A 226670-nucleotide genomic window follows, 5' to 3' on the forward strand; every position below is an offset into this window, starting at 1 on the left:
TCGACTATGCGGTGATGGAGCGCGCCGAGCGCGTCGCCGTCGTGCCGGTCGCGATGGGCTGGAGCGACGTCGGCAGCTGGGATGCGCTGCACACGATCAGCGCGCGTGACGCGCAGGGCAATGCGCATCGCGGCGAGGTGCTGGCGATCGACACGCACGATTGCCTGATCCGGTCGGACGGGGTGCGGATCGCCGCGGTCGGCGTCAGCGACCTGATCGTGGTGGCGAGCGGCAACGACGTGCTGATCCTGCCGCGCGGCCGCAGCCAGGAGGTCAAGAAGCTGATCGAGGCGATGAAGGACCGCTGACTCAGCGGATCGACAGCGTCCACGCCAGCAGCCCGGCGAGCCCCGCCGCGCCGATCAGCAGCTGGCGGGGACGCAGCCGCGCGAAATAGGCGGGCGCATTGCCCGCCAGCGCGGCACGACGATCGACGAAGGCGGCGAGGACATAGCCGAGCGTCAGCGGGATCAGGGCGAGCCACGGCACGACGATCACCAGCCCGAGGCCGGCGAGCGTGAAATAGCCGATGCTCGCCGCGATCTCGACCGGCTTCGAGGCGTGGCGATTGCCGAAGCCGAAACCGCGGCGGACGCCGGCGATGAAGGCGAGCACCAGCGCCGCCCAGATGATACCGAGCCGCACCGCCCAGACCGGCCACGGCATCGGCAACAGCCACGCCCCCGCGCCGGCCGCGACCAGCGGCAGCATCGGGCCATAGCCGAGCAACAGGCCGTCGGCGGGGACGTCGGGGCGATCAGCATCATCGTTCATGACGCCGCCAACGAGCCACGCCGCGGCGGGTTGCGTCAGGGCAGCACCAGCCGCACCCCGTCGATCCGCCGTGCCCGCAGCGCCATCGCCGCGGGCAGGGTGCGATCGTCGGTGACGACGTAGAGCCGGCCCGGCACGCGCGTGCCGCGGCGAAAGGCGTCGGCCTCGGCGTGCAGGCGGGTGACCGCGGCGCGATCGGCGCGCGCGGCATAGACGTTGGTGACCGGGCGGTGCAGCTTGGCCGCCTGCCATGCGATCTCCTGGAACAGGCCGAGGTCGCGGGTCACATCGCCGGGCATGAAGGCGATGCTGCGCGCCGAGGCGATCGTCCCGATCCAGCGCGGATCGCGCAGCCGCGACGCCGGCGCGCGCGCCGCAGCATCACTCTGCGCGCGGATCGCATAGGCCATGGCGTCGAGATCGACGATCTGGATGGTCAGCACCGCCACCAGCAGCAACGCGGCCCGCTCGGCCGAAAGGCGGTAGACGGCGAGCAAAGCGACGAGGATGAGGACATAGCCGACCGGCCAGAACAGCCGCCCCGACGCACGCACGGGATCGAGCAGCAGCCGGACCGTCTCGGGCAGCGGCAATCGTACCACCGCGATGATGGCGAGCATGATCAACGCCGGCGCGAGGCCGCGCAGCCGATCGAGCGTCACCCGCTGACGCGCATCGGCGGGCAATCGTAGCGCGGCGAGGATCGCGGCGGCGACGAGCAGCAGACCGCCCGCGCCGAGATAATGGAAGCCTTCGAACCCGCGCCCCGGGCTGGTCTCATGCGCCGGCAGCAGATTGGTGAAGGACGGGATCGCCGGGTTCCACAGAGCGTCGAGCGGCATCGAGTAGAAACCGAAATTGCCTGCCGGCAGCTGACCGCCGACGCCCAGCCAGTGCGCCAGCAGCGCGACGAGCACCAGCACCGCCGTGCCCTGCCCCAGCACCGCGATCCGCTCCGGGCGCGGTCCTTGCGTAAAGCGCACCAGCAGCGCCGACGCCCAGATCGCACCGACCATGACCAGCAGATAGCTGTGGATCAGCGCGGCGAGCACGATCAGCGGACCCCACCAGCGCAGGGTACGGCTGCGCACGGGATCGAGGAACAGCCAGAGCGCGGCGAGGATCAGCCAATGCGCCATCAGATTGGCGTGGACGAAGCGGTTGAACAATGTCGGCGGGAAGGCGAGCAGCGCCACGCCGATACACAGCGCCACCGGCCCCGGCGCATGACGGCGGAGCAGCGCCCAGGCGAACAGCGTCTGCACGATCAGGCAGAGCAGGATGAACGGACCGATCAGCTGCGCATCGCCGGGAAGCAGCGGCGATGCCAGCTTGGCGGCGAGCGTAACGAGCGGGTTGCTGTCGGTGAACAGCACCGGCACCCCCTGCGGCGCATTGAGCAGATATGTGCGCAGCGACAGGCCGGCGGCGGGATCGTAGCGATAGGCGTGCAGTCCCAGCGCATTCTCGCCCGCGTCGCTGCCGTTGAGCAGCCAGCCAACGTTGCCGATATCGAGGGTCTCGACATGGAAGAAGGCGAGAAACGCCAGCATCGGAAGCAGCAGCAGCAAGACGGGGGTGACGGAGCGGCGCATGGCCGCAGTCTGCCCGCACGACGGGATATTTTTGGTTAATGACGCCACGATGCAAAAAGGGACCGGCGGTCGCCCGTACGGTCCCTTCGCGTAGGTCGTGGCTGGTGCGGACGGGTTCGGCCGGGCCGACCCGCCGGACGCTCCGATGCCGGTGTCGGGGCAGGCAGCGCCCGCCCCGATGCCGGATCAGAAGTCCATGCCGCCCATGCCACCCATGCCGCCACCGCCGGGCATGGCCGGAGCCTTGTCCTCGGGCAGTTCCGACACGGTCGCTTCCGTGGTGATCAGCAGACCGGCCACCGAGGCGGCGTTCTGCAGCGCGGTGCGGACGACCTTGGTCGGGTCGATCACGCCGGCCTGGACCAGGTTCTCGTAGGTGTCGGTCGACGCATTGAAGCCGAACGACGTGTCGGTCTGGTCGAGCAGCTTGCCCGAGACGACGGCGCCGTCGTGGCCGGCGTTCTGCGCGATCTGACGCACCAGTGCGGTCAGCGACTTGCGGACGATGTCGATACCGCGGGTCTGGTCCTCGTTGACGCCGTTGACGCCTTCGAGCGCCTTGGTAGCGTAGAGCAGCGCGGTGCCGCCACCGGGGACGATGCCTTCTTCGACGGCCGCGCGGGTCGCGTGCAGCGCATCGTCGACGCGGTCCTTGCGCTCCTTGACCTCGACCTCGGTCGAACCACCGACCTTGATCACGGCCACGCCGCCGGCGAGCTTGGCGAGACGCTCCTGGAGCTTCTCACGGTCGTAGTCGCTGGTGGTGTTCTCGATCTGCGCACGGATCGCCTCGGTGCGGCCCTTGATCGCATCGGCTTCACCCGCACCGTCGATGATGGTGGTGTTGTCCTTGTCGATCGTAACGCGCTTGGCGGTGCCGAGCATGCCGACGGTGACGTTCTCGAGCTTGATGCCGAGGTCTTCCGAGATCATCTCGCCCTTGGTCAGGATCGCGATGTCCTCGAGCATCGCCTTGCGGCGATCGCCGAAGCCCGGAGCCTTGACCGCTGCGACCTTGAGGCCGCCGCGCAGCTTGTTGACGACGAGCGTGGCGAGCGCCTCGCCCTCGATGTCCTCGGCGATGATCAGCAGCGGACGACCCGACTGCACGACCGCTTCGAGGATCGGCAGCATCGCCTGCAGGTTGCTGAGCTTCTTCTCGTGGATCAGGATGTACGGATCGTTGAGTTCGACCGTCATCTTCTCAGGGTTGGTGATGAAGTACGGCGACAGATAGCCGCGGTCGAACTGCATGCCCTCGACGACGTCGAGCTCGAAATCGAGACCCTTCGCTTCCTCGACGGTGATCACGCCTTCCTTGCCGACCTTCTCCATCGCTTCCGCGATCTTCTCGCCGACTTCACGGTCGCCGTTGGCCGAGATGATGCCGACCTGCGCGACTTCCGACGAACCCGAGACGGGCTTCGAGCGCGCCTTGATGTCCTCGACGACCTTCAGGACGGCGATGTCGATGCCGCGCTTGAGATCCATCGGGTTCATGCCGGCGGCCACCGACTTCATGCCCTCGCGGACGATCGCCTGCGCCAGGACGGTCGCGGTGGTCGTGCCGTCACCGGCGATGTCGTTGGTCTTCGAGGCCACTTCGCGCACCATCTGCGCGCCCATGTTCTCGAACTTGTCCTTGAGCTCGATTTCCTTGGCGACGGTGACGCCGTCCTTGGTGATGCGCGGTGCGCCGAAGCTCTTGTCGATCACGACGTTGCGGCCCTTCGGCCCAAGCGTCACCTTCACCGCATCGGCGAGGATGTCGACGCCGCGGAGGATGCGCTCACGCGCGTCGCGGCCGAATTTTACGTCCTTGGCTGCCATGGTGGCTACCCTTTCAAATGACGAATGTGGAAACTAGCGACGGTAAGCGGACGTCTCAGCCAACGATGCCGAGGATGTCGCTTTCCTTCATGATGAGCAGGTCTTCGCCGTTGACCTTGACCTCGGTGCCCGACCACTTGCCGAACAGGATCTTGTCGCCGGCCTTGACGTCGAGCGGGGTGATCGTGCCGTTCTCGGCGCGCGCGCCGGTGCCGGCAGCAACGACCTCACCCTCTTGCGGCTTTTCCTTGGCGGTGTCGGGGATGATGATCCCGCCAGCCGTCTTCTCTTCCGCCTCAACGCGGCGAACGAGGACGCGGTCGTGCAACGGACGAAAGTTCATTGCGAAGTCCCTCTTCAGGTCAGTGTTACAGATTTCTGGCACTCCCGGATGAGGAGTGCCAACGCCGCGGATATGTGCCGCGACCACGGGATCGTCAAGACCGTCGATGCCGCAAAATGACAGCGATCGGCGGCAGACGGTGCGCGCGACGGGGCGGAGAGTGACCTATCCTGCCGTTCCCCACCCCGCTGCCGTTCACGCTGAGCCTTGTCGAAGCTCCTTCATTCCCGAACGTTACGCCCGCGGGAAGGCCCGTTTCGAGACGCTCAGCCCGCGATCACCACGTCGCGATAGCGCGGATTGAGCAGATGGAAGGCGAACAACGCGACGAGATAGGCGAGCCCACAGGCGACAAAGAACGGGCCGTAGCTGCCGACCGTATCGAGCAGCAATCCCAGCGTCTTGGAGGCAATGAAGCCCCCCGCCGCACCGGCGAAACCGCCGAGGCCGATCAGCGTCCCCTGCGCATAGCGGGGAAACTGGTCGCCGGGCAACGCGAACAAATTGGTCGAGAAGCCCTGATGCGCCGCACAGGCAAGCCCGATCATTCCGACCGCGATCCAGATGCTGCTCGCCTGCGCGGCGAACATCACCGGCAGCGCGAACAGCGCGCAGACGAACATCGCGCGCTTGCGGGCACGTCCCGTCGCGACGCCGCGCTTGAGCAGGCGCGACGAATACCAGCCGCCGGCGATCGCACCGAGATCGGCGAGGATATAGATGGCGACCAGCGGCGGCCCGAAATTCTTGAGGTCGTAGCCATACCGGCTGTGGAAGAAGTCGGGCAGCCAGAACAGGAAGGTCCACCAGACCGGATCGATCAGGAAACGCCCGGTCATATAGGCCCAGGCCTCGCGATGGCGCAGCACCGCGAGGAAGCCCGCGCGACCGACGTCATCGGCCGGCTCCGCCTCGATCCAGGCGCGCTCCTCGGCGGTGACGCGGGGATGCGCATGCGGCGGATGGTACAGCCGCCACCAGGCGGCGAGCCAGACGAGGTTGAACAGGCCGGTGATGATGAATGCCCAGCGCCAGTCGAGCACCATCCGCACGACGATGAAGCTGATCAGCAGCGGCGTCACCACCGCGCCGACATTGGCGCCGGCGTTGAAGATGCCGATGGCGAAGGCGCGCTCCTTGCGCGGAAACCATTGCGAGGCGGCGGCGAGCGCGGACGGATAGGTGCCCGCCTCCCCGAAGGCGAGCGGGATGCGCGCGATCGCGAAGCCGGTGGTCGAGGTGACCAAAGTCTGCGCGAAATGGCCGATCGTCCAGCTGCCCATGGCGAGCAGATAGCCGTTGCGCGCGCCGATCCGGTCGATCAGCCAGCCGAACAGCAGGAAGCCGAAGCCATAGGCGACCTGGAAGTAGCCAGTGATGTCGCCATAGCCGGCGTTGCTCCAGTCGTAGAGCGAGGTCAGCTGCGGCTTGAGCACACCGAGCACCAGCCGGTCGATATAGCTCAGCACCACCGCGGCGAAGAGCAGGCCGCAGATCAGCCAGCGGATCCGCCCGCGCGGCGGCGGCACCGCGTGGACGGCGGTTTCGGGGGCGGTGGCCGCCGCGTCGCCGATCGCGCTCATCTCACCAGCTCCACAGCGTGCCGTCCTCGAGCCGGTTCACCGGCAGATAGGCGCGTTTGTAGGCATGGGCGGCGGCACGGTCCTCGTCGATCGAGACGCCGAGGCCGGGCGCGTCGCCGGGGTGCATCGTCCCGTCGGTGAAGCGATAGGCATGCGGGAAGACCGCGTCGGTTTCTTCATTGTGCGGCATATGCTCCTGGATGCCGAAGTTCGGCACCGACAGGCCAAAATGCAGCGCCGCCGCCATCGCCACCGGCGACAAATCGGTCGCGCCATGGCAGCCGGTCCGCACCTGATAGAGGTCGGCGAGCGCGGCGATGCGGCGCAAATGGGTGATGCCGCCGGCATGGACGACGGTGGCGCGGATATAGTCGATCAGCTGGTTCTCGATCAGATGCTTGGCGTCCCAGATCGAGTTGAACACCTCGCCGACCGCGAGCGGCGTCACGGTGTGCTGGCGGATCAGGCGGAAGGCGTCCTGGTTTTCGGCCGGGGTCGCATCCTCGATCCAGAACGGGCGATAGGGTTCGAGATCCTTACCGAGCCGTCCCGCCTCGATCGGGGTTAGGCGATGGTGGACGTCGTGGAGCAGGTGCACGTCCCAGCCAAGCGCCTCGCGCGCGGCGGCGAAGAGTTCGGGGACGACGCGCAGATATTTCTCGGTCGACCAGACGCTCTCGCTCGGCAGGTCGCCGTCGGCGGGCTCGTAGCGCTGGCCCGGCTTGGCGACGCCATAGGTCGCGGCGAGGCCGGGGACGCCGCATTGCAGGCGGATCGCGCGATAGCCTTCGTCGCGATGGCGGATCGCGGTCTCGATCGTGTCGGAGATCGTCGTGCCATTGGCATGGCAATAGACGAGGCAGGAATCACGCGCCGCGCCGCCGAGCAACTGATAGACCGGCAGGCCGGCGATCTTGCCCTTGATGTCCCACAAGGCCATGTCGACCGCGGCGATCGCGGTCATCGTCACCGGGCCGCGCCGCCAATAGGCGCCCTTGTAGAGATATTGCCAGATATCCTCGATGCGATGCGCGTCGCGGCCGATCAGACAGGGTACGACATGCTCCTCGAGATAGCTGGCGACGGCGAGTTCGCGGCCGTTGAGCGTCGCGTCGCCGAGGCCGGTGGTGCCGTCGTCACAGACGATCTGGAGTGTGACGAAATTGCGTCCCGGCGACGTGACGATGACGCGGGCGGCGGTGATGATCGGCATCGGGCGTCCTTCAGGCGATATCGAGGGCGACGGACTGGACGTCGCGGCTGTTGCTTCCAGTCATGATAGAGAAGCGGCCGGGTTCGACCACTTCGCGCATGTCGCGATTCCACAGTCGGAACGCCTCCGGGCCGAGGTCCATGCGCACGGTGCGGGTCTCGCCCGGCTTGAGCGTCACCCGCGCGAAGCCGCGCAGCGATTTGACCGGGCGGGCGACCGACGACACCTCATCCCGCACGTAGAGCTGGACGACCTCGTCGCCGGTCCGCTCGCCGATATTGGCGACATCGACCTCGACGGTGACGCTGCCGCCGGTGCCGATCCGCGCCGCCGACAGCCGCGGCGGCGACAGACGGAATCGGGTGTAGCTGAGACCGAAGCCGAACGGGAACAGCGGCGCGTCGTCGTCGAACAGATAGCCGCGCCGGGCCGAGGGCTGGTGATCGTAATAAAAGGGCACCTGCCCGACGTCGCGGACCACCGTCACCGGCAGCTTGGCGCCGGGATTGACGTCGCCCCACAAAGCGTCGGCCATCGCATGCCCGCCCTGCTGGCCCATGTACCAGCATTCCAGCATCGCATTGGCGCCGGCGACGACGGCCGGCCAGCTCGGCGGGCGGCCGTTGATCGCCACCACCACTACCGGCTTGCCGGTCGCCTTCATCGCCTCGAACAGCGCATTCTGTTCGCCTAGCAGATCGAGCGAGGTGCGGTCGCCGAGATGCGTCTTGGCATAGCCTTCGCGGCTGGTCTGTTCGGTGTCGCCGATCGCGAGCAGGATGACGTCGGCGGTGGCGGCGAGCGTCGCCGCCTCGGCGATCAGCGCGCGGTTGCGCGCCGGATCGGCGAGCAGCACCTCGTTCGCCGAGCGATCCTCGCTCTGGGTGATGAATACGCCCTGCGCGTGGACGACCTCCGCCTTGCCCTTCATCTTGGCGCGGATGCCGTCGAGGAGCGAGACGGGATCGGTCGGCAGCGACGAATAGCCGCCGAGCCGCGCCACCGCGGCATTGGGGCCGATCACCGCGACGCGGCGATGGCGATCGGGCGACAGCGGCAAGGTGCCGTCGTTCTTGAGCAGCGTGATCGATCGCGCCGCCGCCTCGCGGGCCAGCGCCAGCGCCTCGGCATTGGCGGTCAGGCGCGCGGCGGCGCGCGGATCGATGCGCGGCGCCTCGAACAGGCCGGCGCGCATCTTGAGCGTCAGCATCCGCGTGCAGGCGGCATCGACATGCGCGAGCGGCACGCGGCCGGCGCGCACCTGATCGGCGAGCGTCCGATAGGCCACGCCGTCCGGCAGATCGCTGTCCACCCCGGCGGCGAGCGCGATCCGCGCCGCATCGCCGGTGTCGGCCGCGATGTGATGGAAATAGTCGAGCTCGGGGATCGCCGCATAGTCGCTGACGATCGCCCCGTCGAAGCCCCATTCGCCGCGCAGCACGTCGCCGAGCAGCCATTGGTTGGCATGGCTCGGCACGCCGTCGATCTCGTTATAGGACGGCATCACCGCGCCGATGCCGGTCCGCTCGACCACCGCGCGGAACGGCGGGAAGTAACTCTCGCGCAGCTCGCGCTCGCCGATCTGCGCGGGGGCGACATTGTTGCCTGCCTGCGGCTGGCCGTGGCCGGTCATATGCTTCAGCGTCGCGAACACCTTGCCGGGCGCCAGCTCCTTGCCCTCGCCCTGCAGGCCGTGGACCGCGGCGACACCCATCTCGCCGCACAGATAGGGATCTTCGCCGAACGTCTCCTCGATCCGGCCCCAGCGCGGATCGCGGGCGATGTCGACCACCGGCGACAGCGCCAGCACGGTGCCGTGCGCGCGCACCTCGCGGCCGATCACCGACTGGACGCGCGTCATCAATGCGGGATCGAAGCTGCCGGCGAGCGCGATCGCCTGCGGAAAGCTCGTCGCCTCGGGTGCCATATAGCCGTGCAGCGATTCCTCGTGGAACAGCACGGGGATGCCGAGCCGCGTCCGGGTCCGCGCCCACTCCTGCGCGGCGTTGACGAAGGCGATCGTATCGGCGGGCTTGCGCCAGCGGCCGGTGACGTCGGTGCCGGTGTTGGTGGCGGTCGCCGCGCCGCCGCGATCCGACGGCCGGGCGATCTGGCCGATGCCGTCGGGATAAGCGGTGCTGGCGCGCGCCGGATCGAACGCGCGCGCGTCATCCATTACGTCACGCTTGGTGGTCGACAGCGTGATCAGCTGCGCGACCTTCTCGTCCAGCGTCATCCGCCCGAGCAGATCGCGGACGCGCAGGTCGACCGGCGCGCGCACATCCTTGTACAGCGGCTGCGCAGGCCGCGCCGCCGCGGGCAGGAAGGCGAGCATCGAGGCCCCGGCGCTCCAGCGCAGCAGGTCACGACGGGACGATAGGACACGCGCGGTCAAGACAGTCTCTCCAGAATTGGCAGACCAGTACGATGCGGCTTGCCTGTTATGTTGATAGCGATAACAAGACCGGCGAAGCGCGGACTTGTCAATCGGTCGCGACGGGAGAGAGCCATGAAACACTATCGCGCGCTGATTGTAACATTAGGTGTCAGCTGGCTGGCGATCGCTGGTCCGGCCTGTGCCGATGACGGCTATGACCTGTGGCTGCGTACGCCCAAGGCCGTCGCCGGACCGGCGGCGGTGACGGCGATCGGCGACAGTGCGACGATCCGGCTGGCCGCCGACGCGCTGCGCCGCGCGCTGCCCGCGGGGACGCCGGCGGTGACCGTCGCCACGGCGGGCGATCCGCAGGTCGCGGCGCTGCGCCTGCCCTTCGCCGGGCTCGGCGACGAAGGCTATCTGGTGCGGCGGGTCAGCCTCGGCGGGCGGCAGGTGCTGCTCGTCGCGGGCAACAGCGATCGCGGCGCGCTCTACGGCGCCTTCGCGCTGTTGCGCGCGGTGGGTGACGGCGCGGACGCCGCGGCGGTGACGTTGCGCTCGGCACCCAAGGTCAAGCTGCGCGTGCTCGACCATTGGGACAATCTGGATGGCACGGTCGAGCGCGGCTTTGCCGGCCAGTCGCTGTGGGATTGGTGGTCGCTCCCCGACTTCGACGATCCACGCTACACTGATTATGCGCGCGCCAATGCCTCGATCGGCATCAACGGCACCGTGCTCAACAACGTCAACGCCAAGGCGGACAGCCTGACTGCGCCCTATATCGCCAAGGCGGCGAAGCTCGCCGCGGTGTTCCGGCCGTGGGGGATCAAGGTCTATCTGTCGGCGCGCTTCTCGGCGCCGATCGAGCTCGGCGGGCTGAAGACCGCCGATCCGCGCGACCCTACGGTCGCCGCCTGGTGGAAGGCGAAGGCGGACGAGATCTACCGCGCCATTCCCGATTTCGGCGGCTTCCTGGTCAAGGCGAACAGCGAGGGCCAGCCCGGCCCGCGCGATTACGGCGCGAGCCATGCGGACGGCGCCAACATGCTCGCCGCCGCGGTGCGCCCGCATGGCGGCATCGTCATGTGGCGGGCGTTCGTCTATGCCGAAACCGACCCCGAGGATCGCGCGAAGCAGGCGTATAGCGAGTTCAAGCCGCTCGACGGCAAGTTCGCCGACAACGTGCTGGTGCAGGTCAAGAACGGCGCGATCGACTTCCAGCCGCGCGAGCCCTTCCACCCTTTGTTCGGCGCGATGCCCAAGACGCCGCTGATGATCGAATTCCAGATCACCAAGGAATATCTCGGCTTCGCCACCCACCTCGCCTATCTCGGCCCGCTGTTCGCCGAGACGCTGCACGCCCGCACCGGACGCAAGCCCGGCGAGACGGTGGCCGACGTGGTCGACGGATCGGCGGAGGGGCACCGGCTGACCGGCATGGCGGGGGTCGCCAACATCGGCCGCGACCGCGACTGGTCGGGGTCGACCTTCAACCAGGCCAATTGGTATGCCTTCGGCAGGCTGGCGTGGGACCCCGATCTCGATCCTGCGGCGATCGCCCGCGAATGGGCGGGGCTGACCTTCGGCAACGATCCGCAGGTGATCGCCACCACGACCGCGATGATGGCGGGATCGCGGGAGGCGGTGGTCGACTATACCGGCGCGTTCGGGCTCGCGCATCTGATGGCGACGGGGCATCATTACGGGCCGGGGCCGTGGGTCGCCGATCTCGCCCGACCCGAATGGAATCCGACCTATTACCATCGCGCCGACCGCGGTGGCATCGGCTTCGAGCGCGGCGCGAGCGGAAGCGATGCGATCGCCCAATATGCCCCGTCGGTCGCGCGACAACTGGCCAAGCCGGAGACGACGCCGGAGCGCGAATTGCTCTGGTTCCACCATGTCGCCTGGGACCGGCGGATGGCGGACGGGCGGACCTTGTGGGAGGATCTGGTCGCGCATTACGACGCCGGTGTCGCCTATGTCGCGACGATGCAGAGCCAGTGGCAGAGCCTGCGCGGCAAGATCGACGCCGAACGCTGGCAGAAGACCGCGACCTATCTGTCGATCCAGCATCGCGAGGCACGCTGGTGGCGCGACGCCAGCCTCGCCTATTGGATGTCGGTCAACCAGCGCGCGCTGCCTGCCGGCGTCGCGCCGCCCGAACACGACCTCGCCTGGTACAAGGCGCAGAGCTTTCCCTATGCGCCGGGGCACACCTCCTGAACGCCGCCGAAGCGGGGTGCCCGGCGGCACCCCGCCGCCCGTGACACGCCTGTCGTCCCGACAAATCGGTCAGGCCAGCTGGCACTGCATCCGGAAAGACACACCCCGAAACACAATGACATGAATTCATTTGGCCTAACCGGATTGGCATTGACTTGCTGACCAATTCGACGAAGATAGCGCTATCAAGACCGCTGAGACGGGCATGACGAGGACGGGGATGATGATGGCATCGCTGACATTGCTGACGGCCCCCTGCCCCCGAGCGGCTCACGCCCGGCGACCTATCGCCGCGGGCTGAGCCCGCCGCTCCTGCCCTGCCGGCGGTGCGTGCCGCCGGCGACGATCATGACGCGCATCGCCGCAACGAACGGCAGCGCTCCACCAGAGAGGATATTCCAGCCGTGACCACCCGCACCCTTCGCCTGCGTCGCATCGCCCTGTTGTGCGCTACCACGCTCGGCACGCTGAGCGCCCAGATGGCCGCGGCGCAGGCGGTCCCGCCGCCCTCCGAACAGACCCCCGCCGACGGTCAGGACAACGGCCCCGCGGTCGCACCGGCGCCGCAGACCGACGAGACGCAGGGCACGCCGGGTGAGGACATCGTCGTCACCGGCTATCGCTCCAGCCTTGCCAAGGCGACCGACTCGAAGCGCGCCTCGACCGGCTTCACCGATTCGATCTTCGCCGAGGATATCGGCAAGTTCCCCGACACCAACATCGCCGAATCGTTCAACCGCATCCCCGGCGTGACGATCACCCGCGACGTCACCGGTGAAGGCACCAACGTCGCGATCCGCGGCCTCGGATCGAACTTCACCAACGTGACGCTGAACGGCGCGACGATCGCCGTCGCCTCGTCGGGCGCGACCGATGCGCAGGGCACCGACCGTTCGGTCGACCTCAGCTTCTTCCCGACCGATCTGTTCACCAAGCTGACCGTCAACAAGAGCTATACCGCCGACCTGCTCGAAGGCGGCGCGGCGGGCAATATCGACCTGCGCTCGGCGCGGCCGTTCGACCGCAACAGCTCGTTCCTCGCGTATAATATCCAGGGCACCAAGCAGACGCCGGAAGACCGGATCGGCGCGCGCGGCTCGCTGATCGGCAGCTGGCGCAACGATACGTTCGGCATCCTCGCCGGCGTATCGGCACAGCGGCTGTTCACCGAGACGCGCGGGTTCGAGACGATCGGCTACACCAACCCGGCGCTGACCGCGGCACAGTGCGGCGCGACCTCGGGCTGCAACACCACCGGCGGCGGCAACTGGACGATCCCGGCGACGGTGCCGGTCGGCGCCGGCGCAGGTCTGGTCGCCGGCACGACGATCGACCGCGCCTTCCTGCTCGCCAACAATCCCGGCGCGACGATCCAGCAGATCGACAACGGTCTGATCCCGCGCCTCGGCCGCACCGCCAACATCCGCGGCCCGCGCGATCGCCTCAACGCGATCCTCAGCGCCGAATGGCAGCCGACCGACACGCTGCATTTCTATATCGATGGTCTGTACGGCTATAAGAAGAACGACCTGATCCGCGAGGACATGGCGTGGATCGGCCGCAACGGCGCGACCATCCCGACCAACCTGACCTTCGACAAGAGCGATTGCAGCGCCGGCTGCACCGTCACCGGCGGCACCTTCGCCAATGCGCAGTTCTTCGACGAATTCCGCCCCTATATCGAAACCACCAAGCTGTTCAGCGTCAATCCGGGCGGTGAATGGGAGATCAACGACAAGCTCAAGCTGACGCTGCAAGGCAATTACGCGCGTTCGACCTTCCACCGCGAGAACCCGACCGTCGGCATGACGACGCCGCTCGGCGTCGGCAACACCGTCACCTATTCGAACACCGGCGGCATCCCGACGATCACCAGCTCGCTCGACCTCAACGATCCCAACAACTTCGGCTGGTACACCGGCAGCCGCGTCAGCGTGAACGACGAGCGCCGGCTCAACGTCAACAAGGGCTTCCGTGGCGACCTCGTCTGGGGCGACAAGTCGCTCAACCTCAAGGTGGGCGGCTCGTTCGACGACATTTCGCGCCGGATCAGCAGCTTCGATGCGTCGCAGCAGTGGCAGAACGCGGTCTGCGGCAACAATCCTAGCGTCTACGTGCCCTCGCCGAACACCCAGCCGCCCTGCGAAGGCCTGTATGCGCCGGGTGCGGCACCGGCCGGCTATCCGACCTATCCGGGCCTCGGCACCGGCTACAGCAGCGGCCTCACCGGTCCGGTCACCTATGGCGGCTCGCTCGTGCCGAACAGCGCCGCGCCGACCTATCTGAAGCCCGGCCCCGCCGGTTTCGTGACGGTCGACTTCCCGGCCTTTGCCGCAGCGACCAACTACAACTTCTACCACGACAATGCGCCCGAGAGCGGCTCGTCGACGACGGGTGCGAGCGGCGGCACGATCCGCGAGGTCAACAAGGGTCTGTTCGCCACGATCAACGGCGCGCAGGAGCTCGGCGGCAACATGCTGCGCTTCAACGTCGGCTTGCGCTACGTCAACACGATCCAGACGATCTCGGGCCGCGTCTCGGTTCCCGATCCGCGCAACACCACCGCGACCGGCGGCACGCTGCCCGACGGCAGCCGCTATCCGAACATCGTCAACATCGCCGAGACCCGCAACGTCTATTCGGAGTGGCTGCCCGCAGCGACCTTCGCCTATGACGTCAGCGAACATGCGGTGGTCCGCGTCGCCGGATCGCGCACGATGACCCGCCCCGATCCCTCGGCGCAGCTGCCGGGCGTCAACTTCAGCGCACCGTCGGCCGACCAGGCGTCGATCGGCAACCCGGCCCTCGCCCCCTATCTGTCGACCAACCTCGACCTCGGCTTCGAATATTACACCGGCCGTGAGGGCGTGATCAGCTTCAACGCCTTCCGCAAGTCGATCGAAGGGTTCACCACCACCGCGATCAACACGGTGCCGTTCTCGAACCTCGCGCAATATGGCATCACCTACGATACGCTGAACCCGACGCAGCAGATCGCGCTCAACTCGCGTGGCGGCCCGACCGCGGCGCAGGTGCAGGTGACCTCGCAGGTCAACGTGCCCAACAAGCTGACGATCAACGGCCTCGAATTCCAGTGGGTGCAGCCGCTCGACTTCCTGACCCGCCACATCGGCATCACCGGCTTCGGCTTCAACGCCAATGCGACGGTGGTCGATCAGCGCAGCGACGGCCCGGCGACGGCGTTCGGCGTGGCACCGTTCACGTACAACATCACCGGCTATTACGAGAAGAATGGCGTGATGCTGCGCGTCTCGACCACCTCGCGCGAAGGATCGCAGAGCAGTGGCCTGGCGCAGAACGGCATTCCGGCGGCGGCGCTGTACGGCACCGACTATACGACCTACGACTTCTCGTCGTCGTTCGACCTCGACAAGATCTTCGGGTTCGCCGGCGCGCCGCAGCTTACCATCAACGTCGCCAACTTCACCAATGCGACGCTGCGGTCGTACTTCCAGTTCGAGAATGCGACCTTCACCCAGTACAAGCCCGGCCGTCAGTTCCTCGTCGGCCTGCGCGGCACCTTCTAGGTCGCGACAGAGAGACACCGGCATGGCGATCACCAGACGCGATTGGATCGGCGGGGTGATCGCCGCCGGGCTGCTCGACGGCCCGCTCGCCGCGGCGGTGCGGTTCGACCGGCGCACGGCGGGGTTTGACATCACCCTGGCGGGCGGCGGCGTCACGCCCGTCTTCGTCGATGCGGCAGACTGGCCCGGCGTGCGGCGCGCCGCCGCCGATCTCGCCGCCGATATCGGCCGGGTGACAGGCACCGCGGCGCCACTGCTGACCGATCCTGCAAGGTTGGCGCCGCGGATCATCCTCGTCGGCGCGCTCGGCCGGTCGCCATTGATCGACCGGCTCGCCGCCGCCGGGACGATCGACGTCGCCGACGTGCGCGGGCGCTGGGAGGCGTTCGCCGTCCAGACCGTCGCCCATCCCTTTCCCGGCGTCGCCGAGGCGTTGGTCATCGTCGGCAGCGACAAGCGCGGTGCGATCTACGGTGCCTATGATCTGTCGCGGATCATCGGCGTCTCACCCTGGTATTGGTGGGCGGACGTGCCGGTGACGCGCCGTGCGCATGTCAGTGTCGCCCGCGGCCGCTATGTCGAGGGGTCACCCGCGGTCAAATATCGCGGCATCTTCCTCAATGACGAGGCGCCGTGCCTGTCGGGCTGGACGACGGAAAAGTTCGGCGGGATGAACGCCGACTTCTACGGCCGGTTGTTCGAACTGCTGTTGCGGCTACGCGCCAATTACCTGTGGCCGGCGATGTGGAACAACGCCTTTGCCGTCGACGATCCGCGCAACGCGCCGCTCGCCGACGACTATGGCATCGTCATGGGCACCTCGCATCACGAACCGATGATGCGCGCGCACAAGGAATGGACCGACCACCGCGCCAACTATGGCAACGGCGAGTGGAATTACGCGACCAACCGCGACGGCGTCCGCCGCTTCTTCGACGAAGGCATCGTCCGCAACGGCGCCAAGGAATCGATCGTCACGATCGGCATGCGCGGCGACGGCGACGTCGCGCTGGAGAGCACCGGCAACCTCCAGTCCGACATCCATCTGCTCGAAACGGTGATCGCCGACCAGCGCGCCATCATCGCGCAGCGCACCGGCAAGCCCGCCGACCAGACGCCGCAGGTGTGGGTACTGTTCACCGAGGTCTACAAATATTACGACGCCGGGCTCAAGCTGCCCGACGACGTCACGCTGATGTTCGCCGACGACAATGTCGGCAATCTGCGCCGCCTGCCCCTTCCCGCCGAGCGCGGCCGGCGTGGCGGCTTCGGCATCTATTTCCACATGGACATGCACGGCGGTCCGTTCGCCTATCAATGGATCAACTCCAATCCGCTGCCCAAGATCTGGGAGCAGATGAACCTCGCCAACCGCTATGGCGCGAACGAGATCTGGATCGCCAATGTCGGCGACCTGAAGCCGCTCGAACTGCCGATCGACTTCTTCCTGGCGATGGCGTGGAAGCCGGCGACGGTCGACAAGGACAGGATCGCGCAATGGACGCGCGACTGGGCGGAACGGCAGTTCGGCCCCGATCATGCCGCCGAGATCGCCGACCTCGTCACCCGCTACGCCAAATATAACGCGCTGCGGAAACCCGAGCAGCTCCGCCCCGACACCTTCAGCCTCGACCAGTATCGCGAGGCCGAGCGCGTGGCCGACGCCTGGACCACGCTGCTCCGCCGCGCCGACCGGCTCGAGCCGTTGCTCCGCCCCGATCAGCGCGACGCTTATTACCAGCTGGTGCTCTATCCGGTGCGCGCCTGCGCCAATCTCACGCTGATGTACATCGCCGCGGCGCGCAACGCCCGCAACGCGCGGCAGGCGCGCGCCAGCACGCGCGCCGAGGCGGAGGAGGTCCGGCGGCGCTTCCTCTACGATCATCAGCTGCGCGACACCTACAATCACGTCCTGGCCGGCGGCAAATGGAACCACCTGATGGACCAGACGCACATCGGCTATTTTGACTGGTATCCGCCCGAGAACGACATCATGCCGCCGGTCGCCGATCTCGACCTCACCGGGGTCGCGGGGTTCGGCGTCGCGGTCGACGGTGACGATCGGTCGTGGCCCGGCTTCTACCTGCCGCCGGTGCTGCCGACGCTCGACAGCCTGACGCGGCGGCCGACCTATCTCGAAGTCTATCCGCGCGGGGCAGCGCCGATCGCGCCGGTCGTGCGCGCGGACCAGCCGTGGGTGACGCTGCGCGAGGGACCGGCGTTCGGCGTCTCGCCGCGCGAACGGCGCTATTGGATCGACATAGACTGGGCACACGCGCCGGTCGGCCGGTCTGAGGCGGCGGTGACGGTCAGCGACGCGGGCGTCACGATCACCGCCAAGCTGACCGCGATCCGCGCCACCGCGCAGCAGGAGCGCGACGCGCGCGGCGCTTACGGCGGGCTTGCCGGCACCTTCGCGGTGCCGGTGACCGCCTTCGCGAGGCGGACGGTCGTCGACGGCGTGCGCTGGGAGGCGATCCCCGATTACGGCCGCGTGGCGGCGGCGATGTCGGTCTTCCCGGTCGATGCGGCTCCGGTCAGCGACCCGGCCCGCGCGCCGCGCCTGGAATATGACGTCTACCTCGCCGCGGCCGGGGCGTATCACGTCGATCTCGTCACCGGCGCGACGCTGGAGACGATCCCCGGTCGCACGCTCGGCGTAGCGGTGGCGCTCGACGACGGGCCGTTCGCCGTCAAATCGGTGTTCGGCGGGCCGGAGGGCGTGGCGCAGGATTTCCTCGGCGACCAACACCCGGTGACGACCGCGAACAACGCGCGGACGATGCGCTTCACCGTCACCGCGCACCGCGCGGGACGCCACCGGCTGGTCGTCGCGATGATCGACCCGACGATGGTGATCCAGACGATCGCGGTGTCGCAAGGGCCGACCAAGCCCAGCTATTTCGGACCGCCCTCGCCCGATCATATCTAGCCGCCAGCGGCGGGAGCAATGCGGCGCCTGGTCGGTGGCGCGCCGTAATCGACGGCAACGTGGTTGACGCTTTCTAATCCTCTATAATGAATCCGTGATCGACGAGGTGCGCCGCATCTCGCCGACCGTCGAACCGCAAATGGCGCCATCCACCGGTGCCATGACGATGCCTGCTCCGGCAGCGGAGGGGGCATTCCCGTATTGCACAAGGCTGACTTATGCGCGTCACCATCCGGGCGAAGCTCGTCTGCGTCTTTTCCGTCCTCATCCTGCTGTTGCTGGCGATCGTCGGCATCGGCATCTCGCGGTTCGAGATCATGGATCGGGCGATCAGCGACGTCATCGCCGGGCCGACGACACGCGCCATTCGCGCCTTGAGCTTTGACGAAGCCCTGCATGACGTGATGCTGAACGCGCGCGACATGACGCGATCCACCGACGATCTCGGCAGCCAGCACCGGTATGAGACGATGAAGCAACAGCGCGCCGTGGCGCAGCGCCTGCTCGATACCGCGCTCGCGCAGGCAACGCCGCTCAACCGGTCGCGATGGACCGGAATCGCCGATCGCTGGGCGCGTTATGTCGTCGTCAATGACGCGGTCGCCCATCTGGTGCTGGCGCATCGCAATGCCGAGGCGGCGGCACTGGCGGCCGACAAGGGCAGCCGGCTCGGCGGCGAGATGATCGCGATCTCCAAGGAGCTGGTCCGGATCAACCAGAAGCGGCTCACCAATGCGAGCGGCAGGATGCATCGGCTGCGCAGCAGCTCGCGCCTGACGTTGCTCGTCGCGGCGGTGCTCGCTCTGCTCGTCGCGATCGGCGGCGCCTTGTGGGTGTCCTCCTATATCATCACCGGGTTGCGCCGGGTGCGCGGGCTGATCGACGCCGTGGCGATCGGCGACCTCGACCGTCAGGTGGATCTGGGCGGCAATGACGAGATCCGCGATCTGGCCGACGGCGTCGCGAACATGACGACCGCGCTGCGCCAGTCCGCCGACCTCGCCGACCGGATCGCCAGCGGCGATCTCACCGTCGAGCATCGGCTGCTGTCGGAGCGGGACCGGCTCGGCAAGGCGCTGGTGACGATGATCGCGACGCTGCGGGAGGTGGTCGGCCGGACGCATCGCGCCGCGGATCAGGTCGCGGCGGGAAGCCAGACGCTGTCCGCCTCGTCCGATCAGCTCAGCCAGGGCGCGACCGAACAGGCCGCCGCCGCCGAACAGGCCTCCGCATCGATGGAGCAGATCGCCGCCAATATCCGCCAGAATGCCGACAATGCCGGCCAGACCGAAGACATCGCCCGCCATTCGGCGCGCAACGCCGAGACGACCGGCGCCGCGGTCCAGCGAGCGGTCGCGGCGACCCATGCGATCGCGCAGAAGATCCGCATCGTCCAGGAACTGGCGCGGCAGACCGATCTGCTCGCGCTCAACGCCGCGGTCGAGGCGGCGCGCGCCGGCGATCACGGCAGGGGCTTTGCGGTGGTCGCCGCCGAGGTCCGCAAGCTCGCCGAGCGCAGCCAGCAGGCGGCCGGCGAGATCGACGGCATGGCGACCGACACCGTCGCCGCCGCGTCGCAGGCGGAAGAGATGCTGACGCGCCTCGTCCCCGACATCCGCCGCACCGCCGAGCTGATCGCAACGATCAGCGCCGCCTGCCGCGAACAGGATGTCGGCGCGACGCAGGTCAGCCAGGCGATCCAGCAGCTCGACACGGTGACGCAGCAGAATGCCGCCGGCTCGGGGGATATCGCGGCAACCGCCGAAACGCTCGCCACGCAGGCGGAGCAGTTGCAGCAGGCCATCGGCTATTTCCGCCTGCCCTCCGACTCCGCCGTGCGCAGGAGCGACGTGCCGGCGATCGTCCGTCGCCCCCCAACGCCCCGGGCGGGCGCGTTGCAGGCGGTCCCGGCATGGTGATCGCATGCGACGGGGCCGGTGCGGGCGTTCGGGCCGTACCGCTCATCCTGATCCTCGGCCACGCATAGCGAAACCTCTGCGAAAGTCTTGGCGTTGCCCGACACCCGTCGTCATCCCCGAACGTGTGCCGGCTTCATCGTGTCGCTCGATCGACAGCTTAGGCTCCCACCGAATCGTGGATGCCGTACCATCTCCGGCATAACGGAGGGAGTTTGCAGACGTCCCGCATCCTCGAGCATTCCGTAGCCTGTTAGGACAGGGTCGACACCCCGCGTCCCGCACAAGACGGAGTGTTTCGCCAGCAGCGGCCATTCGGTCCCATCGACGGGTTGTCTGACCGCGCGCAGGCCCGATACTGAGGCCTCCCCTCCCCAGAAGGACCCGTGTTGGAAGCCGTATCGATCGTCCTGTTCCTGTTGCTCGCCGTGGTGATGAGCGGCGCCTTGTCGCGGATGCTGCCGGTGGCGGTGCCGACGCCTTTGGTGCAGATCCTGCTCGGTGCGGTGATCGGCCTGTCGACCTCCTACCGGGTCGCGCTCGATCCCGAGCTGTTCCTGCTGCTGTTCCTGCCGCCGTTGCTGTTCCTCGACGGCTGGCGCATCCCCAAGGACGAATTGCTCAAGGACCTGTCGACCGTCGTCGAGCTGGCGCTCGGCCTGGTGCTGCTGACGGTGCTCGGCATGGGCGTGTTCATCCACTGGATGATCCCGGCGATGCCGCTCGCGGTCGCCTTCGCGCTCGCCGCGGTGGTGTCGCCGACCGATCCGATCGCGGTGTCGGCGATCGCCGCGCGCGTGCCGATCCCCAAGCGGATGATGCACATCCTGGAGGGTGAATCGCTGCTCAACGATGCCTCCGGCCTGGTCTGCCTGCGTTTCGCGATCGCCGCGGCGCTGACCGGCACCTTCTCGCCGACCGCGGCGGCGACGAGCTTCCTGTGGGTTGCGGGCGGCGGGCTGGCGATCGGCGTCGGCGTCACCCTGGTGGTGACGCGGATCAAGGCGTGGGTGTCGCGACGCTTCGGCGAGGAGCCGGGGTCGCAAATCCTCGTCAGCCTGCTGATCCCCTTCGGCTGCTATCTGCTCGCGGAGCATCTGGAAGCCTCGGGCATCCTCGCCGCGGTGGCGGCGGGCATCACCATGACCTTCGCGGAGATTTCGCGGCAGGCACTGGCGACGACGCGGATGCGCCGTCATTCGGTGTGGGACACGATCCAGTTTGCGCTCAACGGCATCATCTTCGTGCTGCTCGGCGAGCAATTGCCCGGCATCCTGGCCGGCGCGCGCGCGACCGTGCTGCTGACCGGGCATCACGATGCGGGCTGGCTCGGCCTCTACGTGCTGGCGATCGTCGCCGGGCTGGCGCTGCTGCGGTTCGGCTGGGTGTGGGTATCGCTGCGGCTGACGCTGCTGCGCCGGCAGCGGACGAGCGAGGCGACGCTGCACAGCCCGAGCTGGCGGCTGGTCGCGGCAATGTCGCTTGCCGGCGTACGCGGCGCGATCACGCTGGCGGGCGTGCTGACCATCCCGCTGACGCTGACCGACGGCAGTCCCTTTCCGGCCCGCGATCTCGCCATCTTCCTCGCCGCGGGGGTCATCATCGTCTCGTTGGTGCTGGCCAGCATCGCCCTGCCGATCCTGCTCAACGGCCTGACCATGCCGGCCGAACCCTCGCGCCAGGCGGAGGAGGATGCGGCCCGCGTCGCTGCGGCGGAGGCGGCGATCATGGCGATCGAACGCGCGCAGCACGCGCTCGCCGAACGCGACGGCCATGCCGATGTCTATGCCGCGGCGGGAACGCGGGTCATGGACGTGTATCGCGAGCGGATCGAGAGCCGCAGCAAGGGCGCGCGCGTCGCAGCGGCGGCGCGACGGCAGGACCAGCTCGAACGCGACTTCCGCCTCGCCGGGATCAAGGCGGAGCGCGCCACGGTGGTCGCCCAGGTGCGCGAACGCGCGATCGGCAGCGCGACCGCGCAGAAGCTGATGCGCGAGCTCGACCTGCTGGAGGCCCGATACCAGACTTGACGCGCGGCGGGTGCGGATCGTCGGCGACCTGACGTGTCGGGGCTCGCGCTAGCGGCTCGGGGTGTCCGCCCGCCCGATGCCGCCGCCATTCTGCTTGGCCTGATAGAGCGCGGCATCGGCGCGCGCGACGAGTTCGTCGAGGTCGCTCGCGCCGCCATCGGCGGTGACGAAGCCGAGGCTGACGCCGATCTCGATTTGATGCGCGTTGATCTGATAGGGCGCCATGATCCGGCGGACGAGCGTGCGGGCGAACTGGTCCGCCTCGCTGGCGGTCCGCACGTCGGACTGGAGGATGACGAATTCGTCGCCGCCGACGCGCGCCGCCGTGTCGTGCGGATGCAGCACCGACCGGACGCGGTCGCCGACCGCGGCGAGCAGCGCGTCGCCGGTCGGGTGGCCGTAATGATCGTTGACCGGCTTGAACGCATCGAGGTCGATGCAATGGATCGCGATGTCGCGGGCGGCGCGCGGGCGGCTGACGAACGCCTCGCGCAGCCCGAGCCGGTTGGGAAGAAGGGTCAGCGGGTCGACGCGCGCCAGCGCCGCCATCGCCTGACGGGTGATGATCTGCTGCCGGGTCGCCCGGTAGAGGTGGCGGATGCTCTGCATCGCGGCGAGCATGAAGCAAAGCAGCGCGACGGCGAGCAGCCGGTACGCGCTATTGTCATGCTGCGCCGCGGCGGCGGCGATCGGCAAGGCGCTGCCCACGAGGCAGGCGGCGGCGAGCCACGGCCGGATCGAGGTATGCGCGACCAGACCCGAGCAATAGCCGAACAGCAATCCCATCGCGAGCATCTGCAACAGCACCGCATCGAACGTGAAGGCGCGGGCGCCGAGCAGGCCGAGGGCGAGCGCGGTGCCGAGGCTGAGGACGGCGAAGGCCTGCGCCCAGCCGGAATGCGCCTCTGCCGCCTCTCCGGCCCAGACGTGGTGCGCCGCGATCAGCGCCAGCTTGGCGAGCAGGCAGGCGACGGCGACACTAAGCGCCGCCGTGGCGAGGCGATCGGAAAGCTCCCAGGCGATCCGTCCGCCGAGCGCGGCGAGGATCGCGCCCATCGCCGCATTGGGCAAGGCGGTGGCAAACAGAGCGTGACGCAGCTCGTTCCGCACCGATTCGGCAGCAGCACCGCGGGGGGAAGGCATGGTCATGATCGTGCCGTACCGCCATCCACCAAAAAAGATATTAAACTCGATACGGCTCTTTTTTGCTTCGCAAACAAATCCTCTCAACAAAGATATGTCGAATACGGACATTAAAGATCGCATGCGATGCGATTAGCCGCGGTTAGCGCCGATTTGTTCGCTACTTCTATACCATCTTGGGCGCATGGTCGCTGCATGACCGGCCTAATCTTCCGCTTGCGACGGCTGCGCCATTCGGATCAGGCGATCGCCGCCGCTGTGCGCGAAACCCTGGTCGAATCGCTCTATGCCTCGCCACAGTCGCTGGTGATCGGTGCGCTAACCAGCAGCGCGATCGTCGGCATCGTCGCGGCGGTGAGCCGTGCGCCGGTGCTGATCGCCTGCGCCGTCGCGGTGACGATGCTCGCTGCGATCCGCATCGCCGATGCGGTGCGGCTGTATCGCCGCACCGCGACGCTGTCGCTGCCGAGCGGCGTGTGGGCGCGGCGGCAGGAGCTGATCTACCGCCTCGGCGCGCTCGGCTATTCGGCGCTGCTCGGCGGCTTTGCGATGCTGACCCTCGTCCAGAGCGACAATGGCGTGCTCCACCTGCTCGCGGTGACGATGTCGATCGGCTATGCCGCCGGCATCGCCGGGCGCAACGCCGGGCGGCCGTGGATCGCGCTCGCGCAATTATGCTTCGCGTCGTTGCCGATCGCGATCGGGCTGATCGCCTCGTTCGATCCGCTCAAGATCGCGCTGGCGGTGGTGATCCTGTTGTTCATCGTCGCGATGATGGACATCACGCTCCAGACCTATGGCGTCATCCTCAAGGCGACGGTGGCGTCGCGCGAGAAAGCGGCGCTCGCCGAACATCATGCCGCGATGGCACGGCGCGACGACCTGACCGGCGTCGCCAATCGCACCGCCTTTCGCGAACAGTTCGAGACTCGGTTGCAGCGGCTGGCCCAGGGCGACCGGCGCCTGGCGATCCTCTGGATGGACCTCGACCGGTTCAAGGAGATCAACGATTCGTTCGGCCATCTCGCCGGCAATGCGCTGCTCGCCGGGGTCGCGCGGCGGCTGGACACGGCCTTTGCGGAAGAAGGTATCGTCGCGCGGCTCGGCGGCGACGAATTCGCGGTGGTCTGTGCGGTCGCGCAGGATGACGAGGCGCTCGCGCTCGGGCGGCAGATCCTCGACCTGGTGTCGCGTCCGGTCGAGCACGGCGGGCGGATGCTCCATGTCGCCGCCTCGCTCGGCATCGCCATCGCCCCCGCCGACGGCAGCGACGCGGATACGTTGCTCAAGAACGCCGATCTCGCGCTGTATCGCGCCAAGGATGGAGGGCGGGGACAGATGTGCCTCTACGAACCGTTGATGGACGAGAAGATCGAACGCAGCCGCACGCTCGCCGCCGAGATGCAGGACGCGCTCGAACGCGGGGAATTCCACCTCGTCTTCCAGCCGATCTACGACCTGTCGGGGCAGCGCATCCTGTCCTGCGAGGCGCTGCTGCGCTGGACGAGCCGCAATTACGGGCCGATCTCGCCCGCGGAGTTCATCCCCATCGCCGAGGACAACGGCCTGATCGTCGCGATCGGCAGCTGGGTGATCCGCGAAGCGTGCCGGCTGGCGAGCCGCTGGCCGGCCGAGGTCAAGATCGCGGTCAACCTGTCGCCGATCCAGTTGCGCGCGCACAATCTGCCGAGCGTCATCGTCGGCGCGCTCGCCGCAAGCGGGTTCGCCGCCGACCGGCTCGAACTCGAAGTCACCGAATCGGTGCTGCTCGAAGATGTCGAGGCCTCGCTTGCCGCGCTCGACGCGATCAACCGGCTGCACGTCCGCACCACGCTCGACGATTTCGGCACCGGCTATTCGTCGCTGAGCTATCTCACCCGCTTCCCGTTCCAGACGCTCAAGATCGACCGGTCGTTCATCGCCGACCTCGAACAGAATCCGGCGTCGGTGGCGATCGTCCAGACGGTGATCGACCTCGCCGCCAAGCTCGGCATGCGCACCGTCGCCGAGGGGGTGGAGACGCAGGCGCAGCTCGATCAGCTGCGGCGGACGCGGTGCGATGCGGTGCAGGGCTTCCTCCTCGCACGTCCGATCCCCGCCGAGCAGGTCACGGCGCTGTTCGCCGAGGCGGCGGGGGGTCGCGACGAAGGGGTCAGGGCGCAGGCGCGGCCCTGACCCGCGCCCGCGCCTAGACCGCGGCCTTGTCGCGCAGCCGGGACTGCGCCCCGACGAGCCGGCGCATCAGCTTGAGGTCGGTGTCGGTGAGCCGCAACGCCGCGTCCGCCCACAGATCGACCACCGCCTCCAGCTCGGCGAGGTCGAGCGGGTTGACCGAACGCGATGCCTCGTAGATCGCGCAATGGCCGCTGTGCCGCCGCCGGTTCTGGCGGATATAGGTCTCGACCTCCGCCCTGCCCTGTCCCGGCGCGGCGAGGCCGTGGACGATGCCGAGGTCGTACAATTCCTCGGCGCTGTACGACCGGCCGCTGAGGATCATCTGCTCGGCCCGCGCCGAGCCGAGCCGCCGCGACAGGAAGCAATGCGCGCCCATGCCGGGAAACAGCCCGAAGTTGGTTTCGGGCAGGCCGAAATAGGTGCCGCGTTCGGCGATGACGACGTTGAACGACAGCAACGCTTCGAACCCGCCGCCGAGCGCGTCGCCCTCGACCAGGCCGATGGTGATGATCGGCCGGTCGAGGCTGCGCATGTTGCGGTGGAGGATATGGACGCAGGCCCGGCCGTAGCGGACGAGCGCGTCGCGATCGCCGCGGCGGATATGACCGGCGAACAGGTCGAGGTCGCCGCCGAGCGAGAAGACGCCGGGAAAGCGCGAGCCGAGCACCAGGTACCGGATCGGCATCGTCCCCGCGTCATGCGCGGTGACGATATCGTCCTGCCAATGCGCGAAGGCGGCGAGGAGGTCGGGGTTGAAGCTCGGCCGCGTGCGCTGGTCCATATAGGTCCAGAGCGTCCCGGTCGCCGGATCGAAGGCGGTGGCGAGGTCGGTCAGCTCGAACGGTGCCCGCCGCGCCGATCCCTGCGGGACGATCTGGGCGGACGTGGCGCAATCGGCTGCCTTGACGCCCTGGGTTATCGCGACGGGGGGGGATTCGAGGGGCATGACGACGTCCTTCTGCACGTACAGCCTGGCGCTGCGGTGGCATTCTACGTCTGTTTTGCGTCGGTTCAGTGGTTAATTGAACATCAATCCTGTCACATTCGGGGACGCGCGAATCACATCCGGAACCGCACCGTCCCGCCGATCGTGCGCGGATCGCTCGGCGAACCGAGGATCAGTCCGGAATTGCCGGCCTGCACGGTCAGATTCTGGATATAATCCGCATCGAGCAGGTTGCGCGCCCAGACGATCAGCTCGGTACCGTCGGCGAAGCGATAGCCGATATTGGCGTTGGTGAGATTGTACGCGTCGATCGTCGTGTAGCGCGACAGGCTGGGATCGCCGTTATAGCCGCTGCGCGAGGCGGTATCGACATGCAGCACGACCGCACCGCGGCCGAGCGGATGCGTATAATCCAGCCCGGCGGTGATCGCGAAGCGCGGCAGCGAGGCAAGCCGGCGCCCGGTCAGACTGCACCGCGTCGTCGCGGCGGTCTGCACCTCGAGCGGGCATGGTCCGGCAGGATAATCGGTGTAGCGCCCGTCGGCATAAGCGACATTGGCCCGCGCGCTGAGGCCCGGCAGCAGCAGCGCCGTAACATCGGCCTCGACGCCCTTCACTGTCACCTCGGGTATGTTGGAGAGGTAGCCGCGCAGCTGCACCGTCTGGGTCAGCGAATTCTCGACTACCGTCGCCTGGAAGTCGTGCACCTTGGTGTAGAAGGCATCGAGGTTGAGGATCAGCCGCCGGTCGAACAGATCGTTCTTAAGTCCGACCTCATAGGTTTCGTTACGCTCGGGCCGCACCACGGCGGTGGCGAGCACCGGCTGGTTGCTGTTGTCGAGCGGCAGGCCCGACATGTTGATCCCGCCCGATTTGAAACCGCGCGCATAGCTCGCATAGGCCAGCGTCGCGTCGCTGACCTGCCAGGCGAGATTGCCGCGCCCCGACAGGCTGCCGTCGCTGTCATGCGCCCGATAGCTTTGCGGCCGCAGCACGCCGAGCCGCGCGCTGACCAATGCCGCATTGGTGACGACGGGCCCGCCGGACACGGTGGTGGCATAGGAGCCGTCCTTGTCCTCCTGCGTGTAGCGCAGGCCGAGCGTCGCGGTCAGCCGCGGGACGATGCGGTAATTGACCTCGCCGAACGCCGCATAGCTGCGGCTGCGAAAATCAGTGCGGCCGTCCTGACCATAGCCGTCGAGCAGATTGGCCGGGACGGCGGTGTTGTTCGCGCCCGTCGTGGTGCCGATCAGATAGCGCGCCGCGGCGGGACCATAGATGCTGATCGGCCGGCCGGTGATCCGCTGACGAAAAGCGTAAAGGCCGACGACGTAGGACAAGGGCCCGGCGCCATTCGAGGCGAGGCGCACCTCCTGGCTATATTGATCCTGCCGCGACGGGATATGCTGCGACAGCTGCACCGGCAGGCCGGTATAGTCGCGGTCGTTCTCCGCATCCCAGTTCCAGAAGCGCCAGGCGCTGACCGAGGTGAGCGTCGCGAAGCCGAGGTTCCAGTCGGTGATCGCGCTCACCCCGCCCTCGTTGGTGTCGGTGCCGAGCGGACCGTCGATATCGGTGACGCGGTCATAGGGGTTGGTGCTCGCCGGCGCATAGCCGAACTGCGCGGCAAGTCCGGCGGCGCCGCCGAACTGCCGGTTGGCCGCACGCAGCGAGGTGCCGGTGCGCAGATAGACCTGACCGCAGCAATAGGCCTGGAAGTTGGTGAAATCCGCGATGACGCGCATCTGGATCGCGTCATCGGGCTTGAACAGCAACTGGCCGCGGACCGCCTGCGTCCCGAGCGTGTTGGTATCGCGCCCGGTGCGGATATTGGCGATCACGCCGTCGCGGCGGGTCGAGACCACGGACAGGCGATAGGCGACGCTGTCGCTGATCGGCCCGGAGACCCAGCCCTTGGCCTGGACGAGGTCGTGACTGCCATAGGACAGTTCGGCGAAGCCTTCGCGGGTGAAGCTCGGCGCGCGCGTCGTGATGTTGATCGCGCCGGCGGTGGTGTTCTTGCCGAACAGCGTGCCTTGCGGGCCGCGCAACTCCTCGACCTGCGCAATGTCGGCGAAGTCGAAGGCGGCGGTGGCGGGACGCGCATGATAGACCTGGTCGACGTAGAAGCCGACGCCGGATTCGAGCCCGTCATTGGCCTGACTCACCGCCACCACGCTCGAACCGAGGCCGCGGATGGTGAAGGCGGTGTTGCGCGGATTGGCCGAGCTGTAATTGAGGCTGGGGATCAGCGTCGTCAGCCCCTGCGTATTGACCGTATAGCTCCGGTCGAGCAGCGCACCGCCGACCACAGACAGCGCCGCGGGGACGCGCTGCTCCTCCTCCGCACGACGCCGGGCGGTGACGATGACCGGGGCGATGCCGTCGTCGGCCGTCTCGACCCGCGTCGGATCGCCAGCGGTGGTGGTCTGCGCGGCGAGCGGCGTGGCCAGCGCCGGTACACCGATCGTCGCCAGCAAGCCGGCCAACCTTCTCGACATCGTCACGCACCCCTTTGGCGCGGACACTCCGCGCTCTCTATATCGGGCCGTATATCGACGATGTATTCGTGCGTATATAGAGGTTTATTCGGGCGGCGGCAGCGGCTCGGTGCGCAACAGATCGCGTAGCTGATGATAAGCGGAATGATCGGCGAGCGTCGCCGCCTGCGCCTCGAGCGCGCGATAGGCCGCGATCACCGCCGCGCCGGTTTCGGTGATGCGCGCACCACGCTCCTGCCCGCCGCCGCGCAGCGTCTCGACCACAGGCGGATCGAAGCAGCGGTTCATTTCGTCGACCAGCATCCAGGCGCGCCGATAGCTCATCCCCATCGCGCGCGCCGCCGCGGAGATCGAGCCATGCGTCCCGATCGCGGCGAGCAGCTCCGCCTTGCCCGGGCCGAGCGCGAGGGCATCGCCACAGGCCAGCTGCAGCTTTACCCAGAGCGGGCCGAGCTTCATCTCACTTGCCGATCATCACGTCGCTCGCCTTGACGATGACGGTGACCGTATCGCCGATCGCAAGACCGAGGTCGGCGATCGCCTCTTCGGTGATATTGGCGGTGACGATCGTGCCGTTGCCGATGTCGACCTTGATCGCGCCGTTGACCGCCCCCGGCGTGATCGCCGTGACGGTACCGGCGATCTGATTGCGTGCGCTGATTTTCATGGCGGATCCTGCAAGGGTGGTGCGGGCCACGCTACAGCGTTCGATCGAAGGCGGAAACCCGGGACTGGCGGTCGCCCCCGCCGCCCCGTCGGTCAGACCTGTTCGACGCGGAACCGGAAGACGTGCCGCTCGCCGTTGGCCTCGACCGCGAGCGCGACGAATTCGCCGATACGCTTTGAAAACATGCCGATGCACGGTCCCTCGTCGCACGATGGGAGGGAGACATATCGTTAGCCGGTGATGTTTGATGGTGCCGCTTACAGGACTCGAACCTGTGACCCCCGCATTACGAAGGCTAGTCAGGCAGACCTAAAACTCCAGCGTTTCCATCGTTTCTGCGACAAAAATGCTGAGACCTGGCTGCTGACCCAGCGGCTTCCCAGTTTCGCTTGAAGCGCCTCTGCGACGGTTTCCTTGTGGAAGTGCCTTGGCCCCTGAATCACGGAATTTTCGACCTGCGGTATACCTGCGAGGCATCAACGAAACTCGGGCAGCGCAGCCGTACGAAGGATACGCTTGATTGTATAACGAGAGCCGGTGCGAGTAGAACGAAAAGCAAATTTGTTTCGCGCTGCACCCTTTCCAGCGTGTGCCGCAGGCGCGGTTCACTATACCCTGGTTATTGCCTCGAATAACCAATGGCCGTCCCCGAAAATTGGGCCCAGAAGAGAGGCGTCTCCGCCTTAACGGAGTTGGCCGGCCGCGCCAGATGCCGGTCAGCGTCGAATCGTGGCTAGCTAGTGCAGCACGGCCAAGACTTATGGCGGCGGGCGCCAGGAGGAGCAACGGTCGAAGTGTAAGATCTCATAATCGCCGGGTCGATGATATTGCACCCTTTCTTCGGAGAACGTCCAAAATCGGTATTTCTCGGTCGGTTAGGGCAAATGTTCCATATTGACGACTAACTGATGAAGTCCTTACCGCATGCCCTGAGGGGAGAGCATGCAATGGAAGCGATATTTTTATGCTGGTTGCTCAGTGGGGTGATCGCTGGTGCAGTTGGTGGCCGCCGTGGGCTCAGTACTGCCGCGATGTTTTTCTGCGGTCTTTTTCTGGGTCCGCTAGGTATCGTTATAGCGGCTGTACTACAGCCGAGCGGTGGGGCACGCGACCAAGCCCTCTTAAGATCCGGAGGGGTTCGCTGCCCTGAATGTCGCGAAGCAATCCGAGGCGATGCCCGCAAATGTGCCCACTGCCAAACCATCCTTGAGACCTTGCAGATGGAGCAGGCCAAAGCGGAAGTGCGTGACCAAATGAAAACCAACATTGTAGCCGAGCGCCGCCAAGCAGCGATGATAGCAAAAGCCGTTATCCTAGTAGTTATAATCATCTTTTCATGGTCAATTATTGCAATGATTATTAAGCGCTAGTTCGACCAAAACTCAGGTGGCCTTATATTGCTTGTTATTTGTTAACTATACATAGCTGGATTACCTCAATTATTTCAATAGTTTTGGTTATATAAGAGGTTATTATACTGAATGATAATCATTTTCCTAATATTGATAGTATTGGTTTTACTATTTGGCGCCGCAAGCGTGAAGGGCTGGATCTCTCAAGGTATCGCAATGATCGCATGCCTTATTACAATTCTTTTGATAATTGTCTTTGGCGTCAGATTATATTCAAAGTGGCAGGATAGGGTGAACCATGAGTACCTCGTAGCTCAGGCGAAGCCACTCATCTTGCAAGACGTTGCAGACAAAGTGAAGAAGCCTTTGAGCAGTCTTGTAATGGTCGAGTGGTACGACCAAAATTTTAACTTGTTTGCATGTGGTGAGGTGGCCGGGACGTCAGGATTCGGTGGATCTGGCGGACGTCAGCGCTTCTACTCTGACGGCAGTGTCACAAACTCCGAAATTGAAACAAAATCGAACAAAACGTCATTTCAAGATAGTATCATGATTTATTGCCAATATCGCGAGTAGCCAAATCAGCCTAAGTTCTGACGCAGTAACCCTTATACAACACAATATACCAGTCCCACAGGTATTAGTCCGGGAATGAAGAGCAATTATTATGCCGTTTAGCTGCCGCTGCCGCGGGTACGCCGGTGTGTTGCAGCATTGAGCGAGTATCATTATTTGTCCGCGACGAAGGGATTCCTCACCGATTAAATTACTTCTGATTCTGGCAGAAACCCCTCTCTTGACTAATAGTAGATATTTCGCTTTTGAGCAGCGCCTAAACCTAGCCGGGCGACCGACTACGACTATTCGCGCGTGTCACGGGACAATCGATCGAGCCAAGCCTGTGCCTGCTTCGGCTCCCCCACCGCATGGGACGTAACGGACCCCCGCGATTGTAGAAACCCGCAATGCAGATCGAACCTAGGTAACCCTAACTGACCTCTAATCTTGTCGACTGCCTCAACTGTGTCAGTGAGGCTGTCGATGACCGGGGCTATGGCAGCCCGGGTTCGATGATCGCCCTGATGATCGAACAGCCCCCCACTTCCCAGATGCAGTCACGCGCAAGGCCGCAACGAGCTGCTCACGATATTCGGCCTCGAGTTCCATTCGGCGGGCATCCAGTTGTTCAAGGCGATCAGCTCTGGCCATCGGCCACCCTTTACAGGAGCACGTCGACGTCCGCCACTGGACGTAAATGGTATTGCAACGGCCTAGGTGGGACGAAGTGGACTATAAAGGCCAAGGTTGCTCGCCTTGAGAGCCGCCGCGCCGTTCGCGCAAAGCCATCCCCAAAGGATGCTGCGCAGGATCCTTGTGAAAGGTCGATACCTGCGAAGCGGAGAGACGCGCAGCCGCTGGTTTGGGGTGAGGCACCGCGGCCGGCCGACACGGCGCCGCAGCCTTTGCGAGAATCGTTTGTCGCCGGCCTCCGGCCGCCGCCCTCCCCGCCCTCTGCCCCCCCCTTCCGAGGAAGAACAAAGGACGCAAAGATCACCTCAACAAGACGTCGACCCAGTCGTCGCCTCGCCGCCAGCGAGGTCGTTCAGGTTGGTTGCCGGGCTGGTGGTGTAGGAAGGAGCCGACGTGCCTGTGCTGAACGCAACCCCGGCCCCGAAATTAAAATAGCCAATCCACCGACGATACCGGCCTCGACCACGGTGGGGTAAGGCGAGGCATGGCTTGCGTTCGCCACAATTTATGTCGACAAAACTTCAAGACACAGGAGCAGTGGCGCAGATAATTCCGCGAGGAATCATGGCCGCAGAACGGCAAGCTCGCGAGAGCTAACCAGATTAGACCGTCGATCCATCTTCCCGCTAGAGAGTGAAAGCTATGCAAACACCAATCGACGAGTGTGAGGTCCGGGATGGCCGGGGTGGTTGGGAAACCGTCGGTATCAACGAAGCGCTCCTACGTCGTGGCGAAGACATGCGATGTCCAGTTTGTCACGGTCGGGTCCAACCTCATCGAGAGTACAGCGATGGTGCACGCGCCCATTTCGAGCATAGAACAGCTCATCCAGGATGCCCGACAAAATCGAAAACGTATGATGGCAGAACGTCAATTCATCCGACGAATTTGACCTAACAAAAGTTGCGGCGGCGAGCGCGACTTCGCGCAGGGCTGATGCTTAGCATGTCGAACAACGCGCCGGTGCCGAAGCCTGGTGAAACCCTTTTTTCGACGGGCTACGCGGCATAGATGCCTTCGACAATCATGCTCGCCGTGGGCGCCCATATGCGATTACAGAAACCTTCCTCTCGCGCGTCGACCGACGCTTTAGCAACCAAGAGAGAGCACGGTGAGGAATGTCGGCAACAAAGCGGACGCGGCGTTGTCTGCTTGCCGGCGGCGGCGCGGTCCCGGTCGAACGCCAGCTTCTGATATACAGCTCTCACCGAGGCTTAGCATTGAGGCTTCCCTCCCTGCTGCTGATGACAAGCAAGGCCTGCACATCCTCCCCTATTTAAATGCGAAGCTATGCTGACGGCGGGTGAAGTAATCACTCTTTTTCCAACAGCACCTTAGAAAAGTCAGACGCTGCCAGAATCCAGGATCCGGCATCAATATCAATGATAAATTGCTGATCCGCCAAAGATAGGCTTCGCTCAGGGGCTTGCATTTTTAAACCCAACCAAAATCGGTCCCAACGCTTGACTCCCCATAAAGTAGTATACTTCCGGGATCGTACGGCAACTACGTCAGTATAGGCGATCACGTCAAACTTAGTGCCGCGACCATTATGCCAGAACATTATCGCGCTTGCCGGAATCGGAGGAAACTCATCGTGTTCTGCGCTGAGGATCAAAGATCGTTTCTTGGGCTCAAACGCGCCTGATTCATCTTCGGAGTCGTACTGTTTCTGCGCCTTAGCGTGATCTTCCGGACTTATTTTCTCGTGCTCTGCCAAAAAAAGCACAGAGGCAAATTTATCGGGATAACTTTTTACTTGCTGAAGCATTGACGGATCTTCTGGACCTAACGAGCTAATGCGTTTTCCAGGATCTGATGTCACCCGCGGCGCACGGGCAAGCTCACGCTTGTCGATGACAGGTGACCGCCACAGTTCCTCAAATAGCTTCTTTGCGTCGTGCCACCCTTTCGTCTCAGCCTTGAAAAAAACACCCGCCTCCATATTCGCAGGGGATCGGCCCTGCAAACCAATCCCGTTTAGCGATGCATTTGCGGAAGCGATAACCGCTCCTACGGTGCTAATATATATCTTAGCGTGGAGCCCGTCATAGACTTTTAAATTTTCATTGTTTGGTGCGCCGTATGCCTTCAACGTTGAGCGAGAATTACACCCCATCGATATGTCACAGACAATCCGCACGATCTGCTTCTTCCAACGCGGAAACATGTCATCCCGCACTGCCGCGCTCCAGAAAGCGACTGCACAATCAACGCTCTCCTCAGCGCAGATCGCACGTATCCTGTCCGCCAAGTTTTGCCCGTGTAGAAGCTCGATGTCGTCCAATTTATCTCTCCCTTTATTCCATTATAACAGAAATAGGCGCTATGCCTCTTGCCGAAAAAGGTTCTAGGAGCGAAGCCCGTTATGATCTCATTTCACCGCAAGTGTTTGACGCCCCGTCATCGTCGCACAAAGCATAGAAACACTTTAGCCTAAGCGTTCAAGTACACTACGGACCAGCTGCGTCGGATCCGCGGCTGGGTTACGCCAGTCAGCGCGACCGGGATGAGTAACAGTAACGACAGCGCGGCCATCTGGTGCCAAGTGCGCCTCACTCGTCCACCGACGCGCATTCTGCTCTGAAAACTGATCGAAGAGTTGGTGAGCACCTAAAGCATCTCTAACCCACTGCCCCGCTGTTCCGCCGAGACATAGAATGAGGCGGACGTCGAGATCACGTATTACCGCTTCGTGGATTGGCCAGCACTGCGACAGAAGCTTTGCCTTTTCCGCCGCGAGCGCGCCCTCATTTGCCGATCGCACGAATACCACATTGCTCGCGGGCACGTCGCGAAGGTCGATGCCAAGCTCATCAAACATATGGCGGATGCGCGGCTGCATGCCGTGGGTACCGGGTGGCCTTCCCTGCCAAGACTCGTCGAGATATGCCGACCACGGCTTGGATAGCGCCGTCCATTCGGCCAAGTCACGCTCCACTGTCTCGTCCGACTGTGAAATCGGCGAGCCCCCGGGGTTCAGGCCTAGGATGTAAACGGGGCGCTGGCCCGTGAATGCGCTAGGCCCCGAGTAAAAAAGCGACCCAGACCGAAGAGCTATGGCTGGTGGGAGTGCTTCGATTGCAGATGCTATCGACGCTGGTGCAGGACTGTGCATCGTGGTGACCTTTTGCTGAGACTTCGGGCGAGTGGGCAAAACAGCGGCCTTCGACTTGACGCTGTGGCCGTCTCTCACGGTTAATCGGCCGCGTCGGGAAGACCTCATCAAAGCCGCCGTGATCCACACCAGGACCACGCCAACACCGAGAACGAGCAGCGCTGGCCAAGTCTGATAGACGATCCAGTAGAGGACAAAGGCACCGATCAGCCTGAACGTCACCGCCGGTCGCATCGGTTTATGTCTCGACGTTCGCTAGAGGTGCCTCTCCATAAACCTCGCTCGACGCGACGGCGCCCAACTTTGCCGCAACCAGCCTAAATTTCTCCAGTGCTGTCTCCAAGCTGTCGACGATCTCCGCGGCGATTTCGGCAGGCGGGGGCAGCGTGTCCGGATCGGTGGCGCTGGCGTCCTTCAGCCAAAACAGGTCGAGGTTCAGCTTATCGCGCTTGACCAGTTCGTCATAGCCGTAGCGGTGGAAGCGTTCGGTTTCTTGCCGATCGCGGCGACCGTATTTCGAACCGTAGCAGGTGACGAAATCGTCGAGGTCGGCCCGCTTCAGCGGGCGTTCGCGCAGGGTGAAGCGCTGGTTGGTGCGCAGGTCGTACACCCACAGATCCTTGGTCGCGACGCCGGTGCCGGGAGTGGCGCGATCGAAGAACAGAACGTTAGCCTTTACCCCCTGGCTGTAGAAGATGCCGGTCGGCAGGCGCAGCAGCGTGTGGAAGTCGAACTCTTTCAGCAGTCGCTTGCGCAGCGTCTCCCCCGCGCCGCCCTCGAACAGCACGTTGTCCGGCATGACGACGGCGGCGCTGCCGCCGACCTTCAGGATCGACATGATATGCTGGAGGAAGTTGAGTTGCTTGTTGCCCGTGGTGACGGTGAAGTCGTCGCGGACGTAATCCTGCCGCTCGCTGTCGATGCCGCCGTCCTCACGAACGATACGGAACGACTGGCGCTTGCCGAAGGGCGGGTTGGTCAGGATGACGTCGAACGCCTTGTCGCCGCGGTCGAGCAGCGCATCCTTCTGCGTGACCGGGGACGTCGCGCCGCCGATGCCGTGCAGGTACAGGTTCATCGCGCACAGCCGCACGACCTCGGCTACGATGTCGGTGCCCGACAGCTTGTCGGCGCGCAGCGCTGCGGCGACGCGGCGATCCTTGGCGGCGGGCTTGGCCTTCATGTGATCATAGGCCGCGAGCAGGAAGCCGCCGGTGCCAACCGCGGGATCATGGACCGTGTCCTCGGGCTCGGGATCGACGAGCTGGGTGATCACCTCGATCAGTGGGCGCGGCGTGAAATACTGGCCTGCACCGGACTTCACTTCGCCCGCGTTGCGCTCGAGCAGCCCCTCGTAGATCGTGCCCTTTACGTCGACGTTCAGGCCCATCCACGTCTCGGCGCCGATCAGCGTCACCAGCCGCTGGAGCTTGGCGGGATCGCCGATCTTGTTCTCGGCCTTGAGGAACAGCGTGCCGACGATGTCAGTGCGCTTCGACAGCGTTTCGAGGATGCGGCGATAGGTCACCTCCAAGCTCTCGCCCGCCTTGCCGGCGAGCGAATCCCAATTGGCATCGCCGGGCAGCGCAGACGCCTCGCCCAGAGCCTCGGCGCGCTCCTTGTCCATCTTGAGGAACAGCAGGAAGCTGATCTGGCCGAGATAGTCGCCATAGGAGACGCCGTCGTCGCGCAGGACGTGTGCGTAGTTCCAGACCTTCGCGACCAGGGCTTGTTCGTTCATGCGAGCTCTCCACGGAAGGCGGCGGCGAGGATGGATTGGCGGAGGATATCGGCGGAACTTTGCTGCTCCCGAACGTCAGCTCCGCACTCGGCGGCGGCTGTCAGCGCCTGCTCCACAAGGCGCAATATTTCCTGCTGTTCCTCCGCGGGTGGCAATAGCACCGGTATCTGGCGAATAGTCCCCATTGAAAGTGATGGCTGGGCGACGGCCTTCATCGCCGCAGTCGCGAGCGCCTTCCCGACCGACGATCTGAGGAATAGCTCAACGAAGCGGGGCGAAACGGTGTCAGTTTCCACCCGCATCATGCCGATATTCGGTCCTAGGAAAAAATCTTTACCCTCCGGCACCGTCGCGACGTTTCCCGTTCCTGCGCCTACAAAAACCATTAGCAGCTCGCCACCGTGCAAGCGCGAGCGCGTCAGTTCAGCCACGGAGGATGAACGAACACGCGAATAGTTCGTCGTCTTGAAACCGTGCGGGCCGGCGTTTTCTGCTTTGATTACACGGAGGTCGCCCTCGTCGTCATATCGAACGAACTTCGTGTATTCGAAGCCGGCCAGCTTGGTGACGAAAGAGAAGGTTCCTAGCTGCATCCAAGTCTAGCCGTCTGGCGCAGGCCACAGAAGTCTTTGCTGAGCAGACGTGATCTCTTCTGGCGCTTTGTCGCGCCGCTTGCCGAGACGTTTCGACGCGATATGCGCCCGCTCCTCGAGAATGCGATTCACAAGCTCGACGCCGGTTTCAATGGGCGGGTTAGCAGCACGCCAGTCGGCGGTCAGTTCGCCGGTGACGGCGGCCTTGAGCAGGGCCTTGCGCCACATCGCCAGATCGTCTTGCGCCCGCGCAAGCGCCGCTTCGCCATCGTCGATCTCGGCGAACAGTTCGTCGATGCGGGCGACGATCCAGCGCTGAACGTTGATCGGAGGAACGGGAACCGGATAGTCGCCCATGGTTCCGAAATCGATACGGGGACGATCGCCCGAAACGGCGTGCGATGCGAACTCGACGAAAGCGTCGCTGTGAAGCAGAAAGGCGAGATAGCGAGCTTCAAGTTCAATGGAAGGCCTGATAACAATTAGCTCTCCGGAACACGCCCCAGCGAAGGTCGCACACCAGACTTTATTCAGATACGGGCGAAGGCGGCCATACAGGACGTCGCCGGGTTGAAAGGCCGATGCCGCGCTGCGCATTTCCCTAAACGCTTGCCCCGCGCCGACTTTCATCGAGTGCGGCGCGATAGCATCCATGCCGACGAAGGGAGGTTCGAATTTGGATCAGGGCTGTGCCTATCGGCGATACGGCTCGCCACATCGCCCAACCGCTCCCACCGCCATCCCTCCGGCAACGCCCAAAGCCCTTCAACCGGCCCCGTAGCCGTCACCCGTTTTGCCATTTTCCGCGCCCCCAATTACGCCACTAGCGCGTCCTGAAGCTCGTCGAGTAACGCGTCGAGCCGGGGACCGAAAGCCCGGCGTGCGCCGAGGATGCCGCCACGCGCGCCGAACTGGTCCTGAATATCGGCGGTCGTCACCTCGATGTTCGCGGCCAGATATTCACGGATCGCCTCCAGCCAGCCGAGCTGGGCCTGCGTATAGCTGCGGCCGGCGCGCTGCTCACGGCCCAGCCACAGGTTGAACCGACCTGCCATATCGGACGACAGCGGCGCCAGCGAGTCGGCACGCCCGGTCGCGAATCGGATCAGCGCGACGATGTCGGTCAACGTCTTGGCGGGGTTCGCGCGCACCTTCTCGGCGTTCAGCCGGCGATAGGCGCTCCACAGCGCCAGCGGTTCCAGCAACCATGGCGGGCGCATCATCGCGTCGCGCAGTTCCTCCAGGCTGGCATAGGTCAGTCGCTTCGACGCGGCGGGCAGGCCGTAGAGGATACGCAGCGCGGTCAGTTCGTCGCGATGCTCGTCGAGGAAGCGGCCGAAGTCTGTCGTCATCGTCGTCGCCTGCCCCTCGTCCCACGCGGAGGAGACGACGACATCGCGGCTGATGTCGTCGATGACGACCTCTGACGCCTTCTTCAACTCGATCAGCAAGCGGCGCAGCGCCGGTTCGTTGTACGCGTCGAGCGCGGCCTCGCGCCGGTCGGCGGCGACGGCCTCGATCTCGGTGGCGGTGGCGGTGGCGCCGTGGCGCTGGCGAGCATCGGCCTCGATCTTGTCGGCGTCGATCGCGTCGACCAGTTCGCCGGCGAGTGCGGACAGCGGCCGGCCCGCGACCGCCTCGATCTTGGCCTTCGCCGCATCGTCCAGCTTGCGGTCGAGCCGGGCGAGCCGGCCGGCGAGCGTGGATACCGCATCCTCGTCGCTACGGCCGCTGGCGATCTGCTCCAGCAGCTTCTCGAAAGCTACGCCGTGCTCGCGCTCCAGTGGGATCGCCTGCGTCTTCAGGCTGTCGGTGACGCCGACCGCATCGACCAGCACGAAACGATCCTTCACGCCCGCGCCCGGCGTGATCGTGGCGAGCGTCGCCGCGTCGATCGTCCGAACGCCGCGCCCGCGCATCTGCTCGAAATAGACCGCCGATCGCACGTCGCGCAAGAAGATCAACGCCTCGATCGCCTTCACGTCGGTGCCGGTGGCGATCATATCGACGGTGACGGCGATGCGCGGGTTATAAGCGTTGCGGAATTCGGCGATCACCGTCTCGGCATATTTCGCGCCGACTTTGTAGGTGATCTTCTTCGCGAAGTCGTTTCCCTGGTCGAACACCTCGCGGGCGATCTGGACGATTTCCTCGGCATGGTTGTCGTCCTTGGCGAAGATCAGCGTCTTCGGCACCTCGCTGCGGGCGGGGAACAGCTCGGTGAACAGCGTGTCGCGGTACGTCTCCAGCACGGTGCGGATTTGGTTGCGAGCGATGACGCTGCGATCGAGGTCCTGCGGCGAATAGGTGAGGTCGTCGTCGAGCAGACGATAGGTCTGCGCGCGGGTGTGACGATCGCGGACGGGGACGGTGTAGCCCTTCTCGACCCGGCCACCATGCTCGCCGATCTGGGTGCGGATGCGGAAGATCTCGAACGGCACGTTGACGCCGTCCGCCACCGACTTTTCGTACGGATAGTCGGCGACGAGATTTTCGTCGAAGAAGGCCGCCGTCTGCACCGTCGGTGTCGCGGTCAAGCCAATGATCTGTGCATCAAAGTAATCGAGCAACTGCCGCCAGCTGCCGTAGATCGAGCGATGGCATTCGTCGACGACGACAATGTCGAACGTCTCCGGCGGCATCGTCGCGCTGTAGCTGACGGTCTTCGGGGGCGGCCCCCACCCGCGCTCGAAATCGCTTACCTCTTCGTCTTCTTCGGACAGTTCAGTGCCGGTCAGCTGAGCAAAGACGCGCTGGATGGTCGAGATGACGACCTTCGCGGGCGGATCGAGGCCGGCCGCACCCAGACGCTGGACATTGTACAGCTCGGTGAACAACCGGCCGGTGCCAGGCGGCCGATAGGTCTGGAACTCCTTGAGCGTTTGCCGCCCCAGGTTGTTGCGATCGACCAGAAACAGGATGCGCTTCGCGTCGGCATGGGCGAGAAGGCGATAGGCGAGAGTCGCCGCAGTGAAGGTCTTGCCCGCCCCCGTCGCCATCCGCACGAACGCCCGCGGCCGGTCCCTGCCGAGCGACTCCTCCAGCCCCTCGATCGCCTCAACCTGGCAGTCACGCAGGCCATCGGTGATGAGCGGCGGCATATCGGCAAGCCGGGCGCGCAATGACGATCCCGTCTTCAACCAGTGGTGTAACGTTTCTGGACGATGGAATGCGAAGACCCGACGTGACCGATGAAGCGGATCCAAACGATCGGAAAATAGCGTCTCCGTTCCTGAGGCTTCGTAGTCGAAGCGCATCGGATCGCTCCATCGTGCGAGGACCTGTTGCGGTTGTGGCTGGTAGCCCCGCGCCTGCTCGGCGACGCCCGACAACGTCATTCCAGCAGCTTTCGCTTCGATGACCCCACAAGCCCTGCCCGACACGATCAGCAAGTAGTCGCATGGACCAGTCGCCAATGGAAACTCGCGCACCGCTACGCCCAACGATGCCGTGCGGTTCATGTCCGCGCGATCCTGCACCAACCATCCGGCGGCTTCCAATTGGGCGTCAATCATGCGCCGAGCAGCGGCTTCGGGGGCGGCGTTCACAATTTCATTATGAAACGCGATGTAACCTGGACGCAACATCTGATTTCACGTCTGTTAGTCATCTTGCCCACGCGAACGCAATCCCGCTACGTATTTCCGATCTGATAATGAGGCGACAGGAAGCTGATGGCTATTTTTACCACAAGCAGCATACCGATTGTGTCGCTTATCGAAGACATCGATCTTGGCAGGATCGGATTACCTGAGCTACAGCGGCCGTTCGTTTGGCCAAACGTCAATGTTCGAGATCTCTTTGACAGCCTGTATCGGGGTTATCCTGTCGGCTTTCTCTTGCTCTGGAAGACCGGCGCTAACGACACGCTGAAAAGCATAGGGACATCGGCAAAGCAGTCCGTGCCCGAGTTGGCGATTGTCGACGGACAGCAGCGGCTCACATCCCTTTACGCCGTGATAAAGGGGTCGGAGGTGCTGCGTGCCAATTTCAAACGCGAGCGCATTCAGATTGCCTTCAATCCCTTGACCCGTCGCTTTGAAGTAGCGGACGCCGCCATCCGAAAAGACCGATCTTTCATCCCGGATATATCGCGGTTGTGGGCTGCCGACTTCAGAGCAGGCTCCTTCAAGAGGACGTTTCTCGGAGAGCTTCGCGAAGCCAGGGAGATAAGCGATGACGAGGAAGAGGCAATTGACGACGCAATCGATAGTTTGAAGGCATTACCGAATTACATTTTCACGGCGTTGACTCTTTCCTCAACAATCGACGAACAGACTATCGCGGACGTTTTCGTCCGCATTAACGGCAAGGGTAAGTCGCTCAACCAAGCCGACTTCATCCTAACGTTGATGTCCGTTTTCTGGGACGAGGGACGCGCGGCCTTGGAGGCGTTTTCTCGCCAGGCCACTTTGCCGGCAGATGGCCAATCCTCGTCATTCAACCACTTTATCAAGCCCTCGCCCGACCAGATGCTTCGCGCAACCGTCGGCTTAGCGCTGAAGCGTGCTCGCCTTGAGGCCGTTTACGCTGTGCTACGAGGGCGAGACCCAGTTACCGGGCTTGATGTCGCGTCGAAGCGCGATGCTCAATTCGAGCTGATGAAGGAGGCACAGGCGGTCGTGCTTAACACGGCCAATTGGCACCACTTTCTAAGTGCCCTAACCCTCGCCGGCTACCGTGGCCAGAAAATGATCAGTTCGGCCTCGACCGTCATCTATACCTACGTGCTCTACCTAATCGGCATTCGCGATTTTGCAGTTGATCGCTCGGTAATGCGACAGGTAGCCGCAGAATTTTTCTCGATGGCGTCCATGACGGGACGCTACACAAATTCACCCGAGACCCGTGTAGAAGCGGATCTCGCGCAGCTACGTGACCTGCCCCATGCCGACGCGTACATCGCGAAGCTGAGATCGCTTTGCGACACCGTTTTGACAAACGATTATTGGGAGATCACTCTTCCGAATCAGCTTGCAACATCGGCGTCGATTAGTCCTACTTTGTTTGCTTATCAGGCGGCTTTGGTGAAGCTCGACGCTCCTGTGCTATTCAGCCCAATGAGCATCGCTTCGCTGGTTGATCCCGCCATCAAGGGGAGCAAGGCTGCGCTGGAGCAGCATCACCTGTTTCCGCGCGGCTACCTCGAGGACACGGGCGTGAACGACCTGAAGGTTATCAACCAGATCGCCAACTTTGCCGCTGTGGAATGGCCGTCTAATATCAAGATCGGCAAGCAAGCGCCGTCCGCTTATGTGCCAGCCCTAGACGCTGCAATGAGCGGCGTGGAACGAGAGCGCTCGTATCGTCTTCATGCGTTACCGCCTCTATGGTGGGAACTTGGCTACGAGACGTTCCTAATCGAGCGCCGCCAGCGCATGGCCAGGGTAGTGCGTGACGCATGGCGAACCTTGCGCGGGGATCAGCCATCGCTGCCTGCCGCGCCGCTTTCAGTCGCAGAGCTTATCGCCGAAGGCGAAAATGGCGCAATCGAATTTAAATCAACGCTTCGCACCAACATGCACACTGGGCAGCAGGATGAAAAAATGCAGCTCAGTGTACTGAAAACAATCGCCGGCTTCCTCAATAATCAAGGTGGATCACTGCTGATCGGCGTCTCTGATGACGGAACACCGATTGGCCTCGCGGCAGACGCTTTCGCCAATAATGATAAAATGGGGCTACACCTCGTCAACCTTATTCGCGACCGAATCGGCGACGTGTTTCTGCCGTACGTTCATCAGCATTTCACTGAGCAGGGAGGAACGACTGTTTTAGCCATCAAATGCGAAGCCGGTCCTAAGCCAGCATTCGTGAAAGATGGAGCGTCTCATCGCTTCTTCGTTCGAGGCGGCAACGCCACTGCGGAACTATCGGGCGGATCAGTCACCGATTATGTGAAGCAACGATTCAAGTAGAAGGTAAGCGTAGGCGTTGCGATGGGTCGATCGCAGCTAAGCGACGAGACACGTCGGCATTTGGGTCGGCTGCGATCCCTTGGGCGGCCGACACGGCGCTCAAGCTTTCTAAATTGCACTCGTGGCCGGCGTCCGGCTCCTGCCCCGGCTACGCACCCGGTGCGCGACCACAGCTCTTCATTCGAGGAGGAGAGAGGACCGCAATGGTCAAATCAGGAAGGCTTAGACGCGCCGTTGCTTAGCTAGCGGTGCCGTTCGGCGCTTGGGGCCGTCCCAATGTGCGCGATAAGGCTGACATGCTGCAAGTTGGGTCTGAGCTAAGTCCAACGTGATGAATGCCGGTTCTCTGATCACACACCCATCGGAGGGCCGCATCCCGTCGAGTCGTGCGCGGCGGCGGCAGCCGGTGATTAGCGCCAGAGCAAGCTGCCGCGTAGATACTATAACAAAGGCAGGAGCGCCTCGGCCGCCTCGAAGGGTATATGGATCCCTCGAAATCGGTTTTGGCGCTCCTGCCTTAGCGGAACGGGCGTTTACAGCCATGCTGGCTCCCCGCTCCAACCGGATCGATCAGGTGAGCAAGCTGTAAGCGCCATTGCTGCCGCGTCGCCACCAATGCCTTTCAGGGTTGTCGCCGGCTAGCCGGTGCAGAATGATGGCGACATGGCTCGGATCGAGGCCGAGTTGTCCGCCCAATTCCCTTATCGCCGGGCCGGTGTTGATCCCCTCTGTTATGGCGGCAATGATGAATACAGTAGCGCGATCGTGCTTGCTCGGCCCCGCTTCGCTGATCAGCCTCCGCAAACCTGCGTGCGGGTCTGCGGTTGGCAGCCGAATGATGATCGCTGCGGCGGAGATGGGACTGTGAGTTTTCATGACGTGCTTTCCTTGTGATCGCCGCCGAGCGGCAAAAAAATATTGAATGGAAGGTGGCCCCGCACGCCCACCGACCGAAGTCAGCGCACGTGCGGGGTGAAGTTGATCAGGAGATGCGGGACTGTTGTTTGGCGGCACCCGCCTCAACGGCGGCGAGCGGCGTATCATTCGCAAGGTGTGAATAGCGGGCGGAACTTGCCACATTGGCGTGCCCAAGAACCTTTCCAACAGCGAAGAGATCAACGCCGGAGTTGACCATAAAGGACGCTGCAGAATGACGGAGATCGTGAACCCGCAATTCCGGCAAATCTGCTGCGTCGCGACAAGCTTGCCATCCATGCTTGATCGTAGTCAGATGCTTGCTTGCGTCCCTTGGGTTAGGGAACAGGAACGTCGCACCGGATGCCTTCGGCAAGTCCGCGATGAGGTCTAGAGCCGCCGACGCGAGAGGAACATAGCGCGAGCGACCTGTTTTCGAGGTCGGCACGAACAACGTGCGCCGCTCGAGGTCGACGTGTTCCCAACGAGTCGACAGTAGCTCGGACACCCGCATGCCGGTGAGCAAGAGCATTCCAACCACCGGCGCCAGCAGCGGATTGCGTGACCGCTTAGCGGCCGCCAGCCGGCGGTCGGCCTCGCCCGCACTGAGGTACCGCTCCCGCGCATTGTTCAGCGGTTTCATCTGGATCCCGCGAACTGGGTTGCGATCGCATCCCGCGACGCCCCAGCGAGCGCCAAGTTCGAACGACCGCCCCATGATCGCCTTGATCTTGACGACCGTCGCGGGAGCCAGGCCCTCGGCTCGCTTGTCCGCCAACCATTGAGCGACCACGCGACTGTCGATCTCGGTCAAGCGTGTCCTGCCCCAGCGAGGCAAGATATGACGTCGAACGTACATTTCCGTGGTGCCATATGAGCGCTGATGAAGCCGGGCGTCGGCGAGGTGCATAGCCGCCAGTTCAGCATAAACCGGCACGGTCTTCGCTTCTGCTTTCTTCGCCGCGGGATCACCGCCCATTACGACTTCAGAACGAAGGCGCTGGGCGGCCTTTCTCGCTGCGGCGAAAGTAATATCCTCCGCTCGACCAATCTTATGCTGTCGTTGCCGACCGCCGGCATCTTCGAAGCGAAGATAGTAGGTCCGCCCACCGGTTGATCGAACTTCCAGTACAAAACCGGTCGTCGCCGTATCGTAATAGTCCGTCTTCGCCCTACCCTGCGCGCATTGCGCGGTGACGACAAAGGAAGCGGTGAGAGTGGCTTTAGGCATTCAATTATCCTTTCTAAAGATCGATGACTCGGAAGCGAAGAGAAGCGCCGCCAGCCGGATGGGGTGAGGTTCAGGGGCGCGCCGGGCGGCGCTGTGCGGTTCGCGAGAATGGCTCCTCGGCGGCGACGGGCACGCCGGCGCAGGCCGGGATGAGACCGGTCCAGGATTTCAGGTCGCCACCGCCCCCGCCCCGGCGACGACCTGCGAAACTGAAAACCTGAGCCCGCCCGACGGGTTTAGGTCGTCAGCAACCGGTAGACCTTGGCGCCACGGTCCCGCACTGAGTACGACCAGCGGTGCCGGCTGAGATCATCGCCTTGATAGCGCTCTATGACCTTAATTGCGGCTCTGGCACTGACCCTCGCTCGCTTAGCCACGGCCTGCGCGAGCTGCATCTTCTGCACCGCACTCTCCGCGATGCAGGCGACGATCGCATCGATGATCGGCTCGTCGGTTCGCTCCTCCGCCTCACCGACAAGACGCTCGACGTTCACGGGATCCACACGCCTCACCGACGCGACCAGCTCATCGTAGGACGCTGTATTGCCGTTGGCGTAGGCGAACGCCTCGTCGACGTTCCCGCCGCGACGCTTAATCGACAGGAATTGCACGAATTTCTCGCCGGAGCCCGGCCGCGCCTCCAAAGGCGTGAGGATGCAAGCCGCGTCCGCGTCCTCCAGCAAATCCGTGGTGCCGGCGTGCACCAGCTTACCATTTGCGCTCGGATTCTTTCGAGTGTGGCCCAGACCGATGAACGTGGCGCCCTTCGCGACGCACTCTCGGACAATCTGACCGAATTCGGCGCTGTCCTTCTTGTCCATGGTGTCGACCACCTTCTTGAGCGTGTCGACCACGATCACGACACCGCGGCAGGTGTCGGTCGCGATCATCTCCCGCATCAGAGAGACGAACTTGCCGGCGGTGAAACCCTGCAAGCCGGGCACAATCATGTGCGCGCCGACCTCTTCAAAAATGCGCACCTTATTCGCGACGCCGGAACTGCTGTCGTCACCATTCATGTAGTAGACGTTGCCGCCGAGGACGCGGCCCGCAGCTATCGCCTCAACCAGCAGCCATATCGTCAGCAGCGTCTTACCCGAGCCGGGTGGTGCGAAGATGATCGTCGCCTGCCCCGCCAGCACCACACCTCCCAGCAGCGGTTTTGTCTCCAGCGCCGCAGCCTCCAATTCAGCCAGATGCCCACGCAACGTGAACTGCTCTAGCGGGTTTCCGGTGACCAATGCCTCATGTGCATCCGGATACGCCTCCGGTCTGGCACTGGAGAGCTCGAGAACGGCCAGATCGGTGAGGGTGCGCGCCTTATACTGATCGGGGCGAAAGTCATTGCCCCCGGGTAAGGCGATCTCACTGCCCCCCCCAGTGCACGATTACTCCATCTGGAACGGCCTGACGCAGATCAGACAGAGAGTATTTGCCGGTAGCGAAAAACTGCAGATCCGCTTCTCCAGACGTGGCAATTAGGAGAGATTGCGCACGCTCGCGCTTTAGAAAATGCCACAGATCTCCGTAGATTTTCTCATCACGAGTCTCCAAAGCAACGACGCCATGCGGGATGACGCCGCGCCCCTCACTAGATCCGGGGAGGAAGCCAAACCTCCCCCAAAACATATGGGCTTCGCTATTGACGTTGCCAGAAATCTTGTTTGTAACCGAAAGACCGGCAACAGAGCGATGCTTATCAAAATTGTTCGCGATTTGTATCATGTTGGCTCCTGGATGAATGCCAGCGCCCATGAAGAAGCAAATTAAAGCGACAAACTTTCGTCGCAACTCAGCGAGATCGCTCAGTAGTGCGGTGAATAGCGTTGGTAAAAATCCCATTCAACCTTCGACAACCGGCAACGATGCCCATCAGGCGATCCTGACGAGGATACGTCAATGCGATGCTCGGAGCTTTAACTGCTCACCAAACCTCGGCTTGAAGCCACGCCTGGTACGTCCGGGGACGCCGATCATGTGCACTAGCCACTGATGTGACTGCTCGCCGGTTTGGAAGGCGGCCGACGCGCGAGCAGCGCCGGCCTTGCCGTGTTCGCCCGAGGGGATTCGGTCGGGCGGGTGTTGTGAAAAAGAAGTAATGAGGGAATAAGTTCCGCCGCGATAATCGGCTTTAGACGAGCGGCGGGGTGCGCCAGGATTGCAGGTTCACAGAAATCGCCGCCGCCGGACCCGTGTCACACTCGGTCGGGGCCGGAAGCGCTCGCGTACAGACGGCAAAAGCGCAGCAACGGCGGATCGGCTTCAGCGTGATCGCGTATCAGCAGCACGTAGGCAAAGGTCGAGCCGAACGTCATGATCATTTCGAAATAGCCGCTGTGATCTTGCAACCAGTCGTAGCCCGGTTTGAAGTCGGCGGAGCCGAAGCGGATGCCGTCAATCGGATCGACCAGCGGGGAGAACCCCACCTGCCGAACGATGTCTGCCTCTGAGTCGAACATGGGATCGACCACTAGATATTCGGTCCAATCAATAAGCTCTTCTTCGAGGGAGCCGAGGCGCTGGGCGAGAAGGCGGTGAAGCTGGGGATCGAGGTCAAGCTTCAGAGCGCGCACCATTGTGGCGCGGTCGTAGAGATGCAGCATGATTTTATCCGGACATAAAAAAAGCGCCCGAGGCGGGATGCCTGGACGCGGTTCGCTGGAGTTGTTGTTCAATCAGCCGTAACGGCGGAGCAGCGCCAGCAGGGCGGGATCAGAGTCGATACGGTCGGGGACAAGCAAAACGACGCCGAAGCCATCGTCCGAGAGGATCAGGACGGCCTCCAGCCAACAGCCGTGTCGTTCAACGTATTCGAAGCTGGGTTCGAACTCCTCTTGGCCCAGCCGAGCGCCGGTCACGAGGTTGGTCGCGAGCGGCACCCCCGCCTCGGCTTCGACCTCCCGCAAGGCATCGCCCGCCTGGACGACGATGATGTGGACGAGTTCGCCCAGATCGTACCCGTCATATTCAAGCAGCTGGTCGCGCCGGTTAGTCAGCAGACAGCGGAGCTCCGGATCGAGAAGGCAATTGAGCGTGGCCGCCATTTCGGCGTCGCTGCGGATGGAAAGCATGGGTCTTCTCCAACGAAAAAAGGCCCCCGGATTGCTCCGAGGGCCATGGTGGGTTGATAATGCCGGCGGGCGCCGGTGGTGGTTTCAGTTCATCGGTAGTCGAACGTGATGGGTGGCGCCTTGCCCTGGCGCTCGAGTATGGTTTTCAAGAATCCGCGCAGGGCACGCTCGCTGACGGGCAATACGTCGGGGCGGCGTAAGACAGCCTTCGCCAGTCTTTCCGCCTCAGGTTGAATTCGCTGCTGCAACTCCAGTAGCGCGGTCTTCTCGTCGATCAGCACGCCGCTCTCCAGGACGTCGTAAGACAGCAGCTTCACTGACGGTCGCGCGATCAGTCGCGGCTTATGCAGCGTGATTACGAGGCCATCCTCGCCGCCCGCCACCCGAAACTTGCCGGGGGCCAGCACGTAGCCGATCGGATATTCGACGTGGTATTTCACTCGTATGCGCGCCGTGGAGGCTGGGAATGGCGTGAACCGGATTGACGTCTTGAGGTCCTGATCCCGGACGATGTCGCGGGAGAGGGTCAGGGTAAGGAAGCTGGCTCTCTGCGCCACCGCCTCCTTGATCACGCTCTGGTAGTCGATCAGCCGGCGGCGGACGAGGAGGCCGTCGTTTGTGCTTTCCCCCGTCTGCCGCATTGTGATTGGATCGGCCGGTGAGCTCTTACGCGTCAGATAGAAGCCGCTCGCCGCCAGGGCGATGACGGACACGGTGATGAGCAGCTTGCTCGTCACGCCGCGCACGTCAGCGTTTCAATTTAGCTTCGGCGAACGCCCGGCAAGCCGTTCGTGCCTTGATGATGTTGCGCCCAGTCGAAACCCGGACCGATTGTTCGTTGATCTGCTCGATCTCGCGGCCCCTCCGCTTCGCTTCGTCGTAGGCGCGCGCGGTGGCGAGTTGGCGGCAGGCGGTCATGAGCGCCGAGGTTTCCGGCACGAACTGGTAGCGGCTGTAGCGCACCTCCACCGAGAAGCCGGCGGCTGTGTCCTTGATCATGAAGTGGGCGTTCTTGTCGGCGACCTCTGTCAAGGGTCGAGACACGTCGGCGGGGTGGGTGCAGGCGGCCAGCGCCAGCGCCGCGCTCAGAGCGAGCGTCTTCGTGTTAACAAGCATGGTGTTTCTCCCGGTGATGTGACGTGGACGCGCAGCATCGCGCCGACGCTGGTGTGCCGACGTGTCACGGTGTGGATGCTGTCGATGATGCCGCCCCCTAGCGGGGCGACGTGCGGCTCAGACCTTGCGCCACCCCTATGTTCCTCTCGGGGCGACGGCCGAAGCCGGATGTTGAGAACCTGATCGATGAGCAGGCGCATGCGCCTTTATCGATCGAAACCGACTGGACATGCGCGCATGCCACCCGGCCCCTGAATCAGCGACCGAGTTCATCGATTGGGGTTCTCACGCCCCGCCCCCCGGCTTTCACGGGAGGCGCAACGATCATGGAAGGCTGGCGGGCGGATCGCAATAGCCCTTTGCGCGGCGGCGATCGGGTGCCTGTCAGCCTTCCATATAAGATGGCCGGTTTTGCGTGCACCGTTTCGGACTTGGTCGCTATACAGGCGATCTCCGTTCCGCCGAAGATCATCTCACCCATCGAACACTTTGCTTCCCCCCAACCGCGGGAGCGGCTATATTGCTTGCGGCAGCGGACCCCGTCGGGGTCCCGTTACCGTAGATTGTTGTTGCGATCTCCAGTTGAGATCGGTGCCCGGATCGTCGTTATGGCGGGCGGCACTGCCCTCGGCACCATGGCGAAAGCTGGCCACCCGAATGGGATGGATCGGCTCCTAAATACCGCCGACCATGATGATTAGGGGGGTCGGCGGCAGCTAGTGAACGGACTTGAGTTATGCACCTCGATCGTCGCTCTGAGGGCGGTTTGGAAAGCTGAGCGAGCTCGATTGACAAAATCGTGTTTCGGTCCTGATCGCGTCACTGGCACAGCATTCGAACGGTCGCTCGATCGGCAACTACGGGAACTCCGATACAGGGTCTCCTCAGGATTCAAGCCGCACGGCCTGTTGGCTCTCGCAAAGCCGAAAGAGAATGGTAGCGGAAATCGCATCATCTGCGTCCCCACTGTTGCGGACAGACTTCTCCAGTTCACTATTCTCAACCAACTGCGCCCGAGGCTGCGCGCCATGGGAGTAGATAATCCAGTAGCCTTCGGGCTGGCACCAGGTCCCGAAAGAAGCGTCTTGGGGGCCCGCAAGTTCGCGTGTAGCGCGCGAAATGAACGGCCTTGGGTTTACAAGGCCGATGTCCACAAATTCTTCGACAACGTAGAAAGGTCAACGTTGCAGGACGCAGTTTCGCGCACCGTGCGGCAGCGGTCTCTTGTTCCACTCCTACACTCGTTCCTTGCAACCGAAATCGAGGACGGTGCAGAGAAAGGCTGGCGGTCGATCGTCTGGGAGGCTGGTATTCGCGGCGGCCTTGGGGTCAGGCAAGGAATGCCCCTGTCCCCCTTTTATGCGGGGGTTTACCTTAGGGACCTCGACCGCAGACTAATAAAGCGCCGGGTCCCGGTTGCACGCTACGTCGATGACATCGTCGCATTCTTTGCGTCCGAGGCAGAAGCGCGCACCTTTCACCGTTTTCTGAAGTCCGCCCTAGATGACCTCGGGTTGGCGATCGGCGAACCAGGCGCCGTAGGCTCCAAAACGATCATCTACATGCCTGATGAGCCCGCCGCATTCTTGGGAATGGAACTGAGCAGATTGGGGACTGGGTCGTATCAACTCCGAGTCCCGCCCTCGAACATAGTCAAAATTGCTGAGCGGATCGCGAGTTGCGGTAACGCCCCTGCACTTCTTGAGAGGAAGGTCGGCCTGACGACGATGGGTAACTACTTCAACTCAGTGACTAGTGGCTACTTAAACGCCTATTCTGCCGCGCAGAATCGGGACGATCTCCGTACAGCAATCCAAAACGCGGCGGCAACAGCACAGGCCAACATTCTACGCGACCTACTGGGCGCCGATCACCTACAACGGCTATCTCAGACAGACTTGAAGTTCCTGGGAGTGGATCAGGAGATCCTCCTCGGCGGCAGTCCAAAGATTTCGACTCGGAGAGCACCTGAAAACACCCGGCGCAATTCATAGTATAAAGAGCACAACCACCCTCCTCGACATCAACCGATCCCGAACCCGGCCCCGCCGCCTTCCTGGCGTCCTTCCGCTCGCGCCCGGTGAGCATGTTCTCAGCTCGTCTAGCGAGTCGGGCACGTCCGGCATCTGCGCTCTGAGGAACACGCGCGAGCCCTCCCCCTGCGGCACCGTTAGGGTGAGCTTGTCGATGTCGAACAGCGCCTTGCCTGAGCGCAGCATCTCAGTCTGTACGAAGCGGATGGGCGGTCTTCTGACTGGGTGAACCGCCTGTTGCTCGCGTGTGCGTCGGACCGAAGCCTATCTCTTTCCCAGCGATCAAACCGATATTGGTAGAGCTGATACCGCCGCGACTCGACGTCGAGGACGATTTCGAAAACCATGCTGACCTACCGGTCGTCAAAGTCGCTGCCGGTCGGGTTAAGCTTGATGAGCGGGCGAAAATCGCTGCTCGTCAGCACGTATGCTTTCGGCAGCGCCTCTCCAATCCTAAATATGTCGAGAAAAGCGCGGTGGCGGGGCACGCAGTGCGCAACCAGGCGAAAGAAAGGAATGCACACATGACCGGTAACCCGATCGCGCGTTGGGGTTTCATCTTTAGGTCGGTACGAAATTATATGTCCGACTGGGTCGACCACTGGAATAGTAACGACGTGCTTCTTTGGAAGAATGAGCCAGGACATGTCTCAACCGAGTTCACTTATGCGTCGCCGCATTTCGATCGTGCAAGAAACCAGTACGAACTCACCGACTATGCGATTTCGCTGAAGGCGGTTCTGGATGGAGCGATGATGCTCGGCGTCGGTCCGCGCGTCGGCGGTTATGACCCATTTGCCCTCGGCATGATCATCGACCTCCAAAATCAGCACAGACGGGAAGGGCCGAATGTTGGCAATGTCTTGGTCGAGGCGTTTGACCCGTCCCTTTCCAGCTTCCCGGCTGGTACCAAGATTATCAAGCGTGACCGTTATGACCCCGAGGACATGATCTTGCAGGCTCGGCAGGATCCGGTCGCGCGGGGCGTACTGAAGCACCTCGGCTTCAACGGCCCAGATTATCGTACGCTCTACTCGCTCCTCGACTGGATGGAGTCCGAAGGCTGGACCGAGGAACAAGTCGCCGCTGTGACCGAGCAGGATGCCGCCCTCGTCAACATCTTCACCGGCACCGCCAACAATGTCACGATTCTCGGACCGTTGGGGCGCCACGGCGCGACGAGATCGCATAGCGGCAAAACGCCCAAATCGATCATGACCCTCAGCGACGCCCAGGCCTTGATCCTGCCAGCGGCGAAGGCTTTTCTGCGAAGTCGGGCCGAGACATTCGACGCGACGGGCAGCTGGCCGGTCTATATCAAGCCAAAAAAGACGAAGGGCAGCGCCAAAAAGCCTTCAGCAGTTTGAAAGTGGGTAACGCGACAGACCCTTAGTATCCGCTTAAACGATCCATTTGATACATGCGGTGCCGACGCTTCCAACATCCACGAACCTGGTGCCGCGGAGAAGGTTACAGTCGGCCGCTAGTCAATCCCACCTGCTGCCGCATCTGCAGCACGGTCGTTTCCGCAGCCACAGTCGCATGTATTTACCCCCGCTCACCATCTACGTTGGAGGTTCGCGCTGTTTCGATGCGAAGGCCGGGATATAGTGACCACCGGCCGGACTGCCCATCCAAAGCCGCCCCAGCCCGGCCCCACGCTGGCGACCAAGCGAAGGCCTGTTCGCCTTAGCCGCCGCCGCTGCTATTGTGGAAGTGCCATAAAGTAGATGGTGCCGCTTACAGGACTCGAACCTGTGACCCCCGCATTACGAATGCGATGCTCTACCAGCTGAGCTAAAGCGGCACGGGGTGAAGCGACGCGAAGCGCCGTTCGAGGGTGCGCCTAACAGGTCGGATCGCGGCTGACAAGCATCGTCGCAAAGCGAAATTGCTGATCGGCGGCTTTACGACCCGTTTACCACGGAGCGTGCACAAGCGTCGCGACGGGGGCTGGCCCGGCGAAGGAAGGTATGCTCATGGGTATCGCGCGCGGCTATGAGGACGAGCGGGTCGATGGCGACGGCACGATCGATTCGGCCGTCGGCCAGGGTGGCGATGAGGGCGGCGTTGATGAAGGCGGCGTCGGCGATGCGCTGTTCGATCTCGGCGGCGACGAGCGGCGGATGCACGTGCGCGCCTACAATCACTGGGTGTCGCTGCTGAAAGGCCGCCCCTATCCCGGCATCGCCGATCTCCACCCCGAAAGCATCGACGATTTCGGGCCGCACAGCGTGCTGATCGACTTCACCGGCGGCAGCGACGATGCGACCATCGCCTTCCTCGGGCAGGCGCTGCGCGAGGAATGCGGGCTCGACACCGCCATCGTCCGCGTCGCCGACGTGCCCGGGCGCTCGCTGCTGTCGCGGCTGACCGATCACTATCTGCAGATCATCGCGAATCGCGCGCCGATCGGGTTCGAGGCGGAGTTCGTCGGCACGCGCGGCCGGACGACCCTGTATCGCGGCATCCTCATGCCCTTTTCGTCCGACGGCGACGTGATCGACTTCATCTACGGCGTGATCAACTGGAAGGAGATGGTCGACGACGCGACGCAGGCGACGCTCGACGCGGAGCTCGATGCCGCGGTGCGCGCCGCGCCGCGCCCGCCGATCGCGACGCCGGCCTGGGCGGATGGCCCGAGCGGCGGTTTCGACAGCCCGCGCGACGCCGGGGGACGCGGCCACCGCGCCCGCGCCGCGTGGCGGACGCTGCCGGCGCTCGCCTCGGTCGCACTGCCCGCGAGCGATGCCGAATTCGTCGTGCTGCTCGCACGGACGCGCGCCGACGGGACGCTCGATGTGATTCGCCGCTTCGATGATGCGGCGACGGTCGAGGCGATCGCGGACGCGACCGCCGACTGATCGCCCTGCCCGCATGAATATTGCTTGACCGCGTAATTTTTGCACTGCGGCAAGCCTTGAGGTCCGCGACCCGCGGGAGCATAGGCGATTCATGGCCGACCATAATCAGACCATGGCCGAGGCGCTTGCCGCCCGGCTGACCAAGGGCGCGCTACCGGGAGAGCTGACGGGCTTCGGCGATGCCGAACGCGCCGCCGCCGCCGCGTTCGTCGCGCAGACCGCCGCGCAGCGCCTGCCGGGCACACCGGCGATCGCGCTCGAACCGCTGCCGTCGGACGACGTCCGCCGCCGGATGCGACTCGCGATCGTCAACGACGACATGCCCTTCCTGGTCGATTCGATCGCAGCGTCGATCGGCGAGCAGGACCTCGACATCGATCGCGTCATCCACCCGGTGGTGCGGGTGACGCGCGACGCCGATGGCGTGATGACCGATATCGGCGGTGCCGGCGCACCCGAATCGATGATCTATATCGAGCTGGAACGCGCCGACGCGCGCGACCGGCGCGGGCTGGTCGAGGAGCTGACCGCGGTGCTCGCCGACGTGCGGGCGGCGGTGACCGACTGGCCGCTGCTCCAGCGCGCGATGGCGCGCGACGAGGCGGCGTTGCCGCAGGGCGAAGGCGCGGCGCTGCTGCAATGGTTCCTCGACGGCCAGTTCACGCTGCTCGGCCATCAACTGTGGCGGCGCGACGGCAGCGCCGGTGACGCGCTCGGCATCGCCCGCCATCCGCACCAGACGCCGATGCTCGCCGAGGCGAGCCGCGCGCTGGCGATCGAATGGTTCGAGGCAGGCAATGACGCGCCGCTGCTGCTCAAGTCGAGCCTGATCTCGACGGTGCATCGCGCCGTGCCGCTCGATCTGGTGATCGTGCCGATCGGCAGCGACGGCACGGTCGAAGGCCTGTCGATCCATGCCGGACTGTGGACCAGCGCCGCGCTCAGCGTGCGGCCGCGCGACGTGCCGGTGCTGCGCGCCCGACTCGCCGCGCTCGAGGCGAAATTCGGCTTCGATCCCAAGGGGCATACCGGCAAGGCGCTGACCCATGCGCTGACCGCGCTGCCGCACGACCTCGTCGTCGCTTTCCCGGCGCCGGCGCTGGAAGAGGTGGTGCTGACCGCGATGAGCCTCGCCGACCGGCCGCGGCCGGCGCTGGTGCTGGTGCGATCGGCGCTGGGGCGGCACATGTTCGCCTTCGCCTGGCTGCCGCGCGACGACCTGACCACCGCGCGTCGCGTGCAGATCGCGCAGATGCTGAGCGAGGCGTCGAACGGCGTCGTGCTCAATTGGTCGATCAGCCTCGACGACGGCGTCGTCGCCCTGCTGCGCTATACGATCGACCTGCGCGGCGACGGCCGCATGCCGGAGACCGAGCCGCTCGCCGAGCGCCTGCGCCGGATGGTGCGCGGCTGGGTGTCGGACGTCGAGGCGGCGCTGGCCGAGCAATTGCCCGCGGCGCGTGCGGCGCGGCTGGCGCTGCGCTGGGCCAATGCCTTCCCCGCCAATTACCGCAACGTCAGCACCGCGAGCGAGGCCGCCGCCGACATCCTGCGCATCGCGACGCTCGACGATCCCGCGGCGCGCTCGGTGCGCATCTTCCCGGCGGTGCCCGGTGAGGACCGGCGGCTCAAGATCTACAAGCTCGGCGGCGCGCTCGCGCTGTCCGACGCGGTGCCGGTGCTGGAGAATTTCGGCTTCCGCGTGATCGGCGAACTGCCGACGCGGCTGCGCGAGGACGCCAATACCTTCGTCCACGAATTCGTCGTCGAGATCGACGCGACCGCCGAGGCGCAGGACGCCGCGGTGCTGGAGGGCGCGATCGCCGCGGCGCTGGAAGGCGCGGCGGAAAACGACGCGTTCAACCGGCTGATCGTCGATGTCGGGCTGGCGCCGCAATCGGTGGTGCTGCTGCGCGCCTGGTTCCGCTATCTGCGGCAGGCGGGGCTGCCCTATGGCCTGACCACGGTGGTCGATGCGTTGCGGCGGGCGCCCAAGCTGACCAAGGCGCTGATCGCCCGCTTCGCCGCGGCGCATGACCCGGCCGTTGCCGGCGACGTCGCCGCGGCGGACGAGGTGATCGAGCGCGGACTCGATGCGGTGTCGGCGATCGACGACGATCGCATCCTGCGCGCCTATCGCAACCTGATCGCCGCCTGCCTGCGTACCAATGCCTTCGCTCCCGCCGCGGCAGAAGCGCTGGCGTTCAAGCTCGACAGCCACCTCATCCCCGGCCTGCCCGCGCCGGTGCCGTGGCGCGAGGTCTGGATCTATTCGCCGCGCGTCGAGGGCATCCATCTGCGCGCCGGCCCGGTCGCGCGCGGCGGCCTGCGCTGGTCCGACCGGCGCGACGATTTCCGCACCGAGATTCTCGGGCTGATGAAGGCGCAGCGCGTCAAGAACGCCGTCATCGTGCCGACCGGCGCCAAGGGCGGTTTCTATCCCAAGCAGCTCCCCTCCCCCGCGCTCGACCGCGACGCGTGGCTGGCCGAGGGGACGGAGAGCTATCGGATCTTCATCCGCTCTTTGCTGTCGATCACCGACAATATCGTCGAAGGCCGCGTCGTCCATCCGGCCGGCGTCCGCGTGCTCGACGGCGAGGACCCCTATTTCGTCGTCGCCGCCGACAAGGGCACCGCGACGTTCAGCGACGTCGCCAATGCGCTGGCGCTGGAGCGCGACTTCTGGCTCGGCGACGCCTTCGCGAGCGGCGGCAGCGTCGGCTACGATCATAAGGCGATGGGCATCACCGCCAAGGGTGCCTGGGTTTCGGTCCAGCGGCATTTCGCCGAACGTGGCGTCGACGTGCAGAGCCAGCCGATCACCGTCGTCGGCTGCGGCGACATGTCGGGCGACGTGTTCGGCAACGGCATGCTGCTGTCCAAGGCGTTGAAGATCGTCGCGGCGTTCGACCATCGCCATATCTTCCTCGATCCCGATCCCGATCCGGCGGCGAGCTGGGAGGAGCGTGCGCGCATGTTCGCGCTGCCGCGGTCGAGCTGGGCGGATTATGACGCGGCGCTGATCAGCGAAGGCGGCGGCGTCTGGGCGCGCAGCGAAAAGGTGATCAAGCTGTCGCCGCAGGTCCAGGCGGCGCTCGGCGTCACCGCGACGCAGCTGGATCCGGCCGCGCTCATTTCTGCGATCCTCAAGGCCCCTGCCGACCTGCTCTGGTTCGGCGGCATCGGCACCTATGTGAAGGCGGCGGCGGAGAATAACGTCGCGGTCGGCGATCCGGCCAACGACCGGTTGCGCGTCAATGCCGAGGAATTGCGCGTCACCGCGATCGGCGAGGGCGCCAATCTGGGCGTGACGCAGGCGGCACGCATCGCCTTCTCGACCCGCGGCGGGCGGATCAACACCGACTTCATCGACAATTCGGCCGGCGTCGATTGTTCGGACAATGAGGTCAACATCAAGATCGCGCTCAACCGCGAGATGAACGAAGGCCGGCTCGGCTTCGAGGAGCGCAACACGCTGCTCGCCAGCATGACCGACGATGTCGCGCACCTCGTACTCGAGGACAATCGCCTGCAGACGCTGGCGCTGTCGATCGCCGAGGCGGACGGTGCGGCGGCGATCCCGAGCTACGTCCGCGTCATCGAGATCTTCGAAGCCAGCGGCCGGCTCGACCGCGCCGTCGAAGGGCTCGCCGCCAACGAGGATCTGCTGCGCCGTGGCCAGGAGGGCCAGGGCCTGACGCGTCCGGAGCTCGCGGTGCTGCTCGCCACCGCCAAGCTGGCGTTGCAGGACGGGATCGAACATGCGTCGCTGGCGATGGCGCCCGAACTCGCGCCCTATCTGCACGGCGCCTTCCCGCCGGCGATGCAGCGCGACTTCGCGCAGGCGATCGACGCGCACCGGCTGCGCGGGCAGATCGTCGCGACCAAGCTCGCCAACCGCATCGTCAACCGGCTCGGCATCCTGTCGCCGTTCGAACTCGCCGAAGAAGAGGGCGCGGCGATTGCCGACATTGCGGCGATGTTCGTCGTCGCCGAACGCATCTTCGGGCTCGACGCCTTGTGGGCGGAGATCGAACGCGCCGCGATCAGCGAGGGCGCGCGCATCGCGCTGTTCAACGAGGTGGCGGTGGCGACGCGTTCGCATATCGCCGATCTGCTGCGCGCGTCGGCGCCGGGAACCTTGCCGGGGGCGGTGCTCGACCGGCTCGGCAGCGGCGTCGCGCAGCTCGAACGGCAGACCGCCTCGCTGCTGCTCGAGGAAGCCAGTGCGCAGAGCGCGCGCATCGCCGCCCAGCTGGAAGCGGCAGGTGCCCCGACCGATCTCGCGCAGCGGGTGGTGCGCCTGTTCGACCTCGACGGCGCGGTCGGTCTGGCGGCATTGGGCGAACAGCTCGGTTTCGACGAGATCGAACTGACGCGGGCGTTCACGCATCTCGGTCAGGCGCTCGGGCTCGACTGGGCGCAGGCGACCGCGGCGCGGATCGTGTCGAGCGATCCGTGGGAGCGGCTGCTGCTCGCCGGCCTCGCCCGCGATTTCCAGCAGCAACGGCTGGAGTTCCTCGCCCGCAACGGCGGCGGCGATCCGCGCGGCGCGGTCACCGCCTGGCTCACCGCCAATGCGGCGCGTGTCGGCCAGTTCAAGGCGGTGATCGATCGCGCCCGCCATGCGGCACAGCCCAATGCGGCGATGCTCGCGCAGATCGCGGGTCAGGCGCGGGTGCTGCTCGGGCGCTGACGCTGATCCAAAGGGGGCTTCCGCGACCGGTTTCGATCGCGGAAGTCCCCTTCGTCACCGCGGCGCGGTGCGACCGCCGCGAGCCGAGGCGGCCTTGCTGCGCCATTCGCGGGCGCGCCACCACATGATGATCCCGGTCACCGCCAGCACCGCCGGTGCGATGCCGCCGAGGAAGATCACGATCTGCCAGACGATCCCCATCCCGCCGCCGTCGTGGAGGCGACGCATCGTCCGCGCCAGCCCGCCCGGCCGCCGCGCCGGCGCCGCGACCGCGACGCCATTGTCGTCGGCGATCTTGACCACCTGTCCGTTCGCGTAGGTCACCGTCCAGTCGGCGCTGGCGCTGGTCGGCCAGGCGATGCTGCGCAATGCGCCGCGCCGGACGCTGGCCGCCCGCGCCACGACGAGGTCGAGCGGCTGGCCCGGTTCGGCGAGCGGCACCGCGCGCTGGCCGCCGCGATCCGGCCCGCCGCGACCGCCGCCGAACACGCCGGGGAAGCTGATCCACACGCCGGTCAACGACAGGACGAACAGCGGCAGGGCGATCCAGAAGCCGATCATATGGTGGAGATTGCTGTCGGTATTGCGATGCCGCCGCCAGCGCAGGCCGCGCGACCATGATCCGACCGTCGGCCACCACAGCCACAGGCCGGTCATGCTCGACAGCAGCATCGCGACGCCGATCCAGCCGACGATGGTGCGGCCGAGGCCGGGTATCTGCAAGCTGCCGTGGAGGATGTGGAGAAAGCGCACCAACCCCGCCTGGCTGCCCGCGACGTCGAGTACGCGCGCGGTCGGCGGATCGAGGTAGATCATCGTCCGCGGCGGCGGGCCGCGGCGGCCGGGATCGGCGCTCGCCGGCGCGGCGGCGACCGTGATCGGGCCATGCCCCTCCGGCAGGCTGAGCTGCGCGATCCGCTCGCCCGGCCTGAGCGCCGCGCGCGCTGCGTCGGCATAGACGTCGGGGGTGCGCTGCGTCGTCCCGCTGATCTGGTAGCGCGCCGGATTGACGATCCGGTCGAGCGTGTCGTGCCAGACCAGGGCCGCGCCGGAGAGCGACAGCGGGATGATCAGGATCGCGAGGATCAGCCCGATCCATTTGTGGATCTGGAACCACGTCCTGCGCCAGGCCAGTTTCGTCATCGCTTGCTCCACCAGGGGTCGGGCGCGGCGTGGCATGGCGCCCCGCGCACGGTCAACCGGCTCAGACCTGCGCCCAGCGGCGCAGGAGATTGTGATAGACGCCGGTCAGTTGCACCACCGCCGGGTCCCCTGCCCCGAGCGACGCCGCCGCCGCCTGCACGCCCGCGTCGAGATCGAACAACAGCCGCCGCGCGCCATCGTCGCGCACCATCGATTCGATCCAGAAGAAGGACGCGACGCGGCAGCCGCGCGTCACCGGCGTGACATGATGCAGGCTGGAGGCGGGATAGACGACGCAATGCCCGGCGGGCAGCTTGACGCGCTGCGGACCGAAGCGATCCTCGATCACCAGCTCGCCGCCGTCGTAATCGGCGGGGTCGCTGAGGAAGAGGGTCGCGGACAGATCGGCGCGGATGCGGAAATCGCTGCCGCGCCGGATGCGGATCGCGGCATCGACATGCGTCGCGAAGGTCGCGCCCTCGGCATAGCGGTTGAACAGCGGCGGAAAGACCTTGAGCGGCAGCGCCGCGGCGACGAACAGCGGCGCGGCGGCAAGCGCATCGAGGATCAGCGCGCCGCTTTCGCGCGCCGCCGGACTGTCTTCGGGCAATTGCTCGTTGCGCTTGGCGAGCGCCGACTGATGGCCCGAGGTCGCATTGCCGTCGATCCACTCGGCCGCGTCGATCCGCGCGCGCAGACGGGCGACCGCGGCGGCGTCGAGCAGATCGGGGATGGCGATCAGCATGGCCATGCCCGTGCCACCGCCGCGGGGCCACGGCTGCGCAGCGCCGGATAGGGGCAGTCCGCCAGCCAGCCGCGCATCTGCGCGACGAAGCGCGCATGGCCCGTCGCCGTCGCGCGTTCGATCCAGAGAAGGGCCTCATCCATCCGGCCTGCTTGTGCCAGCATCCGTGCGTGGTTGAAACAGCCTCGGAAATCACCGCCGGCGGCGGCGCGACGGTAGCAGTCCGCGGCCTTGGCCATGTCCTGCGGATGGACCCAGCCGTCCTCGGCGAAGCTGCCGACGAAGTTGATCGCCTTGGCATTGCCCAGGGCCGCCGCGCGTTCGAGCCAGCCGAGCGCCGCCGGCCGATCCGCGTCGACACCCTCGCCGAGCGCGAGCAGGGTTGCGTAATTGTACATCGCCCAGTCGAGCCCGCGTTCGGCGGCGACACGATAGCAGGCCGCGGCGCGCGCCTTGTCGACCGCCGTGCCCCAGCCGAGATCGTAGCAGCGCCCGACCATGTTGAGCGCCATCAGATGCTGCTGCGCCGCCGCGCGGGTGAACCAGGCGAGCGCCGCGCCCTCGTCCCTATCGACGCCATTGCCGTCGAGCAGCAGCTGGCCGAGCATCGCCTGTGCCTCGGCCAGCCCCGCCACCGCCGCGCGGCGGATCAAGGCGGCATCCGCTGCGGTGATCGCGGTCACAGCCGCACGCCGCGAAGCATCAGAACCGCAGCCCGAGCGTGCCGAACACCGTCCGCCCCGCCGCGACCTGCGCGAAATGCGTGGTGTAGAGCTGCGTGTAATAGACCTTGTCGGTCAGGTTCTGCGCGTTGACGCTGATGTCGACCCGATCGGTCAGCTTGACGCTGGCGCGGGCGTCGAACCGCCAATAGGCCGGCGCCTCGCGCACGACGAGCTTGGTCGCGACCAGCCGCGTCGCGCTGCGGTCGTCGGAATAGCCGGCGATCTGCCTGCCCATATAGATGGCGGTGCCGCCGAGCTCAAGCCGGTGCCACAGGCTGACGTTGCTGGTCGCGGTGAAGCTGTTGCGCGTCGTCTGCGGCATCTGCCGGCCGGTGTTGACCGAAGGGACGGCGACGGTGCCGAATACCGTCGACCCGCCGTCGATCACCTTCGGGTCGAGATGCGTATAGCCGCCGAACACCGTCCAGCCCGGAAGGATCGTGCCGGTCGCGCCGAGTTCGATGCCGCGGATGCGCGATTCGCCGATGAATTCGACGGTGTTGTTGGGACCGGTAACGCGGGCATTGTCGATCTGCGTCTGGAAGGCGGCGGCGGTGAGCAGCAGCTTCTCGCCGAGCAGCGTCGCCTTGGCGCCGACCTCATAGGATTTGGTCTTCTGCGGCTTGAGCAGGTCGAGGATCGCCGCGGTCTGCGCCGTGGTCGGCAGCGCATTGTCCTCGCGCCCCTCGCCGAGCAGGCTGTTGGGCGGCGTCGCCGCGGTGGCGTAGCTGGCGTAGAGGCTGGTGTCGGGCGTCGGCTTGAAGACCAGGCCCGCCTGCCAATTGAACAGTCTGTCGGTCCGCCGGAACCGCACCCCCGCGGTGCCGGGCAGCCGCGTCGTCGAGGCGAACCGATCGTAGCGCGCGCCGAGGTTGAGGATCAGCTGCGGCACGAGCGTGATCGAATCGAACGCATAGAGCGCCCGCGTATTGGCGTCGTTCTGCGTCTCGCCGGCAAGGCCGATGCGCGCGACCGGCAGAACGTTGGTCGCGGTGTCGCTGGCATAAGCGACCCAGGGGTCGTTGGGATCGGGCGAGAACAGCGTCGTGCAATAGCTCCGCGCGAGCGTGGCGGTGTTGCAGCGCGGCGTGATCGTGCTGCCCGAGGCGAGGATCGCCGTCCCGGCCGCGTTGAACAGACCCGGCGTCACATAGGTGCCGCGTCGCGCCTGCTCCCAGCTCAGCTCCGCGCCCGCAGCGACGCTATGCACGATGCTGCCGGTGTGGAACTGGCCGTAGAGGTCGGTCTGATTGACGATGCTCTGGGTATAGCCGTAGCGCGTGTTGGTGCGGCGCCAGACGTAGCCGCCGCTGGTGCGATCGCCGCGCAGCCCGGCCGCGCCGGTCGTCGGATCGGACGCCGCGGTGCCATAGACGTTGCCCTGGCTGTCGTCGGGCATCGACATGATGTAATTCTGCTCGCTGCGGGTAAAGCGCGCGGTGTTGCGCAGCGTGATCCCGCCGAAGTCGTGTTCGGCACGCAGCGTCGCCTGATGCGTGGAGCTGTCGCGGAAGTCGCGGCCGGTCAGCCCGTAGAAGACCGACCGGTCGACATAGCCCGTGGTGCCGCCCGCGGTGGTGATCGTGCCAAGCGCCGGGCGCGAGGCGATCGTCCCCGTCCCAGGCGCATTGCCGATCGTGTAGAGATAGGGGATGCCCGCATCGGGCAGCTCGTGGCTTTCCAGATAATAATAGCTCACCGTCAGCCGCGTTGGCGTGCCGAGCCCGAGCGACAGCGACGGCGCGACACCCCAGCGGCGCGCATAGAGCGCATCGCGACCGGCGATATCCTGATCATGCCACAGCCCTTCGATCCGGAACGCCGCCATCGCGCCGAGCCGCAGATTGACGTCGGCGGTGACGCGCTTGAAGTCGGCATTGCCATAGCTGCCGGAGATGCTGCCGAAGTCGTCGAGTTGCGGCAGCTTGGAGATGATGTTGATCGTGCCGCCCGCCGAACCGCGACCGCCGAGCGTCGAATCGGAGCCGCGGACGATCTGGATCGTCTCGGTGGCGAAGACTTCGCGGCTTTGCGCGCCGAGGTCGCGGACGCCGTCGACATAGATGCTGCCCTGCGTATCGAAGCCGCGGATGAACGGCCGGTCGCCGAGCGGATTGCCGCCCTCCGCCGCGCCGAAGGTGATGCCCGGCACGGTGCGCAGGGCATCCTGCAGGCTGACCGATCCGGTCTGCTGGATCACCTCCTTGGGAATGAGCACAATCGAGCGCGGCGTATCGAGCACCGGCGCGACCGCCTTCGGATCGTCGCTGCGCCGGAGGCGCTCGCCGGTGACGAGGATGTCGTCGTCGCGGCGCTGGTCGGGATCGCCGGCGACCGGCGTCCTGGGCAGATCGTCCGCATAGGCGGGCAAGGTATGGAACGCTCCGACACATGACAGAGCCAGAAACGAGACCGACGATTTCGACATGAAGCCCCCTTATTTCGGGAGCTCGCTATTGAGAGTCGTTCGCACTGTCAACGTTAATGCGTGGCATTCTCAACATTGGCGCTGCCGGCGAAGGCGAACAGCCAGGTCCGCAACGCGCTGGCCAGATTGGGCGGATCGTTGGCGGCGATGCGCAGCACGTCGATCTCGGCGACCAGCGCCGACAGCGGCAGCGCGCGCGCCTGCGCCGCCGTCTCGAGCGCCGTCCAGAAGACGGGCTCGAGACTGATCGAGGTCGGGTGGCCGGCGATCGTCATCGATCGTTTGACGGGCCCGTCGAACCCGGACGGCGGCGGCTGGATCGGCGGCATAGCGCCTTGTCGCGCGACCGCCCGCCACCGGCAAGCCCCCGCCTCAGGCGGGCTGGCCGACCGCGGCGCACAGCTGTTCGAGCAGCCGCCGCGATTCGCGCACCTCGGTCTCCAGCGTGGTCAGGCGACCGTCGAGATGATGGTCGTTGCCGGACAATTCGCGGTGCGAGGCGATCTGGATCGACTGGACCTGGCCACGGACATGCTCCGCGTTCTTCAGCAGATTGACGACGAGCCCGAGCTGGGTCGGATCGCGATCGAACAGCGCGCGCAACAGGCCGTTGCGATAGAGGATGTCATAAGTGTGATAGATCGGCTGCCATTCGGTGATGGTGTTGGCGTAATCGCCGGCATCCGCCGTGATGCGCAGGTGATAATTGGCCAGCGCGTCGGGCAGCAGCGCGATGTCGGCGATCTGCAGGCCGCGCATGATCAGATCCCAGTCGTCGTAGATCGGCAGATGCGGATTGAGGAAGCCGATATGATTGACGACGTTGCGCCGCCACAGCAGCGCGATCGGCGGAATGCGCGGCGTCCGGATGACTTCGAGGAAGTCGAGCACGGTGCCGTCATAGCCGTCGACCAACGCCTCGCGCAGTTCGACATGGCTGCCGTCGAACACCTCGCCGATCTTGTTCCATTTGGTCAGCACGCCGCCGAAACGGCGGTTCTCCGGCGCGAGCAGATGGCCGGTGCAGCGGGCCAGATAGGTCTCGTCCCAGCTGTCGTCGTCGTCATGCGCCGCAACGAAGGCGGCGGTACCGAGCGTCATGCCACGATTGGCCGCGGCGGCCATGCCGAGGCTGTCCGGATGATGCACGACGGTGACGCGGCCGGCGAGCTCGTCGGCGAAAGTGGCGACGAGCTGGTCGACCGGCGCGGGATCGCCGCCGTCGTTGATCAGGTACAGGTTCCACTGGCGATGCTGTTGATTGACGACGCTGCTCAGCGCGCGGCCGAGCAGCGCCGGACGGTTCTTGGTGCGCATGACGATGTCGACGCTGTCATCGCTGCGATCGTCGCGCAGCTTCGCCATGCTGTTGGGGAAGATATGGGTCATGGACGTGGCCGGATCCTTCGAACGGGTCTCCGTATCATAGGAACGAGAGTGCCGTTGCACGTCGCGCCCTGCACAATTGGCCGCCGGGCGGCGTCGATGGCATGCCAGGCATCAGGAGAGTGCCTCGGACGGCAAGCTTCGCTCGATCGCCCGTCACGGATCACCCAGAGGCGTGACGCGCCAGCACCGCCGCGACGCGGAACAGGGAGATCCTCCCCCGCCACTCCTTCCGCATGATAGCGGCACCCGCCGCCACTCCTGTATTGCCACGCTAATACGGACCGTTGCGTGCCGCCTCCGGCTGTTCTAGCGCTGGTCGGCAACACAAGGAGCATCGGGTGAAGCTGGTTCGGGGCGCATGGAAGCTGCTGGTGGCGATCAAGGACGGATTGGTCCTGATCGCGATGCTGTTGTTCTTCGGCCTGCTGTTCGCGGCGCTCAACGCGCGGCCGGGATCGAAGGCGATCGTCCCGGGCGCGCTGGTGCTCGACCTCAAGGGGACGATCGTCGAACAGCCGGAGGAGCAGACGCCGTTCGCCGCCTTCTCGGGCCGGGCGATGCCGCGCGAATATCGCGCGCGCGACGTGCTGCGCGCGATCGACACGGCGCGCACCGATGACCGCGTCAAGGCGCTGGTGCTCGACCTCGACAGCTTCGCCGGCGGCTATCCCGCGACGCTCAACGAGGTGGCCGAGGCGATCCGCCGCTTCCGCGACACCAAGAAGCCGGTGCTCGCTTATGCCACCGCTTATACCGACGCGGGCTATCGCCTCGCCGCCAATGCCAGCGAAATCTGGGTCAATCCGCTCGGCGGCACGATCTTCACCGGGCCGGGCGGCAACCAGCTCTACTATAAGGGGCTGATCGACAAGCTCGGCGTCACCACGCACGTCTATCGCGTCGGCAAGTTCAAGAGCTTCGTCGAACCCTATACCCGCGCCGACCAGAGCCCGGAGGCACGCGAGGCGAGCCAGCAGCTGCTCGGCGCCTTGTTCGGCCAGTGGCGCGAGGCGATCGCCAAGGCGCGGCCCAAGGCGCAGGTCGCGCAATTCCTCGCCAGCCCCGACCGGATGATCGTCGCCGCCAACGGCGATATCGCCAAGGCCAATCTGTCCGCCGGCATCGTCGACATGCTCGGCGACCGCATCGCCTTCGGCCGCCGCGTCGCCACTTTGGTCGGCAGCGATACGAACAAGCCCGTCGGCACTTTCAACACGATCAAATATGATGCCTGGGTCGGCGCCAATCCGCTCGCCAGGACCGGTGACAATATCGGCGTGGTGACGATCGCCGGCGACATCGTCGACGGCGAAGGCGGCCCCGGCAGCGCGCACGGCGACACGATCGCCAAGCTGATCCTCGACGGGCTCGCCAAGAAGAACCTCAAGGCGCTGGTCGTGCGCGTCGATTCGCCGGGCGGATCGGTGCTCGCCTCCGAGCGTATCCGCCTCGCCATCCTGGAGGCGAAGAAGAAGGGGCTGCCGGTCGTCGTGTCGATGGGCGGGCTCGCCGCATCGGGCGGCTATTGGGTGTCGACGCCGGGCGACGTGATCTTCGCCGAGCCGGGGACGATCACCGGCTCGATCGGCATCTTCGGCATCATCCCGACCTTCGAGAAGACGCTCGCCAAGATCGGCATCACCGCCGACGGGGTGAAATCGACGCCGCTGTCGGGCCAGCCCGACGTCTATGCCGGCACCACGCCGCAGCTCGACACCATCCTGCAGGCGGGGATCGAGAACGGCTATCGCCAATTCCTCGCACGCGTCGCCCAATCGCGCGGCATGACGCCGCAGCGCGTCGACGCGATCGCGCAGGGCCGGGTGTGGGACGGCGGCACGGCGCGCCAGCTCCACCTCGTCGACCGGTTCGGCACCCTGCAGGACGCGGTCGGCGAGGCGGCGAAACGTGCCAAGCTCGATCCGGCCAAGGTCCATGCCGAATATCTCGAGAAGGAGCCGAGCGTCGCGGCACAGCTCGCCGCGAGCTTCGCCGATCGCGACGACGACGACGCGACCGAGCAGGCCGGCGGCGACGTCTTCGCGCGGATCGCGGCGGAGCGGCGCGGGCTGCTCGCCCAGGCGATCGGCGACGTGCGCCGGCTGGCGAGCGCCGGATCGGTCCAGGCGCGCTGCCTCGAATGCGGCGGGCTCGGGCCGAGCGACAGCGGCGCGGCGGATGCGCGGCTGCTCGACCTGATCCTCGCCCGCGTCGGGCTGTAGATGATCGCGCTGCGACCGGCGACGGGCGACGATGCCGCGGCGATCGCGGCGATCTATGCCCCGCACGTCCTCGCCGGCACCGTGTCGTTCGAGGTCGAGGCGCCCGATCCGCACACGATGCAGGCGCGGATGGCGCGCGCCGACGGGCTCTATCCGTGGATCGTCGCGACCACCGGCGCGGATCAGGGCGGCGTGCTCGGCTATGCCTATGCCACGCGCTTCTCGGAACGCGATGCCTATCGCTGGGCGGTCGAAACGACCATCTACGTCGCCGATGTCGCGCAGCGGCAGGGCGTCGGCCGGCTGCTCTACCAGGGGCTGATCCACACGCTGCGCGCGCAGGGCTTCACCCAGGCGATCGCGCGCATCGCCCTGCCCAACAATGCCTCGATCACCTTGCACGAGCAGGTCGGCTTCCGCCGCGCCGGCGTGTTCCGCGCGATCGGGCACAAGCACGGCCAGTGGATCGATGTCGGCTATTGGCAATGCATGCTCGCCGAGCCCGCCTCGCCCCCGCTCGAACCGCGCCGTTTCACCGACATCGGCGTCCGCCGCAGCTGAGGTACCGTGCTCAAGCGGCGGTGTCGCGGCCGGGATAGGCGGGCAGCGCAAGCCGGAAGCGGATCGCCACCGCGCGGAGCGTGAAGCCCGCCGCCGCCGCGATCACCGCCGCGGGCGCCGGCGCCACCCCGATCAGCCCGAGAGCGACGTACAGCGATGCGGCAAGGGCAGCGGCGGTGACGTAGAGTTCGGGCCGCATCAGGATCGACGGCTCGCCGGCCAGCACGTCGCGGATGATGCCGCCGACGCAGGCGGTCATCACCCCCATCAGCGCCGCGGGCACCGGCGGCACGCCATAGCCGACCGCCTTGGCCGCGCCATAGACCGCATAAGCGGCCAGCCCGACCGCATCGAACCAGGCGAGCGCGCCGTCCCGCCACCAGTGTTCCGGCGTCACCCACACCACCGCTGCCATCAGCAGGCAGACGGTCGCGGCGCGCGGATCGTGCACCCAGAACACCGGCGCGTCGATCAGCAGGTCGCGCACGGTGCCGCCGCCGACCCCGGTGATCAGCGCGAAAAAGGCGAGCGTCACCGCGGTCTGCCCGCGCTTGGCGGCGGCGAGCGCGCCGGAGACGGCGAACACCGCCAGCCCCGCGACGTCGAACCATGGCGCGAAGGCGGGCAGCAAAAGGTCAGGATTGGGCAAGGGCAGCATGGTGTCCGCCTAATACAGGACGGTCGCCGCCGAAAGCACCGCGCTCAGAAGCGGCGACCGATGACGAGCTGGACGACCGGATTGACCGGGTCACCGCCGTCGCGCTCACCGCGCAGCCGCCGCGTCGAATCGGTGGCGGTATTATAGGCGCGGCCGAGCATCGCCCCGGCCTCGACGCCGACGTGCAGATGGTCGCTGACCTCGTCGCTATAGCCCATCGTCAGCGCCGGCGTACGGCGCAGCGCGACTCGGCCGCCGGGGATATTGCTCTGCCGCGGCGCGCCGACCGGCCCGCGATTGCCCTGCTCGGCCAGTCGCGTGTCATAGATGCGCGTCCCCGCCGACATATGGAAACCGCTCGTATCCGAAGGATAGAGGTCAATCATCGATCCGCCGACGCGCTCGCGCATCTTCTCGCGCGGGCCGGCGGCGGTGGCAACGGTGGTGACGCGCAGCCGCAACCGGCTGCTGAGCCGCGTATCGCGTTCCACGCCGCTGCCGAGCGCAAGCGGGTGCAGCGGCGCGGTCTGCGCGGATGTCTGCTGCCCGATGCCCTGCGCCGCCGCGGGGAGCATCGCCCCCAGCGCCACTGCCGCGATCACCCCCATGATCCGCACCTTCGCTCCCCCTACCGCCGCTCGGGCGGTCTGTCCTCCACGGCATGCTATCAGTTATTCACACCAGGTACAGGTTCAATTCGGTCCCTTGCCGGGAGCGGCAACGCGCTGCCGCGGCGGCGTCTGGTCAAATCCGATCCCGGACGGTAAGGCGCGCGCTTTCCCCACCATCAGAATAGAGCGCATCATGGGTTTCCGCTGCGGCATCGTCGGCCTGCCCAACGTCGGCAAGTCCACCCTCTTCAATGCTTTGACCGAGACGGCGGCGGCGCAGGCGGCCAATTATCCGTTCTGCACGATCGAACCCAACGTCGGCAACGTCGCGGTGCCCGATCCGCGCCTCGACCAGCTGGCCGCGATCGCCGGATCGGCCAAGATCATCGAGACGCAGCTCGCCTTCGTCGACATCGCCGGGCTGGTGCGCGGCGCGTCCAAGGGCGAAGGGCTCGGCAACCAGTTCCTCGGCAACATCCGCGAAGTCGATGCGATCGTCCACGTGCTGCGCTGCTTCACCGACGGCGACGTCACCCACGTCGAGGGCAAGGTCGACCCGATCGCCGATGCCGAGACGGTCGAGACCGAGCTGATGCTCTCCGACCTCGAAAGCCTCGAAAAGCGCGTCCCCAACCTCGTCAAGAAGGGGCAGCAGGGCGACAAGGAGGCCAAGATCGGCGCGGCGGTGCTCGGCCAAGCGCTCGAGCTGCTGCGCGACGGCAAGCCGGCGCGGCTCACCCAGCCCAAGGACGCCGAGGAAGCGCGCGTCTTCGCCCAGGCGCAGCTGATCACCGCCAAGCCGGTGCTCTATGTCTGCAACGTCGACGAGGCCGATGCCGCCAACGGCAATGCCCTGTCCGCCAAGGTGTTCGACAAGGCCAAGGCGGAAGGGGCAGAGGCGGTCGTGGTCTCCGCAGCGATCGAGGCGGAGATCGCGACGATGCCGGTCGAGGATCGCGCCGAATTCCTTGCCGAGCTGGGTCTGCAGGAGACCGGCCTCGCCCGCGTCATCACCGCCGGTTACAAGCTGCTCGACCTACTCACCTTCTTTACCGTCGGCCCGAAGGAAGCGCGGGCGTGGACGGTGCATGCCGGCGCCAAGGCGCCGCAGGCGGCGGGGGAGATCCATACCGATTTCGAACGCGGCTTCATCCGCGCCGAGACGATCGCCTTCGCCGATTACATCGCCTGCAAGGGCGAAGCCGGTGCGCGCGATACCGGCAAGCTGCGCCAGGAAGGCAAGGACTATGTCGTCCACGACGGCGACGTGATGCTGTTCCGCTTCAACGTCTGATGCTTGCGCGGGGTGCGCGCCGACTTGTGGCAGCACCCCTGCCCCGCGTAGAGGAGCGGCGCCCTCCACGTTCGGGATGATCCGCCTGTGAGACTGATTCCCACCGCGCTTGCCTTCGCCCTGTCGGCGCTCGCCGGCTGCGCCCTTCCCTATACGCCGCCGGCGCTGTCGCCGGTGACGCGGCCGGAACCGGCCGGCGCGACGGCCAGCCTGCCGCCGGCGCCGCTGCCGCGGATGCAGACCGCGCCGGTCACCATCCTCGTCTCGATCGACGGCTTCCGCCCCGACTATCTAACCCGCGGCGTCACGCCCAATCTGTCGGCGCTGGCGGCGAACGGGGTGAGCGCGGCGATGCAGCCCTCCTTCCCCTCGGTCACCTTCCCCAATCACTGGACGTTGGTGACGGGCGAGGTGCCCGATCATCACGGCATCGTCGGCAACCGGATGGAGGACCCCACCCGCCCCGGCGAGACCTTCACGATGGCGAGCGACGATCCCTTCTGGTGGAACGCCGCCGAGCCGATCTGGGTGACCGCCGAAAAGGCCGGCATCCGCACCGCGACGATGTTCTGGCCCGGCGCCAACGTCGGCTGGGGCGGGACGCTGCTGCCCAACAGCCACGGCACCGTCGCCAACGCGACGCGGCCCGAGGATTGGCAGCAGTTCAACCAGGCGGTGAGCGGCGCGCAGCGCGTCGATGCGGTGATCGACTGGATGCGCCGACCCGCGACGATGCGCCCGCGCTTCGTCACGCTCTATTTCGATACGGTCGACAGCGCCGGCCATGCCAATGGCCCGCAGGCGGCGGCGACGACGCAGGCGGTCGCCGCGGTCGACGTCCAGATCGGCCGGCTGGTCGAGGGGCTGCGCGCCTTGCAACAGCCCGCCAATCTGGTGATCGTCGCCGATCACGGCATGGCGGCGACGGACAGCAGCCGGACGATCGCGCTCGATACGATCGCCGACTCCGCTGATTACCGCCTGCTGTCGGAAAGCGGCCCCTATGCGACGATCTACCCCGTCGCCGGGCATGAGGCGGCGCTCGAGGCGCGTCTGCTCACACCGCGGCCGCATATGCAATGCTGGCGCAAGGCTGAGGTGCCGGCGCGCTTCCGCTACGGCACCAACCCGCGCATCCCGCCCTATATCTGCCTGGCCGAGCCCGGCTGGCTGATCGTCAAGTCCGCCCCGACCGCCCCCTTCCATGGCGGCGCGCACGGCTATGACAATCGCGCCCCCGACATGGCGGCGCTGTTCATCGCCAACGGTCCCGCTTTTGTCGGCGGCAAGCGGTTGGCGAGTTTCGACAATACCGACGTCAATCCGCTGCTGCGCGATCTGCTCGGACTTCCGGCAGGCAGCGGCCTCGATGGCGACGACGCGCCCTTCCGCGCCGTGCTGCGGCGCTGACCGGATGCGCTATTTTGAGGACATCGCAGTCGGCGAGACCGCGCGCTTCGGCGATTATCCGGTCGAGCGCGACGAGGTGATCGCCTTTGCCGAGCGCTTCGATCCGCAGCCCTTCCATTTGTCCGACGAGGCGGCGGCACAGACGCATTTCGGCCGGCTAGCGGCGAGCGGCTGGCACACCTGCGCGATGACGATGGCGATGCTGGTCGGCCATCTCAAGGCGGACGAGCAGGCAGGGCTCGGTTCGCCGGGGATCGATGCCTTACGCTGGCTGGTGCCGGTCTATCCCGGCGACCGGTTGCGCTGCGAGACCGAAGTGATCGAGGCGCGACGCTCGACGAGCCGGCCCGAGATGGGGATCGTCAAGAGCCGCATGACGGTGTTCAATCAGGACGATGTCGCGGTGATGACCTTCGTGTCCAACGGACTGATCGCGACCCGTCACCCATAGGCTTATGGTGGCGCTGCGCCGGCAACGCCACCGCGCCGCAGCGCGGCTCAGCGCCGTCCGCGCCCGCCGCCGTGGAACCCGCCGCCACGCGGCCCGCCCATGCGCGCGCCGCCTCCGCCGCGATAGCCGCCCCAGGTGCGTGGCTGCCCGGTTCCGGCGGGCGCGACCGCCTGCGGCACAGCCCCCGGCGTAGCGGAGAAATTCTGGCGACCACGCCAGCCGCCACGATCGCCGCGCACCCCGTCCCCGCGCACCCCGGGACCACGGTCGCCGCGGACACCCGGGCCGCGATCGCCACGGAGGCCAGGACCGCGATCGCCGCCGAACCCATTCGGACGACTGCGGTCGAAGCCGTTCCAGTCGTTGCGGAAATTGCGATCGCCTCGCCAGCCGTTGCGGCGCTGCTCCCAATAGCGGCGCTGGCTGTCGTTCCAGCGATACGGCCGGCGATACTGATCGTAGACGTAGATGCCGGTGCCGGGATAATAATAATCGCCGTACCAGCCGAAATAGCTCGGATAGCCGCCATAGCCGTAGCCATAGCCCGGCGCATAACCGTAGCCGCCATAACCGCCGTCATAGTAACCGCCGCCGCCATAGCCGACCGCGACGCCGCTATAACCGTAACCATCGGTACAGGCGGAGGTGGCGAGCCCGGCGCCGAACAACAGGCCCACCAGGGCAAGACGCTTGAGCAACATGATGCTCTCCCAAAAGACGGGCGCGAGCTTCAGGCCGATACGCGCCAACTCGTCGCTCAACGAGGGCGTGTTATCGCAGGTTCCGGCTGAACCGTTAATGACCGGCGAAGCTAAGTAGCGAATCTACCTGTATCTTTTCGGCACGCAGGGCATCGGCGCCGCCCAGCTCGGGCAGGTCGATGACGAACTGCGCCTGACGCAGTTCGGCGCCCGCCTTGCGCAGCAGCCGCACCGCGGCGCGCGCGGTGCCGCCGGTGGCGATCAGATCGTCGACGAGCAGCACGCGCTGTCCGGGCACCAGCGCATCCTCATGCATGACGATCCGGTCCTCGCCATATTCGAGCGCATAATCCTCGGCGATCGTCGCGCCGGGCAGCTTGCCGTCCTTGCGGATCAGCAGCACGCCGGCGTTCAGCGGTGCCGCCAGCGCCGCGGCGAAGATGAAGCCGCGCGCCTCGATCCCGGCGATCAGGTCGACCGGCCCGAGCGTCGCCGCCGCCATCCGCGCGATCGTCTGCGCGAAGCCGCCGGCATCGAGCAGCAGCGTGGTGATGTCGCGGAACTGGATGCCGGGCTTGGGAAAGTCCGGGATGGTGCGGATCAGCGCCTTGAGATCGTCGTTCATCGCCGAGCGATTGCCGCTCCCACCCGGCGGGGTCAATGCGCTTGTCGACGGGACCGGTCGCCCCCTGCCGCACCGGTCCCGCCCGATCAATGTTTCACGTCGCGCCAGACGTTCTGATACGCGCCCCAGGCGAGGAAGCAGAAGATCAGCAGGAAGATGCCGGCGGCGAGCCCGGCGGCGTGACGCGCGTTGAGGTTCGGCTCGGCGGTCCAGGTCAGGAAGGCGGCAACGTCGCGCGCCATCTGGTCCTTGGTCGCCTTGGTACCGTCCGAATAGGTCACCTGCCCGTCCGAGGTCAGCGGCGGCGGCATGGCGATGTTGAGGTTGGCGAAATAGGGATTGTAATGGAGGCCCTGCGGCGTCTTGGCGCCGGGGAATTCCTTGAGAAGCGCCGCCGGCTGCGGGCGATAGCCGGTGATCAGTGCGTGGATGTAATTGGGGCCGTCCTCGCGCGCCTTGGTCATCAGCGACAGGTCGGGCGGCAGCGCGTTGTTGTTGGCGGCGCGGGCGGCGACCTCATTGGCGAAGGGCGACGGGAAATGATCAGACGGCACGTTCTTGCGCGTCGCCGCCTCGCCCGTCTCCGGATTGATCGACGGCTGTTCGATCACCCACTGGTTGGCGATCGCCTTCACCTCGGGATCGGTATAGCCGATCTTGGTCAGGTCGCGGAAGGCGACGTACTTCAGGCTGTGGCAGGCCGAGCAGACCTCCTTGTAGACCTGAAAACCGCGCTGCAGCTGGCGATTGTCGAACTTCCCGAAAAAGCCGTTCGACGGCAGGTGGATATTCTCCGGATGGAGGTGGAAGACGTGTTCGGCGGACTCCGCGGCCGGATCCTGGATCGCGGTCTTGGCGGTGCCGAACAGCGCGATCGCCAGCACGAAGACGAAGGCGGCACCGATCAGCGAGGCAATGATGCGAGGCATGATGTTCTGTTGTCCCCCAGGTCGGTTCAGGCGTGCGCCGCGGTTGCGACCGCTGACTTCGCCGGGCTGGTGCCGCCATGTTTCGCAAGCACGGCTTCGGTGATCGAATTGGGCAGCGGGCGCGGCCGTTCCGAACGGGCGACCCACGGCAGGATGATCAGGAAGTGCGCGAAATAATAGGCCGAGGCGAGCTGGCCGAGGATGACGTTGCGCGCATTCGCCTCCGCCCCGCCGACATAGCCGAGCACGAGCACGTCGAACAGCAGGATGCCGAGGAACATGCGGTATTTCGGCCGGAAGTTGGCCGAGCGCACCGGCGAGCTGTCGAGCCACGGCAGGAAGAACAGCAGCAGGATCGAACCGAACATCGCCAGCACGCCCCACAGCTTCGCCGGCAGGATGAAGTCGGCGGTGAAGCTCTTGAGGATCGCGTAGAACGGCAGGAAATACCATTCGGGGACGATATGCGCCGGCGTCGAGAGCGGGTTCGCCTCGATGTAATTGTCCGGGTGGCCGAGCAGGTTCGGGCTGAAGAAGATCAGCGCCGCGAACACCAGCAGGAACACGCCGAGGCCAACCGCATCCTTGGCGGTGTAATAGGGGTGGAAGGGCACGGTATCCTGCTCGCCCTTGACCTCGACCCCGGTCGGGTTGTTCGAGCCCGGGATGTGCAGCGCCCAGATGTGCAGGATGATGACGCCCGCGGTGACGAACGGCAGCAGGTAATGGAGCGAGAAGAAGCGGTTGAGCGCGGCGTTATCCGGCGCGAAGCCGCCGAGCAGCCAGATGCGGATGGTATCGCCGACGAGCGGTATCGCCGAGAAGAAGCCGGTGATGACCTGCGCCCCCCAGAAGCTCATCTGACCCCAGGGCAGCACATAGCCCATGAAGGCGGTCGCCATCATCAGCAGGAAGATGACGACGCCGAGCAGCCACACCATCTCGCGCGGCGCCTTGTACGAGCCGTAATAGAGGCCGCGACCGATATGGATGTAGACGACGAGCAGGAACATCGACGCGCCGTTGGCGTGCGCATAGCGCAGGAACCAGCCGGCGTTGACGTCGCGCATGATGCTTTCGACCGAACCGAAGGCGACCCCGGCATTGGCGGCATAATGCATCGCCAACACGACGCCGGTGATGATCTGGATCGCCAGCGCGGCGCCGGCGAGCACGCCGAAATTCCAGAAGTAATTGAGGTTGCGCGGCACCGGATAGCCCGCGCCGACGGCATTGTAGACGAGGCGCGGCAGCGGCAGCTTCTCGTCCAGCCAGCGCATCAGCGGCTGCTTCGGTTCGTAATGTTTGGCCCAGGGAAAGCTCATGATCCGGATCTCCCTCAGCCGACCGTGACGGCGGTGTCGGAATTGAACGTATAGTCGGGGACGAAGAGGTTCTTCGGCGCCGGTCCCTGGCGGATGCGCGCCGCGGTGTCATAGGCAGAGCCGTGACACGGGCAGAAATAGCCGCCGAACGGCCCCTTGTTCTCGCCCTCGCCCGCACCGAGCGGCACGCAGCCGAGATGAGTGCACACGCCGAGCGTGATCAGCCAGTTTTCCTTGCCGGGCTTGGTCCGTTCGGCGAGCGTCTGCGGATCGCGCAGGCTGGCGACGTCGACCTTGTTCGCCTCGGCGATCTCGGCGGGGGTGAGATTGCGGACGAACAGCGGCTGTTTGCGGAATTGCGACTTGATCGCCTGTCCCGGCGCGATCTTCGACAGATCGACCTCGGTGGTCGACTGGGCGAGTACGTCGGCCGAGGGGTTCATCTGGTTGATCAGTGGCAGCACGATCGCCAGCGCACCGACTCCGGCGAAGGACACGGCGGCGATATTGATGAAATCGCGACGGCGGGGATCGTGGACTTCCTCGTGGAACGGTTCCGGTGATTCACCGGGTGGTACCATGCTGTCAGTCGCCATTCGTCTCTGCCCTCGTCTCTCTCGTTATTGCGGAGGAACCGGTCATGCCGCGCCACCGAACCCCGCCGTCCCCACGGCGAGCCACAGGACTGATAGACGGCGGGCCGGCGCTTTGCCAACAGCATTTTGACCTCGGTAGGCGCGCCGCTAAGGAAGCTGGCCATGACCCCGCCGCTCCGCATCGCCCTCTATCAGCCCGACATCGCCGGCAACGTCGGCGCGGTGATGCGCACCTGCGCCTGTTTCGGCATCGGCCTCGATTTGATCGAACCGATGGGCTTCCAATGGGATGACAAGCGCGTCGCGCGCGCGGCGATGGACTATATCGATCACGTCGCGATCACCCGCCATGCCGACTGGAGCGCGTTCCTCGCCGCCTTGCGCGGGCGGCTGGTGCTGTCGACGACGCGGGGCGCGACTGCCCTGCCCGCCTTTGCCTTCGCGCCAGGCGACGTGCTGCTGTTCGGGCGCGAGAGCGCCGGCGTCCCCGACGAGGTGCACGCCCGCGCCGACGCGCGCGTCGTCATCCCGATGGCGCCGCCGCTGCGCTCGCTCAACCTATCGGTCTCCGCCGGGATCGTCGCGGCGGAGGCGTTGCGGCAATTGGGCGGGTTCCCCCAAAATGTGTAGAGCGCGATAAAACGCGAAGACGCCAAGAGGATGCGGGCATTGCGGGCCCGTACGGCAGACGCGGCCCGCTCTTGCCCTGCGGGATCCGAAGGGCTGCGCCGGCCTGGACGATGTTCGCGTGTGCGCGCCTTCGCGTGAGCATCATCCGCCGACCGCCCGCACCGCCGCGAGCACATGGGCGAGCAACGCGGCTTCGTCATGGCGGATGTTATGGCCGCCGGGCATGCCGATGACATGCGCGCCGGGCACGCGCAGCAGCGGGCAGAGGCTGTCGTCTTCCTCGACGCCATAGATGCAGGTGAGCGGCGCCCAGGTCAGCGTGTCGGCAGTGGTGACGGCGCGGCTGTCGGGATGGTCGCCATAGGACCAGCCCGTCGGGTCGGCGCGGAAATAGACCGAATCGCCGGGCAGGACGAGGATGATCGCCGCGACCTTCGCGCGCAGGTCGGCGGGAAGGTGCGCCAGCCCGGTCTGGACGATATCGGCGCCATAGGACTGTCCCATCACCACGACGCGCGACGCGCCGGTGCGCGCGAGCGCGGTGCGGATCGTTCCGGCGACGATGCGGTCGACATCGGCGGCGCTGCGGTGCCGGCGGAACAGCACCGGCGTCGCGATGCCGACCACCGGGATATGCGCCGCGGTCAGCCCGTGCGAGGTCGAGGCGCCGAGCAGGAAGCGCAGCCCCATGTCGCCCGAGACGTTGACCACCGCCACCCGCCCCGCCGCGGGCGGTCGTGCGGCATAGACATGGACCGGGTCGACGTCGAAATAGCCCGCCGCCCAGACGAACGCGCAGACGAAGGCGGAACTGACCGCGGTGACGCGCAGCCCGCGCAGCAGCGATCGGCGGGTGACGCGACTCATCACCGCCGCTTGCCAGCCCGGCGCGCGGATGACCAGCGCTCGACTTCCGACGAGGCTCTTGCCACAAGCCCGCCATGCTGACCCTCGACGCCGAACAGACCGCCGCCCGCACCTGGTTCGAATCACTGCGCACGCGCATCTGCACCGAATTCGAGGCGATCGAGCGCGAGGCCGGGTCCGACGCGCGATTCGAATACCTCCCCTGGGACCGCACCGACCCCTCGGGTGCGCCGGGCGGCGGCGGGGTGCGCGGGCTTATGAAGGGCAAGGTGTTCGAGAAGGTCGGCGTCAACGTCTCCACCGTCGGCGGGCTGCTCGACGGCGAGTTCGGCAAGTCGATCCACGGTGCCGGCGACGATCCGCGCTTCTTCGCCACCGGGATCAGCCTCGTCGCGCATATGGCCAATCCGCGCGTGCCCGCCGTGCATATGAACACCCGCTTCCTCGTCACAACCAAACGCTGGTTCGGCGGCGGCGCCGATCTCAACCCGCCGCTGCCGGTCGTCGAGGACACCGCCGATTTCCACGCGACGCTCAAGGCGGCCTGCGATGCCTTCGACCCGGCGTATCACCCCCGCTTCAAGGCGTGGGCGGACGATTATTTCTACATCCCGCATCGCAAGGTGCATCGCGGCGTCGGCGGCATCTTCTACGATCATCTCGAAGGCGACTTCGCGCCGAACTTCGCCTTCACCCGCGCGGTCGGCGAGGCGTTCCTCGACACCTATCCGCGCATCGTCCGGCGGCGGATGAACGATCCGTTCGACGCCGCCGATCTGGCGACGCAGCGGGCGTGGCGCGGGCGCTATGCGGAATTCAACCTCGTCTACGATCGCGGCACGTTGTTCGGGCTCAAGACCGGCGGCAATATCGATGCGATCCTGATGAGCCTGCCGCCGGTCGCGACATGGGATTGATCGCGGTCGCCCCCGACCAGCTGGCGACGATCGTCACCACGCTGGAGATGACGCGGCGGCCGCCGTTGCGCCCGCTGCCCGCCTCTCCGCTGCGGCTGGTGCGCTGGGCCGAGCCGCAGCCAGACCGCTATCGCACGCTGTTCCGCCGTGTCGGGGGCCCGTGGCTATGGTATTCGCGGCTGGCGATGGACGATGCGACGCTTACCGCGATCATCCATGATCCGCAGGTGCAGGTCCATGCGGTCGTCGACCGCGCCGGGATCGAGATCGGCCTGCTCGAGCTCGACTTCCGCCACGCCGGCGCCTGTGAGCTCTCCTATTTCGGGCTGGTGCCCGAGCTTGCCGGCCAGGGCCATGGCCGCTGGCTGATGGCGGAGGCGATCGCGCGCGCCTGGCTGCCCGGCGTGACACGCCTGTGGGTGCATACCTGCACGCTCGATCACCCGTCGGCGCTCAATTTCTATCGCGCGCAGGGGTTCACCGCGGTCAAGCGGACGATCGAGACCTTCGCCGATCCGCGGGCGATCGGCCTGCTGCCGGTCGAGGCCGGCGCGCACGTACCGTATCTGGCCTAGTCGCCGCGCCTAGGACGGAGTTTGGGCGCGGACGATGCGCCGATAGGCCGCCACCGCGAGCAGACCGCCGGCGAGCTGGGTGCAGGTCGCCACTCCCGCGGCACAGGCTTCGGCGAGCGCGACGCCGAGGGGATTACCGCCGCCGTCGCCGCGCAGATAGTGCGACAGCAGCATGAACGGCTGACCGGCGAGGATTGCGACGAGATAGACGGTGACCACCGCGCCGAGCAGCCCCAGCTGGCCGCGGCGGGTACGCCGCCACGACCCGCCGACCGCCTGCATCGCGCCGAGCTGCGGCTCGGCGAACAGCATCGGCCCGGCGAGCATGAAGCGGCTCATCAGCCACAGGCCGGGCAGCAGCAGCACGTACATCCCAGCCCCCGCCGGAATCGACACCACCACCATTGCGAGAATGAAGCGCGGGAACCGCCGCGCCGCGCGTTGCAGCGCCGTGGCGAGAGTCGGCCGCTCCGCATCGAGCAGCAGGCAGAAGATCACCGCCAGCCCGAGATAGGTGATGGCATAGGCGCCGACCGAGCCGAGCCCGTAATCGCCGACCCAGCCGTCGAGCGCGGTCATCCACGCCTGCGCACGCGCCTGCGTGTCGACGATCGTCTCGTCCGGGGTGGGCAGCGGAGCGGTGAGCAGCAGCAGCGCATAGGTCGGCACGAAGAAGAACAGGCCGGCGATGCGCAGCAACAGATCGGCGTCGCGCCGGAAGATCGCCCAGGCATCGCTCAGCAGGGCGGCAAGGGTCAGTCTCATACGTCGGTCCAGGTCCGTGCGGCCTTGTCGCGCAACAGCTGTTCACGGGCGACCAGCGCGACGTAAAGCTGCGCCGAAAAGACGATCGCCATCAAGGTCAGGGCGGTGGACACCCCCTGCGCGATGCTCGCCGACAGGAAGCCGACCGTCGCCGCCGAATCGGCGCCGAGCGCCAGCCGCAGGACAAGCCCGCTGACCGACTGCGCCGCCATCGTCGCGACGAGCAGCACGATCAGGAACAGCAGCACCGCGCCGATCAGTCGCCACGTATGCCGCCGCGTCAGCCGCCAGCTGCGCGCGATCGCGCCCAACCCGAGCCGTTCGTGCAGGACGACCGCATAGAGCGGCAGGAACCGCACCGCGACGAACAGCACCACGATCAGCATGACCACGGTGTACAGCCCGCCCGCCCCCGCCGCGCCCGGCGACGACACCACCGGCGTCGCCCGATCCCCCAGATGGGTCACGTCGATCCCGGCATAGGAGAACAGGAGGGCCGCCGGCAGGAACAGCAACGAGAAAGCGAGCGCCAGTACGAGCGCGACGAGCAGCGCCGGGCCGAACCGCACGCGCGCCAGCCGCCCCGCGGCGGGCCGGTCGAGGGCGGGATCGGAGGCGGCGGCGGTGATGACCAATTGTCCCCACAACGCCGCGACGGTCACCAGGATCTGTATCACCACGGCGATCACGACCTTGGCGGTGCTTGGCGCGGCATAGGCCGTGTAGGCGGCGGCGATCACCTGCGGCACGAACAGCGTCAGCGCCGCGACGCCGGCGAGCATGCCGCCGCGCCCGTCGAGCACCGCGACGCTGCGGTCCCACACATTGCCCATCTTGACCATCGGCACCCCCTTATGACGGCGTTTGCGACCGGTTACCGCAGCCGCGCCGACTTGGCCACTCGCCAACGCGTGGAACTTGCCAGCGCCGGGCGACCGGTTCACAGCGCCGGCGATGGACGATCTCGACGGCATCGAATGGCGCGTGGCGCCGGGGCTCACGCCCTATGACGAAGCCCTCGCCGCGATGCAGGCCCGCAGCGAGGCGGTGCAGGCGGGCGAGGCGCGCGAGCTGATCTGGCTGCTCGAACATCCGCCGATCTACACCGCCGGCACCAGCGCGGTCGCCAGCGATCTGATCGACCCACGCTTCCCGGTGGTGGCGACCGGGCGCGGCGGCAAATATACCTATCACGGTCCCGGCCAGCGGATCGTCTATCTGGTGCTCGACCTCAACCGGCGCGGGCGCGACGTGCGCTGTTTCGTCCATGCGGTCGAGGGCTGGGTGATCGCGGCATTGGGACAGCTCGGCGTCGCCGCGTTCCGCGCAGAGGGACGCGTCGGCATCTGGACGCGGGACGGCGGCAGCGAGGCGAAGATCGGCGCGATCGGCGTGCGCGTCCGCCGGTGGATCACGATGCATGGCCTGGCGGTCAACGTATCGCCCGATCTCAGCCACTTCGGCGGGATCGTCCCGTGCGGCCTGCCCGAATATCCGGTGACCAGCCTCGCCGCGCTCGGCCGCGATGCGGGGCTGGAAACCTTCGACGCAGCCCTTGCGTTGAGCGCTCCGGCATTCCTCAAGTCCCTCTCTTGTCCGACAGAAACGAGCGGGAAAGAAAACGAGGCTTGAGGGCCGGGCATTATGCGATTAATGTCCACTGCGATTTGGGTATTAAAGGGCCAGCAAGCCGTCCAAATCCTATTCTAGGGAGCTTCCAATGCGTGCACTCATCTCCAAGGTCCTGACCGGCTCGCTGATCGCCGGCGCCGCTCTCGCGGTTTCGGCGTGTGGCCCGAAGACCGAGACGACCACCGACAACACGATGGTCACCGACATGAACACCACCGACGACATGGGCACCATGAGCGACAACATGACCGCCGTTGACGGTGCGTCGAACGGTGGCATGATGGCCAACGACACGATGATGTCGAACGACACCATGATGTCGAACGACACCATGACCACGAACGCGATGTAATCTCCCCTTCGGGATATTACGTACGTGAAACGGCCGTCCGGGCAACCGGGCGGCTTTTTCTTTGGCTTCGGCGCCGGAGCGCAGTTCATCGGATTTTATGCTGTCCGCCTTCGATCGGGGATTGGGTCTTCGCCCAAAAGGGTCTAGAATCGCGACACATTACCCCCTCGGTGAGGATGACGAGAGATGACTGTGTTGCGTATCGCGCTGGCGCTTGGCGGCGCCGCGGTCGGTTTGGTGGCGGCTGCGCCCGCCTCGGCCCAATTCTTCTTGCGCTCACACGATTTCCGCGGCGAAACCGTCAAGGGTCATGAGGACGGGCTCGGCCAGGTGCTGCCCGGCGCGACCGAGGCCGAACTGCGCGCCGCCATGGCTTGGAACGTCCGCGCCGGGCTCAACGTCGCCGCCCTGCAATGCCAGTTCGAGCCGACGCTGCTCACCGTGCCCAACTACAATGCGGTGCTCAAGGACCACGAGGCCGAGCTCAAGACCTCGTTCGACACGCTCACCAAATATTTCACGCGGATCAACAAGACGCCCAAGGCCGGCCAGGCCGCGCTCGACCAGTTCGGCACGCGCACCTATTCGGGCTATGCCACGGTCGCCGCGCAATACGGCTTCTGCCAGACGGCGAGCGCGATCGGCCGCGACGCGACCTTCGTGCCGCGCGGCAGCTTCGGCGACTTCGCGATGGATCACGTCCGCGAGCTGCGCAACAGCCTGACCCCCTATGGCGAGCAGCAGTTCACGCGCTACCTGGGCCGCGATTATGCCTCGCAGCCGCGGCTGGATGCGATCTGCTGGAACAAGAAGGGCGAGTGGGTCACCAAGAAGTGCGGCGCGTTCAACTGGCCGCCCGCCGCGCCGGCGACCGCGACCGCCGCTGCCGATGTGTCGGCGACGCAGACGGCGCAGCGGTGATCGACGGGCGCCGCGGGGGTTTCTTCGCGGCGCCGGTTGACTGTCGTGCACCGCCCCGGCGCAGGCTTCGGGGCAGTCACCGAACCTAGACCGGGATCGAGCGCAGCCGGCGATCGAATATTACGTGTGACAGCGGTTTAGCCGGGCCACTGGATTGCCGCCCGTGCGACACCCCTGCGAACGTCCCGCCCTCGCCCATCACGCGCCATCACCCCAAACTGGGTCCGGGGCCCACCGTGCCACGAAATGATCGGCTGAAACTCCTGCGGAACCGTCGATGCCGGAACGGGCCCGGCATGGAGGGTGTTTTGCAGAGGCCTCGCCCCTAAGTGGGCACCAGCCCCGCTCGGCCTAGCGCAGCCCCAGAAGCTTGTGCGTCTGGAGCGACAGCCGCCACTGCGGCCGCGCCATCACCACGGCGATCGCCGCTTCGATATTCGCCGCCCCGCGCGCATCGTCCATCGGCTGCAACAGGCGGTGGGTGAAGTCCCAGGCCTCGACCGCGTCGATGTCGCTGCCGGACTGCGGCCAGACCAGCTTGAGCTCGTCGCCCGAGCGCTGCACGACGTGACTGCCCGCCTTGGGGCTGACGCAGACCCAGTCGATCCCGGGATGCACGGCCAGCGTGCCGTTGGTCTCAATCGCGATGCGGAAGCCCGCGGCATGGAGCGCCTCGACCAGCGCATCGTCGACCTGCAACATCGGCTCGCCGCCGGTCAGCACGACGAAACGGTCGCCCTGCCCCGCGCCCCAAAAGCCGATCACCGCCGCGACGAGCGCATCGGCATCGGCGAACTTGCCGCCGCCGAGCCCGTCGACGCCGACGAAATCGGTATCGCAGAAGCGGCAGACCGCGCTCGCCCGGTCCTGCTCGCGTCCGCTCCACAGGTTGCAGCCGGCAAAGCGCACGAACACCGCACGCCGCCCGGCGTTGACGCCCTCGCCCTGCAGGGTGAGGAACATTTCCTTGACCGCATAGGACATCGGATCAGGGCCGGACGGCGTAGACCGTCGGGTCGGCGATACCGGCCTCCTCGAAGCCCTTGGCGCGCAGCCGGCAGCTGTCGCAATCGCCGCAATGCACGCCGCCCGGTGCGGGATCGTAGCACGACCAGCTCAACCCCATGTCGACGCCCAGTCGGGTGCCCTCGCGGACGATATCCGCCTTGGTCATATGCTGGAGCGGCGCGTGGATCTTGAACGGCTCGCCCTCGACCCCCGCCTTGGTGGCGATCTCCGCCAGGCCTTCGAAGGCGGCGATGAATTCGGGGCGGCAATCGGGATAGCCGGAATAATCGAGCGCGTTGACGCCGATGAACAGGTCGCGCGATCCCGCCGCCTCGGCCCAGCCGAGCGCGAGGCTGAGGAAGATCGTGTTGCGCGCCGGCACGTAGGTGACGGGGATGCCCTCGCCGACGCCGTCCTTCGGCACGGCGATATCGTCGGTCAGCGCCGAGCCGCCGAAGGCCGACAGATCGAGCGGCAGCACGATATGCCGTTCCGCGCCAAGCGTCGCGGCGACACGGCGCGCGGCGGCGAGTTCGACCCGGTGACGCTGGTTATAATCAACCGACAGCGCGAGCAGGCGATAGCCCGCCTCGCGCGCGCTGGCGGCGGAGATCATCGAATCGAGCCCGCCCGAGACGAGCACGACGGCCAGAGGGGCCTCGTTGGACATGGTCATGATCTCCGCGGCGCTAGGCCAAAGCGGAGCAAAAGAAAAGGGCCGCGGATCAGGCGGCCCTTTTGAAGGAGAGGGACGCGACCAGCATCCCCAAGGAGAAAAGCGTACCGGTAGAAACTGGTACACCCGGTCATTAGACCGCCCGCCCTAAAAAGAGATTAACGCCGCGGCGTCAGGCGACCGGGTCCGCCTCGGCGGGCACCGGGAATTTGACCGCGCAGAAGGCGCAATCGACGTGGATCAGGCCATTCTCGTCGGCCATCTCGCGCCGCTCCTCGGGCGAGAATTTGGCGATGACGCTGGCGATATAGTCCCCGTTGCAGCGGCAGCCGCGCGACAGCGGGGTCGCGGCGAGAACGCGCACGTCGGGTTCCTCGTTGAACAATCGCCAGATCAGCGTCTCGAGCGACAGCGACGGATCGGCAAGTTCGTCGGCGCCCATCGTCTGCCCGAGCGCCTCGACATGCTCCCATTCGGGATGATCGAGCCGCGTGTGCAACCGCTCGCGGCCGACCTCGCCCTCGGGCAGATGCTGGAGGAACAGACCGCCGGCGACCGTGCGCCCTTCCCCGTCGCGACCGATGCCGACGCGGACGAGGCTGGGGATCTGCTCCGACTGGACGAAATAGCTTTGCGCCGCCTCGGCCAGCGTCTCGCCGTCGAGCGGGACGATGCCCTGATAGCGTTCGCCGGTGGCGGCGAGATCGAAGGTGATCGCCAGATAGCCCTGACCGAACAGGGCGAACAAGGTCGGCTGTTCCGGCGCGGCCGCGAGCCGATCGGCGTCGTAATCGATATAGCCGCGCACCTCGCCGCCGCGATAGTCGCAGACCATCAACTGCACGACGCCTTGTTCGGTGCGCGTCTGCATCGTCAGCTGCGCGGTCGGGTCCTTGAGCGTCGAGCCGATCAGCGCGACCAAGGTCAGCGCCTCGGCGAGCAAGGCCTCGATCGCCGGCGGATAGGTGTGCGCGGCAAGCACCGCGTCGAGCGCCGGCCCGAGCCGCACGATCCGTCCGCGCGCCGAGCGGGAGGGAATCGCGAAACCGAGCGCGCGATCGATATCATGGGGTTGTTGCATAAGCGGAAAATGGGGGGTCGATGCGGATCGGTCAACCGCGGGCACCGGCCTGCCCCGCCCCCGCCGCGTCAGCCGATCTGGCCGAACACCCAGCGCAGCACCGCCTTCTGGGCATGGAGGCGATTGCCCGCTTCCTGCCAGATCAGCGACTGCGGACCGTCGATCACCGCGTCGACCACCTCCTCGCCGCGATGCGCGGGGAGGCAGTGGAGGAAGCGCGCATCGGGCCTGGCGCGCGCCATCAGCGCTTCGTCGACCTGATAGGGCATCATCGCCGCGAGCTTGGTTTCGGCATGCGCCTGGCCCATCGAAATCCAGGTGTCGGTGACGATCACGTCCGCGCCCTCCACCGCCTCCTGCGGCGAGGCGACGACGCGCGCGCGGCCCTGTCCCAAGGCGACATCCGCCTCGCTCGGCATGAAGCCCTGCGGACAGGCGGCGACGACGTCGAACTGCATCAGCCCCGCCGCCTCGATCAGCGAGGCGAGCACGTTGTTGCCGTCGCCGAGCCACGCCATCTTGAGCCCGGGCAGCGCCTTGCCGTCTTCGAGGATGGTCTGGAGATCGGCCATGATCTGGCACGGATGCGATTGATCGGTGAGGCCGTTGATCACCGGCACGGTCGCATGCCGCGCCATGTCCTCGATCTTGGCATGATCGTCGGTGCGGATCATGATCGCGTCGACATAGCCCGACAAGACGCGTGCCGTATCGGCAATGCTCTCGCCGCGACCGAGCTGCATCGATCCCGCATCCATGACGATCGAGCTGCCGCCGAGCTGGCGGATCGCCATGTCGAAGCTGACGCGGGTCCGGGTCGAATTCTTCTCGAAGATCATCGCCAGCACATGGCCGGCGAGCGGCGCGTCGGCATCGGCCCGCCCCTTGGGGAAGCCGGCGCGTGCCGCCTTGCGGTCGATCGCCTCGGCGAGCATCGCGGCGACGCCGTCGGCCCCGGCGGCGGTGAGGTTGAGGAAATGGCGCATATCGGTCCTTCCGTCCCTCTCCGGCGGCGGAGAGGGGATCGTCTCAATCGTCGCTGGCGGGGACGAACACCCGCGCGGCGGCGCTCAACTTGTCGATACACTCGCTGACGTGCGCATCCTCGATCACCAGCGGCGGCAGCATGCGGACGACATTCTCGCCAGCCGCGACCAGCAACAGCCCGTGATTGTCGCGGGCATGCGCGACGAACTCGCGCGGCTCGACCCCGGCCTTGAGCTTGAGGCCGAGCATCAGCCCCTTGCCGCGCACGCTGTCGAAGATCTGGTCGTGATTGGGGATCATCTGCTCGAGCGCGCCGCGCAGCCGCTCGCCCATCGTCTCGACCCGGGCGAGGAAACCGTCGGCGAGCATGACGTCGAGCACCGCCTGCCCCGCCGCCATCGCGAGCGGATTTCCGCCATAAGTCGAGCCGTGCGTACCGATCACCATGCCGCTCGCCGCCTTTTCGGTGGCGAGGCACGCGCCGAGCGGGAAGCCGCCGCCGATGCCCTTGGCGACCGACATGATGTCCGGCTCGATGCCGTAATGCTCATAGGCCCACATCTTGCCGGTGCGCCCGTAGCCGCATTGCACCTCGTCGAGGATCAGCAGCAGACCATGCTCGTCGCACGCCTTGCGCAGCCCGGTGATGAACTCGGGCGTGCCGACCGAGACACCGCCCTCGCCCTGGATCGTCTCGACCATGAAGCCGGCGGTGGTGTCGTCGATCAGCGCCAGCGCGGCGTCGAGATCGTTGAACGGCGCATAAGCGAAGCCGGGCAGCAGCGGTTCGAAGCCGTCGCGCATCTTCGGCTGGTTGGTCGCCGAGATCGCGCCCATCGTCCGGCCGTGGAAGGCGTTGTTGAAGGTGATGATCGTCGTACGCTGCGGATTGCCTGCGGCATAATGATAGCGGCGCGCGGTCTTGATCGCGCATTCCACCGCCTCGGTGCCCGAATTGGTGAAGAACACCGTGTCGGCGAAGCTGTTCGCGACGATCCGCTCGGCGAGCGCCTCGCCCTGCGGCGAGCCGTAGAGATTGCTGACGTGCATCAGTGTCGCCGCCTGTTCGGCGATCGCCTTGACTAGATGCGGATGGCCGTGGCCGAGCGCATTGACCGCGATGCCTGCCGCCATGTCGAGATAGCGGCTGCCGTCCTCGCTGATCAGATAGCAGCCTTCGCCGCGGACCGGACGCACCCCGCACCGTGGGTAGACGGGCATCAGCGGGGTCATGGTCACGGGACGTCTCCTGTCTCTCGAAACGAGAAAGGGCGGCCCTTGCACGGACCGCCCGATTTCGTCTTACCGGTGGCGACCGGGCCGGGTCAACACCCGCCCGACGCGCGGGTCGTCAATGACCGCGGCTGAGTTCGTCGACCTCGCCCATGATCGTATCGAGCGCGGTCTTGTTGACGTCGGTCTCATGCTCGCGACGCGACGGCAGCGAGCCTTCGCTGAGGATCGCCTCCAGCGCGACGCGACCGCGCGCGACTCGGCTCTTGATCGTGCCGACCGCGACCTGACAGATTTCCGCCGCTTCCTCATAGGCGAAGCCGCCGGCGCCGACGAGGATCAGCGCCTCGCGCTGCGGCTGCGGCAGATGGAGCAGCGCGCGCTGCATATCGCCCAGTTCGACATGGCGGTCCTGGCTCGCGGGCGCGGCGAGGATGCGGTCGGCGACGAGATCGTCCCACTCGCCCTTGAAGCGCGCACGCCGCATCTGCGACAGGTAGAGATTGCGCAGGATGATGAAGGTCCAGGCACGCATGTTGGTGCCGGCCTGGAACCGCTGCCGCGCCGCCCAGGCCTTGAGCAATGTTTCCTGCACCAGATCGTCGGCGAGATCACGGCTGCCCGACAGCGAACGGCCGAACGCGCGCAGGTGCGGAATCACCTGGGCGAGCTGTTTCTTGAACTCCGGATCAGACAGCGCGACATGTTCCACCGGCGCCACGGGTGCGTCGTCGTCTTCGTAATCATCGGTACGCGTAGCGGGCTGGGTCATGCAATTCCGTTCAAAGCCGGGGACATCATCGCCGCCTCGAGGGGCAAGATAAGGGTCCGCGCCGGCAAATGCCAGTGAGACGGGGTGAGCCGTTTTACCGCAAGATAAGAAAGGCGAAGATCACGATGATCAGGACGAGCGAGATCGCCAGGACGTAGCGGGTAACCCCCGGTGTCGACCCCGCCCGCGCTTCGGTTTTGGAGACATGGATGGGTTCATCGGGATCAGCCATGAACGTCAAACACATGACATCCGTTTTGGGTCCGAAACTTTCTGCGGCGACGGCCTGCCGGCGCTCCCGCCAATTCTGGACGCCTGCGAAAAGCTCGACGTCACCCCAGACGAGCCGTCACTCCGGATCTGGTCCGAGGTCCACCGCGTCGCACAACCAAAGGCTTATGCTCCTGCGGAACCGTGGATGCCGGAACGGGCTCGGCATGACGGAGGGCGTTGCGTAGAGGTATCGCCGAGGCGGAAGCCAGGCCCTCCGCCCACCGCCTGCCGTCGTTCGGCTTGACCACCGTATTTCCGCCTGCGCGCGAATACGGGTCCTGAGGGCGGCACCCTTTGCAGAGATCTCGTCTGCGAAGAAGCACACGTGGACGGAGCAAAGCCCCGACCACGCGCACCTCCAATTGTCAGACGGCCGCCTGCGGCACCGTCGCTTCGTCGAAGAACAGCGCCTGGCTGATCGCCGCCTTCACCGTCGAACGCTGGAACGGCTTGGTGATCAGGAAGGTCGGCTCGGGCCGTTCGCCGGTGAGCAGACGCTCCGGGAACGCGGTGATGAAGATCACCGGCACTTCGAATTCGGCGAGGATGTCCTTGACCGCGTCGATCCCCGAACTGTCGTCGGCGAGCTGGATGTCGGCGAGCACCAGACCCGGGCGATCCTCCATCGCCAGCGCCACCGCCTCGTCGCGGGTGACGGCGACGCCGGTGACTTCGTGACCGAGATCGCGGACGATCGTCTCGATGTCCATCGCGATGATCGGCTCATCCTCGATGATCAGCACGCGCGCGCGGGTCTGCTTCTCGATCTCGGCGAGCGCTTCCGACACGAGCGATTCGACTTCGCTGGTATCGACTTCGATCAGATAGGCGGCATCCTCGGGCGTGAAGCCTTCCATCGCGGTGAGCAGCAGCGCCTGACGCGACAGCGGCGTCATCCGCGCGAGGCGCGCGCGGGCGACCGCTTCGGTGCCCTCGGCATCGCTCTGCGAGGTCTGCTCTTCACCATCGGAATTGGCCGAGGCCCAGATGCCCTGGAACATGCGGTACAGGCCGAGCCGCGGATCGACGTCGCGGGGAAACTGGTCCGGCGCCGCGACGATCGCTTCGAGCGTGGCGCGGACATATTTGTCGCCCTGCTGCTGGCTGCCGGTCAGGGCCCGGCCATAGCGCCGCAGGAAGGGAAGGTGCGGTGCGAGTTGCTGTCCAAGCGACATGGGTGGTGATCACTCCCTGAAGATTTGCCCGAGGGGGCTGAGAATCGAGCGGACGCCTGATCTGTGCGGGCGGCGACCGCTTTGCAACGCTGTTTGTCGAAGAGCCCGGCGGCTACGGTGGCCGCCTGGAAAATTCGCGCTATGATGGAACCAACGAAGGCGAATTTGGTTTCATCGCCGTTCGAATGGGTCCGTCGCAGCCGCGAGGGCCGTGTTCATCCGTAATGCGTCGATTGCCCGGCTTCAGCGGGCCACCAGGGGGACAGGTTGGAATTGCCCAGCGACAAGGACAAGAAAACGTCGTCCAAAAAGTCTCCTGCGAAGGTCCAGAGCAAGGATCGTGATATGGGCGCGGCGCTTCGCTCCGCCTATCAGCGGACGATTGACGAAAGCGTTCCGGACGAGATGCTCGACCTGCTGAACAAGCTCGCCTAACAGCGGGCATGGCCACCTCGCACGCCGCCGCCTCCACCACACGACGCGCGGCGATGGCCCCGGTGTCGGCGCTGTCGCGCTTCCCGACCGGCGCCAAGCTGTTCGTCATGCTCAGCGTCGCGCTGCTGCTGCTCGCGCTCATCGCAATCGGCGCCACCTTGCAGACCGGGCGGACCGCGGACGCGGAGGCGCGCGCACGACTGCGCATCGCCGCAAATGAAAGCGCTCGCAGCATCGCGATCGAGCTGATCGGCGACATGACCGCGTTGCGCGTCGCGGTGAATGCCTTGGAAGCCGATGCGGGGGATGCGCCGAGCTGCGCCCGTGCGCAGGGCGTGTTCGCGCAACAGGCGACGACCGGCACGCGCTTTTCGATCATTGACCGGCGCGGCCGGCTGTTGTGCGGCGAGGCTTTCCATTCCGACGTGCCGATCGACACCAGCACTGCGGTCGGCGCGGCGATCGTCCCCGATCAGGGCCTGATCCTGTCGGTCGCCGGGCCGCGTCGCGGGCCGAGCGCGCGCGTCTTCTTCCCGCGTGCCTTCCTCACGCGCCTCGCCACCCCGACCAGCCGGGCGGTGCCGCTCGCCAGCGCGCTGGTTCACGACGACACGACGCTCGAACTCGCCGCCATTCCGGACCTCGGCCCGCTCGACCGGCTCGATACGGTCGAGACCGATCTCGGCCTCGGCGGACTGACGTTGCGGACCAGCACCCGCAGCGCGCCGATCACCTCGTCCTTCCTCGTCGCGCTGATGCTGCCGCTGTTGATGTGGGCGGCAGCCGCGGGCCTGTCGTGGTTCATCGTCGACCGGCTGCTGATCCGTCCGCTGCGGCTGCTGCGCGCGAGCGTCGCCGCCTATACGCCCGGCGAGGTGATCGATCCCGGCAAGCTCGGGCCGCTCCCCGCGCAGGAGATCCGCGAGCTCGGCGACACCTTCCGCGCGATCAGCCGCACCGTCGCGCTGCACGAGGCGGGGCTCGCCGAAGCGGTGGTGCGGCAGACCAAGCTGACGCGTGAGGTGCATCATCGCGTCAAGAACAACCTGCAGGTCATCTCCAGCCTGATCAACTTCCACGCGCGCGGCGCGCCCAGCGCGGATGCGACCGCGGCCTATGCCTCGATCCAGCGCCGCGTCGATGCGCTGGCGGTGGTGCACCGCAATCATTTCGCCGAGATGGAAGACAATCGCGGGCTCAACCTGCGCGCGGTGATCGGCGAACTCGCCTCCAACATCCGCGCCACCGCGCCGGAGGGCGCGTCGAGCCTGTCGATCGCGCTCGACGTCGACCCCTATCTGGTCAACCAGGACGTCGCGGTCGCGGTCGCCTTCCTCGTCACCGAGACGATCGAACTGGCGATGAATTGTGACCGGGCGGCGCAGATCCGCGTTGCCGTCAAGCCGGGCGACGATACGCAAAAGGCCAAGCTCCGGGTGGTCAGCCGCGCCTTCGTCGCCAGCGAGGCGCTCGAAACGCTGCTCTCGACCCGCTACGGCCGCGTGATCGAAGGGCTGTCGCGGCAGCTGCGCGCGCCGCTGCATCACGATCCGATGACCGGGGCCTATGAGATCGCGATCGCCGTCCTGGGACGCGACTGAGAGCGGACGAAAATAATCGTCCGGCCGCGCGATTTATTGCGGAACCAAGCCTGCGGGTCAGGGTTGAGCAGTACGGATCGCGACTTTATGCCCCCCCGCTTTCGCGATCCACGACATAGGCCCGAAAGCGCTCACCCTCCCCCCCCCGGTGATCGCTTTCGGGCCTTATCCTTTTCTACCCAGTGCCGCTGTTTGTTGCCGCCATCGGTTCCGCGTCCGGAACGAATTGCGCGTCCGATCATTCGAGCTAGCGGTATTCATGCCCAGGAGGTTTTATGCGTAAGGTTCTCGGAATGGTGGTGGTCGCGGGTGCGCTGATGGTCAGCGCCTGCAACACGGTCGAAGGCGTCGGCAAGGACGTCAAGTCGGCCGGCAGCACCGTCGCGAAGACTGCCGACGACGCCAAGTAAGCAAAACCCGTTTGGGTGAACGAGCCCCCGTCGGTCATCCGGCGGGGGCTTTTTCGTGGCTGCGATCGGCGGCGCGCGACGCGCCCGCCGTCAGACCTCGACGATGTCGGTGCCCGCCTCGCGCGCGCGTTTGCGCTCGGTGAACCAGATGCCGATGATCGCGATCTCGTAGAGCAGGATCAGCGGCACGGCGAGCAGCACCTGGCTCATCAGATCCGGCGGGGTGAGCACCGCGGCGACCGCGGTCGCGCCGACGATCGCGTAGCGGCGCGCGCCAATCAGCTGCTTGCGGGTGACGATGCCGGCGCGTTCGAGCAGCATCAGCAGTACCGGCAGCAGGAAGGCGATGCCGAAGGCGAAGAGGAACTGCATGACGATCGACAGGTAATTGCCGATCGCCGGCAGCGCCTGCTGATGCACGCCGCCGACATCGCCCTGGAAGCCGAGCAGGAAATGCAACGCCATCGGGATCGCCATATAATAAGCGAGCGCCGCGCCGCAGATGAACAGCACCGGGGTCGCCAGCAGGAACGGCAGCAGCGCCCGCCGCTCCTTGCGGTAGAGACCCGGCGCGACGAACTGCCAGAGCTGGTTGGCGATCACCGGGAAGGAGATCATCACCGCGGCGAAAAAAGCGACCTTGAGCTTGACGAGGAACGCCTCGAACAGCTGCGTGTAGATCACCGTCTTCTGCCCGGCGTGGAGCAGCGGCTGGACGAGGAAGCCGAAGATGTCCTCGGCGAACCAATAGCTCACCCCGAAGGCGACGACGATCGCGGCGATGCAATAGAGCAGCCGCCGGCGCAGTTCGATGAGATGGTCGAGCAGCGGCGCGCGGCTGGCGTCGATCTCGTCTTCGACGATCGAATCGCTCATGACGGCGTCACGTCGGTCGGCGGCGTCGAGAGATGCGGCGCCGGCCGCGGCTCGGCGGCAGGCACGACGACAGGCTTTTCGACCATCACCGGCGCATCATGCTCCTGATGGTCGGGCGCGGCGTGATCCGGCAGCGGCGTCGCCGGCTCCGCGGCGGCCGCGGATTCCGCGTCGGAGGTGGCGGGATGCTCGGCCATGATCCGCGCATTCTCCGCCGCCCAGCGCTTCTCCATCTCTTCCAGCTCGGCCTCGCGCACCATATTGTCGAAACCCTGGCGAAAGCTGCGCGACACACCGCGCGCCTTGCCGACCCAATAGCCGACGACGCGCATCGCCTTGGGCAGGTCCTTGGGGCCGATCACCACCAGCGCCACGATGGCGACCAGCAGGAACTCGCTCGAGTCGATGTTGAACATCGGATGCGGTCAGGGGATCGCGGGATTTAGCGGTCGTCGCGGACGCGCTCGCCGTCACGATCGAACGCCGGCTCGGCGGCCTTCTGCGCCTCGATCCGCGGCGCCGGCTTGGCAGGACCGTCGCCGTCTTCCTCAGCCATGCCCTTCTTGAAGTTCTTCACGCCCTTGGCGACATCGCCCATCAGGTTGGAGAAGCGGCCACCGCCGAGCAGCAGGATCGCGACGACGGCGAGGACGAGCAGATGGATCGGGCTGAAGCTGCCCATGGCGTATCTCCTAGAATGTCCCCTTATCTAATCGCTATCCGCCGCCTTTGCCACCTCCAATGCTTCCTCGAGCGCGAGGTCGACGGGATCGAGCAAGCCGGCGGCGCGCAGATCGTCGATCCCGGGCAGATCGCGGCGGCTGGAGAGGCCGAAATGGGTGAGGAAGTCGGGCGTCGTCGCATAGAGCAGCGGCCGGCCGGGCAGTTCGCGCCGCCCCGCCGGGCGTACCCAGCCGGTCTCCATCAGCACGTCGAGCGTCCCCTTGGCGGTGGCGACGCCGCGGATCGCCTCTATCTCGGCGCGGGTGACGGGCTCGTGATAGGCGATGATCGCTAGCACCTCGATGCCGGCCCGGCTCAGCCGTCGCACCTCGTCGCGGTCGCGGCGGAGGAGATGGGCGAGGTCCGCCGCCGTCTCGAAATGCCAGCGCTCGCCCCGCCGCACCAAGGCGATGCCGCGCCCGGCATAATCGCGTTCGAGCTGTGCCAACGCGGCACGGACGTCGACGCCGCCGACATAGGCGCGGATCGAATCGACCGACAGCGGCTCGGCCGCGGCGAACAGCAGCGCCTCGACCGCGCGCACCGCATCCTCGGGCGGGGTCATCGCACCGCGCGGAGCAGGAGCGGCGCGAACGGCGCCTGCTGGCGCAATTCGACCCGTCCCTGTTTGGCGAGTTCGAGCGCGGCGAGGAAGGACGAGGCGAGCGCCGACTTGCGCAGCCGCCCCGATCCATCGGGCAAAAAGCTCTCCAGCGTCGCCCAGTCGAGCGTCATGCCGACCAGCTGCGCGACCCGCGCCAACGCCGCTTCCAGGGTCATCACCTCGCGATCGGCGACGACGTGCATCACCGGCCGGGTCCGCGCGCTCACCCGGCCATAAGCGGCGATGAGGTCATAGATCTCCGCCCGCCATTGCGCATGGCGGATCGTGCGCAGCCCCTCCGGCGCGGCCCGCGGAAAGACGTCGCGGCCGAGCCGATCGCGCGCCATCAGCCGCGCCCCCGCCTCGCGCATCGCCGCCAGCCGTTCGAGACGCAATTGCAGGCGCAGCGCGAGTTCCTCGGGGTCGGGCTCCTCGTCGTCGGCGACGCGCGGCAGCAACAGCGCCGACTTGAGGTAGGCGAGCCACGCCGCCATCACCAGATAATCGGCGGCGACCTCGAGTTGCAGCGTCTGCCGCTGCCGGATGAAGGCGAGATATTGCTCGACCAGCGCGAGGATCGACAGCTTGCGCAGATCGACCTTTTGCGCGCGGGCGAGCGACAGCAGCAGGTCGAGCGGCCCTTCCCATCCCTCCAGATCGAGCGTGAGTTGCTCGGGCTCCGCCATCGCCGCCGGATCAGACCAGGGCGAGGAAGGCGTCGCGGCGCGCGATCAGCTCGGCGAAATCACCCTGGCCCGGCGTCACGCTCGCCATCGCGCGGTCGAGGCGGCGACGCGCGGCGTCGGTGATCTCGGGCAGACGGTCGGCGATCGCGACCATCTCGTCCATCCGCGCCCAGCAGTCGAGCACGAGGTCGCAGCCCGCGGCGATCGACGCCGCCGCCTTGTCGCCGGCGCTGCCCGACAGCGCCTTCATGTCGATATCGTCGGTCATCAGCAGCCCGTCGAAGCCGATCGCGCCGCGGATCACCTGCTCGATCACCACCGGCGACAGCGTCGCCGGCCGCTCGCGGTCCCACGCCTCGAACACGATGTGCGAGGTCATTCCCATCGGCGCGTCGGCGAGGGTGCGGAACGGTTCGAGGTCGATCTCCAACTCGTCGGCGCTGGCGGTGACGGTGGGCAGCAGATGATGGCTGTCGACCCGCGCGCGACCATGACCGGGCATATGTTTGACGACGCCGACGATTCCGGCCGCGGCCAGCCCCTCCAGCATCGCGCGGCCGAGCGCGGCGACCGGCATCGGGGCGCTGCCATAGGCGCGGCAGGCGATCGCATCGGTCGTGTCGGGCTGCGCGACGTCGAGCAACGGCGCGCAATCGACGGTGATGCCGACCTCGGCCAGCATCAGCCCGAGCGCCTCGCCATTGGTGCGCATCGCCTGGATCGCCGACATCGGCGCGACCTCATAGAGCGCGGCGAAGGCGGGTCCGGCGGGGAAGGCGGGCCAGTGCGGCGGGCCCATCCGCGCGACCCGTCCGCCCTCCTGATCGATCAGGATGGGCAGATCGTCCCGCCCGGCGAGCGCCCGCAGCGAATCGGTCAGCGCGCGCAACTGGGCGCGATCCTCGATGTTGCGCTTGAACAGGATATAGCCGGCGGGCGCCGCCGCGGCGAAGAAGGCGCGCTCGTCGGGGGTGAGAACCGGACCGGCGAGACCGAAGATGACGGGCTTCATCGTCGCTGGTTAGCGCGCGCAGGCGGAAGAAGCGAGTGGGGGTTCGGGGGAGCGGCGCGACGCCCCTGCCCCACTCGACCGTAAATCGCGACGGCAGCGAGCCGGCCGGCGGGATCGGAGGAGGGCCGTCCCTACCACCACACCACCCCGGCGGAGGCCGGAATCTAATTGGGTGAACGCCGAGGAAGCCCGGCGACGGTCATCCAGCTGGGCCCCGGCCTCCGCCGGGGCGGTAACGAAATCGAGAAGACTAGCGCCATCGCCAAGCTGGCGAGGAGACATCATCCTCCCGCATGATTGCCACGCCGCCCCGTCAACTCGCGACGAAGCAGCTTTCCCCGGCGACGCGCAGACGGCCGCAGATGTCGGCCGCCTGATTGGCGCTGCCGGCGTTGACGCGCAGGCGATAAAGCGTGCGGCCACCGGTGGCGACCGACTGGACCGACTTGCCGAGCGGCGCGAGGTAGCTGAACCGCTTAGAGAAGCCGTCCCACGCACTGTTCGCGAGCGCTTCGCTGGGATAGGCGCCGAGCTGGACGAGCGAGCCGCCGCCGCCGCTGGCGACCGGCCGCGCCTGGACGCTGACCGGCGGCGCGGCGACGAGCTTGCCGCTCGACGCCGGCACCTGCGCGACGGCGTTGCTGCCGCCCGGCCCCGCCGGCTTGGCGCTCGGGGTGACGCGGTGGCCGTCGATCGGCTTCTCGGGCACCGCCGACAGGTCGATCGAGCCATTGCCCGCCTTGCCGGCGCTGGTCGCGATCGCGGCATCGCCCTCGCCCTTGACCTTGAGGCCGCCCGGCTCCTCCGGACGGACCTTATAGTCCCCCGGCTGCGCGGCGATCAGCTGACCGTCGGCGGAGGCGCGCATCTGCACCTTGTAGATGCCGAAGATGATCGCGGCGAGCGCCGCCAGGCCGACGACGACGAGCGCGATCGTCTTGCCGATGGGGGCGCGACGCTCCTCATCCGGCTCGACCGTTTCGAGCCACGGCAGCCGATCCTCGTCGCGTAACTCCAACCCGTCCCCCATCACTTCATCTCCGAAACCGCGACAACACCCATGATGCTGAGACCGTTACGAATAATCTGTGCAATCGCCGTCGCCAAGGCGAGACGCGCAGCGGTGACGGTGGCGTCGTCGGCGACCAGGAAGCGGCGCTCGGGCCGGTCGTTGCCGACATTCCAGGCAGCGTGGAAGGCAGCAGCTAAGTCATACAGATAGAAGGCAATTCTATGCGGTTCGCGCGCTGCCGCGGCGGTTTCGACGATGCGTGGGAATTGCGCGGCGAGCTTCACCAGCGCCAGCTCTTCCGTATCAAGCCGGGACAAGTCGGCCGCCTCTGCAACGATCCCCGCCTCTTCGGCGCGGCGGTGCAGCGAGGCGACGCGGGCATGGGCATATTGGACGTAGAAGACCGGATTGTCCTTCGACGCCTCGACCACCTTGGCGAAGTCGAAGTCCATCTGCGCGTCCGACCGGCGGGTCAGCATGGTGAAGCGGACGACATCCTTGCCGACCTCGCGCACCACGTCGGCGAGCGTGACGAAATTGCCGGCGCGCTTCGACATCTTGACCGGCTCGCCACCGCGCAGCAGCCGCACCATCTGGACGAGCTTGACGTCGAAGCGCGTCTTGCCGCCGGTCAGCGCCGCGACCGCCGCGACGATCCGCTTGACGGTGCCGGCATGGTCCGCGCCCCAGATGTCGATCAGCTGGTCGGCGCCCTGCGCCTTCTGGAAATGATAGGCGAGATCGGCACCGAAATAGGTCCACTGGCCATTCGACTTCTTGATCGGCCGGTCCTGATCGTCGCCGAAGGCGGTCGAGCGGAACAGCGGCAGCTCGACCGGCTCCCAATCCTCGGGCGTCTCGCCCTTGGGCGCTTCGAGCACGCCGTCGTAGACGAGGCCGCGCGCGCGCAGCTCCGCCTCCGCCGCCTCGGGCTTGCCCGCCGCCTGCAAGTCCGCCTCGGACGCGAACAGATCGTGGTGGATGCCGAGCAGCGCGAGATCGTCCTTGATCATCACCAGCATCGCCGCGACCGCGCGGGTGCGGAACAGCGCGAGCCATTCGCTCTCCGGCGCGTCGACGTAGCGATCGCCATATTCGGCGGCCAGCGCCTGACCGACGGGGACGAGATAGTCGCCGGGATACAGGCCTTCGGGAATGGTGATCGTCGCGCCGAGCGCTTCGCGGTAGCGCAGGTGCACCGAGCGCGCGAGCACGTCGACCTGCCCGCCGGCGTCATTGACGTAATATTCGCGGATCACCGTATGTCCGGCGAATTCGAGCAGGGCGGCGAGCGCATCGCCGACCACCGCGCCGCGGCAATGGCCCATGTGCATCGGCCCGGTCGGATTGGCCGAGACATATTCGATGTTGACCGTCACCCCCTGCCCCTGCGTCGAGCGGCCGTAATCGTCGCCCGCCGCCCGGATGGTCGCGAGCTCGTCGCGCCAGGCGGCGTCGGTGAGCCGCAGGTTGATGAAGCCGGGGCCGGCGACGCTCGCCTCGGCGACCTCGGGCAGCTTGCCGAGTTCGCCGGCGAGCGCCTCGCCGAGCGCGCGCGGGTTGAGCCCGGCGGGCTTGGCGAGCACCATCGCCGCATTGGTCGCGAGATCGCCATGCGACGCATCGCGCGGCGGCTCGACCGTGACGTTGCGGCGATCGATCCCCTCCGGCAGCGTGCCGGCGGCGGTCAGCGTGTCGAGGGCCGCGGCGACATGCGCGGCAAAGCGGGTGTAAAGCGTCATCAGCGTCCGTTCGGTGGAAGGGGATCGCTCTAGCTTAGTCGCGGGGATGGTTCAAATGCGGGCGTTATCGCGTGCGTCGGCGCGGCTCTTCGCCCGGCACCGGGCTGACCCATGACAGCGGTCCTAGAAGCCTTCCGGCAGTGCGATGTCGCCGATCAGCGCGCGATAGCGGGAAATCGCATAGCGGTCGGTCATGCCGGCGATGAAGTCGGCGATGTGGCGGCTTCGGTCGGGTTCGGCATTAGGCACCTCCTCCGCCCATTCGGGGCTCATCGCGCTCGGGTCGTCGCGATAAACGGCGAACAGGCCGGCGACGATGCCATGCGCCGCCTCCGCCGCGGCGAGCTGGCGCGGATGATGGTAGAGATTGGCGTACATGAAGCGTTTGAGGTCCCGCTCCTCCTCGCGCATCGTCGCGGAAAAGCCGCAGAGTGCGACGCCCGCCTGACGGACGTCGTCGGCGCTGGTCACGCCCGAGGCGGCGATACGGGCGCGCGTCTCCTCGATCAGGTCGTTGACCATCGTGCCGATCTGGCTGCGGATCAATTCGCTCGCCAGCCGCTTGGGCGCGACGTCGGGGAAGCGTGCGCACGCCGCCCGCCAGCCGCGCGCCACCACCGGTACCTCGAGCAGCTGGTCGAGCGTCAGCAGCCCGGCACGCAGACCGTCGTCGATATCGTGATTGTCATAGGCGATGTCGTCCGCCAGCGCCGCGACCTGCGCCTCGAGACTGGCGTGGCTGGTGAGATCGAGCGGGAAGTCGGCGTCCGCGGCGCGCAGCGCCCAGCCGGGATGCCGCACCGGCCCGTTATGCTTGGCCAGTCCTTCGAGCGTCTCCCACGTCAGATTGAGCCCGTCCCAGCGCGGATAGGGCCGTTCGATCCGCGTCAAGGTGCGCAGCGTATGGCCGTTGTGATCGAAGCCCCCGGCCTCGGCGAGCGCCGCGCGCAACGCATCCTCGCCGGCATGGCCGAACGGCGGATGGCCGATATCGTGCGCCAGACACAGCGCCTCGGTCAGATCCTCGTTGAGCCCGAGCACGCGCGCGATGGTGCGGCCGATCTGCGCGACCTCGAGACTGTGGGTCAGGCGGACGCGGAAGTGATCGCCGTCCGGTGCCATGAACACCTGCGTCTTGTGGCGCAGCCGGCGGAAGCTGATCGAATGGATGATGCGGTCGCGGTCGCGCTGGAAATCGTCGCGTGGGCCGCGCACCGGCTGCGGCGCGATCCCGTTCTGTTCCTCGTGAAGGCGACCTCTGCTGCGCGCCGGGTTGGAAGCCCAGGGCGCGCGCACGCTCACTTGCCCGATGATCCGCCGCTGCCGAGCCGGCTCACCACCTGCCCGGCGTCGCTGGTGAAGGTGAAGGTCGACACGCCTTCCTTCTTGAGCTGGTTGACGAAGCTGCGCGCCTCCGCATCGGTCTTGAACGGGCCGACGAGGACGCGATTGGTCGCGCGCAGCGGCGTCGTCCAGGCGCTGCGGCTGCCGAACACCGCCGGCGCCTTGGCCTTGACCGCGCTATAGGCCTTGGCGAGATCATTCTCGTTCGCGCCGCCGGCGACCTGGACCCAGATCCGTGCCGGATTGGCGCGGGCGAGCCGCTTCTCCTCGGCAGCGGCCTTGCGCTCCTCCGCCGCGGCCTTGGCGTCGGCGGCCTTCTTCTCGTCGGCGAGTTTCTTGGCGGCGAGCGCCTTCTTGTCCGCCGCGGCCTTGCGGTCGGCGACGCGCTTGTCGGCCACGGCCTGTGCCGCGAGCGCGCGCTCGGCGGCGGCATCGCGATCCTCCTTGGCCTTGGCTTCGGCGAGGACGCGCGCGGCGGTGTCGGCGGGCGGCACCGTCGCTGGCGCGGCGCGAGCCGGCTCGACCACGCCCAGTTCCGACGCCGGGATCGACAGGCCGGCGACGATCCGCGCGAGCACGCTGTCCGCCTCGGCGCGCGAGGGCGGCGCGGTGAAGTTCGGCGCGGCTGCCGGGGTCGTTGCCGGTGTCGAGGCGGTTTGCGTCGTCGCCGTCGCAGGCGCGCTGACGAAGCCGGGTGCGGGTGTCGGCTTGATTGACGCAACCGGTGCTGGCGACGGCGTGACGGTCGCGGCCGGCGTGCTCGTGAAGCCCGGCGCGGGGGCGTTCGTCACCGCGGTGGCGGTGGCCGGCGTCGCGGCTCCTGCGGCGGCCGGCGTATAACTGGTGGCGGGCGCGCGCGTCGGCGACGGCACCGCGGCGGGCAGCGTCGTGCGCGGCTGCACCGCCGCGAGTTGCACCGGTGCGGTGGTCGTCGCGGGGGTCGGCGTCGGCGTCGGGGTAGCGCTGCGCACCGGAACGGCCGGCGCGTTGCCGGCATAGGTCACCGGCGCGCGCGTCGTCGTCGGCAGCGGCTGGATGCGAGTCAGCGCGGCGGCCGCCTGCTGGTAGCTCGGCGGCGGCGCGACCGCAGCAGCCGCCACAGGCGCCGGCGTGGGTGTGGGCGCGGGTGTTGCACTGCGCGCCGCCCGGCTGTTGGCGGCAAGCGCCACCCGCTCGTCACGACCATTGCTGCGGCGGCGCTTGCCGGTCTGCACCGCAGGCGCGGGCTGCGCCGCGGCCACCGCGACCGGTAGGACTTCGGGCGCGAGATAGGGCAGCGCCGGCGCGAGCCGCGCATCGGCGATCCGCTCGGGCGTGCTGTGCACCTCGCCGAAATGGACCGCAAAGGCGCGGTCGGCGGCGGGCAGCGTCGGCAGCCGCTGGAAGAAGGGCAGCAGACCCTGCGCCATGCCCGCCGGCAGCATCGTCGTCGCGATCTTCTCGGCGCCGGCCTGATCGCCGCCCATCGCGAGGATGAAGGCGCGGATGCGCCAGGCGCTGCGATCGGTCTTGCGAAGCAGCGGATCGAGCTGTTCGAGCGCGGCGTCGCGCTTGCCCGAAATGCCGAGCGACAGGGCGTAGCGCTTGACGATCTCGTCGTCCGGGCGCGTCTTGAGCGCGAGGCGATAGTCGCGTTGCGCGCGCTCCTGCTGGCCGATCAGATCGTAGGCGAGGCCGCGATCGCCCGCGAAGCCGCGCGGATCGGCCCCCGCCGCCTCGGCCTGCGCGAAATAGCGCAACGCCTCGCCGGGCCGTTCGGAGCGGACCAGGATCGCGCCCTCGCCAACCTTGATCCGCGGATCGCTCGCCGCGATCTTCTCGGCGCGCGCATAGAGCGAGGCCGCGCCGCTGAGATCGCCGAGCGACAGCGACAGATCGGCCGCGGCGATCAGTGCGTTGAGGTCGCGTGGATTGGCGGCCAGCGCGCGCATCTGCTCGGCGAGCCGGTCGGCATCGGTGGTGCCGGGCAACGCCTGCACCACTTCCTGGGCGGACAGAACGGCAGGCGCTGTCGCCAGCACGCAGGCGGGGGACGCGAGAAGGGCGAGGATCGAAGGGCGCATGGGGTCTGGGCGACTAGAGCCGAGCGGTGCTGAACCGGCAATGTCCGGGCCGCGCCGCCGCGGCGAACGGTGGCTGCGCGGCGACGAACCCTCGCCTGTGGGCGCTGCGGGGGGATGGGACCAGCCCGACGCCGCCCCGCCCGATTCCGAACGGATCGGCGGCGCGGAGTCGAGGAACAGCGTTACTGGTTGTTCTGGCGATGCAGGAAGCGCGGGATGTCGATCGGGTCCTTGGCCTCTTCGCCGCTGTCGTCGCGCGCCGGTCCGCGCGCGGCATTGGACATCCGCTCGAACAGCGTGCCGCCGAGCTTGACGCGCGGCTGCGGCGTGACGTCGGGCGTTGCCGCCTCGCTGCCGGGGGCGATATAGCGGCGTGCCGGCTCGGGCGCGGCGGCGCGCGCATAGGGCTCGCTGTACGGCTTGGGCTGCGGCGCCGGGGGCACGATCGTCTCGGCGCCGAGCACCAGCTCGTCGTCGCTCGCCGCCGGCTCCGGCTTGACCGCGTCGGTCTGCTGGAGGTCGAGCGGCGCGGGCGCCGGTGCGGGCGCAGCGACGGGCGCGGGCGCCGCCGGGGCTTCGGGCGCGCTCGTGCCGGTCGGGCGGAACGAGGTGCTGTCGTCGGTCTTGCGGCCCATGCCGAAGCTGAACGACTTGGTCGCCTCCGGCGCCGGCGCGGCGGCCCCAGGCTTGACCTCCGAATCGATGCCGGTGGCGACCACCGACACGCGGATGCGGCCTTCCAGCTCGGGATTGAACGCCGAGCCCCAGATGATGTTGGCATCGGGATCGACCAGATCGCGGATGTGATTCGCGGCTTCGTCGACTTCGAGCAGGCGCATGTCGTCGCCGCCGGTGATCGAGATGATGACGCCCTTGGCGCCCTGCATCGACACGCCGTCGAGCAGCGGGTTGGCGATCGCCTTCTGCGCCGCCTCGAGCGCGCGATTGTCGCCGCTTGCCTCGCCGGTGCCCATCATCGCCTTGCCCATCTCCTGCATCACCGAGCGGACGTCGGCGAAGTCGAGGTTGATGAGGCCGGGCATGACCATCAGGTCGGTGATGCCGCGCACGCCCTGCTGCAGCACCTCGTCCGCCATCTCGAACGCTTCCTTGAAGGTCGTGTTCGCATTGGCGATCAGGAAGAGGTTCTGGTTGGGGATGACGATCAGCGTATCGACGTACTTCTGCAGCTCCTCGATGCCGCCGTCGGCACTCTTGGCGCGGCGGTTGCCTTCGAAGCTGAACGGCTTGGTCACGACACCGACGGTAAGGATGCCCATGTCGCGCGCCGCCTTGGCGATCACCGGCGCCGCCCCCGTACCGGTGCCGCCGCCCATGCCGGCGGCGATGAAGCACATGTGCGCGCCCTCGAGCCGCTTGGCGAGGTCGTCGATCGTCTCTTCCGCCGCGGCGCGGCCGATCTCGGGCCGCGAACCGGCGCCGAGGCCCTGGGTGATCTTCGCGCCGAGCTGGATGCGGTGCGGCGCGATCGACGACTTGAGCGCCTGCGCATCGGTATTGGCGACGAGGAAGTCGACGCCCTGCACGTCCGCCCGCATCATGTTGGCGATGGCGTTGCCGCCGGCGCCACCGACGCCGATCACGGCAATACGGGGGGTCAGTTCGTCGACCTCGGGAGTGATGAATTCGATGCTCATGGCCTAACTTTCTCCGCCCCATCCGGGAAAACGCGCCGGGACACTGATTTAACCTTTTGCCTCAACGACTCATGCGGTGCCACTGAAAACGCGCCTAAGCCGTCATCGGCGTTCAATAATTTGCCCGCGCCGCCTGGATGAGCTTGCGCATCATGCCCATGCCACGCTGGCGATGAACCGTAGTTTGCTGGGGCGCGACCCCGCGCAGATCGATCGGATCCGCCGCCGCGTAGAAGGCGAGCCCGGCCAGCGTCGCGAAGGCCGGGCCGCCATGCGCCTCGGGCAAGGCGGTCAGCCCGCGCGGGCGGCCGATCCGCACCGAGCGGCCGAGCGCCTGCTGCGCATAATCGGCGATGCCCTTCAACTCGGCGCCGCCACCGGTCAGCACCACCTGCCGCCCGACCGGCCCTTCGAACTTCAACTGGGCGAGCGATTTGCGAATCTCGTCCATCTGATGCTCGAGCCGCTGGCGGACGATGCCGATCAGCTGCGCCTTGGTGATCTGCATGCCGCCGTGCACGTCGTCCTCGGCGGCGATCGGCATTACCGGGATCATCTCGTGATTGTCGCGCGGGCTCGCATTGGCGGAGCCGTGGAAGCACTTCATCCGCTCGGCCTGCGCGCGGCGGGTGCCGAAGGCGGAGGCGATGTCGTCGGTGATGTCCTGCCCACCCATCGGGATCGAGCAAAGGCCGACGAGCATGCCGCCCGCGAACAGCGAGACGTTGGTGATCCCCGCCCCCAGCTCGACCAGGGCGACGCCGAGTTCGCGCTCCTCGTCGGACAGGCAGGCGAGCCCGGTCGCGACCGGCGAGGCGATGATCGACTTGACCTCGAGATGCGCCGAGCGGACGCACAGATCGAGGTTGCGCACCGGCGATCCGTCCGCCGCGACGACGTGGATGTGGACGCCGAGCCGGTCGGCATGGAGGCCGAGCGGCTTCTTGACGCCGGTCAGCCCGTCGAGCGTGTAGAGCGCCGGCTGCGCGTGCAGCACCATCCGCCCCTGCGGGTCGATCGAATTGCGTCCGGCCGTGAGCAACGCGTCGATGTCCTGCTGTTCGACGCGATGGCCGCCCAGTTCGAACTCGACCTCGGCGACGTCGCTGACCAGCCCGCCGGCGGAGAAGCCGACCCAGACGTTCTCGATGTTGATGCCGGCGATCCGCTCCGCCTGCTCGACCGCCTCGCGCACCGCCGCCTCGGTCGCGCCCATGTCGGCGATATAGCCGCGCTTGACGCCGCGGCTCTCGCGCTGGCCGGTGCCGAGCACGATCAGCTCGCCGCCGTCGCCCTTCTGCGCGATCATCGCCGAGACCTTGGACGACCCGATGTCGAGCGCCGTGATCAAACCTTCCGGTGCAACCTTCGCCATTACCCCTCAGCCCCCGCTCGCGTGTTGGTCGTGTCGGTCGATGGTGTCGCCACCTCGCTCGGGTCCGGCACGTTATGCGCCATGCTCGCCCCCGGCTTGCGTGCGACCAATTTGCTCGGGTCGCGCATGTCGAACCGGATCCAGCCGCGCCCGAGCAGCGGCCGTGCGCCGTCCAGCTCGGCGAATTTGAGCAGTGCCGCGGGCGCGCCATCCTCGGGCAGCGCGAGCGTCTCGCCGCTGTCGAAGGTCAGGTCCCAGCGGCGGTTGCCGATCCAGGTCGCCGCCTTGACGCGCGGCTTGAGCGCGGGCGCGGCGGCAAGCAGCGCCTGATAGCCCGCCTCCTGCCGGTCCGCGCCGGGGCCGATCACCAGCGGCAGGTCGGGTATGGCGTCGGGCCGCACCGGTTCGAGCAGCACGCCGTCCTTGTCGATCAGCGTCAACTGGCCATTGTCCTGCCACACCGCCGCCGGGCTGCGCTCGACGATGTCGACCAGCAGCGTATCGGGCAGCCGGCGCGAGACGTGCGCGTCGGCGATCCAGCCGTAGCGCAGCAGCTTCTGGCGCACCGCCTCCAGATCGACGAGCGGCATCGCGCGGCTCTGCTGATCGAGCGCGACCGCATAGACGCTCATCCGGTCCATCCGCTTGAGGCCGGTCACCTCGATCTGCTCGACGCGGAAGCCCGCCTGCCCCGCCCCTTCGGCGATGGCGGAGCCGATCATGCCGGGGATGCCGATCCACGTCACCGCGGCGAGCGCGAGCGCGATGCCGCCGCCGGTGATCGTCCAGGTCGCCGCCTTGCGGATCGTCTCCTCGCTGACCGGCACGGCGGCGACGGCGCGCTCGAACAGCGACGCCTTGCGCACCGGCTGCTTGCGCCGGCCGGTCGGCCGCTTGGGCGGCGGCCCGCGTTTGATCGTCCGGCTCATCCCGCACGGACCTTGAGCGCGCCGTCGCGCAGCGCCTCGTCGACGATCGCCTGGACGAGCTCGGCATAGCTCATGCCGATATGCCGCGCCTGTTCGGGGACGAGGCTGAGCGGCGTCATCCCCGGCTGGGTATTGACCTCGAGCAGGAACAGGCCGTCGACGCCGCGTTCGTCGTCCCAGCGGAAATCAGAACGCGACGCGCCCTTGCAGCCGAGCAGGCGATGCGCTTCGAGCGCGAGGCTCTTGCAGGCGTCGGCGATCACATCGGGAATGTCGGCGGGGCAGACGTGTTCGGTCAGGCCGTCGGTATATTTGGCGTCGAAATCGTACCAGCCGGTCTTGGGCTTCAACTCGGTGACGCCGAGTGCCCGCTCGCCAAGCACCGCCGTGGTCAGCTCGCGGCCGCGGACATAGGGTTCGGCGAGCAATTCGCTGAATTCCTGCCACGGACCGGCGACGTCGCGCCCGATCGGATTGCCGTAATTGCCGTCGTCGGTGACGATCGCGACGCCGACCGAGGAGCCTTCGTTGACGGGTTTGAGCACATAGGGCCGCTGCAACGGATCACGCTCGAAGATCTCGGCGGATCGGACGATGCGGCCGCCGGGCATCGGCACGCCGGCGGGGACGAGCACCTGCTTGGTCAGCACCTTGTCGATCGCGATCACCGACGTGGCGAGGCCCGAATGGGTATAGGGGATGCCCATCAGGTCGAGCATGCCCTGCACGCTGCCGTCCTCGCCCGGCGAACCGTGCAGCGCGTTGAAGACGAGATCGGGCTTCGCCTCGGCGAGGCGCAGCGCGACATCGGCCTGCATGTCGATCCGGGTGACGCGATGGCCGAGCGATTCGAGCGCGTCGGCACAGCCGTTGCCCGATTGCAGCGACACCGGCCGTTCGGCGGACCAGCCGCCCATCAAGACCGCGATGTGCATCACTTCGCCACCCCGACCCGCTGAATTTCCCATTCCAGCGTCACCCCCGAATGCGCCTTCACCTTGTCCCGTACCTCTTCGCCCAAGGCCTCGATTGCCGCCGCGCTGGCGGTGCCGAGGTTGAGCAGGAAATTGCAATGTTTCTCCGACACCTGCGCATCGCCGCGGGTGAGCCCGCGACAGCCGGCGGCGTCGATCAGCGCCCAGGCCTTGTGGCCGGGCGGGTTCTTGAAGGTCGATCCGCCGGTCTTCGAGCGCAGCGGCTGCGACGCCTCGCGCTCGGCAGCGATCCGGTCCATCTCCGCGGCGATCGCGGCGGGTTCGGCGGCGTGGCCGCGGAAGGTCGCGGCGACCACCACCACGCCGGGCGGCAGTTCGCTGTGCCGATAGGTATAGCCGAGCTGGCCAAGCGACAGCGTCCGGCGTTCGCCCGAGCGCAGCACCACCTCCGCCTCGACCAGCACGTCCTTGACCTCGCGGCCATAGGCGCCGCCGTTCATCCGCACGAAGCCGCCGACCGTGCCGGGGATCGAGCGCAGGAATTCGATCCCGCCGATCCCGGCATCGCGCGCCGTCGACGAGACGAGGATACCGCTGGCGCCGCCGCCGCAGCGCAACGTCGTCGCGTCGATCCGCTGCACCTGCGCGAACGCCTTGCCGAGCCGCACCACCACGCCCGGCACGCCACCGTCGCGGACGATCAGGTTCGAACCCAGCCCGAGCGGCATCACCGGCACCGCCGGGTCGCAGTCGCGCAGGAAGGCGGCGAGATCGTCGGCATCCTGCGGCTCAAACAGCCATTGCGCCGCGCCGCCCGCCTTGAACCAGACGAGCGGCGCCAGCGGCGCGCGCTCGGTCAGGCGCCCGCGCACGGCCGGCAGGTCGATCACCACGGGCCGACGCCCCATAGTCGCGTCCACGCCTGGAAGGCGGCGAGATTGGCCTCGGCGGCCTTGCGCGTCGCCTCCTGCGCCTGGACGAGCGCCTCGCCCGCGCCGACCGCCTGGCCGCTCGCCTCGAGCGTCTTGCGCTGCGCGTCGAGCATCTGCTTCTGCAGGGTGATCCCCGCGTCGAACCAGTCCTTCATCGCCGCTCTCCGATCGCCTTGGCCAGCCCCGCCGCCCATTTGGTGATGTCCCCCGCGCCGAGGCAGACGATCATATCGTCCGCCTGCACGGTCGCGGCGAGCTCCTCCGCCAGCGCGGCGGCATCGGCGACCGTCGCCGCAGAGCGGTGGCCGCGGCGCTTGAGGCCGTCGACCAGCGCCTGCGCGTCGACTCCCGCGACCGGCGCCTCGCCTGCGGCATAGACCGGCGTGACGAGGACGCGGTCGGCATCGTTGAACGCGGTCTGGAAGTCTTCCATCAGATTGCCGAGCCGCGAGAAGCGATGCGGCTGGACGACCGCGATCACCCGCCCCTTCGCGCCCTCGCGCGCCGCGGCGAGCACCGCGCGGATCTCGACCGGATGATGGCCGTAATCGTCGATGATCGTAACGAAGCCGCCGTCGACCGCGACCTCGCCGACCTTGGTGAAGCGGCGCTTGACCCCGCCGAAGGCGGAAAAGCCCTGCTGGATCGTCGCATCGGGGATGCCGAGCTCGAGCGCGACGCCGATCGCGGCCAGCGCGTTCTGGACGTTGTGGCGACCGGGCATCGGCAGTTCGATCCCCTCGATCGTGCGCACGCTGCCGTCGCGCTCGCGCACCACGCAGGCGAAGCGGTTGCCGCCCGGCACCGGCGTCACGTCGACGCCGCGGATATCCGCCTGCGCCGAGAAGCCATAGGTGACGACGCGGCGGTCGCGCACCCGCGGCAGCACGTTCTGCACCTCGGGGTGATCGAGGCAGAGCAGGGCCGCGCCGTAGAAGGGCACGTTCTCGACGAATTCGACGAAGGCGTCCTTGACCGCGTCGAAGCTGCCATAATGATCGAGATGTTCGGGATCGATATTGGTGACCACCGCGATCGTGCCGTCGAGGCGCAGGAAGCTGCCGTCGCTCTCGTCCGCCTCGACCACCATCCAGTCCGACGCGCCGAGCCGGGCGTTCGAGCCATAGCTGTTGATGATGCCGCCGTTGATGACGGTCGGATCGACTCCGCCCGCGTCGAGCAGCGCTGCGACCATCGAGGTGGTCGTCGTCTTGCCGTGCGTCCCCGCCACCGCGACGGTCGATTTGAGGCGCATCAGCTCGGCGAGCATCTCGGCGCGGCGGACGACGGGGATGCGCTTCTCCAGCGCCGCCTCGACCTCCGGATTGGAGCGGGTGATCGCGGTCGAGACCACCACCACCGCCGCGTCGGCGACGTTGCCGGCGGCATGGCCGATCGACACGGCGATGCCCTTGTCGCGCAGGCCCTGCACGACATAGCTTTCGGCGACGTCGGAGCCCTGCACGGTATAGCCGAGGTTCTTCATCACCTCGGCGATGCCCGACATGCCGATCCCGCCGATCCCGACGAAGTGGATCGGACCGATGTCGGTGGCGACGCCGCGGATCATGCGAATGCCTCCTGCCGCGGGGCGGCCTTGCCGACCGGCAGGCGCGCGCGCGGCGAATCGAGGCTCTCGACCAGATCGGCGAGGTCGCGCACCGCATGCGGGCGACCGACACTCTTCGCCCGCGATGCGGCATTTTCGAGCGCGAGCGGGTCTAGCCCGAGCTTCTGCATCTGCTTGGCGAGTTCCACCGCGGTGAACTCCGGCTGCGGGATCGTGCGCGCGCCACCGGCGCGGGTGATCTCACGCGCATTGGCTGTCTGGTGATCGTCGGTCGCGCCGGGCAGCGGCACCAGGATCGCCGGCCGACCCGCCGCGGTCAGTTCGGCGATCGTCGACGCCCCGGCGCGGGCGATGACGAGATGCGCCCAAGCGAGCTGTTCGGGCATGTCGGGCAGATAGGTGGCGAGCTCGGCCGGGATCTGATGCTCGGCATATTGCGCGCGCACCGCGTCGATATCCTCGATCCGCGCCTGATGCGTCACCTGCAGGCGGCGGCGGAAGGTGATCGGCAGCATCGCCAGACCGTCGGGCACCACCTGGCTGAGGATGCTCGCCCCCTGGCTGCCGCCGGTGACGAGGACGCGGAAGATGCCGTCCTCCTCCAGCAGCGGATAGGGCCGGTCGCGCAGCGCGAGCACCGCGTCGCGCACCGGATTGCCGACGAGATGGACCTTGCCCTCGTGCTTGGCGGCGAGCCGCTCGGTCGTCGCATATGAGGTGGCGATCGCATCCACCTTGCCGGCGACGAGGCGATTGACGCGGCCGAGCACCGCATTCTGTTCGTGTACCGCGGTCGGGATCTTGTCGGCGAAGGCGGCGAGCAGCGCCGGCATCGCCGGATAGCCGCCGAAGCCGATCACCGCCGCGGGCTTGAACGTCCGGTACAATTCACGCGCCATCGCCCGGCCGCGCAGCATCTCGCGCACCGCCGACGGCCAGCCCTGCGGCCGCTTCGCCTGGAAGCGCCCGGCCGGCAGCACGTGCATCTGGATGCCGTCGAACAGGCCGGGGAAGCGCACGCCGCGCTGGTCGCTGATCAAGGCGACGCGATGGCCGCGACGCGTCAGTTCCTCGGCCAGCGCCGCGGCGGGGACCATATGCCCCCCCGTGCCACCTGCGGCGAGGACGTAATGCTTGCTCAATTGGATCCCCATCTCACCACATACGGGCTGCGCGTCAGGAACGGATTGCGCCGCGTGAATGCGAGCAGCAGCCCCATGCCGATCGACAGCGCGATCATCGACGATCCGCCATAGCTGATGAACGGCAGCGTCATGCCCTTGGACGGCGCCAGCCCGGTATTCACCGCCATCGACACCAACGCCTGCGCGCCGAATTGCACCGCCAGCCCCGAGGCGGCAAGCAGTTTGAACTCGTCCTGCTCGTCGAGCAGCTTGACGAACACGCGCACGACGATGGCGAGGAAGACGATGGCGATGATCGCGCAGGCGATCAGCCCGAATTCCTCGCCGATCACCGAATAGATATAATCGGTATGTGCTTCGGGCAGGCCGAACTTGACCGTGCCGCCGCCGGGTCCGGTGCCGGTCCAGCCGCCGCTGGTGATCGTCGCATGCGCGGCGTTGGTCTGAAAATGGTCGCTCGCCCCCTCGCCCTCGACGCTCGGGAACAGGAAGGCGTCGATGCGATTGCGCGCGGTGCCGTAGAACATGTAGGCCGCCCCCAGCCCGATCGGGACCAGCGCGATGATCCCGCCGAGCACGCGCATCGACGTGCCGGCGATCATCAGCAGCGCCATCCATACGGTGCAGAAGATCACGGTCTGGCCGAAATCGGGCTGCATCATCAGCAGCACCGCGATCAGCCCGGTCAGCGCGCCGGTGATCGCCACGGTCGGCAATTCCGGGTCCTTGGCCTTCAGCGACAGCAGCCAGGCGACGGTGACGATGAACAGCGGCTTGAGGAATTCGGACGGCTGGAACTGTGCGAAGCCGTAACCGACCCAGCGCCGCGCGCCGTTGATGCTGTTGCCGACGAAGGGTGTCAGCGCGAGGCAGGCGATCAGCACGATCGCCCCGCTGATCGCCAGCCGCCGCGCGAGCGGCACCGGCAGCATCGACACGCCGAACAGCACCGGCAGCGACACGCCGACCCAGATCAGCTGCCGCCAGAAATAATAGAGCGGGGTGAACTGGTGATGCTCGCCCGAATAGCGCACCGCGGTGGCGGGGCTCGCCGCGGCGACCGCGACCAGCCCGATCGCGATCAGGAACAGGGTGAGCAGCAGCAGCATCCGGTCGATGTCCCAGAACCAGGTGCCGAGCGGCGACCGATCGCCGCGGCCGCCGCGCCGCTTGACCTTGGCGATCAGGCTGTCGCGTGGAGCCTCGGTCGTGCCGGCACTGGTCATGCGAGAGCCTCCACCGCAGCACGGAACGCGGCGCCGCGCTCCTCGTAATCGCGGAACTGGTCGAAACTAGCACAGGCCGGCGACAAGAGCACGATATCTCCCGCCCGCGCCGCCGCCGCCGCCTGCGCGACCGCGGTGGCGAGATCGCCGCTCTGCGTCACCGCCGGAACCCGTCCGTCGAGCAGCGACGCGAACAGCGCCGCCGCCTCGCCGATCGTATAAGCGGCGGCGATCCGGTCGAAATAGGGAGCGCAGGCGTCGAGGTCGTCGCCCTTGCGCTTGCCGCCGACGATCCAGTGAACGCGATCGAACGCGCCGAGCGCCGGGGCGGCGCTTTCCGGATTGGTCGCCTTGCTGTCGTCGACGAAGCGGACGCCGTCGCGGATCGCCACCGTCTCCATCCGGTGCGGCAGGCCGGTGAAACTGGCGAGGCCGGCGTCGATCGCCGCCTCCGCCACGCCGAGCGCCTTGACCGCGGCGATCGCGGCGAGCGCGTTCTGCGCATTGTGCGGGCCTTGCAGCGCCGGCCAGCGCGACTGGTCCATGCACACGCCCGGCGCGATCTTGGTGAGATGCTCGCCGCGCGCCGACAGGCTTCGGGCGATGCCGGCGGAGGCGGCGTCGCTGATGCCGATGATCGCGTCATGCTGCGGCGACTGCATCGCGAACAGCCGCGCCTTGGAGGCGGCATAAGCGTCGAAGCCGTCATAGCGGTCGAGATGGTCGGGGGTGATGTTGAGCAGCACCGCCACCTCGCAATCGAGCCGCTCGGTCAGGTCGAGCTGATAGCTCGACAGTTCGAGCACGTAGACGCCGCCCTCGGCGAGCGGCTGTTGCGCGAGGACCGGCAGGCCGATGTTGCCGCCCATCAGCGTCGGCACGCCCGCGCCGGCAAGGATATGGTGGACGAGCGCGGTGGTGGTCGACTTGCCGTTGGTGCCGGTGATGCCGACGACGCGGTGCGGCGGCAGGTCGCCGCGCGCTTGCGCGAACAGCTCGATATCGCCGATCACCGGCACCCCCGCCGCGCGGGCCCGGGCGACGAGCGGATGCGTGTTGAGCGGCACGCCGGGCGAGACGACCAGCCCCGCCGCCCCGGTCAGGTCGAGCAGGGCGATGTCGTGGACGATGACGCCGTCGATCTCGCCGGCGCGCGCGCGTGCGGCCGGATCGCTGTCCCAGCCGACGACGAAGGCACCGCTCGCCGCCAGCGCGCGCGCGGTGGCGAGGCCCGAGCGGGCGAGACCGAGCACCGCATAGCGGCGGCCGGCGAAGGCGGGGCTGGTGATCACCGCAGCTTCAACGTCGACAGGCCGGCGAGCGCCAGCACGAGGCTGATGATCCAGAAGCGGATCACCACCGTCGGCTCGCTCCAGCCGAGTTGCTCGAAATGATGGTGGATCGGCGCCATGCGGAAGACGCGCTTGCCGGTGCGCTTGTAGAAAAACACCTGGATGATCACCGACAGCGCCTCGACGACGAACAGGCCGCCGACGATGCCGAGCACGATCTCGTGATGCGCGACCACCGCGATCGTGCCGAGCGCGCCGCCGAGCGCGAGGCTGCCGGTATCGCCCATGAACACCGCCGCGGGCGGCGCATTGAACCACAGGAAGGCGAGCCCCGCGCCGATCACCGCGCCGCAGAAGATCGCCAGCTCGCCTGCCCCCGGCACGTGCGGGATGCCGAGATAGGTGGCGAACTTCACGTTGCCTGCGAGGTAGACGATCAGCATGAAGGCGACGCTGGCGATGATCACCGGCATCGTCGCCAGGCCGTCGAGCCCGTCGGTAAGGTTCACCGCATTGCCGAAGGCGACGATGGTGAAGGCCGCGAACAGCGGGAAGGCATAGCCGAGATCGAGGTACAGCCGGTCGGTGAACGGCAGATAGAGGTGCGGCCCGTTCTGCCCCATGATGATCCACGAGGCGATGCCGGCGATGGCGAATTCGAGCAGCAGCCGGGTACGACCGGAGACGCCGGCGGTGCTGGCTTTACGCACCTTGTCGTAATCGTCCATGAAGCCGATCGCGCCGAACCCCAGGGTCACGAACAGGCACGACCAGACATAGGGGTTGCTGAGGTCCATCCAGATCAGGATGGCGAGGCTCATCGCGGTGAGGATCATCAGCCCGCCCATCGTCGGCGTGCCGCGCTTGGCGAGATGCGTCTGCGGCCCGTCGGCGCGGATCGGCTGGCCCTTGCCCTGGCGGACGCGCAGCCAGCCGATGAAGCGCGGGCCGATGATCAGGCCGAGGAAGAGCGCCGTGGCGACCGCCGCGCCGGTCCGGAAGGACTGGTAGCGGATCAGGTTCAGCAAACCGGTGAACCCCAGATGCTCGGCGATCCAATACAGCATTACGTTCCGATCCCCCGCGATCGTTCATCGCCCGCGGCGGCAAGACCCGCGATCACCCGCGACAAGCCGACCCCGTTCGATCCTTTGACGAGCACCGCATCCCCGGCGCGGGCCAGGGCGTGCAACCGGCCAAGCGCGGCAGCGGCGTCGGCCACATGGACGACTTGTGTCCGTCCCTCAAGGGCCTTGGCCAGCGGCGCCATCGCTTCACCGACCAGGACGGCCGCTTCGACCTGCGCGGCGAGCACCGGTTCGGCGAGCGCGGCATGATAACCGCCGGACGCATCGCCGAGCTCGCGCATCTCGCCGAGCACCGCGATATGCCGGCCCGGCTCCTCGGCGAGGACCGCCAGCGTCGCCCGCATCGAGGCGGGATTGGCATTGTAGCTCTCGTCGATGACGAGCAGGTCGCCGCCGTCATGCGGTGCGAGGAAGCGCGCACCGCGCCCGGCGAGCCCGCCCAGTTCGGCGAGCGCGAGACCGGCGCGGGCGAGATCGGCCCCCGCCGCATCGACCGCGGCCAGCACCGCAAGCGCGTTCGACACCCAGTGCATCCCCGGCTGCGACAAGGTGAACGACAGCTCCCGCTCGCCGAGCCGCGCGGTGACGAACGAGCCGCCGGTCGGCAGCCGCATCGCCTCGATCGCGCGGACGTCGGCGCCCTTGGTAAGACCGAAGGTGACGGTGCGCGCCGCATAGGGTGCGGCGGCGGCGATCAGCCGGTCGCGATGCGGGCTGTCATAGGGCACGATCGCGGTGCCGCCGGGTTCGAGGCCGCGGAAGATCTCGCCCTTGGCGTCGGCGATCGCGCTTTCGTCGGGGAAGAATTCGGTGTGCGCGGGCGCGATCGCGGTGACGATCGCGATATGCGGCCGGACCAGCCGGGTCAGCGTATCGAGCTCACCCGCATGGTTCATCCCCATCTCGAACACGCCGACGCGCGTGTCGCGCGGCATGCGCGCGAGGCTGAGCGGCACGCCGGTATGGTTGTTGTAGCTCTTCACGGAGCGATGCACCGCGCCGGGCAGCGAGCGGTCGAGCGCGGCGAACAGGGCTTCCTTGGCGCTGGTCTTGCCGACCGATCCGGTGACGCCGATCACCGTCCCCGCCATCCGCGCCCGCGCCGCGCGGCCGAGATCGTTGAGTGCGGCGAAGGTATCGGCGACTTGGACATGGGGGTGCTCGCTCGCCGCGGAGACGATCGCCCCCGCCGCCCCTTGCGCGAACGCCTGCGGCAGGAAGCGATGGCCGTCGGTGCTCTCGCCGGTCAGCGCGACGAACAGATCGCCGGACCCGACCTCCCGGCTGTCGAAGGCGACGCCGGTGACGGCGAAGTCGGCCGAGGCGGTACCGACGGTCGCGGCGGCGATCTCGGCGGCGGTCCAGAGGGTCATCCGATCCTCCCCGGCACGCGGAGGATTGTCACCCCGCTCACGCCGCATACTCCCGCGCCACCGCGACGTCGTCGAACGGCAATTCCATGTCGCCGACGATCTGGCCCTGTTCGTGGCCCTTGCCGGCGATCAGCACGATATCCTGCGCTCCGGCCTCGCGAACGGCGGCGGCGATCGCGGCGCGGCGATCGCCGATCTCCCACGCCTTGGGCGCGCCTTTCAGGATCGCGGCGCGGATCGCGGCGGGGTCCTCGGTGCGCGGGTTGTCGTCGGTGACGATGGCGATATCCGCCTGCATCTGCGCCACCTGCCCCATCGTCTCGCGCTTGCCGGGATCGCGGTCGCCACCGGCGCCGAAGACGACGATCAGCCGCCCGCCGGCATGCGGCTTGAGCGCGGCGATCGCCGCCTCCAGCGCATCGGGCGTATGGGCATAGTCGACATAGACCGGCGCGCCGCTGCGCGCGATCGCGGCGCGTTCCAGCCGGCCGCGCACCGGCTGCAACCGCGCGAGATCGGCGATGGTGCGCGCGACGTCGCCGCCGGTGGCGATCACCAGCCCCGCCGCGACGAGCGCATTCGCCGCCTGATAGCCGCCGATCAGCGGCAAGGTCACCCGATGCGTCCGCCCCTCCGCCTCGATCACCAGCCCCTGGCCGAGCAGGGTGGGGTCGCGGCCGACCAGCCGCAGCGTCGCGCCGCGTTCGCCGACGGTGATGAGGGTGTTGCCGCGCGCCTGTGCCAGATCGATCACCCGCCCCGCCTCGACATCATCGGCCCAGACCACCGCCGTCCCGGCCGGATCGAGCACCTCGGAGAACAGGCGCAGCTTGGCGGTGAGATAGGCGCCCATGTCGCCATGGTAATCGAGATGGTCGCGGCTGAGGTTGGTGAAGGCCGCGGCGGCGACGGTCAGCCCCTCGGTGCGATATTGGGTCAGGCCGTGGCTCGACGCCTCGAAGGCGAGATGCGTGATCCCCTCCCGCGCGAGGCCGGCGACGTTGGACAGGAAGGTGACGACGTCGGGCGTGGTGAGGCCGGTGGTGACGCGCTCGTCGGCGGTGGTGACGCCGAGCGTGCCGATCGATGCCGCCGACGCGCCGGCCATCCGCCACAATTGCCGGGTCATCTCGACGGTCGAGGTCTTGCCGTTGGTGCCGGTCACCGCGACCGCCACCTCCGGGAAGGGTGCGAAGAAGGCGGCGGCGGCGCGGGCGAACCGCTCGCGGGGATTGTCGTCGACGATCGCCACCGCGCCCTCGACCGGCACGCCGGGGCGGGTCACGACCGCGACCGCGCCGGCGCGCACCGCCTCGGCGATATAATCCTCGCCATTGACGCGCGCGCCCTGGAATGCGCCGAAGACGGTGCCGGGCGCGACCTTGCGATGATCGATCGCGAAGCCGGTGACGATCGCCGCCTCGTCGCCGCCGGTCAGTGCGCCCAGTCTCACGCTGCCCTCCTTAATTGCCCGTGATCGGCTTGCGCGTCGGGTCCTGCCAGATCAAGGGCATCAGGTCCGACACGTCGATGTCCGCCCGCTCGTCCGGCACCACGCCGAGCATCGCACCGACGCGCGAGATGGTGCGGCCGACCACGGGTGCGGCGTTCCATGCGGCAGTCTTCCACCCTCCGGTCTCCTTCGTGCCAAGCGGCGAATCGAGCATCGCCAGCACGACATAGCGCGGAGCGTCCATCGGGAAAGCCGCGGCGAACGTCGCGACGTTGCGCGAATGGTCGTATCCGCCCGCCACCGCCGCCTCGGCGGTGCCGGTCTTGCCGCCGACGCGATAGCCCGGCGCCTCGCCCTTGCGGCCGGTGCCGCGCAGCACGATCAGCCGCAGCATCTGGCGCATCCGCGCGCTGGTCGCCTCGCTGATGACGCGGCGGCCGACCGGCGCCTGCCCCGGCGCGACCTTGAGCAGCGTCGCCGGCCGCCAGATGCCGCCGTTGACCAGGGCGGCATAGGCACTGGCGAGGTGCAGCGGCGTCACCGCGATGCCGTGGCCGTAAGCGGTGGTCATCGTCGTCGTCCGCGCCCAATAGGTCGGCATCAGCGGACGCCCCTTCTCGCGCAGCTCGATATCGGGCTTGGTGTCGAAACCGAGCTTGCGGAACATCGTCTGCATCTTCTGCGGGCCGATCTCGTCGGCGATGCGCGCGGTGGCGATGTTGCTCGAATAGATCAGCGTCTCGGGCATCGACAGCCAGCGCTTGGGATCGCCGCGCTCGTCGTGGATGGTGAAGCCGCCGACCTTGAGCGGATGCGTCGCGTCGAACTTGCGGTTGAGCCCTATCGTGCCGGTATCGATCGCGGTGGCGACGGTGATCGGCTTGAAGGTCGATCCCAGCTCGAACACGCTCTGCGTGGTGATGTTGCGCAGCTCTTCCGAGCCCGCCATGCCGACGCGATTGGGGTTGAAGGTCGGCAACGACACCATCGCGATCACCTCGCCGGTGGCGACGTCGAGGACGATGCCGCCGGCGCCGCGCGCGGAGAAGGTGTTCATCGCGCGGCTGAGCTCGCTCTCCATCGCCGCCTGGACGCGCACGTCGAGCGACAGCGCGACCGGCTGACCCGCCTTGGTCGGATCGAGCAGCCGTTCGTCGAGCACGCGCTCCATCCCGCTCATGCCGTGGCCGTCGGTGGAGAGGAAGCCGAGCGCATGGCTCGCCATCGTCGATTGCGGGTAGAGCCGCTGCGTCTCGCGCGCGAAGACCAGCGCCGGCTCGCCGATCGCATTGACCTGCTCGACCAGCGCCGGGCTGGCGCGGCGCTGGAGATAGACGAAACTGACCGGGCGGGTGAGCTGGCCGTAGAACCACGTCTGATCGCCGCGATCGGGCATCAGCGCGGCGAGGCGGGCGGCGATCTCCATCTTGTCGCCGATGATCTGCTTGGGGTGGACCGCGATCGTCCAGGCGTCGATCGTCCGGGCGAGCGGCGCGCCGTTGCGATCGACGATATCGCCGCGCGCGGCGAGCGCGGCGACGCGCGCCTCCGCCTCACCGCCCGACATCAGCCCGAGCATGACCAGCCGGCCGATCACCAGGGTCACCGCCGCGGCGAACAGCATCAGCAGCATCATCAGTCGCATATGCGACGTCGCCACCAGCGCATGACGCTGGGTGGCGTTACGCCGCTGCTGTGCGGGCCGGGCGACGATGACGGTCAACGCTTGCGTGCCTCCGCGCGGGCGCTGCTGAGGATGTCGCCGAGCGTCGTGTCGGAAAGCAGCTTGCGGTCGAGCATCGCTACCGCCTGCGGCCGCACCTTGGCGACCGCCGCCTTGGCGCGCGCCGCCTCGGTCAGCTTGGCAAGCATCGGCGCACTTTTCTCGACGGGGGCGACCTTGATGACCGCGCGCTTGGCGGCGGGGAGCGCGGCGGCGACCTGGATGACCGCGGGCGCCGGCGTCGCAGCGGGAGCGGCGACGTTGACCGTGGCGAGCGACGGCACGACCAGCGCCGCCATCTTGGTGCCCGGCGCGGGCGTGCCGATGCGCGTCACGTCGAGGCTGGCGAGCGCGCTCTCGTCGGTGACGAACTGGCCGGCGACCGGGGCGGCGAGCGCCAGCGTTTCCCCGTTCCACTTTTCGAGCTGCGCGAGATTGGCCCGCGTCTCGAACTCGGTCTCGAGCGCGCGGATGTCGCGCTGCGCGGTCTCGATCCGGCGATCCATGATGTCGAGCTTCTTGCGCTCCGCCGCGACCTGCAGCGAGACCAGATAGAAGCCGAGGACGATGGCGACGCAGCCACCGAACCACCCGATCCCCTTCAGCCGATACGCCGCCGTCATGCCGTCACCTCCGCCTGATTGCCGTGGGTCCATGCCGGCGCCGCCGTCCGCCGTGCGGTGCGCAGCGTCGCCGACCGCGCCCGCGGGTTGCGCGCGACCTCCGCCTCGCCGGCGCGGATGCCGCGACCGACCGATTCGAAACTGGGCGCGACGCCGCTGTCGGCGAGCGGCAGATGCCGCGACCCGCCCGGTGCCTTGCCCGACCGGTCGCGCAGGAAGCGCTTCACCAGCCGGTCCTCGAGACTGTGGAAGGTGACGATCGCCAGCCGCCCGCCCGGCTTGAGCACGCGCTCCGCCGCGGCAAGACCCTGGGCCAGTTCGTCCAGCTCCCGATTCACATGGATGCGGATCGCCTGGAAGCTGCGCGTCGCCGGATCCTTCTTGTCGTGCGGCCGGTGGCCGAGCGCCTTGCGCACCACCTGCGCAAGTTCGCCGGTGCGGGTCAGCGGCCGCGCCGCGACGATCGCGCGGGCGACGCGGCGCGACTTGGGCTCGTCGCCATATTGGTAGAGCACGTCGGCGATCGCCGCCTCGTCGGCGGTGTTGAGGAAGTCGGCGGCGCTCGGGCCGTCCTGGCTCATCCGCATGTCGAGCGGGCCGTCGGCCTGGAACGAGAAGCCCCGTTCGGCCTGGTCGAGCTGCATCGACGACACGCCGATATCCATGGTCAGCGCATCGACCGGCGCGTCGAGCGCCGCTTCGAGCATAGAGAAATCGCTGTGCACCAGCGTCAGCCCGGGGAGCGCCGCGGCACGGCCGGCGCGGATCGCATCGGGGTCGCGATCGAAGGCGACGACCTCAGCGCCCGTCGCGAGGATCGCGCGGGTGTAGCCGCCGGCGCCAAAGGTCGCGTCGACGATTCGCTCGCCCGGCTGCGGCGCCAGCGCGGCGACCACCTCGTCGAGCAGCACCGGGATGTGCGGGGCATCGCTCGCCATGTCGCTCACAGGGCGATCCCCTTTTCCTGGCAATAATAACGGCAGGCGGCGACCATCTGCGGGGCGATGTTGGGCGTCGACAGCAGCGTCTTCGGGTCCCAGATCTCGATATAGTCGAGCGTCCCCCAGAAGAAGGCGTGCGCCCCGATGCCGGCATAGAAGCGCGGAAAGCCCGGCATGATGAAACGTCCCGATCCGTCGAACGGCACGGCTTCGCCATTGGCGCCGCCACGCTTGATGTTGTGGTCGATCTTGCCGTCGGGACCGCGCGACAGCGCGACCCGCTCGTTGAGCTCGCGCTTGAGCTCGGCAAGATAGGCGGGATCATAAGCGATCAGACAGGGCTGATCCTCATGCGCGGCAATGATCACCGTGCCGCCGTCCTTGCCGTCGGCGCGCGGTGCATTGTCGGCAAGCGTCGATCGAAGCGCATTGGGGATGGCGACGCGACCCTTGTCGTCGACAAGGGCAAGTCCGCTTCCCTGATAATCGCCCCTTTCCGACACGCCTGTCTCGCACCCTGACGTGCACAGCTCACCGTTCCGGCAAACGACCAAAATCGCCCGCCAGCCCGCTGCGATGAATCGCAACCGGTGATGCCTGCCCCGTTGACGCTGTTGGTATCAACAGCCCCTTGGGGACGCAACGGGATTTTTGGGGAAAACCGGGGAACGCGCCCTGGTTCGTCGCTACGCGGGCGGGGGCGCACCCGCGCGCACGTAGACGCATCGATCGAACATCGACGAAATAACATTGAGTGTCATTAGCTTCGCCGAAATCCCCGAAATTCCCCGGCGGCGGGGCATCAGTGCGGAGCTTGCGCGTTGCTGGTCGAAGGCGCGACGCCCAGTTCGGCGAGCGGCTCGCCCGAAGCGCCGGCGGCCGCCGCGGCGGCGGCACCGGCGTTGGTCATCGCGATATTGGCGACGACATCGGCCTGCGCCGATCCGGCGGCGGCGATCGGCCGCTCGCGAGTCGCGGAGCCGAGGATCGCGCTGGCGACGACGATCAACAGCACGACGGCGACAAGGCCGATCACGCCGACCTTGATCCGTTGCATCGTCTGCTGAGTGTCTCGCGCGGCTCTCATCCTACCGCGCCGCTGTAACGCTTCGTCACCGCTTTGTCGAACAAGCGGTTCGGATCAATTCAGGAAAGACCTTTGGCGGCGCGCCACGCGGGATCGTAGAGCGTCGACAGGTAGCGAAAGCCGGTGTCGCACAGGATGGTGGCGATGCGCCGGCCCGGGCCGAGATGCTCGGCGAGCCGCACCGCACCGGCGACGTTGATCCCCGAGGACAGGCCGAGGCACAGCCCCTCCTCGTCGAGCAGCCGCCGCACCCAGCGATAGCCCTCCGCATCGGAGATGCGGAATTGCGTGTCGATCGGCGCGCCGTCGAGATTGGCGGTGATCCGCCCCTGGCCGATCCCCTCCGCCACCGACGATCCCTCGGCGCGCAGCTCGCCATGTGCATAATAGTCGTAGAGCGCCGCGCCGTGCGGATCGGTCAGCGCGATACAGATGCGCTCGTCCTTCGCCTTGAGGCCGAGCCCGACCCCGGCGATCGTGCCGCCGGTACCGGCGGCGCAGGTGAAGCCGTCGATCCGCCCGTCCATCTGCTGCCAGATCTCCTCGGCGGTGCCGACGATATGCGCGCGGCGATTGGCGACATTGTCGAACTGGTTCGCCCACAAGGCGTTATCGCGCTCCTCGGCGATCCGGCGGCTGGTGTGGACGAAATGATAGGGGCTGGCATAGGGCGCGGCGGGGACCAGCACCAGCTCGGCGCCGAGCGCGCGCAGCGTATCCATCTTCTCGCGGCTCTGCGTCTCGGGCATGACGATGATCGTGCGATAGCCCTTGGCATTGGCGACGAGCGCCAGCCCGATGCCGGTATTGCCCGCCGTGCCCTCGACGATCGTGCCGCCGGGGTGGAGCAGGCCGCGCGCCTCCGCATCCTCGACGATGCCGAGCGCGGCGCGATCCTTGACGCTCGCCCCGGGGTTGGCGAATTCGCATTTGGCGAAGATGTCGCAGCCGGTCGCCTCGCTGGGCCCGCGCAGACGGACGAGCGGGGTGTTGCCGATCAGGGCGAGCGTATCGGGCGTGGTGTGCATCGTCGCTAGATGGCGTGGGACGGCGTCAGCGGCAAGCGCAGCTGAGGTTGGCCGCGAGCAAGATCGGCACGCAGGTGCGGCAGCCCGGCCCGTCGCAATTTACCCTGCCTTTGCATGAACGTGGGTCATCTTGCTTGACGCTTGTTGCTGCATGCGCGAAGCGTCGCGCCGCTATGAAGAGCCCCCTCCTCCTCTCCGCCACCGCCGCGCTGCTCGCGCTGGCCGCCTGCAACTCCAAGCCCAATTCGGCCGAAGTGCTCGATTCGAATCCGGACCCGATGGCGAATGCGCTCGCCAACCGCGGCCCGGTCGAGTTGCCGCCCGCGATCAAGGCGGACAAGACCTTCCGCTGCAAGGACAACAGCCTGCTGTACGTCACCCTGTTCGAGGGCGACAAGCTGGCGCTGATCAAGACCAAGAAGGACGGCACGGCCACCCGCCTGACCGCCGCGACCACCGGCGAGCCGCTCACCGCCGAGGGCGGCTGGAAGCTGACCGGCGATGCCAAGACGATCACCGTCACCCAGCCCGGCAAGCCGTCGCAGAGCTGCAAGTCCTGATCTTCGCCTGACTCTTTCCGAAGCCGGTGGCTGAGCCGCCGGCTCCGGTCCTCCGCATGACGCGGATGTTGCCGATTTATGTCCATTATGGTATCGGCGGCTGATGGCGACCATTGCGATCTACAGTTCCAAGGGCGGCGTCGGCAAGACGACGTTGTCGGTGAACCTTTCCTATTGCAGCGCGGCGATCTCGAAGCGCCGTACCATCCTGTGGGATCTCGATCCGCAGGCGGCGAGCAGCTGGGTGCTCGGCCGCACGCCGGTCGGCGATGCCGCACGCGCGCTGTTCACCAAGGACGCCAAGCCGCAGGCGCATGCCCGGCCGACCGACTATCCGCTGCTCGACCTGATCGCCGCGGATGAATCGCTGCGCACGCTCGACGTCGTCCTCCACGATATCGGCAAGCGCCGCCGGCTCGACCGGCTGATCGAGGGCGTCGGCGATTACGACCATGTCCTGCTCGATTGCCCGCCCGGCGTGACCGAGACGAGCGAACAGGTGATCCGCGCCGCCGACCTGATCGTGCTGCCGGTGATCCCCTCGCCGCTCGCGCAGCGTGCGCATCTCGAAGTGGTGCGGCATCTCGGCGGCAAGGTGCCGGTGCTGCCGGTGCATATGATGGCGGACCGCCGCCGCCGCCTCCATGCCGAGGCGCTCGCCGCGCATCCCGACTGGCCGGTGATCCCGATGGCGAGCGCGGTCGAGGCGATGGCGGAGCATCGTGCCCCGGTGGCGACCTTCGCGCCGCGCACCGCCGCGGCCAAGGCGTTCGCCAAATTGTGGACGGCGATCGAATGTCGGCTGCGCACCGTCTAGGAGAGACGGACGACGAGGTTTTTCGAAGGAAGTGCGATGCGTCTGATCGGCCGGCTCGATTCCCCCTATGTGCGGCGCGTCGCGATATCGATGCGGATGATGAGCCTCGATTTCAATCACGAACCGCTATCAGTGTTCCGCGACGTCGAGGCCTTCGCGGAGATCAACCCGGTGATTAAGGCGCCGACGCTGGTGACCGACGACGGCACGGCGCTGATCGATTCGACGCTGATCCTCATGTATCTCGACAGCCTCGTCCCCGCGGACCGACGTTTGCAGCCGGAGGCGGCGGACGCGCTGCTGACCGTCCAGCATGCGGTCGGCCTGGCGCTCGCCGCCTGCGAGAAGACCGTGCAGATCGTCTACGAGACCCAATTGCGCCCGGCCGACAAACAGCATGCGCCGTGGCTCGATCGGGTGCGCGGGCAGGCGCAGGCCGCCTATGATCTGCTCGAACAGGCCTATCGGCCCGTAGACGACTGGCTGCTGCCCGACCGGATGACGCAGGCGGACATCACCGCCGCGGTCGCGTGGCGCTTCACCAACGGCATGCTCGCCGATCTCCTCGCGCCGGACCGGTATCCCGCGCTTGCGGCGCTGTCCGCGCGCGCGGAGGCCACGCCGGTGTTTCAGGCGCTGCCGTTCGGCTGAGCCCCTCCCCTTGCACCGCCGCGGCGGCTGCGCCACCTCAGCACGGATGGAGATGCTCGATCCGAAGACCGTGCTCGGCGCCTATGCGGTCGGCGTGTTCCCGATGGCGGATCATCGCGATGCAGCGAGCGTCTATTGGGTCGAGCCGCGCAAGCGCGCGATCCTGCCGATCGACGGGCTGCATCTGTCGCGATCGTTGCGCAAGACGATCGCGCGCGACCGCTTCCGCGTCACTGCCGATACGGCGTTCGAACGGATGATCCGCCTGTGCGCGGCGAGCGCGGCGGACCGGCCGGAGACGTGGATCAATTCGGGCATCGAGCGGGCCTTCGTGGCGCTCCACCAGCTCGGCTTCGCGCATGCGATCGAATGCTGGGAGGGCGACGAGCTGGTCGGCGGCCTCTACGGCCTCGCGCTCGGCCGCGCCTTCTTCGGCGAATCGATGGTCAGCCGGCGCACCGATGCCTCAAAGGTCGCGCTCGCCTGGCTCGTCGCGCGGCTCAAGGCCGGCGGTTTCACCCTGCTCGACTGCCAGTTCCAGACCGCGCACCTCGCCTCGCTCGGCGCGGTGGAGATCGACCGCAGGGATTATTGCGCGTTGCTTGCCGCGGCGCTGGACGGCACGATCGGCGCGTCGGGGATCGTGTCGCCACTGGCCGCGACGCCATCGGGCGACTTCTTCGCGCTCGACCGTTTGGCCGCCGGCGCGCCGCCATCGAGCGATACGGTGTCGGGGCCGGTCGCCGGCCACGACATCGTGCAGCTCTTGGTCCAGACGTCATAGACCGGGTGCTGGACGACGTTGAGCGACGGCCGCTCCTTGTACAGCCAGCCGGAGAATGCACGACGCCAATGCCGGTCGCTGCCGCGCACATCGAGCTGGACGAAGGCGCCGGTGAGCTGATCCTGTTCCCAGGAGGCAGTCTGTTCGCAGGCGCGCAGCCGGACGATCGCATCGCCGACGCGGGTCGCCTGCCCCGGCTTGAGCGTCACCTCGCGGCTGACGCCGTTCCGCTTGTTGAGCAGGCCGATCACCGCGATCCGTTCCGCCATCGGCGTGCCGCCGGTCGGCAAGGTGACGTCGCTGGTCGCGACGGTCTCGATCGCCTCGCCGCGGTTGCCGTCAGACGGTGCGAAATCCTGCACCGCGACGGGGCGATCGGAATCCTCTGACGGCCGCAGCGCGCGATAGCCGAACACCGCCGCCAGCCCCAGCACCACCAGCAGCACGCCGGCGGCGAGCCAGCGTCGCATCACCCTTCGGGCGTCCACGCTTCATAATCGCCGGTCGCTGCGGCGCGCTTGCCGCCCTTCTCCAGCGCACCCGACGGGCGATAGGCCAGCGGCGTGCCCGTCATATTGGGCATCGCCGGCTTCTGCCACGAACGCGCCGGGGGCATCGCGCGATCGGGGATGTCGTCGATCTGGTGATGCAGCCAACTGAACCATTCCGGCGGCACGCGGCTGGCGTCATTGGCGCCGTCGTAGATCACCCAGCGGCGCACGCGGCCGCTGCCGTCCTTGCCGCCCTGATAATAGACGTTGCCGAGCGAGTCGGTGCCGACCTGCGTCATGCCGCGCAGACCGTAGAGCATCGTGCCCCAGGACGCGCCATTCCACCAGGTGAAGGGATTGAGGTTGATGCCCATGATGCGCCTGCGCTTACCCGTTGCCGCCCTGCCCTTCAACCGCGGATCGCATCGCGGCGGCGGGCGGCGTCATTTGGCCCAGGCGACCCGATCGCCCTCGGCGATGCCGAGATCTGCGGTGCGGCCGCCGACGAGTTCGAGCACCGCGGCGATCGGCTCGCGCGACGACACCGGCGCTTCCGAGAAGGGCACGGTATTTTCGGCGATCGTCGCGATCGTGCCGTCGGCGCGGATGAACAGGATGTCGAGCGGCGTCGGCGTGTTCTTCATCCAGAAATTGGCGACCCTCGGCGCGCCGCCTTCGGGCGGATAGGGCCAGAACAGCATGCCGCCGTCGGGCTTGAGATCGGTGCGGTACATCAATCCGCGCGCCTGCTCGGCGCTGGTCGTCGCCCGCTCGACGTCGAAGACGTGCGCGCCCTGTGCACCGGTGATCGTGACGGCCAGCGTCCGCTTCGCCGCAATCGCTGCCGGCGGGCCGGAGAAGACGCCCTGCTGAACCGCGACGCCGGCCGCGCCGACGCCGAGCACCGCCACCAGCACCAGCGCCGCCTTGCCGCCGATCATGAGGCGGCGTCGACCTCGACCGCGAGCGGCCCCTTGCGCCCGGCGACGATCCGCGCGCGCAGCCGCTGGTCGGGCTCGATCGCGAGGATGCCGGCGCGACGCAGCGTCTCCATATGCACGAAGACGTCGCTGCCGTCGCTACAGCGGACGAGGAAGCCATAGCCCTTGAGCCGGTTGAACCATTTGACCTCGACCGCCTCGAACGGGCCGGCGTCGTCGATCAGCGGCACCGGATCGACGCGATCGGCGGGACGCGGCGCACGGGGCCGCTCCTCGACGGCGTTCGACGTATCGACGGTGAGCACCTCGCGCGCCTGATAGCCGCGCCCGCGCTGCACGGCGAGCGTGGTGACGCGCGTGCCTTCGGGCAGGCTGCGCCGGCCATGCGACTGAAGCACCGAGAAATGGATCAGCACGTCGCCGAACGCGCGATCGTCCGCCACCGCGAAACCGAAACCGCGCGTCACGTCGAACCATTTGATGACGCCCGACACGACCGTCGCCGCCTCGCCCGGATCGGTGGCGGCGGACAGAACCGCACGATCGCCGGGCATCACCCCGTCGTCGCGCTCGTCGCCCTCCCATTGCGGCTCGCTACGCATCACTGCACCCCTGTTGGCGCTACGCTAGCACGGTTCATCGCTGCTGCAATTGCGAAAGGAGGGTTTACCCGGATTCTCGCAACTCGGCTTCGTCCCGACATGCGACAATCTTGCGCGCGATTTCCATCGCATGGCCGGCGCGCAGCAAGGCCGCGAGCTGCTTGTCGCACGCCCCCCGGTCGGCAGGCGGTGGCCCGAACGGGCCGATCCGCTTCCGCCGCGCAAAGGCCAAAGCGGTCGCCATCGCCGCCTCCCCGTCCGCCGGCGCGAGGCCGGCGCTCTCCGCCTCGCCGATCCCCGCCTGGCGCAGCGCCATCGTCACCCGCCGCGCGCCGAGGCCGCGCCGGGTGAGTGCCGCCGCCTTGCTCTCGGCATAGAGATGATCGTTGACATAGCCGAGGTCGGCCATCCGCTGTGCCAGCGCGGCCGGATCGGCGGCCTCGCCCTGCCAGCCGCGCTCGCGGATCTTGCGCTGGAGATAATTGGCTAGCCGCCCGCGCGTCGTCGCGAACCGCTCGACATAGCGCAACGCCATTCGCTCCAGCGCGGCGGTGTCGAGCGGCGGAAGCGGACGACGTTCGTGCCTCATGGCCATGTTGTTGCCACACTGGCACCGGATTTAGAACGATGATCGTGCGTTAAAGCGCATAGTGACGATGGTTTCGCCGGTTTGGCGACTGAACAGGAATACGTGATGACCGAGCAGTCCGCGCCTTCGCCGACGCCCCAGCCGACGGCCACGCCGACGCTGGACGCCCTGCCGCGCCGGTATGCCGACTTCGATACGCTGGGCGAGGCGCTCGATTACGCCGCGCGTGGCGTGCGCGGCCTCAACTTCCACGATGCGCGCGGCATGTTGACCCGCCCCTATCCCTTCGCCGAGCTGCGCCACGACGCGATCGCCATGGCCTATCGGCTGATCGCCGCGGGCGTACGGCCGGAGGACCGCATCGCGCTGGTCGCCGAAACCGGTCCGGAATTCGCCGCCTTGTTCTTCGGCACGATCTACGCCGGCGCCTGGCCGGTGCCGCTGCCGCTGCCGACCTCGTTCGGCGGGCGCGATTCCTACATCGAGCAGCTCCGCGTCCAGCTCGCGAGCTGCGAGCCCAAGATGCTGATCTTCCCGCCCGAACTCGCCGCGATGGCGGCCGAGGCGGCGCAGCTCGCGGGCACGCAGGGGATCGACTGGTCCGACTTCGCGCGCGCCGACGCGCCGGCCGTGACGCTGCCGCAGGCGGAGGGCAGCGCGATCGCCTATCTGCAATATTCGAGCGGCTCGACGCGCTTCCCGCACGGCGTCGCGATCACGCATCATCAATTGCTCAACAATCTCGCCGCGCACAGCCACGGCATGGAGATCGCAGCGGAGGGCACCGATCGCTGCATCAGCTGGCTGCCCTGGTATCACGACATGGGGCTGGTCGGCTGCTTCCTGTCGCCGATCGCCAACCAGGTGTCGACCGACTATCTCAAGACCGAGGATTTCGCCCGGCGTCCGCTGGCGTGGCTCGACCTGATCAGCCGGCACGACGGCACCGCCCTCTCCTATTCGCCGACCTTCGGCTACGACATCTGCGCGCGTCGCATGTCGAGCCAGACCAAGGCATCCGACCGGTTCGACCTGTCGCGCTGGCGCGTTGCGGGGAACGGCGCCGACATGATCCGTCCCGACGTGATGCAGGCGTTCGTCGACGCCTTCGCCGACGCCGGCTTCAAGGCGAGCGCCTTCCTGCCGAGCTACGGCCTCGCCGAGGCGACGCTGGCGGTCTCGCTGATGCCGCCGGGCGAGGGCATCCGCGTCGAGCTGGTCGAGGAGACGCAATTGTCCGGCGGCGGCGAATCGCTCGCCGCCAACGATGGCCCGCGCCCGCAGCGGTTCCGCGCCATCGTCAATTGCGGCAAGCCGGTGCGCGACATGACCGTCGAGATCCGCGAGGAGGACGGCACTCCGCTGCCCGATGGGGCGATCGGCAAATTGTGGTGCAAGGGCCCGAGCGTGATGGTCGGCTATTTCCGCGATCCCGAGGCGACCGCGGCGTGCATGAGCGACGGCTGGCTCGATACCGGCGACATGGCCTATATGTCGGACGGCTACATCTACATCGTCGGTCGCGCCAAGGACATGATCATCGTCAACGGCAAGAACCATTGGCCGCAGGACATCGAATGGGCGGTCGAGCAATTGCCCGGCTTCAAGGCGGGTGACATCGCCGCCTTCGCGATCACCACACCGGGCGGCGAGGAGACGCCGGCGGTACTCGTCCAGTGTCGCAGCAGCGACGAGGCCGAGCGCCAGCGGCTGCGCGAGGAAATCCGCGAACGGGTCCGCTCGGTGACGGGGATGAACTGCGTCATCGAACTCATCCCGCCGCGCACGCTGCCGCGCACCAGCTCTGGCAAGCTCAGCCGCGCCAAGGCGCGCAACCTGTATCTGAGCGGCGACATCAAGCCGTACGCAATCGCCGCCTGAGCGCGGCCGCGCTCAGGCGCGGGCAGAGGCCGTCCGTCCGTGTGCCGCGCCGGAGTCGCGCCCTGCCGACCCTCTGCTGGCCGGCGAATCTATGGAGCGCGGCCGAGCAGCCCGCTTAGGGCCGGGGCGGAGCCGGTGCGGATCGTCGGGCTCCAGCCCGCGCGGCGACCGATCACGCATCCGGGCTTCGATGCCGACGCATTCCCCAAGGCGCGTTGCCTATGGGGCTTCGACCGGACGCAGCGCGATCCCTCCCCGCTGCAATGCCCGCGTTACAACCAGAATTCTCCGAAACGGATAGGTCAGAAGCCGATACGGTTCTAACACTCCGTCAACCCTCGCGCGCCTATCACCACGGCGTGACCCGAGAGATGATACCCGCCGCGGATCCGAGCGTGATCCATTTCGCCCATTTGCTGGGGCTGCGTGACGGCGACGATGCCGCGCATTGGGCGCGGATCCGCTCGGCGCAGCTCGATGCGGGGCGGCAATTGGCGCTGCTGATGCTGGGCGCGAATCTGCTCGGCGCGGCGGCGACGGTGTCGCTGTTCGCGCGCCAGGTGCCGGGCTTGTGGCTCGGCGGCTGGGCGCTGCTCGTCGGCACGGTGGCGGTCGCGGTGGCGATCCGGCGGCTCGGCACGCGTCATCGCGACGGCGGCTATGCGTCGCAATCCGATCTGCGCGCCACCGCCGGCGAAGGCGTCGCGCTTGCCATTGCCTGGGCGATGCCGTGCCTGGTGTTCACCCAGCCGGGGTCGAACAGCGCCTATGTGCTGTGGATGATCCTGTCGGTGCTGATGACCGCGGGCGCGGTGGCGATGGCGCCGTTGGCGCTGGCGACGATCGCCTTCCTCGGCGGACTCGGCCTGTCGGTGACGATCAAGCTGGTCATGAACGGCAGCTTCGCCGCGGCCGGCGCGACGACCGTGTTCGCGGTGATGCTGATTGCGATCTGCCTCAATCGCGCGCGCTCGCTGGTGGTGATTCGGGTCGGCCAGATGGCGCTCGCCGAACGCGACGAGACGGTGAGCCTGCTGCTGCGGGAATTCGAGGAGACCAATGCCGACTGGCTGTGGGAGACCGATGCCGCCCGCCGCGTCGTCCGCGCCTCGCCACGGTTCGCCTATGCCTGCGGGCTCGATCCCGTGACGATCGAGGGCATGCCCTTCCTCCAGGTGCTCGCCGGGCCGAGCTGGGAGACGGGCGATTTCGCGCCGGGGCTGCGCCATCTCGCCGACAAGCTGAAGACGCGCGAGAGCTTCCGCGACCTGCGGCTGTCGCTCAACGTCGAAGGGCAGGAACGCTGGTGGGAGCTCGCCGCCAGCCCGCGCTTCGACGAGAATGGATCCTTCTGCGGCTTCCGCGGCGTCGGCTCCGACGTCACCGAACAGCGCGCCTCCGACGACAAGATCAACCGCATGGCGCGGTTCGACACGCTGACCGGGCTTCCCAACCGGCTGATGGTCAACGAAACGCTCGCCCGCGCGATGAGCGAGGCGGACAAATGGGGCGGCCGCTGCGCCTTCATGATGATCGATCTCGACCGGTTCAAGGCGGTCAACGACACGCTCGGCCACCCGGTCGGCGACCGGTTGCTCAGCCGCGTCGCCGAACGGCTCGGCCAGTTGATGAACGACAACACCAATTGCGGCCGGCTCGGCGGCGACGAATTCGCGGTGGTGATGCGCGACGCGACCGACACGCGCGCGGTCGAGAGCCTCGCCCAGCGGATCATCGAGACGCTGTCGCGTCCCTATGAGGTCGACGCGCATACCCTCTATATCGGCGCCTCGGTCGGCCTCGCGATCGGGCCGCGCGACGGCCGCACCGCCGAGATGCTGATCCGCTCCGCCGACCTCGCGCTCTATCGTGCGAAGGACGCCGGCCGCGGCGTCTACCACGCCTATGAGCCCGAGCTGCACGTCCAGGCGGAGGAGCGGCGCGTGCTCGAAATGGCGCTGCGTCAGGCGCTCGACAAGGGCGAGATGCACCTCCACTATCAACCGGTGGTCGATGCCGCGACCGGCAGCCTGACCGGTTTCGAGGCGCTGCTGCGCTGGCACAGTCCGCAATTCGGCGACGTCTCGCCCGCCAAGTTCATTCCGCTCGCCGAGGAGGCGCGGCTGATCCAGCCGATCGGCGAATGGGTGCTGCGCACCGCCTGCGCCGAAGCGGCACGCTGGCCGGCGCCGACACGGGTCGCGGTCAACGTCTCCGCCGACCAGTTGCAGAACCCCGGCTTCGTCGCCGTCGTCACCTCGGCGCTTGCCGAATCGGGATTGTCGGTCGAGCGGCTCGAGCTCGAGGTGACCGAGAGCGTGTTCATGCACGAGGGGCTCGGCGCGACCAAGACGCTCGAACGTATCCTTGATCTCGGCGTGCGCCTCAGCCTCGACGATTTCGGCACCGGCTATTCGAGCCTCGGCTATCTGTCGCGGACACGCTTTTCCTCGATCAAGATCGACCGCAGCTTCGTCCAGGGCGCGTCAAAGGGCGTCAAGGAGGCGATCGCGATCATCCGCGCCGTCGTCGCGCTGGCGCAAAGCCTCGGCATGGCGACCACCGCGGAAGGCGTGGAAACCGAGGCCGAACACCATATGGTCCAGGACCTCGGCTGTACGAAGGTACAGGGCTATTATTTCGGCCGTCCGCTGCCGGTCGAGGAAGCCCGCGCCGTGGCGAGCCGCCGCTGGGACGAGACGGTGGCCGCCTAGGGGGTCACTTCAGCGGGTCGTGGCCCCAGTTCATCAGCGAATAGCGCCAGTCGCTATGCTCGACGTCCTTGGCCGGCCCGCCCTGGGCGAGGTGGCGGTGCACGTAGCTCACCACCTTCTTCATATGCTTGTAGTCGTCGTCGCTGCGATCGGCCTTCTTGGTGCGCTTGATCTCGACGATGCGCCGGCCCGAGGCGTGACCGACGCTCTCGCCCTTGCCGTCCCCGTCCTCGCCCTTCCAGCCGACGCGTTTGCTGTCGTCGGTGTCGAGGAACTTCTCCAGCTCGGCGGGCGCCATGTTGACCGCCTCGTTGAACGTCTTCTCGATCTCGGCGTGATCGTCGGCCATGTCTCGCTCTCCTTCGCCCGGCCCAACGTCGCGAGGCCCGCGACGGTTGCGCGTCCGCGTCAGCCGAGCATCCCGGTATAGGTCTGCGGCGAGAGCGGCAGGAGCAGCCGCGCGACGCCGCCGATCACGATCACCGCGACGAGCAGCAGCACAAGGGCCCGCGGCCAGCGCCTCGGCCCGAGCAGCACCCAGCCGATCAGCGTCGCCGCCAGCGTCCACAGATGGTAGCGCAGGTCGGAGGCGATGCTGATCACCGCGAAGCTCGCCTCGATCGCCAGCGCCGAGGTGAACAGCGCGCGCACCAGCGCATCGTCCCGGCGTCGCCAGGCGCAGCGCAGCCCGGCGAGCGCCGCGACCACCCAGACGATCGGCCAGCCGAGCGGCGTCTCCAGCAGCAGCGCGGCGAAGCGCTGCCATCCCGCCGCCGCTTTGCCCGGATTGGCGAAGCCGAGCTGGTTGGGTTCGCTGGCGACGGGCGGGGCGGCGCCCGGCCAGCGATAGGGTACCCACAGCCGCTCCGTCGAATTGAGATGCGCAAGGCGATGACCGGCATAAGCGATCGGATGGCGCAGGATCATAGTCGCGAGCCGCACGTACAGCGTCGCCGGCGGCGTCGCGTGCAGCGGCGCCACCAGAGCCTCGCAACGGCGCGGCTCGCCGAGCGGGTCCCAGAAATAGGGGCGGACACACCCCTTGGCGCGCATCGCGGCGAGCGTCGCCGGCGGCAGACCGACCGCCGCGTCACCGCTCGCGACGCCGATCCCGGACAGATCGTAGAGCGCCTGCGTCCGCTCGACGCCGCTGCGCTCGGCACGGAGCAGCTGGTGGTTGATAGGCGCGGCGAGCGCGATCGCCAGCACGACGCCGAACAGCGCGAGCGCCACCCGGCGTAGCCCGGTCGGCCGCGGCAGCAGCATCACGGCCAGCGGCACCACCGCGAAGGGCGCATTGGCGCGGACGAGCATCGCATACCCGCACAGCAGCGCCACCGCCCCGGTTGCCCAGCCCGGCATCGCCCGACCGTGCAGCCGCCACCAGCCGGTCACGCCGACCGCGGCGATCAGCGCCGCGGCCATTTGCAGGTCCTTGAGCACCGCGCTCTGCCAGCCGAGCAACGGCGGCCACAGGCCGATGCCGAGCATCGCCAGCGCCGCCGCCCGCCGCCCATGGGCGGCGAGAGCCGCCGCCAGCAGGCCGAGCCCGAGCCAATAGCCGCCGAGCTGCACGATCAGCATCGGCGCCGGTCCGCGCGCACCGAACAGCGACCAGAGCCGCGCCATCACCGGCGGATGCCAGTCGTCGTACCGCCCGCCCGTCGCCTGCGCATATTGCGCGAGGCTGTCATAGGAGAGATAGCCCGGCCAGAAGAGCGCGAGCGACAGCAGACACAGAAGCGCCGCCGCGCCACCGAAGCGACGGGCGGCGCGGCTGTCGATCATGCCGATCCTAGAAGTGGAGCGCGCGACCATAAGCGCCGAGCACGCTTTCATGCATCATCTCGCTGAGCGTCGGGTGCGCGAACACCGTTTCCATCAGCTCATGCTCGGTGGTTTCGAGCTGACGTGCGATGACATAGCCCTGGATCAGCTCGGTGACTTCCGCGCCGATCATGTGCGCGCCGAGCAACTCGCCGGTCTTGGCGTCGAACACCGTCTTGACGAAGCCCTCCGCCTCGCCGAGCGCGATCGCCTTGCCGTTACCGATGAACGGGAATTTGCCGACCTTCACCGCATGCCCCGCCTCCTTGGCCTTGGCCTCGGTCAGGCCGACGCTGGCGACCTGCGGACGGCTGTAGGTGCAGCCGGGGATATTCCACGTCTCGAACGGATGCGGGTCCTGGCCGGCGATCTTCTCGACGCAGACGATGCCCTCGTGGCTCGCCTTGTGCGCGAGCCACGGTGCGCCGGTGACGTCGCCGATCGCATAGATCCCCTCGACGTTGGTGCGGCCGAAGCCGTCGACCTTGATATGGCCGCGCTCGGTCTCGACGCCCAGCGCCTCCAGCCCGATATTCTCGGTATTGGGGACGATGCCGATCGCGACGATCGCATGGCTGAATTCGGTGCTGGTGACCTTGCCGTCGGCGCCCTTGATCGCCGCGGTGACGCCGTTGGCGCCGCCTTCGAGCTTTTCGAGGCCCGATTTGGTGAGGATCTTGATCCCCTGCTTGGTCAGCGCCTTGGTCATGAACTCGCTGACCTCGGCATCCTCGACCGGCAGGATTCGGTCGAGCATTTCGACGATCGTGACGTCCGCGCCCATGTCGTTGTAGAAGCTCGCGAATTCGACACCGATCGCGCCCGATCCGATGACCAGCAGCTTGGTCGGCATCACCTCGGGCACCATCGCGTGGCGATAGGTCCAGATACGTTTGCCGTCGGCCTTGGCGAAGGGCAGGTCGCGGGCGCGCGCGCCGGTCGCGACCATGATGTGCTTGGCAGTCAGCTCGATCGTCTGGTCGCCCTGCTTGACGCTGAGCTTGCCCTTGCCGGTGAGCGCGCCGACGCCCTCGAACACCTGGACCTTGTTCTTCTTCATCAGGCCCTTGACGCCGGCGTTGAGCTGGCCGGCGACCTTGCGGCTGCGATCGACGATCTTGGCCAGGTCGAAGCCGACATTGTCCGCCTTGAGCCCGTAGGTCTCGGCGTGGGTCATGTAATGATAGACTTCCGACGTGCGCAGCAGCGCCTTGGTCGGGATACAGCCCCAGTTGAGGCAGATGCCGCCGAGCCGCTCGCGCTCGACGATGCCGACCTTGAGGCCGAGCTGGCTCGCCCGGATCGCCGCGACATAGCCGCCGGGACCCGAACCGAGGATGAGAAGGTCGAAGGTATCAGCCACGTATATCGTCCTTACCGGGGAGGGTCATCAGTTGGTCGCGGGCAGCGGCGCAACACGGCGCGGCGCCCGGTTTTCGTCGGTGGCGACGAAGACGAAGCGCGCCTGCGTCACCTTGGTGGTGTCTTCGAGATGGCGGGCGCGGCGCCATGCCTCGACCTCGATCGTCATCGACGTATTGCCGACCGCGACGAGCCGCGCATAGACCGACACCTCGTCGCCGACGAGCACCGGCGCATGGAACTTCATCGCATCGCAGGCGATCGTCACCGCGCGGCCACCGGCATGGCGCGATGCGACCGAGCCGGCGGCCAGATCCATCTGCCCCATCAGCCAGCCGCCGAAGATGTCGCCATAGGGATTGGCGTCGGACGGCATCGCGGTGACGCGGATCGTCGGCGACCCTTGCGGAAGTCCGGTCAATTCTGCCTCCTGTCGATCGCCCGGGCACGACGCAGCGGGCCGATGCTCATCAGCACGCTCGCCACCATCGCCCCCGCGCCGCACCACCAGATCGTCTTATAGCCGAGCGGATAGGCCCAGGCGGCGACCCAGGTCAGCGCCGCGGCGGCGACGAGGCCGCCGACGAGGTAGAGCAGCTCGACCGTCGTCCGCGCCACGGCCGCCTCAGGCGAGCATGCCGAGCGGCCGCTCGACCAGCTCCTTGAACACCTTCATCAGTTCGGCGCCGTCGGCACCGTCGATCGCGCGATGATCGAAGCTGCCGGTCGCCGACATTACCGTCGCCACCGCGAGCTGGCCGTCGACGACATAGGGACGCTGCTCGCCCGCGCCGATCGCCATGATCATGCCCTGCGGCGGATTGATCACCGCCTCGAACTGCTTGATGCCGAACATGCCCATGTTGCTGATCGACGCGGTGCCGCCCTGGAATTCCTCGGGCTTCAGCTTGTTGTCGCGCGCGCGGCCGGCAAGGTCCTTTACCTCGGCCGAGATGGTCGACAGGCTCTTGCTATCGGCGCCGACGACGATCGGCGTGATCAGACCCGACGGGGTCGACACCGCGACCGAGATATCGGCGCGCTTGAAGCTGATCAGCTGGTCGGGGGTGAACATGACGTTGCACTTGGGCACCGCGATCAGCGCCTGCGCCAGCGCCTTGACCAGCATGTCGTTGACCGACAGCTTGACGCCGCGGCTCTCCAGCGCGGTGTTGAGCTCGCCGCGCAGCTTGAGCAGCGCGTCGAGCCGGATGTCCACCGTCAGGTAGATGTGCGGCACGGTCTGCTTCGATTCGGTCAGGCGGCGCGCGATCGTCTTGCGCATGTTGCTGAGCTTGGTCGCCTCGTGCGGGATGTCCGGCACGGCGGCGGGCTTGGCCGGCGCGGCAGCCGCGGGCGCGGCCGACGTGGCGGCCGGAGCGGGCGCAGCGGCAGCGGCAGCGGCAGCGGCAGGCTTGTGACCCTCGACGTCCGCCTTGACGATGCGGCCGTTGGGGCCGGAGCCGGTGACGCCGCTCAATGCGATGCCCTTGTCGGCGGCGATGCGGCGGGCGAGCGGGCTCGCCTTGACGCGGCCGCCATTCCCCTGCGGCGCGGCTGCGGGGGCGGCAGCAGCCGGAGCGGCACCGACGTCGGCGGGCTTGCCGTGATCCTCGGCCTGGGTGATCGTGCGATCGACCGGCTTGGCCTCGCTGCCCGTCTTGTTCGGATCGGTGGGATCGGGGCGACCCTTGAATTCGGGATCGGTCGGTTCGGGCGTCTCCGCCTTGGTCGGTGCCTGCACCGATGCGGCATCCTCACCCTCTTCGGCGAGGATCGCGATCACCGCGCCGACCTTCACATTGTCGGTGCCCTCGGCGATCAGGATCTTGGCGATCGTGCCCTCGTCGACCGCCTCGAACTCCATCGTCGCCTTGTCGGTTTCGATTTCGGCCATGATGTCGCCGGACTTGACGCTATCGCCTTCCTTGACGAGCCACTTGGCGAGCGTGCCCTCTTCCATCGTCGGCGACAGCGCGGGCATCTTGATCTCGATCGACATGCAGGTCCTCTTGCCTGGGGAGCAGGCCGCTCCCTTCGCGCCCTGAGCGCGGGGGGTCAAGTCTTGCGCGTGGATCGCTCCCACGGCACGTAGCGGAAAAGGGGCAAAATGATGCGTATCTACCTGGTCGTGGTCGATGAGAGCCCGGAAGCGGAGATCGCGCTGCGCTTCGCCGCCCGGCGCGCGGTGAAGACGGGCGGCGGCGTCGAGATCCTGACGCTGCTGCCGCCGCAGGAATTCATCGCCTTCGGCGGCGTGCAGGCGACGATCGAGGAGGAAGCGATGCAGCATGCCGAGGGGCTGGTCGCCGCCGCGGCGGGGACGCTGATCGAGGAATCGGGGCTGCGCCCGGCGATCACCGTGCGGCAGGGCGACGGCCCCAAGATCATCCGCGAGATGATCGCCGCCAATGCCAATATCGCCGCGCTGGTGCTCGGCGCCGCGCCGGCGGGGGCACCGGGCAAGCTGGTCAGCCATTTCGCCGGCTCCGATGCCGGCGCGCTGCCGGTGCCGGTGATGATCATTCCCGGCTCGCTCAGCCGCGAGGCGATCGACCGGTTGAGCTGATCCTGCGCTAAGCGCTTGAGCGCGTGCCGTTGTCGCGTCACACTAGGCCATGATCCTTGCCGCTTTGCTCGCCGCCGCCGTTGCCGGCCCCGCCCCCGTCCCTGCGCCCAGCCCGACACGCCTGAAGGCGAGCGTCAGCGCGCTGGTCGGCTTCGGCACCCGCCACACTTTGTCGTCGGCGACCGATCCCAAGCGCGGCATCGGCGCGGCGCGCACCTGGGCCGCCCAGCAATTCGCGGCGATCGGCCGCGACTGCGGCGGCTGCATCACCGTCGAGCGAATCAACCGCCGCTTCGACGGCCCGCGCGCGCCGAACGGCGTGATCGTCGAGGACGTGCTCGGCATCCAGCGCGGGCGCGACCCCAATCGCGTCATCATCATCGGCGGCCATATCGACAGCCGCGTCACAGACGTGATGGACGCGACCAGCGACGCGCCCGGCGCCAATGACGATGCCTCCGGCGTCGCGCTGGTGCTGGAGACCGCGCGGCTCCTGTCCAAGCGGCAATTCGACGCGACGATCATCTATGTCGCCTTCTCCGCCGAGGAACAGGGATTGTGGGGCGCCGAGCTGCTCGCCGACACCGCGGCGACGCGCGGCTGGCAGGTGACCGCGATGCTCAACAACGACATCGTCGGCAACAGCATCGGCCAGGGCGGCGTGCGCGACGCCGGCCGCGTGCGCGTCTTCTCCGAGGGCATCCGCGCATCCGAGGACCTGCCGCAGGCGATGCGCCGGCGCGGCGAAGGCGGCGAGGACGACGGCCCGAGCCGCGCGCTCGCCAAGACGATCGATACGATCGCCGACGGCATTCCCGGCGGCTTCGACGTGGTGATCGATCGCCGTCCCGACCGGTTCGGCCGCGGCGGCGACCACGAACCCTTCCTCAAGCGCGGCTATCCGGCGGTGCGCTTCTCGGTCGGTGCGGAAAACTGGGATGCGCAGCATCAGGATCTGCGCACCGACAAGGGCGTCGTCTATGGCGACACGATCGACCGGATGGACTTCGCCTATCTCGCCAAGGTCACCGCAATCAACGCCGCCACCGTCGCGCGACTCGCCGCCGCGCCGGCCGCACCGGCCAATGTCACCCTGGTCGGCGATCTCTCGCGCGACACGAAGGTGAGCTGGACGCCGGTGCCGGGCGCGTCGGGCTATCGCATCCGCTGGCGCGCCAACGACACCGCCGCCTGGGCGCACGCCCGCGACGTCAGCGGCACCAGCGCGACGATGGTGCAGACGCCGGTCGACGACACCTTCTTCGCGGTCTCGGCCTTGGCGGCGGACGGCAGCGAGAGCCTGCCGACCTTCGGCGGCCGCGCTTCGCGGCGGTAGGAGGCGGGCGGGCGTCGATGCTGTGGCCCGTTGCTGTCGAGAAACGGGCGCGCGGCATCGATGCCGCGGCACTCCCCCGTCGGCGGCACCGTGTCCATGGATCCCGGCCTTCGCCGGGATGACGAATTTGGGGGGCGGCCCTTCCCACTTTCCTCGTCATCCCGGCGGAAGCCGGGATCCATGGTTAAGGGACGGACGTGGGGCGTACCGCCGTACGACACGGTATCGGCAGCCCGACAACCGACGAAGGACGGCAGCGGGAGCCCGCCGGCCTTCGACGAGCAAGCCCTCGCGTCGGTAGGAGTCGGGAACGGCAGTCGCCGTTGTGCCCCGGCCCTGTCGAGACGCGGCCCCGTGGCATCGATGCCGGCGCCCTCCCCCATCGGCGGCACCGTGTCCATGGATCCCGGCTTTCGCCGGGATGACGAATGGGGGGGCGGCCGGTCCCCACTCCCTCGTCATCCCGGCGGAAGCCGGGATCCATGGTTACGGGGCGTACGTGCAGCGCACCGCCGTTCGGCACGGCGTCATCGGCAGACCATGGACGGAAGGAGGACAGTGCCCCCCGCTCCTACCCCCCGCTCCTACTTCCCCCGCCCGAGCCATTCCTCGAGCGTCTCCGGCGGCTCCGCCCGTGCCGATGCGCGCGACGGTGTTGCGAATCCCTCGGTCAGCATCTTCGCCACGCGCCGGTCGCGCAGCGCGACCGAGCGTTCGCCGATCACCACCGCGATCAGCCGCCGGTTGCCGCGCTTGGCGGAGGCGGCAAGCGCGAAGCCGGCTTCGGCGGTATAGCCGGTCTTGATGCCGTCGGCGCCGGGATAGCTGCCGAGCAGATGGTTGTGATTCTGCACCCGTCGCCCCGCCCAGCTGAACGAGCGGGTCGCAAACGCCGCATAGCGCATCGGGTGGTCGCGCAGCAGCGCCATTGAGAGGCGTGCGATGTCCTGCGCGGTGGTGAGGTTGGCGCCGGGCAATCCGGTGGCGTTGGTGAACGACGTGTCCTGCAGGCCGAGCGCGAGCGCCTTCTGGGTCATCATCCGCGCGAAGCGATCCTCGGTCCCGCCGATCCGCTCGGCGAGCGCGACCGCGACGTCATTGGCGGAGATCACCGCCACCGCGCGGATCGCCTGTTCGACGGTCATCGTCGCGCCCGGCCGCATGCCCACCTTGGACGGCTGCATCGCCGCGGCATAGCGCGAGAAGCGCACCGGATCGCCGGGGTGGAGCGTGCCGGCATCGAGCGCGTCGAAGGTAAGGAACAGCGTCATCATCTTGGTCAGCGACGCCGGCCGCCGGACGATGCCGGCATTTTCGGCGAAGAGCACGCTGCCGTCGCGCGCATCGACCAGGATCGCCGAGACCGGCCGGGTCACCGCCGCCGCCGGCACCGCCGCCGCGATCCCGCCGCACAGCATCAGCGCGCCGCACCAGACATGAAGCGTGCGGCGCGTCACCATCGTCATGCCATACGCCTTACTGCGGCTCCTGATCGTTGGACGTCGCCGTATCGTCGCGCGCCGGCGGCGCGTCGCGGCTGACCCGCGCGGTCATGCCGGTCGCATCGGCATCGTCGAGCACCTGCGCGTCGGGCTTGATCGGCGCTTCGGGCGGCGGCGCGATCACCGCGGCGGCATTGGCGTCGGGCAAGGGCTCGGGCGCGACGGTCGGCGTCTCGATCGGCCCGACCTCGGTCGAGGCGTTGGTCATCGGCTGGTCGAGGCCGAGCGTATTGTCGTCCATCGGCCCTTCGGGATCGGGCTTGGAACAGGCGGCGAGCGCGAGCAGCCCGGCGGCCAGCGCCGTCCCCGTCATCGCCATCCTCATCGTCTTGGTGCGAACGCTCATCTTATCCTCGTTATCGTGATGCCAGTGCCTGCCGCGCCGAGCGCGCCTCGATCTTCGCCGCCAGCGTGCCGTCCCAGCCATAGGGATCGTCGCGGAAGTTCATCTGGCCGCTGCCGCTGGCGAAGGCGGTCCAGTAGAGCAGATAGACCGAGACCGGTTTGGTCAGCCGCGCCCGGACGGTATCGCCCTTCGCCACCGCGGCATCGATCGCCTCGGGCGTCCAGGTCGGATCGCCCTTGAGCAGCAATTGCGCAAGATCGGCGGGCTTCTCCAGCCGCACGCAGCCGTGGCTGGCGAGGCGGCTGAAGCTCGCGAACTTGGCGCGCGACGGCGTGTCGTGGAGATAGACCGAGAAGGCGTTGTCAAAGTCGAACTTGAAGCGGCCGAGCGCGCTCTGATCGCCCGCCACCTGTTGCAGGCGGGTGCCGTCGATGACGCGGAAGCCGTTGCGCTTGAAATAGCCGGGATCGCGCTTCTGCTTCGGCCACAATTCCTTGGTGGCGATCGAGGTCGGCACGTTCCACGGCGGATTGATGACGATGCTGTGGATCGTCGACGACAGCATCGGCGTCTCGTCACCGGGGCGGCCGGTCACCGCGCGCATCGACATCACCGGCGCGTCGCCGTCGAACACGGTGAGCACCGCGGCGGCGATGTTCACCTGGATACGGTCCTTGGGCAGGTCCTGCGGCAGCCAGCGCCAGCGCTCCATATTGGCCATGATCTGCCGCACCCGCGCCGCGGTCGGCACGTTGAGCGCGGCGAGCGTCTGGGTCGAGACGGTGCCGGTCGGGTTGAGGCCATAGCGGCGCTGCGCCCGGCGGACCGCCTCGACCAGCGGCGCGTCGAAGGTCGTGCCGGTGGTGGCGACGTCCTTGTCCTCGATCGCGAGCCGCTCGCGCAACGCGACGACGCGGGCGCCGGTCGCACCGAAACCGAGATCCGGTCCGGCCGCCAGCATCGGCCAGCCACCCGAGGCGGCGATGCCGCGATAGCGATCGAGCCCCTGCTTCAGCCCGTCATAGCCCGCATAAGGCGGCGGCAGCGCCGCGAACCAGGCGGCGATCCGGTCACGCTTGACGGCATCGGCAAAGCCGGGAAGCGGATCGTAGACCGGCGGGCGCAGCCCCCAGTCGCGCTGGAAATCCGATTCGTCGAGCCGGCCGGCATGGACCGCGCGGGCATGGTCGAGCGCCTCGCGGACCAGCGCGTCCCGCGCCTCGGCGGTGGCGGCGGGCGGCGGGGTCAGCGCCAGACCCTGCGCCATCGTGTCCTTGCCGAGCAGCGCGGCAAGCTGCGTCGCCTGCGCCTCGGTCAGCGTCGGCAGCGGCACCGCGGGTGCCATCGGCACCGTCGCGGGCGCCGTCTGCGCCGGCACCGGCACGGCGACCGGCGGCGCGAGCTGCGCTGCGGCCGGCGCCACCGACGCCAGCCAGGTCGCCATCATCACCGTTGCTGTCGTTCGTCTCATCATCATCCCCCGGGCGGACGCCCTGAGTGGCGTCCGTCGCACCGTGCACCTCGCTCTAGGCTGAACGGACGGTCGCTGGCCACCGACAAGCGTCGGATTATTTACCATATGGTTATCCAGCGCTTAACTGTCACCGAGCGGTGGGCGGCATGACGCGATGGCGATCCCGTCGCCGCTCGTCGCTCGACCACGCTGCCTGCCGTCGCAGATCATCGCGACCTCGCGGATCCCCTCCCCAATTCCACCGAGGCGGTGGCCGGGGTCCGCGCTGGCGAAGCCTTGCTGGTCTTCGCTACTGCTTCCCCACTGGACCCCGGCCTCCGCTGGGGTGGTCGGCATTTGTCGAGAGGTTCCGCAAAGCCAATACCGATCGGCGCCAAGAAGATCACCGGGCTCTGCTTTTCCGAAAGTGCCGGAACAGACCTGCCACGCCAGTCGATCGCCCCCGGGACCGCGCCTCAATACCCTGCGTAGTCGCTGAACTTGGTGATCGTCGGATCGAACTTCATCACCACCTTGCCGGTCGAACCGTGGCGCTGCTTGGCGACGATCAGCTCCGCGAGGCCGTAGACGCGTTCCATGTCGCTTGCCCATTTGGCGTGATCCTCGAACACCTTGGCGTCGTCGCCTTCCATCGGCCGCTTCGGCTCGCGTTGCGCGGTGTAATAATCCTCGCGGAACACGAACCAGACCATGTCGGCGTCCTGCTCGATCGATCCCGATTCGCGCAGATCGGACAGCATCGGCCGTTTGTCCTCGCGTTGCTCGACCGCACGGCTGAGCTGCGACAGCGCCAGCACCGGCACGTTCATGTCCTTCGCCAAAGTCTTCAGCCCGCGTGAGATCTCCGAAATCTCCTGGACGCGATTCTCCTTGCCGCCCTTGCCGCCGCTGGTCAGCAGCTGGAGGTAATCGACCACGACCAGTCCGATCTCGTTGTTGTGGCGGCGTTGCAGGCGGCGCACGCGGGTGTGGAGCGCGCTGATGCTGAGGCCGCCGGTATCGTCGATGAACAGCGGCAGCGTCTCGAGCTCCGCGGCGGCGGCAGCGAGCTGGCCGAACTCGGCCTTGCTGATCTTGCCCATACGCAGCGATTCGGAACTGATCCCCGATTGCTCGGCAAGGATACGTGTGGCGAGCTGGTCGGCGCTCATTTCGAGGCTGAAGAAGACGACCTTGGCGCCGACCGATTCGCTCGGCGGGATGCCGTCGGCCATGTCGCGCATCCAGCGCCGCGCCGCGTTGAAGGCGATGTTGGTGGCGAGCGAGGTCTTGCCCATGCCCGGTCGGCCGGCGAGGATCATCAGGTCGGAATGATGCATGCCGCCGATCTTGGCATTGACCGTGTCGAGCCCGGTGGTGACGCCCGACAGATGCCCGCCCGAATTGAGCGCGCGTTCGGCCATCTTGACCGCGGCGGTGGTCGCCTGCGCGAAGGTCTTGGTGGCATTCTCGGCACCGCCGTCGCCGGCGACCTTGTAGAGTTCCTCTTCGGCGAGCTCGATCTGCGCGCGCGGATTGACCTCTTCCGACGTGTCCATCGCGCGCTCGACCAACGTCCGGCCGACGTTGACCAGCGCACGCAGCATGGCGAGATCATAGATCTGCGTCGCGAACTGGCGCGCGCCGATCAGCCCGGCACCCGATCCGGTCAGGCTGGCGAGATAGGCGGGGCCGCCCAGCTCGCGCATCCCCTCGTCCGCTTCGAACATCGGCCGCAACGTCACCGGCGTCGCGAGCATGTCGTTGACGCGCAGGGTCTTGATCGCGGCGAAGATGCGACCGTGGACGGGTTCGTAGAAATGCGTCGGTTCGAGCCGGTCGATCAGATCGTCGGCAAGCCGGTTGTCGATCATCATCGCGCCGAGCATCGCCGCTTCGGCTTCGACGTTACGGGGCAATTGCAGCGGCTCGGCGGGAGCCGCCGGAATCGGAAATGCGAGTGTGGCCATGCGCCGATCATACCCATGGCCGCGCCCGGCGGACAAACTCGTAATTGTCGTGACCGGCATCGGCCACTATCGGACGACGATGGCCGACCCGCGGATCATCGCCGTCACGCTCGACGAACGCAGCATCGGCTGGCGTTCGGCCGATATCGAGCAGGAGCGGCGGATCGCGATCTTCGACCTGCTCGAGGGCAACCGATTCGCGCCGCAGCGCGTCCATGCCGACCAATATGCCGGCCCCTACCGGATCACGCTCGAGTCGGCGGAAGGGCGGCTCGGCATCCACATCCACCGCGAGGACGATAGCCATCTGGAAACATTGGTCCTCGCGCTTGGCCGCTTCCGCCGCGCGATCAAGGACTATTTCGCGATTTGCGATAGCTACTATCAGGCGATACGCGCCTCTACCCCGCAACAGATCGAGACCGTCGATATGGCCCGTCGCGCCATCCACAATGAAGCCGCCGAGATGCTGCGCGAGCGGCTCGCCGGCAAGATCGAGGTCGATTTCGACACCGCGCGCCGGCTGTTCACGCTGATCTGCGTGCTGCATCTGCGCGGCTGATGATCGCCTTCTTCCTCAAGGCCGGCGGCGTGCTCGCCGCCGCGGGCGCGATCGGCATCGCCGGGTGGAGCTTCGCGACCAGCTGGCATCCCGCCGCCAGCCAATATCCGTTGCAGGGGCTCGACCTGCCCGAGAATCCCGGCGCGATCGAATGGGGCACGGTGCGCGCCCGCGGGGCCGACTTCGCCTATCTCGTCGCCACGTCGGGCGCGGACCGGCGCGATCCCGGGTTCGAGTCGAACTGGGCCTCGATCCCGGACGCGGGGCTGCGGCGCGGCGCGGTGCACGTCTATTCTTTGTGCCAGCACGGCCGCGATCAGGCCAATGCCTTCAACGCCTTCGTGCCGCGCACCGCCGATGCGCTGCCGGTCGCGGTCGACATCAGCTTCCACGACGATTGCACCGCCCGGCCCGAACGCGCCGCGCTGATCGACGAGCTCGGCGAATTCGTCCGGATGGTCGAGACGCACACGCGCAAGCCGGTGCTGCTGCGGCTGAGCAAGCCGGTCGAATCGGCCTATCAGATCTCCGCGGCGATCGACCGGCCGGTCTGGGCGGTCGCCAATCTCTTCCCCCCTGCCTATGCCGCGCGGCCATGGCGGATGTGGCGCGCGAGCGACATCCGCCGGATCGACGGCATCGAAGGCCCCGTCAATTGGGATGTCGTCGCACCATGACTGAAGTTTCCGGCACCGATATCGTCGACCGCGACGACGCCGTCCGCCTGATCGCCGCCGCCCGTGCCGCCGCCCGCCACGCGCATGCGCCCTATTCGCGATTCGCGGTCGGCGCGGCGCTGCTGATGCGCGACGGCAGCCTGATCACCGGCGCCAATGTCGAGAATGCGAGCTACGGCCTGTCGCTCTGCGCCGAGACGGTGGCGGTCGCCACCGCCAGCGCCGCCGGACGGCTGCGCGAGGTGGTCGCGGTCGGCGTGATCGGCGGCGCGATGGACGCCGCGGGACAGGCGACCGGCACCACCCCCGTCTCCCCCTGCGGGCGCTGCCGGCAGGTGCTCAACGAGGCGGCGCAGCTCGGCGGCCGTGACCTCGCCGTCTATTGCGGGGCCGCGGAGGGCGATGCGATCGCGCGCTATCGCCTCTCCGAGCTGCTGCCGGACGCCTTCGGCCCCGCCGACCTCGGCATCCGCTAGGACGCCGCCGCCCTCAGCGGCAGTTGCAGCGCGGCGCGGGCCGCCAGACGCGACGCGTCTTGCTGCGCACCGCCGGCCGGCGCGTGTAGGTGACATGGTCCTCGAACGTCTCGGTGGTGGTCGTCGTCACCACCGGCGCGCTCTGGATCACCACTGTCGTCGAGGACGATGCCGGATAATAATAGCCGTCGCGATAATAGCCGCTGCCGCCGCTCGACGTCGTCACCGTCGTCGTGCCGTCGGACGAGCGCCACGACGATCCGCCCGGCGCATAGGCGACCGGCGGCGGGCCTTCGGGCGCCACCGGCACCTCATAGTCGTGGCGATAGGGTGCGGGCGGCGGCGGCGGCGGCGGCGGCGGCGCGCGGCGATTCCCGGCGCGATCGATCGCATAGCCCGCCGCCGCACCGACGCCGGCGCCGATCACCGTGCCGCCGAGCCGGTTGCCGCGCCCGGCGATGACGTTGCCGGCGACCCCGCCGACCGCCGCACCGGCGACCGCGCCGCCGACGCCGTTGCTGCGCCGGGGTGCGCGATCGTCATAGCGCGCCCGGTCGTCATAGCCGCGGTCGTCATAACCCCGATCGTCATAGCCCCGATCGTCATAGCCCCGATCGTCGTAACCGCCGTCGGCATAGACGCGATCGTCCTGGCCATAACCGACGCCGGTCCCGTCCCAATCGACGCCGTCGCGCGTATCGAAGACCGAGCCGCGCGCATCGATCAGCACCGCATCGTCGTAATAGCGCACCCAGTTATAGCCGGGCATCGGTCGGCTGAGACCATAAGCCTGCCAGTCGGTGACGTAGAACCGCGGCGCGATCCAATAGCTCGGCAAGGCATAGCCGCGATACGGCCGGCGATAGGCACGCCAGCCGCCGGGGGCGTTGGCACCGCCCCACCAATGGCCGTCGATCTTGCTGCCCCAGCGCATCGTCGCTGGGCGCGCGACCGGGGCCGGGCGCGGGCCGCGCGGTGCCTGCCACGATTGCAGCCGCGTCGCGGGCGCGACGCCCGTCGGCGCAGGGTAGCTCGTGCCCGGCTGCACCATCGGCCCCGGCCCCGGCGTCACCACGCGTTGCGCTTCGGCACCGTGAACAGAGCCCAGCATCAGGCCGGCCGTCGCAATCCACCACGTCCGCATCGTCATCTCCCTGTCGCCGGTGCGCCGCCCCTCGCCCCGAAGCTTACCAAAATCTTAACGCACCGCCTATCATTTCGCCTCCGGACTCACCAGCATCGCCGCCGTCCCGTTTCGGATCAGCGCAGCCGCTCGGCCAGCAACGCCGCCAGCGATTCGCACCCCGCCGCATCCTCGGCATCGAAGCGCGCCGGCACGGGACTGTCGAGATCGATCACGCCGATCAGCATGCCGTCGCGGACGATCGGCACGACCAGCTCCGACCGGCTCGCCGCATCGCAGGCGATATGGCCGGGAAAGGCGTGGACGTCCTCGACCAGCTGCGTCGTATGCGTCGCCGCCGCGGTGCCGCACACCCCCTTGCCGAGCGGGATGCGGATGCACGCCGCCTTGCCCTGGAACGGCCCCAGCACGAGCTCATCCGCGACGAAGCGGTAGAAGCCCGCCCAGTTGAGATCGGGCAGATATTGCCACAGCAGCGCTGCGGCATTGGCCATGTTGGCGATCGCGTCAGGCTCGTCGGCGGTCAGCGCGTCGAGCGCCGCGCGGAGGTCACGGTAGAGATCGGCCTTGGCGCCGGCGGTGATGTCGAACTGGTACATGCCGCCGATGTAGGCGCGCCGATGCGGCGCGTCACCTCCGCTGCGCACGTCGCGCGGTCATCCGGCTAATCGAGCCGCACCCGCCCCCGCCCCGCCTTGATCGAGCTGCGGCCCTTCTTCTCGTCGACGCGGCGGGCCTTGGCGGTCTTGCTCGGCTTGGTCGGGCGGCGTTTCTTGGGGATGATCGTCGCTTCCTGGATCAGCGCGACCAGCCGTTCGCGCACCTCGCGGCGGTTGAGCTCCTGCGAGCGGTTGCTCTCGCCGCGCAGCGTCAGCACGCCCTCCTTGCTGAGCCGCGAACCGGCGAGCACGGTCAGCCGCTGCTTGACCAGATCGGGCAGATTGGGCGAGCCCCAGACGTCGAAGCGGAGCAGCACCGCGCTGTCGGTGGTGTTGACGTGCTGGCCGCCGGGCCCGGAGGCGCGGGTGAAGCTTTCCTCCACCTCGCGCTCGTCGATCGCGATCGATCGCGTCACCTGGATCAGCGGCATCGGCGTCGGGCTCAGGCGGCGGGCGGCGCCGGTGCGAGCTCCGGCCAGACGCCGAACCGCTCGGGCAGCGGCGCTTCGGCGGCGATCGGCTCCTTGCCCTCGCGCGGCACGGTGAGTGCGGCGGCGTGGAGCATCATCCCGCCCCGCTCGCCCGCACCGTAAACCGGATCACCGATCACCGGCAGGCCGAGGCCGGTCGCGGCATGGACGCGGATCTGGTGCGTGCGGCCGGTCGCCGGGCGGAACTCGACGAGCGCGCGGCCGTCGCGTTCGGCGATCAGCCGCCACGCGGTCCGTGCCGCCTTGCCGTCGGGATCGGCGACGATCCGCCAGCCGGTCTCGCGCGTGCTCACCTTGCCGAGCGCGAGGTCGATCACCCCCTCGCCCGCCGCCGGCACGCCGGCGAGGATGGCGAGATAGCGCTTCTCCACCGCGCCGCGCTCGAACGCCTGCTGGAAGCGCGCCTGCGCCTTGGGGTTGCGCGACAGCAGCAGGCAGCCGCTGGTGTCGCGATCGAGCCGGTGCACCGGCGTCGGCCAGCGCTGAAAGCCGAATTTCAGCGAATCGAGATGATTCTCCAGGCTGAGGGAGCCGTCGCGCGGCTTGTCGACCGGCAAGCCGGCAGGCTTGTCGATGACCAGAGCCTCGCCGTCGATGAACAATACGCGGTCGCCATGCATGAGAAACGCCTTGCCACTCCCTGCCCGTCCGCGCCAGAGGCGCGCGATGCGCCGCGCCGCTCTTCTGCTCGCCACGATGTCGCTCGCCACGCCGGCGACGGCGCAGGTCTGCGCGGGCGCCTCGGCGAGCATGGCGAGCGACGGGCGGGTCTACGGCCATCTGCCCTATGGCGACGCGCCGCCCGACGACCTCGTCGCCGCGCCGCCGGGCTTCGCGCTGCACGACTGCCAGTTGCGCCGCGACATGATCCCCGATCTCGAACGGCTGCTCGCCGCGGCGCGCGGCGATCCGGCGGTGATGGGCCAGTTGCGCGCGCTCTCCTGCCACCGGTCGATCCTGCGCCAGGCGAGCGTCTTCTGCCGCGATCATCCCGAGGCAGGCGGCCTCGGCGATGCGACGCGCGCGATCTCGGTCGCGCCGCCGGGGCATAGCGAACATGCCACCGGCTATGCGCTCGACTTTGCGGTGCGGCCCGCCAACGGCTGTCCCGACGCCGAAGGCTGTATGGCGGCGACGCCGGCCGCGCGCTGGCTGGTCGCCAATGCGCCGCGCTTCGGCTTCGAAATGTCCTTTCCCGGCGGCAACCGGCAGCACGTCAAATGGGAACCGTGGCACTGGCGGTGGGTTGGCACCAGCGCGACTGCGCCCGGTGCGGCCCGCGCGCGCTTCATCTTCGCCAAGGCGCGCGCGCAGTTTCCGGCCGATCCGGCGGTCGACGGCGTGCGGACGATCGCACGGCTGTTGCCGTTGGTCGCGGTGTCGGTGCCGCCCTCGCCCGCGCCGACGCCGCGCAAGGGCAAGCGCCGCCGCTGAGCGGTTCTTGGGTAAACGTCGCCGATGGGCGGCACGGAGGGATTGATGTTCGTCGATTTCCGCGAAGTCCCGCCCCCGCCGCGCTGGGAGCCCGAACCTGCCCGCCGCCGCTTTACCCCGCGCCAGCGCAAGACGATGGAGATCGTCGTCGGCGTCAACCTCGTCATGCTGGTCTTCGCCCCGCTCGGCGGCGCCACGCTGGTGCAGGCGATCGTCGCCCTGTGGCGCTAGGCGGAGCTACTGGCGGACGTACCGGAAATACCACACCTCATGCCCCTGCCGGCGTGCCTTGCGCTCGTAGCGCGTCTCGGGCCAGTCGTCGGGGCGGGTGAGGAAATCGTGCGGCGTCGTGGCGGTCCAGACGAAGTCGCGGCGCTGGTTCATGATCATCATCGCCCAGCGGCAATAGGTCGGGTCGTCGGTGCCGAGCCGGAATTCGGCGCCCGGCTTGAGCTTGGCGGCGATCGCGTCGAGCGGACCGTGGTTGACCATGCGGCGCTTGGCATGCCGCGCCTTGGGCCAGGGATCGGGGTGGAGCAGATAGACGCGCGACAGGCTCGCGTCGGGCAGCCGTTCAACGACGTCGAGCGCGTCGCCCATGTGCAGGCGGACGTTGGTCAGCCCGCCATCGCGGATATGACCGAGCGCCCCGACGACGCCGTTGAGGAACGGCTCGCAGCCGATGAAGCCGGTGTCCGGACGCATCGCCGCCTGCCCGGCGAGATGCTCGCCCGCGCCGAAGCCGATCTCGAGTTCCAGCGGCCGGTCGTCCCCGAACAGCGTCGTCGCGTCGAGCGGCCCCGCCTCGGGCACGCTGAGCGGCGCGAGCGTCTCCTCGACGAGCGCCGCCTGGCCGAGGCGTAACTTGTGGCCCTGACGACGGCCGTACAGGCGGCGGATGGTGGCGGGATCGTTCATGGCCGCGCGCCGTAGAACACAACGCCTTGCAGGGAAACGCCACAATCGCGCACGCGGTGGAGCAAAGCCGCCGGACGGAGTGTTGCACCGCTGATGGCCGACGATACACCCGATGACGATACGCTGAAGGCGGCAGACGCCAAGACGCTGCACAAGACGGTGCGCGAATCGGGAGAGGACGAGCTGCGTCGCCCGGCGATGCAATTGTTCTGGTCGGCGCTCGCCGCCGGCATCGCGATCAGCGTCTCGCTGCTGACCGAGGCGGCGCTGCATGCCGCGCTGCCCGATACACCGTGGCGCGAACTGGTTACCGGCTTCGGCTATCCGATCGGCTTCCTCGCGGTGATCCTCGGGCGGATGCAATTGTTCACCGAAAGCACGATCACCGCGATGCTGCCGCTGGTGACGCGGCCGTCACGCTGGGCGCTGTGGCGGACGGTGCGGCTGTGGGGGATCGTCCTTTTCGCCAATCTCTGCGGCACCGCGATCGCCGGACTCGCCATCGCCCAGGGCGTGATCGGGAACGAGGAGATCCGCGCCGCGGCGCTGGCCATCTCGTCGAGCATCACCGAATTGTCGGCGGGGCGGACCTTCGTCAATGCGATCCCGGCCGGCTTCATGATCGCGATCCTCGCCTGGGCGCTGCCCAATGCGCGCAGCCAGAGCGTGCTGGTGATCGTCGCCTTCACCTATCTGCTGGTCATCGCCGGCTTCAGCCATTCGATCGTCGGATCGAGCGAGGCGTTCCTGCTGATGTTCGCCGGCCGGATCGGCGTGGCGCAGACGCTGTTCGCGCTGATCGCGCCGGCGGTCCTCGGCAATCTCGTCGGCGGCGCCGGCATCTTCGCGGTGCTCGCGCACGGCCAGGTCCGCGGCGAGATGCCGCAGGGGGATGACGCGTGAGCAAGACGGAAACCGCCGCGAAGCGGATCGAGCAGGTCGACCGCAGGCTGACCCATGACGCCGCGGCCGAGAAGGACAGCGCGCCGGTGCAATGGGCCAGCTGGGTCGGCGAAATCGCCGATCAGCCGCAACTCATCACCGCCTCGATCGCAACGATCGCGGCGGGGGTGGTCGGCGGGCGCCGCGACCTGATGCGCGGCGGCGCCAGGATGCTCGCCGCGCACCTCGTCGCCACTGCGGCGAAGAGCGCGATCAAACATTCAATCGACCGGGCGCGCCCCAGAAAGGCGATCGACGAGGGCGACGATCGCTTCGAACCCGGCGACAGCGACGATCACCAGCTCAACTCCTTCCCGTCGGGCCATACCGCGGGCGCCGTGGCGGTGGCGCGGGCGGCGGCGCGCGAGATCGACGGTGCCGCCGCGCCGGCGGCGATCGGCGCGATCGCGGTGGCGGCGATCCAGCCGGTGGCGGGCAATCATTATCTCACCGACGTGCTCGTCGGCGGTGCGATCGGCTGGCTGTCGGAGGCGTTGGTCGACGCGGCGTTCAGACGGCTCGCCCCGCACGGCACGGACGAGCGGCTAGGACGTTAGCACAGGACCCATTGGGTTTTAGCTGTCCCTCATGCTAACGCCTCAATACGGAACCGTTATGACCATCCCGACCGAACCTCCCCGCGAAAAGCGCAACAGCGTCATCGTCCGCGCGCTCATCACCCCGCCCGGCGGCGCCAGCAGCGAACGGCGCGTGCGCAACCTGTCACGGTCGGGCGCCTGCGTCGATCATGACGGCGAACTGACCGCCGGGATGCGGATCGGTCTGGTGATGGGGCGGATCACCGATCTGGTCGGCGAAGTCGTCTGGGCGAAGGAGCGGCTCGCCGGCATTCGCTTCGAGGAGCCGGTCGATCTCGACGAAGCGCGTCAGCCGCGCGGTACGACAGCCCCGGCCAAGGCCGGGTGGATCGCCTCGATCAACGACGCCTATCGCCGCTGAGCAGACCACCTCCCGCGCCGGGCGCGAGAGGCGGCGTGATGCCGATCAGGCGACGGCGGCCTTGAGCCGGTCGACCAGATCGGTCTTTTCCCAGGTGAACAGGTCGCCTTCGGGCTCGCGACCGAAGTGGCCGTAGGCGGCCGACTTCACATAGATCGGCGCGTTGAGCTTGAGGTGCTGGCGGATGCCCTTGGGCGTCAGCCGGACGAGCTGCGGCAGCACCTGCTCCAGCTTCGCCTCGTCGACCGTGCCGGTGCCGTGCGTGTCGACATAGACCGACAGCGGCTCGGCGATGCCGATCGCATAGCTGAGCTGGATCGTGCAGCGCTTGGCAAGGCCCGCCGCGACGACGTTCTTGGCAAGGTAGCGCGCGACATAGGCGGCCGAGCGATCGACCTTGGTCGGATCCTTGCCGCTGAATGCGCCGCCGCCGTGCGGCGCGGCGCCGCCATAGGTGTCGACGATGATCTTGCGGCCGGTGACGCCGGCGTCGCCATCGGGACCGCCGATCTCGAACGCGCCGGTCGGGTTGATATAGACCTTGGTCTCGTCGGTGACGAAGCCCTCCGGCAGGGTGCTCTTGAGCACGCCGGTGACATACTCCTTCAGCACGTCGTACTTGGCGGCATCGGCATTGTCGCCCTGCAGGCAATAGCCCGCCTTGTGCTGCGTCGAGACGACGAGCGCGACCGCGCGCACCGGCACGCCATTCTCATATTGCAGCGTCACCTGGCTCTTGGCGTCGGGCTCGAGGAACGGCGCCTTGCCCGAATGACGGTCGGCCGCCATCGTCTCGAGGATCTTGTGACTGTAATAGAGCGTCGCCGGCATCAGGCCGGGCGTCTCGTCGGTGGCGTAACCGAACATGATGCCCTGGTCGCCCGCGCCCTCGTCCTTGTTCGACCCCTCGTCGACGCCCATCGCGATCTCCGCCGACTGGCCGTGGAGATTGTTCTGGAAGTCGAAGGTCTCCCAGTGGAAGCCCGACTGTTCGTAGCCGATCCGCTTCACCGTCGCGCGCACCGCGGCCTCGATCTCGGCGAGCGCGCCGTCGGCCCAGGCGCCGTTCTCGTACACGCCCTTGCAGCGGATCTCGCCCGCCAGCACGACGAGGTTGGTGGTGGTCAGCGTCTCGCAGGCGATGCGCGCCTCCGGGTCCTTGGACAGGAACAGATCGACGATCGTGTCGCTGATCTGGTCGGCGACCTTGTCGGGATGGCCTTCGGAAACGGACTCGGACGTGAAGATATAGCTGCTGCGCATCACTGCCTCATAACGATATAAAGATGCCTTTATATGACCGCTCCTAACGCGCGGACCGGCGGATGGCAATCGCCGCCACCGCGAAGCCGAGCGCGACGATCAGTGCCGCCCAATTGCCCAATCGGCTGAACAGCGTGGGCGGCAAGGGCGTCGGCATCGGCAGCTCGATCGCCCCCGCCGTCTCATGCGGAACCGTGGCGAGCAGCCGCCCATCGGCGGCGATCACCGCCGAAATGCCGGTCGGAGTCGAACGCACGATCGGCAGCCCCTCCTCGATCGCGCGCATCCGCGCCTGGGCGAGATGCTGCGGCGGCCCCCAGCGGCCGAACCAGGCGTCGGTCGACGGATTGAAGATGATCGCCGGTCGATGCGCCTCGTCCACCGTGCGGCCCGAGAAGATGATCTCGTAACAGATCTGGAAGCCGATCGCGCCGAAGCCGGGGATGACGAGCGTGCGCGGCCCTGGGCCGTCGTCAAAGTCGAAATCGCCCGGTACCAGCCGCGCGAGGCCGAGCGGCCTGAGCAGCCACGGTACCGGCAGATATTCGCCGAACGGCACCAGATGCGCCTTGTCGTAGCGGCCGACGATGCGCGCGCGCGCGTCGATGGCGAACACCGAATTGGACGCGCCGGCGACATCGCCCTTGGCGTCGAAGCGCAGCGGCGTGTGGCCGGTCATCAGCACGTCACGCGGGCCGAGCAGCCGCGCCAGCCGCCAGCGGTTGAACAGCGGACTCTGACCGAAATAGATCCAGCGCGGATAGCCGCTCTCCAGATAGTCGCGCATCACGCCTTCGGGCCACAGCACCAGCCGCGGCCGCGGCCCCGGCCGCCCCGACTGGCGGATCAGCGCGGCGAGCATCACCTCCTGGTCGCCCTCGCCGCGTGCGTCCTGCCCGATATTAGGCTGGACGACGCGCAACAATGGCGCGGAGCGCGGAGTTGGCGGCGCGTTGGTCCAGAGCGCCGAGACGGCGGCCAGCGTCAGCATTGCGGCGAGCGCGGCGGGCAGATGCCAGCGCCGCCGGGTGAGCAGCAGCAGCGACACCGCCGCCAGCACCGTCACCCCCGACAGGGCATAGGTGCCGATCCACGCCGACAGCCGCGCGACGCCGATCACCGGCAGCCAGATCACCGCGATCGGATCCCAGGCATAGCCGCTCATCAGCACCGAGCGCAGATATTCGGCGGCGATCCACGCGGCGGCGAAGACCAGCGCATAGCCGGCGTCGGGCGCGCCGCGCCGGCCCACCCGCCAGCTGACCCAGGCCGCCGCCATCGGAAAGACCGCCAGATACAGCGCCAGCGCCACCGCGGCGAAATAGCCGAGCACCGGCGGCATCTTGTCCTGAAAGTCGAAGGCGTGCTGGAACCAGTTGTTGTTGATCGTGAAATGGCCGAGGCCCCAGCACCAGCCGAGCCACAGGGCGCGCCGCCCCGTCTCCGCGCGGTGCACCAGCGCGGCCAGCCCGGCGAGCCCCAGCAACGTCAGCGGCCAGAGCTGCAACGGCGCGAAACCCGTCGCGGCGATCGCACCGAGCGACAGGGCGGCAAGGGCAGGACGGCGGGTCAGGAAGCGCATGATCGCGCCTGTAGCGCGCAGCGGCGGCAAAGTCCTCCCCGCCCGCGTCTCAGCTGGTCCAGGCGGCGATATCGTCCTGCAGGCCGATCAGCGCGAGGCCGTGCGCGATCGACGTCAGCTCGCCGCCGGTGGCGATCCGCGCCGCGCCGAACCGTTCGGCGAACAGGCGGCGGATGCGCGGCGTCAGCGAGGTGCCGCCGGTCAGGAAGGCGCGGTCGATCGCCGCCGCCGCTACTCCGGCACGCGACAAGGCCTCGTCGACCGCGGCGTCGATACGCGCGATATCCGGCGCGATCCACGTCTCGAACGCGTCGCGCGTCACCTCCGCGGCGATTCGGAGCCCGGCGCCTTCGAAGGTGAAGCGCGCCTGTTCGGCGCTCGACAACGCCCGCTTCACCGCACCGATCGCGTCGTAGAGGTGGTAGCCCAGTTCCTGTTCGATCACCGCGATCATCCGTCCGATCGCATCGGGATCGAGTGCGGCGCGGCGCAATTTGTCGAGCTCGGCGAGCGTCCGCCGGTTGCGCATCAAGGCGAGGCGCGACCAGTCGGCGAAGTCGGCGAAATAGCCGGCGGGGATTTCGAGGATCTTGTCGAACGACCGGTAGCTGCCGCCCTTGCCGAGCAACGGCAGCACCAGCCGTTCGAGGATGCGCTGATCGAACCGGTCGCCGGCGATGCCGACCCCGGCGTGACCCAGCGGCACGCAGCGCCGCGCCGCACCCGGCACGTCGACGCGCACCACCGAGAAGTCGCTGGTGCCGCCGCCGAAATCGGCGACGAGGATGGTCGCCTGCTCGCTCAGCCGCGCCGCATAGCTGAACGCCGCGCCGAGCGGTTCGTAGACGTAATGCACCTCTGCACCGAGTGCGCCGAACACCTGATCGTAGCGCTGGCGTGCGAGCGCCTCGTCGGGGCGGCTGCCGGCATAAGCGACCGGCCGGCCGACGACGACGCGGGCGATCGGCCCATTGAGCCGCCCGCGTGCCCGTGCCCGCAATTTGGCGAGGAACAGCGCGCCGAGATCCTCGAAGCGCAGCCGCCGCTCGAAGACATTGGCATGATCGAAGCTCGCGCTGGCGGCGACCGACTTGAACGATTGCAGGAAGCGGCTGCCTTCCGGAAATTCGAGATATTCGCGGATCGCCCACGGCCCCGCCTCCGACGCGAGGCCGCCGCGCACCTCCGCGTCCTCCCAGAAGCACAGCGCCGAGCGGAACACCGGCTCCTCGCCATCGGGCGCGTCGAGCGGGACGAGGTCGGCGGCGGTGCCGGCCGCAATCGCCGCGACGGTGTTGGTGGTGCCGAAGTCGAGGCCGAGCGCAGGCAAGGGAACAGTCATCCCCGCGCCTCTGTCACGGCCGGCCGGGCCGCGGCAAGGATTAGCGGTGGCCTCCCCCCGCCCGCTCGCCTAATCGTGGCGCCATGACGCTGCGCCCCTTCCACCTCGCCTTTCCGGTCCACGATCTGGCTGCGGCCCGCGCCTTCTACGGCGGCGTGCTCGGCTGTCCGGAGGGGCGATCGAGCGACCAATGGATCGACTTCGATCTCTACGGTCATCAGATCGTCGCGCATCTCGATCCCGCCGCGCGCGCGGTGCCTCACGCCAACGAAGTCGACGGCCACCACGTCCCGGTGCCGCATTTCGGCGTCGTCCTGACCATGGCCGACTGGCGCAGCCTCAGCGAGCGCGTCGCCGCCGCGGGCGTGACCTTCGGCATCGCGCCGCACATCCGCTTTCCCGGCCAGGCGGGCGAGCAGGCGACCATGTTCTTTGCCGATCCGTCGGGCAACGCGCTCGAGTTCAAGGCGTTCGGCGATGATGCGATGCTGTTCGCAACGAGCAAGGATCCGGCATGAGCGCGCCCATCGAAGTCAATATCCCCCACAGCCTCGGCAAGGCCGCGGTCCGCGACCGGCTTGACGGCGGCATCGGCAAGATCGGCCGGCTGATCCCCGGCGGCGCCGGCGTCGAGCATCGCTGGGAGGGGGATACGATGCATTTCACCGTGACCGCCATGGGTCAGGCGATCGGCTGCCGCGCGACCGTGTCGGACAGCAACGTCCATGCGGTGGTCGACCTGCCCGGCTTCCTCGGCCTGTTCGCGGGCAAGATCCGCGACGTGATCCAGGCGGAGGGACCCAAGCTGCTGAAATAGGCTCCTCCCCGTGCCGGGGAGGAATAGGCCTTCACCCCATATGCTTCTTGTCGAGCTTCCGCGCCAACGTCCGCCGGTGCATGCCGAGCCGCCGCGCCGCTTCGGAGATGTTGAAGTCCACATCGGCGAGCGTCTGGTGGATATGCTCCCATTCCAGCGTTTTGATCGAGGTCGGCGGCGCTGCGGCGATCGTCGCGCCGGCATCGCCGTCGACGCGCGCAAACGCCGCCTCGATATCGTCGGTATTGGCGGGCTTGGTCAGGTAATTGGTCGCGCCGAGCTTGATCGCCTCGACGGCGGTGGCGATGCTGGCGAAGCCGGTCAGCACGACGATCCGCATCGCGGGATCGAGCGCATGCAGCGTCGCGACACAGCTCAGCCCCGACGCCCCGCCGAGCCGCAGGTCGACCACCGCATGGTCCGGCGCGAAGGCTGCAACCGTCGCCTCGATCCCCTCCGGACTGGGGAGCATCGTCACCGCATAGCCGCGCCGCTCGAACGACCGGCCGAGCGTACGCGCGAAATTGGCATCGTCCTCGACGATCAACAGCCGTCCGCTCATCGTGCCTCCTCCTCCAGCGCCAGCGCCGCGACCGGCAGCCGCAGCACCAGCTCCGCACCGCCGGCAACGTTCCGCGCAGTGAGCGTGCCGCCGAGCGTGCGCAGGACATTGGTGGCGAGGAACAGCCCCAGCCCCGCCCCGCGCCGGTCCTTGCTGGTGTTATAGGGGCGACCGATCCCGGCGAGCACGGCGGGCGAGAAGCCGCCGCCGTCGTCGCGCACGGTCAGCACGATCGTCGCCGCGTCGATCGCCGCGGTCAGCGTGATCTCGCCGGCGCCCGCCTCCGCGGCATTGTCGAACACATTGGTCAGCGCCTGGCCGAGCGCCTTGTCGGCGACGATCGCGCGATCCTCGCCGAGCCGATCGTCATAGGTCACCCGCCCCGGCCACACCGCGACGAGGCCCGAGAGGAAACGGCGCAGGGTGGTCCGCTCGGGCGCCTCGCCGGTGACCTCGCCGGCGGCGAACAGGATGCCGGAGACGATCGTCTTGCAGCGCAGCACCTCCGCCTGCATCTCATCGACCTCGGCGGCGAGCCGCGCGTCGCCGCGGATCGCCGGTTCGCTTCGCCAGTCGCCGAGCAGCACGAGGATCGAGGCGAGCGGCGTGCCGAGCTCGTGCGCCGCACCGCTGGCGAGCAAACCCATGCGGACGATCTGGTCCTGCTCCGCCGCGCGCTGCCGCATCGTCGCGAGATGCGCGTCGCGGCTGCGCAGATTGGCGGCGATGCGCGTCACGAACAGCACCAGCAGGACCGCGGCGAGCACGAAATTCGCCCACAGCCCGACGATATAGACCGGCGACAGATGCGACGCGAACCACGGCGGCAGCGCCAGCGGCGGGCTGAGCCACGCGACCAGCCCGAGCGCGACCGAGGCGAGCCCGACCAGCACCCAGCTCGACCAGGCATGAAGCAGCACCGCGCCCATCACCACCTGAAGGAAGTAGAGCGAGATGAAGGGATTGGCCGGCCCGCCGCTGAGATACAATTGCGCCGACAGCGCGGCGACATCGCAGGCGAGCGAACCGAACAGCTGGAAATTGGTCACCGGCCAATGCGGATGGCCGAGCCAGGTCATGACGTTGAGCATGACCAGCGCGGCGAGCACCACCCCCATCGCCACCACCGGTAGATCGATGCCGAGCCCGTACCGGACAATGAGGATCGCCGCGAGCTGGCCGCCGACCGCCATCCAGCGCAGCAGCACGAGCAGCCGCATGTTGCGCGCCGCGGCATCCTCGGGCGCGGGCGGCGGCAGGCGGGGCGGCTGGGTCGACATGGGAGGAGTGTAGGCGGGTTTACGGCGGTGCGCCAATCGTGGCGACCGGGGCGATATCCGGCGAGACGCGCTGGCTTCGGTCGCTACCATGGCCCGCTCGAGCCTCGCGTTACGCCCCACCGTCATGCCGGGCTTGTTCCGGCATCCACCGTTCCGCGATCAGGCGCCGTCGATTTCGCGGCACCATGGACTCCGGAACAAGTCTGGGGTGACGAGGCGTCCGAGGCGGCGGAGCGACTTCGGCCAAGTCTCAGCGCCGCCGTCCGGGCGCGGGACGAGCCGACGGCGACACGCCGTTCCCGGCCCCAATCGCCCCGGATCACCTCCGGGGCAACGAGGGTTGAAGGGCGGCCCGCGTTTCCGCGCGCCGCGCCCTCATCTCACTTGAGCTTGGCGGCCGTCTCGGCGATGCGCTTGCCCTGGTAGCGCGCGCCGTCGAGGTCGATCTGGCTCGGCTGGCGGCTGCCGTCGCCATCGGCGATCGTCGAGGCGCCATAAGGCGTGCCGCCATGGACTTCCTTGACCCCGCCCTGCGCCTGATAGCCGTAGTCGAGGCCGACGATGGTCATGCCATGATGCAGCAGGTTGGTGATGATCGAGAAGAGCGTCGTCTCCTGGCCGCCATGCTGGCTGGCGGTCGAGGTGAAGGCGCCGCCGACCTTGCCGATCAGGCCGCCGCGCATCCACAGCCCGCCGGTGGTATCCCAGAAGGCGGCCATCTGCGCCGGCATGCGGCCGTAGCGGGTCGGCGCGCCGACGATGATCGCGTCATAGTCGGCGAGCGCGTCGGGTCCTTCGATCAGCGGATGCGCGGTATCGGTCTTGAAATGCGCGGCCTTGACCACCTCGTCGGGCGCGGTTTCGGCGACGCGGCGGATGTCGACCTCGGCACCGCCGGCGCGGGCGCCTTCGGCGACGGCATCGGCCATCTGCTCGATATGGCCGTAGGACGAATAATAAAGCACCAGAACCTTGGTCATCCAGACATCTCCGCGTTTCGTATCCGACCCTACATGGCCGCGCTGACCCGATGGGTAAACCGGCGCGCTGGAAACCGTCCGTTTCCGCACCCGGTTCCCCGGCTCACCCGGTCAGCAGCGCGGCCAGCCGCGGGTCGCGCGGCACGAGGATGTCGAACAGCCCGAGCGCCACCAAAGCCGGCCGCGCCGCCAGCATCGCCGCTGCCGCCGCGGCGACCTGCTCCGGCGTCGCCTGCGCATCGAGCCACGTCCGCGCATTGGCGAGGAACGCCGCCACCGTACCCTTGCGCAGCATCATGCCGTCGCGTTCGACGAAACTGGCCTCGTCCGGCAGGATGTCTTCGGCACGCATGGCGTCTTCCTCTACTGGATGATCCTATTCTAGCGCGCAAATCGATGGAACGGCACCGCCGGCGCTGATAGCGGTCAGCCACTCGCCAGCGAAGGAGCCATGATGCGCCTACCCGATCTCGAAGCCTGGGCGATCTTCGCCGCGGTCGCCGAACATAAATCGTTCAGCGCCGCCGCCGAGACGATCGGCCTCAGCAAGGCGACGGTGTCGAAGGCGATCACCCGGCTCGAGGAGCAGATCGGCCAGTCGCTGTTCCACCGCACCTCGCGGCGGCTGGCGCTGACCGAGGCGGGCAAACCGCTCGCCGCGCACGCCGGGCGCATCCTCGCCGAGGCGCAGGCCGCCGAGGAAGCCGCACGCGATGCGCTGAGCGCGCCGACCGGCCGCATCCGGCTCGCCGCGCCGATGAGCTTCGGGGTGCGCAGCGTCGCGCCGCTGCTCGCCGAATTCCTCGCCGAACATCCGGGGGTGGAGATCGATCTGCACCTGTCCGACGCACGCGTCGACATCGTCGCCGAAGGGTTCGATGTCGCCTTGCGCATCGGCGACCTGCCCGACAGCAGCCTGCGCGGCCGTCGGCTCTGCGAGGTGCGGATGCATCTCGTCGCCGCGCCCGCCTATCTCGCCGCGCACGGCACGCCGGAGCAGCCCGGCGACCTGACCCGCCATCGCGTGCTCGGCTATTCGAACGCCTCCGCGCCGTGGCGCTTCCAGCATGCCGACGGCCGCGACGTTGCGATCCGGCCGCAGGGGCCGCTGATCGCCAACAGCGGCGAGGCGCTGCTGCCGACGCTGATCGCCGGTCTCGGCATCGCGCGACTGCCCGGCTTCATCGTCGGCCCGCATATCGCGAGCGGTGCGGTGGTGACGATCCTGCCCGACTGGTCGGCGGCGGCGATCGGCCTCCACCTGCTCACCCCGCCGAGCGCGCTGCGCCCGGCGCGGGTCGAGGCGTTGATCGGCTTCCTCTCCAGCCGGCTGCGCGACCCATGCGCCGAAGTCGATTAGCCGGCGCGGGCGACCTGAAAGCCGGCGAACGACTGGCTGACCGGCATCAGTTCGAGCCGGTTGATGTTGAGATGCGGCGGCAGCGTCGCCACCCACAGCATCGTCGCGGCGATATCCGCGGCGGTCATCGGGTCGGCGCCCTTGTAAAGTGCGTCCGACGCCGCCTGGTCGCCGCCGGTGCGGATCGTGGTGAATTCGGTCTCGACCATGCCCGGTTCGATCGAGGTGACGCGGACGCCCTTGCCGTGCAGGTCCGATCGCAGCCCCAGCGAGAATTGCTCGACGAACGCCTTGGTGCCGCCATAGACGTTGCCGCCGGTATAGGGATAGGTCGCGGCGACCGACGACAGGTTGATGATCGCGCCGCGCCGCGCGATCAGCGCGGGGAGCAACCGGTGGGTGAGCGCGACGAGCGCGGTGACGTTGGTCGCGATCATCGTCCGCCAGTCGTCGAGCTTCGCCTCCTGCGCCGGCTTGGTGCCGAGCGCAAGGCCGGCGTTGTTGATCAGCAGGTCGATGTCGCGCCAATCCTCCGGCAGCCCGTCGATCGCCGCGCCGGCGGCCGCCTCGTCGGCGACGTCGAAGGCGAGCGTGTGGACCGCGTCACCCAGCTTCGCGCGCAGGGTGTCGAGCCGCTCGGTGCGGCGCCCGGTCGCGATCACCCGCCATCCCGCCGCGACGAACGCCTCCGCCGCCGCCGCGCCGATCCCGGCGGTGGCGCCGGTGATGAATGCCGTCTTGGTCATGAACTCTCCGATGATCGTGGGAAGGGACGCGCGACGGATGGCGTCACGGCGTGTCGAACAGGGCGGCGAGCTGTTCGATGATCGTGCCGCCGAGCTGCTCGGCATCCATGATCGTCACCGCCCGCGCATAATAGCGCGTCACGTCGTGGCCGATGCCGATCGCGACCAGCTCGACCGGCGACTTGGCCTCGATCCAGCCGATCACCTGGCGCAGATGACGCTCCAGATAGCTGCCCGAATTGACCGACAGCGTCGAATCGTCGACCGGCGCGCCGTCGCTGATCACCATCAGGATACGCCGCTCCTCGGGCCGCGCGAGCAGGCGGCTGTGCGCCCAGAGCAGCGCCTCGCCGTCGATATTCTCCTTGAGCAGCCCTTCGCGCATCATCAGGCCGAGATTGGTGCGCGCCCGCCGCCACGGTTCGTCCGCTTTCTTGTAGACGATATGGCGGATGTCGTTGAGCCGCCCCGGCTGCGGCGGCCGTCCCGCGGCCAGCCACGTCTCACGCGCCTGCCCGCCCTTCCACGCGCGGGTGGTGAAGCCGAGGATCTCGGTCTTCACACCGCACCGTTCCAGCGTCCGCGCGAGGATATCCGCGCTGATCGCGGCGATGCCGATCGGCCGCCCGCGCATCGATCCCGAATTGTCGATCAGCAGCGTCACCACCGTGTCGCGGAAATCGGTCTCGCGCTCGATCTTGTAGCTCAACGACTGGCCGGGCGTGACGACGACGCGGGCGAGCCGCGCCGCGTCGAGCATGCCTTCGTCCTGATCGAAGTCCCAGGCGCGCGACTGCTGCGCCATCAGCCGCCGCTGCAGCCGGTTGGCGAGCTTCGACACCGCCGATTGCAGATGCGCGAGCTGCTGGTCGAGATAGCCGCGCAACCGCGCCAGCTCCTCGGCGTCGCACAGGTCGGTGGCGGCGACGACCTCGTCGAATTGCGTCGTCCACGGCTTGTATTCGAACTGCGGCATGAAGTCGCTGTTCGGGCGATTGGGGCGGACCGGCTGCATGCCGTCGTCGCCGTCGTCGCCGGGCTCGCCGTCGAGGTCGCTCATCGACTCCTCGCCGGACTCCTCGCCCTCGCCCTCGTCGCTGTCCGCCGGTTGCGATTCGCCGCGGGCATCGACCTCCGCCTCGCCCTCGCCGCCGTCCTGCTGCTCGTCCTCCTCGCCCTCGTCCTGCTGCTGCTCGTCGGTGCCCTCGTCCTCCGAGCCGCCCTCGTCGGCATTTTCGGGCAGCACCTCGCCCTCGACCAGCTCGAGCTCCTCGAGCATCTTCATCGCGAGACTCTGGAAGGCGCGCTGGTCGTCGAGCGCCAGCGCGAGGCTCGACAGGTCGGTGCGTTGATCGATCCAGTCGCGCACCAGCGCGAGACCCGGCGCCGCCGCGGCAGGTGCTTCCAGCCCGGTCAGCCGCTCGCGGACGAGCAGCGACAGCGCGGTGGCGAGCGGCACCTCCTCACGGCTGCGCGCGCGCGTGATCGGATCGCTGCGCATCCTGACGTCGAGCGCCTGGGCGAGATTGTCGGTTATCCCGGCATAGCCACGGCTGCCGAGCGCCTCGACCCGCGCGCCCTCGACCGCGTCGAACACCGAGCGCGCCACTGCCTCGGCCGGCGCATGGCGCTGATGGAGTGCGCTGTCGTGATGCTTGAGCCGCAGCGCGAAGCCGTCGGAAAAGCCGCGCGCCTCCGCCACCTGATCCGCCGGCAGCGTGCGGGCCGGCATCGGTACCTTGATATGCTTGCCCGATTGCGCGGGCGTGTCGGCAGTAAAGCCGAGATCGAGCTCGGGCTCCTCGGCGATCGCGCGCGCCGTGCCGGTGAGGACCGCCTTGAACCGGTCGAGAGGAGTGTCGGTGGCCATTCAGCTGTCCAATGCGCGTTGCGCGGCGTCTCGCAGCGCGGGAATGTCGCGTCGCGCCGTGTCATAGATCACGTGGGGGTCGATCCGGCTATAATCGTGCCGCAGCCGATTACCGAGGCTGCGCACGTCGTTGAACGGTATCGGTAGGCCGAGTGCCGCGGCAGGCTCCGCGCCGATCTGCACCACCGCCTCCGCGATGCGCTCGATACATCGCTCGACGGCATCGACCGTCCGCACGTCGGCGCGGTACCGGCCGAAGTCATAGCCATCGAGATATCCGGCGATCCGGTCGGCATAGAGGACGATATGCTCGAGCCGGCTGCGTATGCGATCAAAAGACATGCACGCGATCCTGATCGACCTGTGCCTGCAACGGCGGCTCCAACGAGGCTTCCGTCATGAAATCGACCTTTGCCCCAAGCATCGCCTCGATCTTCCCCTCGATCCCGAAATAGCCGAACGGGCCGAGCGCGCGGATCGCATCGTAATCGACGCTCGCGACCAGATCGACGTCCGAATCGTCGCGCGCCTCGTCACGCGCGGTCGAGCCGAACATCGACAGCCGGGTGATGCCGAGTTGCCGCAACTCACCCTCGCACGACCGCAACCGCCGCAGCGCTTCGGCCCTCGTCATGCCCGCCTCCTTATGCCTTCCCCACCACGCTTTCCGGCAGGTCCTTGCCGAACACGCGCTGGTAATATTCCGCCACGAGGGAACGTTCGTTCTCGTCGCACTTGTTGAGGAAGCTCAACCGGAAGGCGAAGCCGACATCGCCGAAGATCAGCGTGTTCTGCGCCCAGGTGATCACCGTGCGCGGACTCATCACCGTCGAGATGTCGCCGTTGATGAAGCCCTTGCGCGTCATGTCGGCGACGCGGACCATCTGGTCGACGGTCTTCTTGCCCTCGGGCTTGTCATATTCGCCGGACTTGGCGAGCACGATCTGCGATTCGACCGCGGCGGGCAGATAGTTGAGCGTGACGACGATGTTCCAGCGATCCATCTGACCCTGGTTGATCTGCTGCGTGCCGTGATAGAGGCCGCTGGTGTCGCCGAGGCCGACCGTATTGGCGGTGGCGAACAGGCGGAACCACGGGCTCGGACGGATGACGCGGTTCTGGTCGAGCAGCGTCAGCTTGCCCTCCGTCTCCAGCACGCGCTGGATGACGAACATCACATCGGGGCGGCCGGCATCATATTCGTCGAAGACCAAGGCGGTCGGCGTCTGCAAAGCCCAGGGCAACAGGCCCTCGCGGAATTCGGTGACCTGTTGGCCGTCGCGCAGCACGATCGCGTCGCGCCCGACGAGGTCGATACGGCTGATATGCGCGTCGAGGTTGATGCGGATGCACGGCCAGTTGAGCCGTGCCGCGACCTGCTCGATATGGCTCGACTTGCCGGTGCCGTGATAGCCCTGCACCATCACGCGGCGGTTGTGCGCGAAGCCCGCCAGCACCGCCATCGTCGTGTCGGGATCGAAGACATAGGCGGGATCGAGATCGGGGACGCGTTCGTCCGCCTCGCTGAACGCGGGCACCTGCATGTCGCTGTCGATGCCGAACAGGTCGCGCACGCCGACCATCTTGTCGGGCGCGTCGAGGATCGTCGTCTCGCGGCTGTCAGGCTGGGTATTGGAAATATCGGTCATCGGGTCGGGGCACCGTATCGAAGATGGCAGATCACAGGCGGCCCTCCCCAACGCGCGAAGCGAGCGAATGGCGCAACGGGAAAGCAGTGGAAAGGGATTGTCCTGTCGTCAAGTCGCCGCGGGCGCTGCGCGCTCGGCGTGACGCCGCCGCGCTCACGCGAAGGCCGGCGCCTGTCGCAACTGCTGGTACGCGGCGATCACCGACTGCAGGCGCGCTTCGTGGCTGCGGTCGCCGCCGTTGCGGTCGGGGTGGTAGCGGCGGACGAGCTCCGAATAGCGTTTGCGCAGGGCCTGCCGGTCCGCGTCCGCCGCCAGCCCCAGCACCTTGAGGCTGGCGCGATCCTGCCCGGACAGCGGCTTGCCGTCGCTCCGCTCGGGCGCGACCTCGCGGCGGTAGCGCGCACCGATCGCGTCGAGCGGATCGCTGAAATCGGCCCAGCGCGGCCCGGGATCGCCGGTCCCCGCGCGCGAAAAGGCGCGCGTCTCGCTTTCCCAGCCGGCCATCGGGCGCTGCGCCTGATGGATCTCGTCCGCGGTCATGCCGTCGAAATAATTGTAGCCGCGGTTGAACGCGCGGACGTGGTCGAGGCACATCCAGCGGAAGGCGCCCGGCCCGTTGCCGCTCGCCGCGCCTTCGATCGGCGGCGCGCGGAACTCGCCCGGTTCGGGGCAACCCGGCTCGGCGCAGATCCGCCCCTGTGCTTCCATCCGGCCATGGAACCGCGTCTGCGGCCGGTCCTTCTTGTCACTCGCGCGCGTCACGAACGCTCCCTAATTGGCGCAATGCCGATATATAGGCGCGATGACCGACACCGCCACCGCCGCTCCGCTCGCCGAAATCATCGCCGCCCGGCTCACCGCCGCCCTCGCCCCGAGCCGGCTCGAAGTGCGCAACGACAGCCACCTGCACGCCGGCCATAGCGGCGACGACGGCACCGGCGAATCGCACTTCTCGGTGATCGTCGAGAGCCCCGCCTTCGCCGGACAGAGCCGGGTCGCGCGGCAACGGGCGGTGAACCAAGCCCTCGCCGATCTGTTGTCGACGCGGATCCATGCCCTCGCCATCAAGGCGAGCGCACCGGGAGAATAAGTCATGCGCTATCGCCTGTGGTACTGGCCGACGATCCAGGGCCGGGGCGAGTTCGTCCGGCTCGCCTTCGAAGCCGCCGGCATCGCCTATGACGATTGCGCGCGAATCGAGGGCGCGGAAGCGATGCTCGCCGATCTCGAGACGCGCGCCGCCACCGGTCGCGGCCCCTATGCACCGCCCTATCTGGCGCTCGACGGCCATGCGATCGCGCAGGTCGCCAACATCCTCCAGTTCCTCGGCCAGCAGCACGATCTCGCGCCGTCCGGACTCGCCGACCGCTCCTGGCTCAACCAGGTGCAGCTGACCGTCGCCGACCTCGTCGCCGAGGTGCACAACGTCCACCACCCGGTGGCGATGATGGACTATTATGACCACCAAAAGCCGGAGGCCGCCCGCGCCGCGGCGCAGTTCCGCGAGGAGCGGTTGCCCAAGTTCCTCGATCATTTCGAAGCGGCGGCACGCCAGGGATCGGGCGACTGGCTGTTCGATCATCGCTGGAGCTATGGCGACACCTCGCTGTTCCAGATCGTCGAGGGGCTGCGCTACATGTTTCCGCAGCGGATGGCGACGCTCGAGCCGCGCTATCCGGCGCTGGTGCGGCTGCATGATGCGGTCGCCGATCTGCCGGGAATCCGCGCCTATTGCGCGAGCGAGCGGCGGCTGCCGTTCAACACCGACGGCATCTTCCGCCACTATCCCGAACTCGATGCCGCCTGACCCCCGCGCCGGGAACGGCTGCGTTTCGCAAAACCCGCCTTCGCGCCGCTACCGCAAGCGCGTAGAACGCCGGCCATGGCCCGCATCCCCCGCCCCGCCGCCCGCATCCTGCTCGTCGACGGCGCGAACCGCGTGCTGCTGATGCGCTTCACCCCCGACGACCGGCCACCCCTGTGGTGCACGCCGGGCGGCGCGGTCGACCCGGGCGAAAGCTATGCCGAGGCGGCGCGGCGCGAATTGTGGGAAGAGGTCGGCCTGACCCGCGACTGCGGTCCGGAGGTCGCGCAGCGCACCTGCGAGTTCCTGACCTTCGAAGGCGTCGAGGTGACCGCCGACGAACGCTATTTCCGTGTCGGCGTCGACTCGCACGCGGTGCGCGCCGGAGCGCTGACCCCGCTCGAACAGCGCGTGCTGGCGGGATCGCGCTGGTTTGCGCGCGACGAACTGGCCGACTGGCCAGAGATTATCTATCCTGCTGATCTTGAACAGCTTCTCAGCGAAACGGACCCACGCCATGCTGGATGACTTCGTGCTGCAGACGATCACCCCGGTGACGCACGACCTGGGCGGCTTCAAGGTGCACCGCACCCTGCCCAACAAGGAACGCACCATGGTGGGGCCGTTCCTGTTCTTCGACCAGATGGGGCCGGCGCATCTGGAGGTCGGCAACGGCATCGACGTGCGGCCGCATCCGCACATCAACCTCGCGACGGTGACCTATCTGTTCGACGGCGCGATCGATCATCGCGATTCGCTCGACACGCGCCAGCGGATCGAGCCGGGCGCGGTCAATCTGATGACCGCGGGCCATGGCATCGTCCATTCCGAACGCTCGCCCGGCGACGAGCGTGACGCGGGGCCGGCGCTGTCGGGGATCCAGACCTGGCTGGCGCTGCCCGAGGCGCAGGAGGAAACCGATCCAGCCTTCGAGCACGTCGCCAAGGCGGCGCTGCCGACGCTCGCCGCGCATGGCGTGCGGGCGCGCATCATCATGGGCGAATTATGGGGCCAGCGCGCGCCGACCACCACCTATGCCGGCACGATCTACGCCGACATCGTGCTCGATCCCGGCGCGAGCGTGCCGGTCGACGCGGCGGCGGAGGAACGCGCGGTCTATCTTGCGATCGGCGAGGCGAGCCTGGAGGGCGTGCCGCTCGAACCGATGAAGCTCTACGTGCTGCGGCCGGGCATCGCCGCGACGCTGCGCTCGTCGCAGGGCGGCCGGGTGATGCTCGCCGGCGGCGACGCCTTCCGCACGCCGCGCCACGTCTGGTGGAATTTCGTCTCGTCGAGCCGCGAGCGGATCAACGAGGCGAAGCGCGCGTGGAAGGCGGGCGAGTTTCCGGTCGTGCCGGGGGACGACAAGGAGTGGATCCCGATCCCCGCGGTCCCCAACACGGTCAGCTATCCGTGAACCGCCGGCCGTGACCTTGCCCGCGCTGCGCCGCATCGCTTTGTCCACCGGCGTCGAGCTCGATGTCGCGATCGCCGGCGACCCGACGCAGCCGCCGGTGATCCTGCTGCACGGCTTTCCCGAATCGCACCGGACGTGGCGCGGCATCCTCCCCGATCTGGCGCGCGACCATTACGTCGTCGCGCCCGACCAGCGCGGCTTCGCGCGCTCGTCCAAACCCGACGGGGTCGAGGCCTATGCGGCAGACGCGATCCTCGCCGATCTGATCGCGCTCGCCGATAGGCTGGCGATCGATCGCTTCACGCTCGTCGGCCACGATTGGGGCGGCGCGATCGCCTGGATGGCGGCGCTCGCCCGGCCCGACCGGGTCGCGCGGCTGGTCATCGTCAATGCGCCGCACCCCTTCCTTTTCCAGCGTGCGCTGTTCGACGATCCTGCGCAGCGCGCGGCGAGCCAATATATCCGCCGCTTCCGCGATACGACGATCGATCAGGGGCTGACCGGCGCCGGCCTCGAGCGCTTCTTCGGCTCGACGTTCGCGCAGCATGTCACGCAGGCGATCGCCGGGCCGGACAAGGCCGCCTATCTCGACGAATGGGCGCAGCCCGGCGCGATGACCGCGATGCTCAACTGGTATCGCGCCTCCGGCGTCATCGTCCCCGCCCCCGACGAGGTCCCGCCGCGCCCGGCCTTCCTCGACCGCCCCTTCCCGCCGGTGACGCAGGACACTTTGGTGATCTGGGGGATACGCGATCGGGCGCTGCTGCCTGCCCTGGTCGACGATCTCGGCCCCTATGTGCCGCGGCTGACCGTCGCCAAGATCGACGCGGGGCATTTCGTGCCGTGGGAAGCACCCGAGGCGGTCGTCGCGGCGATGCGGGACTGGCGGATCTGACCGGACGCGGTCCGATACGTATCAGATCGAGATCGATATTTGGCTTTCGCTAAGCTGACCAAAACATTCCTCATGCGTTCAGGCGCTTGGGCGGAAAAGGCCGCCATGCCCCTCACCGTTCCGGCGGATGAGGGCGCGCCACAGAGGAGTTTTCACTGATGCGTAAGTTCATCATCGCCGCCGTTGCCGCAGCGACCATCCTGCCCGCCGCCGCGGCGAGCGCGCAGAGTGCGCGTGAGGTCCGGCAGAGCGAACGCGAAGTCCGCCAGAGCGAGCGCGATCTCGCCCGCGCGCGCGCCTATGGCGACCGTGGCGACATCCGCGACGCGCGCCGCGAAGTGCGCGAGGATCGCCGCGAGCTGCGCGAGGATTGGCGCGACTATCGCCGCAGCCATGCCAACGTCTATCGCCGCGGCGCCTATAACGGCCCACGCGGCTATCGCTATCGCCCGGTGACCGCCGGTTATCGCTTCGCGCCGGAATATTACGGCCAGCGGTATTGGATCAACGATTACGGCACCTATCGCCTGCCGCGCCCGGGCTACGGCTATCAGCGCTGGGTGCGCTACGGCAATGACGTCGTGCTGGTCGACACCCGCTCGGGCCGCGCGGTGCAGGTCTACAACCGCTTCTTCTACTGATCCGCTGCGGGGAGGGTCCGCCCTCCCCGCCCGTCAGTCGCCGTCCGCCTCATAGGCGCCGCGGCGCATGACGTAATCGCGCGTCTCGAACGGCGGCGCGAGCCCCTCCACCCAGGCGCCGTGCGCGTGGGTGAGCGCGACCAGCTCCATCGGCGTCCCGCCCGGCCAGCCGCGCACCCGCACCTCGTGCCGGTGAAGATCGCGATTGGGCTCCATCATCACCCAGCCGAGCGGCCGGTCGGCGGTGGCGCGGGCGCCGGCCGCCGCCATCGCGGCGACGATGCGCGCGCGGCCCGCGGCGGGCAGATATTGCCACACCACCGAATGCATCAGCACCCGCGTCACGCCCGCCGCCTGCGGTTCGGCGAGCCGCGCCTCGACCCAATCGGCCGCGTCGCCCTCGTCCAGCGCGACGCCCTGCATGCGGACCAGAGCGATCGCCGCATCGAGCCGCGCCAGCCGCTCCTGCGCATCGACCCAGACATAGGCGGCGAGCCGCGCCGCCTGCGCCGGGTCGCCGACATCGACCGGGGCGATATCGACACCGCGCGCGCCGGTCACCTCGACCGGCACGGCGGGCGGCGCCACCCCGCGCCAGTCCGGCACGAGCCGCACCGCCGCCGCCTCCGGCCCGACCGTGACCCCGCCGAGATCGAAGCCATACCGGCCGAGCATCAGGTTGAGCCCGGCGCTCGATCCGATCTCGAGCAGTTCGATCCGTGGTCCATAGCGCTGCGCGAGATGCAGCAGCCCGGTCATCAGCCCTGCCGATCGCGCCGCCTCATTGGTCTGCGGCGGCCCGTCGAGCCACGGCAGCAGCCGCGCGTCATGGTCTCGCACCACCTCAGCGATGATCGCCGCCACCGCGTCCACGTCGGAAACCGCGCCGTTGAACACCGAGGACAGTGCGGCGTCGGCGCCGGCGCGGTGCAGCGCGTGCAGACCGCCGACCAGCCGCAGCACCAGCGCATCGGCGATCGGCTCGCCCGGCCAGTCGAGCACCCGCCGCCCGGTCGCGCTGGTACGGTCGAGCACCTGCCCAAGCGCGGTGCAGACCCGCGCGGTGATCGGCGCGGCCATCGCGGCGCAATAGTCGGCCTGCACCGGGAACGCCTGCCGATTGTCCGACTCACCTGCCATCGCCCGCCTCCTGCCGGCGCGTGTTGCGCGCATCCCGGCCCGTCAGTAAAGCCCGACCCGTGTCGACACCCCCATTAGTCATCGCCGTGCCGAAAGGCCGTATCCTCGCCGAAGCGCTGCCGCTGCTGGCGCGCGCCGGTATCCGGCCCGAACCCGCGTTCGGCGACGAGGCCAGCCGCGCGCTGCGCTTCGCCACCGATGTGCCGCATATCGAGCTGATCCGCGTCCGCGCCTTCGACGTCGCGACCTTCGTCGCGCATGGCGCGGCGCAGCTCGGTATCGTCGGGTCGGACGTGATCGCCGAATTCGGCTATACCGAGCTCTACGCGCCGGTCGACCTCGGCATCGGCCATTGCCGCATCTCGGTCGCCGAACCCGCGGCGATGGCGGCGCATGACGATCCGCGCGGCTGGAGCCACGTCCGCGTCGCCACCAAATATCCGCACATCACCGCCGCGCATTTCGCGGCGCGCGGCGTCCAGGCCGAATGCGTCAAGCTCAACGGCGCGATGGAGCTGGCGCCGACGCTCGGCCTCGCGCCGCGCATCGTCGACCTCGTCTCCTCGGGCAAGACGTTGAAGGAAAACGGCCTGGTCGAGGTCGAGGTGATCGCGGAGGTGACCAGCCGGCTGATCGTCAACCGTGCCGCGATGAAGACCCGCGCCGAGGTCGTGCCGCTGGTCGAGGCGTTCCGCCAGGCGGTCGTGCAGGAGCAGGCGGCATGATCCGCCTCGACACGCGCGATGCCGGCTTCGCCGATGCCTTCACCGCGCTGGTCGACGGCCGCCGCGAAGCCTCCGCCGACGTCACCCGCGACGTCGCCGCGATCATCCGCGCGGTGCGTGACGAGGGCGAGGCGGCGGTGGCCGCCTTCACCCGCAAGCTCGACCGCCACGATCTGTCCGACACCGGCTGGCAGATCGAACCCGCCGCCTGTGCGGCGGCCTATGCCGCGCTCGACCCGGCGCTGCGCGACGCGCTCGACCTCGCCGCCGCGCGCATCCGCGCCTATCACGAGCGGCAGCGGCCCGCCGACAGCGACTATACCGATGCCGCCGGCGTCCGCCTCGGCGCGCGCTGGCGCGCGGTCGATGCCGCCGGGCTGTACGTACCGGGCGGCCGCGCCGCCTACCCCTCGTCGCTGCTGATGAACGCGATCCCCGCCAAGGTCGCCGGGGTCGAGCGGCTGGTGATGGTGACTCCGACACCGGACGGCCAGATCAACGACCTCGTCCTCGCCGCCGCGCATCTCGCCGGCGTCGACGAGGTGTGGCGGATCGGCGGCGCGCAGGCGATCGCCGCGCTCGCCTACGGCGCGGGCCGCATCCGGCCGGTCGACGTCATCACCGGCCCCGGCAATGCCTGGGTCGCCGAGGCGAAGCGGCAGGTCTATGGCGTCGTCGGCATCGACATGGTCGCCGGCCCCAGCGAGATCGTCGTGGTGGCGGATGCGCGCAACGACCCGCAATGGACCGCCGCCGACCTGCTCAGCCAGGCCGAGCATGACGTCACGACGCAATCGATCCTGTTCACCGACGATGCCGATTACGCGACCCGCGTCGCCGCGGCGGTCGAGGACGAGCTGGCGATCCTGCCCACCGCCGCGGTGGCGCGCACCGCCTGGGAGGCGAACGGCGCGATCATCGTCGTCGAATCGCTCGACGCCGCCTGCCCGCTCGTCGACCGGCTCGCGCCCGAACATCTCCAGCTCGCGGTCGACGATCCGCAGGCGCTGTTCGACCGCGTCCGCCACGCCGGCAGCGTCTTCCTCGGCCGCCATACGCCCGAGGCGATCGGCGATTACGTCGCCGGCCCCAACCACGTCCTGCCGACCGGCCGCCGCGCGCGCTTCGCCAGCGGCCTGTCGGTGCTCGATTTCATGAAGCGCACCAGCTTCCTCGGGCTGGACGAAGCCGCACTGGCGACGCTCGGCCCGGCGACGGTGGCGCTCGCGCATGCCGAGGGGCTGCCGGCGCATGCGCGCTCGGTGGCGCTGCGGCTGCGGTTGAATCGGTGATCAACGTCACGCCGCAGTGATTCGCGCGCTTTCGGCCTCGCTCCGGGATGCGCAGGCCATTAGTCATACGCTTGACTAACCTATCGATTTTACCGAGGCGTCTTCGGCCGGCGCGCGAGTAGAGCATCAATATATTGCACTCCTCGCCTATCGGTACCAGCATTACGTTAACTGGTCACTTACCTTAAAACATTCTTTGCGCAGGAATTTCTGATTCTCTAATTATTTGAAATACCGCCACTTCTTTAGCTGCCGTGTGGCAGCTATGGCACAACTACAGCCAGACCTTTCACGCGGTCACTCACAAATATTGACGCCGAATCATTAAGTCTGACAATTGCAGGAACCAGGCAAACTGGGATCGAAGCAATGGGGAGGGGGCTTTATGACGCGCACTGTGTTGTGGGCGTCCGCAGCGCCGTTATCGTTCGTCGCCGCACATGCGACCGCACAAACATTGACGCCTCGACAGGTGGACTTGCCATCCATCGTGGCAAACGCCGCGGTTACACAAAGTAAATCCGGCGACAACGTCGATCACGATGGTGCGACGGCGGCAAACCTATCAACCGATGAGGACGCCCAAACAGACGACATCGTGGTCACGGGCTACCGCGCAAGCCTTGGCACCGCGCAAGGCATCAAGCGCAATTCCGATGCGATTGTCGACGTGGTGGTGGCTCAAGACATCGGCAAGCTACCGGACAATACCGCCGCCGAGTCGCTGGCACGCGTTACCGGCATACAGGTCAGTCGCTATAGCGACGAAGTAAACGGCGTGCTGGTGCGCGGTCTGCCGGACGTGGCGACGACCGTGAATGGGCGCGACATTTTCACGGCCGAAGGACGCCGCGTTGCCTTGCAGGATTTCCCCGCGGGCGCCCTGCAGGCGATCGAGGTGTACAAGTCGGGCACCGCAAACCTGCTGGAGCCGGGCTTGGCAGGCCTGATCAATGTACGGTCCTTCCGCCCCTTCGATTTCACCGATCGCGGACTGACCTTGGCCGGCGGCCTGCGCGGGACTTATAACGATCAGGACAAGAAGAAAGACCCGTCCGGCAACCTGTTACTGAGCTACAGGGCCGATACGCCGGTCGGTGAGATCGGTGTGCTTATCAACGGATCCTACACGCAGTCGACCTATCGCAACGCAGTCCGCTACGGTGAGGGTTTCATCGCCAGCCCCGCCGATGGCACCGATATCACCGTGCTCCCCCCATCGGTCGGAATGGCGTTCAAAATTCCGTACCGGATCGGCGTCTACAACGACAGCGGTCGCCGGTGGCGGCCGGCGGCCAATGCGAGCGTCCAGTGGAAGCCCGCCAGCAATTTCGAGCTCTATTACGATTTCATCTATCAGGGCTATCGGGGGGATACGGCTGCCGATTGGTTCGGCGAATATCTTCTGGCCGACAAGGTGACGCTGAGCAAAGTCGTCTTGAAGGATGGCCATCCCGATCAGGTGTCGACGCTAACGAAGTCCGGCGGCGATCCGGCGGAAATGTATCGCAGCACCACGCATGGTCAAACTGATACCCTTCAGGCTGCGGGTGGAGGCAAATGGGACATCGGTCGCGCCCATCTGTCGACTGACCTCGCCTATACCCGCAGCCGGTATACCAGCCGCGCCTGGAGCTTCGATTCCAAGACGGCGGCACCGCTCACGACTGACGTCAACTTCTTCGTAGACAACGGCGTTTCATTCAGCGCGCCGGGCTTCGACGCCGCCAATCCGGCGAATTATATTTGGCGGGGCTATTACGAGGCGGACTATGTCACCAAAGGCGCAGGGTGGCAGTGGCGCGCCGACCTCGACCTCGACACCGACCTGACGATTGTGCCGCGGCTGCAATTCGGCGCCCGCTATACCAATCGCGATGCGTCGCTGCAAAACGGCAACCGTTACGCCTATACACCCGACCTGAACATTCCGCTCGACCAGACCCCGACCGGGACGTTGAGCCTCACGCAAAACACGTTTCGAGGCAATCAAGGCTTTACCGGCTGGCTGATGCCGAGCCGTGACGGCATTGCCGGCAATGCCTTGGAGCTGCGACAATATGCTTATCACGCCTTGCAGCAGCTGGTCATGCTTCACCCCGACGATAGCGGCTATCAGAAAGCCCTGACAAAGTTTTCGCGATTGACCGTTCAGCACGATCCTTTGGCTGCATACTATGCGCGGGAAAAGACGTTCGCCTTCTATGGGCAAGGCAAGTATGAATTCGAGATCGGCGACATCCGGTTCGATGGCCTGTTCGGTGCGCGTGTGATCAACACGGTGGGCCTATACAGTGGCACATCCAACATCACGATCGGTACGAATACGTTCACCAAAGCGGAAGCTCGGGGGTCGAATTACCTTGATATCCTCCCGAATATAAGCCTGCGGATCAGGCCGACTGAGAAGTTTCAAATTCGATTTGGAGCCACAAAGACTGTAACTCGACCATCGTTCCAACAACTCAATCCGGCCGTCAGCCTTTCGGAAAACACGTCATCCCGGACAAATGCCGACGGCAGCCCCAAGGTTCAGGTTCCGGACACGCAGTATCCCATCGGCTTGCAGGGACGCCCCGACTTTTATGCGAGCGGCGGCAACCCGAATTTGGTCGCCTTGACGTCAAGGAATTATGACGCTTCCTTTGAATATTATTTTTCCAAAAACGCTTCTTTGACGGCCGCGATCTTCTACCGTGATCTTTTCGGCTTTACGAGCAATTATACCACGCGCGTTGCCGATCCTGTATACGGGGTGATCGAAATCAAACAGCCCGCCAACGCCGGCGCCGGCAGAATAAAAGGCGTCGAAGTCGGGGGCCAATCGTTTCTGGATTTCCTGCCCGGCCTGCTCAGCGGTCTGGGGATACAGGCGAATGCCACCTACCTGCAGGGCACGAACCAATAACCCGTATCGGTGCTGAAAACACTGGGCGCCACAGGCCCCGCCCCCTTCGTCAAGATCCCAGGTCTGTCGAAATGGAGCTATAATGTCGCATTGTTCTTCGAGAAAGATGCGATTTCGACCCGTCTGTCTTACAACGGGCGATCGTCCTTCCTGAACGGCAACTTCTTCAATCCGTCAGGAAAATTCGTCGGCGGGGAAGGTACGCTCAAGGTCGTGCGCCTCGACTATTCCTTCAATTACACACCTGTACCGGCCATCACGCTGACGGTGGACGCGACCAATCTGCTGGCGACGCCCTTCAATAACTATCGGCAATACGCACCGGATGCCTATTATCCGCGGGATATACGGGATGAAGGCCGATATTACGGGCTGGGTGCGCGCTTCCGCTTCTAACGCGAGACGCGAACCGGGATGGCGTGCCCGGCTGATCCGCTGGCTCGCCATCCATCGCCGGCTCCGGGCAAATGGGCAGGCCCCCACCCTGCCCCCCCGTCACAGAAACGATCGGCACGCCGCATCCCGCGCGCCGTCGGCGACGTACCTGTGTGCAGCGACCCGTAGGGGGAGCGCCATGGACAAGGATGCACGCATGACCACGCTTCAGTTCCGCACCGCGATCGCCGCGATTGCCCTGCTGGCCGCAGGCCCGGCGATCTCGGCTGCCCGCAACCCGATGGTTGGCGGTGCCGCCATGTATCCGACCAAGACGATCGTCGAGAATGCGGTCAATTCGAAGGACCACACCACGCTGGTCGCCGCGGTCAAGGCAGCGGGCCTCGTCGATACGCTGTCCGGCCCCGGCCCGTTCACCGTCTTCGCGCCGACCAACGCAGCCTTCGCCAAGCTGCCCGCCGGCACCGTCGACACGCTGGTCAAGCCGGAGAACAAGGCGACGCTGACCAACATTCTCACCTATCACGTCGTCGCCGGCACGATGACCTCGAAGCAGATCGCCGCGGCGATCAAGGCGGGCGGCGGCAAGGCGACGCTGACCACCGTGCAGGGTGAGCCGCTGACCGCCTCGATGATGGGCGGTCGCCTGACGCTGACCGACGCCAAGGGCGGCATGAGCCATGTCACGATCAAGGACGTGATGCAGTCGAACGGCGTGATCCATGTCGTCGATACGGTGCTGATGCCCTGAGCCGAAACGGCAAAGGGGTGACGGATGCCGCGCGGGCGACTACATGCCCGCGCGATGTCCCGAAGCTCGAACCGCACCCAGGCGCGCGCCGCCGCCCGCCTCGCCGCCGTCCAGGCGCTCTACCAGCGTGAAATGGAGGGGACGGCCGTGCCCGCTCTGCTTCACGAATTCCACCACCACCGGCTCGGGGCGACGATCGAGGACGCGGAATATGCCGATGCCGACGTCGACTTCTTCGACGATCTGGTCACCGGCACCACCGCGCGCAGCGGCGAGATCGATCTGGCGATCGAGAACAAGCTCGCCACCGGCTGGACGCTGGCGCGGCTCGACAAGCCGATGAAGGCGATCCTGCGCGCCGGCACCTACGAGCTGATGGCGCGACGCGACGTCCCGGTCGGCGCGACGATCAGCGAATATGTCGATGTCGCCCATGCCTTCTACGAGCGTCGCGAGGCGGGATTCGTCAACGGCCTGCTCGACGGCATCGCCAAGGACGTGCGGGCGTCCTGAGTCGCGCGTGCCTGCCGCGCCCGGTCGCCGCGCGGACGCTGCGGCGATGACTGAGGCGGAGTTCCTCGCTGCGTTGCGCCTGCTGCCGCTGCATCCCTCGGCACGCGGTCTGCGCGACGACAGCGCGCGTCTGATCCACGCGCCGCTCGTCGTCACCACCGATACGCTGGTCGAGCGCGTCCATTTCCTCAGCGACGATACGCCGCAGGATGTCGCGTGGAAGCTGGTCGCCGCCAATCTGTCCGACATCGCCGGCAAGGGCGCCAAGCCCGACGGCATCCTGCTCAACTATCCCCTGTCGGACGATGCCTGGGACCGCGCTTTCCTTGCCGGGCTCGGCGAGGTGCTCGCCGCCTGCGGCACGTCGCTACTCGGCGGCGATACGGTGACGCTGCCGGCGGGGGCGCCGCGGGTGCTCACCGTCACCGCCTTCGGCTGCGACACGCCCGCGCCGCCGCGCGGTGGCGCCGGCGAGAATGACGCCCTGTGGGTGACCGGGACGATCGGCGATGCCGGCGCCGGGCTGGCGATCGCCCAGGGCGCGGCGGGGCCGGCCGAACTGGCGGCGCGCTACCGCCGGCCGCAGCCGCGCATCGCCGAGGGGCGCGTGCTTAGCCGCATCGCGCATGCGATGATGGACGTCAGCGACGGCCTGCTGATCGACGCGAGCCGGATGGGCGAGGCAAGCGGGCTCGCCGTGCACCTCGACCTTGCCGCGGTGCCGCTGTCGGCCGCCTATCGCGCCTTCGCCGGCGACGATCGCGACGCCCGGCTGACGGCGGCGACGGCGGGCGACGATTACGAGCTGCTGTTCGCGATGCCCGCCAACACCGTCCCGCCGGTGCCGGCGACCCGCATCGGCCGCTTCGCCCGCGGCACCGGCCTGCGGCTGTCCGACGGCGCCGCGACGGTGCCGCTGCCGGCGCGGCTCGGCTTCGAACATTAGCCGGCCGCGCCGCCGGGCGGGACGCGCTCAGAAGCGGTAGCCGAGCGAGAGCATGACGTTACGCGGCGCGGTGTTGAAACAGTCGCCACGCGCCAGACAGATGGCGAAGACCCGTTTGTCGAGCAAATTGGTGGCGTTGAGCGACAGCCGCCAGCGGTCCCGCTCCAGCTCGGCGAGCGCATCGATCATCGTCCGACCCGGCGTGACGATCGTCCATACCGGGCTGCTCGACACCTGTTCGCCGAGATAACGGATGCCGACGCCCAGTCGCAGGTCCGCCACCTGCCCGACGAACGTCTTGCTGCCCCAGGCCGAGGCGACATCCTCGGCCGCCCAGCCGGACGCGACGCTGTCGCCGGTGAGATGATTGTGGCCATAGGCAAGCGTCAGTTCGGTACGTCCGGGCAGGCTGCGCGTCGCCTCGACCTCGAAGCCGCGCGTCGTCAGGGCGCCCGCCTGGATCTGGCCGAGTGGATTGGCCGGGTCGGCGACCGGCCGGTTGCGTTCGCGGATGCGGAAGGCGGTGACCGTCACCAGCGTCGCGGGCTCCGGCTGCCATTTCACGCCCGTCTCATATTGCACGCCGGTCTGCGGCTTGAACGCTGCACCGCTGCTGGTGTCGCCGGCGATCGGCTGGAAGCTTTCGGTATAGCTGAGGAAGGGCGAGATCCCGGCCGCGAGTTCGCCGATGATGCCGGCGCGATAGGTCGTGGCGGTATCGCGCGTCCGCTCCGTCTCGCCCGAAGCCCGTTGCAGCGTCGCGCCGCGTACCCGGTCGTGGCGCGTGCCGAGCACCACCGAGATGCGGTTCCACAGGCGGATCTGATTTTGGAGATAGAGGCCGAGCTGCGTCTGCTCGCTGCGGCTGAACGGCGCGACGAGCGGCGGTTCGATGATCGCGGCGCGATCGATCGCATAGAGGTCGATCACCTGCCGTGCGAGGTTGCTGCTCTTGCCGACCCGGTTCCAGCTGTAATCGACGCCGGCGAGCAACCGATGTTCGATCGCCTCGCCGGTATGAAAGCGGGCCTGAAGCGTGTTGTCGGTGGAGAAGACCGCCATCCGCGCCACCACCGAACTGGCGTACAGGCCGATGCGACGGCCGTTGCTGCCCGGCAGATAGGGATCGGCGGGATTGCTGTAGCTGTTGGTATAATGGGTGAAATAGTCGAGGTGGCTGTCGATGTAGCGCGCCTTGAGGCTCAGCGTGACGGCATCGCTGACATGATGTGTAACCGCGGCCCCGCCTTGCAGCAGCCGGCCGGCGTAGCGGTCGTACCCGGGCTTGCCGAGGAACAGATAGCGCGGCAGCGGCGGATTGTCGCGATTGGCGCGCAGCGTGCCGACGATCGGCAGGAAGTTGCTCGTCGAGCCGCTATCGTCTTTCTGGTACAGGCCGATCAGCGTCACCTCGCTGCGGGACGATGGCCGCCAGGTCAGCGACGGGGCGAGCAGCACCCGGTCGTCGGGCACATGCGCGACATAGGTGCCCGCCTCCCGCACGCGCGCGACGATCCGCCCGGCGACGGTGCTGCCGGCGACGCCGTTGAGATCGGCGAGCACCTCCTTGCGGCCGTAACTGCCATAGGTCACGCCGACCTCGCCGGCGTCGGCGAAGTTCGGGGTCTTCGACACCAGGTTGATGATGCCGCCGATCGCCCCCTGTCCGAACAGGACCGAGGCGGGGCCGCGGACGATCTCCACGCGCGAGAAATTATAGGGATCGGCGGTGATGCTGGCATAGACCGCGGCGATGTCGCGCATGCCGTCGCGGAATTGCAGCGCATCGACGCCGCGGATCTTGAAGCTGTCGACGCGGGTGTCGCGGCCGAAGCTGCCCGCACTGACCCCGGCGGCATAGCGGACGGTGTCGGCAATGTTGATCGCGCCCTGTGCCCGGTACAGGCCATCGGTGATGACGGTGAGCGGCTGCGGCACCTGCAGGATCGGCGTCGCCGTCTTGGTGCCGGCATAGGTGTCGTCGCGCCGCCCCTCGACGAGGATGTCGTCGGACGCTTCCCTTTGGTCGCCCGCCGGCGTCGACTGCTGCGCGGCCGCATCGGCATGATGCTGACCCGTTTCAGCACGGATCGACGACGGGATCAGCGCGGCCAGCGCCGCGCCTGCTAAAAGTAGAGTGGAACGCATATACCCCCCTGTTGATGGGGTGGCAGTTATCGCTATTGCGAATCAGCATCAATGATTCGCTGCGGGGCGAAGCCGCTTGCGCTGGTCCGGCGCGCGCCATAGCCTCGCCGGCACGTCACGAGACCGGGGGACATCGGCCGTGCGTCAACAGGAGAAGGAGATGCGAGAATGACCACGGTCACCATCGCCATCCTCTGCGGCGTGCTCGCCGTGGTCTATGGCTTCGTCACCAGCCAACAGGTGCTGCGCGCGCCGCCGGGCGACGCCCGGATGCAGGACATCGCCGCCGCCATCCAGGAAGGCGCCAAGGCCTATCTCGGCCGCCAATATACCACCATCGCCATCGTCGGCATCGTCGTCGCCGTGGTGCTGTTCGTGTCGCTCGGCATCATCTCCACAATCGGTTTCGTCATCGGTGCGGTACTCTCGGGCGTCGCCGGCTATGTCGGCATGAACATCTCGGTGCGCGCCAACGTCCGCACCGCGGAGGCGGCGCGGCATTCGTTGCAGGGCGGCCTGACCATGGCGTTCCGCTCGGGCGCGGTCACCGGCATGCTCGTCGCCGGGCTCGGCCTGCTCGCGATCGCCGGCTTCTTCTGGTATCTCACCGGCCCCGCCGGCCATGCCCCGGGCGACCGGATCATCGTCGAGGCGCTGACCGCGCTCGCCTTCGGCGCGTCGCTCATCTCGATCTTCGCGCGGCTCGGCGGCGGTATCTTCACCAAGGCGGCGGACGTCGGCGCCGACCTCGTCGGCAAGGTCGAGGCCGGCATCCCGGAGGACGATCCGCGCAATCCGGCGGTGATCGCCGACAACGTCGGCGACAATGTCGGCGACTGCGCCGGCATGGCCGCCGACCTGTTCGAAACCTATGTCGTGACGCTCGGCGTGACGATGATCTCGATCGCGCTGCTGATCCGCGCCGATGCCGCCGAACTGATGCGTCTGATGAGCCTGCCGCTGCTCGTCGGCGGGGTGTGCATCGTCACCTCGATCATCGGCACCTATGCGGTACGGCTCGGCAAGGGCAGCATCATGGGCGCGCTCTACAAGGGCTTCTGGACCTCGGCGCTGCTGTCGATCCCGGCGATCTATCTGGCGACGCGCTACGTGCTCGGCGACCTCCATCGCACGATCGGCAGCGCCGGCTTCCTCGACGCGGTGTCGGACGATCTCACCACCGGCTTCGACCGGCCGGCCGCGGCGAGCGCGGCGATCCCCGGCTTCACCGGCATGGACCTGTTCTGGTGCATGGTGATCGGCCTGGCGGTCACCGGGCTGATCGTCTGGATCACCGAATATTACACCGGCACCAATTACCGCCCGGTCAAGTCGATCGCCGCCGCCAGCCAGACCGGCCATGGCACCAACGTCATCCAGGGGCTGGCGATCAGCCTCGAATCGACCGCGCTGCCGACCCTGGTCATCGTCGTCGCGGTGATCGCCACCTATCAGCTCGCCGGGATCATCGGCATCGCCTTCGCCGCGACCGCGATGCTCGCGCTCGCCGGGATGGTGGTGGCGCTCGATGCCTATGGCCCGGTCACCGACAATGCCGGCGGCATCGCCGAGATGGCGGGCCTGCCCGACGACGTGCGCCAACGGACCGATGCGCTCGACGCGGTCGGCAACACGACGAAGGCGGTGACCAAGGGCTATGCGATCGGTTCGGCGGGGCTCGCCGCGCTCGTCCTGTTCGGCGCCTATACCACCGACCTGCAGACCTATTTCCCCGACGTCAGCGTCGATTTCAGCCTGTCCAACCCCTATGTCATCGTCGGCCTGCTGCTCGGCGCCTTGCTCCCCTATCTGTTCGGCGCGTTCGGGATGACCGCGGTCGGCCGCGCGGCAGGCGCGGTGGTCGAGGAGGTGCGCGGCCAGTTCCGCGACAATCCCGGCATCATGCAGGGCACCAGCCGCCCCAATTACGGCCGCACCGTCGATCTCGTCACCCGCGCCGCGATCCGCGAGATGATCGTGCCGTCGCTGCTGCCGGTGGCGAGCCCGATCGTCCTCTATTTCGTCATCACCGCGGTGGCGGGGCGGGCGCAGGGCTTCGCTGCGCTCGGCGCGATGCTGCTCGGCGTGATCGTCTCCGGCCTGTTCGTCGCCATCTCGATGACCAGCGGCGGCGGGGCGTGGGACAATGCCAAAAAATATATCGAGGACGGCAATTACGGCGGCAAGGGATCGGAGGCGCACAAGGCCGCGGTGACCGGCGACACCGTCGGCGATCCGTACAAGGACACCGCCGGCCCGGCGGTCAATCCGATGATCAAGATCACCAATATCGTCGCGCTGCTGCTGCTCGCCGCGCTGGCGGCGGGTGGCGGGTAAGCCTCCGCGTCCCTCGCGCTATAAGGAGAAGCGGCGTTCGGGGAGGATGGAATGCGCGGCCAATATCGGATCTTCGCCGATTACCATCAATTCTACCTTTGGGATCAGCTCCACGGCAGCAATACGCTGATCGACTTCACCGAAGAGGATTGCCTGAGGCGGGTTGCGGTGGCCGCGCATGTCATCGCCATCCAGCCGGATCGCAACATGACCGTACCGGTCGAGATCGGCTTGCTCGACCGGCCTTCCGCCGAGCCGTTCGACGCGTGGGACCATGTCGTGGAGGCGAGCCTCACGGTGCCGTCCGGAATCCTTGAATGCCATGAATGTACCGGCGGCTCGATCGATCGCTGGCGCGTGACGCCCGGCCCCTATCGTGTCAGGGCCTGTTTCGGGGGGCTGGGCACGATCGACGCTTTCGGCATCGAAGGCGGCGATCACTATCGGGTCGACGTATGGCCGGCTCCGCTCGCACCGGTCGTCTTGCTCAAGGATTACGGTCCGCGCCGGGTTTGGATCGAAGCGGGTGACCACCCTCTATAAGGAGTTCAGGCGACGGCGCGCGGTCCGGTCGCCCGCATGCAGCGGCATCCGCGCTCGAAAAGACGATCGCGCATGTCCGAACCGCCGTCCGCCTATCTGAAGGTCACGATCGCCCGCGCCGGGTTCGACCGCTGGCTCGCAGCCAAGCCGCCCGTGGCACAGCAGTGGGATGACTGGCGGACGATCGGCATGCGCTGGCGCAGCGACGGGGGCACGACGCTGCCGGAGATGCGTGACGAGACGCTCGCCGGCATCCTCGACGAGGCCAGCAAGGATCTCGCCCGCTTTGCGACCAATGCACAGGCCCTCCTGTGCTTCTTCGCCAACCTCGGGTGCGACGAGGGCCTGCATATCGCGGCCTATGACACGACGGACAGTCATTTCCTCGCGGGGACGCTGACCTGGTCGGAAAACCTCGGCGAGATCATCGCCTGCCTGACGCTGATGCGCGGCGTCGCCGACTATCTCGCGCCGGGCGAGCGCGGCACCGCCGTCATCCACAATTACATCTGGGGCGGAGATGGCCGCGACGCGACCGCCGCCGCGCTCGACATCGGCGCGGCGGGCAAGAGTCGGCTGCTGCCGCCCGACGCCTGGCCCGGAGTCGTCGCCGGCTTCCAGCCGGTGGTCGATGCCATGCTCGATCACCGCCTGCCGGAGACCTATCCGATCCGGCTCGAACCCGCGTTGCAACGCCACCGGATCGGCGGCACCGCGCCGACGGCGAACTGATCCGCTCGTTCCGGGACACGGCATCATGATCGGAGCCGAAGCTGGTTTTCTCAAGGTGTCGATCGCGCGACCGGCGCTGGTCGGCTGGCTGCACGCCGCACCGACGGCTGCCTGTCGCTGGGACGATTGGTCGCGCCGCATCTGGCACGTCGACGGAGCGGCACGCGGCGCGATCTTCGACGATCGGACGCTGGCCGACGCCGCGACGGTCGCCGCGCGCTTCGCGATCAACCACGACCTGCTGCTCCATCTGATCGGCGGCGCGGCGGCACCATCGATCGCGGCGTTCGACAACAGTGGCGTCTTCGTGGCTGGGACGATGTGCTGTTCCGCACGTCCCGGCGACATCCTCGCCTTCCTGGCGCTGGCGCGCAGCCTGACGGACCATCTCGACCGCGATGGCCATGCCATCGCCGTCGTCCGCAACCATGGGTGGAGCCACGGCGATGCCGAGGCGACGATCGACGCGCTTCTCGTCCGGCCCTTCGGGAAGCAGCGCGACCAGATCCGCATTCCCGCCATCGCGGACACGCGGCACTGAGTCGCCGGCCTCGGCCTTGCCGTTGGCGACCGCGCATCCCACATATTGGTAGCAGACGAACCACGACGCGGCGCGCACAGCAGGCGCCCGCGCGTCATGTGCCGCTTGCTTCCCTTTTTCGGCAGGCTGCGCTAAGGGCGCGCCGACGCTACGCGAACAGAGGTTGATTTTTGGCCAAGGAAGAATTGCTCGAGATGCGCGGCCGCGTGGTGGAGTTGCTCCCCAACGCGATGTTCCGTGTCCAGCTCGAAAACGACCACGAAATCCTCGGGCACACCGCCGGCAAGATGCGCAAGAACCGCATCCGCGTGCTGGTCGGCGACGAGGTGCTGGTCGAACTGACCCCTTATGACCTGACCAAGGGGCGGATCACCTATCGCTTCATGCCAGGTCGCGGCGGCCCCGGCCCGCAATAAGCGGCGGCGGCCTGCGTGTCGCTGGTACTCGCCTCCTCCTCCCCGCGCCGACGCGAATTGCTCGGCCGGCTCGGTCTCGTCGCCGATCGCATCGCCGCGCCCGAGATCGACGAGGCGCCGCTGCCCGCCGAGCGCCCGCGCGACTATGTGCTGCGCATCGCCTGCGCCAAGGCGACGGCCCTGCCGCGCGCACCGAATGAGGTGATCCTCGCCGGCGATACCACGATCGCCGTCGGTCGCCGCATCCTCGGCAAGCCCGCCGACGCCGCCGATCTGCGCGCGATGCTGACCCTGCTGTCGGGGCGGCGCCACCATTGCCTCTCCGCCGTCGCGGTGATCGACGCGGGCGGGACGTTGCGCCACCGCCTGTCCGACACGATCGTCGCCTTCCGGCCGCTCGGTGGCGACGAGATCGACGCCTATGTCGCCAGCGGCGAGGGCGAGGGCAAGGCGGGCGGCTATGCCATCCAGGGCCGCGCCGAGGCGTTCGTCCGCTTCATCCATGGCAGCCATTCCGGTGTCGTCGGGCTGCCGCTGATGGAAACGCGCGCGCTGCTGCGTACCGCCGGCCTGCCGCTTGCCTGAATGGCTGTATGAGGACGGGATCGGCGAGGCGCGCGCCGCGCTGGTCGCCGACGGCCGCATCCTCGAAGCCGCCATCGCCCTGCCCGACCCGCTGCCGCTCGACACCGTCGCCCGCGCCCGGCTGATCGAGCTGACCGGCGGCGGTATGGGCCGGCTCGACATCGGCGGCAGCGAGGCGGTGATCGCCCGCATCCCGCCCGGCGTCACCAAGGGCGCCAGCCTGACCGTGCGGATCAGCCGTGAGGCGATCCCCGAACCCGGCCGCGCCAAGCCGCCACGCGCCGTCGCCAGCGACGACGCCCCTGCCCCCGGCCCCACCCTGCTCGACCGCCTGACCGCCAGCGGATGGCCCGTCCGCATCCTGCGCGCGCACGAACCCGATGCGCTCGAAGCCGCCGGCTGGTCCGAATTGCTCGACGAGGCGATCAGCGGCGCGATCGTCTTCCCGCTCGGCAGCCTGCGGCTGTCGCCGACGCCCGCGATGACGCTGTTCGACGTCGACGGACCGCCGCCGCTCGAGCCGCTCGCGCTCGCCGCGGCGCGTGCGGTCGCGCTGGCGATCCGCCGTCACGGCATCGGCGGATCGATCGGCATCGACTTTCCGACGCTCGCCAACAAGGCGGCACGCGCCGCGGTCGCCGAGGCGCTCGACGCCGCCTTGCCCCAGCCGTTCGAGCGCACTGCGGTCAACGGCTTCGGCTTCCTCCAGATCGTCCGCCCGCGCCCGCGGGCGTCGCTGCCAGAGCTGCTGCGCGACGATCCGGTCGGCGCGGCGACGCGCACGCTGCTGCGCCGGCTCGAACGCGAGCCGCCGGGCAGTCCGTTGCGGCACCGCCTGCCCCCGGCGATCCACGCCCGGCTGACGAGCCGGCCCGACTGGCGCGACGCGCTTGCCCGCCGCACCGGCGTTACCCATATTCTGGACAGCGTATGACCCGATCGACCTGCCCCCTCTGCGATACGCCGACCTCTGCCGAGCACGCGCCCTTCTGTTCGCGCGGCTGCCGCGACCGTGATCTGCTGCAATGGCTGGGCGATGGGTATCGTATTCCGGTCAAAGACGATGAGAACGGGCTGGACAGCATCGAATCGGCTGACTAAAGGCCGCGCTTCCGAACGCGAGCATGCTCGCTTCCACCCTGCCCGGGTAGCTCAGTTGGTAGAGCATGCGACTGAAAATCGCAGTGTCGGCGGTTCGAATCCGTCCCCGGGCACCACTTTCCCACATTTGTATTTTGCGTCCTGCCGTTCACGCTCAGGCCATTGCTTTGCAGCAGTCTGGGCACCGAAGGTGCCGGGCCTTGGGTTAAAGCCCTGTCGAGGAATGCGTCGGGCGCCTCACGGCCCGATGTCGATCGCCTCTGCCTTGGCCTGGCGGGACTTCGCATCGGCGAATCCGAGTTGCACGGCAACCGCATCGTTCCAGCCATAGGGATCGGTGCGGAACGCGACCGTGCCATCGTCGGCGACGAAGGCGTTATGGTAGAGGAGCCGCACCGGGATCTCGCGAGGCAGATCGACGATCTCGTACGTGCCGGAGGCCTGTGCTTTGGCCCAGGTGTCGCCGACCCCTTCCTGATCGGCCAGCATCGCCGCAAAGCCCAGGGCATCCGAGACCCGGACGCAGCCATGGCTCAGATGCCGTTGGCTGCGCCCGAACAATTCGGGGGCGGCCGTGTCGTGCAGGTAGATCGCCTGATCGTTCTTCATGTCGAACTTGACCAGACCCAGCGCATTGTCCGGCCCCGAGGGCTGCACCCAATAGCCGTTGATGCGGTGCATGGCCTTGGCCCGGACCGTCGCCCGGGAAACCGGGATCGACTTCGGCACCGTCCACGTCGGGTTGGCGACGAGGCGATAGATCGGCGAACCGAGTGGCGGGGTTTCCCGGTCAGGCTCTCCGACGATGACCTTGCGGCGATCGACCAGCTGCCCATCGCGATAATATTGCAGCTCGGCGGCCGCTGAGTTGACGTCGATGCGCGTGGCCGGCGGCGTTCGCGACAGCCAGCGTCGCCGCTCCAAGGCGACGGCGAGGGTGCGGGCACGGTCGCCAGGCCGGAGCGTCAGGACCCCCAGCGTATCGGGGCCGACGATCCCGTCCGCGCGGATGCCATAATCCCGTTGCAGTGCCTTCACCGCATCCGCGATGTCTTGGGTGTACAGGTCCGCCGGCGCCGCAGACGGTCGAACCGTCAGATAGCCATCGTCCGCCAGCTGGTCGGCGATCTCCGCCACCTGCGGATGGACGTCGCCGACGTGGATGCTCTGCGCCAGCGCGAGACCGGGCGTCGGGACGTCGGTCTGCCGGTTCGCTTCGAGATAGGCCTGGGACAACATCCTGTATTCCGGGTCGGCGGGAGCCAGTCCATCCAGCCATTGGGCAAGGCGGTTCTGACGGAGGGCATCGCGCAATGCTCCGGCCTGGACGGGCATGGGCCGCGCGATCGTGTAGACGTCGTGGAGCGATGACGGATCCACCAAGCCCTGCGCCAAGGCATCGGCGTACCGCATCGCATCCTTGGTATAGGCCTCGGCCGCCTCGGCTGCTGGCTGATCGTCGATATCGCGCGGCAGGAACGTCAGATGATCGAGACCGTGGCGGGTACGATCCGCCAGCGCCTGTCTCAGGGCGGCACGGTTCGCCCCGCTCCAGAGGCTTTGCCACTCCGATGGTGAAACGAGTGCGGCCTGCTCCCCCGATGGGGTCTGTGCCATCGCCGGAAACACGGGGATAAGCGCGATCGCGCCGAGCCATACGCAAAACGTCGGTGTCTTCATGCAAGGCCAACGAACGACGTCCCTCCTGCGCCTCACCGACCCTGGCAAGCGAGCCTCGATCCTTCTCGTGAACGACCTAAAGAGGATCGTTCGCCCACAATCGGCCAGTCTCGGTCAGGCCGACAGAAGCTTGCAGATGCAGCGGCTGCGTTCGAACTGCCCGCAGATGATGACGATCGCGGCGGTCAGCGGCACCGCGATCAGCGCGCCCGCGATACCCCAGACCCAGCTCCAGAAGGTCATGGCGACGATGATCGCCAGCGGCGACAGGCTGAGCTGCTTGCCCTGCAACAGCGGATAGACGACGTTGCTGATGGTCAGTTGCAGGATGACGAAGCCGACGAAGACGAGCGCGGGCATCTGCCATCCCCCGAATTGGACGAAGGCGAAGAGCACCGGCGGCACGATTCCGACGATGTTGCCGATCACCGGGACGAAATTGAGCAGGAAGTTGAGGATGCCCCAGACCAACGCCAGCTCAAGCCCGGTCATCCACGACCACAGGGCCGAGGCGACGCCGGTGAGGATGCTGGTGGCCAGCGTCGTGCCGAGATAGCGACGGACCTGCGCCGAGATGTCTTCGCCGGCGGCCAGCATGTCGCGGCGGTCGCCGCTTTCCGTCATCTCGTACAAACGACGCTTGAGCCGTGGCACTTCGGGCAGGCCGAGCATCACGATGATGCCGATGAACCCGACATAGGTGACGAACCCATAAACCCCGCCCGCCAGCAGCTGGAGCAGCGCCATGATCCGTTGGCGGTTGATGGTTCCCGCGATCGGCACGCCATGCTCGGCAGCCCATCCGGCAAGCCGGCTATATCCCTGCTCAAGGCTCGCCCAGTTCGTCGTGAGTGCGGCGAGGACCTGGCCGATCGACAGATAGACCGCTGCGGCAAAGGCGCCGAGGATCGCGATCAGCGACAGCAGCGTCAGCGTATAGGCCAGCCATGACGGCATGTGCCGCGCCAGCCTGCGCTTGAGCGGCCACAAGGCCGCGACGATGATCGCGGCGAAAGCGATCGGCATCGCGACCGCAAAGGCCGCCTTCAATGCCCCGATCAACACGACGGCCGCGATGAGCGTCATCAGTCGATTGCGATACCGATGTTCGGCCTGTCCGTCGCTCATGCGTCGCGTTCCTCGATAATGATGCCTGCCTGATCCATCGCTTCGGCGTTGAGGCGGCCGCCGAGCAGCAACGCCCAGGCGGACACCATCAGCCAGAGCATCAGGATGACCGCTGCGGACAACGATCCATACGTGTCATCGAACCGCGCGAGATGCGTGACGTAGAGGCGGAACACGAGGGTCGCCCCCACCCACATCGCGACGCCCGCGACCGTTCCGGGCAGGACCGATCGCCACGGTATGGCCGCCTCGCTCGCCGGCGCATAGCGATAGACCAGCATCAGGCCGAGGCCGGCCCCCAGCGTCAGCGATCCGAACAGGATGATGGTCGAGGCGAGCCGTGCCCCGGGCAGCCCGTCCGGAACATAGCTTTGCAGGAAGGCGAGCACCGACAGCGAGATCAGGGCGGTCAGCACCAGCCCCGCACATCCCAGCACCAGCAGCATCGCCGTGATCTGCCGGCGGAGTCCCCGGCGCTCGCGCTCGATGCGGAAGGCGAGGTTGATGCCGTGGAGCAGCGAGCGTCCCGCCCGCCGCGCGCTGAACAGCGCGATGCCCAGCGAGACGATGACCGTCACGCCGGCGGAATAGCCGGACAGCGTATCGCGCAATCCGCCCGCCACGATGTGTTGCGCGTCGCGCGGCAGGATCGCCGTCAGCGTCGCAAGATTGCGGGCCACCGTCGCGCCGGGGACGAACAGGCCATAGGCTCCGGCGATCAGGCCGACGAGCGGGACGAGGGCGAGAAAGGCGGCGAAGGCGATCGAGCTGGCCGCGATGCCGAAATCGTCCCGGAGGCCGCTGCGCACGGCGCGGACCGACAGCGCGACCCACTTGCCGCCGGACCCCAGCCGGCGTTGCAGATGGCGAGGCGATGCGAGCTGCCGCAGCGACGCGCTGATCGCCGCGGCGGCGGCCCTAGCCTTCCGCCGGTGCACCGACGAATACCGCGACCAGACAGAGGATGCCGACGGCGACGAAGCCGAGGCGATGCAGCATCGATCCTGCCTTGCTCCGGGCCGAGACCAGCAACGCCAGCACGCATTGCATCGCATAGAAGAGCGCAAAAGCGCGCGACGACAGCGCCACGACCTGGAACGGGTCGGTCAGCCAGACCACCAGCACCGCGAGCGCCCCGGCCAGGGTGAAGGCGAGCGGCACGCTGATCTTGCGCCGCGACACTTCATTGACCAGCCCGCCCGATCCGATCGAGTCCGCAACGGCGGCGCTGAGCTGGCTGGAGACGGCGCCGGCCAGAACGAAGATGCCGAGGGCCGGCGCGATGAATTCCATGATGTCGAGGATACCGGCCACCCCCTCGGTCGCCGCGGCGGGCGCGAGGAACGGCGTCAGCAGCGTGATGAAGGCGAGATAGATGGCGGACGCGATCCACTGCGCGTGACGCATCGTCCTGATCCGCAAGGCGGCGGCATAGTCATGCCCGAGATAGCGCGACGTCTCGAACCCCTGCACGGTGATGATCAGGCCGAGCAGCATCGGGATGCTCGCCCAGGAGATGCGCGCCGGCGGCAGCGGTTCGGTCATGCCGCCCCTGGCCCAGGCGATGCCGAGCGCGACCAGCATGCCGGCGATGATGCCGATCTTGATCGACACCGTCCCATGCGCGAGATGCTCGACCTTGCGCAGGCTCCCGCCCAGCGCCAGCAGCGTCATCAGCACGATGATGACCGTCACGATGATATTGGCGGCAACCGGCTGCCACGCCGGGTCGATGGCAACCGGCTTGAGCGTGAACTCGGCCAGCAGCTTCAGATAATAAGCGACCGAGACGGCATAGGCGAGCGCGAGGACGGCTTGGGTCAGACGCGCGACCCAGGCGATCGGATCGTGGAAGCGCGCCTCGGCAAGGTGGTTTTCGACATGGACGATGTTGAACCGGATCACCCAACCCGCCGCATAGGCGATGGCCAACAGAAGGCCCATGGCAAGGATGGCGGCACTGCCGAACTCGCGGGCGAGCAGCGGCCCGCAGATCAGAAAGCCCGACCCGATGATCGAGGCGAGCGGCGTCACCGTCGCGCGCCAGCCATCGCTGCGCGCGAACGGGCTGACGGTCAGTGCGAGCGTGACGATCAGGGCAACGCCCAGCGCGACGGCGACGATCATGCGACGCCCTCGGGCAGTGCGGTCGTAGTGTCTCGTCCGAGCCGGGCGTCAGTATGCAACGCCCCGCGACCGCCCGCAGCGGCACCCGGTCGACCGCGGCCGTCCACAGCAGCACTGCGATCGCACCTGCACGCCACTGCGAACAACCCGGTCGTTCGGCAGTGGCGGCGACCGGCAGGCCGGCCGCGCCCACTGCCCTTCCGTTCCCGGCGCTCGGGAATCCGGATCGACGTGGCGCCGGCTGCATGCGCCGGCTGATCCAGCGTTGCCATGGTATCCGCAGCGGCGATGACCGGCCGACAGGCTCGCGGCGGAGCGATGCGCATACCCCCGCCGTTCGCCCATATGCGTCCACGGGGCGCCTTTATCCGGCCGATGGCGAGGGTGGGGCGCGGCACCGGCGAGACCGGGGCGATCATGCGGTCCTGGACCCGGGCGACCGTCACGCCGTCAGCGGCAACGCCGGTGCGGCGCAGGAGCAGGTGGCCGGCAGCGGCGTCATTCATGCCCTTCAGCCATGTTCATCCGCCGTCCGGTCCGCGGTGTCCGCACGTCCGACAGGCCGTGCGCGGGGCGGATTGGCGCCGGCGGGCCAGCCTTCCCGCTGCAGCGTCCGGTCGCCGTCTGTCTCTTCGGTCTGGTCGTGGAAGAGGATCTGCTGCGTCGGGAACGGCAGGTCGATGCCATTGTCCGCCGCGGCCTGCCAGATCGCCAGGATGACGCGCGCGCGCAGGTGGACGAGGTTGGTCCGCTTGGAATCCGACCACCAGCGCGCCCGCAGCGTCACCGAGCTGGCGTCCAGTTCCCAGGGCAGTACCTCCGGCGCCGGGTCCGCCTCGACGCCGTCGACCTTGGCGATGGCTTCGGCCAAGACCGTCATCGCGCGATCGGGCTTGTCCCCATAGCCGATGCCGATGTCGAACTGGTCACGGCGCACCGGAAACGCCGTGTTGACCATCACGGGCGAGGTGTAGACGTCCGAATTGGGGATGATGACCCGGCGACCGTCATAGGTCTTGATAAGGGTCGCACGGCTCTGGATATGCTCGACGGTACCTTCGAAATCCTTGACCACGATCTGGTCGCCGCGCCGATAGGGGCGGTTGATGAGCAGCAGGATGCCGGCCAGCAGGTTCTGGAGGATGTCCTTGAACGCAAAGCCGATCGCGACCGAGCCGATACCGAGGCTGGAGATGATCGTCGCAGGCTTCACGCTCGGGAACACGATAACACAGGCGATCAGCACGGCCGCGGCCACGATCAGACCAAAGGTCAGCGAGGCGAGGACCCCGCCGAGGTCGACCAGCCCCTTGTGGTGGAAAGCCCGCCGAACGCCGTTTGCGATCAGCTTGCCGGCGAACCAGGCGATGATGACGAAGACGATGCCGCCGACGATGTTGGGCAATTGCAGGAAGAAGTCGTTCGATGCGACGTGCAGCTTCGCCGTAATCAGGTCGATCGGGTTTCTCGCCGGCGGCGGTGTGACGGACTGCATCGTTGCAGAACGGGGTGTCAAAATCGTTGTTCCGCAAGCGATACGGCTGGCCTCACGGAACAAGCCATGCGATCGCGAAACAGGTCGCCGCGCCGACGACGATGTTCATCGGCAGGCCGATCTTGACGAAATCGGCGAAACGATAGTCGGCCGCTGCATAGACCATGGTGTTGGTCTGATAGCCGATCGGCGTCGCGAAACTGGCCGATGCCGCGAACATGACCGTGACGATCAGCGCACGGGGATCATTGCCGCTCGCCTGGGCGAGGCCGATCGCGACCGGCGTCATGATGACGGCGACGGCGTTGTTCGTGACCGTCTCGGTCAACAGCGATGTCAGGAAATACAGGACCACGATCACGAGCAGCGGGGACAGTCCACCGATCCACGGTCCGATCGTATCGACGACGAGCTTCACCGTGCCGATCGCCTCCAGCCCGCTGCCGATGCCGAGCATCGCAAAGATGAGGACGAGGACGCTGCCGTCGATCGATCGCCACGCCTCTTCGGGATCGATGCAGCCGGTGACAAGCACGATGGCCACGCCGATCAGGGCGAGGAGAACGACCGGCATCGCACCGAGCGCCGCGAGCGCGATCACGCCGGCGAGCGTTCCGATCGCGATCGGGGCACGACGCCGGCGGAAGCGGCGGACGTGGCTGGTATCCTCCGCGATGAGGTTCGTGTTCTCGTGCAATGCCGCAAGAGCGCCGGCATCGGCGGCGACGAGCAGACTGTCGGCCGCGCGCAGGCGCACGCTGCCGAGGTCGGGTCCGGGCAGATGCCGGGCGCGCCCGATCCCGAGCACGCGGGCAGGCAGGTTGGACAGGAAGGGGATGTCGCGCAGCTCACGCCCCAGTGCGGGATGCGACGGCGCGATCGTGAGGCCGATCAGGCGCACGTCGTCGGCCCGCTCATCCTCGGCAAGGCGTATCGGACGACCGACATTCTGGAGGCCGACGATCACGCCCCGGCTGCGGGCGAGCCCGTCCAGTTCGTCGGCCGAACTGGCCACCACCAGGCGATCATCGCGGGTGATCCGCAGGTCGGGGGGCGGCTCGCGCAGCAATTCGCTGCCGCGCCTGATCGCGACAAGGCGGACGGCATCACGCTTGAGGAAGGACAGGTCCGCAAGGGGCGGGCGCTTCGCCGCTTCCTCCTCCGACAGCGTCAGCTCGGTCAGGTAGCGCAGCTGATGGCGGTCCGCGATGTCATTGTCCGGCCGCGAGGGCAGCAGCTTCGGTCCGAGCACCAGCATGGTGGCGATCCCGGCCGCCATGGCGACGAGGCCGACGCCGGTGATCTCGAAGATGCCGAATGGCGCCTGTCCGTTCGCGCGCGCGACGCCGTCCACCAGCAGGTTGGTCGAGGTGCCGATCAGCGTCAGCGTCCCGCCGAGGATCGAGAGGTAGGACAGAGGAATCAGCAGCCGGGTCGCCGGAATGCCGACGGTCTTCGCCAGTCGGCGCACCAGCGGGATGAGGACGATGACGACCGGCGTGTTGTTGATGAAGGCCGGGGCGGTCGCGGCCCCGGCGAGCATTTCGGCGACGGTCCGCCGCGGTGCTGCTGACGCGCGGCGGACGACGACACTGGCAAGCGCCTCGATCGTGCCGGTGCGGACCAATGCACCCGACAGGACGAAGAAGGCGGCGATCGTGATCGGCGCCGGATTGGCGAAGGCGGCCGTGACCAGGGCGGGGGTCAGCCAACCGCAGACGATCATCGCGCCGGCTCCGACAATTGCGATCGTGACCGGCGGAAAGCGTTCGCTCGCGAAAGCGGCGAACAGTGCAATGACGAATAGCAGACCGATCACCGGCTGATGCGCTTGGAGCGCTGATGCGATGACGTCGAACACATCCCCTCCCATTCTGGTCCGCTACGGCGTCATCAACGTGCGGCGGACCGATCGCCCCCGCCACCCGACGATATCGACGGGCAGCGCCCTGCCCGTCCAATGCTTTGATGCATCCGTTTGTCGAAAAGCATGAACCCAGACACCGTCCGCGACGTTCGTACGGCGTCAACAAGGAGGTACCATGTTCGAGAAGCTGCGGATCAAGGAGCATATGGAGATCGCCGGTTCGGACGGCGAGCACGTCGGCACCGTCGACAAGGTCGAGGGCGAGACGATCAAGCTGACCAAGACCGATTCGTCCGACCATCAGCATCACACGCTGCCGTTCGACATGGTCGACCGGATCGAGGACAATCGCATCTACCTGAAGGTCACCAAGGCAGAGGCGCAGGCAGCGAAGGCCTGACGTCCAGGGGCGCCACGAGCCCCAAGGGCTTGGTGGCGCTACCCTGACCGCGAACTCGAGGGCGGCCGATCATCGGCGACGCCCTCTTTATTTACCTCATCGCGTCCGGCCCGAAAAAGGGACGGACAAACCCCGGCCGATGGCGCCTTCGATCGCTGGTCAGGCTGTACCGGCGAGCCAGGCGGTGCCGTCACGCAAACGCCGCTTGTAATCGGGCTCGGCCAGCGCCGCGCGCAGCTCGTCGGCCCGGTGCCGGACCCGGCGCAGGTTGAAACCCTTCAATCCGTCATTCGCCAGCTCTTCGAGCTTGTCGGCATAAGCGCGGATCGTCGCGAGTCGATCGGGCTCGTCGCAGTCGAGCGACACCTCGCCGAGCGCATTGAGATAGCGCAGCGCCGCGACCATGTCGGCTGCGCAATATTGCGCGAGCGCGCCGAACGAACGATCCATCAGCGAGGCGAAGGTGACCGGATGGGCGATCACTCGCAGCGCACCGTCGTCGTCGACACGCAGGTGCGACGGCAGCGACCGGCCGGCGAGATCGGAAAGCGCCGCGCTCAGCCAGTCGAGGCAGGTCACGGCGGTGAAGGGATCGTTGACGCCGGGCGAGAGGGCGCGCGCGGCGATCTCGACCAGCTCGTCGACCAGAAAGCGCAGATCCTGCAAGGCGGAACGGCGCGATCCGATCGCGACGGCATCGCGGAGCGCGTCGGCGCATTTGTCGTCGCATCGTCCCGGCGGCCACGCTTCCACCAGCGCCCGGCCGATATGGACGAAGTCGCCGGGCTGATATTGCAGCCTCAGCACCAGCCCGTTCTCCCGAGCGACCCGCATCACCGTCTCGTCGTCGAGAAACTGGATATAGCCGGTGTCCTTCGCCGTCACGACGAAGCGATCCGCGCCCACCGCGGCATCGGCAGTATCACGGAAGGTGGCAGGCAGCTTCTCTGCGGTCGAGTCATGATCGTCGGGCGCCTCGCCGATGAAACGGGGGAAGCGATCGTCGATGCCGCGCAGCAGCCGGTCGCCGACATCTTCGATGACGCTGTTGATGTGGATCTTCGACGGGACGTGATGGATGAAGTAGATCAGCACCGCGATCGAGCAGAGTGCCAGCAGGACACCGACGAGCAGCGCCAGATTGGGCACGAAACCATAGCCGCCGGATTCCTCGGCCGAGCGGATCGTGCGCAGCACCAGCAGGCAGTAGAGGAACGTCGCGATGAAGGTGCCGAGCGTCACCTGATTGCCGCGGTCGCGCATGAAGTTGGTGAGCAGTCGCGGGCCGTATTGGCCCGACGCATAGACCACCGCCGCGATCGTCACCGAAAAGACGGTGCCGGCGACGGTGATCATCGATCCGCCGACCGACGACAGCACCTGCCGCGCCCCGTCGGGGTGCGAGGCATAGACCCAGGCATATCCGCCCATCCACGACGATCCGAGCGTCGCATCGAGCGTCACCATGCCGATGGCGAGCAGCACCGCGCCGATCGCCATGATCGTCGGCACGAACCAATAGCTGGAGCCGAGATAGTCGGCGAGACGAAGCAGGCCGGCTTTCATCGGCAGTACCTTTCGGAAAGACCCGGCCTATTCGGTCTGCCGGGTCTGAGGGGCCCAAAGAAGAGCGGCGGCCTGGTCGGCGACGATCGCGTCGCGCCGCTCCTGCCGCATCGTGGCCTCGTCCTTATCTGCCGCCCTGACCGCATCGGCACGGGCCCCGCCCCTGTCACGCACGTTATCGGACCGAGCGTCGTCGGAATTCCTGACGCGATCGGTGCGCCTGCCGGACGGGCCTTTCCCACAATGGCTCAACGGTAGAGCGGCAGGAAGACGCCGACCGCGATACTATCCGTCATGGGTCGACTCCCGAGAAAAAGGGCGAGACGCTCGCCCCGGCGCACCGAGCCCGCGATCCGGTCTAGAACAACCAAAGAGCCAATCCCCCGGTTCCGGCGAGCCCCTTCCGGGAAGCGACTGATGATCTTCGGGCGAGACGGTGCGCCCAATGCCGGATCAGCAGCCCACGTAGCGACGCAACATACTATGGCGTCGACGTCTTGCAGGACAGCCGCTCCGTCGCTTCGATCAACCGGGCAACGGCCATACCGTCGTAAGGCTTGGTGAAAAATACCCCGTCACCCGGCAGCTCCGACCTGTTCGGACGGCCCCTGCCGGACGCGATGATGAGCTGGATGTCAGGCCGACGCTCGTGCACCTTCCTCGCCAATACCAACCCGTCGAATGGGCCAGGCATATGAATGTCTGTGAACAGCACGGTGATCTCCGGATGCTGGTCGAGCGTACACAATGCGTCTTCGCCGCCGTCGGCTTCGATCACCGTGAACCCGACATCTTCGAGAACATCGACGGCATACATGCGGATCAGTGTCTCATCATCGACGACGAGGACGACGGCCGATGGGTGGGGACTATCCATCATGGGCCAACATGCCGCGCGTACGATACGTTCCGGATCGGAGCGACCTAACTCTCGACGATCGCTGCCAGCGATGAGCGCACCGTCCATCGGACACCGCTCGGTTCATAGTCGATGACCGCCTTGCCACCGAGATCGCGGCCGAGGCTCTGCATCAATCGTGTCCCGAAGCCGACCCGCGTCGGCTCCGTGACGACGGGTCCGCCATGCTCCTTCCAGACCAGCTCGAACACCGGTTCGGCCTCCTGGATCACGGTCCACCGCAAATCGACATGACCCTCCGGAACCGACAGGGCGCCATATTTGGTCGCGTTGGTGCCGAGTTCATGGAGCGCCATCGCCAGCGCAAGAGCGGCGCGTGCACTGAACCGGACCTGCGGGCCGGATACGCGGATACGCCGCGAGCGACCGCCCTGGAGCCGGATCGCACCGTCGACGATCGTATCGATCGGCGCGGCGGACCAGCTCGTCCGCGTGAGCAGATCGTGCGCTTCGCTCAGCACCTGGAGGCGATTGCCGATCGTGTCGCGCGCCTCGGCCGGCGTCGATGCGTTGCGCAGCGACTGGCTGACGATCGCCTGGACGATCGACAAGGTGTTCTTGATGCGATGCTGAAGCTCGTTGTTGAGCAGCGCCCGATGGTCCTCGGCGGCCCGCAGCTCGGTGACGTCTCGCACCGTTCCCAGAAAGCGTTTGGCCATGCCGACGACCACCGCCCCGATGGCATGGACATGGCGTTGACGCCCCGCCGCGTCGATCGTCCGGAACCCGACGTCGAGCATACCGTCCGTCGTCACCGCCTCGCGGACGACCGCGTTGACCCGCTCCCTGTCATCGGGATGGACCTGACGGATGAAGGAGTGCTGGAAATCGAGCGGCTCGTCGGGCGTATGACCGAGCAACTCCCGCGTGCGGGCATCCCATTGCAGGTTGCCGAGCTCGAGCGTCGACTCCCATGTGCCGAGCTCACCCGCCTCCAGCGCCAGGCGCATCCGGGTTTCGCTGTCCGCCAGCGCCAGCTCGGCCAGCTTGCGGTCGGTGGTATCGATCGCGACGCCGGGAAAGTGGGTCGCCTTGCCGCTGCCGTCATACGCGCAGCGCCCCTGCGCCATGACCCAGCGCACCGCCCCATCGTGGCGGAGGACCCGATATTCTTCGGCAAACTCCCCGGTTTCCGCGATACACTGGCGGATCGCCTCGGCCACCCGCTCGCGATCGTCGGGATGGATGCCGGCGACGAAGGTCGCCAGTGGCACCCCGCTTTCGCCGAGCTCCGGATCGACAGAATAGAAGGCGCAGAATTTGCTGTCGGCGCGCAGCGTATCGGTCCGACTGTCCCAGTCCCACGAACCGACGAAGCCCGCCGCTTCGAGGGCGATCTTGAACCGCTCCTCGATCGCCTTCAGCCGCTCATATTCCAGCCGCTGCTCGGTGCGGTCGCGCAGGATCTTGATGAAGCCGATCGGACGATCCGCTTCATCGGTCAGCGGCATCATCTCGCCATTGGCCCAGAAGCGTTCGCCGCCCTTGCGCAGATGCCAGCGCTCGTCCTTGCCGCGCCCCTGCGCCAGGGCGGCGCCCATTTCCTTTTCGGGGATGCCGTCGTCGCAGTCTTCCGGGGTGAAGAAGCGATGGCACGGCAAACCGCACATCTCCTGCTCGGTCCAGCCCATGATCCGCACCGCGCCCTCGTTCCAGCTCGTCACCGTGCCGTCGAGGCGCATCGACACGATCGCATAATCCACCGCACTGTCGAGGATGAAGCCGTGTCGCTGATCGACCTGCCGGCGATCGGCCAGCTGCTTGCGTGCGGTCAACAGGGCCATCACCTGGCGCGACAACGCCAACAACGCCTGCCGCTGGTCTGCGTTGAGCTGGCGTGGTTCATAATCGACGACGGCAAGGGTGCCGAGCTTCTCGCCATCGGAAGCGACCAGCGGCGCACCGGCATAGGACCGGAAACCGGCCTCTCCGGTGACGAGCGGATTACGGGCAAACCGGTCGTCGTTGTTCAGATCGGGAATCTCGAACACGCCATCCTGTTCGATGGCATGGGAGCTGATCGACCACGCACGGGGGATGTCGGCCAGATCCAAACCGATCGGCGCCTTGAACCACGTCCGCTGGTCATCGACCAGCGATATGAAGGCAATCGGCGTTCCGGCGACCTGCGCCGCGATACGGGTTATGTCATCGAGGCCCTGTTCGGTCTTTCCAGCCAGGACATCATAATCGGTCAGGGTCGCCAGACGGCGTCGTTCACCATCATAGGTGCTGCTGTTTTCGCTCATGGTCCCCCGTGCCAGTGCGAAAGCCCCCGAGGCGATCACCGTCTGATTCCAAGCCCATAAGACGCCTAGCACGATCCACTCGGGTCAGCGAGACATGGCAGGCACCGGTATGACGATGGAGGCGGAACGGCTCCATGGCGTCCCATTCGTCCTGCATCATGGGGCATGACGATCCTCCGGATCGGCCGGCGCGCAGCCGACTTCGAGGCATCGACGCCGCTCCGAACCCGGTCCGGTCGCCGATCGCGCCGTGACGTCTGGCGCTGATCGAGCCTCGAATCCGACATAGGCAATCCGCCGCGCCCATCGAACCGATCGAACGGGGTGGATGCTACCACGAGAGACCTCCCGCCGCGCTGCCGAAGGGGGTTTCGAACACCCTCTCCACGCCCCGATCCACGTCCGTGACGCCTGACGGGCAGGTGTTCGACCCGGCAATCGCCCTGTCCGTCCAGGCAGCGTGTATCGCGCGGCTCACCAGGGACGCTGCGGAACAGTTGGCGCGGCCGATGACCGCGCGGCCATCAGGCCATCGCCATCATCACCGATGTCGAGGCGAGCGCTCCCGCGAACAGCCGCCGCGCGGCCGGGCAGCCCTTTACCCGGCACGGCGCAAGGCGTGCGAGCTGATCCGGATCGGCGATCAGCTGACACAGCAGGGCCTCGTCGCCGTCAGGGCCGAACGGGCAGCCGCGGCACAGCGGCCGGCCGAGACAGGCCTCGCCCAGCGTCATCACGCTGTCGATCACCGGTGCGAGCATGTCATAGCCCAACGGCGCGAGCAGCGCGTGCAGCCGCTGCTGGACCGGACCACGCTCGTCGCGCGTGCGGCGCCAGCAGCGCGCGGCGCGGGCGATGACGGCGGGCGGCATCGTCATTGCCCCAGCCTCGGCCAGAGCCGACCGACCCACACGCAGTAGCGCGCATAATGCTCGCCGAACTGGTGACGCATCATCGCCTCCTCCTGCGGCACCCGCAGCCACCACATGGCGGCAAAGGCCGGAACGACGAGCAGCCCGGCGATGAGATTGTGGACCAGCAACGGCTGGCAGAAGGCCGCCAGCCAGATGCTGACGTACATCGGATGCCGCCACAGCGCGTAGACGCCGCCGGTGACGAGACGATGCCCTTCGCGCAACTCCAGCCCCGGACTCCAGTTGCGCCCGTATCGACCGGTCTCACATGCATCAGCCGCCCTCCAATCTGCTATTGCGAATCTATAGCAGATTGGAGGGCAAGATACTAGCTCCCCGACGCTCGCTCGCGACCGAGCCAGGCGGCGAACGCGGTGGCGCCGAGCACGGCGATACCGGTGCGCGCCTGGCCGCGCTTGCGGATCAGGCGCAGGCCGAGCGTCGCCGCCGCGCTGGTCACCAGCCCCGCCTTGCCGATGCCGGCGACCTGCCCGGCGCGGGCCATCGCCCGGCTCGCGCCGAACTCCTCCGCCGCGCTGACGGGTGCCGCCGCCGCCGCATCCTCGTGGCGTTCGCCCCGCTTGGCACCGTCACCGGCGACATGGTCGGCGACCCAGGAGCCACGCGTACCGAGCGGCTGCGGCGTGCCGGTGGTGGTATCGGCGGCAACCTGATGCTCGAATTCGGCGTTGAGCTCGGCGCCGACGATCAGAATGAAGGCGGACAGATACATCCAGGTCAGCATCACCACGACCGCGCTGAGCGAGCCGTAGGTCGCATTATAGTTGCCAAAATTCGCGACGTAGAGGCCGAAGCCGAGGCTGAGCAGCAGCCAGCCCGCCGCGCTGAACAGCGACCCGGGAGTCAGCCAGCGCCAGCGCGCCTGCGCCCGCGACGGCCCGAACCGGTAGAGCGCCGCCGCCGCCGACGAGCCGGCAAGCAGCAACAGCAGATAGGAAGCGAGCTTGCCACCGACGAGCACCACGCCCGGCGCGCCGGGCAGCAGCGCCTCGAGCTTGGCGAGCGCGGCGATCGCCAGTGCGGCGACCAACGCCACCACCACCGAAGCGGCGGTGATGCCGAGCGCGAGCAGATTGACCTTGATCAGCCCGCGCTTCTCCTCCTCCTCATAAGCGATGTTGAGCGCGGTGATCACCGCCCCCGCGCCATTGCGCGCGCCGAACAGTGCCAGCGCCAGCGCGATCAACAGGCCGAAGCCCTTCTTGCCGTCGGAGGATTGCACGACGCTGAGCAATTGCTCGCCGACCAGCCGGGCGGCATCCGCCGGCATCACCGCGGCGAGCCGGTTGACGTCGTCGATCACCGTCTGCGTATCGGCGATCAGGCCATAGCTCAGCACCGTGACGCCGAGCAGCGGCACCAGCGCAAGGAAGCCGTAGAAGGCGACCCCCGCGGCGATCAATCCGACATTGTCGCGGCCGGTTTCGTCCCAGGTGCGCTTGAGCACCGCCTTCCAGCCCCCGGCCGGCAGGGACCAGGGGCTGAGCGCCCGTTGCTGGCGGTTGTCCATGCTTTATTCCCCCGGTGTCCGATCGGCGCTCAGGCCGTACCAGGGTCGAACCGGCCGCGCCGCGCACGGTTCCGTTACGATGTCCTGCCGAAGCCCGAGGGCCTCCCCCGCGATGATTCGGCTCGACCTGCGACGCCTTGCCGGCCTGACGATCGGATATGGCCGTGATGCTGCTGCACGAGAGGGCGTCCGGCTCGGACGCGCGCGGGATGGCCGGCGCAATCGCCATGAGGTCGCGGATCGCCTACAAAGGCGATCACCCGGCACGGCTGATAGGATGGGAAGATAGGGTGGGGAGCTTCTGTTGCCCGGTGCTCCCCGTACCGCTGGATTCCCCTTCTGTTGCCCGGTGGGGTCCAACCGCGCTATTTTGGAGTAACCTTAGGCCGTGAGGCCCTCAGTTACGCCGCAATCGCGAGTGCTTCGTTATCGTTGGCACTTGTGTAATGGGCCGTTGCGGTGGTCCCATTCCGAGCGAAAGACAGCGCCCTTCAACACACGTCGATCCTAGTTCGGCCCCGTCATCGCGGCTGATCGCTCAACTGCGGTGGTGGAGCCGCCGGGTACTGCCCCCGGGTCCGCTGCGTCTATTCAACGCCACCGTTTATCGCCATAGCCGGCTGGAAGCCGGCAATCGTCATATAGGTGCAACGCGCCGCCGCCGCAATCCGCGCCTTTCACTCGCCACATTATCACGCCATAGGGCGCGCATCATGTTGACCCAGCGTTCCCGCTACGCGTTGCGCGCGATGCTGTTCCTCGCCCAGGCGCCGGTGGCGAGCCCGCCGATTCCGATGGGCCGGATCGCGATCGCCGCCAACGTCCCGCGCAAATTCCTCGAACTGATCCTCGCCGACCTGCGCGATGCCGGGCTGCTCACCAGCACGCGCGGCAAGATGGGCGGCTATGTCCTGTCCCGTCCCGCGCAGTTGATTTCGCTCGGCGAGGTGATCCGCGTCATCGAAGGGCCGCTCGCGCTCGTCCCCTGCGTCAGCCGCACCGCCTATCGGCCGTGCAAGGATTGCGTCAGCGAGGCGGATTGCGCGATCCGCCATGCGATGATGCGCGTCCGTGACGAAACCGCACGCATCCTCGACGGCACCAGCCTCGCCGACGCGACCGCCGAGCACCTCGTCGCGGCCTGACCGCACGTCAGACGCGCGGCCGTGCCTTCAGCTCGTCGCGGATTTCGCGCAGCAGCGTGACATCGGCGGGCTCGGCCGGCGCCGGCGCGGCAGGCTTGGGGATCAGCCGGTTCACCGCCCGGACGATCAGGAAGATGATGAAGGCGACGATCAGGAAATTCGCCGCCTGGGTGATGAACGCGCCATAGCCGAGCAGCGGCACGCCCGCCTTCTTGAGCGCGGCATAGTCGCTGAGCGATCCGGCGTAATTCGCCGGTACCGGCCCCATGCGAAGGAAATATCCGGAAAAGTCGAGTCCACCGAAAATCTTGCCGATCACCGGCATGATCACGTCCTCGGTCAGCGAGGTGACGATCCGGCCGAACGCCGCGCCGATGATCACCGCCACCGCCAGATCGAGCACGTTGCCGCGCGCGATGAACGTCTTGAACTCCTTGAGCATGATCCCGCGTCCCTCGTCAGCCATCCCAGAGGGAGCGAGACTAGGCGGCGATTTCCCCTTCGCCAAGCCCGTCCGCTGTCCTATATGCCTAGCACAGATACTTGAGGAGGATGTTCATGTCGTCGCTTCGACCCGTTGCCGCTTTCGCCCTGGCCGCCACCGCCTCGGTGTCGCTGGCCGGCTGCGGCATCAACTCGGTGCCGACGGCGGAGGAAAACGCCAAGGCGCGCTGGGCCGATGTCCAGAACCAATATCAGCGCCGCGCCGATCTGATCCCGAACCTCGTCGCCACGGTCAAGGCGGCCGGCGCGCAGGAGAAGGATATCCTGGTCCAGGTGACCCAGGCGCGCGCCAGCGCCAATCAGGTCAAACTGTCGGGCGATCAGCTGACCGATCCCGCCAAGGTGCAGCAGTTCGAGCGCGCGCAGAACAACGTGACGATGTCGTTGCAGCGGCTGCAGGAAGCCTATCCCGAGCTCAAGTCGCAGGGCAATTACACCACGCTGATGAGCCAGCTCGAAGGTACCGAGAACCGCATCACCATCGCGCGGCAGGATTACAACAATGCGGTGCAGGCCTATAACACGCGCATCCGCACCTTCCCCGATGCGGTCGGTGCGAAGATCTTCTACGGAGCCAAGCCGCTGACGCCGTTCGCCGCGACCGCGCCGGATGCCCAGAACGCGCCCACCGTCAACTTCGGGAATGCGAGCTGAGGGTGCCCGCCCCCCTTGCCCGGACCGCGACGCTGTGGCGGGCAGCGCTGCTGATGCTGCTGGCGTGGCTGATCGTCACGCCGGCGGCGGCGCAGACCTTCCCCAAGTTCACTGGCCTCGTCGTCGACGCCGCCGACGTGCTGCCGCCCGATCGGGAAGCGGCGCTGACCGCCAAGCTGGAGGCGTTGCAGAAGCAGACGCGCCGGCAATTGGTGGTCGCGACGATCCCGGACCTTCAGGGGTATCCGATAGCGGATTACGGCTATCGACTGGGGCGGAATTGGGGGGTTGGTCTTCGCGACGTCAACAATGGTGCGATTCTGATCGTGGCACCGAACGGCGCCGCCGGGCAACGGGGCGTGCGGGTTGAAGTCGGCCGAGGAATGGAGCCGATCATCACCGACGCTCTAAGCAGTGTCATCATCAACCAGACTATGATCCCCAAACTTCGGGCCGGCGACATTCCCGGAGCGATCAGCGCAGGCGTCGACGAGCTTGCGCGTCAAATGCAGGCAAGTCCCGAAGAGGCCCGGTCGAGACTCGACGCCGCGGCCAAGCAATATGATGCCACGCATCGGCGTAGCCGCACCAGCCAGAGCGGCGGCGGCGTGCCGTTCGGCGTGATCATCTGGGGAATCATTCTGCTGTTCGTGCTGGTGCCACTGTTGCGCGGCCGGAAACGTGCCGGCCCGTGGGGCCGACGCTATGACCATGATGGCGGCAGTGCGCTGCCGATCGTGCTGTGGGGTCTCGCTAATGAGATCGGCCGTTCGTCGCAGGGCGGTGGCTGGAGCAGCGGCGGTGGCGGCGGATCAGGCGGCGACGGCGACGGCAGCTGGGGCGGCGGCGGCTTCACCGGCGGCGGCGGCGGCGATTTCGGCGGCGGCGGCGCGTCTGGGAGTTGGTAGGATGGAACTGACCGACGATGATCGCGCGCGCGTCGCCGCCGCCGTAGCGCTGGCCGAGCGCAGCACCGCCGGCGAGATCGTCACGATCGTCGCGCGACGCAGCGACAAATATCATGACGTCGCCCTGCACTGGGCGGTGCTCGCCATGCTGCTCGTGCTGGCGCTGCTCGCGCTGGTCCCGACCGCGGCGGTGTGGCTGCACGGGCTGGTTGCCGACCCGTGGGAGGGCGCGCCGAGCGCGGGGAGCCTGTTCACCGTCGCGCTGGTGCTGCTCGCCGTCACCTTCCTCGTCGTGCGGCTGGCGCTCGCCTGGATGCCGCTGCGGCTGGCGCTGACGCCGGGCAGCACCGCCGCCCGCCGCGTGCACGAGCGTGCCCGGTTGCTGTTCCGCACCGCCGCCGAGGCCCGCACGCTCGAGGCGACGGGCGTACTCGTCTACCTCTCGCTCGACGAACATCGCGCAGAGATCATCGCCGATCATTCCATTCACAAGCGCGTAGCGCCCGACATCTGGGGCGCGGCGATGGCGGCACTGATCGCGGCGACCCGTGACGGCCGCCCCGGCGACGGCATGGCCGAGGCGGTGCGCCAGATCGGCCTCGTCCTCGCCGAGCAATTCCCGCCGCGCGCCGACGACACCAACGAACTGCCGGATCGATTGATCGAGCTATGACCACCGATTCCACCGTCTGGACGGGCAAATATCTCTCGGTCAAAAAGGCCGGGACCTGGGAATATGCCGAGCGCGTCGGCGCGATCGCCGCGGCGGTGATCGTCGCGATCGACGGCGACGGACAAGTGCTGCTCGTCGAACAGCATCGCGTGCCGCTCGGGCGGACTTGCCTCGAACTGCCCGCCGGACTGGTCGGCGACGAGAGCGCGGGCGAAAGCGTCGCCGACGCGGCCCGGCGCGAGCTCGAGGAGGAGACCGGCTATCACGCCGCCGTCGTCGAGGAACGCGGTGAATTCTACTCGTCGCCGGGGATGACGTCGGAAAGCTTCACCTTGGTGCTGGCGACCGGACTGACCCGCACCGGTGACGGCGGCGGCGATGCGCAGGAGAATATCACCGTCCACCGGGTCGCGCCGGAATCGGTGGCCGGTTTCGTCGCGGCGAAACGGCGCGAGGGCGTCGCGATCGACGCGAAGATGCTGCTGCTGCTCGGCAGCGGGCTGATGGATGAGGTGATCGGGCGGTAGCGCGGGGATGGCGCGCATGGCGCCAGTCTTCATGAATACGGCCGAAAGCGGGATCTCTGCCTAGGTCGTTCTGGCAAGCGACCCGAGATACCCATGCCGGCGAGACCTTTGCGAAGTCTCGGAGTTGGCCGGAGACGCGTCGTCATCCCGGACGCGTTCCGAGGTCCACCGAGCCGCGAAATATCCGGCCTACGCTCGTGCGGGACCGCGGATGCCGGACCACGTCCGGCAGGACGGCGAAGGTTTGCAGAGGTTCCGCAAGAGCGGGGATCACCGAGCAGGCAGAGCAACGGCTCTTTGTTCCTGGAACCCTGGACTCCTGCCTGCGCAGAAGTACGGGAGCGGCCGTTATCCGCCGGCTTGCGCGCCCAACCTTACCGGAAATTGTCCGCGTAGGCCTGCAGCTTCAGCTTGCGCTCCGGCGCCGGGATCAGCTCGTAGTCGAAGCCCTGCGCCTCGCAATAGGCGATCGCCGCCTCCTGCGTCGGGAAGCTCAGCCGTACCTGCTCGCGCGTGTCGCCGCTGCCGGCCCAGCCGGTGAGCGGATCGGGACGCTTGGGTTCGGCGGGCTCGAATTCGAGGCTCCACGTCATCGTCCGGGCTTTGCCGGACTGCATCGCATTCTTGGGGCGCTGGAAGATACGGGCGGTAGGCATGGCGGTTCCTTAGCGTGTCCCGAGGCTGCGTGCATCCGCCTTTTTGGTGCGCAGCGTCGCCGCCGCCGCGGCGGGATCGTCGGGCCAGGGATGTTTGGGGTAGCGACCGCGCATCTCCTTGGCGACGGCGTTCCAGCTGCCCGCCCAGAAGCCGGGCAGATCGCGCGTCGTCTGGATCGGCCGGCCGGCGGGCGAGGTCAGGCTGAGCACCAGCGGCACGCGCTGCGACCCGATGCTCGGATGCTCGGCCAGACCGAACAGCGCCTGGACGCGCAGCTCGACCTTCGGCCCGCCCTCGGCCGCATAGTCGATGGCGTGCGTGCTGCCCGCCGGGCTGGTGAAATCGGCGGGGGCGAGCCGGTCGACCTGCCGCATCCCGTCCCAGCCGATCAGCGCGCGCAGCGCATCGGTCAGCGCGCCGCCCGGGATCGCGTCGAGCCGCCGGCGCCCGGCGAGCAGCGGCGGCAGCCATTCGTCGAGCCGCTCGACGAGCAACGCGTCGATGTCGATGCCGGCATAACGCGCGCGCGCCTTGAGCGCCTCGCCGCTCTCGCGCCACGGCAGCAGGTCGAGCCCATGCGTCCGCACCCCGTCGAGCAGCGCATCGGCGATCGCGGCGGGATCGGCCTGCGAATCGGGTCCGGACGACAGTCGCAGCGCGCCGAGCCGTCGCTCGCGCAGCGTCGTCACGCCGCCGGTCGCGGGGTCGAAGTCGACGGTGCGCCGCGTCTCGATCCGCGCGCCGAACAATCGCTCGATCGTCGCCAGCGTGATCGGCGCCGCCGCGAGGATGCGCGCGCCCGAGGCGGCGCCCTGCGTCTCCGCCACCGCCAGCCAGGCGTGCCGCGCCAGCGCGCTGGTCGGATCGAGGCGGAAGCCGCGCCCGCCGGCCGACGCCCAATGTTCGCCGCTCGCGTCGCGGGCGCGGGCAATCCGGTCGGGAAAGGCAAGCGCGATCGGCACCTCGATCGCCTCGTCGCTGCCCTCGCCCCCGCCGACCAGCTTCGCCCAGCGCGTGGCGAGCTGGCGCGCCGCCTGCGCCTTGGTGCCGCGCTCGCCCCGCCAGCGGCGCAGTCGCGATTCGAGATCGGCGTCGCTGCCGCCAAGTCCGCGCTCGCTGAGCAGCACCGCGACCTCGGCGGCAATCCGCCCCTGCCCCATGTCACCGGCGCGCAGCAGCATATGCGCGAGCCGTGGCGGCATCGGCAGCGTGGCGATGCGGCGGCCATGCGCGGTCGGGCGGCCATCGGCGTCGATCGCCTCCAGCGCGGTCAGCCGCTCGCGCGCCTCCGCCACCGCAGCGGCGGGCGGCGGATCGAGGAAGGCGAGATCGCGCGGATCATTGACGCCCCACAAGGCCGCGGCGAGCACCAGCCCCGACAGGTCGGCTTCCAGGATCTCCGGCGGATCGAAGCGCGGCAGGCCGCCCGTCCCCGCCTCTTCCCACAGACGATAGGCGACGCCGGGGCCGAGCCGCGCGGCGCGACCGGCACGCTGCGTCACCGCCGCCTGACTGGCACGCTCGGTGACGAGCCGGGTCATCCCCGCCGCGCGGTCGTAACGCGGCCGGCGGGCCAGCCCCGAATCGACGACGATGCGGATGCCGTCGAGCGTCAGGCTGGTCTCGGCGATCGAGGTGGCGAGCACCAGCTTGCGCCGGCCGTCGGGTTCGGGCCGGATCGCGGCCCGCTGCGCGGCGGGATCGAGGCTGCCGTGCAACTGATGCAGGACGATGGCGTCGGGCAGGTCGGCGAGTCGCTCGGCGGTGCGCTCGATCTCGGCGACGCCGGGCAGGAAGGCGAGCAGCCCGCCCTCCGCCTCGGCGAGCGCGCGGCGGATCGCCGAGGCCATCACGTCCTCGATCCGTGCGTCGCCGCTGCGGCCGAGATGGCGGAGGGCGAGCGGATGGCTGCGCCCTTCGCTCTCGATCACCGGCGCATCGCCGAGCAACGCCGCGAAGCGCGCGCCGTCGAGCGTCGCCGACATCGCGACGATGCGCAGATCGGGGCGCAGCGCCGCCTGCGCATCGAGCGCGAGCGCGAGGCCGAAGTCGCCGTCGAGGCTGCGCTCGTGCACCTCGTCGAACAGCACCGCGGCGACGCCGGCGAGTTCGGGATCGGCCTGGATGCGCGCGACGAAGATGCCCTCGGTCACCACGGTCACCCGCGTCGTCGCCGAGCGGCGGCTGTCCATCCGCGTCGCATAGCCATAGGTGCCGCCGACCGCCTCTCCGGCAAGCGCCGCCATCCGCTCCGCCGCGGCACGCGCGGCGAGCCGGCGCGGCGACAGCAGCAGGATCTCGCCGTCGCACCACGGCTCGGCGAGCAGCGCGGACGCCACCGCCGTCGTCTTGCCCGCGCCGGGCGGCGCGACCAGCACGGCGTTGGCGCCGGCCCGCAGCGCGGCAAGCAGATCGGGCAGGACGGCGAGGATCGGCAGGTCGGTCACGATCGCGCCGCCATGGCATGGATCGCACCGCGACGCGACATCCGCCGTCTGCTAAGGCCGGGACGCAAGCATGAAGGAGACGATTATGGGTCTGTTGGACGGCATCCTCGGCCAAGTGGCCGGCAATCCGGAAATCGCCAATCTCGCCGAACGCATCGGCTTGTCGCCCGAACAGGTGACGGCGGCGATCGCGGCGCTCGGCGCGGCGCATACCCAGCCCGGCGACACCGTCGCGGGCGCGGCGGACTCGACCGGTCTATCGCCGGACGTCCTGCAGCAGATCCTGGCGCATCTCGGCGGCGAAGGCGCGCTTGGTCGCCTCGGCGCGTTGCTCGGCGGGGCAGAAGGCGCCGATGGCTCGGGCGGCCTCGGCAGCATGCTCGGCGGGCTGTTCGGCAAGGCCTGATCCCGGCGTCACGCCGGAATGGCGATCGCGCACGTCCTAGTATCTCCTGCCCGCGCGATGGTAAGCAGCCGCGGGCAGCGAGGCACGATCATTGAGCGGACATGCGCACGACCATTCGCACGGTCATCATCACGGACACGACCATAAGGGCCACAGCCACGGGCATGGCCACGGCCACAGCCACGCGCCGGCATCGTTCGACCGCGCCTTCGCGATCGGCATCGCGCTCAACATCGCCTATGTCGTCGCCGAAAGCGGCGCGGGCCTGTGGACCGGATCGGTCGCGCTGCTCGCCGATGCCGGGCACAATCTGTCCGACGTGCTCGGCCTCGCCGTCGCCTGGGGCGGCGCGGCGCTGGCGCGGAGCGCGCCGACCAAGCGCTTCACCTACGGGCTGAAGGGATCGACGATCCTCGCCGCGCTCGCCAATGCGGTGTTCCTGCTCGTCGCGCTCGGCGCGATCGTCACCGAGGCGGTGCAGCGGCTCGGCAATCCGCCGGCGGTGACCGGGCTCACCGTCTCGCTGGTCGCGGGAATCGGCATTGCGATCAACGCCTTCACCGCGTGGCTGTTCGCGCGCGGGCGCAAGGGCGATATCAATATCCGCGGCGCCTATCTGCATATGCTGAGCGATGCCCTGGTCTCGGCAGGCGTGGTCGCGGCCGGCATCGCGATCTGGGCGACGGGGTTCGGCTGGATCGATCCGCTGGTCAGCCTCGTCATCGCCGCGCTGATCTTCTGGCAGACCTGGGGCCTGCTGCGCGAGACGGTCGAGATGTCGCTCGCCGCGGTGCCGCGCGCGATCGACTATGACGCAGTGACCGAGGCGCTGGAGGCGCTGCCCGGCGTGGCGCGGGTGCACGATCTGCACATCTGGCCGATGTCGACCACCGAACCGGTGCTGACCGCGCATCTGGTGATGCCGGAGGGGCATCCGGGCGACGGCTTCCTCGTCGCGGCGCGCACGATGCTGCGGGAGCGATTCGCGATCGGGCATGCGACGTTGCAGGTGGAGATGGGCGGCGAGTGCGCGGCGTGCTGAGGGGGTGACAGACGCCTCCGACGTCATCATCCCCGCGGCGGCAAAACCTCTGCAAAAATCCTTGCGCCGCCCTCACCCCGGAGCTGTTCCGGGCCAATATACCGCAAAACGAACGGCTTATGCTCCTGCGGAGCCGTGGATGCCGGAGCAAGTCCAGCGTGACGGAAGGGAGAGCGCCCCTCCCCTCAATAGGCCCGTGCCACCGCGAATTCGACCGCTTCGATCATCGCGTCCTTCGCCTTGCTGTTGGCGAAGCTGCCGATCGCGTCGATCGCGCGCTGGCCGTAGTGGCGGGCACGCGCCAGCGTATCGTCGACCGAGCGGGTGCGGCGAACCAGATCTATCGCCCGCGCGAAATCCTCGTCCGACTGGCGCCGGCCCTCGATCGCGTCCTTCCAGAACTTGCGGTCGTCGGCATCGCCGCGCGCATAAGCGAGGATCACCGGCAGCGTCATCTTGCCTTCGCGGAAGTCGTCGCCTGCGTCCTTGCCCATCGTTCCGGCGTCCGACACGTAATCGATCGCGTCGTCGACGAGCTGGAAGGCGATGCCGAGATTGCGGCCATAAGCGTCGAGCGCTAGTTCCTCGCCTTCGGGTCGTTCGGCGACCACCGCGGCGATGCGGCAGGCCGCGGCGAACAGCGCCGCGGTCTTGGCGTTGATGATGTCGAGATAGCGATCCTCGCCCAGATCGACGCGCCGCGCCGCGGTGAGCTGGTTGACCTCGCCCTCGGCGATCACCGCGCTGGCGTTCGACAGGATCTTCAGGACCTTGAGGCTGCCGTCCTCGACCATCAGCTCGAAGCTGCGGCTGAACAGGAAGTCGCCGACCAGCACGCTCGCCGGATTGCCCCAGATGATGTTGGCGGTACGCTTGCCGCGGCGCAGATCGGAGCCGTCGACCACGTCGTCGTGCAACAACGTCGCGGTGTGGATGAATTCGACCGAGGCGGCGAGCCGGTGGTGGCGCGTGCCGGTGTAACCGATCAGCCGCGCGCTGCTCAGCGTCAGCATCGGTCGCATCCGTTTGCCGCCGCCGGCGATCAGATGGCCGGCAAGTTCCGGTATCAGCGGAATTTGCGACTGCATGCGATCGAGGATCACCGTGTTGACGGCGTTCATGTCCCCGGCGACGAGCTGGAGCAGGGGCTCGAGCGACGGCGTGCGGTTGTCGAGGCGGTGGATGGTGGCGGTCATCTCGCCCCGCGCTCTGCCGGGTGCGCGAGGCGAACGCAAGCCTTGCTCGCAGACGCAACACATACCATGGAGGCGACGGGCCGACCGGAGGAGCCAGGCGTGAGCGACGACGTGTTGCAGGGGTATCGCAAGAGCATCGACAATATCGACGCGGCGCTCGTCCATCTGCTCGCCGAGCGGTTCAAGGTGACGCAGGCGGTCGGCCGCCACAAGGCGACGAGCGGCCTGCCCGCCGCCGATCCCGGCCGTGAGGAGCGGCAGATCGCCCGGCTGCGCCGGCTCGCCGAAGAGGCGGAGCTCGATCCTGAGTTCAGCGAGAAGTTCCTGCGCTTCATCATCGACGAGGTGATCCGCCACCACCAGCAACTGGCCGGCTGAGCGCACCACGATCCCGTGCCAGCCCTGTCCAATCCTCTCCGCCCCTTGCCGGGCCGCGCCCCCTGCCCCCGCCCCGGTCCCGCCGGGAGCTGCGGCTGATGGCGGGCGTGTTCATCGCGGTCGAAGGCGTCGACGGGTCCGGCAAGACCGGCGTCGTCCGCCGGCTCGTCGCCGGATTGCAGGCGCGCGGCCATGACGTGGTCGGCACGCGCGAACCGGGCGGCACGCCGCAGGGGGAGGCGCTGCGCAGCCTGCTGCTCGCCGGCGAGGACGCGACCTGGGATCCGCGCGCGGAGCTGCTGCTGATGACCGCGGCGCGCGTCCAGCATGTCGCGCGCGTCGTGCTGCCCGCGGTCAGCGCCGGACGCGTCGTCGTCTCGGATCGCTACGTCGGCTCGACGCTCGCCTATCAGGGCGCGGGGCGCGGCATGTCGGAGGCGCTGATCCGCGACCTTCATGCCGCGGTCACCGACGATCTCTGGCCCGACCTGACGCTGGTGCTCGACGTCGATCCGACGATCGGCCTGACGCGCAGCCGCAAGCGCCTGAGCGACGGGGCGATCGACGAAGGGCGGTTCGAGAGCCTCGACCTCGCCTTCCATCAGCGCATCCGCGAGGCGTTCCTTGCCCAGGCGAACGCCTCGCCCGATCGCCATGCGGTGATCGACGCGAGCGGCGCGCCCGGCGCGGTCCAGGCGCAGGCGCTCGCCGCCGCCGAACGCTTTCTCGCGCGCGCCGGCTAGCGGCCGGTCCAGGCGCCCGGACGCTTCTCGACGAAGGCGGCCATGCCTTCCTGCTTGTCGGCGGTGGCGAACAGGGCGTGGAACAGCCGCCGTTCGAACTGGACGCCCTGCGCCAGCGTCGTCTCGAACGCGGCGTTGACCATCTCCTTGTTGGCGAGCACCGCGAGCGGCGCCATCGCCGCGATCGTCGCGGCGGTCTTCATCGCCTCCTCGACCAGATCGGCGGCGGGAACGATGCGGCTGACCAGCCCGGCGCGCTCCGCCTCGGCGGCGTCCATCATCCGGCCGGTCAGGCACATTTCCATCGCCTTGGCCTTGCCGACCGCGCGCGCCAGCCGTTGCGACCCACCCATGCCGGGGCTGACCGCGAGCTTGATCTCGGGCTGGCCGAATTTGGCGGTCTCCGCGGCGAGGATGAAATCGCACATCATCGCCAGCTCGCAGCCGCCGCCGAGCGCATAGCCGGCGACCGCGGCGATGATCGGCTTGCGCGTCGCGGTGAGCCGTTCGTAGCCCGAAAAGTGGTTGCGGCCATAGACGGCGGCGAAGTCGAGCGGCTGCATCTCCTTGATGTCCGCCCCCGCGGCAAAGGCCTTGGCGCTGCCGGTGAGCACCGCGCAGCCCTGCCCGTCGTCGGCGTCGAAGTCGGCGAGCGCGGCGAGCAGATCGTCCAGTACCTGTGCGTTAAGCGCATTGAGCGCCTCCGGCCGGTTGAGCGTGATCAGCGTGACGCGCTCGCGCCGTTCGACGAGGATGGTGGCATAGTCGGACATCGGGCTCTCCTTTTGCCGCGCGTCTTGGCGCGTGACCGCGGCAACGTCCATCCCGAACGGTCAGAAGCGGAAGCTGAGCCAGCCGGCCATGAAGTCGGAGCTCTTGAACCCGGCCTTGCTCAGCGACGGGCCGGCGGCGAGATGCTCGTAGCGGCCGGTGAATGACAGCCGCGGGCTGATCGCCCAGATCGCCTGCAGGCGCATGACGTCGCCGATCTTGGCATCGCCGATGCGCTGCGTCCCCGCGAACGGCTGGCCGTTGGCGCGATAGACCGCGTCGGTGACGCTGTCGCGCCAGGCGAGCTGATATTCGGCGGTGACGCGCACCCGTTTGAGCGGCGAGACGGTGACGTTCGGCGCGACCGCGATCAGGTTCGATGCGGTGAGGAACAGGCCATAGCTGTAATAGATGTTGTTGCCGAAGGGCGCATAGGCATCGCGCAGCTTGCCGTTGCCATAGCCGCCACCGCCGCTCGCATAATCGAAGTGGATGCCGATGCGCGGCGCGGTCGCCGGCTTGCCGAGGCGATAGGTCTGCGCGAGGAAGACCTGCCAGGCGTCGATATCCTGATCGATATAGCGGCCGGACTGGTGGTTGACCGTCCAGTCGATCGTCAGCGGCCCGGCATCGCCATAAAGGCGCGTCCCGGCGTAATAACGCGTCGCCGGCCCGATCCGCCCGCCCCACGCGCCGACGCTGTTGCGCCGCCGCCAGAAGAACGGATCGACATAGAGTTTCGAGCCGCCGAACCAGTGCGTCGGCGCGGCAAAGCCGAAGGTCACGCCGGAGAAGCGCCGGGCGGGATCGCTGATGTCGTCCTCCGCGCCGAGATCGCCATATTGCGTCGGCTTGAGGTCGAACAGGTCGACGCGCACGCGGCGGCCGCGTGCCCAGGCACGGATGCCGTTGAGCGTGTAGCGGATCGTATTGTTGTCGCGCTGCGAGACGAGCAGATTGGCGCCGTCGGTGAATTCCTGCCGCCCGTAGCGCGCGCCGATCGCGACACCGGAAACCTCGGCATCTCCCTCGACGAACGCCTGCTGGACGACGAGGTCGTTGCGCAACGTCGCGGCGGGCACGCCGAGTTCGACGCCGGAGATGCCGCCGTGCGCGATCTCGGCGAAGGCGCGGAAATGCGGACCGACGTGGAGATCGGCACCTCCCACCAGCCGGTTGATGTCCTGCCGCTGCGCGCGCGAATCGCGCAGATTGGGGTTGGTGGTGTGGTTCACCCGCAGCCGCGCCTCGCCCGACAGCGTCAGATAGACGTCGCCATCGGCATCGATCGGCAGGAATTTGAGCCGGTCGAGGATATCATGGCGCTTGGCCGGATCACGATAGCTGCTCCAATCCTCCGCCCAGCGCGACAGGTTGAAGCCGTTGGTGGTGGCGCCGTCGCCGGCCGCGGCCGAAGGGTAGCTGGTGACGGTCGGCGTCGCCGGATTGCGCGTCTGCCCCGCTTCGCTCGGCGGGACGTTAGTCTGGGCGATCGCGCCGGTCGCGAGGACGAGCGAGGCGGTGGCGCCGGCGAGGGCGCAGCTGCGGTAGATCATGATCGGTCCTTAGGCGGCGGGAACGGCGTCGGCGGGAAGCTGATCGACGCGCAACGCGCGGCCGTGCAGCGCGGCGTCGAGCTGGGCGTGGTCGAGCCGCCCCTCCCAGCGCGAGACGACCACCGTCGCCACCGCATTGCCGATGAAATTGGTCAGGCTGCGGCATTCGCTCATGAAGCGGTCGACGCCGAGGATCAGCGCCATGCCGGCGACCGGTACGCTCGGCACGATCGACAGGGTCGCGGCGAGCGTGATGAAGCCCGCCCCGGTCACCCCCGCCGCGCCCTTCGACGACAGCATCGCGACGCCGAGCAGCAGCAATTGCTGGCCGAGCGTCAGGTCGACGTTGCACGCCTGCGCGATGAACAGCGCCGCCAAGGTCATGTAGATGTTGGTGCCGTCGAGGTTGAACGAATAGCCGGTCGGCACGACCAGCCCGACGATCGACTTGGGGCAGCCGGCGCGTTCCATCTTCTCGATCAACGCCGGCAGCGCGCTTTCCGACGAGGAGGTGCCGAGCACCAGCAGCAGCTCCGCCTTGAGGTAGGCGATCAGCCGCAGGATCGAAAAGCCGCACAGCCGGCTCATCGCCCCGAGCACCACCAGCACGAACAGCAGGGAGGTGAAGTAGAAGGTGCCGACCAGCAGCGCGAGATTGGCGAGCGTGCCGACGCCATATTTGCCGATGGTGAAGGCCATCGCGCCGAACGCCCCGATCGGCGCCGCCTTCATGACGATGCTGACCACCTTGAAGAAGGCGAGCGAGATATCCTCCAGCACGTGCAGCACCTTGGTGCCGCGATCGCCGATCAGCGCCAGCGCGATGCCGAACAGGATCGAGACGAACAGCGTCTGGAGGATATTGCCCTCGGTCAGCGACGACAGGAAGGTGTCGGGGATGATGCCGGTGAGGAAGCCGGTGATCGTCGATTCATGCGCCTTCTCGGCGAATTCGGCGACCTTGCTCGTGTCGAGGCTGGCAGGATCGATGTTGAGCCCCGCGCCGGGCCGGACGACATTGGCGACGATCAGGCCGACGATCAGCGCCAGCGTCGAGAAGAACAGGAAATAGAGGAACGCCTTGCCTGCGACGCGGCCGACCGCGCCGAGATCGCGCATCCCCGCGATGCCGGTGACGATGGTGAGGAAGATCACCGGCGCGATCACCATCTTGACCAGTTTGATGAAGGCATCGCCGATCGGCTTCATCGCCTCGCCGGTCTGCGGCGCGAAATGGCCGAGCAGCACGCCGGCGACGATCGCGATCAGTACCTGCAGGTACAGCTGCTTGTACCACGGCCTGGCGGCGGGCGGTGCGACGGGACCTCCGGACGGCGTCGCGGCGACGGTGATGCTCATGAGATGCCTTTCATCCTCTGTAACGGCGCGTACCGGCTCTTGCTGGCCGTGGAGCGTCGCAGGAGAATGCCGTGTCCCGCCCGCCGCAGGCAATGACCACAGCGAATGATTAAAACCATTGTATTACAGTGACTTAGCGATCATCGCAGCGACAGGTGGCGCGATGGTCGGGGAGCGTCGCGGCGAATGTGTGCCGAAAGTTGCACAGCGCTGCGTTACAGCGGCAACTCGCCCGACCGGCGCTCCAGCGCGAGCAGCGTCGCCTTCGCCTTCAGCCCGCCCGCGAAGCCGGTAAGCTGGCCGGTGCTGCCGACGACGCGGTGGCAGGGTGCGATGATCGACAGCGGGTTGCGTCCGTTCGCGGCGCCGACCGCCCGCGATGCCGCGGGTCGTCCGATCGCGCGGGCCAGCGCGCCGTAACTGCGCGTCTCGCCATAAGGGATGGTCAGCAGCGCCGCCCACACCTCGCGCTGGAACGCCGTGCCGCGCCAGTCGAGCGGCAGGTCGAACGTCCTGCGGCCGCCATCGAAATAGCTGCGCAACTGCCCCGCCGTGGCGACGAGGATCGGGTGATCCGCTGCCGCCGTCGCCGGCTCGAGCGCGACCCTTCGCGGATCGTCATCGGGCCACAGCACCGCAACCAGCCCGACGTCGCTCGCGACCAGCGTCAGCGTGCCGACGGGCGATTCGAGCGAAGCGGTGGCGAGCGGCATGGCAGCGGTATAGCAGCAGCGGCGGCCGCGCGGGACTGGGGGATTGCAAGGCACGGTAGCGACAGAGCAGCGATCGCGGCACCGGCATGATCGCGGCGGTGCGTTCTTCCTGCCACTCGGCCACATAATATCACGAAGCAGCAATCGTCCGACATCTGCGCTGGTCCGAACAGCTCGCGCGAGCCTCCGCGACGAACGGCAGCGACACCACGGCAGCGGTCATAAACACCGCATATCAACGCTTTCCTGCCCCCTGCCCGCGCATCTACGACCATGACCTTATGTCTTACTTATCGACATTCCGGCCGCGCTTTGGTAGCGCCACCATAACAGACGGACGCCGCGGCGGCCGACGCGAACCGGGAGGATGACGATGATGGGCAGGACTGCGCGGTGGCTCGCTGCGCCTTTGCTGGCGACGATGCTGGCTGGACAACCGGTCGCGGCGCAGACCGCCGCGCCGCTGCCCAGGATCATCGCGCGCGATGGCCGCCACGCGCTGCTCGTCGACGGCGCACCCTTCCTGATGCTCGGCATCCAGGCGAACAACAGCAGCAATTATACCGGCATGCTGCCCAAGGTCTGGCCGATGGTCGAGCGGATCCACGCCAATACGCTCGAAATCCCGGTCGCCTGGGAACAGGTCGAGCCGGTCGAGGGGCAGTTCGACTTCTCCTATGTCGACGCCCTGCTCACCGGCGCGCGGACGCATGACACGCGGCTGGTGCTGCTCTGGTTCGGCACCTGGAAGAACACCGGGCCGAGCTATACCCCCGCCTGGGTCAAGAGCGATCCCAGGCGCTTCCCGCGGATGCGCAAGGCGGACGGCTCGACCCACCCGACCTTCACCCCGCATGCGCGCACCACGCTGGAGGCGGACAAGCGCGCTTTCGTGGCGCTGATGCAGCATCTCAAGGCGAACGATCCCGACCACCGCGTCATCATGGTGCAGGTCGAGAACGAGACCGGCGTCTATGGTCAGAACCGCGATCTGTCGCCCACGGCGCAGGCGCTGTTCCGCCAGCCGGTGCCGGCGGCCCTCGCCAAGACGACCGGCAAGCGCGGCGACTGGACGACGGTCTATGGCAAGCTCGCCGAGGCGGCGTTCAACGGCTGGTACGTCGCGCGCTATGTCGACGAGATCGCCGCGGCGGGACGGGCGGTGCTCGACCTGCCGATGTACGCCAATGCCGCGGTCGGCAGCCCGTTCGCGACGCCCGGCGAGGACGGCGGCGCGAGCGGCGGGCCGAACTGGACGATCATCGACGTGTGGAAGGCCGCCGCCCCGCATCTCGATGTCGTCGCGCCCGATCTCTACAATGCCGATCCCAAGACCTATGCCGCCTTCCTCAAGCTCTACGGCCGCCCCGACAATGCGCTGATGATCCCGGAGACGGGCAATGCCGTCGCCTATGCGCGCTATCTGTGGCCGGTGCTTGGCCATGGCGGCATCGGTTTCTCGCCGTTCGGCTTCGACGATACCGGCTATGTCAATTATCCGCTCGGCAGCAAGGTGATCGACGCGGCGACGGTCGCCGCCTTCGGCGACAAGTTCGCGCTGATGGCGCCGAACGCGCGCGGCTGGGCGAAGATGTCGCTGGCGCATCCGACCTGGGGCAGCGCCAAGCCCGCCGACGCGAGCGACGAGACCGGCACGATGGGCCGCTGGACGATCACCGCGCAATATGGCCAGTGGCAGTTCGGCGACCGCGATTCGCAGTGGCTCAAGTCCGATCCCAACCCGACCCGCGACCAGCCGGTCGGCGGCGTCGCGGTGGCGCAGCTCGGGCCGGACCAGTTCCTGCTCGCCGGCTCCGACGTCCGCGTCAAATTCGACCGGGCGAGTGCGGTCAAGGGCGAAAACAGCCAGTATCTCAGCGTCGAGGAAGGCAGCCTCGATGCCGCCGGGACGTGGACGACCTTGCGCGTCTGGAACGGCGACCAGACGGATTACGGCCTCAACCTGACAAAGCCGACGTTGCTGCGCGTGACGCTCGGCACCTATCGCTAGCCTCCCCGATGTTCCGTCCGGGCCGAGCCTGTCGAAGCCCCGCTATCCACCGGCGACCCCGCGCCGGTGGCCCTGTCCTTCGACAGGCATCGGGCGGACGGATTTCTCTTCCCTGCCGATCAGGATCAGACCGATGACCTTCCGTTTCCTCGCCCGCGCCGTCGCGGCTCTTGCCGTCTCCGTCTCCGGCGCGGCGCTCGCCGCCGAGGTGCAGCGCATCGACCAGGGCGTCGTCGTCACGCCCGACAGCGGTCCGGCCAAGCGCGTCCGCGTCGTCGCTTATGGCGATGACAGCTTTCGCGTCACCGCCGTTCCCGGCACCGACCTCGCGCTGCCCGACAGCCTGATGGTCGTCGCCAAGCCGCATGGCGCGCCGCAGATCAGCGAGAGCGCCGGCGCGGTGACGCTGCGCCTCGCCAAGGCGAGCGCCGAGATCCGCCTGTCCGACGGTCACCTCACCGTTCGCGACGCCGCGGGCAAGGTGCTGCTCGACGAGGCGCCCCGCGCCGCGTTCGGCACCAGCGTCGAGGGAAAAAATTATCTGGCGACGCAGCAGCAGTTCAACCGCGCCAGCGACGAAGGCTTCTACGGCCTCGGCCAGCATCAGAACCGGCAGATGAACTACAACGGCGAGGACGTCGAACTCGCCCAGCACAATATGGACATCGCCATCCCGTTCGTCGTCTCGACGCGCAATTACGGGCTGCTGTGGGACAATAATTCGATCACCCGCTTCGGTAATCCCAAGCCTTATGCCTTGGTCGGCGACGGGCTGAAGGTGGCGAGCAACGGCAAGCCGGGCTGGACCGCGCAATATTATCTCGGCGACCGGCTGGCGGCGACGCGGCAGGAAGCGACGATCAACTATCAATATATCAAGGATCAGGCGCGCTGGCCGGCCGAGGCCAAGGCGCAGACCGTCGCCTCCGCCGACAGCGGCCAGAATACCGCCGGCAAGGTGGTCGGCAAGCAGCGCGTCGTGTGGACCGGCACGGTCGATCCGACGATCACCGGCACGCACAAATTCCGCGTCTATGGCTCGAGCTATTTCAAGGTCTATGCCGACGGCAAGCTGGTGCTCGACCGCTGGCGGCAGAACTGGAACCCCTGGTACCATAATATCGACCTGCCGATGACCGCCGGCAAGCCGGTGGCGATCCGCATCGAATGGGAGCCCAACGCCGGTTACATGGCGTTCTTCCACAATGATCCACTGCCCCAGGCGGATCGTCATTCGCTGTGGCTGTCGTCGGAGGCGGGCAAGGCGGTCGACTATTATGTCGTCGCGGGCAAGGATATGGACGATGTCGTCGCCGGCTATCGCGGGCTGACCGGCAAGGCGCCGATGATGCCGCAATGGGCCTATGGCTTCTGGCAGAGCCGGCAGCGCTACGAGACGCAGGAGCAATTGGTCGGCGTCGTGCGCGAATATCGCAAGCGGCAGATCCCGCTCGACAATATCGTCGAGGATTGGTTCTACTGGCCGCAGGATCAATGGGGCAGCCACCAGTTCGACAAGACCCGCTTCCCCGACCCCAAGGGGATGGTCGACGAGGTGCACAAGCTCAACGCGCAGCTGATGATCTCGGTCTGGCCGAAATTCTATCCCAATACCGACAATGCCAAGGAACTCGCCGCCAAGGGCTTCCTGTATCAGGGCAACCTCAAGCTGAAGAACAAGGACTGGGTCGGGCCGGGTTATCTCAACACCGACTATGATCCCTATTACCCGGAGGCGCGCAAGATCTACTACCGGCAGGTGCGCGACAATCTCGTCAAGCTCGGCATCGACGCCTGGTGGATGGACGCGACCGAGCCCGACATCCATTCCAACCTGTCGATCGACGAGCGCAAATACGTCATGGGTCCTAATGCGCTCGGGCCGGGCGGCGCCTATTTCAACAGCTTCCCGCTGGTCCATGCCGCCGGCTTCGCCGAGGGGCTGCGCGAGACCAATCCGGATACGCGGCCGTTCATCCTCACCCGCTCGGGCTTCGCCGGCTTGCAGCGCGCCAGCGCGGCGCTCTGGTCTGGCGATGTCGCCGCACGATGGGACGATCTGCGCGACCAGATCTCGGCGGGCGTCAATCTGTCGATGTCGGGCGTGCCCAACTGGACGCACGACATCGGCGGCTTCGCGGTCGAGGATCGCTATACCAACGCCGAGCCGGCCGCACTGCCCGAATGGCGCGAGCTCAACCTGCGCTGGTTCCAGTTCGGCGCGTTGAGCCCGCTGTTCCGCAGCCATGGCGAGACGCCGAAGCGCGAAATCTACGAACTGAGCGCGAGCGATCCGGCGATGGCGGCGTCGATGCTCTGGTACGACCAGCTCCGCTACCGGCTGATGCCCTATATCTACACGACCGCGGCGGATACGTTCTTCAAGGACGGCAGCATCATGCGCGGGCTGGTCATGGACTATGCCGCCGACCGCAAGGCGTGGAACGTCGACGACGAATATCTGTTCGGCCGCGATCTCCTCGTCGCGCCGGTGACCGCGTTCAAGGCGCGCTCGCGTGCGGTGTATCTGCCTGCCGGGGCCGACTGGTACGATTTCGCCACCGGCCAGCATTATGCCGGCGGTCAGGCGATCACCGCGGCGGCACCCTATGAACGGATGCCGCTGTTCGTTCGCGCCGGCGCGATCCTGCCGACCGGGCCGGCGGTGCAATATGCGCGCGAACAGCCGGGCGGGCCGATCGTCCTCCACGTCTTCACCGGCAAGGACGGCGCCTTCTCGCTGTACGAGGACGACGGCGTCTCGCAGGGCTATGCCAAGGGCAAGTACGCGCGCGTGCCGGTGGCGTGGAACGAGGCAAGCCGCACGCTGACGATCGGCGCGCGCACCGGGGACTATCCGGGCATGCCCGCGACCCGCGCGATGTCGGTACGCTTCCACACGC

213 protein-coding genes, 2 tRNA genes, 1 other RNA gene and 1 pseudogene (2 of these 217 only partly in view) are annotated in these 226670 nt (G+C 67.5%); 81 read left to right on the plus strand and 136 right to left on the minus strand.

The window, feature by feature from the left end; genetic code table 11:
* Positions 1 to 308, plus strand: the 3' end of a protein-coding gene (locus PBN85_RS12215) for a mannose-1-phosphate guanylyltransferase/mannose-6-phosphate isomerase (protein WP_271299170.1). It extends 733 nt beyond the left edge of the window; only the last 308 of its 1041 coding nucleotides appear in the window; its start codon lies off the left edge, out of view; it ends in the stop codon at positions 306 to 308.
* Position 309: 1 nt separating this feature from the next.
* On the opposite strand, the gene PBN85_RS12220 is transcribed toward PBN85_RS12215, so the two are convergent.
* The 7 genes from PBN85_RS12220 to PBN85_RS12250 form a co-directional block, all read right to left on the minus strand.
* Complete coding sequence (locus PBN85_RS12220) at positions 310 to 774, minus strand: DUF3429 domain-containing protein (protein ID WP_271299171.1); 465 nt, start codon at positions 772 to 774, stop codon at positions 310 to 312.
* Positions 775 to 809: 35 nt separating this feature from the next.
* Positions 810 to 2369, minus strand: coding sequence for a DUF6311 domain-containing protein (locus PBN85_RS12225; protein WP_271299172.1), 1560 nt, complete (start codon positions 2367 to 2369; stop codon positions 810 to 812).
* A gap of 186 nt (positions 2370 to 2555) precedes the next feature.
* Positions 2556 to 4199, minus strand: coding sequence for a chaperonin GroEL (gene groL, locus PBN85_RS12230; protein WP_037533000.1), 1644 nt, complete (start codon positions 4197 to 4199; stop codon positions 2556 to 2558).
* Between the two features lie 55 nt (positions 4200 to 4254).
* Complete coding sequence (groES, locus tag PBN85_RS12235) at positions 4255 to 4542, minus strand: co-chaperone GroES (RefSeq protein ID WP_174191974.1); 288 nt, start codon at positions 4540 to 4542, stop codon at positions 4255 to 4257.
* A gap of 266 nt (positions 4543 to 4808) precedes the next feature.
* Positions 4809 to 6125 carry an MFS transporter gene (locus tag PBN85_RS12240; RefSeq protein WP_271299173.1) on the minus strand — a complete coding sequence of 439 codons (1317 nt, stop codon included), beginning with the start codon at positions 6123 to 6125 and terminating at the stop codon, positions 4809 to 4811.
* Position 6126: 1 nt separating this feature from the next.
* Complete coding sequence (manD, locus tag PBN85_RS12245; protein ID WP_271299174.1) at positions 6127 to 7338, minus strand: D-mannonate dehydratase ManD; 1212 nt, start codon at positions 7336 to 7338, stop codon at positions 6127 to 6129.
* Between the two features lie 10 nt (positions 7339 to 7348).
* Positions 7349 to 9673 (minus strand): glycoside hydrolase family 3 N-terminal domain-containing protein, encoded by a 2325-nt coding sequence (locus PBN85_RS12250; RefSeq protein ID WP_271300889.1) that lies wholly within the window; start codon positions 9671 to 9673, stop codon positions 7349 to 7351.
* A 174-nt stretch (positions 9674 to 9847) separates the two neighbouring features.
* Between PBN85_RS12250 and PBN85_RS12255 the strand changes: the two genes are divergently transcribed.
* The 5 genes from PBN85_RS12255 (at position 9848) to PBN85_RS12275 (ending at position 22367) form a co-directional block, all read left to right on the plus strand.
* Positions 9848 to 11941: an alpha-glucuronidase family glycosyl hydrolase gene (locus PBN85_RS12255; RefSeq protein ID WP_271299175.1), complete on the plus strand. Its 2094-nt coding sequence runs from the start codon at positions 9848 to 9850 to the stop codon at positions 11939 to 11941.
* A gap of 479 nt (positions 11942 to 12420) precedes the next feature.
* Positions 12421 to 15489, plus strand: a complete 3069-nt coding sequence (locus PBN85_RS12260) for a TonB-dependent receptor (protein WP_373276497.1) — start codon at positions 12421 to 12423, stop codon at positions 15487 to 15489.
* 22 nt (positions 15490 to 15511) lie between these two features.
* On the plus strand, positions 15512 to 18421 hold the full coding sequence (locus PBN85_RS12265) for a glycosyl hydrolase 115 family protein (RefSeq protein ID WP_271299177.1): 2910 nt from the start codon (positions 15512 to 15514) through the stop codon (positions 18419 to 18421).
* A gap of 218 nt (positions 18422 to 18639) precedes the next feature.
* On the plus strand, positions 18640 to 20340 hold the full coding sequence (locus PBN85_RS12270; RefSeq protein WP_271299178.1) for a methyl-accepting chemotaxis protein: 1701 nt from the start codon (positions 18640 to 18642) through the stop codon (positions 20338 to 20340).
* 386 nt (positions 20341 to 20726) lie between these two features.
* On the plus strand, positions 20727 to 22367 hold the full coding sequence (locus tag PBN85_RS12275; RefSeq protein WP_271299179.1) for a Na+/H+ antiporter: 1641 nt from the start codon (positions 20727 to 20729) through the stop codon (positions 22365 to 22367).
* A gap of 48 nt (positions 22368 to 22415) precedes the next feature.
* On the opposite strand, the gene PBN85_RS12280 is transcribed toward PBN85_RS12275, so the two are convergent.
* The gene (locus PBN85_RS12280) at positions 22416 to 23516 is read right to left on the minus strand and encodes a GGDEF domain-containing protein (protein WP_271299180.1); all 1101 of its coding nucleotides are present in this window, start codon (positions 23514 to 23516) and stop codon (positions 22416 to 22418) included.
* 189 nt (positions 23517 to 23705) lie between these two features.
* On the opposite strand from PBN85_RS12280, the gene PBN85_RS12285 reads away from it, so the two are divergent.
* Complete coding sequence (locus PBN85_RS12285; RefSeq protein WP_051583322.1) at positions 23706 to 25685, plus strand: putative bifunctional diguanylate cyclase/phosphodiesterase; 1980 nt, start codon at positions 23706 to 23708, stop codon at positions 25683 to 25685.
* Between the two features lie 13 nt (positions 25686 to 25698).
* Here the strand turns inward: PBN85_RS12285 and PBN85_RS12290 are convergent, their stop codons facing one another.
* The 4 genes from PBN85_RS12290 to PBN85_RS12305 form a co-directional block, all read right to left on the minus strand.
* On the minus strand, positions 25699 to 26631 hold the full coding sequence (locus PBN85_RS12290) for a crotonase/enoyl-CoA hydratase family protein (protein ID WP_271299181.1): 933 nt from the start codon (positions 26629 to 26631) through the stop codon (positions 25699 to 25701).
* A 113-nt stretch (positions 26632 to 26744) separates the two neighbouring features.
* On the minus strand, positions 26745 to 29132 hold the full coding sequence (locus PBN85_RS12295) for a TonB-dependent receptor (RefSeq protein ID WP_271299182.1): 2388 nt from the start codon (positions 29130 to 29132) through the stop codon (positions 26745 to 26747).
* Positions 29133 to 29216: 84 nt separating this feature from the next.
* Entirely contained in the window at positions 29217 to 29591 is a 375-nt protein-coding gene (locus tag PBN85_RS12300; RefSeq protein ID WP_271299183.1) for a winged helix-turn-helix domain-containing protein, read from the minus strand.
* A gap of 1 nt (position 29592) precedes the next feature.
* Entirely contained in the window at positions 29593 to 29799 is a 207-nt protein-coding gene (locus tag PBN85_RS12305; protein ID WP_037532979.1) for a TOBE domain-containing protein, read from the minus strand.
* Between the two features lie 1220 nt (positions 29800 to 31019).
* Here PBN85_RS12305 and PBN85_RS12310 point away from each other — a divergent pair.
* Together PBN85_RS12310 and PBN85_RS12315 are read left to right on the plus strand one after the other, a co-directional pair.
* Positions 31020 to 31169, plus strand: coding sequence for a hypothetical protein (locus PBN85_RS12310; RefSeq protein WP_271299184.1), 150 nt, complete (start codon positions 31020 to 31022; stop codon positions 31167 to 31169).
* A 168-nt stretch (positions 31170 to 31337) separates the two neighbouring features.
* Complete coding sequence (locus PBN85_RS12315; protein WP_271299185.1) at positions 31338 to 31727, plus strand: hypothetical protein; 390 nt, start codon at positions 31338 to 31340, stop codon at positions 31725 to 31727.
* 1987 nt (positions 31728 to 33714) lie between these two features.
* Here PBN85_RS12315 and PBN85_RS12325 read toward each other — a convergent pair.
* The 6 genes from PBN85_RS12325 to PBN85_RS12350 form a co-directional block, all read right to left on the minus strand.
* A complete protein-coding gene (locus tag PBN85_RS12325) occupies positions 33715 to 34689 on the minus strand; it encodes a phospholipase D family protein (protein ID WP_271299186.1) in 975 nt (324 codons plus the stop codon).
* A 144-nt stretch (positions 34690 to 34833) separates the two neighbouring features.
* A complete protein-coding gene (locus PBN85_RS12330; protein WP_271299187.1) occupies positions 34834 to 35331 on the minus strand; it encodes a uracil-DNA glycosylase family protein in 498 nt (165 codons plus the stop codon).
* A gap of 427 nt (positions 35332 to 35758) precedes the next feature.
* Positions 35759 to 37261, minus strand: coding sequence for a class I SAM-dependent DNA methyltransferase (locus PBN85_RS12335; protein ID WP_271299188.1), 1503 nt, complete (start codon positions 37259 to 37261; stop codon positions 35759 to 35761).
* Entirely contained in the window at positions 37258 to 37854 is a 597-nt protein-coding gene (locus tag PBN85_RS12340; RefSeq protein ID WP_271299189.1) for a restriction endonuclease subunit S, read from the minus strand. Before PBN85_RS12340 ends, PBN85_RS12335 begins: the two co-directional genes overlap by 4 nt.
* Positions 37855 to 37860: 6 nt before the next feature.
* Positions 37861 to 38484, minus strand: a complete 624-nt coding sequence (locus PBN85_RS12345; protein ID WP_271299190.1) for a restriction endonuclease subunit S — start codon at positions 38482 to 38484, stop codon at positions 37861 to 37863.
* 185 nt (positions 38485 to 38669) lie between these two features.
* The gene (locus PBN85_RS12350; protein ID WP_271299191.1) at positions 38670 to 41402 is read right to left on the minus strand and encodes a type I restriction endonuclease subunit R; all 2733 of its coding nucleotides are present in this window, start codon (positions 41400 to 41402) and stop codon (positions 38670 to 38672) included.
* Positions 41403 to 41528: 126 nt separating this feature from the next.
* Here PBN85_RS12350 and PBN85_RS12355 point away from each other — a divergent pair, with 126 nt between their 5' ends.
* Positions 41529 to 43772 carry a GmrSD restriction endonuclease domain-containing protein gene (locus PBN85_RS12355; protein WP_271299192.1) on the plus strand — a complete coding sequence of 748 codons (2244 nt, stop codon included), beginning with the start codon at positions 41529 to 41531 and terminating at the stop codon, positions 43770 to 43772.
* A gap of 570 nt (positions 43773 to 44342) precedes the next feature.
* Here PBN85_RS12355 and PBN85_RS12360 read toward each other — a convergent pair.
* The 8 genes from PBN85_RS12360 to PBN85_RS12395 all read right to left on the minus strand — a co-directional run bounded on the left by PBN85_RS12360 (position 44343) and on the right by PBN85_RS12395 (position 50105).
* Entirely contained in the window at positions 44343 to 44648 is a 306-nt protein-coding gene (locus PBN85_RS12360) for a hypothetical protein (protein ID WP_271299193.1), read from the minus strand.
* A gap of 106 nt (positions 44649 to 44754) precedes the next feature.
* Positions 44755 to 45918: a site-specific integrase gene (locus PBN85_RS12365; protein WP_271299194.1), complete on the minus strand. Its 1164-nt coding sequence runs from the start codon at positions 45916 to 45918 to the stop codon at positions 44755 to 44757.
* Between the two features lie 236 nt (positions 45919 to 46154).
* Positions 46155 to 47126 (minus strand): AAA family ATPase, encoded by a 972-nt coding sequence (locus PBN85_RS12370; protein WP_271299195.1) that lies wholly within the window; start codon positions 47124 to 47126, stop codon positions 46155 to 46157.
* 157 nt (positions 47127 to 47283) lie between these two features.
* Positions 47284 to 47760, minus strand: a complete 477-nt coding sequence (locus PBN85_RS12375; RefSeq protein WP_271299196.1) for a hypothetical protein — start codon at positions 47758 to 47760, stop codon at positions 47284 to 47286.
* Between the two features lie 353 nt (positions 47761 to 48113).
* Positions 48114 to 48521, minus strand: a complete 408-nt coding sequence (locus tag PBN85_RS12380) for a hypothetical protein (protein ID WP_271299197.1) — start codon at positions 48519 to 48521, stop codon at positions 48114 to 48116.
* A gap of 72 nt (positions 48522 to 48593) precedes the next feature.
* Positions 48594 to 48989 (minus strand): hypothetical protein, encoded by a 396-nt coding sequence (locus PBN85_RS12385; RefSeq protein ID WP_271299198.1) that lies wholly within the window; start codon positions 48987 to 48989, stop codon positions 48594 to 48596.
* Positions 48990 to 49078: 89 nt separating this feature from the next.
* On the minus strand, positions 49079 to 49726 hold the full coding sequence (locus PBN85_RS12390) for a hypothetical protein (protein WP_271299199.1): 648 nt from the start codon (positions 49724 to 49726) through the stop codon (positions 49079 to 49081).
* 10 nt (positions 49727 to 49736) lie between these two features.
* Positions 49737 to 50105: a hypothetical protein gene (locus PBN85_RS12395; protein WP_271299200.1), complete on the minus strand. Its 369-nt coding sequence runs from the start codon at positions 50103 to 50105 to the stop codon at positions 49737 to 49739.
* Positions 50106 to 50824: 719 nt separating this feature from the next.
* On the opposite strand from PBN85_RS12395, the gene PBN85_RS12400 reads away from it, so the two are divergent.
* Positions 50825 to 52099, plus strand: coding sequence for a reverse transcriptase domain-containing protein (locus PBN85_RS12400; RefSeq protein ID WP_271299201.1), 1275 nt, complete (start codon positions 50825 to 50827; stop codon positions 52097 to 52099).
* Between the two features lie 332 nt (positions 52100 to 52431).
* Complete coding sequence (locus tag PBN85_RS12405; RefSeq protein WP_271299202.1) at positions 52432 to 53505, plus strand: hypothetical protein; 1074 nt, start codon at positions 52432 to 52434, stop codon at positions 53503 to 53505.
* A 364-nt stretch (positions 53506 to 53869) separates the two neighbouring features.
* On the opposite strand, the gene PBN85_RS12410 is transcribed toward PBN85_RS12405, so the two are convergent.
* Positions 53870 to 53945 (minus strand) — tRNA-Thr (locus PBN85_RS12410).
* Positions 53946 to 54117: 172 nt separating this feature from the next.
* On the opposite strand from PBN85_RS12410, the gene PBN85_RS19010 reads away from it, so the two are divergent.
* Positions 54118 to 55002 carry a PAS domain-containing protein gene (locus PBN85_RS19010; protein WP_443026744.1) on the plus strand — a complete coding sequence of 295 codons (885 nt, stop codon included), beginning with the start codon at positions 54118 to 54120 and terminating at the stop codon, positions 55000 to 55002.
* Positions 55003 to 55093: 91 nt separating this feature from the next.
* Positions 55094 to 59698 carry an NAD-glutamate dehydrogenase domain-containing protein gene (locus tag PBN85_RS12420; RefSeq protein ID WP_271299203.1) on the plus strand — a complete coding sequence of 1535 codons (4605 nt, stop codon included), beginning with the start codon at positions 55094 to 55096 and terminating at the stop codon, positions 59696 to 59698.
* Positions 59699 to 59752: 54 nt separating this feature from the next.
* Here the strand turns inward: PBN85_RS12420 and PBN85_RS12425 are convergent, their stop codons facing one another.
* The 6 genes from PBN85_RS12425 to PBN85_RS12450 all read right to left on the minus strand — a co-directional run bounded on the left by PBN85_RS12425 (position 59753) and on the right by PBN85_RS12450 (position 66128).
* Entirely contained in the window at positions 59753 to 60841 is a 1089-nt protein-coding gene (locus PBN85_RS12425) for a PepSY-associated TM helix domain-containing protein (protein WP_271299204.1), read from the minus strand.
* Positions 60842 to 60902: 61 nt separating this feature from the next.
* Complete coding sequence (locus PBN85_RS12430) at positions 60903 to 61586, minus strand: Fe2+-dependent dioxygenase (RefSeq protein ID WP_271300890.1); 684 nt, start codon at positions 61584 to 61586, stop codon at positions 60903 to 60905.
* Entirely contained in the window at positions 61580 to 62269 is a 690-nt protein-coding gene (locus PBN85_RS12435; RefSeq protein ID WP_271299205.1) for a tetratricopeptide repeat protein, read from the minus strand. The genes PBN85_RS12430 and PBN85_RS12435 overlap by 7 nt, the downstream gene beginning before the upstream one ends.
* A gap of 19 nt (positions 62270 to 62288) precedes the next feature.
* Positions 62289 to 64739 (minus strand): TonB-dependent receptor, encoded by a 2451-nt coding sequence (locus tag PBN85_RS12440; RefSeq protein ID WP_271299206.1) that lies wholly within the window; start codon positions 64737 to 64739, stop codon positions 62289 to 62291.
* A 53-nt stretch (positions 64740 to 64792) separates the two neighbouring features.
* Positions 64793 to 65068 carry a ribbon-helix-helix domain-containing protein gene (locus PBN85_RS12445; protein WP_037532965.1) on the minus strand — a complete coding sequence of 92 codons (276 nt, stop codon included), beginning with the start codon at positions 65066 to 65068 and terminating at the stop codon, positions 64793 to 64795.
* A 43-nt stretch (positions 65069 to 65111) separates the two neighbouring features.
* Positions 65112 to 66128, minus strand: a complete 1017-nt coding sequence (locus tag PBN85_RS12450) for a glycosyltransferase family 2 protein (protein ID WP_271299207.1) — start codon at positions 66126 to 66128, stop codon at positions 65112 to 65114.
* 338 nt (positions 66129 to 66466) lie between these two features.
* Here PBN85_RS12450 and sppA point away from each other — a divergent pair, with 338 nt between their 5' ends.
* The gene (gene sppA, locus PBN85_RS12455; protein ID WP_271299208.1) at positions 66467 to 68350 is read left to right on the plus strand and encodes a signal peptide peptidase SppA; all 1884 of its coding nucleotides are present in this window, start codon (positions 66467 to 66469) and stop codon (positions 68348 to 68350) included.
* The gene (locus PBN85_RS12460) at positions 68351 to 68911 is read left to right on the plus strand and encodes a GNAT family N-acetyltransferase (RefSeq protein ID WP_271299209.1); all 561 of its coding nucleotides are present in this window, start codon (positions 68351 to 68353) and stop codon (positions 68909 to 68911) included.
* A gap of 10 nt (positions 68912 to 68921) precedes the next feature.
* On the opposite strand, the gene PBN85_RS12465 is transcribed toward PBN85_RS12460, so the two are convergent.
* Entirely contained in the window at positions 68922 to 69569 is a 648-nt protein-coding gene (locus PBN85_RS12465) for a trimeric intracellular cation channel family protein (protein WP_271299210.1), read from the minus strand.
* A 44-nt stretch (positions 69570 to 69613) separates the two neighbouring features.
* Entirely contained in the window at positions 69614 to 70177 is a 564-nt protein-coding gene (locus PBN85_RS12470) for a hypothetical protein (RefSeq protein WP_271299211.1), read from the minus strand.
* Between the two features lie 196 nt (positions 70178 to 70373).
* On the opposite strand from PBN85_RS12470, the gene ychF reads away from it, so the two are divergent.
* From ychF to PBN85_RS12485, 3 genes are all read left to right on the plus strand, one after another.
* A complete protein-coding gene (gene ychF / locus PBN85_RS12475; protein WP_037532956.1) occupies positions 70374 to 71474 on the plus strand; it encodes a redox-regulated ATPase YchF in 1101 nt (366 codons plus the stop codon).
* An 87-nt stretch (positions 71475 to 71561) separates the two neighbouring features.
* Entirely contained in the window at positions 71562 to 72884 is a 1323-nt protein-coding gene (locus tag PBN85_RS12480) for an alkaline phosphatase family protein (protein WP_271299212.1), read from the plus strand.
* 4 nt (positions 72885 to 72888) lie between these two features.
* The gene (locus tag PBN85_RS12485; protein ID WP_037533277.1) at positions 72889 to 73335 is read left to right on the plus strand and encodes a MaoC family dehydratase; all 447 of its coding nucleotides are present in this window, start codon (positions 72889 to 72891) and stop codon (positions 73333 to 73335) included.
* Between the two features lie 47 nt (positions 73336 to 73382).
* Here the strand turns inward: PBN85_RS12485 and PBN85_RS12490 are convergent, their stop codons facing one another.
* The 5 genes from PBN85_RS12490 to petA form a co-directional block, all read right to left on the minus strand.
* Positions 73383 to 74096 (minus strand): hypothetical protein, encoded by a 714-nt coding sequence (locus tag PBN85_RS12490; protein WP_443026745.1) that lies wholly within the window; start codon positions 74094 to 74096, stop codon positions 73383 to 73385.
* Positions 74097 to 74130: 34 nt separating this feature from the next.
* Positions 74131 to 74661 carry an adenine phosphoribosyltransferase gene (locus PBN85_RS12495; protein WP_271299213.1) on the minus strand — a complete coding sequence of 177 codons (531 nt, stop codon included), beginning with the start codon at positions 74659 to 74661 and terminating at the stop codon, positions 74131 to 74133.
* Between the two features lie 86 nt (positions 74662 to 74747).
* Positions 74748 to 75590, minus strand: coding sequence for a cytochrome c1 (locus PBN85_RS12500; protein ID WP_271299214.1), 843 nt, complete (start codon positions 75588 to 75590; stop codon positions 74748 to 74750).
* A gap of 26 nt (positions 75591 to 75616) precedes the next feature.
* Positions 75617 to 76915, minus strand: coding sequence for a cytochrome b (locus PBN85_RS12505; protein WP_037532949.1), 1299 nt, complete (start codon positions 76913 to 76915; stop codon positions 75617 to 75619).
* 14 nt (positions 76916 to 76929) lie between these two features.
* Complete coding sequence (gene petA, locus PBN85_RS12510; protein ID WP_081792972.1) at positions 76930 to 77496, minus strand: ubiquinol-cytochrome c reductase iron-sulfur subunit; 567 nt, start codon at positions 77494 to 77496, stop codon at positions 76930 to 76932.
* A 177-nt stretch (positions 77497 to 77673) separates the two neighbouring features.
* Here petA and PBN85_RS12515 point away from each other — a divergent pair, with 177 nt between their 5' ends.
* A complete protein-coding gene (locus PBN85_RS12515) occupies positions 77674 to 78141 on the plus strand; it encodes a tRNA (cytidine(34)-2'-O)-methyltransferase (protein ID WP_037532946.1) in 468 nt (155 codons plus the stop codon).
* A gap of 141 nt (positions 78142 to 78282) precedes the next feature.
* Here PBN85_RS12515 and PBN85_RS12520 read toward each other — a convergent pair whose 3' ends face one another.
* The gene (locus tag PBN85_RS12520; RefSeq protein ID WP_271299215.1) at positions 78283 to 79008 is read right to left on the minus strand and encodes an AcvB/VirJ family lysyl-phosphatidylglycerol hydrolase; all 726 of its coding nucleotides are present in this window, start codon (positions 79006 to 79008) and stop codon (positions 78283 to 78285) included.
* A gap of 74 nt (positions 79009 to 79082) precedes the next feature.
* Here PBN85_RS12520 and hemF point away from each other — a divergent pair, with 74 nt between their 5' ends.
* Positions 79083 to 79925 carry an oxygen-dependent coproporphyrinogen oxidase gene (gene hemF, locus PBN85_RS12525; RefSeq protein WP_271299216.1) on the plus strand — a complete coding sequence of 281 codons (843 nt, stop codon included), beginning with the start codon at positions 79083 to 79085 and terminating at the stop codon, positions 79923 to 79925.
* Positions 79916 to 80500: a GNAT family N-acetyltransferase gene (locus tag PBN85_RS12530; protein ID WP_037532944.1), complete on the plus strand. Its 585-nt coding sequence runs from the start codon at positions 79916 to 79918 to the stop codon at positions 80498 to 80500. Before hemF ends, PBN85_RS12530 begins: the two co-directional genes overlap by 10 nt.
* A 9-nt stretch (positions 80501 to 80509) precedes the next feature.
* Here PBN85_RS12530 and PBN85_RS12535 read toward each other — a convergent pair whose 3' ends face one another.
* Together PBN85_RS12535 and PBN85_RS12540 are read right to left on the minus strand one after the other, a co-directional pair.
* Positions 80510 to 81265, minus strand: a complete 756-nt coding sequence (locus PBN85_RS12535; protein WP_271299217.1) for a hypothetical protein — start codon at positions 81263 to 81265, stop codon at positions 80510 to 80512.
* Positions 81262 to 82107 carry a glycerophosphoryl diester phosphodiesterase membrane domain-containing protein gene (locus PBN85_RS12540; protein WP_037532940.1) on the minus strand — a complete coding sequence of 282 codons (846 nt, stop codon included), beginning with the start codon at positions 82105 to 82107 and terminating at the stop codon, positions 81262 to 81264. Before PBN85_RS12540 ends, PBN85_RS12535 begins: the two co-directional genes overlap by 4 nt.
* Positions 82108 to 82219: 112 nt before the next feature.
* Here PBN85_RS12540 and lipB point away from each other — a divergent pair, with 112 nt between their 5' ends.
* The 3 genes from lipB to PBN85_RS12555 all read left to right on the plus strand — a co-directional run bounded on the left by lipB (position 82220) and on the right by PBN85_RS12555 (position 84170).
* Positions 82220 to 82897, plus strand: a complete 678-nt coding sequence (gene lipB, locus PBN85_RS12545; protein WP_037532938.1) for a lipoyl(octanoyl) transferase LipB — start codon at positions 82220 to 82222, stop codon at positions 82895 to 82897.
* An 88-nt stretch (positions 82898 to 82985) separates the two neighbouring features.
* The gene (locus tag PBN85_RS12550; RefSeq protein ID WP_037532936.1) at positions 82986 to 83249 is read left to right on the plus strand and encodes a hypothetical protein; all 264 of its coding nucleotides are present in this window, start codon (positions 82986 to 82988) and stop codon (positions 83247 to 83249) included.
* Positions 83250 to 83435: 186 nt separating this feature from the next.
* Complete coding sequence (locus PBN85_RS12555) at positions 83436 to 84170, plus strand: hypothetical protein (protein WP_271299218.1); 735 nt, start codon at positions 83436 to 83438, stop codon at positions 84168 to 84170.
* Positions 84171 to 84521: 351 nt separating this feature from the next.
* Here PBN85_RS12555 and queE read toward each other — a convergent pair whose 3' ends face one another.
* From queE to PBN85_RS12595, 8 genes are all read right to left on the minus strand, one after another.
* Entirely contained in the window at positions 84522 to 85154 is a 633-nt protein-coding gene (queE, locus tag PBN85_RS12560) for a 7-carboxy-7-deazaguanine synthase (protein ID WP_271299219.1), read from the minus strand.
* Positions 85155 to 85158: 4 nt separating this feature from the next.
* Positions 85159 to 85848, minus strand: coding sequence for a 7-cyano-7-deazaguanine synthase QueC (gene queC / locus PBN85_RS12565; RefSeq protein ID WP_152542170.1), 690 nt, complete (start codon positions 85846 to 85848; stop codon positions 85159 to 85161).
* Between the two features lie 178 nt (positions 85849 to 86026).
* A complete protein-coding gene (hslO, locus tag PBN85_RS12570) occupies positions 86027 to 86935 on the minus strand; it encodes an Hsp33 family molecular chaperone HslO (RefSeq protein ID WP_037532923.1) in 909 nt (302 codons plus the stop codon).
* A gap of 68 nt (positions 86936 to 87003) precedes the next feature.
* Entirely contained in the window at positions 87004 to 87921 is a 918-nt protein-coding gene (argF, locus tag PBN85_RS12575) for an ornithine carbamoyltransferase (RefSeq protein WP_271299220.1), read from the minus strand.
* A 43-nt stretch (positions 87922 to 87964) separates the two neighbouring features.
* A complete protein-coding gene (locus PBN85_RS12580; protein WP_271299221.1) occupies positions 87965 to 89161 on the minus strand; it encodes an aspartate aminotransferase family protein in 1197 nt (398 codons plus the stop codon).
* Positions 89162 to 89273: 112 nt separating this feature from the next.
* A complete protein-coding gene (locus PBN85_RS12585) occupies positions 89274 to 89927 on the minus strand; it encodes a sigma-70 family RNA polymerase sigma factor (protein ID WP_037532917.1) in 654 nt (217 codons plus the stop codon).
* Positions 89928 to 90021: 94 nt separating this feature from the next.
* Entirely contained in the window at positions 90022 to 90159 is a 138-nt protein-coding gene (locus PBN85_RS12590; protein ID WP_037533272.1) for a hypothetical protein, read from the minus strand.
* Between the two features lie 406 nt (positions 90160 to 90565).
* The gene (locus tag PBN85_RS12595; RefSeq protein WP_037532915.1) at positions 90566 to 91375 is read right to left on the minus strand and encodes a response regulator; all 810 of its coding nucleotides are present in this window, start codon (positions 91373 to 91375) and stop codon (positions 90566 to 90568) included.
* 267 nt (positions 91376 to 91642) lie between these two features.
* Between PBN85_RS12595 and PBN85_RS12600 the strand changes: the two genes are divergently transcribed.
* From PBN85_RS12600 to PBN85_RS12610, 3 genes are all read left to right on the plus strand, one after another.
* Positions 91643 to 91810 carry a NepR family anti-sigma factor gene (locus tag PBN85_RS12600; protein WP_161773120.1) on the plus strand — a complete coding sequence of 56 codons (168 nt, stop codon included), beginning with the start codon at positions 91643 to 91645 and terminating at the stop codon, positions 91808 to 91810.
* A 53-nt stretch (positions 91811 to 91863) separates the two neighbouring features.
* Positions 91864 to 93411 carry a sensor histidine kinase gene (locus tag PBN85_RS12605; protein WP_037532913.1) on the plus strand — a complete coding sequence of 516 codons (1548 nt, stop codon included), beginning with the start codon at positions 91864 to 91866 and terminating at the stop codon, positions 93409 to 93411.
* A gap of 275 nt (positions 93412 to 93686) precedes the next feature.
* A complete protein-coding gene (locus tag PBN85_RS12610) occupies positions 93687 to 93821 on the plus strand; it encodes an entericidin A/B family lipoprotein (protein ID WP_037532911.1) in 135 nt (44 codons plus the stop codon).
* 90 nt (positions 93822 to 93911) lie between these two features.
* Here the strand turns inward: PBN85_RS12610 and tatC are convergent, their stop codons facing one another.
* The 29 genes from tatC to PBN85_RS12755 form a co-directional block, all read right to left on the minus strand.
* Entirely contained in the window at positions 93912 to 94697 is a 786-nt protein-coding gene (gene tatC, locus PBN85_RS12615) for a twin-arginine translocase subunit TatC (RefSeq protein ID WP_271299222.1), read from the minus strand.
* Positions 94694 to 95113, minus strand: coding sequence for a Sec-independent protein translocase protein TatB (tatB, locus tag PBN85_RS12620; RefSeq protein WP_037532906.1), 420 nt, complete (start codon positions 95111 to 95113; stop codon positions 94694 to 94696). Before tatB ends, tatC begins: the two co-directional genes overlap by 4 nt.
* A 26-nt stretch (positions 95114 to 95139) precedes the next feature.
* Positions 95140 to 95379, minus strand: coding sequence for a twin-arginine translocase TatA/TatE family subunit (locus PBN85_RS12625; RefSeq protein WP_037532905.1), 240 nt, complete (start codon positions 95377 to 95379; stop codon positions 95140 to 95142).
* Between the two features lie 27 nt (positions 95380 to 95406).
* Complete coding sequence (gene scpB, locus PBN85_RS12630; protein WP_271299223.1) at positions 95407 to 95985, minus strand: SMC-Scp complex subunit ScpB; 579 nt, start codon at positions 95983 to 95985, stop codon at positions 95407 to 95409.
* On the minus strand, positions 95982 to 96710 hold the full coding sequence (locus PBN85_RS12635) for a segregation and condensation protein A (protein ID WP_271299224.1): 729 nt from the start codon (positions 96708 to 96710) through the stop codon (positions 95982 to 95984). The genes scpB and PBN85_RS12635 overlap by 4 nt, the downstream gene beginning before the upstream one ends.
* Before the next feature lie 10 nt (positions 96711 to 96720).
* Positions 96721 to 97722 (minus strand): beta-N-acetylhexosaminidase, encoded by a 1002-nt coding sequence (gene nagZ / locus PBN85_RS12640; RefSeq protein ID WP_271299225.1) that lies wholly within the window; start codon positions 97720 to 97722, stop codon positions 96721 to 96723.
* Between the two features lie 313 nt (positions 97723 to 98035).
* Positions 98036 to 98752 (minus strand): SPOR domain-containing protein, encoded by a 717-nt coding sequence (locus tag PBN85_RS12645; protein WP_271299226.1) that lies wholly within the window; start codon positions 98750 to 98752, stop codon positions 98036 to 98038.
* The gene (argS, locus tag PBN85_RS12650) at positions 98752 to 100476 is read right to left on the minus strand and encodes an arginine--tRNA ligase (protein WP_271299227.1); all 1725 of its coding nucleotides are present in this window, start codon (positions 100474 to 100476) and stop codon (positions 98752 to 98754) included. Before argS ends, PBN85_RS12645 begins: the two co-directional genes overlap by 1 nt.
* Positions 100477 to 100599: 123 nt before the next feature.
* Complete coding sequence (locus PBN85_RS12655) at positions 100600 to 101778, minus strand: deoxyguanosinetriphosphate triphosphohydrolase (RefSeq protein ID WP_037532896.1); 1179 nt, start codon at positions 101776 to 101778, stop codon at positions 100600 to 100602.
* Entirely contained in the window at positions 101775 to 103883 is a 2109-nt protein-coding gene (locus tag PBN85_RS12660; protein WP_271299228.1) for an SPOR domain-containing protein, read from the minus strand. The genes PBN85_RS12655 and PBN85_RS12660 overlap by 4 nt, the downstream gene beginning before the upstream one ends.
* A gap of 182 nt (positions 103884 to 104065) precedes the next feature.
* Positions 104066 to 105541 carry a cell division protein FtsZ gene (ftsZ, locus tag PBN85_RS12665; RefSeq protein ID WP_271299229.1) on the minus strand — a complete coding sequence of 492 codons (1476 nt, stop codon included), beginning with the start codon at positions 105539 to 105541 and terminating at the stop codon, positions 104066 to 104068.
* 112 nt (positions 105542 to 105653) lie between these two features.
* Positions 105654 to 106916 (minus strand): cell division protein FtsA, encoded by a 1263-nt coding sequence (ftsA, locus tag PBN85_RS12670; RefSeq protein WP_037532891.1) that lies wholly within the window; start codon positions 106914 to 106916, stop codon positions 105654 to 105656.
* Complete coding sequence (locus PBN85_RS12675; protein ID WP_051583318.1) at positions 106916 to 107845, minus strand: cell division protein FtsQ/DivIB; 930 nt, start codon at positions 107843 to 107845, stop codon at positions 106916 to 106918. The genes ftsA and PBN85_RS12675 overlap by 1 nt, the downstream gene beginning before the upstream one ends.
* Entirely contained in the window at positions 107842 to 108780 is a 939-nt protein-coding gene (locus tag PBN85_RS12680; RefSeq protein WP_037532890.1) for a D-alanine--D-alanine ligase, read from the minus strand. Before PBN85_RS12680 ends, PBN85_RS12675 begins: the two co-directional genes overlap by 4 nt.
* The gene (gene murB / locus PBN85_RS12685; protein WP_271299230.1) at positions 108780 to 109688 is read right to left on the minus strand and encodes a UDP-N-acetylmuramate dehydrogenase; all 909 of its coding nucleotides are present in this window, start codon (positions 109686 to 109688) and stop codon (positions 108780 to 108782) included. The genes PBN85_RS12680 and murB overlap by 1 nt, the downstream gene beginning before the upstream one ends.
* The gene (locus PBN85_RS12690; protein ID WP_037532888.1) at positions 109667 to 109867 is read right to left on the minus strand and encodes a hypothetical protein; all 201 of its coding nucleotides are present in this window, start codon (positions 109865 to 109867) and stop codon (positions 109667 to 109669) included. Before PBN85_RS12690 ends, murB begins: the two co-directional genes overlap by 22 nt.
* Positions 109864 to 111279: a UDP-N-acetylmuramate--L-alanine ligase gene (gene murC, locus PBN85_RS12695; protein WP_271300892.1), complete on the minus strand. Its 1416-nt coding sequence runs from the start codon at positions 111277 to 111279 to the stop codon at positions 109864 to 109866. Before murC ends, PBN85_RS12690 begins: the two co-directional genes overlap by 4 nt.
* Positions 111279 to 112436, minus strand: coding sequence for an undecaprenyldiphospho-muramoylpentapeptide beta-N-acetylglucosaminyltransferase (gene murG, locus PBN85_RS12700; protein ID WP_271299231.1), 1158 nt, complete (start codon positions 112434 to 112436; stop codon positions 111279 to 111281). The genes murC and murG overlap by 1 nt, the downstream gene beginning before the upstream one ends.
* Entirely contained in the window at positions 112421 to 113653 is a 1233-nt protein-coding gene (locus PBN85_RS12705) for an FtsW/RodA/SpoVE family cell cycle protein (RefSeq protein WP_037532882.1), read from the minus strand. Before PBN85_RS12705 ends, murG begins: the two co-directional genes overlap by 16 nt.
* Positions 113650 to 114945: a UDP-N-acetylmuramoyl-L-alanine--D-glutamate ligase gene (murD, locus tag PBN85_RS12710; protein WP_271299232.1), complete on the minus strand. Its 1296-nt coding sequence runs from the start codon at positions 114943 to 114945 to the stop codon at positions 113650 to 113652. Before murD ends, PBN85_RS12705 begins: the two co-directional genes overlap by 4 nt.
* The gene (gene mraY / locus PBN85_RS12715; RefSeq protein WP_037532876.1) at positions 114942 to 116012 is read right to left on the minus strand and encodes a phospho-N-acetylmuramoyl-pentapeptide-transferase; all 1071 of its coding nucleotides are present in this window, start codon (positions 116010 to 116012) and stop codon (positions 114942 to 114944) included. Before mraY ends, murD begins: the two co-directional genes overlap by 4 nt.
* Positions 116012 to 117406 carry a UDP-N-acetylmuramoyl-tripeptide--D-alanyl-D-alanine ligase gene (locus PBN85_RS12720; RefSeq protein WP_271299233.1) on the minus strand — a complete coding sequence of 465 codons (1395 nt, stop codon included), beginning with the start codon at positions 117404 to 117406 and terminating at the stop codon, positions 116012 to 116014. Before PBN85_RS12720 ends, mraY begins: the two co-directional genes overlap by 1 nt.
* A 37-nt stretch (positions 117407 to 117443) precedes the next feature.
* The gene (locus tag PBN85_RS12725) at positions 117444 to 118859 is read right to left on the minus strand and encodes a UDP-N-acetylmuramoyl-L-alanyl-D-glutamate--2,6-diaminopimelate ligase (protein WP_271299234.1); all 1416 of its coding nucleotides are present in this window, start codon (positions 118857 to 118859) and stop codon (positions 117444 to 117446) included.
* Positions 118860 to 118869: 10 nt separating this feature from the next.
* Positions 118870 to 120582: a peptidoglycan D,D-transpeptidase FtsI family protein gene (locus tag PBN85_RS12730; protein WP_271299235.1), complete on the minus strand. Its 1713-nt coding sequence runs from the start codon at positions 120580 to 120582 to the stop codon at positions 118870 to 118872.
* Positions 120579 to 121205, minus strand: coding sequence for a hypothetical protein (locus PBN85_RS12735; protein ID WP_037532862.1), 627 nt, complete (start codon positions 121203 to 121205; stop codon positions 120579 to 120581). Before PBN85_RS12735 ends, PBN85_RS12730 begins: the two co-directional genes overlap by 4 nt.
* Entirely contained in the window at positions 121202 to 122143 is a 942-nt protein-coding gene (gene rsmH / locus PBN85_RS12740) for a 16S rRNA (cytosine(1402)-N(4))-methyltransferase RsmH (protein ID WP_037532859.1), read from the minus strand. The genes PBN85_RS12735 and rsmH overlap by 4 nt, the downstream gene beginning before the upstream one ends.
* A gap of 5 nt (positions 122144 to 122148) precedes the next feature.
* Positions 122149 to 122649 (minus strand): division/cell wall cluster transcriptional repressor MraZ, encoded by a 501-nt coding sequence (locus PBN85_RS12745; RefSeq protein WP_037532856.1) that lies wholly within the window; start codon positions 122647 to 122649, stop codon positions 122149 to 122151.
* A gap of 299 nt (positions 122650 to 122948) precedes the next feature.
* Positions 122949 to 123203: a hypothetical protein gene (locus PBN85_RS12750; protein WP_051583317.1), complete on the minus strand. Its 255-nt coding sequence runs from the start codon at positions 123201 to 123203 to the stop codon at positions 122949 to 122951.
* 89 nt (positions 123204 to 123292) lie between these two features.
* A complete protein-coding gene (locus PBN85_RS12755; RefSeq protein ID WP_037532851.1) occupies positions 123293 to 124261 on the minus strand; it encodes a cysteine synthase A in 969 nt (322 codons plus the stop codon).
* Between the two features lie 173 nt (positions 124262 to 124434).
* Between PBN85_RS12755 and PBN85_RS12760 the strand changes: the two genes are divergently transcribed.
* From PBN85_RS12760 to aat, 4 genes are all read left to right on the plus strand, one after another.
* Complete coding sequence (locus PBN85_RS12760) at positions 124435 to 124821, plus strand: hypothetical protein (protein WP_037532850.1); 387 nt, start codon at positions 124435 to 124437, stop codon at positions 124819 to 124821.
* Between the two features lie 103 nt (positions 124822 to 124924).
* Positions 124925 to 125638 carry a ParA family protein gene (locus PBN85_RS12765; protein ID WP_037532847.1) on the plus strand — a complete coding sequence of 238 codons (714 nt, stop codon included), beginning with the start codon at positions 124925 to 124927 and terminating at the stop codon, positions 125636 to 125638.
* Positions 125639 to 125674: 36 nt separating this feature from the next.
* The gene (locus PBN85_RS12770; RefSeq protein WP_271299236.1) at positions 125675 to 126289 is read left to right on the plus strand and encodes a glutathione S-transferase; all 615 of its coding nucleotides are present in this window, start codon (positions 125675 to 125677) and stop codon (positions 126287 to 126289) included.
* A 46-nt stretch (positions 126290 to 126335) separates the two neighbouring features.
* Positions 126336 to 127073, plus strand: coding sequence for a leucyl/phenylalanyl-tRNA--protein transferase (gene aat, locus PBN85_RS12775; RefSeq protein WP_037532842.1), 738 nt, complete (start codon positions 126336 to 126338; stop codon positions 127071 to 127073).
* Between the two features lie 35 nt (positions 127074 to 127108).
* Here the strand turns inward: aat and PBN85_RS19015 are convergent.
* From PBN85_RS19015 to PBN85_RS12800, 5 genes and pseudogenes are all read right to left on the minus strand, one after another.
* Positions 127109 to 127543, minus strand: a pseudogene (locus tag PBN85_RS19015) (DUF2155 domain-containing protein); the annotation flags it as partial.
* Complete coding sequence (locus PBN85_RS12785) at positions 127543 to 127938, minus strand: NADH:ubiquinone oxidoreductase subunit NDUFA12 (protein ID WP_271299237.1); 396 nt, start codon at positions 127936 to 127938, stop codon at positions 127543 to 127545. The pseudogene PBN85_RS19015 and the gene PBN85_RS12785, both read right to left, overlap by 1 nt.
* Positions 127939 to 128007: 69 nt before the next feature.
* Entirely contained in the window at positions 128008 to 128505 is a 498-nt protein-coding gene (locus PBN85_RS12790) for a DUF192 domain-containing protein (protein WP_037532836.1), read from the minus strand.
* A complete protein-coding gene (locus PBN85_RS12795) occupies positions 128502 to 129107 on the minus strand; it encodes a cold-shock protein (protein WP_271299238.1) in 606 nt (201 codons plus the stop codon). Before PBN85_RS12795 ends, PBN85_RS12790 begins: the two co-directional genes overlap by 4 nt.
* A gap of 64 nt (positions 129108 to 129171) precedes the next feature.
* Positions 129172 to 129696, minus strand: coding sequence for a regulatory protein RecX (locus PBN85_RS12800; RefSeq protein ID WP_443026746.1), 525 nt, complete (start codon positions 129694 to 129696; stop codon positions 129172 to 129174).
* Between the two features lie 105 nt (positions 129697 to 129801).
* Here PBN85_RS12800 and PBN85_RS12805 point away from each other — a divergent pair, with 105 nt between their 5' ends.
* A complete protein-coding gene (locus tag PBN85_RS12805) occupies positions 129802 to 131577 on the plus strand; it encodes a fatty acyl-AMP ligase (RefSeq protein WP_037533261.1) in 1776 nt (591 codons plus the stop codon).
* A 371-nt stretch (positions 131578 to 131948) separates the two neighbouring features.
* Positions 131949 to 134291, plus strand: coding sequence for a putative bifunctional diguanylate cyclase/phosphodiesterase (locus PBN85_RS12810; RefSeq protein ID WP_443026783.1), 2343 nt, complete (start codon positions 131949 to 131951; stop codon positions 134289 to 134291).
* A gap of 4 nt (positions 134292 to 134295) precedes the next feature.
* On the opposite strand, the gene PBN85_RS12815 is transcribed toward PBN85_RS12810, so the two are convergent.
* Genes PBN85_RS12815 through PBN85_RS12840 form a run of 6 tightly spaced genes read right to left on the minus strand, consistent with a single transcriptional unit; the run spans position 134296 to position 139482 of the window.
* The gene (locus PBN85_RS12815; protein ID WP_037532830.1) at positions 134296 to 134640 is read right to left on the minus strand and encodes a DUF3140 domain-containing protein; all 345 of its coding nucleotides are present in this window, start codon (positions 134638 to 134640) and stop codon (positions 134296 to 134298) included.
* 59 nt (positions 134641 to 134699) lie between these two features.
* A complete protein-coding gene (locus PBN85_RS12820) occupies positions 134700 to 136079 on the minus strand; it encodes a hypothetical protein (protein ID WP_271299240.1) in 1380 nt (459 codons plus the stop codon).
* A 7-nt stretch (positions 136080 to 136086) separates the two neighbouring features.
* A complete protein-coding gene (lpdA, locus tag PBN85_RS12825) occupies positions 136087 to 137481 on the minus strand; it encodes a dihydrolipoyl dehydrogenase (RefSeq protein ID WP_037532826.1) in 1395 nt (464 codons plus the stop codon).
* A gap of 27 nt (positions 137482 to 137508) precedes the next feature.
* Entirely contained in the window at positions 137509 to 137856 is a 348-nt protein-coding gene (locus tag PBN85_RS12830; protein WP_051583333.1) for an acyl-CoA thioesterase, read from the minus strand.
* Positions 137857 to 137897: 41 nt separating this feature from the next.
* Positions 137898 to 138098, minus strand: coding sequence for a hypothetical protein (locus PBN85_RS12835; protein WP_037532819.1), 201 nt, complete (start codon positions 138096 to 138098; stop codon positions 137898 to 137900).
* Positions 138099 to 138105: 7 nt separating this feature from the next.
* On the minus strand, positions 138106 to 139482 hold the full coding sequence (locus PBN85_RS12840) for a pyruvate dehydrogenase complex dihydrolipoamide acetyltransferase (protein WP_271299241.1): 1377 nt from the start codon (positions 139480 to 139482) through the stop codon (positions 138106 to 138108).
* A gap of 111 nt (positions 139483 to 139593) precedes the next feature.
* Between PBN85_RS12840 and PBN85_RS12845 the strand changes: the two genes are divergently transcribed.
* Both PBN85_RS12845 and PBN85_RS12850 read left to right on the plus strand, forming a co-directional pair.
* The gene (locus PBN85_RS12845) at positions 139594 to 140049 is read left to right on the plus strand and encodes a universal stress protein (protein WP_037533255.1); all 456 of its coding nucleotides are present in this window, start codon (positions 139594 to 139596) and stop codon (positions 140047 to 140049) included.
* Between the two features lie 49 nt (positions 140050 to 140098).
* On the plus strand, positions 140099 to 141385 hold the full coding sequence (locus tag PBN85_RS12850; protein ID WP_037532814.1) for a M20/M25/M40 family metallo-hydrolase: 1287 nt from the start codon (positions 140099 to 140101) through the stop codon (positions 141383 to 141385).
* A gap of 584 nt (positions 141386 to 141969) precedes the next feature.
* Here PBN85_RS12850 and PBN85_RS12855 read toward each other — a convergent pair.
* The 4 genes from PBN85_RS12855 to PBN85_RS12870 form a co-directional block, all read right to left on the minus strand.
* Entirely contained in the window at positions 141970 to 142851 is an 882-nt protein-coding gene (locus PBN85_RS12855; protein ID WP_271299242.1) for a D-alanyl-D-alanine carboxypeptidase family protein, read from the minus strand.
* Positions 142852 to 142861: 10 nt separating this feature from the next.
* Positions 142862 to 143233, minus strand: coding sequence for a hypothetical protein (locus PBN85_RS12860; protein ID WP_235199675.1), 372 nt, complete (start codon positions 143231 to 143233; stop codon positions 142862 to 142864).
* A gap of 10 nt (positions 143234 to 143243) precedes the next feature.
* A complete protein-coding gene (locus PBN85_RS12865) occupies positions 143244 to 144680 on the minus strand; it encodes a L,D-transpeptidase family protein (RefSeq protein ID WP_443026784.1) in 1437 nt (478 codons plus the stop codon).
* A gap of 482 nt (positions 144681 to 145162) precedes the next feature.
* On the minus strand, positions 145163 to 146656 hold the full coding sequence (locus tag PBN85_RS12870; RefSeq protein ID WP_037532809.1) for a replicative DNA helicase: 1494 nt from the start codon (positions 146654 to 146656) through the stop codon (positions 145163 to 145165).
* Positions 146657 to 146735: 79 nt separating this feature from the next.
* On the opposite strand from PBN85_RS12870, the gene PBN85_RS12875 reads away from it, so the two are divergent.
* Genes PBN85_RS12875 through PBN85_RS12885 form a run of 3 tightly spaced genes read left to right on the plus strand, consistent with a single transcriptional unit; the run spans position 146736 to position 148371 of the window.
* The gene (locus PBN85_RS12875) at positions 146736 to 147218 is read left to right on the plus strand and encodes a UPF0262 family protein (protein WP_037533243.1); all 483 of its coding nucleotides are present in this window, start codon (positions 146736 to 146738) and stop codon (positions 147216 to 147218) included.
* Positions 147218 to 147895 carry a GH25 family lysozyme gene (locus PBN85_RS12880; RefSeq protein ID WP_037532807.1) on the plus strand — a complete coding sequence of 226 codons (678 nt, stop codon included), beginning with the start codon at positions 147218 to 147220 and terminating at the stop codon, positions 147893 to 147895. Before PBN85_RS12875 ends, PBN85_RS12880 begins: the two co-directional genes overlap by 1 nt.
* Entirely contained in the window at positions 147892 to 148371 is a 480-nt protein-coding gene (locus PBN85_RS12885; RefSeq protein WP_271299243.1) for a cytidine deaminase, read from the plus strand. Before PBN85_RS12880 ends, PBN85_RS12885 begins: the two co-directional genes overlap by 4 nt.
* A 13-nt stretch (positions 148372 to 148384) precedes the next feature.
* On the opposite strand, the gene PBN85_RS12890 is transcribed toward PBN85_RS12885, so the two are convergent.
* From PBN85_RS12890 to PBN85_RS12905, 4 genes are all read right to left on the minus strand, one after another.
* The gene (locus tag PBN85_RS12890; protein ID WP_271299244.1) at positions 148385 to 149515 is read right to left on the minus strand and encodes an RcnB family protein; all 1131 of its coding nucleotides are present in this window, start codon (positions 149513 to 149515) and stop codon (positions 148385 to 148387) included.
* Positions 149516 to 149631: 116 nt separating this feature from the next.
* Positions 149632 to 150114 (minus strand): GAF domain-containing protein, encoded by a 483-nt coding sequence (locus PBN85_RS12895; RefSeq protein ID WP_037533236.1) that lies wholly within the window; start codon positions 150112 to 150114, stop codon positions 149632 to 149634.
* A 65-nt stretch (positions 150115 to 150179) separates the two neighbouring features.
* Complete coding sequence (gene arfB, locus PBN85_RS12900) at positions 150180 to 150605, minus strand: alternative ribosome rescue aminoacyl-tRNA hydrolase ArfB (RefSeq protein WP_037532802.1); 426 nt, start codon at positions 150603 to 150605, stop codon at positions 150180 to 150182.
* 11 nt (positions 150606 to 150616) lie between these two features.
* Positions 150617 to 151285 (minus strand): RluA family pseudouridine synthase, encoded by a 669-nt coding sequence (locus PBN85_RS12905; protein ID WP_271299245.1) that lies wholly within the window; start codon positions 151283 to 151285, stop codon positions 150617 to 150619.
* A gap of 46 nt (positions 151286 to 151331) precedes the next feature.
* On the opposite strand from PBN85_RS12905, the gene PBN85_RS12910 reads away from it, so the two are divergent.
* On the plus strand, positions 151332 to 152099 hold the full coding sequence (locus PBN85_RS12910; protein ID WP_271299246.1) for a M15 family metallopeptidase: 768 nt from the start codon (positions 151332 to 151334) through the stop codon (positions 152097 to 152099).
* Positions 152100 to 152144: 45 nt separating this feature from the next.
* A complete protein-coding gene (locus PBN85_RS12915; protein ID WP_037532797.1) occupies positions 152145 to 152330 on the plus strand; it encodes a hypothetical protein in 186 nt (61 codons plus the stop codon).
* A 6-nt stretch (positions 152331 to 152336) separates the two neighbouring features.
* Here the strand turns inward: PBN85_RS12915 and trmB are convergent, their stop codons facing one another.
* Positions 152337 to 153017 (minus strand): tRNA (guanine(46)-N(7))-methyltransferase TrmB, encoded by a 681-nt coding sequence (gene trmB / locus PBN85_RS12920; protein WP_271299247.1) that lies wholly within the window; start codon positions 153015 to 153017, stop codon positions 152337 to 152339.
* Positions 153018 to 153110: 93 nt separating this feature from the next.
* On the opposite strand from trmB, the gene PBN85_RS12925 reads away from it, so the two are divergent.
* From PBN85_RS12925 to PBN85_RS12935, 3 genes are read left to right on the plus strand one after another with little or no spacing between them, the layout of a single operon-like run.
* Positions 153111 to 153920 carry a formate/nitrite transporter family protein gene (locus PBN85_RS12925; protein ID WP_271299248.1) on the plus strand — a complete coding sequence of 270 codons (810 nt, stop codon included), beginning with the start codon at positions 153111 to 153113 and terminating at the stop codon, positions 153918 to 153920.
* A complete protein-coding gene (locus PBN85_RS12930) occupies positions 153917 to 154516 on the plus strand; it encodes a phosphatase PAP2 family protein (RefSeq protein ID WP_271299249.1) in 600 nt (199 codons plus the stop codon). The genes PBN85_RS12925 and PBN85_RS12930 overlap by 4 nt, the downstream gene beginning before the upstream one ends.
* A gap of 58 nt (positions 154517 to 154574) precedes the next feature.
* Complete coding sequence (locus PBN85_RS12935) at positions 154575 to 154919, plus strand: PilZ domain-containing protein (protein ID WP_037532791.1); 345 nt, start codon at positions 154575 to 154577, stop codon at positions 154917 to 154919.
* 45 nt (positions 154920 to 154964) lie between these two features.
* On the opposite strand, the gene metK is transcribed toward PBN85_RS12935, so the two are convergent.
* Genes metK through PBN85_RS12950 form a run of 3 tightly spaced genes read right to left on the minus strand, consistent with a single transcriptional unit; the run spans position 154965 to position 159106 of the window.
* Positions 154965 to 156182: a methionine adenosyltransferase gene (gene metK, locus PBN85_RS12940; RefSeq protein WP_037532789.1), complete on the minus strand. Its 1218-nt coding sequence runs from the start codon at positions 156180 to 156182 to the stop codon at positions 154965 to 154967.
* A gap of 43 nt (positions 156183 to 156225) precedes the next feature.
* Positions 156226 to 157764 carry an apolipoprotein N-acyltransferase gene (gene lnt, locus PBN85_RS12945; RefSeq protein ID WP_271299250.1) on the minus strand — a complete coding sequence of 513 codons (1539 nt, stop codon included), beginning with the start codon at positions 157762 to 157764 and terminating at the stop codon, positions 156226 to 156228.
* A gap of 49 nt (positions 157765 to 157813) precedes the next feature.
* Positions 157814 to 159106: an Hsp70 family protein gene (locus PBN85_RS12950; protein WP_271299251.1), complete on the minus strand. Its 1293-nt coding sequence runs from the start codon at positions 159104 to 159106 to the stop codon at positions 157814 to 157816.
* Between the two features lie 83 nt (positions 159107 to 159189).
* Between PBN85_RS12950 and PBN85_RS12955 the strand changes: the two genes are divergently transcribed.
* Together PBN85_RS12955 and PBN85_RS12960 are read left to right on the plus strand one after the other, a co-directional pair.
* Positions 159190 to 159624 carry a VOC family protein gene (locus tag PBN85_RS12955; RefSeq protein WP_271299252.1) on the plus strand — a complete coding sequence of 145 codons (435 nt, stop codon included), beginning with the start codon at positions 159190 to 159192 and terminating at the stop codon, positions 159622 to 159624.
* The gene (locus PBN85_RS12960) at positions 159621 to 159923 is read left to right on the plus strand and encodes a polyhydroxyalkanoic acid system family protein (protein ID WP_037532780.1); all 303 of its coding nucleotides are present in this window, start codon (positions 159621 to 159623) and stop codon (positions 159921 to 159923) included. The genes PBN85_RS12955 and PBN85_RS12960 overlap by 4 nt, the downstream gene beginning before the upstream one ends.
* A 31-nt stretch (positions 159924 to 159954) precedes the next feature.
* On the opposite strand, the gene PBN85_RS12965 is transcribed toward PBN85_RS12960, so the two are convergent.
* The 4 genes from PBN85_RS12965 to PBN85_RS12980 form a co-directional block, all read right to left on the minus strand.
* Positions 159955 to 160485 carry a response regulator transcription factor gene (locus PBN85_RS12965; RefSeq protein WP_037532777.1) on the minus strand — a complete coding sequence of 177 codons (531 nt, stop codon included), beginning with the start codon at positions 160483 to 160485 and terminating at the stop codon, positions 159955 to 159957.
* Complete coding sequence (locus PBN85_RS12970) at positions 160482 to 161765, minus strand: ATP-binding protein (protein WP_037532774.1); 1284 nt, start codon at positions 161763 to 161765, stop codon at positions 160482 to 160484. Before PBN85_RS12970 ends, PBN85_RS12965 begins: the two co-directional genes overlap by 4 nt.
* Before the next feature lie 380 nt (positions 161766 to 162145).
* Positions 162146 to 162745, minus strand: a complete 600-nt coding sequence (gene wrbA, locus PBN85_RS12975) for an NAD(P)H:quinone oxidoreductase (RefSeq protein ID WP_037532772.1) — start codon at positions 162743 to 162745, stop codon at positions 162146 to 162148.
* A 103-nt stretch (positions 162746 to 162848) separates the two neighbouring features.
* Positions 162849 to 163097, minus strand: coding sequence for a hypothetical protein (locus tag PBN85_RS12980; RefSeq protein WP_271299253.1), 249 nt, complete (start codon positions 163095 to 163097; stop codon positions 162849 to 162851).
* 102 nt (positions 163098 to 163199) lie between these two features.
* Between PBN85_RS12980 and PBN85_RS12985 the strand changes: the two genes are divergently transcribed.
* Positions 163200 to 164105, plus strand: coding sequence for a LysR family transcriptional regulator (locus tag PBN85_RS12985; protein ID WP_037532767.1), 906 nt, complete (start codon positions 163200 to 163202; stop codon positions 164103 to 164105).
* Here PBN85_RS12985 and PBN85_RS12990 read toward each other — a convergent pair.
* From PBN85_RS12990 to PBN85_RS13015, 6 genes are all read right to left on the minus strand, one after another.
* Positions 164102 to 164851 carry an SDR family NAD(P)-dependent oxidoreductase gene (locus tag PBN85_RS12990; protein ID WP_037532765.1) on the minus strand — a complete coding sequence of 250 codons (750 nt, stop codon included), beginning with the start codon at positions 164849 to 164851 and terminating at the stop codon, positions 164102 to 164104. The genes PBN85_RS12985 and PBN85_RS12990 overlap by 4 nt on opposite strands.
* Before the next feature lie 43 nt (positions 164852 to 164894).
* A complete protein-coding gene (gene cobT, locus PBN85_RS12995; RefSeq protein ID WP_037532763.1) occupies positions 164895 to 166721 on the minus strand; it encodes a cobaltochelatase subunit CobT in 1827 nt (608 codons plus the stop codon).
* Positions 166722 to 167063: a HepT-like ribonuclease domain-containing protein gene (locus PBN85_RS13000; protein WP_271299254.1), complete on the minus strand. Its 342-nt coding sequence runs from the start codon at positions 167061 to 167063 to the stop codon at positions 166722 to 166724. It lies immediately after the preceding gene.
* Positions 167053 to 167355: a nucleotidyltransferase family protein gene (locus tag PBN85_RS13005; RefSeq protein ID WP_037532757.1), complete on the minus strand. Its 303-nt coding sequence runs from the start codon at positions 167353 to 167355 to the stop codon at positions 167053 to 167055. Before PBN85_RS13005 ends, PBN85_RS13000 begins: the two co-directional genes overlap by 11 nt.
* 10 nt (positions 167356 to 167365) lie before the next feature.
* On the minus strand, positions 167366 to 168370 hold the full coding sequence (cobS, locus tag PBN85_RS13010; protein WP_271299255.1) for a cobaltochelatase subunit CobS: 1005 nt from the start codon (positions 168368 to 168370) through the stop codon (positions 167366 to 167368).
* Positions 168371 to 168523: 153 nt separating this feature from the next.
* The gene (locus tag PBN85_RS13015) at positions 168524 to 169078 is read right to left on the minus strand and encodes a J domain-containing protein (RefSeq protein WP_200870372.1); all 555 of its coding nucleotides are present in this window, start codon (positions 169076 to 169078) and stop codon (positions 168524 to 168526) included.
* 94 nt (positions 169079 to 169172) lie between these two features.
* Here PBN85_RS13015 and PBN85_RS13020 point away from each other — a divergent pair, with 94 nt between their 5' ends.
* From PBN85_RS13020 to PBN85_RS13045, 6 genes are all read left to right on the plus strand, one after another.
* Positions 169173 to 169460: a BolA family protein gene (locus tag PBN85_RS13020; protein WP_271299256.1), complete on the plus strand. Its 288-nt coding sequence runs from the start codon at positions 169173 to 169175 to the stop codon at positions 169458 to 169460.
* A gap of 3 nt (positions 169461 to 169463) precedes the next feature.
* Positions 169464 to 170177: a glutathione S-transferase gene (locus PBN85_RS13025; protein ID WP_271299257.1), complete on the plus strand. Its 714-nt coding sequence runs from the start codon at positions 169464 to 169466 to the stop codon at positions 170175 to 170177.
* Between the two features lie 75 nt (positions 170178 to 170252).
* On the plus strand, positions 170253 to 170702 hold the full coding sequence (locus tag PBN85_RS13030; protein ID WP_271299258.1) for an NUDIX hydrolase: 450 nt from the start codon (positions 170253 to 170255) through the stop codon (positions 170700 to 170702).
* Positions 170692 to 171591, plus strand: coding sequence for a pirin family protein (locus PBN85_RS13035; RefSeq protein WP_271299259.1), 900 nt, complete (start codon positions 170692 to 170694; stop codon positions 171589 to 171591). Before PBN85_RS13030 ends, PBN85_RS13035 begins: the two co-directional genes overlap by 11 nt.
* 10 nt (positions 171592 to 171601) lie before the next feature.
* Positions 171602 to 172486, plus strand: coding sequence for an alpha/beta fold hydrolase (locus PBN85_RS13040; RefSeq protein WP_271299260.1), 885 nt, complete (start codon positions 171602 to 171604; stop codon positions 172484 to 172486).
* A gap of 158 nt (positions 172487 to 172644) precedes the next feature.
* On the plus strand, positions 172645 to 173127 hold the full coding sequence (locus PBN85_RS13045) for an RcnB family protein (protein ID WP_037532743.1): 483 nt from the start codon (positions 172645 to 172647) through the stop codon (positions 173125 to 173127).
* Between the two features lie 33 nt (positions 173128 to 173160).
* Here PBN85_RS13045 and PBN85_RS13050 read toward each other — a convergent pair whose 3' ends face one another.
* Positions 173161 to 174267 carry a DUF2332 domain-containing protein gene (locus PBN85_RS13050; protein WP_271299261.1) on the minus strand — a complete coding sequence of 369 codons (1107 nt, stop codon included), beginning with the start codon at positions 174265 to 174267 and terminating at the stop codon, positions 173161 to 173163.
* An 86-nt stretch (positions 174268 to 174353) separates the two neighbouring features.
* Between PBN85_RS13050 and hisG the strand changes: the two genes are divergently transcribed.
* The 7 genes from hisG (at position 174354) to thiL (ending at position 181798) form a co-directional block, all read left to right on the plus strand.
* Positions 174354 to 174992 carry an ATP phosphoribosyltransferase gene (hisG, locus tag PBN85_RS13055; RefSeq protein ID WP_271299262.1) on the plus strand — a complete coding sequence of 213 codons (639 nt, stop codon included), beginning with the start codon at positions 174354 to 174356 and terminating at the stop codon, positions 174990 to 174992.
* Positions 174989 to 176284, plus strand: coding sequence for a histidinol dehydrogenase (gene hisD, locus PBN85_RS13060; protein WP_271299263.1), 1296 nt, complete (start codon positions 174989 to 174991; stop codon positions 176282 to 176284). The genes hisG and hisD overlap by 4 nt, the downstream gene beginning before the upstream one ends.
* 385 nt (positions 176285 to 176669) lie before the next feature.
* Positions 176670 to 179192, plus strand: a complete 2523-nt coding sequence (locus PBN85_RS13065; RefSeq protein WP_333781830.1) for a TonB-dependent receptor — start codon at positions 176670 to 176672, stop codon at positions 179190 to 179192.
* Between the two features lie 9 nt (positions 179193 to 179201).
* Positions 179202 to 179588 carry a hypothetical protein gene (locus PBN85_RS18980; RefSeq protein ID WP_333781831.1) on the plus strand — a complete coding sequence of 129 codons (387 nt, stop codon included), beginning with the start codon at positions 179202 to 179204 and terminating at the stop codon, positions 179586 to 179588.
* 196 nt (positions 179589 to 179784) lie between these two features.
* Entirely contained in the window at positions 179785 to 180339 is a 555-nt protein-coding gene (locus PBN85_RS13070) for a fasciclin domain-containing protein (RefSeq protein WP_271299264.1), read from the plus strand.
* 54 nt (positions 180340 to 180393) lie between these two features.
* On the plus strand, positions 180394 to 180852 hold the full coding sequence (gene nusB / locus PBN85_RS13075; RefSeq protein WP_152542167.1) for a transcription antitermination factor NusB: 459 nt from the start codon (positions 180394 to 180396) through the stop codon (positions 180850 to 180852).
* 46 nt (positions 180853 to 180898) lie between these two features.
* Positions 180899 to 181798 (plus strand): thiamine-phosphate kinase, encoded by a 900-nt coding sequence (gene thiL, locus PBN85_RS13080; protein ID WP_271299265.1) that lies wholly within the window; start codon positions 180899 to 180901, stop codon positions 181796 to 181798.
* Positions 181799 to 181825: 27 nt separating this feature from the next.
* On the opposite strand, the gene PBN85_RS13085 is transcribed toward thiL, so the two are convergent.
* On the minus strand, positions 181826 to 183946 hold the full coding sequence (locus PBN85_RS13085; RefSeq protein WP_271299266.1) for a TonB-dependent siderophore receptor: 2121 nt from the start codon (positions 183944 to 183946) through the stop codon (positions 181826 to 181828).
* 168 nt (positions 183947 to 184114) lie between these two features.
* On the opposite strand from PBN85_RS13085, the gene PBN85_RS13090 reads away from it, so the two are divergent.
* From PBN85_RS13090 to PBN85_RS13130, 9 genes are all read left to right on the plus strand, one after another.
* Positions 184115 to 186283 (plus strand): sodium-translocating pyrophosphatase, encoded by a 2169-nt coding sequence (locus tag PBN85_RS13090; protein ID WP_037532729.1) that lies wholly within the window; start codon positions 184115 to 184117, stop codon positions 186281 to 186283.
* A gap of 51 nt (positions 186284 to 186334) precedes the next feature.
* The gene (locus PBN85_RS13095) at positions 186335 to 186826 is read left to right on the plus strand and encodes a hypothetical protein (protein ID WP_271299267.1); all 492 of its coding nucleotides are present in this window, start codon (positions 186335 to 186337) and stop codon (positions 186824 to 186826) included.
* A 72-nt stretch (positions 186827 to 186898) separates the two neighbouring features.
* The gene (locus PBN85_RS13100; protein ID WP_271299268.1) at positions 186899 to 187558 is read left to right on the plus strand and encodes a hypothetical protein; all 660 of its coding nucleotides are present in this window, start codon (positions 186899 to 186901) and stop codon (positions 187556 to 187558) included.
* Between the two features lie 25 nt (positions 187559 to 187583).
* The gene (locus PBN85_RS13105; RefSeq protein WP_271299269.1) at positions 187584 to 188099 is read left to right on the plus strand and encodes a hypothetical protein; all 516 of its coding nucleotides are present in this window, start codon (positions 187584 to 187586) and stop codon (positions 188097 to 188099) included.
* 170 nt (positions 188100 to 188269) lie between these two features.
* The gene (infA, locus tag PBN85_RS13110; RefSeq protein WP_017977808.1) at positions 188270 to 188515 is read left to right on the plus strand and encodes a translation initiation factor IF-1; all 246 of its coding nucleotides are present in this window, start codon (positions 188270 to 188272) and stop codon (positions 188513 to 188515) included.
* A 15-nt stretch (positions 188516 to 188530) separates the two neighbouring features.
* The gene (locus PBN85_RS13115) at positions 188531 to 189100 is read left to right on the plus strand and encodes a Maf family protein (protein ID WP_271299270.1); all 570 of its coding nucleotides are present in this window, start codon (positions 188531 to 188533) and stop codon (positions 189098 to 189100) included.
* Positions 189093 to 190034, plus strand: coding sequence for a ribonuclease (locus PBN85_RS13120; protein ID WP_271299271.1), 942 nt, complete (start codon positions 189093 to 189095; stop codon positions 190032 to 190034). The genes PBN85_RS13115 and PBN85_RS13120 overlap by 8 nt, the downstream gene beginning before the upstream one ends.
* Positions 190031 to 190201 (plus strand): DNA gyrase inhibitor YacG, encoded by a 171-nt coding sequence (locus PBN85_RS13125; protein WP_271299272.1) that lies wholly within the window; start codon positions 190031 to 190033, stop codon positions 190199 to 190201. The genes PBN85_RS13120 and PBN85_RS13125 overlap by 4 nt, the downstream gene beginning before the upstream one ends.
* 40 nt (positions 190202 to 190241) lie before the next feature.
* Positions 190242 to 190317: transfer RNA gene (locus PBN85_RS13130), tRNA-Phe, on the plus strand.
* Between the two features lie 121 nt (positions 190318 to 190438).
* Here the strand turns inward: PBN85_RS13130 and PBN85_RS13135 are convergent.
* The 6 genes from PBN85_RS13135 to PBN85_RS13160 all read right to left on the minus strand — a co-directional run bounded on the left by PBN85_RS13135 (position 190439) and on the right by PBN85_RS13160 (position 198504).
* Positions 190439 to 191881 carry a L,D-transpeptidase family protein gene (locus PBN85_RS13135; RefSeq protein WP_271299273.1) on the minus strand — a complete coding sequence of 481 codons (1443 nt, stop codon included), beginning with the start codon at positions 191879 to 191881 and terminating at the stop codon, positions 190439 to 190441.
* Positions 191882 to 191995: 114 nt separating this feature from the next.
* Entirely contained in the window at positions 191996 to 193009 is a 1014-nt protein-coding gene (locus tag PBN85_RS13140; protein WP_271299274.1) for an AI-2E family transporter, read from the minus strand.
* Complete coding sequence (locus PBN85_RS13145; protein WP_271299275.1) at positions 193006 to 193947, minus strand: YihY/virulence factor BrkB family protein; 942 nt, start codon at positions 193945 to 193947, stop codon at positions 193006 to 193008. Before PBN85_RS13145 ends, PBN85_RS13140 begins: the two co-directional genes overlap by 4 nt.
* Positions 193928 to 195136 carry a hypothetical protein gene (locus PBN85_RS13150; RefSeq protein WP_271299276.1) on the minus strand — a complete coding sequence of 403 codons (1209 nt, stop codon included), beginning with the start codon at positions 195134 to 195136 and terminating at the stop codon, positions 193928 to 193930. Before PBN85_RS13150 ends, PBN85_RS13145 begins: the two co-directional genes overlap by 20 nt.
* Positions 195137 to 195647: 511 nt before the next feature.
* Positions 195648 to 196694 carry a mechanosensitive ion channel family protein gene (locus PBN85_RS13155; protein WP_271299277.1) on the minus strand — a complete coding sequence of 349 codons (1047 nt, stop codon included), beginning with the start codon at positions 196692 to 196694 and terminating at the stop codon, positions 195648 to 195650.
* Positions 196684 to 198504, minus strand: coding sequence for an SLC13 family permease (locus PBN85_RS13160; RefSeq protein ID WP_271299278.1), 1821 nt, complete (start codon positions 198502 to 198504; stop codon positions 196684 to 196686). The genes PBN85_RS13155 and PBN85_RS13160 overlap by 11 nt, the downstream gene beginning before the upstream one ends.
* A 169-nt stretch (positions 198505 to 198673) precedes the next feature.
* On the opposite strand from PBN85_RS13160, the gene PBN85_RS13165 reads away from it, so the two are divergent.
* Positions 198674 to 198898, plus strand: coding sequence for a DUF2171 domain-containing protein (locus tag PBN85_RS13165; RefSeq protein ID WP_037532707.1), 225 nt, complete (start codon positions 198674 to 198676; stop codon positions 198896 to 198898).
* 159 nt (positions 198899 to 199057) lie between these two features.
* On the opposite strand, the gene PBN85_RS13170 is transcribed toward PBN85_RS13165, so the two are convergent.
* From PBN85_RS13170 to ssrA, 7 genes are all read right to left on the minus strand, one after another.
* Positions 199058 to 200464 carry a DUF2254 domain-containing protein gene (locus PBN85_RS13170; RefSeq protein ID WP_271299279.1) on the minus strand — a complete coding sequence of 469 codons (1407 nt, stop codon included), beginning with the start codon at positions 200462 to 200464 and terminating at the stop codon, positions 199058 to 199060.
* A 481-nt stretch (positions 200465 to 200945) separates the two neighbouring features.
* The gene (locus PBN85_RS13175) at positions 200946 to 201431 is read right to left on the minus strand and encodes a response regulator (RefSeq protein ID WP_271299280.1); all 486 of its coding nucleotides are present in this window, start codon (positions 201429 to 201431) and stop codon (positions 200946 to 200948) included.
* The gene (locus tag PBN85_RS13180) at positions 201389 to 203671 is read right to left on the minus strand and encodes a PAS domain-containing protein (protein ID WP_271299281.1); all 2283 of its coding nucleotides are present in this window, start codon (positions 203669 to 203671) and stop codon (positions 201389 to 201391) included. Before PBN85_RS13180 ends, PBN85_RS13175 begins: the two co-directional genes overlap by 43 nt.
* A 485-nt stretch (positions 203672 to 204156) precedes the next feature.
* The gene (locus tag PBN85_RS13185) at positions 204157 to 204510 is read right to left on the minus strand and encodes a hypothetical protein (protein WP_152542165.1); all 354 of its coding nucleotides are present in this window, start codon (positions 204508 to 204510) and stop codon (positions 204157 to 204159) included.
* Entirely contained in the window at positions 204507 to 204908 is a 402-nt protein-coding gene (locus tag PBN85_RS13190) for an isoprenylcysteine carboxylmethyltransferase family protein (protein ID WP_333781845.1), read from the minus strand. Before PBN85_RS13190 ends, PBN85_RS13185 begins: the two co-directional genes overlap by 4 nt.
* Entirely contained in the window at positions 204875 to 206077 is a 1203-nt protein-coding gene (locus tag PBN85_RS13195) for a YihY/virulence factor BrkB family protein (protein WP_271299282.1), read from the minus strand. The genes PBN85_RS13190 and PBN85_RS13195 overlap by 34 nt, the downstream gene beginning before the upstream one ends.
* A gap of 327 nt (positions 206078 to 206404) precedes the next feature.
* Positions 206405 to 206748: a transfer-messenger RNA gene (gene ssrA / locus PBN85_RS13200) on the minus strand.
* A gap of 42 nt (positions 206749 to 206790) precedes the next feature.
* Between ssrA and PBN85_RS13205 the strand changes: the two genes are divergently transcribed.
* Positions 206791 to 207222 (plus strand): RrF2 family transcriptional regulator, encoded by a 432-nt coding sequence (locus PBN85_RS13205; RefSeq protein ID WP_037532698.1) that lies wholly within the window; start codon positions 206791 to 206793, stop codon positions 207220 to 207222.
* Positions 207223 to 207229: 7 nt separating this feature from the next.
* On the opposite strand, the gene mscL is transcribed toward PBN85_RS13205, so the two are convergent.
* Positions 207230 to 207664 carry a large conductance mechanosensitive channel protein MscL gene (gene mscL, locus PBN85_RS13210; protein WP_037532696.1) on the minus strand — a complete coding sequence of 145 codons (435 nt, stop codon included), beginning with the start codon at positions 207662 to 207664 and terminating at the stop codon, positions 207230 to 207232.
* 110 nt (positions 207665 to 207774) lie between these two features.
* Between mscL and PBN85_RS13215 the strand changes: the two genes are divergently transcribed.
* Genes PBN85_RS13215 through PBN85_RS13230 form a run of 4 tightly spaced genes read left to right on the plus strand, consistent with a single transcriptional unit; the run spans position 207775 to position 210488 of the window.
* Positions 207775 to 208380, plus strand: coding sequence for a LemA family protein (locus PBN85_RS13215; RefSeq protein ID WP_271300896.1), 606 nt, complete (start codon positions 207775 to 207777; stop codon positions 208378 to 208380).
* A 53-nt stretch (positions 208381 to 208433) separates the two neighbouring features.
* Complete coding sequence (locus tag PBN85_RS13220) at positions 208434 to 209288, plus strand: TPM domain-containing protein (RefSeq protein ID WP_271299283.1); 855 nt, start codon at positions 208434 to 208436, stop codon at positions 209286 to 209288.
* Position 209289: 1 nt separating this feature from the next.
* Complete coding sequence (locus PBN85_RS13225; RefSeq protein ID WP_271299284.1) at positions 209290 to 209961, plus strand: TPM domain-containing protein; 672 nt, start codon at positions 209290 to 209292, stop codon at positions 209959 to 209961.
* Positions 209958 to 210488, plus strand: a complete 531-nt coding sequence (locus PBN85_RS13230; protein WP_271299285.1) for an NUDIX hydrolase — start codon at positions 209958 to 209960, stop codon at positions 210486 to 210488. Before PBN85_RS13225 ends, PBN85_RS13230 begins: the two co-directional genes overlap by 4 nt.
* 374 nt (positions 210489 to 210862) lie before the next feature.
* Here PBN85_RS13230 and PBN85_RS13235 read toward each other — a convergent pair whose 3' ends face one another.
* Positions 210863 to 211144, minus strand: a complete 282-nt coding sequence (locus tag PBN85_RS13235; RefSeq protein WP_037532684.1) for an ETC complex I subunit — start codon at positions 211142 to 211144, stop codon at positions 210863 to 210865.
* 9 nt (positions 211145 to 211153) lie between these two features.
* A complete protein-coding gene (gene hrpB, locus PBN85_RS13240) occupies positions 211154 to 213592 on the minus strand; it encodes an ATP-dependent helicase HrpB (RefSeq protein WP_271299286.1) in 2439 nt (812 codons plus the stop codon).
* An 85-nt stretch (positions 213593 to 213677) separates the two neighbouring features.
* On the opposite strand from hrpB, the gene PBN85_RS13245 reads away from it, so the two are divergent.
* Both PBN85_RS13245 and PBN85_RS13250 read left to right on the plus strand, forming a co-directional pair.
* Positions 213678 to 213998: a hypothetical protein gene (locus PBN85_RS13245; RefSeq protein WP_037532680.1), complete on the plus strand. Its 321-nt coding sequence runs from the start codon at positions 213678 to 213680 to the stop codon at positions 213996 to 213998.
* 91 nt (positions 213999 to 214089) lie between these two features.
* Entirely contained in the window at positions 214090 to 215040 is a 951-nt protein-coding gene (locus PBN85_RS13250; protein WP_271299287.1) for a cation diffusion facilitator family transporter, read from the plus strand.
* Positions 215041 to 215225: 185 nt separating this feature from the next.
* On the opposite strand, the gene PBN85_RS13255 is transcribed toward PBN85_RS13250, so the two are convergent.
* The gene (locus PBN85_RS13255; RefSeq protein ID WP_037532676.1) at positions 215226 to 216236 is read right to left on the minus strand and encodes a polyprenyl synthetase family protein; all 1011 of its coding nucleotides are present in this window, start codon (positions 216234 to 216236) and stop codon (positions 215226 to 215228) included.
* A 99-nt stretch (positions 216237 to 216335) separates the two neighbouring features.
* On the opposite strand from PBN85_RS13255, the gene PBN85_RS13260 reads away from it, so the two are divergent.
* Both PBN85_RS13260 and tmk read left to right on the plus strand, forming a co-directional pair.
* Positions 216336 to 216614 carry a chorismate mutase gene (locus PBN85_RS13260; RefSeq protein WP_037532673.1) on the plus strand — a complete coding sequence of 93 codons (279 nt, stop codon included), beginning with the start codon at positions 216336 to 216338 and terminating at the stop codon, positions 216612 to 216614.
* 98 nt (positions 216615 to 216712) lie between these two features.
* The gene (gene tmk / locus PBN85_RS13265; RefSeq protein ID WP_271299288.1) at positions 216713 to 217357 is read left to right on the plus strand and encodes a dTMP kinase; all 645 of its coding nucleotides are present in this window, start codon (positions 216713 to 216715) and stop codon (positions 217355 to 217357) included.
* Here tmk and PBN85_RS13270 read toward each other — a convergent pair.
* The 4 genes from PBN85_RS13270 to PBN85_RS13285 all read right to left on the minus strand — a co-directional run bounded on the left by PBN85_RS13270 (position 217354) and on the right by PBN85_RS13285 (position 221756).
* On the minus strand, positions 217354 to 218130 hold the full coding sequence (locus PBN85_RS13270) for an enoyl-CoA hydratase (protein WP_271299289.1): 777 nt from the start codon (positions 218128 to 218130) through the stop codon (positions 217354 to 217356). The genes tmk and PBN85_RS13270 overlap by 4 nt on opposite strands.
* Positions 218131 to 218190: 60 nt before the next feature.
* Positions 218191 to 219684 (minus strand): alginate export family protein, encoded by a 1494-nt coding sequence (locus tag PBN85_RS13275; RefSeq protein WP_037532668.1) that lies wholly within the window; start codon positions 219682 to 219684, stop codon positions 218191 to 218193.
* Between the two features lie 9 nt (positions 219685 to 219693).
* A complete protein-coding gene (locus tag PBN85_RS13280) occupies positions 219694 to 221043 on the minus strand; it encodes a dicarboxylate/amino acid:cation symporter (RefSeq protein WP_271299290.1) in 1350 nt (449 codons plus the stop codon).
* Between the two features lie 215 nt (positions 221044 to 221258).
* Complete coding sequence (locus PBN85_RS13285; RefSeq protein WP_271299291.1) at positions 221259 to 221756, minus strand: methylated-DNA--[protein]-cysteine S-methyltransferase; 498 nt, start codon at positions 221754 to 221756, stop codon at positions 221259 to 221261.
* A gap of 421 nt (positions 221757 to 222177) precedes the next feature.
* Here PBN85_RS13285 and PBN85_RS13290 point away from each other — a divergent pair, with 421 nt between their 5' ends.
* Entirely contained in the window at positions 222178 to 223767 is a 1590-nt protein-coding gene (locus tag PBN85_RS13290; protein WP_271299292.1) for a DUF5597 domain-containing protein, read from the plus strand.
* 133 nt (positions 223768 to 223900) lie between these two features.
* Positions 223901 to 226670 carry the 5' portion of a TIM-barrel domain-containing protein gene (locus PBN85_RS13295; protein ID WP_271299293.1) on the plus strand. It continues 89 nt past the right edge of the window, so the window shows 2770 of its 2859 coding nt (coding positions 1-2770); its start codon is at positions 223901 to 223903; its stop codon lies beyond the right edge, outside the window.

Source organism: Sphingomonas sp. CV7422, from assembly GCF_027945725.1.
GTDB classification, from domain to species: domain Bacteria; phylum Pseudomonadota; class Alphaproteobacteria; order Sphingomonadales; family Sphingomonadaceae; genus Sphingomonas; species Sphingomonas kyungheensis.

What these genes read in the sequence shown, in the direction of transcription:
- PBN85_RS12220 (WP_271299171.1), bottom strand. Translation starts at nt 774, where the DNA reads ATGAACGATGATGCTGATCGCCCCGACGTCCCCGCCGACGGCCTGTTG.
- PBN85_RS12225 (WP_271299172.1), bottom strand. Translation starts at nt 2,369, where the DNA reads ATGCGCCGCTCCGTCACCCCCGTCTTGCTGCTGCTGCTTCCGATGCTG.
- groL (WP_037533000.1), bottom strand. Translation starts at nt 4,199, where the DNA reads ATGGCAGCCAAGGACGTAAAATTCGGCCGCGACGCGCGTGAGCGCATC.
- groES (WP_174191974.1), bottom strand. Translation starts at nt 4,542, where the DNA reads ATGAACTTTCGTCCGTTGCACGACCGCGTCCTCGTTCGCCGCGTTGAG.
- PBN85_RS12240 (WP_271299173.1), bottom strand. Translation starts at nt 6,125, where the DNA reads ATGAGCGCGATCGGCGACGCGGCGGCCACCGCCCCCGAAACCGCCGTC.
- manD (WP_271299174.1), bottom strand. Translation starts at nt 7,338, where the DNA reads ATGCCGATCATCACCGCCGCCCGCGTCATCGTCACGTCGCCGGGACGC.
- PBN85_RS12250 (WP_271300889.1), bottom strand. Translation starts at nt 9,673, where the DNA reads ATGCTCGCCTTCCTGCCCGCGGCGGCGCGGCCTGCGCAGCCGCTGTAC.
- PBN85_RS12255 (WP_271299175.1), top strand. Translation starts at nt 9,848, where the DNA reads ATGAAACACTATCGCGCGCTGATTGTAACATTAGGTGTCAGCTGGCTG.
- PBN85_RS12260 (WP_373276497.1), top strand. Translation starts at nt 12,421, where the DNA reads ATGGCCGCGGCGCAGGCGGTCCCGCCGCCCTCCGAACAGACCCCCGCC.
- PBN85_RS12265 (WP_271299177.1), top strand. Translation starts at nt 15,512, where the DNA reads ATGGCGATCACCAGACGCGATTGGATCGGCGGGGTGATCGCCGCCGGG.
- PBN85_RS12270 (WP_271299178.1), top strand. Translation starts at nt 18,640, where the DNA reads ATGCGCGTCACCATCCGGGCGAAGCTCGTCTGCGTCTTTTCCGTCCTC.
- PBN85_RS12280 (WP_271299180.1), bottom strand. Translation starts at nt 23,516, where the DNA reads ATGACCATGCCTTCCCCCCGCGGTGCTGCTGCCGAATCGGTGCGGAAC.
- PBN85_RS12285 (WP_051583322.1), top strand. Translation starts at nt 23,706, where the DNA reads ATGACCGGCCTAATCTTCCGCTTGCGACGGCTGCGCCATTCGGATCAG.
- PBN85_RS12290 (WP_271299181.1), bottom strand. Translation starts at nt 26,631, where the DNA reads ATGCCCCTCGAATCCCCCCCCGTCGCGATAACCCAGGGCGTCAAGGCA.
- PBN85_RS12295 (WP_271299182.1), bottom strand. Translation starts at nt 29,132, where the DNA reads ATGTCGAGAAGGTTGGCCGGCTTGCTGGCGACGATCGGTGTACCGGCG.
- PBN85_RS12300 (WP_271299183.1), bottom strand. Translation starts at nt 29,591, where the DNA reads ATGAAGCTCGGCCCGCTCTGGGTAAAGCTGCAGCTGGCCTGTGGCGAT.
- PBN85_RS12305 (WP_037532979.1), bottom strand. Translation starts at nt 29,799, where the DNA reads ATGAAAATCAGCGCACGCAATCAGATCGCCGGTACCGTCACGGCGATC.
- PBN85_RS12310 (WP_271299184.1), top strand. Translation starts at nt 31,020, where the DNA reads ATGGAGCAGGCCAAAGCGGAAGTGCGTGACCAAATGAAAACCAACATT.
- PBN85_RS12335 (WP_271299188.1), bottom strand. Translation starts at nt 37,261, where the DNA reads ATGAACGAACAAGCCCTGGTCGCGAAGGTCTGGAACTACGCACACGTC.
- PBN85_RS12340 (WP_271299189.1), bottom strand. Translation starts at nt 37,854, where the DNA reads ATGCAGCTAGGAACCTTCTCTTTCGTCACCAAGCTGGCCGGCTTCGAA.
- PBN85_RS12345 (WP_271299190.1), bottom strand. Translation starts at nt 38,484, where the DNA reads ATGAAAGTCGGCGCGGGGCAAGCGTTTAGGGAAATGCGCAGCGCGGCA.
- PBN85_RS12355 (WP_271299192.1), top strand. Translation starts at nt 41,529, where the DNA reads ATGGCTATTTTTACCACAAGCAGCATACCGATTGTGTCGCTTATCGAA.
- PBN85_RS12360 (WP_271299193.1), bottom strand. Translation starts at nt 44,648, where the DNA reads ATGAAAACTCACAGTCCCATCTCCGCCGCAGCGATCATCATTCGGCTG.
- PBN85_RS12365 (WP_271299194.1), bottom strand. Translation starts at nt 45,918, where the DNA reads ATGCCTAAAGCCACTCTCACCGCTTCCTTTGTCGTCACCGCGCAATGC.
- PBN85_RS12375 (WP_271299196.1), bottom strand. Translation starts at nt 47,760, where the DNA reads ATGGGATTTTTACCAACGCTATTCACCGCACTACTGAGCGATCTCGCT.
- PBN85_RS12380 (WP_271299197.1), bottom strand. Translation starts at nt 48,521, where the DNA reads ATGCTGCATCTCTACGACCGCGCCACAATGGTGCGCGCTCTGAAGCTT.
- PBN85_RS12385 (WP_271299198.1), bottom strand. Translation starts at nt 48,989, where the DNA reads ATGCTTTCCATCCGCAGCGACGCCGAAATGGCGGCCACGCTCAATTGC.
- PBN85_RS12395 (WP_271299200.1), bottom strand. Translation starts at nt 50,105, where the DNA reads ATGCTTGTTAACACGAAGACGCTCGCTCTGAGCGCGGCGCTGGCGCTG.
- PBN85_RS19010 (WP_443026744.1), top strand. Translation starts at nt 54,118, where the DNA reads ATGGGTATCGCGCGCGGCTATGAGGACGAGCGGGTCGATGGCGACGGC.
- PBN85_RS12420 (WP_271299203.1), top strand. Translation starts at nt 55,094, where the DNA reads ATGGCCGACCATAATCAGACCATGGCCGAGGCGCTTGCCGCCCGGCTG.
- PBN85_RS12425 (WP_271299204.1), bottom strand. Translation starts at nt 60,841, where the DNA reads ATGACGAAACTGGCCTGGCGCAGGACGTGGTTCCAGATCCACAAATGG.
- PBN85_RS12430 (WP_271300890.1), bottom strand. Translation starts at nt 61,586, where the DNA reads ATGCTGATCGCCATCCCCGATCTGCTCGACGCCGCCGCGGTCGCCCGT.
- PBN85_RS12440 (WP_271299206.1), bottom strand. Translation starts at nt 64,739, where the DNA reads ATGTCGAAATCGTCGGTCTCGTTTCTGGCTCTGTCATGTGTCGGAGCG.
- PBN85_RS12445 (WP_037532965.1), bottom strand. Translation starts at nt 65,068, where the DNA reads ATGCCGCCGATCCAGCCGCCGCCGTCCGGGTTCGACGGGCCCGTCAAA.
- PBN85_RS12450 (WP_271299207.1), bottom strand. Translation starts at nt 66,128, where the DNA reads ATGACCCATATCTTCCCCAACAGCATGGCGAAGCTGCGCGACGATCGC.
- PBN85_RS12460 (WP_271299209.1), top strand. Translation starts at nt 68,351, where the DNA reads ATGATCGCGCTGCGACCGGCGACGGGCGACGATGCCGCGGCGATCGCG.
- PBN85_RS12465 (WP_271299210.1), bottom strand. Translation starts at nt 69,569, where the DNA reads ATGCTGCCCTTGCCCAATCCTGACCTTTTGCTGCCCGCCTTCGCGCCA.
- PBN85_RS12470 (WP_271299211.1), bottom strand. Translation starts at nt 70,177, where the DNA reads ATGGGGGTGATCGCGGCAGTGGCGCTGGGGGCGATGCTCCCCGCGGCG.
- ychF (WP_037532956.1), top strand. Translation starts at nt 70,374, where the DNA reads ATGGGTTTCCGCTGCGGCATCGTCGGCCTGCCCAACGTCGGCAAGTCC.
- PBN85_RS12485 (WP_037533277.1), top strand. Translation starts at nt 72,889, where the DNA reads ATGCGCTATTTTGAGGACATCGCAGTCGGCGAGACCGCGCGCTTCGGC.
- PBN85_RS12495 (WP_271299213.1), bottom strand. Translation starts at nt 74,661, where the DNA reads ATGAACGACGATCTCAAGGCGCTGATCCGCACCATCCCGGACTTTCCC.
- PBN85_RS12500 (WP_271299214.1), bottom strand. Translation starts at nt 75,590, where the DNA reads ATGCCTCGCATCATTGCCTCGCTGATCGGTGCCGCCTTCGTCTTCGTG.
- PBN85_RS12505 (WP_037532949.1), bottom strand. Translation starts at nt 76,915, where the DNA reads ATGAGCTTTCCCTGGGCCAAACATTACGAACCGAAGCAGCCGCTGATG.
- petA (WP_081792972.1), bottom strand. Translation starts at nt 77,496, where the DNA reads ATGGTACCACCCGGTGAATCACCGGAACCGTTCCACGAGGAAGTCCAC.
- PBN85_RS12515 (WP_037532946.1), top strand. Translation starts at nt 77,674, where the DNA reads ATGACCCCGCCGCTCCGCATCGCCCTCTATCAGCCCGACATCGCCGGC.
- PBN85_RS12520 (WP_271299215.1), bottom strand. Translation starts at nt 79,008, where the DNA reads ATGAGTCGCGTCACCCGCCGATCGCTGCTGCGCGGGCTGCGCGTCACC.
- hemF (WP_271299216.1), top strand. Translation starts at nt 79,083, where the DNA reads ATGCTGACCCTCGACGCCGAACAGACCGCCGCCCGCACCTGGTTCGAA.
- PBN85_RS12530 (WP_037532944.1), top strand. Translation starts at nt 79,916, where the DNA reads ATGGGATTGATCGCGGTCGCCCCCGACCAGCTGGCGACGATCGTCACC.
- PBN85_RS12535 (WP_271299217.1), bottom strand. Translation starts at nt 81,265, where the DNA reads ATGAGACTGACCCTTGCCGCCCTGCTGAGCGATGCCTGGGCGATCTTC.
- PBN85_RS12540 (WP_037532940.1), bottom strand. Translation starts at nt 82,107, where the DNA reads ATGGTCAAGATGGGCAATGTGTGGGACCGCAGCGTCGCGGTGCTCGAC.
- lipB (WP_037532938.1), top strand. Translation starts at nt 82,220, where the DNA reads ATGGACGATCTCGACGGCATCGAATGGCGCGTGGCGCCGGGGCTCACG.
- PBN85_RS12550 (WP_037532936.1), top strand. Translation starts at nt 82,986, where the DNA reads ATGCGTGCACTCATCTCCAAGGTCCTGACCGGCTCGCTGATCGCCGGC.
- PBN85_RS12555 (WP_271299218.1), top strand. Translation starts at nt 83,436, where the DNA reads ATGACTGTGTTGCGTATCGCGCTGGCGCTTGGCGGCGCCGCGGTCGGT.
- queE (WP_271299219.1), bottom strand. Translation starts at nt 85,154, where the DNA reads ATGTCCTATGCGGTCAAGGAAATGTTCCTCACCCTGCAGGGCGAGGGC.
- queC (WP_152542170.1), bottom strand. Translation starts at nt 85,848, where the DNA reads ATGTCCAACGAGGCCCCTCTGGCCGTCGTGCTCGTCTCGGGCGGGCTC.
- hslO (WP_037532923.1), bottom strand. Translation starts at nt 86,935, where the DNA reads ATGCAACAACCCCATGATATCGATCGCGCGCTCGGTTTCGCGATTCCC.
- argF (WP_271299220.1), bottom strand. Translation starts at nt 87,921, where the DNA reads ATGCGCCATTTCCTCAACCTCACCGCCGCCGGGGCCGACGGCGTCGCC.
- PBN85_RS12585 (WP_037532917.1), bottom strand. Translation starts at nt 89,927, where the DNA reads ATGACCCAGCCCGCTACGCGTACCGATGATTACGAAGACGACGACGCA.
- PBN85_RS12590 (WP_037533272.1), bottom strand. Translation starts at nt 90,159, where the DNA reads ATGGCTGATCCCGATGAACCCATCCATGTCTCCAAAACCGAAGCGCGG.
- PBN85_RS12595 (WP_037532915.1), bottom strand. Translation starts at nt 91,375, where the DNA reads ATGTCGCTTGGACAGCAACTCGCACCGCACCTTCCCTTCCTGCGGCGC.
- PBN85_RS12605 (WP_037532913.1), top strand. Translation starts at nt 91,864, where the DNA reads ATGGCCCCGGTGTCGGCGCTGTCGCGCTTCCCGACCGGCGCCAAGCTG.
- PBN85_RS12610 (WP_037532911.1), top strand. Translation starts at nt 93,687, where the DNA reads ATGCGTAAGGTTCTCGGAATGGTGGTGGTCGCGGGTGCGCTGATGGTC.
- tatC (WP_271299222.1), bottom strand. Translation starts at nt 94,697, where the DNA reads ATGAGCGATTCGATCGTCGAAGACGAGATCGACGCCAGCCGCGCGCCG.
- tatB (WP_037532906.1), bottom strand. Translation starts at nt 95,113, where the DNA reads ATGTTCAACATCGACTCGAGCGAGTTCCTGCTGGTCGCCATCGTGGCG.
- PBN85_RS12625 (WP_037532905.1), bottom strand. Translation starts at nt 95,379, where the DNA reads ATGGGCAGCTTCAGCCCGATCCATCTGCTCGTCCTCGCCGTCGTCGCG.
- scpB (WP_271299223.1), bottom strand. Translation starts at nt 95,985, where the DNA reads ATGACCCCGCCCGAGGATGCGGTGCGCGCGGTCGAGGCGCTGCTGTTC.
- PBN85_RS12635 (WP_271299224.1), bottom strand. Translation starts at nt 96,710, where the DNA reads ATGGCGGAGCCCGAGCAACTCACGCTCGATCTGGAGGGATGGGAAGGG.
- nagZ (WP_271299225.1), bottom strand. Translation starts at nt 97,722, where the DNA reads ATGAAGCCCGTCATCTTCGGTCTCGCCGGTCCGGTTCTCACCCCCGAC.
- PBN85_RS12645 (WP_271299226.1), bottom strand. Translation starts at nt 98,752, where the DNA reads ATGGGGGACGGGTTGGAGTTACGCGACGAGGATCGGCTGCCGTGGCTC.
- argS (WP_271299227.1), bottom strand. Translation starts at nt 100,476, where the DNA reads ATGACGCTTTACACCCGCTTTGCCGCGCATGTCGCCGCGGCCCTCGAC.
- PBN85_RS12660 (WP_271299228.1), bottom strand. Translation starts at nt 103,883, where the DNA reads ATGCGCCCTTCGATCCTCGCCCTTCTCGCGTCCCCCGCCTGCGTGCTG.
- ftsZ (WP_271299229.1), bottom strand. Translation starts at nt 105,541, where the DNA reads ATGAGCATCGAATTCATCACTCCCGAGGTCGACGAACTGACCCCCCGT.
- ftsA (WP_037532891.1), bottom strand. Translation starts at nt 106,916, where the DNA reads ATGGCGAAGGTTGCACCGGAAGGTTTGATCACGGCGCTCGACATCGGG.
- PBN85_RS12675 (WP_051583318.1), bottom strand. Translation starts at nt 107,845, where the DNA reads ATGAGCCGGACGATCAAACGCGGGCCGCCGCCCAAGCGGCCGACCGGC.
- PBN85_RS12680 (WP_037532890.1), bottom strand. Translation starts at nt 108,780, where the DNA reads ATGCACATCGCGGTCTTGATGGGCGGCTGGTCCGCCGAACGGCCGGTG.
- murB (WP_271299230.1), bottom strand. Translation starts at nt 109,688, where the DNA reads ATGGGGCGTCGGCCCGTGGTGATCGACCTGCCGGCCGTGCGCGGGCGC.
- PBN85_RS12690 (WP_037532888.1), bottom strand. Translation starts at nt 109,867, where the DNA reads ATGAAGGACTGGTTCGACGCGGGGATCACCCTGCAGAAGCAGATGCTC.
- murG (WP_271299231.1), bottom strand. Translation starts at nt 112,436, where the DNA reads ATGGGGATCCAATTGAGCAAGCATTACGTCCTCGCCGCAGGTGGCACG.
- PBN85_RS12705 (WP_037532882.1), bottom strand. Translation starts at nt 113,653, where the DNA reads ATGACCAGTGCCGGCACGACCGAGGCTCCACGCGACAGCCTGATCGCC.
- mraY (WP_037532876.1), bottom strand. Translation starts at nt 116,012, where the DNA reads ATGCTGTATTGGATCGCCGAGCATCTGGGGTTCACCGGTTTGCTGAAC.
- PBN85_RS12720 (WP_271299233.1), bottom strand. Translation starts at nt 117,406, where the DNA reads ATGACCCTCTGGACCGCCGCCGAGATCGCCGCCGCGACCGTCGGTACC.
- PBN85_RS12735 (WP_037532862.1), bottom strand. Translation starts at nt 121,205, where the DNA reads ATGACGGCGGCGTATCGGCTGAAGGGGATCGGGTGGTTCGGTGGCTGC.
- rsmH (WP_037532859.1), bottom strand. Translation starts at nt 122,143, where the DNA reads ATGGCGAGCGATGCCCCGCACATCCCGGTGCTGCTCGACGAGGTGGTC.
- PBN85_RS12750 (WP_051583317.1), bottom strand. Translation starts at nt 123,203, where the DNA reads ATGCAACGGATCAAGGTCGGCGTGATCGGCCTTGTCGCCGTCGTGCTG.
- PBN85_RS12755 (WP_037532851.1), bottom strand. Translation starts at nt 124,261, where the DNA reads ATGCACACCACGCCCGATACGCTCGCCCTGATCGGCAACACCCCGCTC.
- PBN85_RS12760 (WP_037532850.1), top strand. Translation starts at nt 124,435, where the DNA reads ATGAAGAGCCCCCTCCTCCTCTCCGCCACCGCCGCGCTGCTCGCGCTG.
- PBN85_RS12765 (WP_037532847.1), top strand. Translation starts at nt 124,925, where the DNA reads ATGGCGACCATTGCGATCTACAGTTCCAAGGGCGGCGTCGGCAAGACG.
- PBN85_RS12770 (WP_271299236.1), top strand. Translation starts at nt 125,675, where the DNA reads ATGCGTCTGATCGGCCGGCTCGATTCCCCCTATGTGCGGCGCGTCGCG.
- aat (WP_037532842.1), top strand. Translation starts at nt 126,336, where the DNA reads ATGGAGATGCTCGATCCGAAGACCGTGCTCGGCGCCTATGCGGTCGGC.
- PBN85_RS12785 (WP_271299237.1), bottom strand. Translation starts at nt 127,938, where the DNA reads ATGGGCATCAACCTCAATCCCTTCACCTGGTGGAATGGCGCGTCCTGG.
- PBN85_RS12790 (WP_037532836.1), bottom strand. Translation starts at nt 128,505, where the DNA reads ATGATCGGCGGCAAGGCGGCGCTGGTGCTGGTGGCGGTGCTCGGCGTC.
- PBN85_RS12795 (WP_271299238.1), bottom strand. Translation starts at nt 129,107, where the DNA reads ATGCGTAGCGAGCCGCAATGGGAGGGCGACGAGCGCGACGACGGGGTG.
- PBN85_RS12800 (WP_443026746.1), bottom strand. Translation starts at nt 129,696, where the DNA reads ATGAGGCACGAACGTCGTCCGCTTCCGCCGCTCGACACCGCCGCGCTG.
- PBN85_RS12805 (WP_037533261.1), top strand. Translation starts at nt 129,802, where the DNA reads ATGACCGAGCAGTCCGCGCCTTCGCCGACGCCCCAGCCGACGGCCACG.
- PBN85_RS12810 (WP_443026783.1), top strand. Translation starts at nt 131,949, where the DNA reads ATGATACCCGCCGCGGATCCGAGCGTGATCCATTTCGCCCATTTGCTG.
- PBN85_RS12815 (WP_037532830.1), bottom strand. Translation starts at nt 134,640, where the DNA reads ATGGCCGACGATCACGCCGAGATCGAGAAGACGTTCAACGAGGCGGTC.
- PBN85_RS12820 (WP_271299240.1), bottom strand. Translation starts at nt 136,079, where the DNA reads ATGATCGACAGCCGCGCCGCCCGTCGCTTCGGTGGCGCGGCGGCGCTT.
- PBN85_RS12830 (WP_051583333.1), bottom strand. Translation starts at nt 137,856, where the DNA reads ATGCCGTCCGACGCCAATCCCTATGGCGACATCTTCGGCGGCTGGCTG.
- PBN85_RS12840 (WP_271299241.1), bottom strand. Translation starts at nt 139,482, where the DNA reads ATGTCGATCGAGATCAAGATGCCCGCGCTGTCGCCGACGATGGAAGAG.
- PBN85_RS12845 (WP_037533255.1), top strand. Translation starts at nt 139,594, where the DNA reads ATGCGTATCTACCTGGTCGTGGTCGATGAGAGCCCGGAAGCGGAGATC.
- PBN85_RS12850 (WP_037532814.1), top strand. Translation starts at nt 140,099, where the DNA reads ATGATCCTTGCCGCTTTGCTCGCCGCCGCCGTTGCCGGCCCCGCCCCC.
- PBN85_RS12855 (WP_271299242.1), bottom strand. Translation starts at nt 142,851, where the DNA reads ATGACGATGGTGACGCGCCGCACGCTTCATGTCTGGTGCGGCGCGCTG.
- PBN85_RS12860 (WP_235199675.1), bottom strand. Translation starts at nt 143,233, where the DNA reads ATGAGCGTTCGCACCAAGACGATGAGGATGGCGATGACGGGGACGGCG.
- PBN85_RS12865 (WP_443026784.1), bottom strand. Translation starts at nt 144,680, where the DNA reads ATGATGGCGACCTGGCTGGCGTCGGTGGCGCCGGCCGCAGCGCAGCTC.
- PBN85_RS12870 (WP_037532809.1), bottom strand. Translation starts at nt 146,656, where the DNA reads ATGGCCACACTCGCATTTCCGATTCCGGCGGCTCCCGCCGAGCCGCTG.
- PBN85_RS12875 (WP_037533243.1), top strand. Translation starts at nt 146,736, where the DNA reads ATGGCCGACCCGCGGATCATCGCCGTCACGCTCGACGAACGCAGCATC.
- PBN85_RS12880 (WP_037532807.1), top strand. Translation starts at nt 147,218, where the DNA reads ATGATCGCCTTCTTCCTCAAGGCCGGCGGCGTGCTCGCCGCCGCGGGC.
- PBN85_RS12885 (WP_271299243.1), top strand. Translation starts at nt 147,892, where the DNA reads ATGACTGAAGTTTCCGGCACCGATATCGTCGACCGCGACGACGCCGTC.
- PBN85_RS12890 (WP_271299244.1), bottom strand. Translation starts at nt 149,515, where the DNA reads ATGCGGACGTGGTGGATTGCGACGGCCGGCCTGATGCTGGGCTCTGTT.
- PBN85_RS12895 (WP_037533236.1), bottom strand. Translation starts at nt 150,114, where the DNA reads ATGTACCAGTTCGACATCACCGCCGGCGCCAAGGCCGATCTCTACCGT.
- arfB (WP_037532802.1), bottom strand. Translation starts at nt 150,605, where the DNA reads ATGCCGCTGATCCAGGTGACGCGATCGATCGCGATCGACGAGCGCGAG.
- PBN85_RS12905 (WP_271299245.1), bottom strand. Translation starts at nt 151,285, where the DNA reads ATGCATGGCGACCGCGTATTGTTCATCGACGGCGAGGCTCTGGTCATC.
- PBN85_RS12910 (WP_271299246.1), top strand. Translation starts at nt 151,332, where the DNA reads ATGCGCCGCGCCGCTCTTCTGCTCGCCACGATGTCGCTCGCCACGCCG.
- PBN85_RS12915 (WP_037532797.1), top strand. Translation starts at nt 152,145, where the DNA reads ATGTTCGTCGATTTCCGCGAAGTCCCGCCCCCGCCGCGCTGGGAGCCC.
- trmB (WP_271299247.1), bottom strand. Translation starts at nt 153,017, where the DNA reads ATGAACGATCCCGCCACCATCCGCCGCCTGTACGGCCGTCGTCAGGGC.
- PBN85_RS12925 (WP_271299248.1), top strand. Translation starts at nt 153,111, where the DNA reads ATGGCCGACGATACACCCGATGACGATACGCTGAAGGCGGCAGACGCC.
- PBN85_RS12935 (WP_037532791.1), top strand. Translation starts at nt 154,575, where the DNA reads ATGACCATCCCGACCGAACCTCCCCGCGAAAAGCGCAACAGCGTCATC.
- metK (WP_037532789.1), bottom strand. Translation starts at nt 156,182, where the DNA reads ATGCGCAGCAGCTATATCTTCACGTCCGAGTCCGTTTCCGAAGGCCAT.
- lnt (WP_271299250.1), bottom strand. Translation starts at nt 157,764, where the DNA reads ATGCGCTTCCTGACCCGCCGTCCTGCCCTTGCCGCCCTGTCGCTCGGT.
- PBN85_RS12950 (WP_271299251.1), bottom strand. Translation starts at nt 159,106, where the DNA reads ATGACTGTTCCCTTGCCTGCGCTCGGCCTCGACTTCGGCACCACCAAC.
- PBN85_RS12955 (WP_271299252.1), top strand. Translation starts at nt 159,190, where the DNA reads ATGACGCTGCGCCCCTTCCACCTCGCCTTTCCGGTCCACGATCTGGCT.
- PBN85_RS12960 (WP_037532780.1), top strand. Translation starts at nt 159,621, where the DNA reads ATGAGCGCGCCCATCGAAGTCAATATCCCCCACAGCCTCGGCAAGGCC.
- PBN85_RS12965 (WP_037532777.1), bottom strand. Translation starts at nt 160,485, where the DNA reads ATGAGCGGACGGCTGTTGATCGTCGAGGACGATGCCAATTTCGCGCGT.
- PBN85_RS12970 (WP_037532774.1), bottom strand. Translation starts at nt 161,765, where the DNA reads ATGTCGACCCAGCCGCCCCGCCTGCCGCCGCCCGCGCCCGAGGATGCC.
- wrbA (WP_037532772.1), bottom strand. Translation starts at nt 162,745, where the DNA reads ATGACCAAGGTTCTGGTGCTTTATTATTCGTCCTACGGCCATATCGAG.
- PBN85_RS12980 (WP_271299253.1), bottom strand. Translation starts at nt 163,097, where the DNA reads ATGCGTGCCGAAGACATCCTGCCGGACGAGGCCAGTTTCGTCGAACGC.
- PBN85_RS12985 (WP_037532767.1), top strand. Translation starts at nt 163,200, where the DNA reads ATGCGCCTACCCGATCTCGAAGCCTGGGCGATCTTCGCCGCGGTCGCC.
- PBN85_RS12990 (WP_037532765.1), bottom strand. Translation starts at nt 164,851, where the DNA reads ATGACCAAGACGGCATTCATCACCGGCGCCACCGCCGGGATCGGCGCG.
- cobT (WP_037532763.1), bottom strand. Translation starts at nt 166,721, where the DNA reads ATGGCCACCGACACTCCTCTCGACCGGTTCAAGGCGGTCCTCACCGGC.
- PBN85_RS13000 (WP_271299254.1), bottom strand. Translation starts at nt 167,063, where the DNA reads ATGTCTTTTGATCGCATACGCAGCCGGCTCGAGCATATCGTCCTCTAT.
- PBN85_RS13005 (WP_037532757.1), bottom strand. Translation starts at nt 167,355, where the DNA reads ATGACGAGGGCCGAAGCGCTGCGGCGGTTGCGGTCGTGCGAGGGTGAG.
- cobS (WP_271299255.1), bottom strand. Translation starts at nt 168,370, where the DNA reads ATGACCGATATTTCCAATACCCAGCCTGACAGCCGCGAGACGACGATC.
- PBN85_RS13015 (WP_200870372.1), bottom strand. Translation starts at nt 169,078, where the DNA reads ATGGAAGCACAGGGGCGGATCTGCGCCGAGCCGGGTTGCCCCGAACCG.
- PBN85_RS13020 (WP_271299256.1), top strand. Translation starts at nt 169,173, where the DNA reads ATGACCGACACCGCCACCGCCGCTCCGCTCGCCGAAATCATCGCCGCC.
- PBN85_RS13025 (WP_271299257.1), top strand. Translation starts at nt 169,464, where the DNA reads ATGCGCTATCGCCTGTGGTACTGGCCGACGATCCAGGGCCGGGGCGAG.
- PBN85_RS13030 (WP_271299258.1), top strand. Translation starts at nt 170,253, where the DNA reads ATGGCCCGCATCCCCCGCCCCGCCGCCCGCATCCTGCTCGTCGACGGC.
- PBN85_RS13035 (WP_271299259.1), top strand. Translation starts at nt 170,692, where the DNA reads ATGCTGGATGACTTCGTGCTGCAGACGATCACCCCGGTGACGCACGAC.
- PBN85_RS13045 (WP_037532743.1), top strand. Translation starts at nt 172,645, where the DNA reads ATGCGTAAGTTCATCATCGCCGCCGTTGCCGCAGCGACCATCCTGCCC.
- PBN85_RS13050 (WP_271299261.1), bottom strand. Translation starts at nt 174,267, where the DNA reads ATGGCAGGTGAGTCGGACAATCGGCAGGCGTTCCCGGTGCAGGCCGAC.
- hisD (WP_271299263.1), top strand. Translation starts at nt 174,989, where the DNA reads ATGATCCGCCTCGACACGCGCGATGCCGGCTTCGCCGATGCCTTCACC.
- PBN85_RS13065 (WP_333781830.1), top strand. Translation starts at nt 176,670, where the DNA reads ATGACGCGCACTGTGTTGTGGGCGTCCGCAGCGCCGTTATCGTTCGTC.
- PBN85_RS13070 (WP_271299264.1), top strand. Translation starts at nt 179,785, where the DNA reads ATGACCACGCTTCAGTTCCGCACCGCGATCGCCGCGATTGCCCTGCTG.
- nusB (WP_152542167.1), top strand. Translation starts at nt 180,394, where the DNA reads ATGTCCCGAAGCTCGAACCGCACCCAGGCGCGCGCCGCCGCCCGCCTC.
- thiL (WP_271299265.1), top strand. Translation starts at nt 180,899, where the DNA reads ATGACTGAGGCGGAGTTCCTCGCTGCGTTGCGCCTGCTGCCGCTGCAT.
- PBN85_RS13085 (WP_271299266.1), bottom strand. Translation starts at nt 183,946, where the DNA reads ATGCGTTCCACTCTACTTTTAGCAGGCGCGGCGCTGGCCGCGCTGATC.
- PBN85_RS13090 (WP_037532729.1), top strand. Translation starts at nt 184,115, where the DNA reads ATGACCACGGTCACCATCGCCATCCTCTGCGGCGTGCTCGCCGTGGTC.
- PBN85_RS13095 (WP_271299267.1), top strand. Translation starts at nt 186,335, where the DNA reads ATGCGCGGCCAATATCGGATCTTCGCCGATTACCATCAATTCTACCTT.
- PBN85_RS13100 (WP_271299268.1), top strand. Translation starts at nt 186,899, where the DNA reads ATGTCCGAACCGCCGTCCGCCTATCTGAAGGTCACGATCGCCCGCGCC.
- PBN85_RS13105 (WP_271299269.1), top strand. Translation starts at nt 187,584, where the DNA reads ATGATCGGAGCCGAAGCTGGTTTTCTCAAGGTGTCGATCGCGCGACCG.
- PBN85_RS13125 (WP_271299272.1), top strand. Translation starts at nt 190,031, where the DNA reads ATGACCCGATCGACCTGCCCCCTCTGCGATACGCCGACCTCTGCCGAG.
- PBN85_RS13135 (WP_271299273.1), bottom strand. Translation starts at nt 191,881, where the DNA reads ATGAAGACACCGACGTTTTGCGTATGGCTCGGCGCGATCGCGCTTATC.
- PBN85_RS13140 (WP_271299274.1), bottom strand. Translation starts at nt 193,009, where the DNA reads ATGAGCGACGGACAGGCCGAACATCGGTATCGCAATCGACTGATGACG.
- PBN85_RS13150 (WP_271299276.1), bottom strand. Translation starts at nt 195,136, where the DNA reads ATGATCGTCGCCGTCGCGCTGGGCGTTGCCCTGATCGTCACGCTCGCA.
- PBN85_RS13160 (WP_271299278.1), bottom strand. Translation starts at nt 198,504, where the DNA reads ATGGGAGGGGATGTGTTCGACGTCATCGCATCAGCGCTCCAAGCGCAT.
- PBN85_RS13165 (WP_037532707.1), top strand. Translation starts at nt 198,674, where the DNA reads ATGTTCGAGAAGCTGCGGATCAAGGAGCATATGGAGATCGCCGGTTCG.
- PBN85_RS13170 (WP_271299279.1), bottom strand. Translation starts at nt 200,464, where the DNA reads ATGAAAGCCGGCCTGCTTCGTCTCGCCGACTATCTCGGCTCCAGCTAT.
- PBN85_RS13175 (WP_271299280.1), bottom strand. Translation starts at nt 201,431, where the DNA reads ATGGACGGTGCGCTCATCGCTGGCAGCGATCGTCGAGAGTTAGGTCGC.
- PBN85_RS13185 (WP_152542165.1), bottom strand. Translation starts at nt 204,510, where the DNA reads ATGACGATGCCGCCCGCCGTCATCGCCCGCGCCGCGCGCTGCTGGCGC.
- PBN85_RS13195 (WP_271299282.1), bottom strand. Translation starts at nt 206,077, where the DNA reads ATGGACAACCGCCAGCAACGGGCGCTCAGCCCCTGGTCCCTGCCGGCC.
- PBN85_RS13205 (WP_037532698.1), top strand. Translation starts at nt 206,791, where the DNA reads ATGTTGACCCAGCGTTCCCGCTACGCGTTGCGCGCGATGCTGTTCCTC.
- mscL (WP_037532696.1), bottom strand. Translation starts at nt 207,664, where the DNA reads ATGCTCAAGGAGTTCAAGACGTTCATCGCGCGCGGCAACGTGCTCGAT.
- PBN85_RS13215 (WP_271300896.1), top strand. Translation starts at nt 207,775, where the DNA reads ATGTTCATGTCGTCGCTTCGACCCGTTGCCGCTTTCGCCCTGGCCGCC.
- PBN85_RS13220 (WP_271299283.1), top strand. Translation starts at nt 208,434, where the DNA reads ATGCTGCTGGCGTGGCTGATCGTCACGCCGGCGGCGGCGCAGACCTTC.
- PBN85_RS13225 (WP_271299284.1), top strand. Translation starts at nt 209,290, where the DNA reads ATGGAACTGACCGACGATGATCGCGCGCGCGTCGCCGCCGCCGTAGCG.
- PBN85_RS13230 (WP_271299285.1), top strand. Translation starts at nt 209,958, where the DNA reads ATGACCACCGATTCCACCGTCTGGACGGGCAAATATCTCTCGGTCAAA.
- PBN85_RS13235 (WP_037532684.1), bottom strand. Translation starts at nt 211,144, where the DNA reads ATGCCTACCGCCCGTATCTTCCAGCGCCCCAAGAATGCGATGCAGTCC.
- PBN85_RS13245 (WP_037532680.1), top strand. Translation starts at nt 213,678, where the DNA reads ATGGGTCTGTTGGACGGCATCCTCGGCCAAGTGGCCGGCAATCCGGAA.
- PBN85_RS13255 (WP_037532676.1), bottom strand. Translation starts at nt 216,236, where the DNA reads ATGACCGCCACCATCCACCGCCTCGACAACCGCACGCCGTCGCTCGAG.
- tmk (WP_271299288.1), top strand. Translation starts at nt 216,713, where the DNA reads ATGGCGGGCGTGTTCATCGCGGTCGAAGGCGTCGACGGGTCCGGCAAG.
- PBN85_RS13270 (WP_271299289.1), bottom strand. Translation starts at nt 218,130, where the DNA reads ATGTCCGACTATGCCACCATCCTCGTCGAACGGCGCGAGCGCGTCACG.
- PBN85_RS13275 (WP_037532668.1), bottom strand. Translation starts at nt 219,684, where the DNA reads ATGATCTACCGCAGCTGCGCCCTCGCCGGCGCCACCGCCTCGCTCGTC.
- PBN85_RS13280 (WP_271299290.1), bottom strand. Translation starts at nt 221,043, where the DNA reads ATGAGCATCACCGTCGCCGCGACGCCGTCCGGAGGTCCCGTCGCACCG.
- PBN85_RS13285 (WP_271299291.1), bottom strand. Translation starts at nt 221,756, where the DNA reads ATGCCGCTCGCCACCGCTTCGCTCGAATCGCCCGTCGGCACGCTGACG.
- PBN85_RS13290 (WP_271299292.1), top strand. Translation starts at nt 222,178, where the DNA reads ATGCTGGCTGGACAACCGGTCGCGGCGCAGACCGCCGCGCCGCTGCCC.